The 191,452-nt window shown below is 31.3% G+C and carries 164 protein-coding genes, 2 tRNA genes and 1 riboswitch; of the genes, 94 read left to right on the top strand and 72 right to left on the bottom strand.

Annotated elements, in window-relative coordinates; translation table 11 throughout:
- The coding region (locus ABWP60_RS05690) for a T9SS type B sorting domain-containing protein (RefSeq protein ID WP_353149770.1) at positions 1 to 293 on the top strand (293 nt) is incomplete at its 5' end.
- Between the two features lie 61 nt (positions 294 to 354).
- On the opposite strand, the gene ABWP60_RS05685 is transcribed toward ABWP60_RS05690, so the two are convergent.
- Genes ABWP60_RS05685 through ABWP60_RS05665 form a run of 5 tightly spaced genes read right to left on the bottom strand, consistent with a single transcriptional unit; the run spans position 355 to position 5,854 of the window.
- Entirely contained in the window at positions 355 to 990 is a 636-nt protein-coding gene (locus ABWP60_RS05685) for an alpha/beta hydrolase (protein ID WP_353149767.1), read from the bottom strand.
- 3 nt (positions 991 to 993) lie between these two features.
- A complete protein-coding gene (locus ABWP60_RS05680; protein WP_353149764.1) occupies positions 994 to 1,305 on the bottom strand; it encodes a hypothetical protein in 312 nt (103 codons plus the stop codon).
- Positions 1,298 to 2,554 (bottom strand): dihydroorotase, encoded by a 1,257-nt coding sequence (locus ABWP60_RS05675; RefSeq protein ID WP_353149761.1) that lies wholly within the window; start codon positions 2,552 to 2,554, stop codon positions 1,298 to 1,300. The genes ABWP60_RS05680 and ABWP60_RS05675 overlap by 8 nt, the downstream gene beginning before the upstream one ends.
- Positions 2,551 to 4,479, bottom strand: a complete 1,929-nt coding sequence (locus tag ABWP60_RS05670) for a BatA domain-containing protein (RefSeq protein WP_353149758.1) — start codon at positions 4,477 to 4,479, stop codon at positions 2,551 to 2,553. Before ABWP60_RS05670 ends, ABWP60_RS05675 begins: the two co-directional genes overlap by 4 nt.
- Before the next feature lie 31 nt (positions 4,480 to 4,510).
- The gene (locus tag ABWP60_RS05665; protein ID WP_353149755.1) at positions 4,511 to 5,854 is read right to left on the bottom strand and encodes a DEAD/DEAH box helicase; all 1,344 of its coding nucleotides are present in this window, start codon (positions 5,852 to 5,854) and stop codon (positions 4,511 to 4,513) included.
- Between the two features lie 331 nt (positions 5,855 to 6,185).
- Between ABWP60_RS05665 and mnmC2 the strand changes: the two genes are divergently transcribed.
- The gene (gene mnmC2, locus ABWP60_RS05660) at positions 6,186 to 6,854 is read left to right on the top strand and encodes a tRNA (5-methylaminomethyl-2-thiouridine)(34)-methyltransferase MnmC2 (RefSeq protein ID WP_353149752.1); all 669 of its coding nucleotides are present in this window, start codon (positions 6,186 to 6,188) and stop codon (positions 6,852 to 6,854) included.
- A 10-nt stretch (positions 6,855 to 6,864) separates the two neighbouring features.
- Here the strand turns inward: mnmC2 and uvrB are convergent, their stop codons facing one another.
- From uvrB to uvrA, 4 genes are read right to left on the bottom strand one after another with little or no spacing between them, the layout of a single operon-like run.
- Complete coding sequence (gene uvrB, locus ABWP60_RS05655; protein ID WP_353149749.1) at positions 6,865 to 8,853, bottom strand: excinuclease ABC subunit UvrB; 1,989 nt, start codon at positions 8,851 to 8,853, stop codon at positions 6,865 to 6,867.
- Between the two features lie 46 nt (positions 8,854 to 8,899).
- Positions 8,900 to 9,157 carry a type II toxin-antitoxin system RelE/ParE family toxin gene (locus ABWP60_RS05650; protein ID WP_353149746.1) on the bottom strand — a complete coding sequence of 86 codons (258 nt, stop codon included), beginning with the start codon at positions 9,155 to 9,157 and terminating at the stop codon, positions 8,900 to 8,902.
- Positions 9,142 to 9,369, bottom strand: coding sequence for a hypothetical protein (locus ABWP60_RS05645; RefSeq protein WP_353149744.1), 228 nt, complete (start codon positions 9,367 to 9,369; stop codon positions 9,142 to 9,144). Before ABWP60_RS05645 ends, ABWP60_RS05650 begins: the two co-directional genes overlap by 16 nt.
- A 21-nt stretch (positions 9,370 to 9,390) precedes the next feature.
- A complete protein-coding gene (gene uvrA, locus ABWP60_RS05640) occupies positions 9,391 to 12,198 on the bottom strand; it encodes an excinuclease ABC subunit UvrA (protein ID WP_353149741.1) in 2,808 nt (935 codons plus the stop codon).
- 345 nt (positions 12,199 to 12,543) lie between these two features.
- On the opposite strand from uvrA, the gene ABWP60_RS05635 reads away from it, so the two are divergent.
- The 11 genes from ABWP60_RS05635 (at position 12,544) to ABWP60_RS05585 (ending at position 33,223) form a co-directional block, all read left to right on the top strand.
- Positions 12,544 to 14,310, top strand: a complete 1,767-nt coding sequence (locus ABWP60_RS05635) for a T9SS type A sorting domain-containing protein (protein ID WP_353149738.1) — start codon at positions 12,544 to 12,546, stop codon at positions 14,308 to 14,310.
- 110 nt (positions 14,311 to 14,420) lie between these two features.
- Positions 14,421 to 17,231 (top strand): helix-turn-helix and ligand-binding sensor domain-containing protein, encoded by a 2,811-nt coding sequence (locus ABWP60_RS05630; RefSeq protein WP_353149736.1) that lies wholly within the window; start codon positions 14,421 to 14,423, stop codon positions 17,229 to 17,231.
- A gap of 257 nt (positions 17,232 to 17,488) precedes the next feature.
- A complete protein-coding gene (locus tag ABWP60_RS05625) occupies positions 17,489 to 20,611 on the top strand; it encodes a glycoside hydrolase 5 family protein (protein ID WP_353149733.1) in 3,123 nt (1,040 codons plus the stop codon).
- A gap of 16 nt (positions 20,612 to 20,627) precedes the next feature.
- Positions 20,628 to 22,064 carry an Ig-like domain-containing protein gene (locus tag ABWP60_RS05620; protein ID WP_353149730.1) on the top strand — a complete coding sequence of 479 codons (1,437 nt, stop codon included), beginning with the start codon at positions 20,628 to 20,630 and terminating at the stop codon, positions 22,062 to 22,064.
- A 13-nt stretch (positions 22,065 to 22,077) separates the two neighbouring features.
- The gene (locus ABWP60_RS05615; protein ID WP_353149727.1) at positions 22,078 to 22,890 is read left to right on the top strand and encodes a glycoside hydrolase family 16 protein; all 813 of its coding nucleotides are present in this window, start codon (positions 22,078 to 22,080) and stop codon (positions 22,888 to 22,890) included.
- A gap of 81 nt (positions 22,891 to 22,971) precedes the next feature.
- Positions 22,972 to 26,433: a 1,3-beta-D-glucan phosphorylase, GH149 family gene (locus ABWP60_RS05610; RefSeq protein WP_353149724.1), complete on the top strand. Its 3,462-nt coding sequence runs from the start codon at positions 22,972 to 22,974 to the stop codon at positions 26,431 to 26,433.
- A gap of 50 nt (positions 26,434 to 26,483) precedes the next feature.
- Positions 26,484 to 27,683, top strand: coding sequence for a glycoside hydrolase family 17 protein (locus ABWP60_RS05605; protein WP_353149721.1), 1,200 nt, complete (start codon positions 26,484 to 26,486; stop codon positions 27,681 to 27,683).
- Positions 27,684 to 27,775: 92 nt separating this feature from the next.
- The gene (locus tag ABWP60_RS05600; RefSeq protein WP_353149718.1) at positions 27,776 to 29,194 is read left to right on the top strand and encodes a glycoside hydrolase family 30 protein; all 1,419 of its coding nucleotides are present in this window, start codon (positions 27,776 to 27,778) and stop codon (positions 29,192 to 29,194) included.
- Positions 29,195 to 29,216: 22 nt separating this feature from the next.
- Positions 29,217 to 30,665 (top strand): MFS transporter, encoded by a 1,449-nt coding sequence (locus ABWP60_RS05595; protein WP_353149715.1) that lies wholly within the window; start codon positions 29,217 to 29,219, stop codon positions 30,663 to 30,665.
- A gap of 36 nt (positions 30,666 to 30,701) precedes the next feature.
- Positions 30,702 to 32,399, top strand: coding sequence for a family 16 glycosylhydrolase (locus ABWP60_RS05590; RefSeq protein WP_353149712.1), 1,698 nt, complete (start codon positions 30,702 to 30,704; stop codon positions 32,397 to 32,399).
- 236 nt (positions 32,400 to 32,635) lie between these two features.
- Positions 32,636 to 33,223 carry an RNA polymerase sigma factor gene (locus ABWP60_RS05585; protein WP_353149709.1) on the top strand — a complete coding sequence of 196 codons (588 nt, stop codon included), beginning with the start codon at positions 32,636 to 32,638 and terminating at the stop codon, positions 33,221 to 33,223.
- A 226-nt stretch (positions 33,224 to 33,449) separates the two neighbouring features.
- Here the strand turns inward: ABWP60_RS05585 and ABWP60_RS05580 are convergent, their stop codons facing one another.
- Complete coding sequence (locus ABWP60_RS05580; protein ID WP_353149706.1) at positions 33,450 to 34,112, bottom strand: endonuclease III domain-containing protein; 663 nt, start codon at positions 34,110 to 34,112, stop codon at positions 33,450 to 33,452.
- Between the two features lie 119 nt (positions 34,113 to 34,231).
- Here ABWP60_RS05580 and bcp point away from each other — a divergent pair, with 119 nt between their 5' ends.
- The gene (gene bcp / locus ABWP60_RS05575; protein WP_353149703.1) at positions 34,232 to 34,684 is read left to right on the top strand and encodes a thioredoxin-dependent thiol peroxidase; all 453 of its coding nucleotides are present in this window, start codon (positions 34,232 to 34,234) and stop codon (positions 34,682 to 34,684) included.
- A gap of 46 nt (positions 34,685 to 34,730) precedes the next feature.
- On the opposite strand, the gene ABWP60_RS05570 is transcribed toward bcp, so the two are convergent.
- The 4 genes from ABWP60_RS05570 to ABWP60_RS05555 form a co-directional block, all read right to left on the bottom strand.
- Complete coding sequence (locus ABWP60_RS05570; protein ID WP_353149700.1) at positions 34,731 to 34,937, bottom strand: VOC family protein; 207 nt, start codon at positions 34,935 to 34,937, stop codon at positions 34,731 to 34,733.
- 21 nt (positions 34,938 to 34,958) lie between these two features.
- A complete protein-coding gene (locus ABWP60_RS05565; RefSeq protein WP_353149697.1) occupies positions 34,959 to 35,498 on the bottom strand; it encodes a CAP domain-containing protein in 540 nt (179 codons plus the stop codon).
- Positions 35,499 to 35,726: 228 nt separating this feature from the next.
- On the bottom strand, positions 35,727 to 36,263 hold the full coding sequence (locus tag ABWP60_RS05560) for a hypothetical protein (RefSeq protein ID WP_353149694.1): 537 nt from the start codon (positions 36,261 to 36,263) through the stop codon (positions 35,727 to 35,729).
- 37 nt (positions 36,264 to 36,300) lie between these two features.
- Complete coding sequence (locus tag ABWP60_RS05555) at positions 36,301 to 37,110, bottom strand: T9SS type A sorting domain-containing protein (RefSeq protein ID WP_353149692.1); 810 nt, start codon at positions 37,108 to 37,110, stop codon at positions 36,301 to 36,303.
- 582 nt (positions 37,111 to 37,692) lie between these two features.
- On the opposite strand from ABWP60_RS05555, the gene ABWP60_RS05550 reads away from it, so the two are divergent.
- Both ABWP60_RS05550 and ABWP60_RS05545 read left to right on the top strand, forming a co-directional pair.
- Complete coding sequence (locus ABWP60_RS05550; protein WP_353149690.1) at positions 37,693 to 38,337, top strand: glycosyltransferase family 2 protein; 645 nt, start codon at positions 37,693 to 37,695, stop codon at positions 38,335 to 38,337.
- Positions 38,337 to 39,098 (top strand): hypothetical protein, encoded by a 762-nt coding sequence (locus ABWP60_RS05545; RefSeq protein ID WP_353149687.1) that lies wholly within the window; start codon positions 38,337 to 38,339, stop codon positions 39,096 to 39,098. Before ABWP60_RS05550 ends, ABWP60_RS05545 begins: the two co-directional genes overlap by 1 nt.
- Positions 39,099 to 39,300: 202 nt before the next feature.
- Here the strand turns inward: ABWP60_RS05545 and ABWP60_RS05540 are convergent, their stop codons facing one another.
- The 6 genes from ABWP60_RS05540 to ABWP60_RS05515 all read right to left on the bottom strand — a co-directional run bounded on the left by ABWP60_RS05540 (position 39,301) and on the right by ABWP60_RS05515 (position 45,447).
- Complete coding sequence (locus ABWP60_RS05540; RefSeq protein WP_353149684.1) at positions 39,301 to 39,684, bottom strand: hypothetical protein; 384 nt, start codon at positions 39,682 to 39,684, stop codon at positions 39,301 to 39,303.
- A gap of 13 nt (positions 39,685 to 39,697) precedes the next feature.
- Positions 39,698 to 41,095 (bottom strand): hypothetical protein, encoded by a 1,398-nt coding sequence (locus ABWP60_RS05535; protein WP_353149681.1) that lies wholly within the window; start codon positions 41,093 to 41,095, stop codon positions 39,698 to 39,700.
- Positions 41,096 to 41,289: 194 nt separating this feature from the next.
- Positions 41,290 to 41,781 (bottom strand): hypothetical protein, encoded by a 492-nt coding sequence (locus tag ABWP60_RS05530; RefSeq protein WP_353149678.1) that lies wholly within the window; start codon positions 41,779 to 41,781, stop codon positions 41,290 to 41,292.
- Between the two features lie 1,204 nt (positions 41,782 to 42,985).
- Positions 42,986 to 43,840: an OmpA/MotB family protein gene (locus ABWP60_RS05525; RefSeq protein WP_353149676.1), complete on the bottom strand. Its 855-nt coding sequence runs from the start codon at positions 43,838 to 43,840 to the stop codon at positions 42,986 to 42,988.
- Positions 43,841 to 43,987: 147 nt separating this feature from the next.
- The gene (locus ABWP60_RS05520) at positions 43,988 to 44,977 is read right to left on the bottom strand and encodes a glycosyltransferase family 2 protein (protein WP_353149673.1); all 990 of its coding nucleotides are present in this window, start codon (positions 44,975 to 44,977) and stop codon (positions 43,988 to 43,990) included.
- A gap of 14 nt (positions 44,978 to 44,991) precedes the next feature.
- The gene (locus ABWP60_RS05515; RefSeq protein ID WP_353149670.1) at positions 44,992 to 45,447 is read right to left on the bottom strand and encodes a type I restriction enzyme HsdR N-terminal domain-containing protein; all 456 of its coding nucleotides are present in this window, start codon (positions 45,445 to 45,447) and stop codon (positions 44,992 to 44,994) included.
- A gap of 54 nt (positions 45,448 to 45,501) precedes the next feature.
- Here ABWP60_RS05515 and holA point away from each other — a divergent pair, with 54 nt between their 5' ends.
- Positions 45,502 to 46,503, top strand: coding sequence for a DNA polymerase III subunit delta (gene holA / locus ABWP60_RS05510; protein WP_353149667.1), 1,002 nt, complete (start codon positions 45,502 to 45,504; stop codon positions 46,501 to 46,503).
- Between the two features lie 79 nt (positions 46,504 to 46,582).
- Entirely contained in the window at positions 46,583 to 46,759 is a 177-nt protein-coding gene (locus ABWP60_RS05505) for a CAL67264 family membrane protein (RefSeq protein ID WP_353149664.1), read from the top strand.
- A gap of 95 nt (positions 46,760 to 46,854) precedes the next feature.
- Here the strand turns inward: ABWP60_RS05505 and ABWP60_RS05500 are convergent, their stop codons facing one another.
- Genes ABWP60_RS05500 through ABWP60_RS05490 form a run of 3 tightly spaced genes read right to left on the bottom strand, consistent with a single transcriptional unit; the run spans position 46,855 to position 49,463 of the window.
- Positions 46,855 to 48,369 (bottom strand): ArnT family glycosyltransferase, encoded by a 1,515-nt coding sequence (locus ABWP60_RS05500; protein ID WP_353149661.1) that lies wholly within the window; start codon positions 48,367 to 48,369, stop codon positions 46,855 to 46,857.
- 2 nt (positions 48,370 to 48,371) lie between these two features.
- Positions 48,372 to 48,749, bottom strand: coding sequence for a GtrA family protein (locus tag ABWP60_RS05495; protein ID WP_353149659.1), 378 nt, complete (start codon positions 48,747 to 48,749; stop codon positions 48,372 to 48,374).
- 3 nt (positions 48,750 to 48,752) lie between these two features.
- A complete protein-coding gene (locus ABWP60_RS05490) occupies positions 48,753 to 49,463 on the bottom strand; it encodes a phosphatase PAP2 family protein (protein ID WP_353149656.1) in 711 nt (236 codons plus the stop codon).
- Positions 49,464 to 50,105: 642 nt separating this feature from the next.
- On the opposite strand from ABWP60_RS05490, the gene ettA reads away from it, so the two are divergent.
- Positions 50,106 to 51,797 carry an energy-dependent translational throttle protein EttA gene (gene ettA / locus ABWP60_RS05485; RefSeq protein ID WP_353149653.1) on the top strand — a complete coding sequence of 564 codons (1,692 nt, stop codon included), beginning with the start codon at positions 50,106 to 50,108 and terminating at the stop codon, positions 51,795 to 51,797.
- Between the two features lie 46 nt (positions 51,798 to 51,843).
- Here ettA and purL read toward each other — a convergent pair whose 3' ends face one another.
- Both purL and ABWP60_RS05475 read right to left on the bottom strand, forming a co-directional pair.
- Entirely contained in the window at positions 51,844 to 55,506 is a 3,663-nt protein-coding gene (purL, locus tag ABWP60_RS05480; RefSeq protein ID WP_353149650.1) for a phosphoribosylformylglycinamidine synthase, read from the bottom strand.
- A 121-nt stretch (positions 55,507 to 55,627) separates the two neighbouring features.
- Positions 55,628 to 57,175 (bottom strand): hypothetical protein, encoded by a 1,548-nt coding sequence (locus tag ABWP60_RS05475; protein WP_353149647.1) that lies wholly within the window; start codon positions 57,173 to 57,175, stop codon positions 55,628 to 55,630.
- A 151-nt stretch (positions 57,176 to 57,326) separates the two neighbouring features.
- Between ABWP60_RS05475 and ABWP60_RS05470 the strand changes: the two genes are divergently transcribed.
- The 6 genes from ABWP60_RS05470 (at position 57,327) to lpxD (ending at position 61,779) form a co-directional block, all read left to right on the top strand.
- Positions 57,327 to 57,752, top strand: a complete 426-nt coding sequence (locus ABWP60_RS05470; RefSeq protein WP_353149645.1) for a PaaI family thioesterase — start codon at positions 57,327 to 57,329, stop codon at positions 57,750 to 57,752.
- On the top strand, positions 57,752 to 58,795 hold the full coding sequence (locus ABWP60_RS05465; protein WP_353149642.1) for an isochorismate synthase: 1,044 nt from the start codon (positions 57,752 to 57,754) through the stop codon (positions 58,793 to 58,795). Before ABWP60_RS05470 ends, ABWP60_RS05465 begins: the two co-directional genes overlap by 1 nt.
- Entirely contained in the window at positions 58,792 to 59,508 is a 717-nt protein-coding gene (gene bshB1 / locus ABWP60_RS05460) for a bacillithiol biosynthesis deacetylase BshB1 (protein ID WP_353149639.1), read from the top strand. Before ABWP60_RS05465 ends, bshB1 begins: the two co-directional genes overlap by 4 nt.
- A 64-nt stretch (positions 59,509 to 59,572) precedes the next feature.
- Positions 59,573 to 59,648: transfer RNA gene (locus ABWP60_RS05455), tRNA-His, on the top strand.
- A 99-nt stretch (positions 59,649 to 59,747) separates the two neighbouring features.
- A complete protein-coding gene (locus ABWP60_RS05450) occupies positions 59,748 to 60,650 on the top strand; it encodes a site-specific tyrosine recombinase (protein WP_353149636.1) in 903 nt (300 codons plus the stop codon).
- 130 nt (positions 60,651 to 60,780) lie between these two features.
- On the top strand, positions 60,781 to 61,779 hold the full coding sequence (lpxD, locus tag ABWP60_RS05445; RefSeq protein WP_353149633.1) for a UDP-3-O-(3-hydroxymyristoyl)glucosamine N-acyltransferase: 999 nt from the start codon (positions 60,781 to 60,783) through the stop codon (positions 61,777 to 61,779).
- 46 nt (positions 61,780 to 61,825) lie between these two features.
- Here lpxD and scpA read toward each other — a convergent pair whose 3' ends face one another.
- The 7 genes from scpA to ABWP60_RS05410 form a co-directional block, all read right to left on the bottom strand.
- A complete protein-coding gene (gene scpA, locus ABWP60_RS05440; RefSeq protein ID WP_353149631.1) occupies positions 61,826 to 63,949 on the bottom strand; it encodes a methylmalonyl-CoA mutase in 2,124 nt (707 codons plus the stop codon).
- An 8-nt stretch (positions 63,950 to 63,957) separates the two neighbouring features.
- Complete coding sequence (locus ABWP60_RS05435; RefSeq protein ID WP_353149628.1) at positions 63,958 to 66,957, bottom strand: ELWxxDGT repeat protein; 3,000 nt, start codon at positions 66,955 to 66,957, stop codon at positions 63,958 to 63,960.
- A gap of 24 nt (positions 66,958 to 66,981) precedes the next feature.
- Entirely contained in the window at positions 66,982 to 68,343 is a 1,362-nt protein-coding gene (locus ABWP60_RS05430; protein WP_353149625.1) for a methylmalonyl-CoA mutase subunit beta, read from the bottom strand.
- A gap of 38 nt (positions 68,344 to 68,381) precedes the next feature.
- Complete coding sequence (locus ABWP60_RS05425; RefSeq protein ID WP_353149623.1) at positions 68,382 to 68,735, bottom strand: FtsB family cell division protein; 354 nt, start codon at positions 68,733 to 68,735, stop codon at positions 68,382 to 68,384.
- On the bottom strand, positions 68,735 to 69,346 hold the full coding sequence (gene udk, locus ABWP60_RS05420) for a uridine kinase (protein WP_353149620.1): 612 nt from the start codon (positions 69,344 to 69,346) through the stop codon (positions 68,735 to 68,737). The genes ABWP60_RS05425 and udk overlap by 1 nt, the downstream gene beginning before the upstream one ends.
- A 101-nt stretch (positions 69,347 to 69,447) precedes the next feature.
- Positions 69,448 to 70,134, bottom strand: a complete 687-nt coding sequence (gene folE / locus ABWP60_RS05415; protein WP_353149617.1) for a GTP cyclohydrolase I FolE — start codon at positions 70,132 to 70,134, stop codon at positions 69,448 to 69,450.
- Positions 70,135 to 70,301: 167 nt separating this feature from the next.
- Positions 70,302 to 70,376: transfer RNA gene (locus tag ABWP60_RS05410), tRNA-Pro, on the bottom strand.
- Positions 70,377 to 70,482: 106 nt separating this feature from the next.
- On the opposite strand from ABWP60_RS05410, the gene ABWP60_RS05405 reads away from it, so the two are divergent.
- Positions 70,483 to 70,905 (top strand): hypothetical protein, encoded by a 423-nt coding sequence (locus tag ABWP60_RS05405; protein WP_353149614.1) that lies wholly within the window; start codon positions 70,483 to 70,485, stop codon positions 70,903 to 70,905.
- Between the two features lie 2 nt (positions 70,906 to 70,907).
- Positions 70,908 to 71,201, top strand: a complete 294-nt coding sequence (locus ABWP60_RS05400; protein WP_353149611.1) for a DciA family protein — start codon at positions 70,908 to 70,910, stop codon at positions 71,199 to 71,201.
- A 90-nt stretch (positions 71,202 to 71,291) separates the two neighbouring features.
- Here the strand turns inward: ABWP60_RS05400 and ABWP60_RS05395 are convergent, their stop codons facing one another.
- The gene (locus tag ABWP60_RS05395; protein ID WP_353149609.1) at positions 71,292 to 71,711 is read right to left on the bottom strand and encodes a nucleoside-diphosphate kinase; all 420 of its coding nucleotides are present in this window, start codon (positions 71,709 to 71,711) and stop codon (positions 71,292 to 71,294) included.
- 74 nt (positions 71,712 to 71,785) lie between these two features.
- Complete coding sequence (gene bshC / locus ABWP60_RS05390; protein WP_353149775.1) at positions 71,786 to 73,366, bottom strand: bacillithiol biosynthesis cysteine-adding enzyme BshC; 1,581 nt, start codon at positions 73,364 to 73,366, stop codon at positions 71,786 to 71,788.
- A 71-nt stretch (positions 73,367 to 73,437) separates the two neighbouring features.
- Between bshC and ABWP60_RS05385 the strand changes: the two genes are divergently transcribed.
- A complete protein-coding gene (locus tag ABWP60_RS05385) occupies positions 73,438 to 75,609 on the top strand; it encodes a B12-binding domain-containing radical SAM protein (protein ID WP_353149606.1) in 2,172 nt (723 codons plus the stop codon).
- Here the strand turns inward: ABWP60_RS05385 and mtaB are convergent.
- Positions 75,606 to 76,934, bottom strand: a complete 1,329-nt coding sequence (gene mtaB / locus ABWP60_RS05380; protein WP_353149603.1) for a tRNA (N(6)-L-threonylcarbamoyladenosine(37)-C(2))-methylthiotransferase MtaB — start codon at positions 76,932 to 76,934, stop codon at positions 75,606 to 75,608. The genes ABWP60_RS05385 and mtaB overlap by 4 nt on opposite strands.
- A gap of 393 nt (positions 76,935 to 77,327) precedes the next feature.
- Between mtaB and ABWP60_RS05375 the strand changes: the two genes are divergently transcribed.
- Both ABWP60_RS05375 and ABWP60_RS05370 read left to right on the top strand, forming a co-directional pair.
- On the top strand, positions 77,328 to 77,582 hold the full coding sequence (locus tag ABWP60_RS05375) for a type B 50S ribosomal protein L31 (RefSeq protein WP_291241295.1): 255 nt from the start codon (positions 77,328 to 77,330) through the stop codon (positions 77,580 to 77,582).
- A gap of 120 nt (positions 77,583 to 77,702) precedes the next feature.
- Positions 77,703 to 78,875, top strand: coding sequence for a GlmU family protein (locus ABWP60_RS05370; RefSeq protein ID WP_353149600.1), 1,173 nt, complete (start codon positions 77,703 to 77,705; stop codon positions 78,873 to 78,875).
- A gap of 57 nt (positions 78,876 to 78,932) precedes the next feature.
- Here ABWP60_RS05370 and sufD read toward each other — a convergent pair whose 3' ends face one another.
- From sufD to ABWP60_RS05350, 4 genes are all read right to left on the bottom strand, one after another.
- Positions 78,933 to 80,252: a Fe-S cluster assembly protein SufD gene (gene sufD, locus ABWP60_RS05365; RefSeq protein ID WP_353149597.1), complete on the bottom strand. Its 1,320-nt coding sequence runs from the start codon at positions 80,250 to 80,252 to the stop codon at positions 78,933 to 78,935.
- A 10-nt stretch (positions 80,253 to 80,262) separates the two neighbouring features.
- Positions 80,263 to 81,027, bottom strand: coding sequence for a Fe-S cluster assembly ATPase SufC (gene sufC, locus ABWP60_RS05360; RefSeq protein ID WP_353149594.1), 765 nt, complete (start codon positions 81,025 to 81,027; stop codon positions 80,263 to 80,265).
- Positions 81,028 to 81,063: 36 nt separating this feature from the next.
- A complete protein-coding gene (gene sufB / locus ABWP60_RS05355) occupies positions 81,064 to 82,512 on the bottom strand; it encodes a Fe-S cluster assembly protein SufB (protein ID WP_353149591.1) in 1,449 nt (482 codons plus the stop codon).
- 68 nt (positions 82,513 to 82,580) lie between these two features.
- Entirely contained in the window at positions 82,581 to 82,910 is a 330-nt protein-coding gene (locus ABWP60_RS05350) for a HesB/IscA family protein (RefSeq protein WP_291242476.1), read from the bottom strand.
- 174 nt (positions 82,911 to 83,084) lie between these two features.
- Here ABWP60_RS05350 and ABWP60_RS05345 point away from each other — a divergent pair, with 174 nt between their 5' ends.
- From ABWP60_RS05345 to ABWP60_RS05315, 7 genes are all read left to right on the top strand, one after another.
- Entirely contained in the window at positions 83,085 to 83,942 is an 858-nt protein-coding gene (locus ABWP60_RS05345; RefSeq protein ID WP_353149589.1) for an MBL fold metallo-hydrolase, read from the top strand.
- A complete protein-coding gene (locus ABWP60_RS05340) occupies positions 83,942 to 85,270 on the top strand; it encodes a YncE family protein (RefSeq protein WP_353149586.1) in 1,329 nt (442 codons plus the stop codon). Before ABWP60_RS05345 ends, ABWP60_RS05340 begins: the two co-directional genes overlap by 1 nt.
- A gap of 51 nt (positions 85,271 to 85,321) precedes the next feature.
- Positions 85,322 to 86,920, top strand: a complete 1,599-nt coding sequence (locus tag ABWP60_RS05335; protein WP_353149583.1) for a S8 family serine peptidase — start codon at positions 85,322 to 85,324, stop codon at positions 86,918 to 86,920.
- Positions 86,921 to 86,997: 77 nt separating this feature from the next.
- Positions 86,998 to 88,872 (top strand): M1 family metallopeptidase, encoded by a 1,875-nt coding sequence (locus tag ABWP60_RS05330; RefSeq protein ID WP_353149580.1) that lies wholly within the window; start codon positions 86,998 to 87,000, stop codon positions 88,870 to 88,872.
- 53 nt (positions 88,873 to 88,925) lie between these two features.
- Complete coding sequence (gene rimK, locus ABWP60_RS05325) at positions 88,926 to 90,284, top strand: 30S ribosomal protein S6--L-glutamate ligase (RefSeq protein WP_353149577.1); 1,359 nt, start codon at positions 88,926 to 88,928, stop codon at positions 90,282 to 90,284.
- Positions 90,285 to 90,287: 3 nt separating this feature from the next.
- Positions 90,288 to 90,473, top strand: coding sequence for a GldL-related protein (locus tag ABWP60_RS05320; RefSeq protein ID WP_353149574.1), 186 nt, complete (start codon positions 90,288 to 90,290; stop codon positions 90,471 to 90,473).
- Positions 90,473 to 90,652 carry a DUF1272 domain-containing protein gene (locus ABWP60_RS05315; protein WP_353149571.1) on the top strand — a complete coding sequence of 60 codons (180 nt, stop codon included), beginning with the start codon at positions 90,473 to 90,475 and terminating at the stop codon, positions 90,650 to 90,652. Before ABWP60_RS05320 ends, ABWP60_RS05315 begins: the two co-directional genes overlap by 1 nt.
- Here ABWP60_RS05315 and hutH read toward each other — a convergent pair.
- Positions 90,649 to 92,139, bottom strand: a complete 1,491-nt coding sequence (gene hutH, locus ABWP60_RS05310; protein WP_353149568.1) for a histidine ammonia-lyase — start codon at positions 92,137 to 92,139, stop codon at positions 90,649 to 90,651. The genes ABWP60_RS05315 and hutH overlap by 4 nt on opposite strands.
- Before the next feature lie 404 nt (positions 92,140 to 92,543).
- Between hutH and thrA the strand changes: the two genes are divergently transcribed.
- The 5 genes from thrA (at position 92,544) to ABWP60_RS05285 (ending at position 99,310) form a co-directional block, all read left to right on the top strand.
- Positions 92,544 to 94,991: a bifunctional aspartate kinase/homoserine dehydrogenase I gene (gene thrA / locus ABWP60_RS05305; protein WP_353149566.1), complete on the top strand. Its 2,448-nt coding sequence runs from the start codon at positions 92,544 to 92,546 to the stop codon at positions 94,989 to 94,991.
- 85 nt (positions 94,992 to 95,076) lie between these two features.
- On the top strand, positions 95,077 to 96,024 hold the full coding sequence (locus tag ABWP60_RS05300) for a homoserine kinase (RefSeq protein WP_353149563.1): 948 nt from the start codon (positions 95,077 to 95,079) through the stop codon (positions 96,022 to 96,024).
- A gap of 24 nt (positions 96,025 to 96,048) precedes the next feature.
- Complete coding sequence (gene thrC, locus ABWP60_RS05295) at positions 96,049 to 97,344, top strand: threonine synthase (protein ID WP_353149560.1); 1,296 nt, start codon at positions 96,049 to 96,051, stop codon at positions 97,342 to 97,344.
- A gap of 174 nt (positions 97,345 to 97,518) precedes the next feature.
- Positions 97,519 to 98,601, top strand: a complete 1,083-nt coding sequence (gcvT, locus tag ABWP60_RS05290) for a glycine cleavage system aminomethyltransferase GcvT (RefSeq protein WP_353149557.1) — start codon at positions 97,519 to 97,521, stop codon at positions 98,599 to 98,601.
- 61 nt (positions 98,602 to 98,662) lie between these two features.
- A complete protein-coding gene (locus ABWP60_RS05285; RefSeq protein WP_353149555.1) occupies positions 98,663 to 99,310 on the top strand; it encodes an outer membrane beta-barrel protein in 648 nt (215 codons plus the stop codon).
- A gap of 111 nt (positions 99,311 to 99,421) precedes the next feature.
- Here ABWP60_RS05285 and ABWP60_RS05280 read toward each other — a convergent pair whose 3' ends face one another.
- Positions 99,422 to 101,968, bottom strand: a complete 2,547-nt coding sequence (locus tag ABWP60_RS05280) for an ATP-dependent Clp protease ATP-binding subunit (protein ID WP_353149552.1) — start codon at positions 101,966 to 101,968, stop codon at positions 99,422 to 99,424.
- A 242-nt stretch (positions 101,969 to 102,210) separates the two neighbouring features.
- On the opposite strand from ABWP60_RS05280, the gene gyrA reads away from it, so the two are divergent.
- Both gyrA and ABWP60_RS05270 read left to right on the top strand, forming a co-directional pair.
- Positions 102,211 to 104,799, top strand: coding sequence for a DNA gyrase subunit A (gene gyrA, locus ABWP60_RS05275; protein ID WP_353149549.1), 2,589 nt, complete (start codon positions 102,211 to 102,213; stop codon positions 104,797 to 104,799).
- A gap of 56 nt (positions 104,800 to 104,855) precedes the next feature.
- A complete protein-coding gene (locus ABWP60_RS05270) occupies positions 104,856 to 105,935 on the top strand; it encodes a tetratricopeptide repeat protein (RefSeq protein ID WP_353149547.1) in 1,080 nt (359 codons plus the stop codon).
- Positions 105,936 to 105,977: 42 nt separating this feature from the next.
- Here ABWP60_RS05270 and ABWP60_RS05265 read toward each other — a convergent pair whose 3' ends face one another.
- The 7 genes from ABWP60_RS05265 to rplS all read right to left on the bottom strand — a co-directional run bounded on the left by ABWP60_RS05265 (position 105,978) and on the right by rplS (position 114,216).
- Positions 105,978 to 106,562, bottom strand: a complete 585-nt coding sequence (locus ABWP60_RS05265; RefSeq protein WP_353149543.1) for an LURP-one-related/scramblase family protein — start codon at positions 106,560 to 106,562, stop codon at positions 105,978 to 105,980.
- A gap of 2 nt (positions 106,563 to 106,564) precedes the next feature.
- A complete protein-coding gene (locus ABWP60_RS05260) occupies positions 106,565 to 107,386 on the bottom strand; it encodes a DUF6929 family protein (protein ID WP_353149540.1) in 822 nt (273 codons plus the stop codon).
- 1 nt (position 107,387) lies between these two features.
- Complete coding sequence (locus ABWP60_RS05255) at positions 107,388 to 108,050, bottom strand: thiamine diphosphokinase (RefSeq protein ID WP_353149537.1); 663 nt, start codon at positions 108,048 to 108,050, stop codon at positions 107,388 to 107,390.
- A 69-nt stretch (positions 108,051 to 108,119) separates the two neighbouring features.
- Positions 108,120 to 108,938 carry a DUF4249 domain-containing protein gene (locus ABWP60_RS05250; RefSeq protein WP_353149534.1) on the bottom strand — a complete coding sequence of 273 codons (819 nt, stop codon included), beginning with the start codon at positions 108,936 to 108,938 and terminating at the stop codon, positions 108,120 to 108,122.
- A gap of 4 nt (positions 108,939 to 108,942) precedes the next feature.
- Entirely contained in the window at positions 108,943 to 111,321 is a 2,379-nt protein-coding gene (locus tag ABWP60_RS05245; protein WP_353149532.1) for a TonB-dependent receptor, read from the bottom strand.
- A gap of 123 nt (positions 111,322 to 111,444) precedes the next feature.
- The gene (locus ABWP60_RS05240; RefSeq protein ID WP_353149529.1) at positions 111,445 to 113,655 is read right to left on the bottom strand and encodes an NADP-dependent isocitrate dehydrogenase; all 2,211 of its coding nucleotides are present in this window, start codon (positions 113,653 to 113,655) and stop codon (positions 111,445 to 111,447) included.
- 210 nt (positions 113,656 to 113,865) lie between these two features.
- Positions 113,866 to 114,216 (bottom strand): 50S ribosomal protein L19, encoded by a 351-nt coding sequence (rplS, locus tag ABWP60_RS05235; protein ID WP_353149526.1) that lies wholly within the window; start codon positions 114,214 to 114,216, stop codon positions 113,866 to 113,868.
- Between the two features lie 220 nt (positions 114,217 to 114,436).
- Between rplS and tgt the strand changes: the two genes are divergently transcribed.
- The 6 genes from tgt to ABWP60_RS05205 all read left to right on the top strand — a co-directional run bounded on the left by tgt (position 114,437) and on the right by ABWP60_RS05205 (position 121,686).
- Positions 114,437 to 115,567 carry a tRNA guanosine(34) transglycosylase Tgt gene (tgt, locus tag ABWP60_RS05230; RefSeq protein WP_353149523.1) on the top strand — a complete coding sequence of 377 codons (1,131 nt, stop codon included), beginning with the start codon at positions 114,437 to 114,439 and terminating at the stop codon, positions 115,565 to 115,567.
- Positions 115,568 to 115,615: 48 nt separating this feature from the next.
- The gene (locus ABWP60_RS05225) at positions 115,616 to 116,692 is read left to right on the top strand and encodes an LptF/LptG family permease (RefSeq protein WP_353149520.1); all 1,077 of its coding nucleotides are present in this window, start codon (positions 115,616 to 115,618) and stop codon (positions 116,690 to 116,692) included.
- Complete coding sequence (locus ABWP60_RS05220; RefSeq protein ID WP_353149517.1) at positions 116,679 to 117,599, top strand: DMT family transporter; 921 nt, start codon at positions 116,679 to 116,681, stop codon at positions 117,597 to 117,599. Before ABWP60_RS05225 ends, ABWP60_RS05220 begins: the two co-directional genes overlap by 14 nt.
- 79 nt (positions 117,600 to 117,678) lie before the next feature.
- Positions 117,679 to 118,635, top strand: a complete 957-nt coding sequence (locus ABWP60_RS05215; protein WP_353149514.1) for an acetyl-CoA carboxylase carboxyltransferase subunit alpha — start codon at positions 117,679 to 117,681, stop codon at positions 118,633 to 118,635.
- Positions 118,636 to 118,781: 146 nt separating this feature from the next.
- The gene (gene dnaB / locus ABWP60_RS05210) at positions 118,782 to 120,341 is read left to right on the top strand and encodes a replicative DNA helicase (RefSeq protein ID WP_353149512.1); all 1,560 of its coding nucleotides are present in this window, start codon (positions 118,782 to 118,784) and stop codon (positions 120,339 to 120,341) included.
- Between the two features lie 70 nt (positions 120,342 to 120,411).
- Positions 120,412 to 121,686 carry an asparagine synthetase B gene (locus ABWP60_RS05205; protein WP_353149509.1) on the top strand — a complete coding sequence of 425 codons (1,275 nt, stop codon included), beginning with the start codon at positions 120,412 to 120,414 and terminating at the stop codon, positions 121,684 to 121,686.
- A 58-nt stretch (positions 121,687 to 121,744) separates the two neighbouring features.
- On the opposite strand, the gene ABWP60_RS05200 is transcribed toward ABWP60_RS05205, so the two are convergent.
- From ABWP60_RS05200 to ABWP60_RS05190, 3 genes are read right to left on the bottom strand one after another with little or no spacing between them, the layout of a single operon-like run.
- On the bottom strand, positions 121,745 to 122,401 hold the full coding sequence (locus ABWP60_RS05200) for a hypothetical protein (RefSeq protein WP_353149507.1): 657 nt from the start codon (positions 122,399 to 122,401) through the stop codon (positions 121,745 to 121,747).
- A gap of 32 nt (positions 122,402 to 122,433) precedes the next feature.
- Complete coding sequence (locus tag ABWP60_RS05195) at positions 122,434 to 122,973, bottom strand: YceI family protein (protein ID WP_353149504.1); 540 nt, start codon at positions 122,971 to 122,973, stop codon at positions 122,434 to 122,436.
- Positions 122,974 to 123,009: 36 nt separating this feature from the next.
- Positions 123,010 to 123,369 carry a hypothetical protein gene (locus ABWP60_RS05190; protein ID WP_353149501.1) on the bottom strand — a complete coding sequence of 120 codons (360 nt, stop codon included), beginning with the start codon at positions 123,367 to 123,369 and terminating at the stop codon, positions 123,010 to 123,012.
- Positions 123,370 to 123,439: 70 nt separating this feature from the next.
- Here ABWP60_RS05190 and ABWP60_RS05185 point away from each other — a divergent pair, with 70 nt between their 5' ends.
- From ABWP60_RS05185 to ABWP60_RS05165, 5 genes are read left to right on the top strand one after another with little or no spacing between them, the layout of a single operon-like run.
- Positions 123,440 to 123,817: an OB-fold protein gene (locus ABWP60_RS05185; protein WP_353149498.1), complete on the top strand. Its 378-nt coding sequence runs from the start codon at positions 123,440 to 123,442 to the stop codon at positions 123,815 to 123,817.
- 2 nt (positions 123,818 to 123,819) lie between these two features.
- Positions 123,820 to 124,671 carry a DUF5777 family beta-barrel protein gene (locus ABWP60_RS05180; protein ID WP_353149495.1) on the top strand — a complete coding sequence of 284 codons (852 nt, stop codon included), beginning with the start codon at positions 123,820 to 123,822 and terminating at the stop codon, positions 124,669 to 124,671.
- Position 124,672: 1 nt separating this feature from the next.
- Positions 124,673 to 125,182 carry an ankyrin repeat domain-containing protein gene (locus ABWP60_RS05175; protein WP_353149492.1) on the top strand — a complete coding sequence of 170 codons (510 nt, stop codon included), beginning with the start codon at positions 124,673 to 124,675 and terminating at the stop codon, positions 125,180 to 125,182.
- Positions 125,183 to 125,194: 12 nt separating this feature from the next.
- The gene (locus ABWP60_RS05170; protein WP_353149489.1) at positions 125,195 to 125,977 is read left to right on the top strand and encodes a T9SS type A sorting domain-containing protein; all 783 of its coding nucleotides are present in this window, start codon (positions 125,195 to 125,197) and stop codon (positions 125,975 to 125,977) included.
- Positions 125,978 to 126,032: 55 nt separating this feature from the next.
- Positions 126,033 to 126,989, top strand: a complete 957-nt coding sequence (locus ABWP60_RS05165) for an ion channel (protein WP_353149486.1) — start codon at positions 126,033 to 126,035, stop codon at positions 126,987 to 126,989.
- 37 nt (positions 126,990 to 127,026) lie between these two features.
- Here the strand turns inward: ABWP60_RS05165 and ABWP60_RS05160 are convergent, their stop codons facing one another.
- From ABWP60_RS05160 to ABWP60_RS05140, 5 genes are all read right to left on the bottom strand, one after another.
- Positions 127,027 to 129,078 (bottom strand): T9SS type A sorting domain-containing protein, encoded by a 2,052-nt coding sequence (locus ABWP60_RS05160; RefSeq protein ID WP_353149484.1) that lies wholly within the window; start codon positions 129,076 to 129,078, stop codon positions 127,027 to 127,029.
- A 31-nt stretch (positions 129,079 to 129,109) separates the two neighbouring features.
- Positions 129,110 to 130,213 (bottom strand): hypothetical protein, encoded by a 1,104-nt coding sequence (locus ABWP60_RS05155; protein ID WP_353149481.1) that lies wholly within the window; start codon positions 130,211 to 130,213, stop codon positions 129,110 to 129,112.
- Positions 130,214 to 130,306: 93 nt separating this feature from the next.
- Positions 130,307 to 130,852, bottom strand: a complete 546-nt coding sequence (locus ABWP60_RS05150; RefSeq protein WP_353149478.1) for an acyl-CoA thioesterase — start codon at positions 130,850 to 130,852, stop codon at positions 130,307 to 130,309.
- A complete protein-coding gene (locus ABWP60_RS05145; RefSeq protein ID WP_353149475.1) occupies positions 130,853 to 131,230 on the bottom strand; it encodes a DUF8785 domain-containing protein in 378 nt (125 codons plus the stop codon). It abuts the gene before it with no gap.
- Between the two features lie 10 nt (positions 131,231 to 131,240).
- Entirely contained in the window at positions 131,241 to 132,587 is a 1,347-nt protein-coding gene (locus tag ABWP60_RS05140; RefSeq protein WP_353149472.1) for a DNA recombination protein RmuC, read from the bottom strand.
- Positions 132,588 to 132,672: 85 nt separating this feature from the next.
- Between ABWP60_RS05140 and ABWP60_RS05135 the strand changes: the two genes are divergently transcribed.
- Positions 132,673 to 133,257, top strand: a complete 585-nt coding sequence (locus tag ABWP60_RS05135) for a pseudouridine synthase (RefSeq protein ID WP_353149469.1) — start codon at positions 132,673 to 132,675, stop codon at positions 133,255 to 133,257.
- An 11-nt stretch (positions 133,258 to 133,268) separates the two neighbouring features.
- Here the strand turns inward: ABWP60_RS05135 and ABWP60_RS05130 are convergent, their stop codons facing one another.
- The 3 genes from ABWP60_RS05130 to ABWP60_RS05120 all read right to left on the bottom strand — a co-directional run bounded on the left by ABWP60_RS05130 (position 133,269) and on the right by ABWP60_RS05120 (position 136,315).
- Entirely contained in the window at positions 133,269 to 134,048 is a 780-nt protein-coding gene (locus ABWP60_RS05130) for an ABC transporter ATP-binding protein (RefSeq protein ID WP_353149466.1), read from the bottom strand.
- 105 nt (positions 134,049 to 134,153) lie between these two features.
- Complete coding sequence (locus tag ABWP60_RS05125; protein ID WP_353149463.1) at positions 134,154 to 135,182, bottom strand: iron chelate uptake ABC transporter family permease subunit; 1,029 nt, start codon at positions 135,180 to 135,182, stop codon at positions 134,154 to 134,156.
- Between the two features lie 2 nt (positions 135,183 to 135,184).
- Positions 135,185 to 136,315, bottom strand: a complete 1,131-nt coding sequence (locus ABWP60_RS05120) for an ABC transporter substrate-binding protein (RefSeq protein ID WP_353149460.1) — start codon at positions 136,313 to 136,315, stop codon at positions 135,185 to 135,187.
- 64 nt (positions 136,316 to 136,379) lie between these two features.
- Positions 136,380 to 136,582, top strand: a riboswitch (cobalamin riboswitch).
- Positions 136,583 to 136,658: 76 nt separating this feature from the next.
- On the opposite strand from ABWP60_RS05120, the gene ABWP60_RS05115 reads away from it, so the two are divergent.
- The 3 genes from ABWP60_RS05115 to ABWP60_RS05105 all read left to right on the top strand — a co-directional run bounded on the left by ABWP60_RS05115 (position 136,659) and on the right by ABWP60_RS05105 (position 139,754).
- The gene (locus ABWP60_RS05115; protein ID WP_353149458.1) at positions 136,659 to 138,581 is read left to right on the top strand and encodes a TonB-dependent receptor plug domain-containing protein; all 1,923 of its coding nucleotides are present in this window, start codon (positions 136,659 to 136,661) and stop codon (positions 138,579 to 138,581) included.
- Positions 138,582 to 138,694: 113 nt separating this feature from the next.
- On the top strand, positions 138,695 to 139,216 hold the full coding sequence (locus ABWP60_RS05110; RefSeq protein WP_353149455.1) for a GFO_1090 family protein: 522 nt from the start codon (positions 138,695 to 138,697) through the stop codon (positions 139,214 to 139,216).
- A 4-nt stretch (positions 139,217 to 139,220) separates the two neighbouring features.
- Entirely contained in the window at positions 139,221 to 139,754 is a 534-nt protein-coding gene (locus ABWP60_RS05105; RefSeq protein WP_353149452.1) for a GFO_1091 family lipoprotein, read from the top strand.
- Positions 139,755 to 139,759: 5 nt separating this feature from the next.
- Here ABWP60_RS05105 and ABWP60_RS05100 read toward each other — a convergent pair whose 3' ends face one another.
- From ABWP60_RS05100 to ABWP60_RS05080, 5 genes are all read right to left on the bottom strand, one after another.
- Positions 139,760 to 142,555 (bottom strand): GH92 family glycosyl hydrolase, encoded by a 2,796-nt coding sequence (locus ABWP60_RS05100; protein WP_353149449.1) that lies wholly within the window; start codon positions 142,553 to 142,555, stop codon positions 139,760 to 139,762.
- 84 nt (positions 142,556 to 142,639) lie between these two features.
- Positions 142,640 to 143,047: a hypothetical protein gene (locus ABWP60_RS05095; RefSeq protein ID WP_353149446.1), complete on the bottom strand. Its 408-nt coding sequence runs from the start codon at positions 143,045 to 143,047 to the stop codon at positions 142,640 to 142,642.
- Positions 143,048 to 143,061: 14 nt separating this feature from the next.
- Entirely contained in the window at positions 143,062 to 143,901 is an 840-nt protein-coding gene (locus tag ABWP60_RS05090; protein ID WP_353149444.1) for a GIN domain-containing protein, read from the bottom strand.
- Positions 143,902 to 144,147: 246 nt separating this feature from the next.
- The gene (locus tag ABWP60_RS05085) at positions 144,148 to 145,878 is read right to left on the bottom strand and encodes a PspC domain-containing protein (RefSeq protein ID WP_353149441.1); all 1,731 of its coding nucleotides are present in this window, start codon (positions 145,876 to 145,878) and stop codon (positions 144,148 to 144,150) included.
- 6 nt (positions 145,879 to 145,884) lie between these two features.
- Entirely contained in the window at positions 145,885 to 146,214 is a 330-nt protein-coding gene (locus tag ABWP60_RS05080; RefSeq protein ID WP_353149438.1) for a PadR family transcriptional regulator, read from the bottom strand.
- Between the two features lie 199 nt (positions 146,215 to 146,413).
- Here ABWP60_RS05080 and ABWP60_RS05075 point away from each other — a divergent pair, with 199 nt between their 5' ends.
- The 8 genes from ABWP60_RS05075 to ABWP60_RS05040 all read left to right on the top strand — a co-directional run bounded on the left by ABWP60_RS05075 (position 146,414) and on the right by ABWP60_RS05040 (position 154,162).
- The gene (locus ABWP60_RS05075) at positions 146,414 to 146,869 is read left to right on the top strand and encodes a DUF4442 domain-containing protein (RefSeq protein WP_353149436.1); all 456 of its coding nucleotides are present in this window, start codon (positions 146,414 to 146,416) and stop codon (positions 146,867 to 146,869) included.
- A gap of 81 nt (positions 146,870 to 146,950) precedes the next feature.
- Entirely contained in the window at positions 146,951 to 147,856 is a 906-nt protein-coding gene (locus ABWP60_RS05070) for a TIGR01777 family oxidoreductase (protein ID WP_353149434.1), read from the top strand.
- A gap of 146 nt (positions 147,857 to 148,002) precedes the next feature.
- Positions 148,003 to 148,539 carry a nucleotide exchange factor GrpE gene (locus ABWP60_RS05065; protein ID WP_353149431.1) on the top strand — a complete coding sequence of 179 codons (537 nt, stop codon included), beginning with the start codon at positions 148,003 to 148,005 and terminating at the stop codon, positions 148,537 to 148,539.
- Positions 148,540 to 148,664: 125 nt separating this feature from the next.
- Entirely contained in the window at positions 148,665 to 149,777 is a 1,113-nt protein-coding gene (gene dnaJ, locus ABWP60_RS05060; protein WP_353149428.1) for a molecular chaperone DnaJ, read from the top strand.
- Positions 149,778 to 149,940: 163 nt separating this feature from the next.
- Entirely contained in the window at positions 149,941 to 150,861 is a 921-nt protein-coding gene (locus ABWP60_RS05055) for an ABC transporter ATP-binding protein (protein ID WP_353149425.1), read from the top strand.
- Between the two features lie 113 nt (positions 150,862 to 150,974).
- Positions 150,975 to 152,279, top strand: a complete 1,305-nt coding sequence (locus ABWP60_RS05050; RefSeq protein WP_353149422.1) for an ABC transporter permease — start codon at positions 150,975 to 150,977, stop codon at positions 152,277 to 152,279.
- 81 nt (positions 152,280 to 152,360) lie between these two features.
- Positions 152,361 to 153,524 carry a sigma-54-dependent transcriptional regulator gene (locus ABWP60_RS05045; protein WP_353149419.1) on the top strand — a complete coding sequence of 388 codons (1,164 nt, stop codon included), beginning with the start codon at positions 152,361 to 152,363 and terminating at the stop codon, positions 153,522 to 153,524.
- 29 nt (positions 153,525 to 153,553) lie between these two features.
- Complete coding sequence (locus ABWP60_RS05040) at positions 153,554 to 154,162, top strand: DEAD/DEAH box helicase (protein ID WP_353149417.1); 609 nt, start codon at positions 153,554 to 153,556, stop codon at positions 154,160 to 154,162.
- A 41-nt stretch (positions 154,163 to 154,203) separates the two neighbouring features.
- Here ABWP60_RS05040 and ABWP60_RS05035 read toward each other — a convergent pair whose 3' ends face one another.
- Positions 154,204 to 155,262, bottom strand: a complete 1,059-nt coding sequence (locus ABWP60_RS05035) for a nucleoid-associated protein (protein ID WP_353149414.1) — start codon at positions 155,260 to 155,262, stop codon at positions 154,204 to 154,206.
- A gap of 94 nt (positions 155,263 to 155,356) precedes the next feature.
- Entirely contained in the window at positions 155,357 to 155,908 is a 552-nt protein-coding gene (locus ABWP60_RS05030) for an IS1096 element passenger TnpR family protein (RefSeq protein ID WP_353149411.1), read from the bottom strand.
- Positions 155,909 to 156,061: 153 nt separating this feature from the next.
- Between ABWP60_RS05030 and trxB the strand changes: the two genes are divergently transcribed.
- The 9 genes from trxB (at position 156,062) to priA (ending at position 165,722) form a co-directional block, all read left to right on the top strand.
- Positions 156,062 to 157,009: a thioredoxin-disulfide reductase gene (trxB, locus tag ABWP60_RS05025; RefSeq protein WP_353149409.1), complete on the top strand. Its 948-nt coding sequence runs from the start codon at positions 156,062 to 156,064 to the stop codon at positions 157,007 to 157,009.
- A 140-nt stretch (positions 157,010 to 157,149) separates the two neighbouring features.
- Complete coding sequence (locus ABWP60_RS05020; RefSeq protein ID WP_353149406.1) at positions 157,150 to 157,506, top strand: arsenate reductase family protein; 357 nt, start codon at positions 157,150 to 157,152, stop codon at positions 157,504 to 157,506.
- Entirely contained in the window at positions 157,499 to 158,395 is an 897-nt protein-coding gene (locus ABWP60_RS05015; RefSeq protein ID WP_353149404.1) for a DMT family transporter, read from the top strand. The genes ABWP60_RS05020 and ABWP60_RS05015 overlap by 8 nt, the downstream gene beginning before the upstream one ends.
- 61 nt (positions 158,396 to 158,456) lie before the next feature.
- Positions 158,457 to 159,317, top strand: coding sequence for a YicC/YloC family endoribonuclease (locus tag ABWP60_RS05010; RefSeq protein WP_353149401.1), 861 nt, complete (start codon positions 158,457 to 158,459; stop codon positions 159,315 to 159,317).
- Between the two features lie 91 nt (positions 159,318 to 159,408).
- Positions 159,409 to 159,981: a guanylate kinase gene (gmk, locus tag ABWP60_RS05005; RefSeq protein WP_353149398.1), complete on the top strand. Its 573-nt coding sequence runs from the start codon at positions 159,409 to 159,411 to the stop codon at positions 159,979 to 159,981.
- Positions 159,982 to 160,070: 89 nt separating this feature from the next.
- Positions 160,071 to 160,652: a nicotinate (nicotinamide) nucleotide adenylyltransferase gene (gene nadD, locus ABWP60_RS05000; protein WP_353149395.1), complete on the top strand. Its 582-nt coding sequence runs from the start codon at positions 160,071 to 160,073 to the stop codon at positions 160,650 to 160,652.
- Positions 160,653 to 160,739: 87 nt separating this feature from the next.
- On the top strand, positions 160,740 to 161,906 hold the full coding sequence (locus ABWP60_RS04995; RefSeq protein ID WP_353149393.1) for an iron-containing alcohol dehydrogenase: 1,167 nt from the start codon (positions 160,740 to 160,742) through the stop codon (positions 161,904 to 161,906).
- A gap of 269 nt (positions 161,907 to 162,175) precedes the next feature.
- Entirely contained in the window at positions 162,176 to 163,171 is a 996-nt protein-coding gene (locus tag ABWP60_RS04990; RefSeq protein ID WP_353149390.1) for an NAD(P)H-dependent glycerol-3-phosphate dehydrogenase, read from the top strand.
- A 106-nt stretch (positions 163,172 to 163,277) separates the two neighbouring features.
- Entirely contained in the window at positions 163,278 to 165,722 is a 2,445-nt protein-coding gene (gene priA, locus ABWP60_RS04985) for a replication restart helicase PriA (RefSeq protein ID WP_353149387.1), read from the top strand.
- A gap of 7 nt (positions 165,723 to 165,729) precedes the next feature.
- On the opposite strand, the gene ABWP60_RS04980 is transcribed toward priA, so the two are convergent.
- A complete protein-coding gene (locus tag ABWP60_RS04980) occupies positions 165,730 to 166,428 on the bottom strand; it encodes a LytR/AlgR family response regulator transcription factor (RefSeq protein WP_353149384.1) in 699 nt (232 codons plus the stop codon).
- 202 nt (positions 166,429 to 166,630) lie between these two features.
- Between ABWP60_RS04980 and rpsF the strand changes: the two genes are divergently transcribed.
- The 18 genes from rpsF (at position 166,631) to ABWP60_RS04890 (ending at position 186,813) form a co-directional block, all read left to right on the top strand.
- Positions 166,631 to 166,972 carry a 30S ribosomal protein S6 gene (gene rpsF / locus ABWP60_RS04975; RefSeq protein WP_353149381.1) on the top strand — a complete coding sequence of 114 codons (342 nt, stop codon included), beginning with the start codon at positions 166,631 to 166,633 and terminating at the stop codon, positions 166,970 to 166,972.
- A 2-nt stretch (positions 166,973 to 166,974) separates the two neighbouring features.
- Positions 166,975 to 167,262: a 30S ribosomal protein S18 gene (rpsR, locus tag ABWP60_RS04970; RefSeq protein WP_091312528.1), complete on the top strand. Its 288-nt coding sequence runs from the start codon at positions 166,975 to 166,977 to the stop codon at positions 167,260 to 167,262.
- 60 nt (positions 167,263 to 167,322) lie between these two features.
- Positions 167,323 to 167,766, top strand: a complete 444-nt coding sequence (rplI, locus tag ABWP60_RS04965) for a 50S ribosomal protein L9 (protein WP_353149378.1) — start codon at positions 167,323 to 167,325, stop codon at positions 167,764 to 167,766.
- Positions 167,767 to 167,860: 94 nt separating this feature from the next.
- A complete protein-coding gene (locus ABWP60_RS04960) occupies positions 167,861 to 168,337 on the top strand; it encodes a DUF6495 family protein (RefSeq protein WP_353149375.1) in 477 nt (158 codons plus the stop codon).
- 1 nt (position 168,338) lies between these two features.
- Positions 168,339 to 170,330, top strand: a complete 1,992-nt coding sequence (gene ligA, locus ABWP60_RS04955) for an NAD-dependent DNA ligase LigA (RefSeq protein WP_353149372.1) — start codon at positions 168,339 to 168,341, stop codon at positions 170,328 to 170,330.
- Between the two features lie 151 nt (positions 170,331 to 170,481).
- The gene (locus tag ABWP60_RS04950; protein WP_502904810.1) at positions 170,482 to 171,000 is read left to right on the top strand and encodes a DUF6913 domain-containing protein; all 519 of its coding nucleotides are present in this window, start codon (positions 170,482 to 170,484) and stop codon (positions 170,998 to 171,000) included.
- Between the two features lies 1 nt (position 171,001).
- Positions 171,002 to 171,880, top strand: a complete 879-nt coding sequence (gene dapA, locus ABWP60_RS04945) for a 4-hydroxy-tetrahydrodipicolinate synthase (RefSeq protein WP_353149367.1) — start codon at positions 171,002 to 171,004, stop codon at positions 171,878 to 171,880.
- An 83-nt stretch (positions 171,881 to 171,963) separates the two neighbouring features.
- The gene (locus ABWP60_RS04940; RefSeq protein ID WP_353149364.1) at positions 171,964 to 172,770 is read left to right on the top strand and encodes an outer membrane protein assembly factor BamD; all 807 of its coding nucleotides are present in this window, start codon (positions 171,964 to 171,966) and stop codon (positions 172,768 to 172,770) included.
- A gap of 8 nt (positions 172,771 to 172,778) precedes the next feature.
- Positions 172,779 to 173,093 carry a DNA-directed RNA polymerase subunit omega gene (locus ABWP60_RS04935; protein ID WP_353078717.1) on the top strand — a complete coding sequence of 105 codons (315 nt, stop codon included), beginning with the start codon at positions 172,779 to 172,781 and terminating at the stop codon, positions 173,091 to 173,093.
- 15 nt (positions 173,094 to 173,108) lie between these two features.
- On the top strand, positions 173,109 to 174,320 hold the full coding sequence (coaBC, locus tag ABWP60_RS04930) for a bifunctional phosphopantothenoylcysteine decarboxylase/phosphopantothenate--cysteine ligase CoaBC (RefSeq protein ID WP_353149361.1): 1,212 nt from the start codon (positions 173,109 to 173,111) through the stop codon (positions 174,318 to 174,320).
- A complete protein-coding gene (porD, locus tag ABWP60_RS04925) occupies positions 174,310 to 175,194 on the top strand; it encodes a type IX secretion system protein PorD (RefSeq protein ID WP_353149358.1) in 885 nt (294 codons plus the stop codon). Before coaBC ends, porD begins: the two co-directional genes overlap by 11 nt.
- Before the next feature lies 1 nt (position 175,195).
- Entirely contained in the window at positions 175,196 to 176,848 is a 1,653-nt protein-coding gene (locus ABWP60_RS04920; RefSeq protein WP_353149355.1) for a DNA repair protein RecN, read from the top strand.
- A gap of 56 nt (positions 176,849 to 176,904) precedes the next feature.
- Positions 176,905 to 178,098: an enoyl-ACP reductase FabV gene (gene fabV / locus ABWP60_RS04915; protein ID WP_353149352.1), complete on the top strand. Its 1,194-nt coding sequence runs from the start codon at positions 176,905 to 176,907 to the stop codon at positions 178,096 to 178,098.
- A 148-nt stretch (positions 178,099 to 178,246) separates the two neighbouring features.
- Complete coding sequence (locus tag ABWP60_RS04910) at positions 178,247 to 182,785, top strand: fibronectin type III domain-containing protein (RefSeq protein ID WP_353149349.1); 4,539 nt, start codon at positions 178,247 to 178,249, stop codon at positions 182,783 to 182,785.
- 86 nt (positions 182,786 to 182,871) lie between these two features.
- Complete coding sequence (locus ABWP60_RS04905) at positions 182,872 to 183,867, top strand: glycosyltransferase family 2 protein (RefSeq protein WP_353149346.1); 996 nt, start codon at positions 182,872 to 182,874, stop codon at positions 183,865 to 183,867.
- A gap of 2 nt (positions 183,868 to 183,869) precedes the next feature.
- Positions 183,870 to 184,457, top strand: a complete 588-nt coding sequence (coaE, locus tag ABWP60_RS04900; protein WP_353149344.1) for a dephospho-CoA kinase — start codon at positions 183,870 to 183,872, stop codon at positions 184,455 to 184,457.
- A gap of 70 nt (positions 184,458 to 184,527) precedes the next feature.
- Complete coding sequence (locus ABWP60_RS04895) at positions 184,528 to 186,111, top strand: sensor histidine kinase (RefSeq protein WP_353149341.1); 1,584 nt, start codon at positions 184,528 to 184,530, stop codon at positions 186,109 to 186,111.
- Between the two features lie 3 nt (positions 186,112 to 186,114).
- Positions 186,115 to 186,813, top strand: coding sequence for a response regulator transcription factor (locus ABWP60_RS04890; protein ID WP_353149338.1), 699 nt, complete (start codon positions 186,115 to 186,117; stop codon positions 186,811 to 186,813).
- Between the two features lie 31 nt (positions 186,814 to 186,844).
- On the opposite strand, the gene rlmF is transcribed toward ABWP60_RS04890, so the two are convergent.
- From rlmF to thrS, 5 genes are all read right to left on the bottom strand, one after another.
- A complete protein-coding gene (gene rlmF / locus ABWP60_RS04885) occupies positions 186,845 to 187,759 on the bottom strand; it encodes a 23S rRNA (adenine(1618)-N(6))-methyltransferase RlmF (protein WP_353149336.1) in 915 nt (304 codons plus the stop codon).
- Positions 187,760 to 187,883: 124 nt separating this feature from the next.
- Positions 187,884 to 188,228, bottom strand: a complete 345-nt coding sequence (gene rplT / locus ABWP60_RS04880; protein ID WP_091312626.1) for a 50S ribosomal protein L20 — start codon at positions 188,226 to 188,228, stop codon at positions 187,884 to 187,886.
- A gap of 121 nt (positions 188,229 to 188,349) precedes the next feature.
- Positions 188,350 to 188,547: a 50S ribosomal protein L35 gene (gene rpmI, locus ABWP60_RS04875; RefSeq protein WP_140964640.1), complete on the bottom strand. Its 198-nt coding sequence runs from the start codon at positions 188,545 to 188,547 to the stop codon at positions 188,350 to 188,352.
- A gap of 105 nt (positions 188,548 to 188,652) precedes the next feature.
- Complete coding sequence (infC, locus tag ABWP60_RS04870) at positions 188,653 to 189,153, bottom strand: translation initiation factor IF-3 (RefSeq protein WP_353149772.1); 501 nt, start codon at positions 189,151 to 189,153, stop codon at positions 188,653 to 188,655.
- A gap of 86 nt (positions 189,154 to 189,239) precedes the next feature.
- The gene (thrS, locus tag ABWP60_RS04865; RefSeq protein WP_353149332.1) at positions 189,240 to 191,180 is read right to left on the bottom strand and encodes a threonine--tRNA ligase; all 1,941 of its coding nucleotides are present in this window, start codon (positions 191,178 to 191,180) and stop codon (positions 189,240 to 189,242) included.
- Positions 191,181 to 191,452: the final 272 nt, after the last annotated feature.

Raw genomic sequence — 191,452 nt, 5'->3', positions numbered from 1 at the left:
ACTTAACTACAGAAGTATTGGTAATTGATTATCCTAAATATTTTACACCAAATGGGGATGGAATTCATGATACGTGGAATATTGAAGGATTGGATCAACCAGATGCTAAGATTTATATTTATGATAGATACGGTAAGTTATTAAAACAAATTACTCCAATTGCAACTAGTCAGGGTTGGGATGGAACTTATATTGGTTCTGTAATGCCATCAACAGACTATTGGTTTACCATTGATTATAAAGAAAATGACCAACAAAAACAATTTAAAGCACACTTCGCTTTAAAAAGATAAGCATAGAAAATAAAAATGGCTCCGAATTCGGAGCCATTTTTATTTTCTTTTAAAAGTAATTTTAATCTAACCAATTTTTAAAATCCCAAAAATTTTGTGGTGCTACGCCATGTCCTACAGGATATTCTTTATACATAATGCGCAAACCTAATTTCTCTAAATAAGGTGCTGTTTTTCTTGCCCATTCCACAGGAATTACTTGGTCTTGTGTGCCATGAGAAGCAAAAAAATCAATGTGATTAATTTGATTTACATCATAATTTTCTGGTAAAATTTGTTCGTTTAAATAACCACTTAAAGCCACAACTTTATTAATTTTATTTGGATACGTAAACGCCATTCCATAACTTAAAATCGCACCTTGACTAAATCCTATCAATGAAATATTCGATTTGTCTAAAGGTAATTTTTCTGAAATTTCATCAATAAAATTTGCGATTAGTTGTAAAGATTCTTTAGCTTGTTCGTTATTTGAAAACTTATTTTCATCGGCATCAAAAGTAATTTCATACCATGCATAGCCATAAGGTTGTAAATTGTAGGGCGCACGAATTGAAATTACATATACATCTTCAGGCAATTGAGGTGCAAAAGAAAATAAATCTTCTTCATTACTGCCATAACCATGAATTAAAAGTAATGCGCCATTTTTTTCTTTTATTTCTTTTGGCGGTTTTACCAAATATTCTAAACTCATAAATTATAAATTTTTAAACCACTTTTGAGCATATTCGCCAAGTATTGGAATGTTTTTTTGTTGATTATTAAAAGCATAATAAATTCCAATACATTTTAAAAAGATAGATATCGACCAAATTATTGTTCTAAATATTGAATTGTCTAAACCATAATTAAAAAAGTTAAAACTTAAAATAATTATAGATATTAAAAAAGCTTGACGAAAGTGAAAATCGATAAATTCATTTTTTTCTTCACTGTTTATTGCTTTACTAAAGATTATGCCAATAATTCCAAAATAAGAAACTATAGCAGCAAATTTAATTTTATTCATTCAACAAAATATTACTGTCATTAATAATTCCATACACTTTTCCTTTCATTTTCTTGCCTAACATAATCGAGTTCTTAGAAAAAGATAGAATATTTTCTTTGTTGAAAATCCATTCTTCATCTGGATTAAACAAAGTAAGTTCTGCTTTATTTCCTTCTGTAATAGTATTATTTTCTATGTTGAAATAAGATATTGCAGCGGTAAATTTGGCTACAATAACTTCCGTTGGTAAAACCGTTTGTAAGGCACCAAATGCACTTTCTAAACCAATTGAACCATAATCTGCTAAATCGTATTCTAATTGCTTTTGTTCGATGTTTACCGGGCAATGATCTGAAGTAATGACTGAAATCACATTATTTAAAACGCCATCAATTAAAGCTTTTCTGTCAGTTTCTGTGCGAAGAGGTGGGTAAATTTTCGTATTTGAATTGAAATCTACCAATTCTTCATCCGTTAAAACCAAATTGTTTACGGAAACACCACAAGTAATTTGTAACCCTTTCGCTTGCGCTTTCGCAATTAAATCTACCGAATTTTTCGTTGTAATGGTCGGAATATGTAATTTTCCATTGGTGTATTCTAACAAGGCGATGTTTCTTTCAATTTCAATTTCTTCCGCCATAGCTGGAATTCCTTTCAATCCTAATTTCGTTGCAACTTCTCCTTCATTTACAAATCCTTTTCCTTTTAGGTCTTTATTCATTGGTTGTACGAACAAAATTCCGTTAAAATTATCCACATATTGAAAGGCAATTTTTAATAAATTCGCATTCGTCATTGATTTTTTATAATCTCCAAAAGCTACTACACCAGCATTTTTCATATCAAAAAGTTCGGCTAAGTCGGTTCCTTCGCTATTTTTGGTCAAACAACCTACAATGTGCAAATTAGAAATACTATGTTGCGCTTTGCTTGTAATAAATTGAATTACAGCTTGATTGTCAATCGCTGGATGTGTATTAGAATGTAAAAAAACAGAAGTGAAACCACTTTTAGCAGCTACTTTTAGTCCGTTTTCTATGGTTTCCGTGGTTTCAAAACCAGGTTCTCCAAAAACTACCGAAGTATCTAACCAGCCTTGAGAAATATGTAAGTTCTCTTTTTCAATGACTTCAAAACCGTCTTTTATGGCTATATTTTTTCCAATTTTAGAAATAATACCATTTGTAATTTCAATATCAACTTGTTGCTTATGAAATGGGTTTTGACTTTCAAGTAGTGTCGCGTTTTTTAGTAAAAGATTCATTTTACAAATTTTTGGATTAGTAATTCAACTAGTAAAAATAATAATGTAGCAAAGATAAAATATTTCCAAACTTCATTGCTAGTTCTGGAAGAATGAATATCGGTATAAAACGTGGATACGGAATTTACTTCCGTACACGAATCAAAATAATCTGTATTTATTTGCGATAAATCACTTTCGTTTCTTGGATAATTGAAACTGATATTTTTAAGCGATTCTTTATCTTTTAACACTTCGTAATTCCCTGATTTTTCTGGATAATTTCCGAAAGTAAGTTTTATTTTATTGTTCAATATTTGTTGCATTGGAATAAAACTATTTTCAGCATTTGTAACACTCAAAACATTATCTTTTGCAATGGTTTCGTTAATAATTGTGTAATTGTTGTTACCAATTATAAAGGCATTTAACCCTGATTTATTATTGTTTTGTCCCATATTATAAAACGTGGGAACAATTAAAGGCGAATTTTGAAAGTTCGAATTTTCTTTATTTATTGAGGTTGCAAAGAAGTATAAATTCCCTAGTTTATTGGTGATATTTCCTAAGAAAACACTTTTGTCCTCGTATTGTAAAACGGGCAAATTACTTCCGTTTACGTTAAAATTCGCATTTGTTTTTGGATATTGAAAATTGCTTACTTTTTTATCAAAAACGTTGGTATATATGGGATGATTGAAACTTATTTGGGTAATTTGTTTTTCTTTTATTGTTTTTTCTGATAGCGAATTGGTACTGAAATTACTTAAAAACAAATTGTAATTTTCTACGGAACCCATTACATCTGGTATAAAAATAATTGTTCCGCCTTTGCTGTAGTAATTTTTTAACGTTACCGATAATGCGTTTGGAATAGTTGGTAATTCATTTAAAATTATGGCATCTGCATCATCAATTGTATTATAATTTAAGGTATTTAATTCAGTTGAAGTAAAATTAAATTCTTCAGCAGTATAAATTCTGGATAAGAAATTGTTTTTAGTGCTATTTCCAACTGCAATTACATTCGATTTTTGGGGTTTCGAAATACTAAAATAAAACGAATTGTCATATTCTAAACTGTTATCTTGAATGGAAACATAGCCGTGAAAATCTGTTTTTGGAATAGTAAATAAAATTTCTTTTTGCGGCTTTTCTTTTGAAATTAATGCTTTTCCAACTAATTTTTTACCATTATACATTGAAATGGGCACATCATTTTCAAAATCTCCGTACGATTTAATACTGATTTTTAACTCATAAAATTGATCTAAAACCTGACTGATTTGTACATTTTCAATAGCAATATTATTGGATTCTTTCGCTTCTACCGTTTGATAATATAAGGATGACGATTCGCTTAAATTGGTTTTCAATTCATTTTTTAAACCTACTGCATCGGAAATAAATAAAATATCTTTCGGAACGCCCGGTTTTTTTGCTTCAATTCTCGTGATAATTGCGGCAGGATTAAATGGAGTAGAAGAGTAGTTTAAATTTTGTAATTCTTTTTGAATGTTTCTAATATTCGTATCGTAAAAGTTTTCATCGTTGGTGAGTACCGATAATTGTTGGTCTTCTGGTGTGTTTTCTAATATATCCTGAATGGTTCTTTTCAACAATTCGCCACTTTTACCTTTGGCTTGCATCGAAAAGGAATTGTCGATTACCAAAATCAGTTCGTTGTTTTTTTTATCGAAATCTTTCGCTTTAAAAAAAGGTTGTGCGAAAGCAAAAATTAAAGCGGTTAAAAGTAATAATCGAGTGACTAATAACAGCCATTTCTTAATTGTAGCACTTTTACGGGTTTGAACTTCGAGTTCTTTTAGCAATTTAACATTCGTAAATTCTTGTTTTTTAAATCGTCTCAATTGAAAAAGATGTACCAAAATTGGTAGAATCAATAGAAATAAAAAATATAGAATTTCTGGGTTTTTAAATTGCATTTTTATTAAAGTTTTTCAAAAATACTAAAAATTACTTTTTCTTTTTCTTTTCGTCTCGTTTTCTTTCAATTCCTCGGTTTCTGGAAGCGGTTTTTCTTGGTGTTCTTTTTCCAGGACCTCCTAAATTGACTTTGCTATTTTTCTCCGATTTTTTCTCAAAAGCATCGCCGCCCGTTTTCTTTACACGTTTCAAAAGCGTTTTTACTTTCTTTTGATCTTTCTCGAATTCTAAGCGTTGTTGTTCAATTTTAACATCTGAAGGAATTTCATGAATCTTAATTTCGGTTTGCATTAGCATTTCCACTTCCAACTGAAATTCGTCTTCTTTCGGACCAATAAAACTGATGGCAACACCCGCTTTATCGGCACGACCCGTACGACCAATTCTGTGCATATATTGCTCTGGGATTTCAGGAAATTGCATATTAATTACATGTGTAATATCTGTAATATCCAATCCACGAGCCATAATATCAGTCGTTACTAAACCTCTAATTTCTCCAGATTGAAAATTTTCCATCATATTTAAACGGTAATTTTGCGTTTTATTGGAGTGTACCGTTCCAAACTGACCTGGAAAATCTTCTTCTAAATGTTCTAATAAAAAATCGGCCATTCTTTTACTGTTTACAAACAATAAAATTCGGCTGTATGAGTCGTCTTGTAATAAATGTTTAAGTAAATTAATCTTCGTTAAAAAGTTCGGCACCACATAAGCACGTTGTTCAATTTGCTCTAATGGAGTACCACTTGGTGCTAACGAGACTTCTTCTGGAAATTCGAAAAATTCATCTAACAAATCATCTACTTCTTCTGTCATAGTGGCCGAAAATAAAATGTTTTGTCTTTTCGAACGCATCATCGATAAAATAGAAGTTAGTTGTACTCGAAATCCTAAATTTAAAATTTCATCAAATTCATCAATCACTAATTTTTGTAAATCGTCAAAACGCAACACATTATCTAACGCCAAATCCATTATTCTACCAGGTGTTCCCACCACAATATCAATTCCAGAATAAATGTCTTTCTTTTGCGTATTGATGTTCACCCCACCATAAACGGCAAGTGAACGCACACTCATGTATTTGGTTAATTTTTCAATTTCTTCGTGCACTTGCACTACCAATTCTCGAGTAGGCACTAAAATAAGCACTCTCGGAATATCGGTATTTACAAAACGCCATTGTTTTAGAATAGGTAACAAATAGGCAAACGTTTTTCCCGTTCCGGTTTGTGCAATTCCCATCACATCTCTACCAGACATAATAATTGGAAAGGCCTTTGTTTGAATTGGCGTAGGAGTGGTGAAACCTAAATCGTCTATAGCTTTTTGTAGCGAAATTGGAAGATTAAGTTGTTCGAATGTAACCATTTGTATGAAAATTTAGACAAAGATAGTGATTGAGAGTTTGTGAAGCAATCTTTTAGATGGTTAGTTGGTTTTTGATAGGAACACGGATTTGACAAATGTAACGGATTTAATGGATTTTTTTATTTTAAAAAGTTTGCTATTGATTTTTGATTTTGTCATTGCTATTTCATTGTTATTGCTATTTCTATTGATTTTTGCCATTGATATTGAAAATGATAGGAACACGGATTTGACAGATTTAAAGGATTTCCACTGATTTTTTATATTGCTATTTCTATTGGTTTTTGCCATTGCCATTGATTTCTTTTACCTTTGTCCTTTCACCTTCATTATGAAACACGAAATTATCATTACGAAAGACGGTTCTACGTCTATTTATATTCCAGAATGGGAGGAAACCTATCATTCTAAATTTGGTGCGATACAAGAAGCAAAACACGTATTTATAAAAAACGGATTGGCGCTTTTTGAGGACGTTTTGGAAATTTCGATTTTAGAAATTGGTTTTGGTACCGGATTAAATGCATTAATTACGATGTTAGAAGCCGAAAAACAGCAGATTAAAGTCAATTATATTGGAGTAGAAGCGTATCCAGTAACTTTAGATGAAATTGTGCAATTAAATTACGCCACACAATTGGAAGTACCCAACCGTCAAGTGGATTTTGAACAACTTCATACGTTGCCTTGGGAAGTAACTACTGAAGTAACGCCATATTTTACCTTAACCAAACGCAAGCAGTTTTTTTCTGACATTACGGATGAAAACGCGTTTGATATAGTTTATTTTGATGCTTTTGGCTACAACGTGCAACCCGAATTATGGAATGAAGCTATTTTTGAGAAAATGTATATTGCCTTAAAAAACAACGGCATATTAACCACATATGCGTGCCGAACCACCATTAAAAATGCTATGCAAGCAGTTGGTTTCCAAACGATGAAACTACCAGGCGCACCTGGGAAAAGAGAGATGTTACGTGCGTTGAAAATTGGGTAAAAATCTTATCCTACAACTTTTCTTGTAGTGCTTTTATTTCATCTCTAAACTTGGCGGCTTGCATAAAGTCTAATTCTTTAGCGGCTTTTTCCATTAGTTTACGTTTGTCTCTAATTTTCTTTTCAATTTCGGGTTTGCTTAGGTACTCGCTTTCGGGTTCTGCGGCTTTATACGCTTGGTTTTCGAAGTATTGTGTAGAAACAGAGTTGGCACCAAACGCGTTTCCTAAACTTTTGTTTAAAGATTGTGGCGTTTTGCCATGTAAGGTATTGTAAGCCGTTTGTTTTTCACGTCGGTAAATGGTTTCGTCTATGGTGTGTTGCATGCTTGCCGTAATTTTGTCGGCATACATAATGGCTTTTCCGTTAAGGTTTCTGGCGGCTCTTCCAACGGTTTGCGTTAACGAACGTTTGCTACGTAAAAAACCTTCTTTGTCTGCATCTAAAATCGCTACAAGCGATACTTCGGGTAAATCTAATCCTTCACGTAATAAGTTCACGCCAATTAGCACATCAAAAACGCCTTTTCGTAAGTCTTGCATAATTTCTACACGTTCCAAAGTATCTACATCGGAATGAATGTAACGGCATCGTATCGAAACTTTGGTTAGGTATTTGGCTAATTCTTCTGCCATTCGTTTGGTTAACGTAGTGACTAAAACACGCTCGTCGGCTTCGCAACGCAATTGAATTTCTTCAATTAAATCGTCTATTTGATTCGCACTTGGACGAATTTCAATAATCGGATCTAACAAACCTGTTGGACGAATAATTTGCTCTACATAGACACCTTCTGATTTTTGCATTTCATAGTCGGCAGGCGTGGCAGAAACATAAACTACTTGATTTTGTAGCGCTTCAAATTCTTCAAATTTTAAAGGGCGGTTGTCCATTGCGGCTGGCAAACGAAATCCGTATTCTACCAAGTTTTCTTTTCGGCTTCTGTCGCCACCATACATAGCGTGTACTTGCGATATGGTTACGTGACTTTCATCAATAACCATTAAATAATCGTCTGGAAAATAGTCTAATAAACAGAAAGGACGCGTTCCCGGTTCTCGACCATCCAGGTAACGCGAATAGTTTTCAATTCCAGAACAATAGCCCAATTCGCGAATCATTTCTAAATCGAAATTGGTGCGTTCTTCTAATCGTTTGGCTTCTAAATGTTTGCCAATTTCTCGGAAATATTCGACTTGTTTTACCATATCTTGTTGGATTTCCCAAATGGCTTTTTGTAAAACATCTGGAGAAGTCACAAACATATTGGCAGGATAAATGCTTAACGAATCGTATTTTTCCAATACCTGAGACGTTCGGGCATCAAACGCTTCAATTTCTTCAATTTCATCGCCAAAAAAGTGAATTCGAAAAGGTTCGTCGCCATAACTTGGAAAAACTTCAACCGTATCGCCTTTGATACGAAAGGTTCCTGGTGTAAATTCCATTTCGGTACGCGCATATAAACTTTGCACCAATTGATGCAATAATTTGGTTCGAGAAATGGCTTGTCCGCTTTTTAAAGAAATCACATTTTTCTGAAATTCAACCGGATTTCCAATTCCATACAAGCAAGAAACTGATGAAATTACAATAATATCTCTACGACCAGAAAGTAGGGCAGAGGTAGTGCTTAAACGAAGTTTTTCGAGTTCTTCGTTAATAGATAAGTCTTTTTCAATATAAGTTCCCGTTACCGGAATAAAGGCTTCGGGTTGGTAATAATCGTAATACGAAACAAAATACTGCACCGAATTATTAGGAAAAAATTGCTTAAATTCCGAATACAATTGTGCCGCTAAGGTTTTGTTGTGTGCTAAAACTAAAGTAGGTTTCTGCACTTCTTGCACCACATTAGCTACGGTAAATGTTTTTCCTGAACCCGTAACACCTAATAAGGTTTGGTATTTTTCGCCATTGATGATGCCTTTAGCTAATTTTTCAATGGCTTGCGGCTGGTCTCCAGTGGGAATGTAATCGGATACTACTTGGAATTTCATTTTAGATTTTTATAGGATTTCGTTTCGTATGTCTGATCCTAATTATTTATATTTCGTTTGGTGTAACTTTGTATGAAATTCTATAATTATAAATTTCAAAGGCTCTAAAATTTCCAGAATTAGATTTTTTCATTTCATCCAACTCATAAATTTCCCAATTTGATTTTAGAATTGTTACAGATTCATATATGGTGGCAATAACTTTATTTGAAGTAGTTTTGCTTTTTGTTTTTTTTATTAAATAGAAATAAATATTTTCTAATTGTTCTAAAGCGGTTTTAGTCCAAATTATTTCTTTTTCCATTCGTCAATTTTAGCTTTTACCTCATTATGAGAAACGGTATAACCTTTTTCAATATCTTCTTCCGCCATTAAAATCTCCGAATTATAATCGTCATAAAGATTCTCTTTTTTAATTTTTGATTCAACTATAGTTCTCAAAGCATTTAAAAAAGATTTGTCTTCAATTTGATTTATTTCTTCAATTAATATGTTTTTCAATTCTAACGTGTTCATACTTTTGAAATTTTATCGAAATTACAATTTTTCAGCCAAATATTTTCCTGTCAACGATTTTTTATTTTTTGCGATTTCTTCTGGTGTGCCAAAAGCGACCAATTGCCCACCATTTTCTCCACCTTCAGGACCGATGTCGATAATGTAATCGGCGCATTTTATAAGTTCTAAATTGTGTTCAATTACGATTATGGAATGTCCTTTATCAAGTAAGGCATCAAATGATTTTAATAATTTTTTTATGTCGTGAAAATGCAAACCAGTTGTGGGTTCATCAAAAACAAATAGCATTTTTTCTTTGGTGGCGCCTTTTACTAAAAACGAGGCCAACTTAATACGTTGTGCTTCACCACCAGAAAGCGTAGAAGACGATTGTCCTAATTGGACATATCCTAAACCTACATCTTTTAATGGTTGTAACTTTTGCGTAATTTTATTTTGACCATGTGTTTCGAAGAACATTACGGCTTCATCAATGGTCATTTTTAGAATGTTGTCGATGTTTTTGCTTTCGAAATTCACTTCCAAAACTTCTTTTTTGAATCGTTTTCCATTACAAGTTTCACATTCTAAATGCACATCGGCCATAAATTGCATTTCAATGGTTACTTCGCCATCGCCTTTGCACGTTTCACATCTTCCACCATCTACATTAAATGAAAAGTGTTTGGCTTGGTAATTTCTCAACTTGGAAGTGGTTTGTTTGGCATATAATTCTCTTATATCATCGTACGCTTTTATATACGTTACTGGATTGGAACGCGAACTTCTTCCAATAGGATTTTGGTCTACATATTCAATGTTTTTAAGGTGCGAATAACTGCCTTCTAAACTGGTAAATTGACCTGCCTTGTCGCCAATTCCTGTCAGTTTTTTCTGTAAGGCAGGAAACAATATCTTTTTTACTAAAGTACTTTTTCCACTACCAGAAACACCAGTAATTACGGTTAAGCAATCCAATGGAAAAGTGACATCAATATTTTTTAAGTTGTTTTCTCTTGCGCCAATAATATCTATATGATTTTTGAATTTTCTTCGAACTTTTGGCACTTCAATTTTTTCTTTTCCGTTTAAGTATCTTGAGGTTAACGAATCTGACTTCAGAATTTCTTTATAGGTACCTTGTGCGACTAAATTACCACCCAAAGTTCCCGCTTCTGGACCAATATCTATAATCATATCGGCGGCTTTCATAATATCTTCGTCGTGTTCTACTATAATTACCGTATTGCCCAATTTTTTTAAGTTCAGTAAAACTTCAATCAATTTTTCAGTATCTTTTGGGTGCAAACCAATACTTGGCTCATCTAAAATATACATAGAACCCACCAACGAGCTTCCTAAAGAAGTAGCCAAATTAATTCGTTGCGATTCGCCACCAGAAAGAGATGCCGATTGTCTGTTTAAACTTAAATAATTTAATCCTACGTTATATAAAAATGCTAAACGGTTTTTTATTTCTAAAAGTAATCGTTTTGCTACTTTTTCATCATATTCTGATAATTCAATGGTATTAAAAAATGGAATTAATTTAATAATTGGCAAATCTACTAAGTCAGAAATGGTTTTTCCTGCTACTTTAATATTATTGGTTTCTGCACGTAATCTTTTTCCTTTACAGGCGTGGCATTTTGTCTTCCCTCTGTAACGCGAAAGCATCACACGATTTTGAATTTTATAGTTATTCGCTTCTAAATCAGCAAAAAAAGCATTTAATCCTGTGAAATACTTATTTCCATTCCAAACAAGTGCTTTGTGCGCTTCTGATAATTCAAAATAAGGCTTATGGATAGGAAAATGAAAATGATGTGAATTATTAACCAATTGGTCTCGGTACCAACCCATACTTTCACCTCGCCAAGGATAAATAGCGTTTTCATATACAGAAAGCGCGGTGTTTGGCACCACAAGTTCTTCGTCTATACCAATCACACTTCCGTAGCCTTCACAAGTTGGGCAAGCGCCATACGGATTGTTAAAACTGAATAAATGAATGTTTGGTTCTAAGAAATCCAATCCGTCTAATTGAAAATTAGAGTTAAAAACCTTGCGATTTATTTTTTCAGGTTCTTGTAAGTACAATTCCCCTTTTCCTTCATAAAAAGCAATTTGTATGGCATCGGCAATACGATTTAAAAATTCTTCATCTGATTGCACTACGATTCTATCAATAACTAATACTATTTCTTTCTTAGCCATTGTAGATTCGTCAATCATTTCCAAAGTCGAAACAAAATCGTCTAATCGAACCGTTTTATTGTCTATAAGTACTCTTGCAAAACCTTGTTGTAATAAAACGTTAAGTTTGTCGTGTAATTTTCTGCCTTCTTCCAAATGAATGGGAGCTAGAAGGAGCCATTTCGAATCAATATCTAATGATTGTATGAATTTTACTACATCAGAAACGGTATGTTTTTTTACTTCTTCACCTGAAATTGGCGAATAGGTTCTTCCAATTCTAGCAAATAATAATTTTAAGTAATCGTATATTTCTGTTGATGTTCCAACTGTTGAGCGCGCGTTTGTAGTATTTACTTTTTGTTCAATGGCAATGGCAGGCGCAATTCCTTTAATGTATTCTACTTTCGGCTTGTCTAATTTTCCTAGGAATTGACGTGCGTAAGAAGATAAACTTTCAACATAACGTCTTTGTCCTTCTGCATATAGTGTATCAAAGGCTAAACTTGATTTTCCAGATCCAGAAAGCCCAGTAATCACTACCATTTGATTTCTTGGAATGGCAACATCAATATTTTTTAAATTGTGCAATTGTGCCCCTTTTATCAAAATAAATTTTTTGGGTTCTAAAGAAGAAAAATCTGATGGCATCGTTGTGTTTTTTATAAGAATGGCAAAGATAATTAATTATAAGGCTAAATGTATCAATTCTTCTTTCAGATGAATAAAAATTTATAAACGCAACCTATGAAATCGTTGTAGTTGAATTATTAATTCTTATTTTAAACCATACATTAGCTATACATCAATTATTATATTTTAATAAAATTAAAAACAAATAACTGAAAATCAATATTTTGTGTAATTATAAAAAAAATTCTTATTTTTGCAAAATAAAATTAAATGTATAGTTTCTATATATGTATTAAAAATTGTGCATTTATATTTTTTATTAATTTTACTTTTATAAATTTTTAACCAATTAAATTTAATATTATGAAAAAAATTACGTGTTTAATTACATTTTTAATTTCTTTTTTAGGTTTTTCACAAAATCTAGTTACAAATGGAAATTTTCAAACAGGTACTGCCGCACCTTGGACAGGTAATGCTGCCAATGTTGTTGATTTGGGTGCTTCAAATTTTGTTAACCAAGCTGAAGTACTAGCTGCAGGAAATCCATGGGATGTAAATTTAAGCCAGCAAGTTAATTTAATAGATGGTAAAACTTATTTGTTAAAATTTGATGCTTTTACTGCTACGACAACTGGTACAAGAACTTTAATTGCTGGTTTAGGACAAACGGGTGCACCTTATGAAGCGTTAACAGCAACAGCAGTATTAACTTCTACTCCTCAAACTTTCAGTTATGAATTTACCATCAATTATGGTAATACTGTTAATGATAGAGTTATTTTTGATATGGGTAATGCTACAGGATTTGTATTTATTGATAACGTATCTGTTATAGAAGTTCTTCCATTAATACAAAATTTCGAGATTGCTGCTAATTATACTGCAATTTCTGGTTTTGAAGGTGCTATTGCTTCAATAGCTGCAAATCCCTTAATAGGCGGTACAAACGGACAAGTTTTTAAAGGTGTTCAAGGATCAGCAGGTGGTCAAACTTATCAAGGTATTGAATTTCAGCAAACTACCAAAAAAGCTAAATTAACAACTAACAAAACAATGACTGTAGATGTATTTTGTACTCAAGCATTTAATGTGTTAGCAAAAGTTGCACAAGGAGGAGCAGGTGCTCCAGAATCAGCAAATGGACAAGCATATACTACGCCTGGACAATGGCAAACATTAACTTTCAATTTTGCGGCACCTATGGATGGTACTCTTGCAGCGAATGGAGAATATGAGAAAATTATTTTCTTTGGAAATTGGAATTCCACTAATACCGGTTTTAACAATCCAATTGTACCCTTAACTTTTTATGTTGATAATATTAGAGCTCAGGAGGCTGCATTTCCACTTCCACCAACTGGGCCAACTGTAGCCGCACCAACTCCGCCAGCAAGAGCCACAACTGATGTTATTTCTCTATTTAGTAATGCTTATACTAATATTGCTGTTACTGAATGGTCAACAACATGGGATACTGCTAGTATTTCAGATCTTGTTTCTGTTCCAGGTGATGATATTAAAAGAATTACTTTTGGAAATTTTTTAGGTGTTCAATTAACAAATTTTGAAAATGCTACAAACATGACACATTTTCATATGGATTATTTTATTCCTTCTGGAACTGATTTGACGGGTAAAGTATTAAATCCTAAATGGTCTAATCATGCTGCCATGGTAGCAGAGACTAACGCCCTTTTATTAACTCATTTACCAACAACAACAGGTTCATGGGTTTCTATTGATGTGCCGCTTTCAACATTTTCACCTCAAGGTCCTGGTGTTGCATTTGCTAGAGAAAAATTATATCAATTTTTAATTACTTCAAATCTAGGAATTGTTTATGTAGATAATATTTATTTACACAAAAATACCATTTTATCATCAGATAGCTTTGCCGTTTCTAAAGTAAAGTTTTATCCAAATCCTACATCTAATGTATTAAATATTGAGTCAGTTGGAACTATCCAGAATATTTCAATTTTTAACGTTTTAGGACAAGAAGTAATGAACAAATTAACTGATGAAGCGTTAGTAAGTTTAGACGTTTCTGGATTAAACGCAGGCATTTATGTAATTAAAACTGTAGTTGATGGAGTTACTTCATCAACTAAATTTATAAAAGAATAGTTTTTCTATTTCAAATTTTTTTAAGACTGTCAGTAATGGCAGTCTTTTTTTTATCAATCATTTTTTTATTATACATTTAATATATATCTTTATTTTTTAATTAAAATAAAATGCAATTCCTAAAAACTCAAATTCAACTTTTATTATTTCTGTTTTCTTTAGTGTGTACTGGGCAACAATTACCACCAATTGTTAAGTATTCTAAAGAAATTTATAATGCTGGAATACAAAACTGGATGATTTCTCAAGACAATCAACGATTTATTTATTTTGCAAATAATGAAGGTTTATTAGAATTTAACGGTTCAAAGTGGATATTAAATCCCTCACCTAACGAAACAATCATTCGATCTGTAAATTGTATTCAGGATAAAATTTATACAGGTGCTTTTATGGAATTTGGCTATTGGCAACGGGCTGTCAATGGAGAATTATTTTATACATCTTTAAGCAAATCTATCAAGTCTAAAATTAAAGATGATGAACAATTTTGGGGTATTTTTCCATTTGATAACTGGATACTTTTCCAATCTTTAGAAAAAATTTACGCATATAATACCAAAACTAAGTTGTTTACAATTATAGAACCGAAAAGCACTATTAACAAAGCTTTTAAAACTACTAATGGAATTTATTTTCAAACACCTAATGGTCTGTTTGAAATAAATCAAGGGAAAAGCAAGTTATTTTTAAGCAATGATATTATAAATCAAAATAAACTCATTAATATTTTTGAAACATCTGATGGGTTACTTTTAGTTACACAAAAACAAGGTATTTTTAAATATAAAAATGGTGTTTTATCTAAATTTCAAACCAATATTGATTCTGAAATACAGCTAAGTAATATTTACAGTAGTCAATTATTAAATGATGAAAGTGTAGCGCTTGGTTCAATTTCTAATGGAATTTTTATTTTATCCAAAGAGGGAAAATTAATTTATCATATCACTCAAAACTCTGGATTAAGTAATAATACAGCTCTTTCATTATTTGAAGATGTAGATAAAAATTTATGGATAGGATTAGATAATGGAATTAACTGTATTAATTTAAAATCTCCTATAAATAGTTATTTAGATAACACAGGTATTTTAGGAGCAATTTATACTTCAGCTACACACAACAATAAACTATATATTGGAACAAATCAAGGGCTTTTTTATAAAGATTTGAATTCTTCTACTAAATTTGAATTTGTTCAAAACACCAAAGGACAAGTTTGGTCTTTATTTTCATTTAAGAATACCCTTTTTTGCGGCCATGATTCGGGAACTTTTATAATAAATGGATCCATTGCCAATCAAATTTTTTCTGGTTCTGGAACTTGGAAGTTTGAACCCCATTTAAATGGAGAGAATTTTATTTTACAAGGAAATTATAATGGAATTTCAGTTATAGAGAAAAGTCCAAAAGGTTGGGTTTTTAAAAACAAAATTAAAGGTTTTGATTATTCCTCAAAACATTTTGAGATTCTAAATAACAAAGATATTTTTGTAAGTCATGAATATAAAGGAGTTTATAAATTCTCTATTGATAATTTATTAACAAAAGCCACTAAAGTTATCAAGTTTAAGAAACCAATTAAGGGTAAAAATGCTTGTTTAGTGAAATATAATAATCAGATTTACTATGCATATAAAGACGGGGTTTTCAAATTAAATAATAAAACAAAACAGTTTGTTAAAGACATGTCGTTAAGTTCTATATTTGAAAATGACGAATATGTCACAGGTAAAATGATTGTAGATAAGTCAAATAAACTTTGGTTTTTCACCAAAAACTACATTCATTACTTTTCAGCAGGAAAGCTATCTGCAGATTTAAAAAAGAATAGTTTACCTATTCCGTCTTCCATGACCAATTCTATACCAGGATATGAAAATATTTTACAATTAAATGATTTAAACTATTTAATTGGATCTACAGATGGTTATTATATTTTAAAAAACATTGATTTCAAATTTAGCAATTATAAAGTTTCGTTAATTAGAATTTCAAATTCGGGAGTTAATTCTAAACCATTAAATATTTCAATAAAAGATAAAGTTTATTTAAATCATGATCAAAATAATTTAGAATTTAGTTACACTGTTCCAGAATATGATAATTATATTAATGCAGAATATCAATATAAATTAGAAGGTTTTAATGATAAGTGGAGTGACTGGACCTTTAATTCAAAAGTTGTATTTGAGAATTTACCTGCAGGTGATTTTACATTTTATGTTAGAGCCAAAGTAGCAAATTCTATTACAGATAATATTGAATCGTATTCTTTTGTAATTTCCAAACCTTTCTACGCGAATGCATGGGCAAAATTATTTTATTTTATTTTGTTATTAATAATATGTTTTTATATTCATAAATTTTATACTGTTTTTCACGAAAAAAGACATCAAAGAATTATCGCCGAAAACAATATTTTATTGGAGCTTAATGAATTAGAGAATGAACAAAAAATTATGAAAATTAAGAATGAACAGTTAATTCAAGATGTTGATAAGAAGAGCAAAGAATTGGCCGTTTCAACGATGAACCTTATTAAGAAAACAGAACTACTAAATATTATTAAAGCAGATCTTAAAAACTCAACTGATAGTTCAACTAATAGAAGCATAAAGGCTGTGATTTCCACAATAAATAGTAATGTTAAGGATGAGAGTACTTGGGATATTTTTAAAGAAGCTTTTGATAGTGCAGATAATAATTTTCTGAAGAAGGTTAAAGAAAGCCATCCTTCTTTGACGCCAAACGATTTAAGACTATGTGCTTATTTAAGATTGAACTTATCTTCAAAAGAAATTGCACCACTTTTAAATATATCTGTACGAAGTGTTGAAATTAAAAGATATCGTTTGCGTAAAAAAATTGATTTGCCTCACGAAAAAGGATTAGTAGAGTATATTTTGTCTATTTAGACACTGAATTTTTACACTAAAATGCCTATACATTTCCTCAACAAAAGTAAGAATATCAATTTTTATATAATTTTAATTATGTTATTTTTATATATTTAAGCCTTGTTTTATTAATAAATTCACAATTATACATGTGTTTTTTTATCATGTATGTTTTTTGTTGTGTTTTTTTTTCTTATTTTAATGAAAATTCATCATTATTTTTGAATTGCATACAAATATTTACAAACTTTAATTAATTTAATCTAATACCTTAAATGAAAAAAATTTTTTATTTACTAATTTTTTGCAGTGCATTTTCTAGTTTTTCTCAAACAGAAAAAATTGCAATCCAGAAAAATGATACCGAACATAGCATAACTATAGATGGTAAAAATTTCATTATAAATGGAATGAACTGGGATTATTTTCCAATTGGAACAAATTATTCGTATAGTCTGTGGAATCAAACAGATACTTTTATTCAACAAGCCCTTGACGACGAAATGGGTTTACTTCAAAATATGGGTGTAAACACCATACGTGTTTATTCTGGAATTCCTAAAAAATGGATAGAGTATATTCATTCTAAATTTGGTATTTACACGATGTTAAATCATTCTTTTGGGAGATACGGTTTAACTATTGATGGTGTATGGAAACCTAATACGGAATATTCTGATCTTAAAACAAAAAAGCTTCTTCTAAATGAAGTGACTCAAATGGCCAAAGAGTATAAAGATACCAAAGGATTATTAATGTTCCTTTTAGGGAATGAAAATAATTATGGCTTATTTTGGGATGGAGCTGAGACAGAAAACATTCCTGTGAAAGACAGAAAGTCTACAGTTAGAGCACGTTCGTTATATAAATTATTTAACGAAGCAGTAGTATCTATGAAAGCAATAGATGCTAATCATCCAATGGCAATATGTAATGGAGATTTACTTTTTCTTGATATTATAGCAGAAGAATGTAAAGATGTTGATGTACTTGGAACAAACGTCTACAGAGGTGTCTCTTTTGGTGATTTATTTGAAAGAGTAAAAAAAGAATACGGTAAGCCACTACTTTTTACCGAGTTTGGTTCAGACGCTTTTAATACTCTAACTAATCAAGAAGATCAAAATGCACAAGCCTTTTATTTAAAAGGCAATTGGAATGAAATTTATAATAATGCATTAGGTATGGGTAAAGCTGGAAATGCTATTGGTGGATTTACATTTCAATTTAGTGATGGTTGGTGGAAATATGGCCAAACTTCTAACTTAGATTTACATGATAACAATGCTTCATGGTCAAATGGTGGTTATCAAAAAGATTTTATTGAAGGTGAAAACAATATGAATGAAGAATGGTTTGGTATATGTGCTAAAGGACCAACAAATGAAAAAGGTTTTTACCAATTATATCCTAGAGCTTCCTATTATGTATTGAAAGAAATCCATAAGTTTAATCCATTTTCACAAAACGCAAATAAAGAGAAACTTAAAACCATATTTGATGAGGCTAATTTGATGGATGCAACGCTTAGAGCCCGTGCTGACAAAGCGGCATTAGCTAGTAATGATGGTGGAATTTTAAAAATAAGCAATCTTAGAGCTGAATTTACAACTTTTAATACGGGTGGTAGCTTAATTTCAACTCCAAAAACAGATGATCCTGATACTGCAAATTATCCAAGCAAACTTGGATTTGATCATATGCAATCTTATTTTATTGGTGTTGAAGGAAATCCGTCTGCCAATATGAAAGCAAACGTAAATTTCAATGTTTTAGGAAGAGTTGCTGAAAATCCAATTAATGAGATTTTTTATGAAAATAGAGGAAGAGCTCAGTCTTTTGATACGCCTAATGGACCAACTGTAGTGAGCGACTTTAATAGAGTTCAGGTGTATAATGCATCATACAAATGGAATGCTAAGGATTTTGATTTGAAAGGTTTTTACAGAACGGGTCATTATCATTGGGGTTATGAAGGTGATTTTTTCGCATTATATTCTGAAGCTAATTACGGTCCTAATCTTGATATTTACAATGGAGAAACTCTTGGTTTTGAAATTGATGGTAAAAGAAGTTTAAAAGGTTTTAAAGCTGCATTTGGTCCACAATTATGGTGGGGAGCAAATCCAGCTTATTTACTAAAATATGGAAAAAAATTAGGAAATGTTGATGCCACTGTAGTGTATCACGAAGATATTAATCAAGTAGAAATTTCTGAAACGGTTTCTTCAATTGCATTCCCAGTGCCAAAAACAAGAAGAGCTACGGTTCATTTCAAAACGAAGTTAGGCGCTTTTGGTTTTGATGCAGGAGGTATTTGGGGAGGACAACCACTAAATGGACGAGAGTTTCAAATGATGGATGGGAATGTTGTTAAAGTGGATAAAATTAATAACAAAGATAACTGGGGAGGAAAAGCAAAAATTACGTTTTCTAAAGGAAAATTTAATGCTTATACCCAAGGAGCCATTCAGGGTCTAGTTGCTTCAGGTGGAGCAGATAATGTTCAAACATTTACAGGTTGGAGATTAAAAGATTCAGGAAGTGGAAATCAAATGAATTTTTTAGCAGGTTTTACCTATAACATAAATTCTAAATTACAAGTTGCACCAAATATGTTGTGGCAAAAACCGCTTGTAGAAGCAATGCCAAACGGTGTAAATGCTCCTGGAAGATTAAGAAATGTATTGGATGATCCGTTTTTTGTAAGAGCAAATAGAGAAACATTAGGAGGAGAATTATTAATCACTTATGACCCAACTCCTGCAACTTGGATGTATGAATGGAATAATGATATGGTAGAAGATGCAAAATTTGCATTCAATACTGGATTTGTTTTCAGAAAATTACCTACAACAATGGATGCGGCCATAGGATTTTTATCAAACAGAACGCCTTTTGCCTTTGCAAAATCGGCTCCTGCGCAGAACTTATGGGAATCAAATACAAGAATTGTTTCAAAAATTAGTCCAGATTTAGGAATGATTGCAAATATCTATTTTGGAAATGGTCAAGCCAATGGAGACTCTGAAAGAACCATTAACAGAATGGGTGGTGATATTAGATTGATTTACAAACAAGTGAAATTAGCTTCTTCACTTAAATTAAATGATTGGGGACCTTATGATTATCACCGTGATTTTAATTTAACATACCCACTACAAACTCAAGTAGATATTTCAACTTCATTAGGAAAACCTAGCTGGTATATTTTACCAGATACAAGAATTGGTTTAATGGGTATATGGCGAACTTTGAATCAATATTCTCCAAGATATTCTCCAACTTTTGTGCCAGCTAACACGTATCCTGCAATTCCAACTTTAAGTCCAGTAGGTTTTGGAAATGGATCTGAATGGGAAATTAGAACATATATTCATATAAATATTGGTAAATAATTTAAAAAATAATAAAATGAAAAATTCAAAAATTAATTATTTAAGAAGTACGTTCTTATTGACAATTATAACACTTGTCAATTTGAACTGTGAAAGAGATTTATCAGATGAAGCTAAAGAGGCTACATTTGCTAAAACCGCGGAAATATTTACAGATGCACCGGTAGGCATGGGTACTAATTTCTACTTTCCTTATGGACCTGATGCTAATAACCCAGTTGGTTCAAAATTTACGGCTTGGTCAGTTGATAGCAATGTGAGTTATAAAGGAAATGCTTCTATGCGTTTTGATGTGCCAAATGCAACAGATCCTCAAGGAAATTATGCCGGAGGTATTTTAAGAGTTGATGGAGCAGGTAGAGATTTAACAGGTTATGACGCGCTAACATTTTGGGCTAAAGCCTCTCAAGGGGTAACAATTGGAGAGATTGGTTTTGGTGAAGACTTTTATCCTAATAAATACATAACTACTATGAGAAATATTAGTTTAGGAACGGCTTGGACAAAATACATTATTCCAATTCCTAATGCTTCAAAATTATTGCAAGAAAAAGGAATGTTTAGATATTCTGCGGGTACTCAAGGTACAAATGGCGCAGGATATACGTTTTGGATTGACGAATTAAAATTTGAAAAGCTAGGTACTATTTTGCCGTTACAAGCTTCTATAATGAACGGTAACAACATTACTAGATCTACATTTGTTGGCGTAACCTCAACAATAACTGGCGTATTAGCAACATTTAATATGCCTAACGGTAGCAATCAATCTGTTTCTATTAGTCCGGCTTTTTTAAATTTTACATCCTCAAATACTTCTGTTGCTACTGTAAATGATGCAGGTGTGGTTACTCCAATCGCAGCGGGTACAGCAACAATTACAGCAACATTTAATGGTCAACCTGCTACTGGAAGTTTAACAATTAATTGTACAGGTGTCTATATAAACGCGCCAAATCCAACATTGAGTCCATCTAATGTAATTTCTATATTCTCAGATGTTTATACTAATGTTCCAGTTAATTATTATAACGGTTATTGGGCACCTTGGCAAACCACACAATCTAACGATTTTGCAGTATTGGGCGATAATGTATTGAATTACACAAACTTTAATTTTGTAGGAATCGAGTTTAGCAGTCCAACCGTGAATGCTACTTCTATGACACATCTTCATTTAGATGTCTTTATCCCAGGACCTATATCACCTGGTAGAGTGTTTCAAATAAGATTAACTGATTTTGGAGCAAATGGCGCTTATGGAGGAGGAGATGATACACAAAGTCTACCTTATTTAGTGTCAAATAATTTAGTTTCCCAGAATTGGATGTCTTTTGAAATTCCATTATCTCAACAAGTAGGTCTTAATAATAGATCTCATTTAGCTCAAATAATACTTTTAGGTGGAGATAATTCAACATTGTACGTAGATAATATATATTTTCATAATTAATAAATAAGTAAAGATGATATCGAATAAAATAATAAACAAAATTATCATAACTACTGCTATTATTTTTTCATTAAATAGTTGCACTAAAGATGATAAACAAACTGTTATTACTAAAAACACCTTAGTAATGAGCGATGAATTTAATGTAGATGGAGCTCCTGATCCTAATTTATGGTCTTACAACATTGGAACTGGTAGTAACGGTTGGGGAAATAATGAGTTGCAATATTACACTAATAGACCTGAAAATATAAAGGTTGAAAATGGGGTTTTAAAAATTACTGCACGTAGAGAACAATATATGGGAGAAGCATATACCTCTGCTCGTATAGTAACTAAAGGTAAATATGAAACCAAATACGGAAGAATTGAAGCAAGAATAAAATTGCCAAGAGGCAAAGGATTATGGCCAGCTTTTTGGATGTTAGGTTCTAATTCAGATACAGCCATTTGGCCGCAATGTGGAGAAATTGATATTATGGAATATTTAGGAAGTAGTCCTACTAAAGTGTTTGGAACGGTTCATGGTCCCGGGTATTCAGGAGGTAATGCTATAACAAAAACGTTCACGTTACCAAATAGCAGATTTGATACTAATTTCCATGTTTTTGGTGTAGAATGGGATGAAAATTATATCAACTTTTATGTTGATGATGTACTTTACAATCAAATTACACCATCAGAAGTAACTGGTGATTGGGTGTTTAATAATCCTTTTTACATAATATTAAACATGGCTGTAGGAGGTAATTATCCTGGTGCTCCAAATAGTGAAACGCCTTTTCCACAAGAAATGTTAGTAGATTACGTAAGAGTTTACCAATAACCATTTTTTAACAAACCATTTATTAGAAAAGACATCTAATGTCTAAACACGCCTAAGAAATACAATTGAATTATAGCAATTATGAGCCCAAATACACCTATATCTGATACTAATAATAAGAAAGAAATAAATTTAGATTCGGTTTTTATCAATAATGAAATGTTTTTCAAAATCACTAATCATAATTTGATGCGACCTTTTTTTATGAGTATCGTTAGTGATTCCAATCACTGGATGTTTATTTCAAGTAACGGCGGTTTAACTGCCGGGAGAAAAAATGCTGAGTTTGCTCTTTTTCCTTATTACACAGATGATAAAATAACAGAATTTGCTGATATTACAGGTAGTAAAACTATTTTTCAAATTGATAAAAACAACGAAAAATATATTTGGGAACCTTTTTCAGAGCGTTTTAATGAAACCTATAATTTAACTAGAAATTTATATAAAAACGAATTTGGTAATAAAATTATTTTTGAAGAAATCCATCATGATTTTAATTTGACTTATAGATACCAATGGAGTTCAAGTAATTTGTTTGGTTTTGTAAAAAAATCAGAATTAATTAACGATTCTCAAATTGATTACAGTATAAATGTTTTAGACGGAATTCAAAATATATTACCACAAGGGGTTAACAGCGATTTGCAAAATTCAACTAGTAATTTAGTTGATGCCTACAAGCGAAATGAACTTCATTTGGAAAGTGGATTAGGGATTTTTGCTTTAAGTGCCATTATTGTAGATAAAGCAGAACCTAGTGAAGCATTAAAAGCTAACATCGTTTGGTCTTTAGGATTGGATAAACCAACGTATTTACTTTCCTCACTTCAACTTTCAGCTTTTAGGAAATTTCATGACATACATCAAGAAACGGATATAAAAGGAGAAAAAGGGGCTTATTTTATTTCAACAAAATTAGTTTTAGAAAAAAATACAACTAAAACTTGGAAGATTATTGCCAATGTAAATCAAAATCAATCAGAAGTTATTCAAATTGCCGATGCAATTTCTAATGACCCAACTCTTGAAAAGCAAATTATTCAGGATATCGATTTAGGTACTCAAAATCTTATTGCGCTTAATGCAACTGCTGATGGATTACAATTTACATCAGATAAACGAAAAGATTCGCGTCATTTTTCAAATGTTTTATTTAATATCATGCGAGGTGGTATTTTCGATAACAATTATACAATTGAGAAAAATGATTTCGTAAACTACATCGCTAAAGCCAATAAAAGTTTATTTAAAGAAGAAGAAACATTTATAAAAAAATTACCAGAAATTTTTGATTATTCATTTCTTCAACAACTAATTTATAATTATAATAATGTCGATTTAATTAGACTTTGTACGGAATATCTTCCATTAAAGTTTAGTCGAAGACATGGTGATCCAAGTCGTCCATGGAATAAATTTTCTATTAATACAAGAAGTGAAATAGACGGTTCAAAAATATTAGATTATGAAGGAAATTGGAGAGATATTTTTCAAAATTGGGAATCTTTAGCTAACGCCTATCCTGAGTTTATAGACGGAATGATTCACAAGTTTTTAAATGCGTCAACTTTTGACGGATATAATCCATACCGTGTTACGAAAGATGGTTTTGATTGGGAAACGATAGAGCCAGATAATCCTTGGTCATACATTGGATATTGGGGTGATCATCAGATTATCTATTTATTAAAGTTTTTAGAATTTATAGAAAATTATCAACCAGGAAAGTTACAGTCTTACTTTGATAAGGAATATTTTGTTTATGCAGCAGTTCCTTATACCATAAAATCGCATCAAGATATTTTAAAAAATTCAAAAAATACCATTGATTTTGATCATGAATGGGATACAAAAATCAATCAACGTCGCAAAGAAAATGGGGCTGATGGCGCCTTATTAAGAGATAATAATGGAGATATTTATCATGTAAATTTAATTGAAAAGTTATTAGCTACCATATTGGCTAAAATGTCTAATTTTATTCCTGAAGCTGGAATTTGGATGAATACTCAAAGACCAGAATGGAATGATGCAAATAATGCATTAGTAGGCAATGGTGTTTCTATGGTTACGCTTAATTATTTAAGAAGATTTTTAAAGTTTTTTCAACAATTATTAGATAATGCGGATCAAGAAACTATTAAAATTTCTAATGAAATGGTGGAGTTCTACCATGCTATTAGAGAATGTTTACTTTCCCAACAGCACTTATTAACAGGATCAATTTCTAATGATGATAGAAAAAGAATACTTGATTCGCTAGGTCAAGCGGCATCTGAATATCGATACCATGTTTATAATAGCGGATTTTGGGGTAAAAAACGAACACATTCTATGCAAGGTTTGAGGAATTTTACTCAAGTTAGTATTGATTTCATTGAACATTCAATAAAAGCTAACCAGAGAGAGGATCATCTTTATCATGCTTACAATCTAATGTCTGTTGAAAATAATGGCATTTCAATTTCTTATTTACCAGAAATGCTTGAAGGTCAAGTGGCTATTTTAAGTTCAGGGTTTCTTTCTGCAAAACAATCAATAAAGGTATTGGACGCTTTAAGAAATAGTGACTTGTATAGAAAAGATCAAAATAGCTATATTTTATATCCAAATAAAGAATTGCCTAAATTTTTAGAAAAAAACACGATTCCGAAGGAAAGTATAGAAAAGTCAGCTTTATTAAAACAGCTTTTAAGTCATTCTAGTTTTCAACTAATTAATAAAGATAGTAAAGGAAATTATCATTTTAATGGAAATTTTCACAATGCCAATGATTTAAAAATTGCTTTAGAACAATTGGCTCGCAATAACGAATTAAAAGATTTAGTCAAAAAAGATACAGAACTTATTCTGCAAATTTTTGAAGAAGTATTTAATCACAAGGCATTTACCGGTCGTTCCGGAACTTTTTATGGTTATGAAGGTTTAGGGTCTATTTATTGGCACATGGTATCTAAATTGCATTTAGCTGTTTTAGAGGTTATTAATAAAGCAATCGATGCTAATGAAGACCAATCAACAATTGATGCATTAGTGCACCATTTTGATGAAATCGGAGCCGGAATAGGTATTCATAAATCGCCAAAAGTGTATGGTGCTTTTCCAACCGATCCGTATTCGCATACTCCTTTTGGTAAAGGGGCTCAACAACCGGGTATGACTGGACAAGTAAAAGAAGATGTCCTTGTTAGAATAGGTGAATTTGGTGTGAAAGTGAAAAATGGAAAATTACATTTTCAACCAGCCTTTCTTAAAAAAGGGGCGTTTTTATCCCATGATACAGAAGCTTCATTTATTATGGTTGACGGTTCAATAAAACAAATTCATCTTAAGAAAAATAGCTTAGCATTTACAACCTGTCAAGTACCAGTTATTTATACAATTAACACCACTAGTAAAATTGTTTTGAACTATAAAAATGGAGAATCAAAAACTTTTGATTCCTTAGAATTAAACCAAGAAGAAAGCATTAAAATATTCCACCGAACTAATGAAATTTCATTGGTTGAAGTGTATATAAACGAAAGTATTTTAAGATAATGAAACAGCTGATTTACATCATATTACTAGTTTTTATATCATGTAAACCAATGATTACTAATAATCTGGTTTCAAAAGAAATGACGGCGGAAAAATTATTAGGCAATCCTAATTATCAAGGCATTTGCTATGGAGGCTATCGAACCAATTCAAGAGATATAGAACCAAGTGTTTCCGAAGTTAAGGAGGATTTGAAAATTTTAGCGGCTATAGATATTAAAATAATCAGAACCTATAATCTGCATCGTGAGGAAATAGTAAATGTACTAAAAGCCATTACCGAATTAAAAAAAGAGAATCCCAAGTTTGAAATGTATGTGATGTTAGGCGTTTGGATTGATTGTAAAAATGCTTGGACAGAAATTGCTCCAATTCATGAAGAAGAAAGTCAACGTAATACAATTGAAATTCAAAAAGCTGTAGAATTATCTAATCAATATCCAGAGATTATAAAAATTATTTCTGTTGGAAATGAAGCAATGGTGAAATGGGCGACCAGCTATTATGTTACACCAGCTATAATTTTAAAATGGGTTAATCATTTACAAGAGTTAAAAAAATCAAATCAATTACCAAAAAATCTGTGGATAACAAGCTCAGACAATTATCTTTCTTGGGGAGGAGGTGAGGAGCAATATCACACCGAAGATTTGAATAGATTAATAAAAGCAGTAGATTATATTTCCTTGCATTCGTATCCTATTCACGATGAACGTTATTTTCCAGAAATATGGGGAATTAAAGAAAATGAAACAAATCTATCCGATAAAATGAAAATAGATTCGGCTATGTTGAGAGCCAGAGATTATGCTATTTCACAATATAATGGAGTTGTAAAATACATGAAATCGATAGGCGTAGATAAACCCGTTCATATTGGTGAAACAGGTTGGACTACCATTGATAACATATATTACGGTGATAAAGGTTCCAAAGCAGCCGACGAATACAAAGCAGCTCAATATTATAAATTAATGCGAGAATGGTCAAACAAAGAAAAAATTACTTGTTTTTATTTTGAAGCTTTTGATGAAAATTGGAAAGATGGTTCAAATCCGGAAGGATACGAGAATCATTTCGGATTGTTCAATTTGCAGAACCAAGCCAAATTTGCGATTTGGGATAAAGTTGATAAAGGAATTTTTAATGGTTTAACGCGAAATGGGAAACCAATAATAAAAACCTATAATGGAGATGAAAATGCTTTATGGCAGGATGTAAAAGTTCCAAGACTTATTAAGCAAAATTAATTATGGCTAAAAATTATTTTAAAATAACCCTTTTAAAGCTATTGATAACTGGTATTGTATTGTCAATATATAGTTGCTCAAGCACAAAAGAAATGAAAGTGCAAGTCTATGAAACATCTGCGAATGGAATTTCATTGACAAGAATCACCCAATTTTCAAACGAAGGTACTCCAATTGTTTTAACTATCAATCCTGGTGAAAAATTTCAAACGATTACTGGTTTTGGTGGTTCATTTACAGAATCTTCAGCTTATTTATTAAATCGATTAAGTAAAAATAATCGAAACAAAATCTTAAATGCCTATTTTAGCGAAGCTGGTTCTAATTATTCTCTAACACGAACACATATTGCTTCTTGCGATTTTTCATTAAGTAATTATACTTATGCAAAAGTTGAAAACGACATTACTTTGGAACATTTTACCATTGAAGATGATAAATCTGATTTAATTCCGATGATTTTAGACGCAAAAGCGATTTCTAAAGAAGGATTTAAAATTATTTCTTCTCCTTGGTCCTGTCCACCATGGATGAAAGACAATAAAAGCTATATAGGAGGTAAATTAGTACCAGAATTTAACGATACTTTTTCTCTATATTTTTCAAAATATTTGAAAGCTTATAAAAATGAAGGTATTGATATTTGGGGAATTACTCCAATAAATGAACCTCATGGAAACGGTAATAATTGGGAAAGCACGCTTTTTTCTCCAGAAGAAATGACCCTTTTTGTTCAAAATCATCTTGGTCCAAAATTAGAAAAAGACGGTTGGAAAGACGTAAAGATTTTGGGTTATGATCAAAATAGAGCAGGTATACCAGAATGGGTGGATGCTATGTATAAAAATGAAACCACTTCAAAATATTTTGCGGGTACTGCCATTCATTGGTATGAAAGTACGTTCGATTATTTTGCAAAAGAACTGCAATATGCTCACAATAAAGCACCAAATAAATTCCTAATTGAAACCGAAGGCTGTATCGATTCTGAAATTCCGCATTGGCAAGATGACGCTTGGTATTGGAAAAAAGAAGCTACAGATTGGGGTTGGGATTGGGCTAGTGAAAAAGATAAACCTTTACATCCAAAATATGCTCCTGTGAATCGTTATGCAACTGATATTATTGGCTGTTTAAACAATTGGGTAGATGGCTGGGTAGATTGGAACATGGTCTTAGATAGACAAGGCGGTCCAAATTGGTTTAAAAACTGGTGTGTGGCTCCAATACTTGTTGATGATAAAAATGATGAAGTTTATTTTACACCTTTGTATTATGTGATGGCTCATTTCAGTAAGTTCATGCGACCAGGTGGCATAAAAATTGGATGTGAAATAGATAATAAAGATCTAGTAGCAACAGCAGTTAAGAATCTGGATGGTTCAATAGCAGTGGCTGTTTTTAATCCAACTGATCGTATTCAAACAATTGATATTCAATTAAATAAAAAGAATAAAATAATAACTATAGATGCAAATGCGCTTCAAACAATACTAATAAAACCTAACTAATTGCAAAATTAAAATTATAGATATGTCAAATAATATTACAGATACCAAAGTATTGGTGCCAATGAGTCAAAAAATTGCCTTTGGATTAGGAATGCTAGCCAACCAAATGTTTCCAGCAGCCTTAGGAATTTTTATGGTAGTACTAGTCGAAAACTTAGGAATGCCATCATGGATGTGGGGTGTTTTATTTTTTGTACCCAGAATAGTTGATGCTTTTTTTGATCCTATAATGGGATTTATATCAGATAATACAAAATCAGATTGGGGTAGAAGAAGACAATATGTCTTTGTTGGTTCTATTATTATGGGAGTATCTTTTATAATTATGTGGCAATTATACCGAGAAAATAGTGTTACCTATAATTTTATATTTTTTCTAATAATGTCGTTAATTTTTCACATTGGTCTTTCCATTTTTAGTGTACCGTATGTTGCTATGGGTTATGAAATGAGTGACGATTTTCATGAACGCACCAGTATAATGGCTGTATCTCAATGGATTGGTCAGTGGGCTTGGGTAATTGCGCCATGGTTTTGGGTAATTATGTACGACCCTGCTTGGTTTCCAAATGCAGATACTGCCACAAGAACATTAGCTATTTGGGTGGGATTAATATTTATGCTTTTAGCGATGGTACCCGCTATTTTTATTAAAAGTAAATCAACCAAATTTGATGATACCTTAAAACCTTTAACAGTTAGAACAATTGGAGGTAGTTTAAAAGAAATTTTAAGTAGTTTTAAAGAAGCGTTTTCTAATAAACCATTTAGAAAACTTTGTATTGCTACATTTTTTATTTTTAATGCTTTCAATACGGTAGCAGGTTTCACATTTTTTATTGTGGTATATTATCTGTTTAATGGAGATACTGCTGCTGCAGGAATCTGGCCAACTCTTTTTGGATGTATAGGCGCATTAGCAACAACATTTATAGTTATACCAATTGTGGCGTGGATGTCAAAAAAAATGGAGAAAAAAACAGCCTTTTTAATTTCTCAAGGTATTTCCGTGTTTGGGTATATATTATTATGGTTACTGTTTATTCCTGGAAAGCCATATATGTTTTTATTTGCATTGCCATTTTTTGCTTTTGGAATAGGGAGTTTGTTTACCCTAATGATGTCAATGACAGCTGATGTTTGCGATATGGATGAATTAGAATCAGGTAAAAGAAGAGAAGGAATCTTTGGCGCTATTTACTGGTGGATGGTAAAATTCGGTTTTGCTATTGCAGGATTGTTAACAGGTGTTATTATGTCGGCGGTAGCATTTAAAGCGGGCGCACCTACCCAACCAGAAGGAGCCGTTACAGGCTTGAGATTGTTTTTTTCTGGTGTGCCAATATGCGGTACATTAATTGCCATGTGGATCATGTGGGATTATAATCTTACCGAGAAAAAGGCAAATGAGATAAAAAAAGAATTATTAGAAAGAAAATCAAAACTTCAGAAACAAGTTGACTCAATTTAAACAAAACTATTAATGATTCAATTTTATAAAATAGATATGAGAAAAAATACCCTTTTTCAAATGCTTCTAATACTATTATTTACAACTCAATTTGGTTTTGCTCAGGTTGATGTGGTGTATAATAATTTAGTTTGGTCAGACGAATTTGATGGAACTGGTGCAATAAACGCAACCAAATGGCACCATCAAACGCAGATACCTGCAGGCGGAAGTTGGTATAATGGCGAAGTACAGCATTACACAAATCAACAAACAAATTCATCTGTTGCTGGTGGCTTTTTAAATATTACAGCTAAAAAAGAACCTTACACCAGTCAAGGTGTTACAAAACAATATACTTCAGCACGATTGAATTCAAAATTTGCTTTTCTTTATGGACGCGTTGATATTCGTGCGAAGATTCCAACCAATCAAGGTACTTGGCCTGCCTTATGGTTGTTAGGGAAAAATATTAACGAAGATGGTGGTTTTTTTGATGCTCAATTTGGAACAACAGGTTGGCCAGCATGCGGTGAAATTGACATTATGGAGCATGGTATCACACAATCGCAACCTGCTGGTTATGTGCAAAGTGCGATTCATACCCCTTCTTCTTTTGGAAATACAGTTAATCATGGCGGTACAATTGCAGCTAATTTAGGAACCGATTATCACGTATATTCCATGAATTGGTCTCCTTTTCAAATTACTTTTTTATTGGACGGAGTAGCATTTTATACCTATAATCCTTCAGTAAAAACACCTAGTAATTGGCCGTTTAACGCAGAACAATATTTGTTATTAAATATAGCTATGGGTGGCGTAGCGGGAACTATCCCTTCAAACTTTATGCAAGCAACTATGGTTATCGATTATGTTAGGGTTTATCAAAATACAACTGTAGACACACAAGCACCAACTAATTTCACTGCTACTATTGGTGCAGTAACTAGTTCGACTATTGAATTATTACTAAACGGTAACGACAATTCTGGAAATGTTTCTTATAGCATTAATTATAGCGGTGGTACAATAAATACAGCTAGCCCATCTGGAGTTCAAAAATCTGTTGTTGTACCAAACTTAAACCAAAATACAAATTATATTTTTTCAATAGCAGCAAGTGATTTGGCTGGAAATAATTTTGTATCAAATCCAATTGTTATAAACGCAACTACAACTAGTGTTACAGGTTGTTCAGGGGTTAGTAATTTAGCGCAAATAGGTGCTTTCTCTACTGGATATAATTATGCTTTTGAAACGTTAGGAACCAGTGTTAAAATCACTTACGGCTTATTAGATACGGACAAAGTTGGAGTAGTGGCTTATCTGTGGAGACAAAATCCATTTGGTGAAACTCAAATGACAAATGTATCAGGTAATATTTTTACTCACACTATTACGGGTCAAACTATCGGTTCCACTATAAATTATGGTGTGAAGTTTGCTTATTCTGGAGGTATGTCAGTAACAAATTATTATACGTATGTGGTAGGTAGCAATTGTGCTTTAGAAGTGGCGTCAATTCAAGAACCCTTAGATTTTTCATTCCTAAATCCTGTTGAAGATTACATTAAAATACATGCTGAGGATATAATTGACAAAGTAGAAGTATATAATATGACAGGAGTTTTAGTTTTAGAAACCAAAACGGATACTAACAACATTGACATTAAAAATCTTTCACAAGGAATTTATTTACTAGCTGTCCACTCAGGAGATAAAAGAAGCGTTAAAAAAATGATAGTGAAATAGTTACCACTAAACTATAAAAAATCTAAAAATACCTTACAGAAATCTATTTTTGTGAGGTATTTTTATTATGTTTAGACACTTATTTATAATAAAAATAGTTAATTTTTTAAATAATATTTGGTATTTTGAAATATTTAACATTATATTTGCTACTAACAAACCCCTAAAACTTATTTGCTTATAATATAAAAATACTTTTTTTAAAAATTTTAGTTCCAAATCTAAAAAGTATATTTATGGCAAATAACGCACAAACTCCTGACGCAATTTTATTGCAAAACTACATTAGCGGAGAAGAAACAGCTTTACAAATTTTAATAGAAAGACACCAGTCTAAAATTTTTGGTTTTATTTATTCTAAAATTCCAGACCGTTCAGTATGCGATGATATCTTTCAAGATACGTTTATTAAAGTAATTAAAACCTTACGCACGAAAGGGTATAATGAAGAAGGAAAATTTTTGCCTTGGGTGATGCGTATCGCTTCTAATTTAGTTATTGACTACTTCAGACATAATAAAAAAATGCCATATCAACGTGAAACCGACGAATATAGTATTTTTGATTTTATGACCGATTCTAGTTTGTCTATAGAAAACCAACTTATTGAAGACCAAGTTTACTTAGATATAAGAAAAATCTTAGATCAATTACCAGAAGATCAAAAAGAAGTTATAAAAATGCGTTTTTACGAAGATTTAAGTTTCAAAGAAATTTCTGAGATTACAGGTGTGAGTATCAATACTGCCTTGGGTAGAATGCGGTATGCTGTAATTAATTTGAGAAAAATTGTAGAAAAAAATAATATTATATTAACTAATTAATCCGTTCATACAATAATATATTGTGTTTTTGCGTTATCCTATAAATAAACATTTAAGTTCGTATATGGGAAAACTTTACGCTAAAAAAAGACAATCAATTAAAGAAATGAAACCCAGTAAAAGTGCAGTTAGTTTTATATTGAGTTATTCGCAGGCAATGAAAATAGTAAAAGTAGGCACACATACTTTTGAAAACATTGTAAATTGATTAAAAATGCTTCGGAAACTATTTCGAGGCATTTTTTTTAAAGTACTCCTTTAAAACCGTTTTTCGTCCAATTGTTTTAGTAATGATATCTTTTTCTAAATCCCATCCTCTTGCTGGTGAATATTCTCGTCCGTACCAAATAATTTGCAAATGCAACTCGTTCCATGTTTCTTTTGGGAAAATAGCTTTGGCATCTTTTTCTGTTTGTACTACATTTTTACCAGAGGTCAAATTCCAACGGTAAAGTAAACGGTGAATGTGCGTGTCTACAGGAAATGCGGGCACTCCAAATGCCTGACTCATTACTACGCTAGCCGTTTTATGTCCCACGGCAGGCAAGGCTTCTAATGCTTCAAAACTTTGTGGTACTTCGCCATTGTATTTTTCTAGCAAGATATGTGATAAACCGTGAATCCCTTTCGATTTCATAGGTGATAATCCACAAGGGCGTATGATTTCCTTAATTTCTTCTACACTCAATTTAATCATATCCTGTGGATTATCTGCTTTGGCAAATAACAACGGCGTTATTTGATTGACACGAACATCTGTACATTGTGCCGATAGTAAAACAGCAATCAGTAACGTGTATGGATCTTTATGGTCTAAAGGAATTGGAATTTCAGGATACAAATCGTTTAACGTATTTATAACAAATGTTGCACGCTCTTTTTTAGTCATTTTCTTATATTTGATGTGGTAAAGTTAATCAAAGGCAAGAACAATATCAAAAATCAATAACAATAACAATAACAATAACAATAACAAATTCTAACACCCAACACCTTAAACCAAAAAAAATGACACATTTAAAAGTGGGCGATATAGCGCCAAGTTTTTCAGGAACTGACCAAAACGGTAAACAACATACTTTAGCCGATTATAAAGGAAAAAAACTAGTAGTATTTTTTTATCCGAAAGCCAATACGCCGGGATGCACCGCAGAAGCTTGTGATTTACGAGACAATTACGAACGCTTTCAAGCCAATAATTTTGCTTTGTTAGGCGTGAGCGCCGATAGTGCCAAAGCACAAAAGAAATTTGAAGAAAAATATAGTTTCCCATTTCCTTTATTGGCAGATGAAGACAAATCTGTGATTGAAGCATTTGGCGTTTGGGGGCCTAAAAAATTTATGGGAAAAGAATACGACGGGATTCATAGAACCACCTTTATAATAGACGAAAATGGTTCTATATCTGATATCATTACTGATGTGAAAACCAAAGCACACGCCAGTCAGATTTTAGGATAAAGAAAAAGGGTTTTCATGGTATTTGAAAACCCTTTTTTTTATTTTATTATTTATAATGTTTAGCATCATAATCTACCGTCCATTCAATGCCATATTTGTCTCTAAACATGCCAAAATAGCAACCCCATGGACTATCCGATATAGGAAATTCTATAGTACCACCAGCTGAAAGTCCGTTGAATATCTTGTCTGCTTCTTCTTTGCTTTCTGTACTAATGGCAATTTTACTTCGGTTTTCATTTTCACTAGCCAACCTTCTTATTTTGGATTGATATTAATTACTATCATATTCTTTTCCAAACCAAACTACTGCGTAACCCTTGCTTATTCCAATACCAATAGCGTTACAATTACTATCGGACCAAATACCTTGATTAATAATTACTGCATTGTGCCCAGAACTTTTTTTCCAACCTTCTAAAGCACCATCTGCGGTAACAGAAGCTCCATGTATGCCATAGGAAATTTCATATCCATTCCCTTTATAGCTAGTAAGCTCACGGGGTTTATCCCACATACATGAAGCTTTTGGACTATCTTCTGTGTAGCAACACGGTGTCCACGTGCCATTATTAGACCAACTATGCATGTTGCATGTGCTGTTAAACAATCTATTCGTTTGTAAATCTTTCACGTGGGTTTGTGCAACAAAAGTTAAAGAATTAGAAAGTTTAATATTAGGTAAACCTTTTTCTTTTCGGAATTCCATTATCAATTCATATAACTTCTTTTCTTCAGGGCTCAAGGTTTGAGAAAAAGACTTAGAAAAGATGATAAAAAATAAAACAGTTAATAGAAATTTTTTTGCTCTCATTTTATTAATTTTGTTATTTAAATTATAAGATAATATTTATCTATCCCCCAGTATTGTGGATTTATAAACTAAAAATTTTGGTTTTACATACTCAAAGGTAGTATAAAACTATAAATCAAGCACTAAAGTAACAATTTCTTGAAACGGTTATTAGTATTTTGTGACTCATTTTCACTTTTTAATGTAAATTAGTGATCACTTGTAATAACTAACAAAGCAATATAGTAACTAACAGCCCCCTTTTTTACGAACACGTTTATACAATATTTTATTGTCTCGTTCAACATAATCACCCGATATTATTGGATAGGAATACTTTGGAGCGTGAGATATACTATGACTTTTTATAATTATTTTATCAGTAACTTTTAAACTATGTAATTGTTTAAATTCATTATTCAATTCAGGTCCAAAGGAAAGAATATAATCATCCCCCTTAATTTTTACCAATATTCCGAAACCTAATCTTGAGCCAGGCGGGAGAGTAAGAGCGGTTATTTCTCCTTCAATATTTGTAAACTCATTAACAGACGTTCTTATTTTAGTTGCACTTGCAATTACTTTTTTACCTGCAGGTGATGCTTTCCATTCCATGTACATAATGCCATCTGGACTAGCTTCCCATTTTTTACGTGCCGTTTTCATTTCTTCTGCAGTAAGTGGCTTTTGAATTGGCTTTTTTGAATTATTATTTTCTTGATTTGTATAATAAAATCCGAATGCTAAAACAATCGAAAAGATTATAACGTAATTAATTTTTTTCATCTTTTTTGTATGTTTAATTAATAATAAAATTTTAGTTTCAATCTGAAATTAGTATTTTTTCAATCCCAATTATTTTGTTTTCTTCTGAAAGACTAATAAAATAAGCACCATTTGGAAGATTTTCTCTAAATAAAGAAAAAGTTTTACCAGAATAGTTCGTTTTTTGTTTTACAATCTGTCCGTTATAATTGTAAATCGTAAGGCTTACATTTTTATAATTGCTACTAGTTTGTATAGTTGCCGAAGAATTAAAAGGGTTTGGGTAAACTGAAAAAACCGACTGACCCATGTTTTCATTACTACTTAAGTTGCTTTGCCCCGCTTGAATGCAAGCATTTGGGGTGCTTTGGTAGGCATAATCTTTTATGGTAAATGATCCTGACATTTCTAAAAAATCTAAACGTGCCCAGCCATAATAAGTATGGGCACCTACAATAAGTCTAAGTGCTAAATATTTATTCGTTTCCCCTGGCCAGTAACCTATACTCGCTCCTAAACCCATTGTGCCAGGGGTATTATAATCATACCATGTAGTTAATGAAGCACAAATAGTATTTGATGCTGGCAATGCCCATGGGAAATAGGTTCCATTAACAAAATTCCCGGCATAAGCATTATTATTTAAGGGGTTACAAAATACTCCAATTGAACTTCCGCTTCCACCAAATCCAAATATAAAATCAATTATTGTATCATTATTTAAATCTAAAGAATAAGATGCATTAGGAGTAGCGTCAGGAATATCGGTATAAATTATTTGTGAATGTAATTTATGGTTAAAACAAAATAATATAAAAAGACAGCAAAAAAAGGACACTTTTTTAGTATTTATAATTTTTGTTTTCATTTTTTTATTAGAATTTGAATTTTTTTAGTTGATTCCTATTGTAACGTTATTTTTGTTTATTTGCAAATTCAAAAATAGCGCCAACTGCTACACCAATAGCTAAACTTAAAGCTAATATTGAATGTGCATTTTCGAAAGAATGGCCATATAAAGTTCCAAATGCAACCCCAAGGGCTGCTCCTATACCAATACCATTTCCTGAAACTATGTTTTTGTTTTTAGCGATAAATAAAAATGAAATTCATTAATTAGTTAATTTGTTTTTATTTTTCCTGCAATTACAATTTGTGTTTCGACCTTTTAAAGGAGTTAGGAATTGGTAATCCAATACTTTCCATGAAGCAATGTAATCAAAAGTACAAAAAAACTTTAAATAAAGATCTAAATTTCAATTTAGTATCCTTGAGTGATTATATGATACCAACTTTTGTGCTATCCATAAATATACCAAATTAAACACAATAAGTTATTTGTATAAATTTGGTTAAATGTCAATTATTTTTTTTTCGATTATTAAGATTTAAAAATTATTTAATAAATAACAAATTTATTAATGCTATTTTTGTACTTATAAATTTAATTATGAAAACCAAAAATAAAGTGGCTGTAATAATGGCTGTGTATAACACGCCATTTGACATTATAAAAAGAGCAATAGATTCGGTTTTAAACCAAACTTTTCAAGATTTTGAATTATTAATTATTGATGACGGAAGTACGAATGATTCTCAAAATTTAATTTTAGATTATGTTATTAAACATGAAAGTAAAATGACTTACTTGCGACATAAAAATTGCAGTCAATCAGAATCTATAAATAGAGGCATTTTACTAACAAATAGTGAATACATAACTGTAATTGATGCAGATGATGAGTACAAACCAAATCATTTAGAATTATGCTTGTCGGAGATAAATTCATTAGATTTGATTGCTTCTACAACAGAAACTATTGTAAATAATGAATCAGATTATTACGTTCCGGATCGTTTCAATAAAAATGAAGTAATTCATGTGGATGATTGTATTTTGTTTGCAACACTTTTTGGAAAAAAAGAAGTTTTTACAAGCTTAAATTTTTTAGATATGTATGGTGCAGATGCTCATTTTTATGAATGTGCTGAAAAGTTATATTTTGTGGATAAATTAGATTTAAGAACCTATGTTTATTACAGAAATAATCCAAATAGTATTAGTGCAAAAGTTAAAATGAATAATTTCAGTTAATGGAAATACCTTCAAACTTTTCATTAGCAAAAAATCTAATATTAGGCTGTCATATTTCAGGGGTTTATGACGTAAATAGAAGCCAAATCCTTTTAGATGACGATTTTTCAATTATTGAAAAATGGGCTAATTCCATTTCAAAATTAAATCTTCAAGCAATCATTTTTCATAATAATTTTTCCGAAGAAACTATTTTAAAACATCAATCAGAACATTTATTATTTGTTACAATAACACACGATATTCAATTTAATCCAAATGTATTTAGATATAGCGTGTACAGCCAATTCATCCATAAATATTCGGATGCAATTGAATCGCTTTTTGTAACGGATGTTTCGGATGTTTTAGTGTTAAAAAATCCATTTATACAACCTTTATTTATAGCTAATTCAGATTTTGTATTTTGTGGTGATGAACCCACAAAATGGGATAATGAATGGATGTCCGAGCATGGATCTCATTTAAGAAGTCGAATTAAAGATTTTGTTGCTGTTGAAGCGGCAAACAAGTCAAATAGTTTATTAAATTGTGGGATTATTGGTGGCCATATTCAAACCATTAAACCATTATTAGAATCAATTTGGCAAATTCATAAAAATTATAATTTTGATAATACCACTTCCTTTACAGGCGATATGGGCGCTTTTAACTATATGATGCGGAAAAATTATAATAATCGAATTTTACATGGTGATCCGGTAAACTCAGAATTCAAAGCTTATTTTGATGACGGAACCAATTGGTTTATGCATAAATAGTGTTTTTTTAAATATAAAGATGGCGAGTAGCCATAAACAGTTTTTTTAACGTTTTGCAGCTTGGCGATGTGGCGGATTAAGGAAGCCTAAATTTTCGAATTAAAACTGACTTTGCAAGTAAAAAGCGACTTTCAGTTTTGCCCGAAAGCCGCTATTGCTACAAACTGCGGTTGTAGGTTGTATTATTAAAGAAAGAAATGTTTTACTTTTCAATAGTTTCTATTTTATATAGACTTTTATTTTTAAAGAATGCTTCAAAATATACACCTTCTATTGGATAAAAAAGTATTATTTTGTATTTTTCTTTTTCTGTTATTTCAATATTTTCTATAAAAATAACATTCTTTTTATTGGATATTTCTTTTTTTGACAAAGTCTTTATTGATAAATTTTTTAAAATAACTTTATTTAAGTTACAATATTTATTTTCTTCTAAATATAAGACACTTCTATTATTTTCTTCAATATGTAGAAAATCTAATAAAATTTTATTTTTTAAAACTTTTTCCAAAGATTCGCAATAGCTACAATCTTTGTTGTAAAAACTAAAACATAAAAGAATTGATAATAATAATATTTTTTTCATAATTCTATTTTTTTTATTGCCATTTAATTAAAACATCCCCAGCATTATTAAGCCAAATTGTTTCACCATATGTAGCTTGTTCAAAAAGCAGGCCTTCTTCACCAGGTTGATCTATACCATCAACAAAATCCCCTAAATGAACATATTCATGTAATATTGTAACACCTAGTAAAAAGGCTAAACTATCTCCTTCTGGACCTGGAGTAGAGTTTTCTAAAAGGTTTACAAAATCAATGTCAATAGTTAATACATTTGGAGTAGCCGAACTAAAAATACCATAACAATTAACTCCTCTACTATCTAATTGAGCAATCTGTATAGTTGGACCTTGACCCCATTTTAAATCGTTGATAACTTGTTGACTACTCAATTCTGAATATTGAACTAATTTATTAATAATAAATTGATTGTTTTTAAGTTCAGGTATTTTATTTTTTAAATATTCGGTTAATTTTGGATATTGTGTCGCGTAATTACTACCCGCAGGGTACTTAAACGTTGGAAAAAAACTTAATAAATTTCCATTGATTTCTGAATCAATCAACTCTTTCACAAACTGTTCAGCATCCTGGTCAATTACAGCAATTGTTGGATCACCGCCTAACAGAGGATTGTAATTTGGATTAGAAACGACAATTTTATTGTTAGAAAGATATTCTCTTATACTTGGGTTTAAGTCGTAAATAAGTTTTTGCTCAGGTGTTAATTGAGTATTTGCAAAATTATCTGCAAGAGCCATTCCTACATTTACACTTGTAGCTCCATTATTGTTGTTTCCTGTACCTTCAATAATTTCAAATTTACTAGTAGGGTCATCAAGTGTAGCTAAATCATAAGTTGTTGTTGTAGAAACACATAGTGGGCATAAATCACAAGCTCCTTTACATCCAACACAATTGAATGTTGTTATTGTACCCCAAACACCTTGCAATCTCATGTTTACGAGACCATTATGATTAAAGTCATTAACAATTTCTGTTACATTAAATTCATTATTACCTTCTTTTTGATATTCTAAAACTGACCACTGCCAAGCATTATTTGCTTTGTAAAAAACAATATTATAGAAAAGACTTTCGGTGTTTTGATAAGGAACAGGAATAACTGGTAATGTAAAAGTATAATTACCACTTATTTGAATACGTTGTTTTACTAAAGTAGTATCTACAACAAAACTAATAAAATCGCTAGATTGTCTATTGACTAATGATTGGTTTGTTGAGGAATTTGTGCTTATTTCAAATTTAAATTTTTTGATTTGAGTTTTGTTTAAAAATTCTTTGAATGAAATTTTGTTTTTATCTACATGCGAATGTTCGTCAATATTAACTTCATTTTTTTCACAAGAAAAAAAGATAATAGATGCTACTAAAGCAAAAGAACTGAAAATTTTAAATAATTTTTTTTTCATAATTACATTGTTCTTGGTTACTAATTTTTATGGTTCATTGGTTAAATATAGCCTACAACGTTTTGCAGCTTGGCGTTCGGGCGGGTTTCGGAGCACAAAACTGTCTGCCAGCACTGAACTTGATACGAAGCACAAAGCTCCAAGTTTGCACGTCACCCCGCCTGACGCAAAACCCGTGTTAGTGCCTAGTTCTTCTATGGGTTTGATTTGTCAGTCCCAGTTAATTTCTTAAGCATTCGAATTTTAAACAATTCGAAAACACTTGGTGGTTCGTCATTATGTGTCTTACTTTCCAATGTCTCACTTGGATTGAATTTAGCTGCGTCAATCATAGTTTCAAGAAGTTTAGCGGAAAGTTGATGTCTTTCAGGTGACTCTGGTAGTTTTTCAATTTCTCGCTTGTCTGCTTCGTAGGATTTTGTTAAAGCTTCTTTATAGGCGTACTCTTGCTGAAGTCTTTTATTTTGACTTTGTTGTTTACTTGCAAATATTGCAAGCCAAAATGCTGGAATAAAAAAAGGAAGTCTTGAAATTACTTTCATAAACGCATCTTCAACAGATGTAGCATCTTTTAAATTTGTAATTGCAAACCAAATTGCACCGCACATTGTAAGTATGAAAACATAAGCCCACAACCAATACGGTTTATTATATGATTCTCTTTGGTCTTGGTAGGCTTTTGCCAAACCTGTTGCAGTTGCACCTGGAATTAGTCCTTCGATTTTTTTAAATAATGTATCTGCGTTGTCCTCCCATGTCTTTTTATTGTTTTTGATTTCGGACTCAATAGTGTCAAACCTTTGTTTTTGCCCAATAATATTTTTCTCATTATCACCCAGTAGTTCGACCTTGAAGGTTTCAATTGCTTTTAATTCTGTTTCTGATTTTTCCTTGTCAGCCGTAATCTTTGAAAATGCCTCATTAGCTAGTTCTAATTGCGATTTGGTTTGTCACTCTTTTGGATGAAGCAATTCATTATGAAAAGTATTTATTCTGTCAACATTGTCTGACATTACTTTAATTGTCGACTCCATTATTGATAGACGCGAGGTCATTAGTTCTCTCAATGATGGCTTCCCCTCAGTTATCTGATTGATGTCGTTTTTATAATGCTCAATTTCTTTACTTAAATTGTCTCGTTGAGTCGTAAGGGTTATTATTTCCTGTTTAATTGCATTTTTATCTTCCATAGTTGTAATTATTTATTGTATGTCGTCTAAGCATTGGCATTAACTCATTTATATACTCCGTTTTTTGAGTTTAGTTGAGCAAAGCTATGCCCACTTTGGTGTATATGCTCAAAATTAGCCGTTTGAATTTTAAAATCACTGAGCATTACTTTGCATTATTTTTTAAAATTATATGCTTTCTTTTACAATTAATTAACGAAAATGAACATGACCTATCGAAAATGAACATTATTTTAAAATTTTCTAAAAAATCTTATTTTTTTAACACTTCTAACATTGAATAATGCACTTAATTATAGATGATATTGATAATTTCTAATTTAAAACTAATTAAATAAAGAGGTGAAATTATTTATGTAGAATGATTTCTGCAAAACAATTGAAGAAGTATCTAATTGAAATAACAAATTACGTTCTTTATATGGTGAAAAATTACTGCCAACTAGTATATATGCGTTAAAGAGTTTCGTATATACACCCATATTTGGGTAGTTATACGAAGTTTTGTTTCGCTTATTATTAAAACCAATTGTAATAAATAATTTCCAAACTTGTTGGTTATACTTTTATAATAAAAGAGGAGTAGGGTAAAAGGTTTTGGGTAAAGAGTAAAAGGCAAAGTGTATTGGGTTTATTCAAATATTTTGAAATAAAAAAAGCGACTACTAGCCGCTTTTTAAAGTGTATGTTTTGGAAAAAATTACTTTCCTAAGTTTTTCATTTCTTTTTCTAACATGTCGTAAAACTGGTCAATTTTCGGCATAATAATAATGCGAGTTCTACGGTTTTTAGCTTTGTTTTCAGCAGAGTCGTTGGCAACTAAAGGTACATAAGCACTTCTTCCTGCAGGTATTAATTGTTTTGGGTTTACACCTAAATCGTTTTGTAACACACGCACAATTGCTGTAGCACGTTTTACAGATAAATCCCAATTGTCAACCAATACGGCGTTTTTAAAAGGTACATTATCGGTGTGGCCTTCTACCATACATTCAAAATCTGGTTTGCTAGTAATTACTTTGGCTACTTTGGCTAAAACAGATTTTGCTTTCAAATTGACATCGTAACTTCCAGATTTAAATAATAAATTGTCGGCTATAGAAATCATTACCACTCCTTTTTCAACATTAATATTAATATCTGGATCGTCAATACCTACTTCACGTTTTAAACTAGTGACTAATGCTAAGGTAACACTATCTTTTTTAGTTAAAGCATCTTGTAAACGGGTAATTTTTAAATCTTTTTCTTTTAAACTTTCTAAAGATTTTTCCAAGTTTTCCGAACCTTTAGCCGTTAAAACGGTCATTTCTTTTGAAAACGAAAGCAAATCAGAATTGGTTTTCTTTAAATAATCCAACTGAGATGTTAAATTATTGTTTTCTGCGTTTAGCTTTTCTTTTTCAGACAAACAGCTATTTAATTGTACTGTTGCTGAGTTAAGCAAATCTTGAGTGGCTTTTTCTTTTGCCTCAAGCAAAGAAAATTTCTTTTTAGATACACAGGAAGTCAGTGTAAACGGGAGAATAATAAGTAAAACTAGTAATTTTTTCATGAAAATATTTTTTACAAATTTATATAGAAAAAATCATACCAAACTAAGTTGTTAAGTAAAATTTATGTTTTTTTTTGCAGTATTGATAAGACAAACGTCTAAAGTCGAAAGTCAAATGTCGAAAGTCTATATTCTATTTTCTAAGTTCTATATTCTTTTAAAAGTTTTCTTTTTCTGAACAAAATAGTTCCAGACGATTGATTTAGCGAAATAATAGTCTTTTTTCTGATTGTTGCTTCTTTTCTTCAGATTTCTTCCAATTAAATGATAAAAATAAAAATGGGCTTTTAATATGGCAAGAGTATGTATGGCTTTTCCTTGAAATAAAAAATGTATTCCTGCTAAACCATCCAAACACAAACGGGAAAAAATAATTGGAAATAGTTTTTCTTTAGGAAGATTTTTAGTTAAAATAGCCAACGAATTTCTAAAATTCAGGAACGTTTTCTTTGGATCGGCTACGTTTAACGTAGCGCCACCAACATGAAACACTACGGAACTGGGACAGTATTTTACAACATAGCCTAAGTTGTTAGCACGCCAACATAAATCAATTTCTTCTTGATGGGCAAAAAAATCAGCATCAAAACCTTGTAAGGTTCTAAAAACGTCTTTTCTAATAAAAAAACAAGCGCCTGTTGCCCAAAAAATTTGGGTTTCGGTGTCATATTGTCCTAAATCTTCTTCCAGAGTATTAAAAATTCGACCTTTACAAAACGGAAAACCAAATTTATCTATAAATCCGCCTGCAGCACCAGCGTATTCAAAATGTGTTTTCTTTTTATAATCTAATAATTTAGGTTGAATAATAGCTGTATTTGGTTCGTTATCAAAAATAGTTTCAATAGGTTGTAGCCAATTTTCAGTTACTTCAATATCCGAATTTACTAAGGCATAATAAGGTTCTTCCACACATTTTAATGCTTCATTATACCCTTTTGCAAAACCATAATTTCCTGCGTTTTCAATAATTTTTACAGTAGGAAATTCGGCTTTTAACACAGCAATAGAAGTATCTGTAGATGCATTATCGGCTACATAAATAGTAGCATTTCCAGAAAACTGAATTACGGATGGTAAGAATTGCTGCAATAATTTGGTACCATTCCAATTTAAGATAACTACGGCTGTTTTCATTCAGACTGCTAAGATTATTGGATTTTTAGATTATAGTTGGGTAACTCTTTTAAAAATGTATATTTCTCGTTTTCAAAATCCATTTGACAAAAATAATGATTTATTCCGTTAGTAACCATCAAATATGTGGCTTTCAGAGTAAAATTATATCTTGCCATTTGATCAAAGGTGTTTTGAGATAGGGCAACATTAGATTGTTTACATTCTACGACCAAAAAAATACTACCATCCGAATTGAAAATAACAATATCATATCGTTTACTCATTCCGTTAATTTTTACTTGTTTTTCAACGTTTATAAGTGATTTTGGATACTTACATTCTTGTATTAAATACTGAATCGTGTGCTGCCTAACCCATTCTTCTGGAGTTAGCACCACAAATTTTTTTCTAATTTCATCAAAAATAGCAACTTTATTTTCACTATTTTTGAAGCGAAAGGAATAGGATGGGAATTGTAACTTTTGCATCTTGCGAATGTATAATCAAATCCACGAATAAACAAATTATCAAATCAACATATTTTGACAGAAATAATTAAGATAGTAAACGATATTAAATCTAAAAATTTCAAACCCATTTATTTTTTATGTGGGGAAGAAACCTATTATATAGATAGAATTTCAGATTTAATAGAAAATTCCGTACTTACTGAAGACGAAAAATCCTTTAATCAAGTGGTGTTATACGGAAGAGATACCACAGTAGAAGAAATTGTGTCAACGGCAAAACGCTTTCCTATGATGTCAGATTATCAGGTGGTGATAGTGAAAGAAGCACAAAATTTAGCCAAAACTTTCGAAAAATTTGAGTCGTATGCCGTGAATCCGCAACTGACTACAATTTTAGTTTTTGCCTACAGAGACAAACCTGATGGAAGAAAAAAAATATTTAAAACCATTAAAGATAAAGGTGTTTGGTTTGAAAGTAAAAAATTATACGACAACCAAGTTCCAGATTGGATTGTGAAAGTATTAAAAGGTCAGAATTACGGAATTGAACCTAAAGCTGCCGCTATGTTAGCGGAATTTTTAGGTACTGATTTAGCTAAAATTAATAACGAATTGGAAAAGCTGAAAATAGTTTTTCCTGAAGGTCATATTTTTACACCAAAAAACATTGAAGAAAACATTGGGTTTAGTAAAGATTATAATGTGTTTGAACTAAAATCGGCATTGGCAACAAGAAATCAGCAGAAAGCATATGCCATAATTCATCATTTTGCAGCAAATCCAAAAGATAATCCAATAGTTGTCATAAGCGGGCAAATGTTTGCTTTTTTTGCTCAATTATTACAATATCACGGATTAAAAGATAAATCAAAATTTAATGCGGCAAAAGCGTTGGGAGTCAATCCGTTTTTTATGGATGAATATTCCACTGCCAGTAAAAATTATCCCATGCGAAAAGTGAGTCAAATTATTGAAATCATACGCGATATGGATGTTAAGAGCAAAGGAGTTGGGTCTGGTTCCATGAAAGAAGCCGATATGTTGAAGGAGTTAGTATATAAAATTTTCAACTAATTAAATTAAATAATTTACTATATATAAAATTATAAAAAAACACGATATTTGCATTCCAAAACGTATAAAACTAAAAAAAATGAATAAAAATACAGTTTTAGCATGGGCTACAGGTATTATGATTATTATGGGTATATTAATAATCGGTTTAGCCATATACAAATATGATGATGTTGCAGGTTGGGGCTTTGCAGCGGTAGGAATTGGATTTTTTGCTAACGCGTGGGTATTTAATGCTTTAAAAGGAAGAATGTAATTCTAAATTACGAAGTTTGATTTAAGATTTACGAAGATTATAAAAATAAACAAATAACAATTACGCTACGATTTGTGCACGAATTAGTTTGAAAATCATTTTCCTATATAATCTTCCATTAAATAAACCAACATGTTTCGTGTTGGTTTATTATTTCTATATTGTTTGATAATTGTAGGGGTGTTTACTTTCTTAAATTTCGTTCTATAAATTTCATTAGGATTGCTAAAATTATTAGAAACAGTGATGAAGTAAGCGTTGTCTCCTTTTTTTAGTGACGGTCTATATTTATTTAGCCAATCATAAGTGTGAATATCGCCAAGTGTTCCCAGGGCTACAAAATTTAGCTCTAGTGGTTGGGCAATATAATTGTCAATATGGGAGCCAGGAAACCATTTATTGTTAATGATAAAGTTGGTCGAAATTCTTTTCTCGGCCCTATTTTTCTCGTGAATTTTATTAAATTCTGTTTTAAAATAATCCCAATCATACATATCCAAGGTCACATCTCCTTGACCTAAAGTATCTTCGTTTTTTGATCCAAAAGTGCCGGGATAAAAATTAATAGCCAAAATCCCTATGAAACTAATGGCAACTATTAAATAAATGGCATAAAAAACAACTTTACCTAATTTTGTTTTAATGTCAGACAAGTAACAAGCTGTAAGAATTATTAAGGCTATAAATCCAGGTCCAGACCAATGTGGTAGCGTATCTCTAAAAAGCGAAACGAATAGTAATATTAGTATTAGTGGTAAACTTTGTAAAAGAAATAATCTTGTATAAATGACTTTTAAATAGATTTTGTTTTTCCAAACAGCAATTAAAGCTGTTCCAATTAAAAAATAATTTAAAGGATTGTTATACATTGCTCCACCGAGAAATTCTCTCAGAAAACTATCAATGTTAATACCACGATTTATAGCAACCCGATTGCTATGAAAAGAGTAGGTAATAAAATCATTATTAATATTCCAGAATAATATGGGAGATACTATCAAAATACTCAGTAAAATAGCAAGATATAGGTAAGGATTCAAGAGTTTTTTTCGATCGTAAAATAAAATATATAGTCCAAATCCAAACCAAAGAAAAACACCGTGAACCTTACTCATAATGCACAAACCAGTACAAATGCCAAAAAACAGTAAATTTTGGTTCACAGTTTTTGAATCTTCACTTGAAGTGATAATATTAATTTGAAAATAGAGACAGCATATCCAAAAAAAGAGTTGAGGTGCATCGGGCATTATAAAAATTCCTGCAATAATACTCGAATAAATAGAAGATGTAAATAGTAATGCAGCAATTAAACCGCTTTTTTCATTCTTAATTTTTTTGGTAATCAAATAAATTAAATAGGTGTTAAAAGCCGCCAAAATTATGGAACCTAAACGGATAAAAAAATCGCTTGTAATTTCTAAATTAAGTGTTGTGAGTTTTATTAATAGGGCAACCATTGGCGGATGGTCAAAATAATTCCACTGTAAATGATGCGCATAATTAATATAATACACTTCATCGTTCCCTAAATCGATTGTGAGTGCAATAATACAGCGAATGATGGTTGCAACTAAAATTAGACTTGCAATTTTATTTTTTAAAAACATTGTTAGACTTTGAAAGTGTAAAAACTATTAGCCCCAAAATTCCAGAAAAACACAATTAATGTAACAAGGAATTTGCAAACATAAAAATTTATTTTAGTCTTTTTTTGAAGCAAATATAGAAATCCAGTATTTATAGCAAATCCAATAATGGCAATTACAAGAAAACTAATAAATTGATTACCTATATTTGGATTATGATTTTGAAAAGTAAAATACCGATTTAGAAAGTAATTGTTGGTTACCCCAAATAAAAAGCCAACACTGTTTGCAAGATATTTGTTGATTTTTAATTTTTCTTTGAAAATCCAAGTGATGCCAAAATCAACAATTAGCCCAGAAAAACCAACAAATCCAAACTTTACAAAGCGAACAAAATCCATCCGTTAGTTATTAAAAGAAGGATTTGGAAAAAAGGTTGTTCGTCGTTTCCATTTTTTTATTTTTTTTCTTATTAAAGTATTCTTTATAATTTTTTTTGTCCAAACTGCCGAAAAAGAGCCAAACAAAACGCCTATTATGGCTCCAAATATAACATCTATCAAGAAATGATGCCCTAAATAAATTCTGGAGTATCCTACTGCAATACTTAAAATAATCATTGTAAAGCAGATGTGTTTTTGTCTGAAATAGTTTGCAATAACGGTTGCTAAAGCAAAAAAGGAAGCGGTGTGTCCAGATGGAAAGCTATTGTAGCCATCCCTACTTTTAGCAAAAGTCTCTAAATAATACTTGTAATGATGAATTTCAAAATAAGTTAATGGTCTGGGAGATGAAATACAATTTTTGAGTAGTTGCGAAAAAATTCCAGAACTAATATAAGATAACAAAATTATAAAGGCTAATTTATTGTGTTTTTTAGAAAATAATAACAAAAAGATAGAAAGTAAGATTATGAACCAACCATCGCCTAAAAAAGTAATTCCTTCAAATAAATAAGTAAGTTCTTTTGTGTGAGTTTGATTGAGCCATATAAAACCTTGGCTATGAGAAAAAACGGAAGATAATACAATAAGAGCTATAAATAGTAGACCATTTATGGTATAAAAAAACAGGTTTTGATGTATGAATTTAAAAGCAGAATTAATGTATTTCATAAAATATTAATTTTTCACTAAATTTAGTTTGTACGAGTTTTTTTAATGTAAATTGAATTTTATAAAAACAAAATTAAATAGTTAACTAACTGTTACAAGACACTTTTTTATGTTAATTTTTATGTTTTTTTACCAAAAAAAATCACCTTTTGTAAAATTGGTGCTTTTTGATTTATGAAATACTAAATAAATGGCAATCTATTTTCAACTTTATCAATTATTGAGTAATATCGCTCTTAGATCCTTTTGTAATGTCTATACTATTTTCAACCTTTTAAATACACTCACTTAATTTGGAATTGATATCTTTAAATATTGTTTCTTTTGAATTGAAAGAAAAAATCAGAATTAAAATCATCAATTGTTACTCTGATACTCATACTCTTTTTAATTTTTTTACCATTAACAAAAGATTGAATACTAAGAATTCCAAATTCATCATTTGCATTCTTTTTATTTAAAACTATCTTTGTAGAAGTTTTTAAAGTTTTATAAATAATGAAAACAAAATTATATATTTAAATTATTATCAAAAGTGGGAACGATAAGTGGCAATATTTTATGTAAAAATAGCATGTTTATTAAATTCATAATTTTATAACTAATTTAAAATCAATTACTTAATAATAAATAAAAATAATAATGTCAGACGATAAGAAAGTAATTTTCTCAATGCAAAAATTGAGTAAAAGTTATCCAGGTGCAGATAAGCAAGTATTAAAAAACATCTATTTGAGTTTCTTTTACGGAGCTAAAATTGGTATTCTAGGACTTAATGGTTCTGGAAAATCATCTTTATTGAAAATTATTGCTGGAATTGACAAAAATTATCAAGGTGATGTGGTTTTTCAACCCGGTTACACCGTTGGTTATTTGGAGCAAGAGCCACAATTAGACGAAACCAAAACAGTTATTGATATCGTACGCGAAGGTGCTGCTGAAACGTTTGAATTATTAGCTGAATTTAATAAAATTAATGACGATTTTGGTTTGCCTGAAGTTTATGAGAATCCAGAAAAAATGGAAAAACTTATGGATCGTCAAGCGGAATTACAAGACAAAATTGATGCTTGTGGCGCTTGGGAAATTGATACTAAGTTAGAAATCGCAATGGATGCACTCCGTACTCCAGACCCTGAAACACCTATTCATGTGTTGTCTGGTGGAGAAAAACGTCGTGTGGCTTTATGTCGTTTACTATTACAACAACCGGATGTATTATTATTAGATGAGCCAACCAACCACTTAGATGCCGAATCAGTACTTTGGTTAGAACAGCATTTAGCACAATATTCAGGAACGGTAATTGCCGTTACGCACGATAGATATTTCTTAGATAATGTTGCGGGTTGGATTTTAGAATTGGATAGAGGTGAAGGTATTCCGTGGAAAGGAAATTACTCGTCTTGGTTAGAGCAAAAATCTAACAGAATGGCTCAAGAAGAAAAAGTAGCTTCTAAAAGAAGAAAAAATTTAGAGCGCGAATTAGATTGGGTACGTCAAGGAGCAAAAGGTCGTCAGACCAAGCAGAAAGCACGTTTACAGAATTACGATAAATTATTAAACGAAGATCAAAAAGAATTAGACGAGAAATTAGAAATCTACATTCCTAATGGACCTCGTTTAGGAACCAATGTTATTGAAGCGAAAAATGTGGCGAAAGCATTTGGGGATAAATTATTATACGACGATTTGAATTTTGTTTTGCCACAAGCTGGAATTGTTGGAATTATCGGTCCGAATGGCGCTGGTAAATCAACCATTTTCAAAATGATAATGGGCGAACAAAAAGCGGATGCTGGAACTTTTGATATCGGAGAAACAGTAAAAATTTCTTATGTAGATCAATCGCACTCAAATATTGATGTCAACAAAACGCTTTGGGAAAACTTTTGTGATGGACAAGAATTAATTATGATGGGTGGTCGTCAAGTAAACTCTCGTGCGTATTTATCACGTTTTAATTTTGGTGGAAGCGATCAAAATAAAAAAGTGTCTACATTATCTGGTGGAGAACGAAACCGTCTTCATTTAGCTATGACATTAAAAGAAGAAGGAAATGTCTTGCTTTTAGATGAGCCAACAAATGATTTAGATGTAAACACACTTCGTGCTTTGGAAGAAGGGTTGGAAAACTTTGCAGGTTGTGCCGTTATCATTTCTCACGACAGATGGTTTTTAGACCGCGTTTGTACGCACATTTTAGCTTTTGAAGGCGAGTCACAAGTATATAGTTTTGAAGGAAGTTTTACAGAATACGAAGAAAACAAACGCAAACGATTAGGTAAAGATGTTACACCAACTCGAATTAAATACAAGAAATTAATTAGATAATTTGGATATAAAATAAAAGGGCTGTTTCATTGAAACAGCCCTTTTTTTATTTTCTCTCATCTATCCATTTTCTAGCATTAACAAACGCTTCTAACCAAGGAGAAACGGCATCTTTTTGTTCTCTATTTGGATAATTTGCCCAATTCCAAGGGAACGTAGAACGCTCAATATGTGGCATCATTACTAAATGTCGACCAGAAGTGTCACACATCATCGCAGTATTATAATCCGAACCATTTGGATTGGCAGGATACCCTTCATAGCCATATTTTGCAACAATATTATATTGGTTTTCAGGCATTGGTAAATTGAATTTTCCTTCACCGTGCGAAATCCAAACCCCTAAAGTAGTACCTTCTAAAGTAGAAAGCATCACCGAGTTGTTTTTTTGAATTTTCACAGAAGTAAAACCACTTTCATGTTTGTTTGAATCGTTATGTTTCATTTTTCCGTGTACGTCATGTTCTGGATTAATTAACTCTAATTCCATCATCAATTGGCACCCGTTACAAATTCCTACAGAAAGTGTATCTTCTCTTTTAAAGAAATTTTTTAAAGCGGTATTGGCTTTTTCGTTATATAAAAAGGCACCTGCCCAACCTTTTGCCGAACCCAATACATCAGAATTAGAGAAACCACCCACAGCACCAATAAATTGAATGCCTTCTAAGGTTTCACGTCCCGAAATTAAATCGGTCATGTGCACGTCTTTTACATCAAATCCGGCTAAGAACATCGCATTTGCCATTTCTCGTTCAGAATTACTCCCTTTTTCACGAATAATAGCAGCTTTTGGTCTTGCACCAGCAGGAATTACGGGTAATTTACCATCAAATTGCGATGGAAATGTAAATTGTAAAGGTTGTTTGTCAAAATTCTCAAAACGTTCTTTTGCTTTGCCGTTCTTCGTTTGTTTTTGGTCTAATAAATAAGATGTTTCAAACCAAGTTTTTCTAGTTTCTGTTACCGAGAAGTTAAACGAATCACTAAAATTAGAAATTGAAACGACATCGCCTTCAGTAACATTTCCGATTTTATGTATCGTAATGCCGTTAGCTTTACATGTAGCTTCAACTTCAGCATTTGCTTGGAAAACCACTCCGATATTTTCATTAAATAAGGTTTTAACGGTATCGGTTTCACCTAAAACGCTTAAATCGTATGTAGCACCTAAACCTACTTCTGCGAATGACATTTCTAATAAAGTAGTAATCAAACCACCACTTCCAATATCGTGTCCGGCTTTTATTTTTCTTTCTTTTATTAAATCTTGTAACGTATTGAACGCTTTCTTAAAAAATGCAGCGTCTTTAATAGTTGACGTTTCATTTCCAACTTTATTTTGCGTTTGATAAAAAGAAGAACCTCCTAATTTAAAAGTATCTTGTGATAAATTGATGTAGTAAATGTTTCCGCCATTACGTTGTAAAACAGGTTCCACTACTTTAGTAATATTCGAACAATTTCCTGCTGCCGAAATAATCACCGTTCCTGGTGCAATTACTTCGTCATTTGGATATTTTTGTTTCATTGATAAGGAATCTTTTCCTGTTGGAATGTTGATTCCCAATTCGATAGCAAAATCTGAACATCCTTTTACAGCTTCGTATAAACGGGCATCTTCGCCTTCGTTTTTACAAGCCCACATCCAGTTTGCCGATAATGAAACCGATGCTAAACCTTCTTTTAATGGCGCCCAAACTAAATTTGATAATGATTCTGCAATAGCATTTCTACTTCCAGCCACAGGATCAATTAAAGCTGAAATAGGAGCGTGCCCAATAGAAGTGGCAATTCCTTCTTTTCCTTTATAATCTAAAGCCATTACACCTACATTATTCAAAGGTAATTGTAACGGACCTGCACATTGTTGTTTGGCTACTTTTCCACCCACACAACGGTCTACTTTATTGGTTAACCAATCTTTACAAGCCACAGCTTCTAATCGTAAAACATGATTTAAATAGGTTGGAATTTCACTGGCTTTATATTCCGAATTACTATACTTTCTAGCAATTGTTTTGTCATTCATGATGGTTTTTGGTGAACTTCCAAAGAAATCCTCTAAAGCATAATCCATAGGTTTCAACCCCGTAGATTTCGACTTAAAAGTAAATCGATGGTCGTTGGTTACATCACCCACTTCATACATTGGAGAACGCTCTCTATCAGCAATACGTTGAAGAGTTTCCATGTCTTTTTGACCAATAACCAATCCCATTCTTTCTTGCGATTCGTTTCCGATGATTTCTTTCGCAGAAAGGGTAGGGTCACCAACGGGTAACTTGTCCAAATCTATTAATCCCCCTGTTTCTTCAACCAGTTCAGATAAACAATTTAAATGTCCACCCGCACCGTGATCGTGAATAGAAACAATCGGATTGTTATCACTTTCTACCAAGCCACGAATGGCATTGGCGGCACGTTTTTGCATTTCTGGATTGGAACGTTGTATCGCATTTAGTTCAATTCCTGAACCAAAAGCACCTGTATCTGCTGAAGAAACCGCGGCGCCTCCCATTCCAATTCTATAATTTTCACCACCCAGAATCACAATTTTATCGCCCGCTGTAGGTTTCTTTTTAATGGCTTGATCTAATTTTCCATAGCCAATTCCACCCGCTTGCATGATTACTTTATCGTAACCTAATTTACGAGCCGCTTCTTCGTGTTCAAAAGTTAAAATAGAACCCGTAATTAAAGGTTGTCCAAATTTATTTCCAAAATCGGATGCACCGTTTGAGGCTTTAATTAAAATATCCATTGGCGTTTGGTACAACCAAGGGCGAGCTGCCATATCGGTTTCCCAAGGAAGCTCCTCATTTAATCGTGAATACGATGTCATGTAAACGGCTGTTCCTGCCAAAGGCAAAGAACCTTGACCTCCGGCTAAACGGTCGCGAATTTCTCCTCCAGAACCGGTTGCAGCGCCATTAAATGGTTCAACAGTAGTTGGAAAATTGTGTGTTTCTGCTTTTAAGGATAATACGGAATCAAATTCTTTTTCTTCGTAAAAGTCTGGTTTTTCGGCACTTTTTGGTGCAAACTGGGTTACTTTTGGACCTTTAACAAAAGCCACATTATCTTTATATGCTGAAACGATATCATTAGGATTGGTTTCCGATGTTTTTCTAATTAATTTGAATAACGATGTTGCTTTTTCTTCGCCATCTACAACAAAAGTTCCGTTGAAAATTTTATGACGGCAGTGTTCTGAATTGGCTTGTGAAAAGGCAAATATTTCAGAATCGGTAAGTTTTCTATTTAATTTAGTAGCTAAATTATTTAAATACTCGACTTCTTCCGGACTTAAAGCCAAACCTTCAGTTTTGTTATATCCCGCAATATCGTCAATTTCTAGAATAGGTTCAGGTTGAATATTTATGGTGAAAATATCTTGTTGTAATGCTGCATATTTTTGAAACAACATTGGATCAAAATCACCGAAATCTGCACTTACTTTTTGAAATTCTTCAATTCTGATAATTCCTGAAATACCCATATTTTGTGTAATTTCAACGGCATTGGTACTCCAAGGAGTCACCATAGCCGCACGAGGTCCTACAAAATTTTCAGAAATTGTTTTGTTGTTTATTTGTTGTGTTTCACCAAATAACCAGTTAAGTTTTTGGATGTTTTCGGTAGAAATTTCAGATTGAGTCTGAACTGCAAAAACGGTATTGCTTTGGTTTCCAAAGAAAAAAATCATAAAGTTGAGTTGCTTGAACTGAATGTTATTTCAGTTGTGTTAGTTGTTTCTGATGCAAAGTTAAACTTTCTTCTTAAAGTATAAAAAAAAAGAGCGGTAAAAACCGCTCTAAATTTTAAATTTATGGTAAATATTCATAAGCACCAATATCGGAAGGATTTGTCCTAGTTGTCCCAACAATATCTAGTGGAAACGAATACGCAAAATTGGCATTGTTTCTACATATGGAATTTTCATTAATGCGGAAATTATTTAAATTCGTATTTTTAAATTCAGGTTTGTTTGTTGTTGAATTGGTTGCGAAAATGCACCCTACATATTTTGATGTATTTGTAGAAAATTGATATAAAGGATTGTTACTTATTTGGTTGTTATAATCAACAAATTTAATCAAGCAATTATCAAATTTATAATTAAAAACGGCTCCTGTTTTTTCTAATGCAATTCCAAAATTACTAGAACCATAGAAAATACAGTTTTTAAAATCCGCTTGTGTTAATGAAGTTTGAACCGTGCTGCTTATATTTTCATTGGTTAACACCAAACTTGTTTGACTTGGCGAACTCCAATAATTAGCAAATGTACAATGTGTGAAGTCGTAACTTCCACCATACGTACAAGCTAAACTGGTTTGTCCGCAATTATTAATTACCACGTTTTTACCTGTAATATTTCCTGTTCTTGCTAAAATTCCTACATTGGCACAATTGTAAATTTGGACATTCATCATATCAATAGTTGGAGTTGTTGTTCCGTCATTATTTGAAACTAACATACCTACAGTTGCATTTTTAATGGTTAAATTTTTTATAACATTTTGATTGCTGCCTCCCATAAATAATACTGCTAACCATTGTCCAGGGACATCACTATAATTTGGCTCTAAACGATCGCCTTCAAATATTACTTCGTTTTCTAAATCGTCGGTTGTAGATACATTTCCATTCACTTGTAAATGCGCATTTGCAGCTACAATTAAACCTGAGTTAGCATGAAAGTGCACCCTTGTTCCAGGATCAACAACTAGTGTTTTCGTTTCAGGAATTTTAGCGAAACCATATACTACATAGGGTTTTGTATTGGTCCAATGTAGCTCGTTTCCGTTTGTGGCATCTGTTTCGCTTAAATTAGTACCGGTAATGTTTACAGGTTCTGTGTTTGTTCCTAAATTAATTTGTTCGTAGGTATAATTATTTGGACTACCCGTTCTTTCTGGATAAATAAAAACAGCATCTTGAATCAACGTAACCAATTCTACTTTTTGATAAGTATTGGTGTCGCCAAACTCAATTCTATCAGTATATAAAAAATCGGTTGGATTGGCATTGGCAATATTTGACGTGATTTCAATAAAAACAAACAAGCTGTCTTTGGCTAAAAGTTCTACATTTTCAAACTCTTTTCCAGGTACGCCATCTACCATTAATCGGTAATTTGAACTTTGCCCTTTTCCCAATCTAACTTTTGGAATAGATATGTTTTTGTTGCTATTGTTGTATACTTTTAAAGTATAGGTACTGGAACCAATATTCGTAAAAACGGTATCTAAATACACGGTTTCTTTAGAAAAAGTTAAGGTACCAATACTCGGTTCAAAATCAAGTTCGTTTCTGCACGACGAGAAACAAAAAGTAGCAATTATTCCAAGAAAAAGTAGTAACTGACGCATATATTTTATTATTTTATGAAATGAATTAGCTTCAAATTTTAATATTGATTTGAGGTAATTCGTGGTAACTTGATTTTAAACGAAAAAAACTTCGTTTTGGTATATTTTTATTCGAAAATATAAATTTGTAACTTTGTAAAAATAACTATTTATGTTTAATAAAGAAAAATTTTTAGCACTTTGTAACGAATGGTCTAAAAATACGTTAATGGAAACCCTAGAAATCGAGTATATTGATGCCGGTGAAGATTTTTTAAAAGCAAGAATGCCAGTAAATTCAAGAGTACATCAACCCATGGGATTGTTGCACGGTGGTGCTACAGTGGCTTTAGCAGAAAGCGTGGGAAGTGCCGCTTCATTGATGTTCATCAATCCAGAAAAACAAGAAGTTCGTGGTATCGAAATTAGTGCCAACCATTTACGTAGTAAAAGAGAAGGCACCGTTTTTTGTACAGCAAAAATTATTCATAAAGGAGCCAGTATTCATTTGTGGGAAATTAAAATTGTAGATGAAAACGACAAATTAATTTCTTTATGTAAATTGTCTAATATGGTTTTATCAAGAAGAGACAGATAATGAACTTGTTAGAAAAAGTCGATTTTTATTTTCAAAACCAATTGCCCTTTGTGTTATTTGCCAAGCCAAATGAAGACATTTTGCAGGGTGTTTTTCAAAATGATGCGACTTTACATACATTTGAAAATCAAATAGGGTTTGTTTTTGCTAGCTTTTATAAGGAAACAAATGTTGTTTTTCCTTTGTCTGATTCAGAATTTTTACAAGAGAAAATAGATTTTGACGTAGTAGATGATTTGGTTCAAATTGAATATAAATCTAATGAACGACTTCAAAATCATTTTGAAGATTTAGTTAAAAAAGGAATTTCTGAAATTGAAAAAGAGACCTTTACAAAAATCGTTTTGTCACGTAAAATTGAACTTTCGCAATCGATAAACAGTATAAAATCGTATCAAAATATATTAAAAAAATACCCAACAGCTTTCCGATATTTATGGTTTCACCCAAAAGTAGGTTTGTGGATGGGCGCTACCCCAGAGCAATTAATAAAAATTAAAAACAACATTTTTGAAACCGTTGCTTTAGCTGGAACTCAGGTTTTTTCGGAGACAATTACTTGGCAAGAAAAGGAAATAGTTGAACAGCAGTTGGTAACAGATTACATCAGAAAAAGTACTGAAAACTTGGTAGAAAGTTTACAAATTTCAGAACCATATACACAAAAAGCGGGTAATTTAGCCCATTTAAAAACAGATATTTCTGGAAAATTAAAAACAGATATTTCTGAAAACGATTTAATTAATGCCTTACATCCAACCTCTGCCGTTTGTGGCATGCCATTAGAAGCCGCCAGAAATTTTATTTTAGAAAACGAAAAGTACAATAGGAAATATTATGCTGGATTTTTAGGTGAATATAAAATGCAAGAACAAACGAATTTATTTGTAAATTTGAGGTGTTGTGAAATTGAAAGTCAAAATACAATTCTTTATGTAGGTTGCGGCATTACAAAAGATAGTCAAGCTGACAAAGAATTTTTAGAAACAGAAAATAAAGCCTTGACGATTTGGGATATTTTAGTAAAAAGTAAAAAGTTGTGAAATTAGATATATTAGCTTTCGGGGCACATCCAGATGATGTGGAATTAGGTTGTTCAGGAACACTTGCCAAAGAAATTTCACTTGGTAAAAAAGTGGGAATTATCGATTTAACTCGTGGTGAATTAGGTACTCGAGGCACGGCGCAAACCCGAGAGGAAGAAGCTGCTGAAGCTGCGAAAATTTTAGGGGTTACTATTCGTGAAAATCTAAATTTCAGAGATGGTTTTTTTGTGAATGATGAAGCCCATCAATTGGAAATCATTAAAATGATACGTAAATACCAACCTGAAATTGTGTTGTGTAACGCTATTGCAGACCGACATATCGACCACGAAAAAGGAAGTAAATTAGTTAGTGACGCTTGTTTTTTATCCGGTTTAACTAAAATTGAAACCGAATTAAATGGCGAAAAACAAACGCATTACCGACCAAAATTGGTCTATCATTACATACAATGGCAAACTATTGAACCCGATTTTGTAGTGGATGTTTCCGAGTTTATGGATGTAAAAATGAAAGCAGTAAAAGCTTATGCAACCCAATTTTATAATCCAAATTCCAACGAACCCAACACACCAATTACTTCAAAAAACTTTTTAGATAGTATCGAGTATCGTGCTATGGATTTAGGACGTTTAGTAGGAGTGGAGTATGCTGAAGGTTTTACTGTTGAAAGATATTTGACCGTTAATAGTTTATGGGATTTGAAGTAAAATATTTATTTTTTTCTTTGCAAGTATGAAGTTTAGTGTTATATTTGCACCCGTATTTATACATGGTGGTTGTAGCTCAGCTGGTTAGAGCATCGGTTTGTGGTACCGAGGGTCGCCGGTTCGAACCCGGTCTTCCACCCAAAGCCTTACAGAAATGTAGGGCTTTTTTTATGCCTTACTTTTAATAAGTATTGCATCAGAAAATGGAAAGCTATATCTTAGCCTAAATTCAAACTGGAATGCCAAATTGGAATACTTACATAAAAGAATATCAAAATTATTTACGATTGGAACGTGGATTGTCTCTTAATACCATTCAGAATTATAGTTTTGATATTGAAAAATTAGTAGGTTTTCTAACAGAAAATAACATAGAGGTTTCTCCAATAAAAATTACTGACGAACAGGTGCAACAATTTATTTACACCATTTCTACTCAAGTGAATGCGCGAAGTCAATCCAGGATAATTTCAGGTTTAAAGAGTTTTTTTAATTATTTAATTTTTGAAGAGTATCGCAAAGACACGCCGCTTGAATTAATTGAAGTCCCAAAAACAGGAAGAAAATTACCCGATACCCTTTCTACAGAAGAAATAGATTTATTAATTCAAGCCATAAACTTAACTTCAACCGAAGGAGAACGAAATAAAGCGATGTTGGAAACCCTTTATAGTTGTGGTTTACGTGTTTCTGAATTGGTCACCTTAAAAATATCCGATTTATTTTTTGAAGAAGGTTTTCTGAAAATTACAGGAAAAGGAAACAAACAACGCTTTGTTCCAATTGGTTTGTCCACGCAAAAAATAATTTTGAACTATAAAAACTTCATTCGTACCCATATACCTATTCAAAAAGGACACGAAGATACGTTGTTTCTCAATCGTAGGGGAAAACAACTTACTCGCGCTATGGTTTTTACAATTATTAAGGATTTAGCCTTAAAAATCGATTTAAAAAAAACCATCTCACCACATACATTTCGGCATTCTTTTGCGACACATTTATTAGAAAATGGTGCCGATTTACGTTCGATTCAATTGATGTTGGGTCACGAATCTATTACGACTACAGAAGTCTATATGCACTTGGATAGAAAATTTTTAGCAGATGTAATGAACACCTTTCATCCAAGAGGAAAATAATTTTTTGCTGTTTTAAATTCGAAATTATTCGGCATTATTTTCTGTAAAATTTTAAAAATTTTCATATTAATTAGTTTTAATGTACTTTGGTGCAAAATATTTAGGTTTAAATAATTAACTATTCCATCGGATGAAAACATATACTATTCAAGAAATAAATGAAGTAATAAAAGGTGAAATTGTTGGTAATACCACCACAATTATTACAGCACCAGAACAATTAGAAGCAGCAAAAGACACAGAAATATCTTTTATAGGAAATAAAAAATACGAAAAATTTTGGTCGGATTCGAAAGCTTGTGTAGCAGTTGTAAATCATGATATTTCTATTGAACCAGGTGAAAATCGGGCTTTTATAAAAGTGTCAAACGCCGATTTGGCGATGTCGCAAGTATTGGAAATGTTCGCTCCTCCTATGCCTGTTTTTTCTGTAGCGATGCATCCCACAGCTGTTGTTGATGCTTCAGCAAAAATTGGTGCAGGTTCAAAAATTGGCGCAGGAGCCTATATTGGTCCAAATGTAATTATTGGAGAAAACGTACTTATTTATCCAAATGTAACAATTTTAGACGAATGTACGATTGGAAATCAAACCACCATTTGGTCTGGAGCTGTAATTCGTGAGCGTTGCCATATTGGTAGTCATTGTATTATACATCCAAATGCAACTATTGGTGCGGATGGTTTTGGTTTCCGTCCAGATCCAGAAAGAGGATTGGTGAAAATTCCGCAAATTGGTAATGTGATTATTGGTAATGGTGTAGAAATTGGAGCGAATTCTTGTGTAGATAGAGGAAAATTTAGTTCTACAATTGTTGGAGATGGCTGTAAAATTGATAATTTAGTACAAATTGGTCACAATAGTAAATTGGGTAAATTTTGTATTATGGCTGGGAACTCTGGATTGGCAGGTTCTGTAACGTTAGGAAATGGCGTAATTATTGGTGGTAGTGCTTCTATTAAAGACCATACAGTAATAGGGGATGGTGCTATAGTTGGTGCAGGTTCTGGTGTAACAGGTGATATTCCGGCAGGAAAAACAATGTTAGGTTATCCAGCAGTAGAAGCCAGAGACGCCTTAAAACAATGGGCAATTTTGAAAAGATTGGTAAGAGATGCTAATAAATAATAATTAAACCTGACAGGTTTTTGAAACCTGTCAGGTTTGAATATATTTAATCCTCAATCAAAACCTCTAAAATACTAATTGCGGCTTCACTAATTTTAGTTCCAGGACCAAAAACCGCAACAGCTCCAGCATCGAATAAAAATTGATAATCTTGCGCTGGAATTACACCTCCAACAATTACCATAATGTCTTCTCTGCCATATTTTTTTAATTCTTCAATTACTTGAGGCACTAAAGTTTTATGTCCGGCAGCTAATGAAGATACACCTAAAATGTGTACATCATTTTCCACGGCTTGTTTGGCTGCTTCGGCAGGTGTTTGAAACAAAGGCCCAATATCTACATCAAAACCTACATCGGCATAACCTGTAGCGACTACTTTTGCACCTCTGTCGTGACCGTCTTGCCCCATTTTAGCAATCATAATTCTGGGTCTTCTACCTTCTTTTTTAGCGAATTCGTTGGCTAATTGTTTTGCTTTTTCAAAACTTTCATCATTTTTTATTGCTTTGCTATACACACCACTAATCGATTTAATTTGCGCTTTATGTCGTCCAAAGACCACTTCTAAAGCATCACTAATTTCTCCTAAAGTTACTCTATTTCTTGCGGCTTCAACCGCAATAGCTAATAAATTACCATTTCCTGTTTTGGCACATTCTGTTAAATCTTGCATGCTTTTTGCCGCTTTAGCAGTATCTCTTTTTGCTTTTATTTCTGCTAATCTAGAGACTTGTTGCTTGCGTACCATATCGTTATCTACATCTAAAATATGTAATGGATCTTCTTTTTCTAAACGGTATTTATTTACGCCGACAATAATATCTTGTGTGCTATCAATTCGAGCTTGTTTTCTCGCTGCAGCTTCTTCAATTCGTAATTTTGGTATTCCTGCTTCAATGGCTTTGGTCATTCCTCCTAAAGCTTCTACTTCTTCAATTAAAGTCCACGCTTTTTCTATAATTTCTGCCGTTAAACTTTCTACATAATAACTTCCTGCCCAAGGATCTACTGTTTTACAAATTTTAGTTTCTTCCTGTAAGAAAATTTGCGTGTTTCGAGCAATTCTTGCCGAAAAATCTGTAGGTAAAGCGATAGCTTCGTCTAAGGCATTAGTGTGTAACGATTGTGTACCGCCAAAAGCAGCAGCAGCCGCTTCAATTGTTGTTCGAGCCACATTATTAAATGGATCTTGTTCGGTTAAACTCCAACCCGATGTTTGACAATGGGTACGTAATGCTAATGATTTTTCATCTTTAGGGTTAAATTGTTTTAGTAATTTTGCCCAAAGCATTCTTCCCGCACGCATTTTTGCAATTTCCATAAAATGATTCATTCCGATTGCCCAAAAGAAAGATAGGCGAGGCGCGAAGTCGTCAATTTTCATTCCTGTTGATAATCCAGTTCGAATATATTCTAAACCATCTGCAAGTGTGTACGCCAATTCAATATCGGCAGTTGCACCTGCTTCTTGCATATGATAACCAGAAATAGAAATAGAATTAAATTTAGGCATATTATTACTCGTATATTCAAAAATATCGGCAATAATTTTCATAGAAGGCGTTGGCGGATAGATGTACGTATTTCGTACCATAAATTCCTTTAAAATATCATTTTGTATGGTTCCAGCTAATTGATTTGGCGATACGTCTTGTTCTTCTGCAGCTACGATATAGAAAGCCATTATAGGTAATACCGCACCATTCATTGTCATAGAAACCGACATTTCATCTAACGGAATTTGGTCGAAAAGAATTTTCATATCTTCCACCGAATCAATAGCTACGCCTGCTTTTCCAACATCACCTTGTACACGAATATGATCGGAATCGTACCCACGATGTGTGGCTAAATCAAAGGCAACAGATAACCCTTTTTGTCCGGCAGCTAAATTACGACGATAAAACGCATTACTTTCTTCAGCAGTTGAAAATCCGGCATATTGACGAATGGTCCAAGGTCGGCGTACGTACATGGTAGCGTATGGACCTCGTAAGTTGGGTGCAAAACCCGCTCCAAAACCAATGTGCTCTAATCCTTCAATATCTTCTTTGGAGTAGATTTTTTTTAAATCAATGTTTTCGGCTGTGTGGAAGTTGGTTTGATTACTTTCAACTTTCGACTTTTGACTTTTGACTAATTGTATATGTTGTATGTTTTTTCTCATGGCTATAATTATTTTTGTATAATTAATTTAGCACTGTATTGGGATTTATTAGTAAAGATGTTTACGATATATATACCATTATTGATGTTTAATAATAATTTATTGTTGAAAATATTTGATGAATAAATATTTTCCCCTAGCAAATTAAAAACAGTAACTTTCGTAACCATTTCATTTTCATTGGTTTTAAAGCTAATGAAATCTTTTGCTGGATTAGGATAAATTGTTATTGTATTATTTAAATTCTTATGAAAATCAGAAATATCAAGAGTCATATTAAATTCTGAAGAATAAAGTTCATGTCCATTATATTTTTTTGCCCCAGTAAATAGTAATTTGTTATTTAAATTATAAAAATCAGCAAAACTATAATATCCATACTCTCCAAAATTTTCAGAATTTACAATATTTGTAGTAAGATAATTATCTGTATTTGTTGATGTAGTATTCACAAAATATATTTTATTTTCATCTAAAAAATTTTTTTTGAATAATAAATTATTTTGATAACATGTGTTACAATAAATAAAACTTTCATTTGATGATGTTAAATCCCCAAGTTTTATTGTTCCGATATTAGTTCCATTTGTTCTCCATAATTCCTTTGAGCCTACAATTCCTTGCACTCCTACTGCAAAGTAAACCTCATTTCCACAGGATGTTAACGCATTGAATGTTTCTTGTGTCGTAAAATTTTCTTTTACTACTATTGTGCCGATAGCAGTACCATCAGATTTCATAAGTGTATTTCCATTTGTACCAAAAATAGTATAATATAAATTGTTGTTATGAACAATGTTTTTCTTGAATTGTGTTGTGCCAGTTATATTTGTAGAAAATAATTGAATTGTACCTAATTGTGTTCCATCTGAAGACCACAAAGTGTTATTACCATATGATGAATTATTTGAATTTGTTTTAAAAAAGAATTTATTATTGGTTGCATTAATAATAATTCTATTATTATCATAATTACCACTAGTAGGAATAATAATAACTTTATTAGTTCCATTTGGTGTGCCGTCTGTTCTCCAAATAGAATTATCTATTCCATCATTAGCTGTAAAATAAAGAAATCCATTCAATATTGCATAGCATTTTTGATTTAAAATATTAGGATTGTTATAATATACATTTGATAATCCATTTAATGAAGATGCGCTACCGACATTTATATCTTTAACCATATAAGTTCCTGCACTTGAACCGTCACTTCTCCATAATTCTTCACCATGAATTCCATCATTAGCCTTGAAATAGAATATATTATTGAATTCTAAAAAAAACGGGAACTCAGAAATACTACTGCTACTTCCAGCATTAATATCTTTAACTATTGATGTACTTTCTACTGTACCATTTGTTTTCCATATTTCAAAACCTAAACCAGCACTTGAAGCTCTAAAGTAAACATAATTTCCAGCTTTTGTATAAGAAGCCGGTCTAAAACCATCACTACTATAAAATGGACCGCCACTTCCAGGAATAATATCCTTTATTATTTGGCTCCCATTAATGGTACCGTCTGTTATAAATGGTTCATTTCCGTTTCCATTATTACCAGTAAAAATTAATTTTCCTGCAATCTCTGCTGAATCAAAAAAATCAGTAATTCCCGCTAATTGATGAGATATTTCATAGAATTGTTTTGTGTTTACTGTGGTTCCATCAGTTGTCCATAGCTCAACTCCTTTTGAAGAGTTATAACCTGCAGAAAAAAAAACTTTATTATTAAATTCAACAAAGCTCAAATTTATATTTAGATATTGCGTTAAGTCAATGTTTTTCAACTCAAATGTTCCGATATTAGTACCGTTACTTATCCATACAGAATTGTAAGTATGTGTATTATCGTGTGCTGAAAATATTAGATAATTACTAACTCCGGTTAAAGAAACTATTTCACTATTGGTTGTACCTATATAAATATCTTTAACAAGTTGCGTACCAGAAGTAGTTCCGTCTGTTCCCCATAATTCATTTCCATTAATAGAAGTAGTTGCATTAAAATAAATTTTATCATTTAGAACTGCAAATTGTGTATCATTATTAACGCTATTATTTGATCCAACATTTATGTCCTTTAATAAAATTGTCCCTGCGATAGTTCCATCAGACTTCCATAATTCTGTTCCAATTGTAGAAGAGTTTACTTCAAAAATAAAATAACTATTTGTATTTGCTCCTATTAAGGTGTAGTTAGAACTGCCATTTCCTACATTGATGTCTTTAAATAATTGTGTTCCTGTCGAAGTGCCGTCACTTTTCCAAAGTTCAAAACCATTAATATTATTATTTGCATAAAAATAAAATGCATTATTAAGAATAATGAATTTACCATCAATTATACTGTTACTAGATGTTAAGTCAATATTTTTAAAAAGTAATGTTCCAGATGTCGTTCCATCACTTTTCCAAATCTCGTATCCGTTAATTCCATCATTCGCAGTAAAATATAAAGAACCGTTAAAAGTAAAAAAGTTACTCGGATTACTGCTATTCGAACCAGTGTTAATATTTTTTAATAGTGTTGTTCCGTTAGTTGTTCCATCACTAATCCAAAGTTCCTTACCATTAATATCGTCATCGGCCCCAAAGACAACTTTATTGTTATAATTGTATAATTTAGTTATAGTATTATTTGACCAACTATTGCTATTTATATGTTTAACTAGATAGGTTCCAAGTTCAGTTCCATCACTCCTCCATAATTCAGTTCCGATATTAATAGTAAAATATAAAATATCACCAATAGTTAAAAAGTTGGAATTATCTATCCCATTAATAACTTTAACCATATAAGTTTTATTAGTTGAAGTGTTATTAACCCATAATTGTTTACCTTCAATTCCGTTATCAGCTATGAAGTAAATTTTACTTATTCCTTTTGTTAAGTTATGAGGATTACTATCGCCAACAGTATTAAATTCTATTTCTGTTACATCAATACTTTGTGAGTAAATGTTTAAAGTGATTATGCTTGTCAGTGCAAAAATTATTTTTTTCATAATAAATTTAATTAATTTGAAATATTATTCTTCTAGAGCCAAACGTTCTTGTTCGACTTTTTCGGCTAATCGTTTTTCGATAATAGGTACAATTAACGTTTTTCTATCTTTAGTTTTAACGAAAGGAAACAATTCTAAATCGTGTTTCATTTTGTCGTTTGGATTTGGATATTTGTTTGTTCCAAGTAATATTTCTTTACCAGAATTAAATAATTCTTGTTCCTTTTGTGCGCTTTCCGAAATTTTTCTTTGGATGGTTCCTTCAATTAATTGTGTAATAAAACCACCATTGGCTTCAATTTCTTTAAATAATTCTAAAGCTTTTTCTGCTAATTGATCTGTTAAAGATTCAATATAATATGCACCATCTGATGCATTATTAACTTTGTCGAAATAACTTTCCTCTTTTAATATTAGTAACTGATTTCTTGAAATTCTATCGCCAAATTCATTGTCTTTATGGTAAATGGCATCATAAGCTAAATTAGAAACCGCATTGGCACCACCTAAAATACCCGACATACATTCGGTTGTAGTGCGTAACATATTTACATTATAATCGTATAATGTTTTGTTGCGTTTTGTAGGTGTGGCTATGATATGGCAATCAAAATTATGCTTATATTCTGCAGCTAATGTATTGAAAAGTAAGCGCAAAGCATGAAGTTTGGCAATTTCAAAAAAGTAATTGGTTCCAATTGCGACTTCAATAGTAATCGGTTTATTAATTGCTGAAATTCTATTGAAATATTCATTACAATGCGCTAACGTGTATGCCAATTGTTGCACCATATTGGCACCAGAGTTTTGATACATTCCAGCTTGAATATTTAAAAATGGAATACTCGTATTTTTCGAAATTCCATTAAGTTTTTGAATATCTGAATTTAAATTTTCGAACCAATTTCCATCTTTGCAAAGTTGACCAATAGGATCTACTTGAATAATGAAATTATAAGAATTAGTTGTAGCAAAATCATTTAGTGTTTTTACATATTCTGTTGAAATAAAAGGTAAATGGAAGTAATAAACTACATTTTCTAAAGGCAAATTAGCCATTAGTTTTGTGATGTCAATTTTATCGGATTCTATTGTAAATAAAATACTTTCTGCTCCACGGTTTAAGCTTTCTTTTGCTTTTTTGTTAGACATCTGAATGTCGTGAACAAAAATTTGTTGTAAAATAGTAAACGCTGTGGTTTTTGTATTTGAAGTATAGGTGGAAATACTATCATCTGAATGGTAAAAAGGTTTAACTTTTATTCCTTCTAAACTTTCCCAAATTAAGGTGTCATTATAATCTGCACCATTTAATTCAAATTGAATTTGTTGTTTCCATTGTTTAGATGAAACCGCATCAAAATCTTGAAATAATTGTGTTTTCATTGATTTATTTTTGATTTGAAAACTTACTTTTTTGAAGGTTACTTTTTTGCTTCAAGTAAACTATCTTTTATTTTATCTTCTTCAAATTCTATGATGTAAATATCTTCGCTGTCCTTTTTCATAAAGTATTTTTCGCGAGCATATTTTTCCGTCATATTATCGTTTTTAAGATTTTTAATTTTAATACTATCTTTTGCAATTTCAGATTTGTAATATTTTTTATTATCATTTAATTCATCAATTTGGTCGTTTAAAAAGCGATGTTCAAAATAGGAATAATTATCAAAAAAAAGCATCCAAATAATGAAACCAATAAGGGTTAAATAATATTTGTTTCCTAAAAAGCTTAGCAAAGGAAATTTTTGAAGAAGGTTTTGAAATTTCTTAATCATTATTTTTCAATTCGTTGATTAATAACTGCTCGCACCACATCAATGGCAACTGTATTGTATTTGTCATTTGGAATTATTATATCTGCAAACGCTTTTGTAGGCTCAATAAATTGTTCGTGCATGGGTTTCAAAGTGGTTTGATATCTAGTTAATACTTCTTCCATATCTCTTCCTCTTTCTGCTATATCTCGTTTTAGTCTACGAATTAATCGCTCATCAGAATCCGCATGAACAAATATTTTTATATCAAATAATTCCCTAATTTCTGGATTGGTAAATATTAAAATGCCTTCCACAATCATTACTTTTCTGGGATGCGTGCTAATGGTATCATCCGTTCTGTTATGCGTTACAAAAGAATAAATAGGTTGGTTTATAATGTTACCAGCTTTTAATTCTTTTAAATGTAAAATCAACAATTCAAAATCAATTGCTCGTGGATGATCAAAATTAATTTTAGTGCGTTCTTCGTAAGTTAAGTTGCTGGTTTCTTTGTAATAGGAATCCTGAGAAATCACACCAACTTCTGTAGAAGGCAATTCGTTCATAATTTGATGCACAACTGTAGTTTTTCCACTACCTGTTCCGCCAGCAATACCAATTATAAGCATAAATAGTAACTTTAATTTACACAAAGATAGAAATATATACTATAAAAAAAATTCTATCTTTAGTGAAAAGATAGAATTTAATAAAATGTTTTTAAAATAAATTAATTATGAATTAATTGTAATAATTCATTAATTTTTTGAGGTGTATTAAATGCTCCATTAAAAGAGGTGGTAACTGTTGCCGAACTCTCGTCTTTTACACCACGTGAAGACACACAAAGATGTTTGGCATCAATAATAACGGCTACATCTTCGGTTTCTAATGCTATTTTTAAATCTTCGGCAATTTGCATAGTTAATCGCTCTTGAACTTGAGGTCGTTTTGCATAATACTGCACAATTCTATTTAATTTAGATAAACCAATTACTTTTCCGGAAGAAATATAAGCTACATGTGCTTTTCCATAAATTGGTACAAAATGATGTTCGCAATTTGAGTAAAAGGTGATGTTTTTTTCTACCAACATTTGATTGTATTGGTATTTATTCTCGAAAAGCGCCATTTTAGGTTTATTTTTAGGATTTAATCCTGAAAAAATTTCTTCAATGTACATTTTTGCCACTCGTTCCGGAGTTCCTTTTAAAGAGTCGTCGGTCAAATCTAAATCCAATGCTTTCATAATTTCTGTAAAATGAAACGCAATAATTTCTTTTTTTTCTGTGTCCGATTTTGAAAACGCATCTGCAACCATTGGTGTCTCCAATGAAGTGTATAAATGATCGTTTCCTATATCTTCTACAGATATATTTGTAAGTATGTTGTCTTCAATCATAAAGTTTGATTTCATAAAGTTTGTTTTGTTTAACAAAAGTAGTAAATAATTAAACAAAAAAGAATTATTTAGATAATTATTTTATTATTGTTTTTATAAGATAAAAAAATACTTTGTTATTTAGGGTCTGTTAGTGAAGTGAATGCTAAAAAAAACGACCTCAAAATAATTGAAGTCGTTTGTCGGGGTGGCAGGATTCGAACCTGCGGCCTCCTGCTCCCAAAGCAGGCGCGATAACCGGGCTACGCTACACCCCGTGAATGCGAGTGCAAATATAGTCTTTATTTTTAATCCTCAAAATGATTTTCATTTTTTTATTGGATAAAAATATTTGTACATTTACATCAATAAACACTTCTATAAATGAAAAATTATTTTTACTCTGCACTGCTTTCTGTAGTTTTAATTTCCTGTAATTCAAAACCAACTAAAGAAGAAATAACACAATTAAACGGCTATTGGGAAATTGAGAAAGTAGTCTTTCCAGATGGAAATAAAAAAGCCTATCAAGTAAATGAATTTATTGATTATATTTCTTTAAATAACTTAAAGGGAATTCGTCAGAAAGTAGCGCCGCAACTTGATGGTACTTTTTTAAGTGGTGTATTAAAGGATAAAATTAGGGTTATAGATAGTGCAGGTTGTTTTTTTTTGAAAACGAAATCTAAATTTACCAAATGGGAAGAAAAAGTTGTTTCGGTATCTGAAGACGAACTAGTTTTAGAAAATGAAACTAAAATTACGTATTATTACAAGAAATTTATACCTTACGATAAAAGAAAATAAAAATGAAACGATTTAATGACGATTTTTCTATTGGTGATGTAATGAAAGAGTTTATGAAATCCACGAAGCTTGAAGCAGGTTTGGATGTTATAAATGTTAAAGAAACATGGTATAAAATGATGGGTCCGGCTTTTAAAAATTATACGGAACAAATTGAATTAAAAAGACAGACTTTGTACGTAAAGTTAAATTCTTCTGTTGTAAAACAAGAGTTAGAATACGGAAAATCCAAAATTATAAAAATGCTAAACGAAGAACTAGGCAAAGATTTAATTAAAGATATAGTCTTTAGGTGAAATGGTTAAGGGCATAAGGTCTTAGGTTTAAGGTATAAAAAAAGGTGTTTTGAAATTTCAAATCACCTTTTTTTATACCTTTTTCTATTTTTAGAATTGCTCTCTACCAGCAAAATGGAAAGCACCTTCGATAGCAGCATTTTCATCTGAATCAGAGCCGTGTACGGCATTTTCTCCAATTGAAGTAGCATATTTTTTACGGATTGTTCCTTCAGCTGCATCTACTGGATTTGTAGCACCAATTAAGGCTCTAAAATCTTCAACTGCATTATCTTTTTCTAAAATTGCAGCAACAATTGGTCCACGAGTCATAAATTCAACTAATTCACCAAAGAAAGGTCTTTCTGAGTGCACCGCATAAAATTTCTGAGCATCCGCTACAGTTAATTGCGTTAATTTCATAGAAACGATTTTGAAACCGCCTTCTGTAATCATGTTTAAAATTCCACCAATATGTCCGTTTTCCACGCCATCTGGTTTAATCATTGTAAATGTTCTATTTGTAGCCATTTTTCTTAATTTTTTTTGCAAATGTACTATTTAATTCTAAACCATAAAAGTGTTTTTGGTAAATCAAAAGAGTTTTATATAGAAATTAACTTGAATTGTGTTTCTAATGGATTAGATTGAGAAATAATTTCATTTACAAATTGGTCAGAATAAAACGCACTAAAATTACTTTTCCGTTCTTGTAATTTTCCATTTTGAAATAATTGGTTTTGTATTTCGGATATGCGTTCCAGTTTTTCAGAATGCACTCGTTTTTCAGCTTTTAACAAACGCTTTTCTAAGTTTTCTAATCCTTTTAATTGCTTCTTTTCTTGTGCTTTAACGGCACCAATAAACGATTTATCAGTTTGTTCAGCGATTTTTAATATTTCAGAAAACTGTTTTCTTATCGTTTCTTTTTGTTCCGAAAAATCAATTTTAATATTCGAAAATTCTTTGGTTTTTTGATTTACTAATTCGTGTTGCTTGAGAAATAATTCTGGAAAGGAAATTTCTAATTTTTTCATTTTTAATACCTGCTTTTTCGTTGCAATTACAAATGAATTTCGTAGTATTAAAATAGGAAATATAACCTTTTGAGTTTCAAAATTATTTTTCAATTCTAACCAATACGCTATTTCGCCACCACCTCCAATATATGCTAAATTCGGTAAAATAACTTCTTGATATAAAGGTCTTAATATGACGTTTGGACTAAATTTTTCCGGTGAATCATTAATTAATTTAATAATTTCTGATTCAGTAAATTGAATTTCCGTATGGTTAACTTTATAAATATTGTTTTCAAAAATAATTCGTTCCCGTAACGTGTCTTCTATGTAAAAAAGGTTTATTTCTCTTGGATTTACTTGAACTTCATATCCTTTTAATTGTGTAATTGTTTTCGAAACTGTTGCGAATGAATTCTGAAGAAGTAACTCGTCTTTAATATATGGTACGAAAAGTGATTTCAGATTTTTATCATCTCCATCAATAATTACTAAACCTTCGGATTTAAAAAGTTCATTGGCTAAAAAACGAGTAGCATCCGCTAAATTAGGATGCTCTAAATAGGTTTTTTCGAATAGGTTTTTTAGATATTCAGCAGTTGAACCCAACCCAATTAGTTCTCCAAATTCTTTACAAACAGCATCTAAACCTTCAGTTGATAATCTACCAACAGGTCCAAAACTATCTTTTTCCCATTTAATTTTTTGGTTATTCAAATCAAAATGATTTATTTCTTCAAAATCATGATCTTCAGAAGCCATCCAATATATTGGAACAAAATTGTACTCCGAATAGTTTTGTTTTAATTGTTTACATAAATTAATAGTGGAAGCAATTTTATAGATAAAATAAACCGGACCTAAAAATAAATTTAATTGATGACCAGTAGTAATAGTAAAGGTTTTTTCCGATTTTAGTAATTCAATATTAGCATGGGTTACTTGTGAAATTGGGAAGTTTTTATTTTGATTGTTTAATGCTTCTACTAATATTAATCGATTTTCTATGCTAAAATTCTTAGCTTTTTCATCTATTTGAGCACCAAAATTCTCTAATGTGGGAAAACGATGATACAGCGCTTGTATTTCTGGTTTTTCATCAATATAATCTTCAATTAATTTAGGAAAATAACCCGATTTTTGATATGAAATACAATCTGTTGGCATAATTTTTTTTACAAAAATAATCATTTTTCGTCATCTACAATTAATTTTTATCTTTGTAAAAACATTTCACTTTGTCAGACCTTCTTTTAATCACGCCTCCTTTTACACAATTGAATACGCCATATCCCGCAACGGCTTATATCAAAGGGTTTCTAAACACGAAAAATATTTCCGCTTTTCAAATGGATTTAGGTATCGAAGTGATCGTAGAATTGTTTTCAAAAAAGGGTTTAAGTGACTTAATTCCTGACGGTGAAATTGCCCATTTCTCTGAAAACTCGCAAAGAATTTTTTCGCTTTGGGATGTTTATATTGCAACAATTGACGCGGTAATTGCTTTTCTACAAGGAAAGAATCCAACGTTAGCACGTCAAATATGTAGTGGTAATTTTTTACCAGAAGCGTCTCGTTTCAATCAGTTAGACGACATGGAATGGGCTTTTGGGAATATGGGTATGCAAGACAAAGCAAAACATTTAGCTACTTTGTATTTAGAAGATATTTCTGATTTTATTGTGGAATGCGTAGATGAAAATTTCGGATTTAGTCGCTATGCTGAACGATTGGGAAGAAGTGCCAATTCTTTTGATGAAATGTATGCTGAACTTTCAAAGGAAATCACTCATATTGACAAAATTACACTTAAAATTTTAGAGGAAAGAGTTAGAGAAATTCAACCGAATTTAGTATTACTATCGGTGCCTTTCCCAGGAAATTTATATAGCGCTTTCCGATGTGCACAATATATTAAAATACATTTTCCATTAGTCAAAATTGCTATGGGTGGTGGTTTTCCAAATACAGAATTAAGAAGTCTAAAGGACAAAAGAGTGTTTGAGTTTTTCGATTTTATTACGCTTGATGATGGCGAATTGCCAGTGGAGCTTTTAATTTCCAACATTCAAAACCCAAATTCCAATGAATTTAAACGTACTTTTTTATTAGAAAATAAGGAAGTTGTTTATAAAAATAACACTACAAAATCAGACTACAAGCAATCAGATGTTGGTACACCAGATTATTCAGATTTATTTTTGGATAAATATATTTCTGTAATTGAAATGGCCAATCCAATGCATAGTTTATGGAGCGATGGTCGTTGGAACAAACTTACAATGGCGCACGGCTGTTATTGGGGAAAATGTACGTTTTGTGATGTTTCGTTAGATTATATAAAAATTTATGAACCTATTGCAGCAAAAATACTTGTCGATAGGATGGAAGAATTGATTCTTCAAACTGGCGAAACAGGTTTTCATTTTGTAGACGAAGCGGCACCACCAGCTTTAATGCGTGAAGTGGCTTTGGAAATTCTTAAACGTAAATTGGTGGTTTCTTGGTGGACAAATATTCGCTTCGAAAAAAGTTTTACGAAAGATTTATGTGTATTGCTAAAAGCTTCGGGCTGTATTGCGGTTTCTGGTGGATTAGAAGTAGCTTCGGATAGATTGTTAGAATTAATAAAAAAAGGCGTAACGGTGGAACAAGTAGCTAAAGTCACGAATTATTTTACCGAAGCTGGAATTATGGTTCATGCATATTTGATGTACGGGTATCCTACTCAGACTATTCAAGAAACCGTAGATAGTTTAGAAATGGTGCGACAATTATTTCAAATAGGTGTTATTCAATCTGGTTTTTGGCATCAATTTGCTATGACGGCACATTCTCCAGTAGGATTGAATCCAGACGAATTTGGCGTAATTCCACAACAAAATGAAATTACTTTTGCAAATAACGACATCCAGTTTAAGGATAAAACAGGAATCAATCACGATAAGTTTAGTTTTGGATTAAAAAAATCGTTATTCAATTATATGCACGGCATGTGTTTCGATTATGATTTGCAAGAGTGGTTTGATTTTAAGATTCCAAACACTAAGATATCACCAGATTTCATAGAAAATGCCATTTTTGAAACTACAGATTTTTCGTTAAAACCAACTTCTAAAATCATTTGGATAGGTAATTTACCTATTGTGGATTATTTTACTAAATCTAAAAAAGGTGCTACTTGGGAAATGGCTAAGCTGTCGTTTCATTTTAAAACGGAAACACTTGAAATCTCACTTGAAAAAGACCATGCAAATTGGTTAGTAAAAACCATAAAATTACTTTCAGATCATCCCATATTATTAAAAGATGTCAAATTAGACTTTGAATCTCAGTTTGAAGATTTTGAATTGTTTTGGTTTTCAAAACAAATAATTTTATTGCGAAATTCAGGTTTGTTAGTACTTTAAACTGGCACATTCACAAATTCCAATCTTACTAAACCATCATCGTCAATTTTTGTAAGTGTAATTTCGTGTAAAGTATTCGCTAATTCTGGGTTCCAAGGCGTTTTTACTTTTACGTAGTTTTCGGTAAAACCTGTAATATACCCTTCTTTATTTTCGTTTTCAAATAAAACCGAACGCGTTGTTCCAATTTGACTTTCATAAAACGCTCTTCGTTTTTTTACGGATAGTCCGCGAAGCATTTTACTTCGTTTGCTTCTTACATTGGCTGGCACAACGCCTGGCATATTTGCGGCTTCCGTATTGTCGCGCTCACTGTAAGTAAACACGTGCAAATACGAAATGTTCATTTCATTTAAATAATTGTAAGTCTCTAAAAAGTGTTCGTCGGTTTCACCAGGAAATCCAACAATTACATCCACACCAATACACGCGTGTGGCATTACTTCTTTAATTTTATTTACGCGTTCCGTATAAATTTCACGTTGGTAACGACGCTTCATTTTTCCTAAAATTTCATTGCTACCACTTTGTAAGGGAATATGAAAATGTGGCACAAATGTTCTACTTTTACTTACAAATTCTATGGTTTCGTTTTTTAGTAAATTAGGCTCAATACTTGAAATTCTTAATCTTTCAATGCCTTCCACTTGGTCTAATTCTTGTACTAATTCTAAAAACGTATGTTCGTGTTTTTTGTTACCAAATTCGCCTTTACCGTAATCGCCAATGTTTACACCTGTTAATACAATTTCTTTTATGTTTTGCTCTGAAATTTCTTTGGCATTTTTCAATACATTTTCCAATGCATCACTTCTCGAAATTCCACGTGCTAAAGGAATTGTACAATAGGTACATTTATAATCGCAACCATCTTGCACTTTTAGAAAAGCACGTGTTCTGTCGCCAATTGAATAACTGCCTACATAAAAATCGGCTTCTTCAATTTCGCAACTGTGTACTTCGCCCATATCATTTTTGGATAGGTCGTTAATGTAATCTGTGATTTTAAATTTTTCTGTCGCACCTAAAACCAAATCTACACCATCCACAGCGGCTAATTCTTCTGGTTTCAGTTGCGCATAACAACCTACGGCGGCAACAAAAGCTTTGTCATTAAGTTTCATCGCTTTTTTTACCACTTGTTTAAACTGCTTATCGGCATTTTCTGTTACCGAACACGTGTTGATTACGTAAATATCTGCTATTTCTTCAAAATCTACTCTGTCATAACCTTCGTCATTGAAGTTTCTGGCAATTGTTGAGGTTTCCGAAAAATTCAGTTTACAACCTAGTGTATAAAACGCTACTTTTTTTCTATCAGACATACTTGTTTTCTATGGGCGTGCCCTTTCAGGACGTGCTATCCGTTACTATCTTTTTTTATGTCTTGAAAAAAGCCACAAAAAAAGGATTTCAACTCCAAACGAAATTCACTGAACTCCGATGAAAATAAAATCAATGTAAAGTAATCACTCACGCAAATCGGATACAAAATTACATAGATTTTTCTTAAGTAATAAATCTTTTAGTATCAGATTTTTAGTCAAAGCGATTTCAAAATAAAAAATAATGGTATTTTGTTTGCAGTATTGGGTAATAGTATTATATTTGCACCCTAAAATAAAAACATAATTAACAAAAGGTTATAAGGCGTTTACACCTTTTTATTGTAAAAAGCCGCGAAACAAATTATAATCATACATTTAAAGATTTACAAAATGAGAAAAGGAATTCACCCAGAAAACTACAGATTAGTCGCTTTTAAAGACATGTCTAACGATGATGTATTCATCACAAAATCAACTGTTGAAACTAAAGAAACAATCACGCACGAAGGTGTGGAGTATCCAGTTTTCAAAATGGAGATTTCTAGAACGTCTCACCCTTTTTACACAGGTAAATCTAAACTTATTGATACTGCAGGTCGTATCGATAAATTCAAAACTAAATATGCTAAATTTGAAAAAAAATAATTTCAAATTTTTAAATAATAACAAACCTCGAATGTATTCGGGGTTTTTTTATTTTTATTAGTCAAATTTCTTTGTAAATTTGAATCGTTAAGTTTTCATTAAACCTATTAAACTTTTTCAATGAACTATATTCTTTTTGATGGACCCCATCGTAATGCTTTGTTGCCATTTACCTTCACAAGACCTGTTGCAGATATTCGTGTTGGAATTTTAACCATTCGTGAAAAATGGGAAAAACAGTTGGGTTCTACCATAACATCTATTACAGAAGACTATTTGTCAGAAAAATGGCCAATGGTAGAAATGGAAAACAACGTGATGATTAACGCTTCATTTTTACCAAATGATATTTTGATAGCAATGATTAAGAATTTGGAACACCATCAAGCGATTTTTCAAGAAGATGAAGTTGTGGCTTTTTATGCTAAAGAAGGAGAAGAAGTCGATTTTGATAGTTTTGAAGTACTTGAATTTTCAAACGAATACATTAAAATAGAAAACACTTGGGATATTTTTCAAAAAAATGAAGCAGCTATTTATGATGATTTCAAATTGTTGACTCAAGACCGATTTTCACAACCGATTCCTAAATCGGTAAACGTAATAGCACCAGAAAATATTTTTATAGAAGAAGGGGCAAAATTAGAATTTGTAACCTTAAATGCATCTACAGGTCCTATTTATATTGGTAAAAATGCTGAAATAATGGAAGGCTCTGTTATTCGAGGTCCTTTCGCTTTGTGCGAATCGGGTAGAGTAAAATTAGCTACTAAAGTTTATGGTGCCACTACTGTTGGACCACATTCTGTTATTGGTGGAGAAGTGAATAATTCGGTTTTGTTTGGTTATTCTAATAAAGGACATGATGGTTTTTTAGGAAATGCTGTTTTAGGTGAATGGTGTAATATTGGTGCAGACAGTAACAATAGTAACTTAAAAAACAACTATGAAGAAGTAAAATTATGGAGCTATGAAACAGAAAATTTTGCTAAAACAGGTTTACAATTTTGCGGATTAATGATGGGAGACCATAGTAAATGTGGGATAAATACTATGTTTAATACAGGAACTGTTGTTGGGGTATGTACTAATATTTTTGGAGCAGGATTTCCAAGAAATTTTGTGCCCAGTTTCAGTTGGGGCGGAGCAAGTGGTTTCACAACATATTTAACCAAAAAAGCGTTTGAAACTGCTAAAATTGTAATGGCAAGAAGAAATGTTGAATTTTCAGAGGAAGACGCTAAAATTTTAGAACACGTTTTTGAAGAAACTAAAAAATACAGAAAAGAGTAAAAAAAAAGCGGTTTCAATATTGAAACCGCTTTTTTTATTTGTTCTAATTTATAATTTTTATAAATCAAATCCCATATTTACTCCTAATTTATCGGCAATAATTCGAGCGATTTTACTTCTTAATTCTGGAATTTTTACACTATTAGTCACTTCGCTTGTAAACGCGTACATTAATAATGCTTTGGCTTCTTTCTTGCCAATTCCACGTTGTTGCATGTAAAGCATCGCACTTTCATCTAGCTGTCCAATAGTGCAACCATGGGAGCATTTTACATCATCTGCAAAAATTTCTAATTGAGGTTTCGCATTAATAGTCGCTTTATCACTTAACAATATATTATTATTTTGCTGAAACGCATCTGTTTTTTGTGCTTCTTTTTCTACGAAAATTTTACCATTAAAAACACCAGTTGCGCTTCCGTCTAAAATAGTTTTATAGTTTTGATGACTTTCGCAATTTGGTGTAGCGTGTTGCACTAAAGTATAATGATCAACATGTTGTTTGTCTCCAATTATTGTAATGCCTTTTAAAGTCGAATCGATATGTTCGCCTTGATGATAGAAGTTTAAATTATTTCTGGTAATATTTCCTCCAAAAGAGAACGTATGAACCGAAACATGACTGTCTTGTTTTTGAGCTATGTATGTATTGTCAATTAAATTCGCAGTTTGTAAATCATTTTGAATTTTGTAATAATCTACATTAGCGTATTTTTGAGAAAATATTTCAGTAACTGAATTGGTTAACACCGGATTGCTGTTTAAACTCTGATGACGTTCGACAATTTGTACATGTGCATTTTCGCCTACGATAATTAAATTTCTTGGTTGCGTCATTAAAGCTGCTTCAGAGCCAGTTGAAAAAAATAAAATTTCAATAGGTTTGTCAACCACTTTACTTTTTGGAATATTTATATATGCCCCTTCTTGAGAAAAAGCGGTGTTTAATGAAGTTAAACTATCTTCTAAATTCGCAATTTTGTTGAAATATTCGTCAATATACATTTTGTATTTTGGCTTATTTAAAGCCGAAGACATTAAGCAAACATCTAAACCATCGTGCGTAGTGGATGACAAATGAGAACTAAATATACCATCAACAAATACCAGTTTATACGTATCCACTTCATTTAAGAAGTATTTTTTTACATCCGCAAAATCTACTGCATTGTCTTTTTTTGCAAATACACTAAAATCATTTTTTAAAATGGCATTTAATGAAGTATATTTCCATGCTTCTTCCTTTCTAGTTGGGAATCCTTTATTTTCAAAGTTCTTTATTGCTAAAGTCCTAATGTCATGTAAAGGGTTGTTTACATCAGTAATTTTTTCTTTAAACGCCATAAAAGACGATAGTATTTTTTCTTTTAATTCCATTTTTTTTGACTTACGACTTTTGACTTTCCACTAATTCGTTTTTTATCCAATCGTACCCTTTTTCTTCTAATTCTAAAGCTAAAGAGGCGTCACCTGATTTGACAATTTTTCCGTCCATTAGCACATGAACAAAATCTGGAACTATGTAATCTAATAATCGTTGGTAGTGCGTTATCACTAAAACGGCATTAGTTTCATTTTTTAGTTTATTTACTCCATTAGCTACAATTCGTAAGGCATCGATATCTAATCCAGAATCTGTTTCGTCAAGAATGGCTAATTTTGGTTCTAACATGGCCATTTGAAAAATTTCATTTCGTTTTTTTTCTCCACCAGAAAAACCTTCGTTAAGAGAACGAGATAAGAATTTTCTATCGATTTCTAATAATTCTGATTTTTCACGTATTAATTTTAGCATTTCATTAGCAGGCATATCTTCTTGTCCACGTGCTTTACGCGATTCATTAATAGCCGTTTTCATGAAATTCGTTACCGAAACACCAGGTATTTCAACAGGATATTGAAAAGATAAGAAAACGCCTTTATGAGCTCTTTCTTCGGGTGCTAATTCTGAGATGTCTTCCCCTTCTAAAATAATTTCGCCGGCAGTTACTTTATAATTTTCGTTTCCAGCAATTATTGACGAAAGGGTACTTTTTCCAGCACCATTTGGTCCCATAATCGCGTGAACTTCTCCTGCTTTTACTTCTAAATTAATTCCTTTTAATATTTCTTTGTCTTCTACTGAAGCGTGTAAGTTTTTAATTTGTAACATGGTATGAATGTGTTTTTATTCTGATTTATATTTTGATTATCCTACGGAGCCTTCTAAACTAATTTCCAATAATTTTTGAGCTTCCACTGCAAATTCCATTGGTAATTTATTTAGTACTTCTTTACTAAAACCATTTACAATTAAAGCAATTGCTTTTTCTGTTGGAATTCCTCTTTGGTTGCAATAAAACACTTGATCTTCTCCAATTTTTGAGGTGGTCGCTTCGTGTTCTATTTTGGCACTTGTATTTTTACTTTCTATATATGGAAATGTATGTGCGCCACAATTATTACCCATAAGTAAACTATCACATTGCGAAAAATTTCGTGCATGGTCAGCGTTTTTACTTATTTGAACCAATCCACGGTAACTGTTTTGTGATTTTCCAGCTGAAATTCCTTTTGAAATAATGGTTGACTTGGTGTTTTTACCTAAATGGATCATTTTTGTTCCTGTATCTGCTTGCTGGAAATTATTTGTAACGGCAATGGAGTAAAACTCACCAATAGAATTATCCCCTTTTAAAACACAAGATGGATATTTCCATGTTACGGCAGAACCTGTTTCTACTTGTGTCCACGATATTTTTGCGTTTTTCTCACACAAACCTCTTTTGGTTACAAAATTGAATACTCCACCTTTTCCTTCTTTATTTCCTGGATACCAGTTTTGAACGGTTGAATATTTTATTTCTGCATCATCTAATGCAATTAATTCTACAACTGCAGCATGTAATTGATTTTCATCACGACTTGGAGCCGTACATCCTTCAAGATAAGAGACATAACTTCCTTCATCAGCAATTACTAAAGTTCTTTCAAATTGCCCTGTTCCTCCTTGGTTGATTCTAAAATAGGTTGATAATTCCATAGGACATTTCACGCCTTTTGGAATGTAACAAAAACTTCCATCAGAGAAAACGGCTGAATTTAAAGCGGCGTAAAAATTATCTTTTTGCGGTACAATAGTTCCTAAATACTTTTTAACTAACTCAGGATGTTCATGAATAGCTTCTGATATTGGGCAAAAAATAATACCTTTTTCGCCTAATGTTTTTTTGAATGTAGTGGCTACTGAAACAGAATCAACAACAATATCCATTGCTACATTATTCATTTTTTTCTGCTCGTCGATAGAAATTCCTAGTTTTTTGTACATTTCTAATAACTCTGCATCCACATCATCTAAGGTTTTATTTGGATCCGATTTTTTTGGTGCCGAATAATAGGCTATTGCTTGAAAATCGGGTTTTGTGTACTTAACATTTGCCCATTCAGGTTCTTCCATTTCTTTCCAAGCGGCGAATGCTTCTAAACGCCAATCGGTCATCCATTGTGGTTCGTTTTTCTTTTTAGAAATCGCACGCACAATATCTTCATTTAAACCAATAGGAAACGTTTCCGATTCTAGTTCAGTATAAAATCCGTATTCGTATTCTTTATTTTCTAATTCGACTTTTAAATCGTCTTCTGTATATTTACTCATTTTATTGTTGAAATTTTTTAAGTCAAAAGTTTAATAATTTGGTTGTTATTTTAACTTAAAACTTTATTTTAAAGCGAAAAACTTTCTCCACAACCACATGTTCTTTGCGCATTTGGGTTATTAAAAACAAATCCTTTTCCGTTTAATCCTCCTGAGAATTCTAAAATAGTTCCTGCTAAATACAAAAATGATTTTTTTTCAACAGCAATTTTGACATTACTGTCTTCAAAAACTTTATCATTTTCACCTAACTCTTTATCAAATTTTAATTCATAAGAAAGTCCAGAACAACCACCACTTTTTACGCCAACACGAACGTAATCAGTAGCAGCATCAAAACCTTCTTCCTTCATCATATCAATAATTTTTTTACTTGCAGATTCAGATACTTTTATCATAACTTAGTTATTAATTATATTGGTTTCGTATTCCTTATTTTGATTTTGTCTAAATTAACACTGCAAAGATAAACCATAAAATACTTTTTACAAGGTTTGATAACATTTTTATAACTTATATTTTCATAGTTTTCTTTTATTGAAATTTTTGTAATTTGGCAAAAAATATAAATCATGAAATTATATCCAATCGAGGCAGGAAATTTTAAGTTAGACGGTGGTGCTATGTTTGGTGTTGTTCCCAAAACCATATGGAATAAAACCAATCCGGCTGATGCGAATAATTTAATAGATATTGCTGCCAGATGTTTGCTAATTGAAGATGGAAATAAACTGACATTAATAGACACTGGAATGGGAAACAAACAATCCGATAAATTTTTTGGCTATTACTCTCTTTGGGGAGATGAAAGTTTGGATACGTCTTTGGCAAAATTTGGATTTCATAAAGATGATATTACAGACGTTTTCATGACGCATTTGCATTTTGATCATTGTGGAGGTTCTGTAAATTGGAATAACGATAAAACAGGTTATGAAGTAGCATTTAAAAACGCTAATTATTGGACAAATAAAAACCATTGGGAATGGGCAACAAAACCTAATTCTCGGGAAAAAGCCTCTTTTTTGATTGAAAATATTTTGCCAATGCAAGAAAGTGGTCAGTTGAAATTTATTAATCGCACTGATGGTGATTATCTTGCAACTTCAGAATTAGATTTTGGCATCTTTTTTGCAGACGGTCATACCGAAAAACAAATGCTTCCACACATTAATTATAAAGGAAAAACAATTGTTTTTTGTGCCGATTTATTAGCAACTGCTGGGCACGTTCCTATCCCTTATGTTATGGGATATGATACAAGACCACTTTTAACAATGGACGAAAAAACCAAATTTATGAATGCAGCTGCTGAAAATAATTACTATTTGTTTTTAGAGCATGACGCACATAATCAAATTATTACTGTAGAAAAAACAGAAAAAGGGGTAAGATTAAAAGAGGTTTTTACATGCAACGACATTTTATAATGAATTATTTTTTAGGAATTTTAGCCTTTGCATGTGTAGCAGCATGCCAAAACAAACCTTTGGAAAACAAACCAAAAGTTTCAATTTTAGAAAAAGAAAATAAAGAGATTTGTAAAACCAGCGGAACATTTTCCGAATTGGTATTAGAACGAAGAATTCATTCAATTGATTCTTTAATAAAGGAGGAAAAAGATGTATACGATGTAGATATTTATTCGCCTAAATCGGCAATTTATTCAAAAGATGGCACTAAATTTTATATAAATTCATTAGAAGGCTATGCAACAGTTGTGTACGATGCCAACTCTTTTAAAAAAATAAAAACTATTAAACACCATTTTTCAGATAAAAACAAACATTTATTTAAAAACAACGAAAATACAGCGTTTAATTATCAATTTAAACAGAAAAAAGATAATTTTAATCATTTTTTTGGCAAACCAGTAGAAAGTTGTTTGTCGCATGAAGGAAAGTTTTTGTGGGTTACTTTTTATAGACGAGATTTTGATGAAAATGCCGAATCTCCATCAGCAGTTGCTATAATTAACACAGAAACCGACGAAATTAGTAGAGTAATTCCATCTGGGCCATTGCCTAAAATGATTGCCTGCTCACCAGATAATAAATTTATTTCGGTTACTCATTGGGGTGACAACACAGTTGGTATAATTGATATTTCGTCTAATAATGTTATGGATTTTAAGTATGTTTCACACATTGAAGTTGATGGACGTTTAACAATGAATTATGCAAACGGACAAAAAGTAAATAGAGATAATGACTGTGGAAATTGTCTTCGTGGGACTGTTTTTTCACCAGATGGAAAGTATATTTTTATAGCAAAAATGGGAGGAAATGGAATTGCAGTTATTGAAACAAAAACCTTTAAGTATATAGGAACAATTACTGGTTCCAAAGGAAATTTAAGACATATAATTATAAATAATGATGACTTAATTTTAAGTTCAAACAAACACGGTGTGGTACAAAAAGCAAAACTTTCCGAACTATTAAAACTTCCATTTGAAAATGAAAAAACCCTAGTAAATTATTCAAATTGGCAAACCGTAAATGTTGGCTTTGGTGCAAGAACAATTGAAACAACTACAGACGGAAAATATATTTTTGCGTGTGTAAACAACGAATGTAAAGTAGTAGTAATAGACGCCCAAGAAATGAAAGTAATTGCAAGTAAGGATGTATCTAAATTTCCAGTAGGAATGGCAATTTCGCATGATGGAACACAATTAATTGTAACTTCGCAAGGAAAAGATAGCGTGCTTAAAAGTGGAAATGCTGTTTCTATATTTAAAATAAAATATGAATAATTGTAATAATATATACAAATAATAAATTAATTAAAATAAAATTTATAAAAAATGAAAATTCAATTTAAACCTTTATTTCTATCACTTGCTTTAGCACTTGTTTTATCTGGATGCGGTTCAGCCAAAATGGTTTCAACTCCGATTGAGAATATTGATAGAATGCCATTAAAAACTACTCCGTTAAAAGAAAAAGACTTGCAACGTTGGAGTCATTTGGACTTAGTAAAAGACACAGTGCCAGGTATGAGTGTGGATAAAGCTTATGCAGAAGTATTAAAAGGTAAAAAAGGAACAAAAGTTATCGTTGGAATTGTAGATTCTGGTGTAGATATTAATCACGAAGATTTAAAATCTGTTATTTGGACCAATCCAAAAGAAATTTCTGGAAATAACGTTGATGACGATAATAATGGATACATAGATGATATTCATGGTTGGAATTTTTTAGGCGATGCTATTCATGAACAATTAGAAATGACTCGTATTGTAAAAAGAGGACCAAGTACTCCAGAATATAGCAAAGCAAAAGCTAGATTAGATGAAGAGCTTAAAGTTTTGCAACAAGATAAGCAGCAATTAGATATGATTTTAAACGCTGAAAAGGCTATTAAATCGTATCTAAAAAAAGATGATTTTACCTTAGAAGAAGTAAAAAAAATTGAAACCAAAGAGCAAAGTTTATTACAAGCTAAAGCTATGTTTTCTCAGTTTTTAACTGGAATGACTAAAGCAGAGTTTGATAAAGAAATTATTGATTATAAAGACCATGTTTATGGACAATTAAATTATAATTTGAATGTAGAATACGATGGCAGAAAAATAGTTGACGACAATCCAGATGATATTAATGATAGAAAGTACGGCAATAATAATGTGATAGGTCCTGAGCCAAAAGAAGCAAAACATGGTACGCATGTGGCTGGTATTGTGGCGCAAGTTAGAGGAAACAAAAAAGGAGGTGATGGTGTGGCTAGTTCAGTTGTAGAAATCATGGCTATTCGAGCAGTTCCTGATGGTGATGAATATGATAAAGATATTGCTTTAGGAATTCGTTATGCTGTAGACAATGGAGCAAAAGTTATTAATGGTTCTTTTGGAAAATATTTCTCTCAAAATAAAGAATTAGTAATTGATGCCATAAAATATGCAGAATCTAAAGATGTACTTTTAGTAATTGCTGCAGGAAACGAATCGTATGATTTAGATGTGACGAATAAATATCCAAATGATACGTACGATAATTCACCTGAATTTGCTAAAAACGTTTTAATTATTGGTGCTCTTACTCCAGATTACGGATCTAAAATGGTGGCATCTTTTTCTAATTATGGAAAAAATAATGTTGATATTTTTGCTCCAGGTGAAAAAATTTATGCAACGACTCCTTTAAATACCTATGAATATTTACAAGGTACTTCAATGGCTTCGCCAAATGTGGCAGGTGTGGCGGCATTAATTCGATCTTACTATCCAAGTTTAACAGCTATAGAGGTGAAACAAATTATTATGGAAAGTGGTATATTGTTAAAAAATATGATTTCTGTTGGTGAAGATAAACACAAAGCAATTTTTTCTGAAATTTCTAAATCAGGAAAAATAGTAAACGCCTACAACGCCTTACTTTTAGCTGAAAAAATGACAAAAAAATAATCAAAAAAATAATAACCACAAAGTGATACGTATTCGTTTATCTTTGTGGTTATCTTATTTAAGTCAAATTATTACAAATGAAAAATACATTAAAATACTTTTTACTTCTTTTAACAGGGATTTCTTTTGCACAAAACAATCCAAATTCAGGATATTGGCAACAACATGTTGACTATAAAATGAATGTAAATATGGATGTAAAAAAATACCAATATAAAGGAACGCAAGAACTAATATATACCAATAATTCTCCCGATACGTTAAAGAAAGTTTTTTTTCATTTGTATCCAAATGCGTTTCAGCCAGGAAGTGCTATGGATATGCGTTTGCAATCCATTACAGATCCAGACAAACGCATGGTTCGTAAATTTACAAAAGATAAAAAAGAAATAAAAGAAAGTAGAATTAGTACCTTAAAGCCAAACGAAATCGGGTATTTGTTGGTTTCAAATTGTAAACAAAACGGCGTGTCAGCTCAAAGTAGAGTTGTAGGCACTATATTAGAAGTTACTTTACCACAGGCAATTTTACCAAAATCAAGTTCCACTTTTACATTAGATTTTGATGGGCAAGTGCCGCTTCAAATTCGTCGTTCTGGTAGAAATTCAGAAGAAAATGTAGCGCTATCTATGACGCAATGGTATCCTAAAATGGCGGAATATGATTTTGAAGGATGGCATGCAGATACGTATATCGCAAGAGAATTTCATGGTGTTTGGGGAAATTTTGATGTTAAAATTACTTTAGACAAAGATTATACCATTGGAAGTACTGGGTATCTTCAAAATAAAAATGAAATTGGAAAAGGATACGAAGATGCAGGTGTTGTGGTTACTTATCCGAAAAAAACATCATCCTTAACTTGGCATTTCATAGCTCCAAATGTTCATGATTTTGCTTGGGGAGCCGATCCAGAATACATTCATGATAAAATTATGGGTGAAAATGAAACCGAATTGCATTTCTTTTATAAAAATAAGAAAGAAAATCTAGAAAATTGGAAAAAAATGCAGCCTAAAACTGCTGAATTATTAGCGTATTTCAATAAAAATGTGGGACAATATCCGTACAAACAATATTCTGTTATTCAAGGTGGCGATGGGGGTATGGAATATGCTATGTGTACTTTGATTACAGGAAATAGAAGTTATGGCAGTTTGGTTGGTGTAACCGCTCATGAATTTGCGCATAGTTGGTTTCAACATATTTTAGCTACTAATGAATCAAAACATTGTTGGATGGATGAAGGTTTTACTTCTTATATTTCTAATTTGGCTATGAACCAAATTTTACCACCAAAAGAGCCAGAAAGCCCGTTTGCAGATTCCTACAATAACTATGTTTTTTTAGCCAATTCAGGAAAAGAACAACCGTTAACGACGCATGCGGATAGATACGATTTTAACCAATCCTATGGTATTGGTGCATATAGTAAAGGTGAAATATTTTTAGCACAATTGGGGTATATCATTGGACAAGAAAATTTAGACAAAACCATAAAAAAATATTATTCAGATTATAAATTTACACATCCAACGCCTAATGATATTAAGCGAACCGCCGAAAAAATTTCGGGAGCCAACTTAGATTGGTATCTAAATGAATGGACGCAAACCACAAATACAATTGATTACGCCATTAAATCGGTGGAAAATAATAAAATTACTTTTGAAAGAAAAGGTAGAATGCCAATGCCTTTAGATGTAATTGTAGAATTTGAAAACGGTACTAAAGAGTATTTTTATATTCCAAATACCTTAATGCGTTGGGAAAAATCAAATCCGTTTACTTTAAAAAGAAACGTTTTATTAGGATGGGATTGGGCTATACCAACGTATACAATAGAAATTGACTTACAAAAAGGGAATATAAAATCTGTAGTTATTGATCCAAGTGATTTAATGGCAGACGTAAAAAAGGAGGACAATATATTTCCAAAAAAACAACAATAATATATCGTATTAAAATAAAAATAATAGTACATTAGATTTTAAATTATTTTCAAATGCAAGATAAAACATTAATTGGAAGTGAAGAATGGTGTTCGTTCCCACAATTAGGAATTCCCGCGATAAAAGCACGAGTAGATTCAGGAGCTAAAACATCCGCATTACATGCTATTGATATCAAAGTATTTGATAAGAATGGTGAAGATTGGCTAAAATTTGATATTAATCCAATCCAAAATAATTCAAAATCTATTATTCATTGTGAAGCACAATTAGTCGATCAACGAATCATAAAAAGCTCTAATGGAACCAGAGAAAAGCGATATGTAATTCGAACAGAAGTAGGTTTGGGAAATCATAACTGGCAAGTTGAGGTTACACTTACTAATAGAGATTCAATGGGTTTCAGAATGTTACTAGGAAGAGAAGCAATGGTGGGAAGATTGATAGTTGACCCTGAAAAAAAGTTTGAATTAGGTCAACCCACATCAGAAAGCTTAAAAGAATATTATTATAATGAACCTGAGAAAAAAGGGTTAAAAATAGGTCTATTAGCGAGTAATCCAGAGTTGTATAGTAACCGAAGAATTATTGAAGCCGGAGAAATGCGTGGACACGAAATGCATTTTTTGAACATCAAATATTGTTATATGAAATTAAGTGCATCTAATCCTGAAATTCACTATCGTGGTGGTTTGGTTTTAAAAGATTTTGATGCCATAATTCCTCGTATTCGACCAAGTATGACCTATTACGGTTGTGCACTTACCAGGCAATTTGAAGCGCTAAAAGTATATGTTTTAAACAATGCAGCTGCCATAACACAATCAAGAGACAAACTTTTTTCATTACAATTGTTATTAAACAACGAAGTAGATATCCCAACAACGGGTTTTGCAAATTCTCCATTAGATACAGATGATTTAATAAAAATGGTAGGAGGTTCACCATTAATTGTGAAATTATTAGAAGGAACACAAGGAAAAGGTGTCGTTTTGGCAGAAACTAAAAAAGCAGCCGAATCCGTTATTAATGCATTTAAAAGTTTGAATGCCAATATTTTAGTACAAGAATTCATTAAGGAGGCTAATGGAAAAGATTTACGTTTGTTTGTAGTAGACGGAAAAGTGGTAGCAGCCATGCAAAGAGAGGCGGCTCCAGGAGAATTTCGTGCAAATATTCATTTGGGCGGATCGGCCTCAATTGTAAAAGTTACTCCTGATGAAAAAAGAATTGCAATCAAAGCTGCTAAAGCAATGAATTTAAAAGTGGCTGGAGTAGATATTATTCGTTCAACAAAAGGACCTCTATTATTAGAGGTGAATTCATCTCCAGGACTTGAAGGAATTGAAGGTGCCACTCAAAAAGATATTGCAGGAGAAATGATAAAAGCTATTGAAAAAAACTTTAAGTAAAATATGCAAAATAATTTCAAAAAACTGTTATTAATTATTATAGCTTGCAGTTTTGTTGTTGCCTTTGGTGCTTTTTTTAAAATAATGGAATGGCCAGGTGCGACTTTAATTTTTAATATTGGTGTAGTGTTAGAAGTTATTTTTGGAGCTACAGTACTAATTTATCTTCTAAAAAATAAAAATAAATAATGGCGTTGGAATACAAATCCTCTTGCGAGAAATGCAATATTTCGTTGTATATGCAATCAGAAGCTTGCATATGCAGTTATGAATGTACATTTTGTGAATCTTGCGCTGTAGAAATGGCTGATATCTGTCCAAATTGCCAAGGAGAATTAGTCAAAAGACCGAAACGAAATATGAATTAGTTTATTTCCACTTGAAAACTCTTCAAGAAATGAATTGATTTTTCAATGTCATAATGTAAAATTCTATCTTCTGTAACTAAAGGCACTTCTTCACGATAGGTTTTTATAAACATTTCAATGAAATCACTTGATTTTAAAGGCCTTCTAAATTCGATAGCTTGTGAAGCATTAAATAATTCAATGGCTAAAATGCGTTCTAAATTTTCAACAATTTTCAGCGTTTTTGTAGCTGCATTTGCCCCCATACTTACATGATCTTCTTGTCCATTGCTGGATACAATACTGTCGATACTTGCAGGCGTTGCTAATTGTTTGTTCTGACTAACAATGCTTGCCGCGGTATATTGCGGAATCATAAATCCAGAATTTAATCCCGGATTACTTACTAAAAACGCAGGTAATTCTCTTAATCCAGAAATTAATTGGTAGGTTCTTCTTTCCGAAATACTTCCCAATTCTGCTAAAGCAATACCTAAATAATCTAAAGCCATTGCTAAGGGTTGTCCATGAAAATTTCCACCAGAAATAATTTCATCTTCACTTACAAAAATATTTGGATTGTCTGTGACCGAATTAATTTCGGTAGTAAATACTTTTTTTACATGGTCAATTACATCTTTTGACGCACCATGAACTTGCGGAATACATCTAAAAGAATACGGATCTTGCACATGTTTTTTGGGTTGTGCAATAATTTCACTATCTTCTAATAATTCTAACATATGCGCTGCGGTTGCTATCTGCCCATTATGTGGTCGTACTAAATGAATTAATTCGTTAAAAGGCTCTTTCCTTCCATCAAATCCTTCTAAAGAAACTGCGGATACAATATTTGCTAAATGCGCTAATTTATCGGCTTGAATTAAATTATACACGCCATAAGCGCTCATAAATTGTGTTCCGTTTAATAATGCCAAGCCTTCTTTTGATTTTAATGTAATGGGAGATAAGTTCAATTTTTCTAACACTTTATGTGCGGGTTGACGAAATCCATCGTAATATACTTCTCCTTCGTTAATTAAGGGTAAACATAAATGAGCTAATGGTGATAAATCGCCACTTGCTCCTAATGAGCCTTGTGTAAAAACAATTGGTAAAATATCATGATTATAAAAATCAATTAATCTATTAACGGTTTCTAATTGCACACCGGAATGTCCGTAACTCAAAGATTGAATTTTTAACAACAACATGATCTTTACAATCTCGTGCGGTACTTCGTCACCGGTACCACAAGCGTGCGATTTCATTAAATTTTCTTGAAGTTTGGTTAAATTTTCTGTCGAAATTTTTATATTATATAACGAGCCAAAACCAGTGTTAATTCCGTAAATAGCTGTATCGTTAGAAACCATTTTTTCATCTAAATACGTTCTGCATCGTTCTATTTTTGAGATAGCTTCTTCTGAAAGGGCTATTTTTTTTCCTTCAAAAATAATTTCTCTAACTTTTTCTATAGTAAGTACGGATGAATCTATGTAATGCATTTTATTTTGTTTTAGCTGTCAAAATTCTACAAACAAATTCTAAAATGCAACATTTTTAAATACTATTTTTTATTAAATCAATAGTTATTCACTTTGATTTCTTGTAAATTGATATTATTTAAAATAAAAATAATTAAAAATTATCATTTTCATAAAAATACTTTAAACCTTTTTTTCATACTTATAAAGAATTATATTTGGAAAATATGATAAAGAAAAATAAACTAAAATCTTCGCTTTTTAAAAGGCATTTCATTGATTGATATTTTAGATAGTTGTACAAATGTCATATCGTTTGGGCATAACTTTACATATTATTATGATTTATAAATATTTAGTTGAAAGATTGAATTTTGTGTATATATGAAAATTCTAAAAAAAATGATTATAAAAAATCCTAACCTATGATAACATTAAAATTTGGAGGAACATCTGTTGCCAATGCCCAAAATATTGAGCTTGTATTAGAAATTATCACTAAAAAAGCCTCAGATAATAATTTAGTCGTAATAATTTCTGCCTTCAGTGGTGTTACAGATATGTTAATTACTGCTTCAAATACTGCTTCAAATAAAGACGAATCATATAAAAATTTGTTAGCAGAAATTAAGCAAAAACATATTGATGTAATTTATAATTTAATTGAAAATCAAAAACAAAATCAATTATATAATTTTTTAGACATTCAAATTAATCAATTACAAACCTTACTTGATGGATGTTTTCTTTTAGGTGAATTATCTGCAAGAACTGCTGATACAATTGCTAGTTTTGGCGAATTGTTATCTTCTCAAATTGTTGCCGCCGCCGTTCAACAAATTATTCCAAATACTAATTTTAAAGATAGTAGGGAAATAATAAAAACCAATTCAAATTTTGGAAAAGCCTCTGTAAATTTTAATATAACAAATAGTAATATTCAATTTTTTTTAGAAAAAAACACTTTTAATGTTGTTGTTGTTCCTGGTTTCATAGCTTCAGATGAAGAGGGAAATACGACAACCTTGGGAAGGGGAGGATCAGATTATACGGCGGCAATAATTGCCAATGGTACAGCATCTAAATCGTTAGAAATTTGGACCGATGTAAATGGAATGTTTACAGCAAATCCGAAAATTGTAAAAGAAGCACAATCCATACAATCAATTTCTTATCAAGAAGCTATGGAATTATCACATTTTGGGGCTAAAGTGTTATATCCGCCAACTATTCAACCTGTTTTGCAAGCTCAAATTCCTATTTGGATTAAAAATACGTTTAATCCCGATGCTTTAGGAACTTATATTTCAAATAAAAATTTGGTGTCAAGCAATCCTATAAGAGGAATTTCTCATATAGATAAAATTACGCTCTTAACCATTGAAGGATCTGGAATGATTGGTGTTTCAGGTTCTTCTAAACGAATTTTTGAAGTACTTTCACAGCAAAATATTAATGTAATTTTTATAACACAAGCTTCTTCCGAACATTCAATTTGTATCGGAATTCAAAACCAAGTTGCTGCTATAGCTAAAAAAGCAATTGAATTTGAATTTGAAATAGAAATTTTTCAAAATAAAATTAATCCGTGCATCGTTGAAAACGATTTATGCATAGTGGCTTTAGTAGGTGAAAACATGAAAAATCATCAAGGTTTAAGCGGTAAAATGTTTAGCACTTTAGGTAAAAATAATGTAAACATAAGAGCTATAGCTCAGGGTGCTTCCGAAAGAAATATTTCGGTTGTAATAAATGAAAAAGATGTTAAAAAAGCACTAAATACATTACACGAAAGATTTTTTGAAGAAAACACCAAACAATTAAATTTATTTGTAATGGGTGTAGGAAATGTCGGCGAAAAATTTATTGAACAAATTTATCAACAAAAGAAATTTTTAAAAGAAAATTTAAAAATAAATCTAAGAGTAATTGCCTTATCAAATTCAAGAAAAATGGTTTTTGATGAAGATGGAATTAATTTAAAAGATTCGAAAATTAGACTTGACAACGGCGAAAACGCATCAATCTCTAAATTTATTTCTAAAGTACAGGAACTTAATTTACGTAATAGTATTTTTGTAGATATAACGGCAAATTATGATGTTGCGTCCATTTATGACCAATTTTTAAAACTAAGTATTGCTGTGGTTACTTGTAATAAAATTGCATGTTCCTCAAAATTTGAAAATTATAAATACCTTAAATCAATATCTAGAAAATTTAATGCTCCGTTCTTGTTTGAAACTAATGTAGGTGCTGGATTACCAATTATTGACACACTTAAACATTTAATACATTCGGGTGATAAAGTACATAAAATAAATGCTGTATTATCGGGTAGTTTAAACTTCATTTTTAATAATTTTAGTGAAACCTATAATTTTCATGATGTTGTAAAAGAAGCAGGAGTGCAAGGCTTTACCGAACCCGATCCAAAAATTGATTTAAGTGGTGTTGATGTTGCTAGAAAAATACTAATTTTAATACGTGAAAGTGGTTACGAAATGGAAATAGAACAAATTGAAAATCATTGTTTTTTACCAAAAGAATGTATGGAAACCAATAATAACGAAGATTTTTTTAAGTCCTTAATTAAAAACGCCACTCATTTTGAACAACTCTTATCCGAAGCAAAAAGTAAAGACGCTCGTTTAAAATTTGTAGCTTCTTTTGATAAAGGAAAAGCATCTGTAGGTTTGAGGTTTATCCCAAAAGAAAGTCCATTTTATAATTTAGAAGGAAAAGATAATATAGTAGAGTTTTTTACCGACAGATATACGGATCAGCCTTTAATAATAAAAGGAGCAGGAGCAGGAGCAGCCGTAACCGCATCAGGAATTTTTGCTGATGTTATCCGTGTCGGAAATGTATAATTTAGTTTAAAGTTAACATTATTAAGATCCAAAGTAAAAACTATCCTATAAATTAAAATATTTGACTTTAAGGTTTTTAAACGGTATGACTAGTATTAAAATATTTTGCCCAGCAACTATTGCCAATCTTAATTGTGGTTTTGATGTATTGGGGCTATGCCTTGAAAGTATTGGCGATGAAATAATTATCAGGAAATCTGTAAATAAGTGTGTTAAAATAACAAATATTGTAGGCGCAAATTTACCTTTTGAAATTGAGAATAATGTTGCTGGAGTTGCGGCTTTAGCTATTTTTGAAGAAGCAAATAAACGAGTTGCTTTTGAACACGGGTTTGAAATTGAAATATTCAAAAAAATAAAAGCAGGTAGTGGTATAGGAAGCTCATCCGCAAGCGCTGCAGGAGCTGTTTTTGGAATAAATGAATTATTAGGCAAACCTTTTTCAAAAATCGAATTAGTCAAATTTGCTATGAAAGGCGAAGTGGTAGCTAGTGGCAGTGAACATGCCGATAATGTAGCACCTTGCCTACTTGGCGGTTTTACGTTAGTAAGAGGTTACAATCCGTTAGATGTGATAAAAATTGAAAGCCCTTCTGAACTATACGCAGTTGTTTTGCATCCACATATTGAAGTTAAAACGGCTGATGCCCGTTCGGTTTTACAACCCATGATTTCACTTCAGAATGCCATAATTCAAACAGGAAATATAGGTGGGTTAGTAGCAGGTTTGTTTATGTCTGATTATGAGTTAATAAGCAGGTCTCTACACGACGTAATAATAGAGCCTTTAAGAAAACATTTAATACCTAATTTTGACGAAGTGAAAGATGTTGCATTAAAAAATGGAGCATTAGGTGCTGGAATTTCAGGTGCAGGACCATCAATATTTGCTCTTTGCAAAGGAAAAGAAAGTGCTCAAAAAATTGCTTTAAGCATGGAAAATATGTATCAAAACACAGAAATTAATTTTGATATACACATTTCGAAAATAAACCCAAAAGGTGTAGAAGTAATTTCAATTAACGAATTATAAGTTTTTATAATTTAATTTTGTCAAATGAAGTATTATAGTTTAAACAATAAGAATAGTAAAGTTTCTTTTCAAGAAGCCGTTATAAAAGGTATTTCGCCAGACAAAGGCTTATATTTTCCTGAAAAAATTACAACATTACCACCATCTTTTTTTGATGAAATTGAAAATATAACCAACCAACAAATTGCTTTTTTGGTAATAAAGCAATTTGTTGGCGATGATATTCCTGAAAATGAATTAAAAAAAATTATTAACGAAACCTTAACTTTCGATTTTCCTTTAGTGGAAATAGAAAAAAACTGTTATTCATTAGAGTTATTTCATGGTCCAACTATGGCTTTTAAAGACGTTGGTGCACGATTTATGTCTAGATGTTTAGCTTATTTTAATAGAAATAGTTTAAATACAAACACAGTTTTAGTAGCCACTTCTGGCGATACAGGCGGTGCTGTGGCTAGCGGATTTTTGGGAGTTAATGGCGTTGAGGTTGTTATTTTATATCCTTCAGGAAAAGTGAGTAATTTTCAGGAAAAACAACTAACTACTTTAGGACAAAATATTACGGCTTTGGAAGTTGATGGTGTTTTTGACGATTGCCAAGAAATGGTTAAACAAGCGTTTTTAGATAAAGAGTTAAAGCATAACAATTTAACCTCCGCAAATTCTATAAATATTGCGCGTTGGTTGCCACAAATGTTTTATTTTTTCTTTGCTTATAAAACTTTAAAAAAACAGAACAAACCATTTGTTATTTCCTGTCCGAGTGGAAATTTCGGAAACATTTGTGCCGGAATTTTAGCTAAAAAATTAGGTTTGCCTATTTTACATTTTGTAGCTTCAACCAATGCAAACGATACCGTTCCTAGGTTTTTGAAAAACGGAATTTATGCTGCAAAAAATTCAATTGCAACCATTTCTAACGCTATGGATGTTGGAAACCCTAGTAATTTTATACGTATACAAGAAATGTATAACAATGATTTAAATGCGTTAAAAAAAGATTTTTCTTCCTATTCATTTACAGATGAAGAAACAAAAAAAGCCATAAAAAACATTTATTTACAAACAGGTTATATAGCAGAACCACATGGCGCAGTGGGTTTTTTGGGTTTGAAAAAAGAACTTGAAATCCTGCCAAACGCAGTGGGCGTATTTCTAGAAACGGCACATCCAATTAAGTTCTTAGATGAGGTTGAACCTATTTTAAATATAAAATTAGAAGTTTCGCCTCAAATTGAAAGTGTTTTAGGTAAAGAAAAAGTAAGTATAAAAATTAAAAATTATACTGATTTGAAATCTTTTTTGGTGCAAAAAATATAATATTTTATACCATTTTATAATCCTGTTAGAAGTTAAAATTTATTATCGTAATACTTGAATTTATAATTTTTATGCTACATATGGTATAAATAATTTAAACAGATAGAAGCAAAAGGCTTCAAATTAATAAATTTTTCAATACATTAGCAACTTAAAATTTTATAAAATCGCACAATGAAAAATACAGCATTAACAGCTATTCACGAAAGTTTAGGGGCAAAAATGGTTCCGTTTGCAGGTTACAATATGCCTGTTCAATATGAAGGAGTAAACGTAGAACACGAAACGGTAAGAACTGGAGTTGGGGTTTTTGATGTATCGCACATGGGAGAATTTTTCTTGAAAGGTGAACATGCATTGGCTTTAATTCAGAAAGTTACTTCTAATGATGCCTCTAAATTAGCGGATGGAAAAGCCCAATATTCTTGTTTACCAAATAATGAAGGTGGAATTGTTGATGATTTAATCATATACAAAATTGTAGATGAACATTATATGTTAGTTGTAAATGCGTCTAATATCGAGAAAGATTGGAATTGGATTTCTAAACATAATGATTTAGGAGTAGAGATGCAAAATCTTTCAGATGACTATTCGCTATTGGCTATTCAAGGACCAAAAGCTGCTGAAGCGATGCAAAGTTTAACTTCAATTGATCTAGTAAATATGGGATATTACACGTTTCAAATTGGTGAATTTGCTGGAAAACAAAATGTAATTGTTTCTGCTACAGGTTATACGGGTTCAGGAGGATTTGAAATTTATTTTAAAAATGAAGATGCCACCACTATTTGGGCAAAAGTTTTTGAAGCAGGAGCGGCATTCGGAATTAAACCAATTGGTTTAGCCGCTCGCGATACCTTACGCTTGGAAATGGGATTCTGTTTATACGGAAACGATATTAATGACACCACTTCTCCGTTAGAAGCTGGTTTGGGTTGGATTACTAAATTTGAAAAAGAATTTACGAATTCAGAAAACTTAAAAAAACAAAAAGAAGCCGGTGTTACTAAGAAATTAGTTGGTTTTGAAATGATTGATAGAGGCATTCCACGTCACGATTATGAAATTGCAGACGCTAATGGAAATGTTGTAGGAATTGTAACTTCTGGAACACAATCGCCAAGTCTTGGTATTGCTATAGGAATGGGATATGTTCCAACAGCATTAGCCACACCAGATTCTGAAATTTATATTAGAATTAGAAATAAAGACATTAAAGCTAAAGTTACTAAATTGCCATTTTTAAAGAAATAATTTTTTTGAATAAATAATTTTTATATATTTGAAAAAATTTTAAAAAACTAAATTAAAAATTATGAAAAAAGTATTATTAGTAGCTGCTTTTGCAGTTTCATTACTAGGTTATTCTCAATCGAATAGCGAAGGAACAATTCACATTAATTTATTAGGAGGTTTTGCTTTTGGTGGAAACGTAACTGATAAAGCTACTGTTGAAAATATTTCTGTTGAACAAAAATCCAATTTTGCTTCTGGGACTTATGGTTTAAATGTTCATTATGGTTTAAATGATAAAATAAGTGTAGGACTTGGTTTAACAACTGGTGCTTACCTTTTAACTCCAGAAAATTTACTATCTGAAGAAAGTATTGGCGCAACGACAACAATGTCTTTATTTAATATTGGTGCTCAATCAAGATATTATATTCTAAATGATGACGATTTAAATATTTATGGAGGAGTAAATGTTGGTTTTGCTTCTGCAACTGATAAATTTGTAGGTTTTGATGTAACAACTGATTCGTTCAAAGCATCAGGTTTATCATACGGACTTAATATTGGTTTAAACTATTATTATTGGGATAAAGTTGGAGCAAATATTCAATTAGGATATGATGGAGCTGGTTTATCTGGAGATTATAAAACTGAAGGTGAATCTTTTAAAGTTAAAAGAAGTATTGGTGGAATTAATTTTATGGCAGGTTTAGCTATCAAAATTAACTAGTATTTACACTGCATTAAAATATTAAAGACATCCTTCAGGGGTGTCTTTTTTTATGTAATACATAAAGTATAGAAATATTTATCGAAAATTTATTTGTACAAAAAAAACCTGCTAAGTAGCAGGTTTTTTTGTCTTCATAACTGTTACAATTAGTTCTTGTGAAGCTTCCTCTAAATCCATAAAAATATTATCACCTTCGTGAATTTTAGAAGTTATTATTTCTTCGGCAAGTGCATCTTCCACATATTTTTGGATGGCTCTTTTTAATGGTCGTGCTCCAAATTGTTTATCAAAACCTTTCTCTGCAATAAAATTTTTAGCTTTTTCAGAGATAGTGAAAGTATATCCTAAGTCTTTAATTCTAAAAATTAGTTTTTCCATTTCAATATCGATAATTTTATCAATATCGTGTTTTTCTAAACTATTGAATACAATTACATCATCGATACGGTTTAAAAATTCAGGAGCAAAAGCTTTTTTCAAGGCATTTTCTATTACTGATTTGCTGTATTCATCTGCTTGAGCTGTTTTTGCAGCCGTTCCAAAACCAACACCTTGACCGAAATCTTTTAATTGACGCGCACCAATATTGGATGTCATGATGATTATAGTATTTCTAAAATCGATTTTTCTACCCAAACTATCTGTTAAAAAACCATCGTCTAATACTTGTAACATCATATTAAAAACATCTGGATGGGCTTTTTCTATTTCGTCTAACAAGACAACCGCATAAGGTTTTCTTCTAATTTTTTCGGTTAACTGACCGCCTTCTTCATATCCTACATATCCTGGAGGTGCTCCAACTAAACGTGAAATAGCAAATTTTTCCATGTATTCACTCATGTCGATACGAATTAATGCCTCTTCTGAGTCAAATAATTCTTTGGCTAACACTTTTGCTAATTGCGTTTTTCCTACGCCTGTAGAGCCTAAAAATATAAATGAACCAATTGGTTTATTAGGATCTTTTAAACCCGCTCTATTTCTTTGAATGGATTTGGCTATTTTTTGTACCGCTTCATCTTGTCCAATTACTTTTCCTTTTATTAGTTCCGGTAGTTTAGCTAATTTATTGGTTTCAGTTTGCGCAATTCTATTTACAGGTATTCCAGTCATCATAGACACCACATCAGCAACTTTGTCTTCCGTTACTTCTACACGATTTAATTTAGCGTCGTCTTCCCATTTTTCTTGCGCAATAGCTAACTCTTTTTCAATTTTCTTTTCATCATCACGTAATTTGGCAGCTTCTTCAAATTTTTGTTTTTTAACTACGGAATTTTTCAATTCGCGAACTTCTTCTAATTGTTTTTCCAGCTCTAAAATTTGTTTTGGTACTTCAATATTAGTAATGTGCACACGAGAACCTGCCTCGTCTAAAGCATCGATTGCTTTATCGGGTAAAAAACGGTCTGTCATATAGCGGCTAGTAAGCTTTACACAAGCTTCAATTGCTTCAGGTGTATATCTTACGTTATGATGGTCTTCGTATTTTCCTTTAATATTATTCAAAATTAGTATGGTTTCATCAACGGTTGTTGGCTCTACAATTACTTTTTGAAAACGTCGTTCTAATGCGCCATCTTTTTCAATGTATTGTCGGTATTCGTCTAAAGTTGTAGCACCCACACATTGGATTTCTCCTCTTGCTAAAGCGGGTTTAAACATGTTACTTGCATCAAGCGAACCTGTAGCGCCGCCAGCTCCAACAATAGTATGAATTTCATCTATAAATAGAATAATATCATCATTTTTTTCTAGCTCATTCATTACCGCTTTCATGCGTTCTTCAAATTGACCGCGATATTTCGTACCAGCAACCAATGATGCTAAATCCAGGGTTACAACGCGTTTATTAAATAATATACGTGAAACTTTTTTCTTAACAATCATAATAGCCAAACCTTCCGCAATTGCAGATTTACCAACTCCAGGTTCTCCAATTAATAGTGGGTTGTTTTTCTTTCTACGACTCAAAATTTGAGAAACGCGTTCAATTTCTTTTTCTCGACCTACAACGGGGTCTAATTTACCCTCTTCCGCCATTTCTGTTAAATCTCTACCGAAATTATCTAAAACAGGTGTTTTCGACTTTTTCGTAGTTTTATTTCCGCTATTACTTATTGGATTTGGCATGTCTTCTTTATAATTTTCTTCTCCAGAATCAAAATTTTCAGCTCTTGGTGTTTCTTTAAAAATATCTTCATTTTCGTTAGAATTCAGGCTCATATATATATCTTTTACATTATCATAATTAATTTTTAACTTGTTCAGTAACTTAGTTGTAGGGTCGTTTTCATTTTTTAGCATACATAACAGTAATAATGCCGTGCTAATTGATGTGGTATTGAAAACTTTTGCTTCTAAAAAAGTATATTTTAATGCTCTTTCTGCTTGACGGGTTAAGTGTAAGTTTTTTTTATCGTTTGTTGACAGTCCATTCGGGTTAGCTGGACTTAAAATCTCTACTTTTTTTCTAAGTAAATCAAAGTTAATATTTAAAAAATTTAAAATATCAATTGCACTTCCATTTCCATCTCTAAGCATACCTAAAATTAGGTGCTCAGTACCAATAAAATCATGCCCTAAACGTAAGGCTTCTTCTTTACTGAATTGTATAACATCTTTAACTCTTGGCGAAAAATTATCTTCCATAAAATCTTTAAACTATTTAAAACGTGAGCACAATATTATGAATTTTTTATAGGTACTATGCATACTGCTAATTGACAAAAAAAAAACGAGAAATAAAAGCAAATTACCTATTTATTTATTAAATTTTTTTTCAATTATTGTTGATAAGTATTTTGATTTTTTTAAAAACTATACTTTTAAAAAAGTTAAAAAATCGTATATTGGCACGTCTAAAAAAACGAGTAAAAATTAAATAAATACCTATGACTGACGGAGAAAAGTTAATACCTATTAATATTGAAGATGAAATGAAGTCAGCCTACATCGATTATTCGATGTCGGTTATTGTATCAAGAGCATTACCAGATGTAAGAGACGGTTTAAAACCGGTTCACAGAAGAGTATTATTTGGTATGTATGAATTAGGAGTTTTTTCTAATAGAGCTCATAAAAAATCCGCAAGAATTGTAGGAGAAGTTTTGGGTAAATATCACCCACACGGCGATACTTCAGTATATGATGCTATGGTTCGTATGGCGCAAGAATGGAGTTTACGTTATTTGATGGTTGATGGGCAAGGTAACTTTGGTTCGGTAGATGGTGATAGTCCTGCAGCAATGCGTTACACGGAAGCTAGAATGCGAAAAATATCTGAAGAAATGTTAGCAGATATTGACAAAGAAACGGTTGATTTTCAGTTAAATTTTGATGATACTTTAGAAGAGCCTAAAGTGTTGCCTACAAAAGTCCCTACATTGTTAATAAATGGCGCTTCAGGTATTGCAGTAGGTATGGCTACCAATATGGCGCCACATAATTTATCAGAAGTAATTGATGGAACGTTAGCTTACATTGATAACAACGAAATAGAAATTGATGAGTTAATCAAATATATAAAAGCACCCGATTTTCCAACCGGAGGAACTATTTATGGTTATGAAGGGGTAAAAGAAGCTTTTAAAACAGGTAGAGGTCGTATTGTTATGCGAGCGAAAACGATGTTTGAAGAAGTAAATGGTAAGGAATCTATTATTGTAACAGAAATTCCATACCAAGTTAATAAAGCCGATATGATTAAGAAAACGGCTGATTTGGTTAACGAGAAAAAAATAGAAGGGATCTCTACTATTCGTGATGAATCGGATAGAACAGGTATGCGTATTGTTTATGAATTAAAACGTGATGCTGTTCCAAATGTTGTTTTAAATACTTTATATAAATTCACACAATTACAATCTTCTTTCAGTGTAAATAATATAGCATTGGTTAACGGAAGACCACAAATGTTAAATCTAAAAGATTTAATTCATTATTTTGTAGAACACCGTCATGAAGTTGTAGTTAGACGCGCGCAATATGATTTAAGAAAAGCAGAAGAAAGAGCGCATATTTTAGAAGGTTTAATTATTGCATCAGATAATATTGATGAGGTAATTAAAATTATTAGAGGTTCAAAAGACGGAGAAGAAGCAAGAGCAAGATTAATTGAACGATTTAAATTATCGGAATTACAAGCTCGAGCAATTGTTGAAATGAGACTACGTCAATTAACTGGTTTAGAGCAAGATAAGTTAAGAGCAGAATATGATGAAATCATGAAATTAATTACTAGCTTGAAAGAATTATTGGCTAGTAAAGAATTAAGAATGCAAGTGATTAAAGATGAATTAGCAGAAATCAAAGAGAAATATGGAGATGCACGTCGTTCATTAATTGAGTATTCGGGTGGTGATGTTAGTATTGAAGATTTAATTGCCGATGAAAATGTAGTAGTAACTATTTCACATGCAGGTTACATTAAACGTACTTCATTAACAGAATACAAAACTCAAAATAGAGGAGGCGTAGGTCAAAAATCTGCAGGAACTAGAGATCAAGATTTCTTAGAACATTTATTTGTGGCTACAAATCACCAATATTTATTATTCTTTACTCAAAAAGGAAAATGTTTCTGGATGCGTGTGTACGAGATTCCTGAAGGAACAAAAGCAAGTAAAGGAAGAGCAATTCAGAACATAATAAATATTGAACCAGACGATAAAGTAGCTGCGTATATTTGTACACAAGACTTAAAAGACCAGGATTATATTAAGAGTCATAACTTAATTATGGTAACCAAGCAAGGACAGGTGAAGAAAACATCTTTAGAGAAGTATTCAAAACCACGTGTAAACGGTGTTGCTGCCATTACTATTAAAGAAGGGGATGAATTATTAGGTGCGAAATTAACTAATGGTGAAAGTCAAGTCTTAATTGCAGGAAAATCTGGTAAAATGGTTCGTTTTGAAGAAGCTAAAACCCGTCCAATGGGAAGAACGGCTTCAGGCGTTAGAGGAATTACTTTGAAAGATGATGCGGATGAAGTTATTGGAATTGTAACTGTTAATAAAGACGATATTAATGATACACAAATTTTAGTTGTAACTGAAAATGGATACGGAAAACGTACCAAATTAGTTGATGACGACGGTGAAGATGTATATAGAATTACAAATCGTGGTGGTAAAGGTGTGAAAACCTTAAATATTACTGAAAAAACGGGTTCATTAATTGCAATCAATAACGTAACGGATGATGATGATTTAATGATTATCAACAAATCAGGTTTAACGATTCGTATGATGGTTTCTGACCTACGCGTTATGGGTAGAGCTACTCAAGGTGTAAGATTAATCAATATTAAAGGAACGGATTCTATTGCAGCGGTAACAAAAGTGTTACGTGAGGATGAAGAAGTAGTGGAATTAGATGAAGATGGAAATCCGATAGAAGCATTGGAAACTGAATCATCTGAAGAAGATACATCAGAAAATAATAACTCAGAGGTTGAACCAGACCAAAACGAAGAATAGGAATACTTTTAAAGCCCAATTCGTTGGGCTTTTTTTTAAAACTAAAAATGTATAAAATGAAAAAAATTGTATTAGGAGTTTTATTAGTAGTAACAACAGTTACTAATGCTCAAAAAGACGAATTAAAAACATTAAAAAAAATGTATGATAAAGAACAATTGTCTGCTGATGATTTTTCTAAATACAAAGAAACCGTTTTAAAATTAGAGGCCGTTGCCAAAACCGAAGAAGATAAAGTAGCAGCAGGTTTTTATAAAGCCATGCAGCCTATAGTCGAAATGTCACCTAGGAGTACACATCCTACACTGATGATGATTCAGAAATTATTTGCACCTGAAATATTTACATCTATTGTAGAAGGAATGCGCAAAACTCTCGAATTTGAATCAAAACAAGAGAAAAAGGTATTTACGGATGATATCAAAAACACAATTGATATTTTTAAACCAATTTTTAAACAAGTGGCATTTGATTTAAATGATTTAAAAAAGTATAAAGAAGCATCAAAAGCGTTTTATTATACATTCCAATTTGATCCTGCTGATGTAGCTAATTTAGAAAATGCTGCTATCACAGCTATGCAAGGTCAAGATTATATATCTGCTGAAAAATATTTCAGAGAAATTAATTCTATTGGTTTCAATGGTGTTGGTTTGCAAAAATTTGCTGCAAAACCTGAAAATGTTGCTAAAAATATTTTTGCTTTGTCTTTTTTTAATAAAAATGATGAACAAGCAAAAATTGATTTTATAGAAGCAATAAAATTAAATCCTGAAGATCTACAGATACAAATGGATCATGCCGCAATTTATTATAGAAATAATGATATTGTAACGTATCAAAAATTAATTGAAGGTATTTTAGAAAAAGATCCTAATAATGCACAATTACAATATAACGTAGGTTATCTGCTATTAAACGATGATACTAAAATTGTAGAAGAAATTAATGCTAATTTAAAAAATACAAAAAAATATGATGAATTAAACGCAAAAAGAAAAGCCATGTTTTTAAAAGCATTACCATATTTTGAGCGTGCCCATCAATTAGATGTAGCAAATGAAGATACTAAAACAACTTTAAGATTGTGTTATGAAACTTTAGGAAGGAAAGATAAAGCTGCTTCTGTTAAATAATAAAAATCCCCAATGAAAATTGGGGATTTTTTTGTTTTGTTTTTATTCTTTAAAAACCATATCAATACACATTACTGCAGCAAGTAGTAAAGGACGAATTGAGCTATCTGCGGCCACATCTGTAATATTTATTACATAATTATCAGCGCTAGTAAAAAATTCTTTTCCTAAGCCTGCCCATTTTTTAGAAACAGTAGCCAATTCTTTATTTTCTTTATTAAACTTAAAATCCCATCCTGTCCATTTTCCTTGTAGTGTACATAAATGTTTGTCTTGATGGTCGTGTACTTCAAATCGGCCACCAAATGAAAAGAATTTCTGTTTAAAAACACCAATTTTTCTTCCTTTACCATCAAAAACATCAATATCTGAACGAAAAATGGTTACGCCTCTTTTTATTTGAACGGTTAATTCGCCAGACGCGGTTCTAATTTCTATATCAAATGGGGTCATTCTTTTGTAATCTGTAAAACGAAATAGTTTTGTAAAAAAGCCCAAATTTGGTTCTCTGCATGTTAATACTAATTCATTGTTTTCAGGATTAAAAATATCAAAGTTATTTGATGCTTTAAACATTCCAATTTGTTCTTTTACAAGAAAAACATTTTGGTTAAAAATTGGATTCATAATTATTTTTTTAGTGTTAATTTATAAATTTTTGATTCTAAAATTTCTGTATCATTATCTTCGCATAGTAAAAAATGAATTTCTGTATCGTTGTTTTCATATACCGTAATTCCTTCAAATTTTTGAGTATTTGATATAAGTTGCGTTTCTATAATTTCAAATGTATCACTTTTCATTTTACCAACAAGCGAACCTAATACTTCTCCGTCTTCATAAGTAGAAACCGTATCTTCTGCAGTGGCTAAAAAGTAAATAAAATTATCTACTAAAATGGCATCCGTAAAAGTGACTTCAACGTTTTTAATTTTTGGTAATTGTATTGCTACAAAATGTTTTGAAAGGGAAGCATTATCTGGAATAATGAAAATTCCATTTTTGTTGCTTTTTCCATTCCCTCTTTGAAAAAGTAACATGGTTTTATTTACGCAAATTGCGCCTTCTATATTTAGTTCGTCATCTTTTAATTTTGCAAGTTTTCTCAAAAATTCATATAATACTGACAAATCATTTTCTTGTAAAGTATCATTTTCTAAATTCAAAGAAAACATTATATTTCGTTGTTTAGTAGAACCAGAACCAAAAATAAAAATTTGATTTCCAAAATGAGTTAAAGCTTCTAAGTCTAATTTATTTTTTTTGGGAATATTTTCTTGTGGATTTTCTACCAAAGGAAATTTTAGCACTAATTTTTTATCTAAAACATATTGATATAAAAATGTACTATTGTCTGAAATAATAAATAGTACATTTTGATAATATAGTAATCCAGAAGCAGAACCAATACCTTTAATATGATCGAATTCAGTTAAAATAAAATCTTTCATATTATTCAAAACTTTCTATTAGTAATAAATTACCTTTTTCATGAGTGATTGTTATTATTCCGTCTTCGCTAACGTAGTTGCTGCTTCCTGTTCGATGTCCTAATTCTAAAGTTTCATTTTGTAGTTTGTAAAATAAATTATCGGTACATATATTTTCTACTTTCCCTAAAGGAATTAAAGAAATGATGCTGTTTTTTGGATACCATTTTTTATAGGAATTTGGCAACAGAAATACTTTTGAATGGTCATCAAATAAAACAATTTTTAATTGATTTCTATACGATACAAGTGAGGAAAAATTATTTAAAGTATGATCTGCTCTTTTTCCAGTGGCCCAAATTACATTTGCAGCTTTATGACCTTTTAGAATTAAAAAATCGAAAGCTTTTTCCAAATCGGTTTTGTTTTGATCTGGTGCATGAATGATTTCAATTGGATAATGATTTTCTTTATAAAATTGCGCATCGAAATTTCTATCAAAATCTCCTAATAAAACATCTACTTTAATGCCTAATTCCAAAACACGTTCAATAGCTGCGTCTAAAACAATTACTAATGGCGACCATTCTAAAAGTTGTCCTAAAAGTTCATTGTTACAGGCTAAACCATTTGCAATAATTAAAGCGGGTTCTTGGTCGTCGCGAACAATATGATGTGAAGACATATTTTTAGTTTAATAGTTCTGAATTTAAAAATTTAAATGTAAACATTTCGAATTAAAAACTAATATAAATTATTGTACTATATAATTTTTTACTTCAACTTCAGATAATCTAAAATAACCAAGTGGATAATTAGTGTTATTGGTTTGATTGATAATATTACCTCTTACAGTTGCTGGAGGTGTGCTAAATGGCCCATTGCTTAATCCGCCAGAAATACTAATTAGAATGTTCATGAAATTATGGTAGCGTTCAGAAATGCCATGTAGTGTAAATTTAATATTTTGGGCAGGAGCTAAATCTTTATCAATTAGTAATGAGAACATTTGATTTCCATTAGTAAATTCATCGTTAAAAACGCCTAAAAGTGGAAAGGGTCTATATGGTACTTTATATTCTTCTAAATAGAAATTAGATTCTGCACCGTTATCTTGAAAATTAAATTTTAATTCTATTTCATCTCCTGTAATCCCGTTTAAATCTTGTTCTATTGAAGTGATTGCAGGAACTGGATATAATTTGTCTGTGGCAGCATATGTCTGCCCGTTATGAGTCACCGATAGGGTGTAGGTGCCATTTAACACCGGAGTAAAATTAGTACATTTGTAAATTCCAGTTGTGCCATCCTCTGTGAAATTAAATACAGTGTTATTTGAATCAGTTATTCTTACAATTGCTCCATTTACAACTGGTACCGTATTGTTGAAATAATCAGCAGTTGTTGTTATTTTGATAAATTGTTCGTTACCTGGCGTACCTTTTTCCCATTTAATTGAAGCGTCAATAACTAATTTTGGTTCGCTATTATTTAAATCTACGTCAACTACTTCTTCGCAACTGAATAGAAACAAACCAATTGCTAAAATGAAATATTTTATATTATTTTTCATGGTTTTAAAATTTAAAATTATAAGTAACACTTGGTACGATTCCAAAAATAGAAAGCTTTACCGCTTCATTCAGTCCGCTATCTTGATTTTGTCTAAAATTTATAGAGGCGGCATTTTTTCTACCATATAAATTATATATTGAAAAAACCCATTCGCCTTGCCAATTTCGACCTTTATTTTTAGTGGGATTTAAGGTGGCAGAAATATCTATACGATGATAAGCAGGTAAATTATCTTGATTTCTATTTCCATATACGGGAACATTGATGCCTTGGTATTGGTACTGCGCCGTTGGAAAAGTTACCGGTTGCCCTGTTTGATAAGTAAAAATACTGCCAAAACTCCATTTTTGGTTTAATTTATAACTCCCAGTTACATAAATGTTATGGGTTTTATCCCAACCTGTTTTATACCAGTTGCCATTATTTATTCCTGATTCTACTGGTGTTCTTCCAACAGTCTGCTGTTCCGAACGAGAAAGCGTATAAGAAATCCAACCTGAAAGTTTTCCTACGTTTTTCTTGGCCATGATTTCTAATCCATAAGCTCGTGTTTTTCCAGCAAGTAGTACTTGTTCAATTGCTTCGTTAGCTATTAGGTCGGCACCATCTATATAATCTAATCTGTTTTTAACCATTTTGTAAAACGATTCCACTTCTAAAGTATAGTCGCCATTTTTTAAATTTTTAAAATAACCTACAGCAAATTGATCTAAAATTTGAGGTTTTAAAAAATTATCACTTGGTGTCCAAATGTCTAAAGGTGTTGGCGATTGCGTATTCGAAATTAAATGCAAATACTGACTCATTCTATTATAACTTACTTTCACAGATTGGTTGTCGTTAATAGTATAAGCCAAAGCAAGTCGAGGTTCTAAATTGTCAAAGCTGGCAATGGTTTCGTTTTTTCCATAATATTTGGTGTCAATAGGAGTTGCTATTTCGTAAATACCTAAATCCGCATCATAAGTTACGGGTTGGTTATTTGCATATACATTTATAGTTTGTTCGCCTAATCGATAAAACATACTATATCTTAATCCGTAATTTACAGACAATTTATCTGTTAATTTTTGTTCAGCATCGATATAAAAAGCAGGTTCAAAGGCGTGTTTTTTGGCAAGCTGTTTTTCATTTATACTTGAATTTGCATCTATTGGTTCAATTCTTCCTGGATTGAAATCATAATAAATGGCATTTGCTCCATAAAATAATTTAAAACTATCTGATATATAATGTTTAAAATCATATTTGAAGTTGTAGTTTTTAATGCCGCTTTCCCAATTGAAACCTATAAAATCCAACGTTAAACCGTAGTAATAATCGCTGTAAATGAAAGACGCATTTGAAAATAATTTATCATTAAATAAATGATTCCATCTAACATTTAAAACCGAATTTCCATAGGTGTTAATAAATTGGTTGTTTAGACTAAAAACGTCTCTTCCAAAATAACCGGATAAAAACAAGTTGTTATTTTCGTTGAGTTTATAATTTATTTTGGTGTTTAAGTCATAAAAATAAGCTGAATTATTATTATCAGCTAATTTTAAAAACAAATGCGCATAACTGCTTCTTCCTGCTACCAAGAACGATCCTTTATCTTTTACAATTGGCCCTTCGGCTAAAATTCTGCTAGAAATTAAACCAATTCCACCATTCATACCGAATTTTTTACTATTCCCTTCTTTCTGATAAATATCTAAAACAGAAGCCACTCTACCGCCAAATCTTGCAGGAATTCCACCTTTATATAGTTTTAAATCTTTTATGGCATCAGCGTTAAAAACAGAGAAAAATCCAAATAAATGAGAAGAATTATATATAGTAGCTTCATCTAATAATATCAAGTTTTGATCGGCAGCACCACCACGAACGTTAAATCCTGATTGTCCTTCACCCGCATTTGTAACCCCTGGTAAAGTTAAAATCGATTTTATTACGTCTACTTCTCCTAAAATGGCTGGCATTGATTTTATTTGAGAAATAGTTAGTTTGTTGACACTCATTTCGGGCTTTTCAATTTGTAGTTTCTTTGAGTTTCCAGTCACTACAACTTGTTCAATTTCATTTGATTTTTCGTTTAAAAACAAATCTTTTTTGGTATTTGAATCCAATGTAATTTGTTCTGAAAATTCTGAATAACTTAAAGAATTAATACTGATTTTATATTCGCCTTTAGGTAAAGTAATAGAATAAAACCCGTATTCGTTTGTTAATGAAGTGCGAGAGATAGTGCTATTTTGAAAAGAAATTGTAACTCCAATTAAAGTTTCATTAGATTTTTGATCTTTTACTATACCGCTTAACGTCACTTTTTCTTGTGAAAAGGCAATAGCAAAGTGTAAGAAAAATAAGAGTGTTAAAAAGTTATTTTTTTTCATTTTAATTTTTTCAAGGTTTGATGCAAATTTCGCAAAAATATTACAAAGCATCTGTTAAGTTGACGTTAATAAAAAAGGCGACATAAAGAAATTATATCGCCTTTAATTAGTTTGAAAATAAATTTACATTTTATTTATTATTGCATTTAATGTAACACTTGGTCGCATAGCTAGGCTTAACAAATCTTCATTTGGTTGATAATACCCTCCAATTTCTTGTTTTTTACCTTGTGCTTCAATTAATTCGCTGTCAATTTTTGCTTCGTTAGCCGTTAATTCTGTAGCGATAGGAGTAAAGTAGGTTTTCAATTCCGTGTTTTTATCTTGTGCCGCTAATGCTTGTGCCCAATATAAAGCAATGTAAAAGTGAGAACCTCTGTTGTCTAATTGACCGATTTTACGAGCTGGAGATTTATCATTTGCTAAGAATTTTTCTGTTGCTTGATCTAAAGTTTCAGATAAAACCAACGCTTTTTCGTTATTTAGGGTTTGTCCTAAATGCTCTAAAGAAACCCCTAAAGCTAAAATTTCACCTAATGAATCCCAACGTAAGTAGCCTTCGTCAATAAATTGTTCTACGTGTTTTGGTGCAGAACCACCCGCTCCAGTTTCAAATAATCCACCACCGTTCATTAATGGAACAATAGAAAGCATTTTAGCTGAAGTGCCTAGTTCTAAAATAGGAAATAAATCGGTTAAATAGTCTCGTAATACATTTCCTGTAACCGAAATTGTATCTAAACCAGCTTTAATTCTTTCTAAAGTAAATTGTGTCGCATCAACAATGTTTAATATTCTAATGTCTAAACCTGTTGTATCAAATTGTTTTAAGTAGGAAGTAACTTTTTTAATGATTTCTCTATCATGTGCACGTTTATCATCTAACCAAAAAACAGCTGGAGTATTTGATAATCTAGCTCTGTTAACCGCTAATTTTACCCAATCTAAAATTGGCGCATCTTTAGTTTGGCACATTCTAAAAATATCACCAGCTTCTACAGTTTGTTCCATGAAAATTTTTCCATTTCCATCAGTAACTTGAACCGTTCCTGCTTCGCTTAATTGAAATGTTTTATCATGCGAACCATATTCTTCAGCTTTTTGAGCCATTAATCCAACATTAGGAACACTTCCCATTGTTTTTGGATCAAATGCCCCATTTTTCTTACAGAAATCAATTGTTGCTACGTATAATCCAGCATAACATCTGTCTGGGATTAATGCTTTTGTGTCTTGTAATTTTCCTTCTTTATTCCACATTTTTCCTGAAGTTCTAATGAATGCAGGAACAGATGCGTCCACAATTACATCAGATGGAATTTGGAAATTTGTAATACCTTTTTCAGAATTTACCATGGCTACGGCAGGTCCGTTTGCAAAAGCGGCATTTAAATCGGCTTCTACTTCTGCTTGTTTCGGATGTCCAGCAATTTTTGCGTACACATCGCCTAAACCATTTTTAGTGTCAATATTTAATTCTGAAAATAAATCAGCATATTTTGTAAACACAGTGGCAAAGAAAACTTCTACAATTGCGCTAAAAATAATTGGATCAGACACTTTCATCATAGTTGCTTTCAAATGCACAGATAATAAAAGGCCTTTGGCTTTAGCGTCTGCAATTTCTTTCGCAGCAAAAGCTTTTAATGCATTTAAATTAAGTACTGAAGAATCAATAATTTCTCCAGCTTTTAAATTTGCTGGTGCTTTTAAAGTTGTTTTAGTTCCGTTAGCTGCAATAAATTCAATAGCGTATTGCGTGGCTTCTGCTACGGTTACTGATTTTTCGCTTCCGTAGAAATCACCTTGCTCCATGTGAGCAATTTCTGTTTTAGAATCGGCACTCCAAACACCCATGGAATGTGGGTTTGTTTTTGCGAAATTCTTAACAGCTTTTGGTGCACGTCTGTCTGAATTCCCTTCTCGTAAAACAGGATTTACTGCAGAACCAAGTACTTTTGAATATTTTGCTTTTATTTCTTTTTCCGTATCGTTTTGAGGTTCTTCCACAAAATTAGGAATGGCATAACCATGTGATTGTAATTCTGTTATGGCTTCTTTTAATTGAGGAATAGAAGCAGATACGTTAGGTAATTTTATGATATTTGCTTCAGGAGTGGTTGCTAACTGACCTAATTCAGCTAAATTGTCGGCTACTTTTTGGTTGTCTTTTAAATATTCAGGGAAGTTAGATAAAATTCTTCCTGCTAATGAAATATCTCTAGTTTCTACTTCAATATTTGCTGTCTTTGTAAATGCTTTAATTATTGGTAAAAACGAATGAGTGGCCAACATTGGCGCTTCATCTGTTATGGTATAAAAAATTTTTGACATGATTTATATGGTTTTTTTATTTCTAAATTAAGGTTAGCAAATATAAGAAATTTAGAGGTATTTTAAATCGTAACCAACAAAAAATAATACAATTTCGAATTTGATAAAATAACACCAAAAAATTACAGATTTAATAATTTAGGGCTCAAAAAATAAGGATAAAAAAAATCCCGATACAATCGGGATTTTTTATAAGTACAAATAAAAAGATTAACCTCTTCTTTCTTTGATTTTTGCTTTTTTACCAGTAAGTTCTCTAAAGTAGTAAATTCTTGCTCTACGTACTTTACCTTTTTGGTTCATTTCAATTTTTTGTAAAGCTGGCATGTTAATTGGGAAGATACGTTCTACACCAATTGATCCAGACATTTTACGGATTGTAAATGTTTCAGTAGAAGCAGATCCTCTTTTTTGAATTACAACTCCTTTGAAAAACTGAGTTCTTGTTTTTTCACCCTCTTTAATTTCGTAGTACACCGTAATTGTGTCTCCTGCGCTAAAGTTAGGAAAGTCTTTTTTCGATACTAATTCGTTTTGAACGAAATCAAGTAAATTTGACATAATTGTTTTATATAAATCATTAAATCTAAGCAACATACACGTCTTTCGCCAGAGGTTGATTAAAGTGGATGCAAAAGTAATACTATTTTTTAATTCTGCAAATTAATTATTTGATTAAATATAAGTTAGCGTTAATTTTATTATAAAGTTATAAAAACTTCCAGTAGCTAACTTCTAACTTCTAATCTTTTAAATTATATTTGCCCTTTAAAATAGTATAATGAAATTCGATTTATTAAAAACAGATGCTCAGAGCCAAGCAAGAGCTGGACTAATAACAACAGATCACGGTATAATTGAAACCCCAATTTTTATGCCTGTTGGAACAGTAGCTTCTGTTAAAGGGGTACACCAACGTGAATTGAAAAACGATATTAACCCAGATATAATTTTAGGAAATACCTATCATTTGTATTTAAGACCTAAATTAGACGTACTAGAAAAAGCAGGAGGTTTGCATAAATTTATGAATTGGGATAGAAATATATTAACCGATTCTGGAGGCTATCAAGTGTATTCCTTATCAGGAAGAAGAAAAATTAAGGAAGAAGGAGTGAAATTTAAATCGCATTTAGATGGTTCGTATCACTTTTTTTCACCAGAAAACGTAATGGAAACCCAACGTACTATTGGAGCCGATATTATTATGGCTTTTGATGAATGTACGCCGTATCCGTGTGATTACAAATATGCGCAACGCTCTATGCACATGACGCATCGTTGGTTAGATAGATGCATCAATCATCTAAAGATACTACCTTTTAAATATGATTATTCTCAAGCATTTTTTCCAATTGTTCAAGGAAGTACTTATAAAGACTTACGTAAACAATCGGCAGAATTTATTGCCAGTAGAAACCAAGTAGGTAATGCGATTGGAGGGCTTTCAGTAGGGGAACCAGCTGAAGAAATGTATGCCATGACTGAAGTGGTGACCGCCATTTTACCAAAAGACAAACCACGTTATTTAATGGGAGTAGGTACACCAGCCAATATTTTAGAAAATATTGCTTTAGGTATTGATATGTTCGATTGTGTTATGCCAACTCGAAATGCTCGAAATGGCATGTTATTTACATCTGAAGGATTTATTAATATCAAAAATAAAAAGTGGGAAGAAGATTTTACTTCCATTGATGCTATGGCACACACTTACGTAGATACGGATTATTCAAAAGCCTACTTAAGACATTTATTTATTGCTAACGAATTTTTAGGAAAACAAATTGCCACCATTCATAATCTTGGATTTTATATGTGGTTAGTTCGTGAAGCAAGAAAACAAATTTTAGCAGGAACTTTCAGAGAATGGAAAGAAATTATGGTTAAAAAAGTAACAACAAGATTGTAAATAAAATTGAATTTTAGAATTCTAATTGTCAATAATGTCTAAAATAAAATGAAAAAAATAGATTGGTACATATTTAAAAGATACTTAATTACATTTACAGCGATGTTGTTTATGTTTATTCCTATTGGAATTATTATTGATGTATCTGAAAAAGTCAATCGGATGATTGAAAATAAAGTAGCTTTTAAAGAAATATTAATTTATTACTATGGATTTACAATCTATTTTGCCAATTTATTATTTCCAATTTTTTTGTTTTTATCCATTATTTGGTTTACCTCAAAACTAGCTAATAATAGTGAAATTATTGCCATTTTAAGCTCTGGAATTTCATTTACACGTTTTTTAAGACCCTATATTGTAGGCGCTACTTTAGTTTCATTTATAACTTTACTAATGGGGTTTTTTATATTGCCAGATGCTAGCGAAAAATTTTGGGCTTTTAAGTTTGATTATCTTACAAAAAATGGGGAAGAAAGACAAACTTCAGACATTTTTCGTCAGGTTAAACCAAATGAATATATATATGTTAGTAGTTATAACGCGATGTCTAAAACAGGGTTCGATTTTTTCTACGAAAAATTTAATGGAAATAAATTAGAATATAAATTATACGCTAACCGTATAAAGTATAATGAAAAAACTAAAGATTATACCTTGTTTAATTACATAAAAAGGGACATAGGTAAAGATAATGATATCATTGTAAAACAAGAAAAACTAAATAAAAAATTTGATTTTGAACCCGATGATTTAGCACCTACAATATATGCTGCTGAAACCATGAATATATTTAAATTAGTAAAATTTATTGATAAAGAGCGAGCAAAAGGAAGTTCGAATTTAGATATTTATTTAGTGGTACTTTATAAAAAATTTAGCATTCCTGTATCGGCATTTATATTAACCATAATTGCAGTTTCTGTTTCCGCAATGAAGCGCAGAGGAGGTATGGGAATAAATTTAGCTATTGGTATTTTAGTAGCTTTTTCTTTCGTGTTTTTCGATAAAATCTTTGGAACCTTAGCCGAAAGATCAAGTCTTCCACCGTTTTTAGCAGTATGGTTTCCTAACTTTATTTTCGGAATATTAGCGATTTATTTATTAAGAAATGCCAGACGTTAATATAAAACATAATTTACATCTTCATTTAATTGTCTTTATTTGGGGCTTTACAGCCATTTTAGGAAAGTTAATTTCTTTAGATGCATTGCCATTAGTATGGTGGAGAATGTCTTTAGCTGTTGTTTTAATTTTCGGATATATTTATTACCGAAAAACAAGCTTTCAATTAGCTAGAAAAGACATTATATTACTACTAATTTCTGGATTAGTAATTGCCTTGCATTGGATCACCTTTTTTAAAGCCATAAAGGTTTCTAATATATCTATTACATTAGCTTGTTTATCTACGGGGGCTTTTTTTACTTCAATTTTAGAACCTATTTTTTACAAACGAAAAATGGTTTGGTATGAAATTGTATTTGGACTTATCGTATTAATTGGTTTGTATTTTGTAATTGAATCTTCGGAACCAAATTTTATTCAAAAAAGTATAACTAGTAATATGTCAGGTACCATGCATGGTGTATTATTAGCCTTAACTTCTGCTTTTTTATCGGCAAGTTTTTCTATAATTAATGGAAAATTTGCACAAAGAATTGATGCTACAATTGTTTCCTTTTACGAGTTGTTAGGTGGTGTACTTTTTTTAAGTGTTTTTTTACTGTTTACCAATCAATTTACAGCAGAATTTTTCAATATTACGCTTTCTGATTTTATGTGGTTAGGTATTTTAGCTTCCATTTGTACAGCTTATGCTTTTATTGCATCGGTGAATGTTATGAAGTATATTTCGCCTTATACAGTAATGCTAACTATAAATTTAGAACCAGTATATGGGATTGCATTAGCCGTTTTAATTTTCGAAAAAAAGGAACAAATGAGTTTTTCGTTTTACATTGGTGCTACAATCATACTAATAACTGTGATTTTGAATGGATTAATTAGAAATAGAAAAAAAAGTAGTTAGATATCGCGTTAAAAATTATTCAAATAATTTTTAAATAGTATCTTTGTATTTACAAACAAATTAAAATAAAATAACTTTTATGGAATATTTAGATTTTGAATTGCCAATAAAAGAGCTTGAAGATCAATTAGAAAAGTGTGTTGTTTTAGGTCAAGAATCTGACGTTGATGTTTCAGCAACATGCAAACAACTCGAAGACAAATTAGAAAAAGCAAAAAAAGACTTATACAAAAATCTTACAGCTTGGCAGCGAGTTCAAATGTCTCGTCACCCAAACAGACCCTATACTTTAGAATATATCACAAACTTAACGGATGGTACTTTTTTAGAATTATTTGGAGACAGAAATTTTAAAGATGACAAAGCCATGGTTGGCGGTTTAGGAAGAATAAACGGACAATCGTATATGATTATTGGACAACAAAAAGGTATTAATACTAAAATGCGTCAATTACGTAATTTTGGTATGGCCAATCCTGAAGGATACCGTAAAGCGTTACGATTAATGAAAATGGCAGAAAAATTTAAAATTCCTGTTTTAACATTAATTGACACTCCTGGTGCATATCCTGGCTTAGAAGCAGAAGAACGTGGGCAAGGTGAAGCAATAGCTCGTAATATTTTTGAAATGGCTCGATTAAAAACACCAATTATTGCTGTTATTATTGGAGAAGGAGCTTCAGGTGGTGCTTTAGGAATTGGTGTAGGTGATAGAGTTTTTATGTTAGAAAACACTTGGTATTCTGTAATTTCTCCAGAATCTTGTTCTTCTATTTTATGGAGAAGTTGGGAATTTAAAGAACAAGCAGCTGAAGCTTTAAAACTGACAGCTATAGACATGAAAAAGCAAAAATTAATTGACGATATTATTCCAGAACCATTAGGTGGCGTGCATCGCGATAAAGAAACAATGTTCAAAACTGTTGAAAAGTATATTACCAAATCGTATAATGAATTAAAAGACTTATCAACAAAAGATTTAGTGGCCCAAAGAATGGAAAAATACAGTAAAATGGGAGAATTTTCAGATAAATAGAAATTATTTCATAATTTATCCGTCTTATCTTTTTTTATTGATAAGACGGATTTTTTTTGACATATTAACAATATTAAATAGTTATTAACAGTTTCTGTTTAACAAGTTAAATTCAATAGTACTTCATTTTTTTTTACTTTCGCTATATGGAAAAAGCATTTACAATAAACCCCGTTAAAGTAGATAAATCAACTACTATTACTTTAGAAAAAGGAAAACTTCCACCACAAGCTGTAGATATCGAAGAAGCAGTTTTGGGCGCTATGTTAATTGACGTAAAAGCGCCTGGCGAAGTTATTGATTTATTAAGTCCAGATGTGTTTTATAAAGAAGCACACAAATATATTTATGAAGCTATTAATCAATTGTTCCATAGTACACCACCGCAACCAATTGATTTATTAACGGTTTCCGCACAATTAAAAAGAAATGGAAATTTAGACTTAGCAGGTAGTGATTTTTATCTAATACAACTTACTCAAAAAATTGCCTCTTCAGCGCATATCGTTTTTCATGCCCGAATTATTCTTCAGAAATTTATTCAAAGAAGTTTAATTACCATTTCAAGTAAATTAATTGAGGATTGTTATGATGAAGGTATGGACGTGTTTGATTTATTAGACACCGCCGAAACCAATTTGTATGAAATTACGCAAGGCAATCTTAAAAAAGGATACGAAACCGCTCAAAGTCTTGTAAATCAAGCCAAACAACGTATTGAAGATATTTCTAATAAAGAAGGTTTGTCTGGAATTCCATCTGGATTTAAAAAATTAGATGATTTAACTTCCGGCTGGCAACCTTCAGATTTAATTATTATTGCAGCTCGTCCGGGTATGGGAAAAACGGCTTTCGTACTTTCAATGGCCAGAAATATTGCCGTTTCAGGTAATGAACCCGTAGCATTATTCTCACTGGAAATGTCTTCTGTACAATTAATTACTCGTTTGATTTCAAGTGAAACCGGGCTGACTTCAGAAAAACTTAGAAAAGGAGATTTAGAACCTCATGAATGGGAACAGTTAAATGTAAAAGTTAAAGATTTAGAAAAAGCTCCTCTATATATTGATGATACGCCATCTTTATCAATTTTTGATTTACGTGCTAAAGCGCGTCGTTTAGTTTCTCAACATGGTATTAAATTAATTGTAATTGACTATTTACAACTAATGTCAGCTGGAACTTCAGGAAAAGGTGGCGGTAATAGAGAACAAGAAATATCTATGATTTCAAGAAGTTTAAAAGCTTTGGCAAAAGAATTAAGTGTGCCAGTAATTGCTCTTTCACAATTATCTCGTGCAGTAGAAACGCGAGGTTCAAGTAAAAGACCCTTGCTTTCCGATTTACGTGAATCTGGAGCGATTGAACAAGATGCTGATATTGTTTCGTTTATTTATCGTCCAGAATATTATAAAATTGACAATTGGGATGATGATGAAGCCGCTCCAACTACAAATCAAGCCGAATTCATTGTTGCAAAACATAGAAATGGTAGTTTGGATAATATCAGACTAAAATTCTTAGGACAATTTGGTAAATTTGATAATTTGGATGAATTTGGAATGACCTATAACGATTCATTACCTTCGAAAATGAATTTAGATGCTCAAAATCCATTTGCTACTCCAAATTTACCTACACCAAATGATGCCTTTGGAAGCAGTATGAATTCTGGTTTTAATGAAGATAGCGACGTGCCATTTTAATTCATTGAAATTGTATTTGAATAGGTTTGTTATCTATTCAAATAGTTTATATTTACATAAATATCTTTAGATGAACTATTTAAAAGAACTTGTTTTTTTCTTGATTGTAATTTGCTCTATAAATTCAAATGCATCTTCAATTTTGTTGCCTATGGATAGCGATGGGCAACAAAATCATTTAAAAGCATATGGAATTACATATTGGGCTTTGGCTAAAAATTATAAAGTAAATTGGTTATTAAATTATCGAGGCGGCTCTTTTTTATTACCTGATGGTGATGATATTAGAAAAGAATGCCAGATTAGAGGTGTAACTTTTGAAGTATTAACAGATGGTGCAACAGCTTCTATGCTAGAAGAAATAAGTAGCCCTTCTCAAAATATGGAAACAGTTGTTTTAGAAAAGGCACCAAAAATTGCTGTATATACTCCAAAAGGAAAGCAACCTTGGGATGATGCTGTAACTATGGTTCTCACCTATGCTGAAATTCCTTACACAGAAATTTATGATACAGAAGTATTGTCAGATCAACTTGTTTTGTATGAATGGTTGCATTTGCACCATGAAGATTTTACGGGTCAATACGGTAAATTTTTTGGAAATTATAGAAATGCCTCTTGGTATATTCAACAAAAAGCAGAAGCAGAAGCTTTAGCAAAACAATTAGGATTTAATAAAGTATCTGAAGAAAAATTAGCCGTTGCTACTAAAATTAGAGATTATGTAATTGGTGGCGGATTTATGTTTGCCATGTGTTCTGCTACAGACAGTTTTGATATTGCTTTGGCAGCACAAAACACAGATATTTGCGAACCCATGTTTGATGGCGACGCAAGCGAACCCAATTATCAAGCCAAAATTGATTATAATAATACCTTTGCATTTAAAGATTTTATTTTAGAAAAACAACCAATGAAATATGAGTTTTCTGATATTGATACTACAGAAGAGCACGGAAAAGGTAGTTTTTCAATGGAGGTAGATTATTTTACTTTAATGGATTTTTCTGCAAAATGGGATCCAATTCCAACGATGTTATGTCAAAATCATACGCAAATAGTAAAAGGGTTTATGGGACAAACTACTGCTTTTATGTCTGATAAAATCAAATCGAATGTGTTACTAATGGGTGAATGTAAAATTAATGGAGAGGCAAGATATATTCATGGAACAAAAGGTAAAGGAATGTTCACCTATTACGGTGGACACGATCCAGAAGATTATCAGCATAGAGTAGGTGATGCTCCCACTGTTTTAGATTTGCATCCAAATTCACCAGGATATCGCCTTATTTTAAATAACGTACTTTTTCCAGCAGCTCGAAAAAAGAAACTTAAAACATAAAAAAAATATCCCAAACTCAAGTTGAATTTGGGATATTTTAGTTAAACTAAAAGGTAAATTACATTCCTCCTAATTCTTGTTGTAATTCTTCTTGAGTTACTTTTTTGTATCCTTCTGGCACAGTAAAACAAGTTGCAGAAGGTGCTTTATCTACTGCAGTAGCTAATAAAACCACTTTGCCATTCTCATTATTAACGGTTACTTCTAATGGAAATCCAGTTAATTTCAATTTATCTGTTGCTAACGATTGTACAGCAATTGCTTCTGTAATATAAAAAGTATTTACAGTTCCTGTAGTCATCTTAACTGACGCTTTATAACATTTAAAGCCTAGAATTTCTTTGGTATCTTTTTTATCATAAGAAACAGATTCTGCATCTTTTAGTGAAGCTACATCTGTATTTCCAAATCCTTCAGATTCTCCAGTTACTTCATATTTTTTACCCATCATATCCATTAACATTCTGGTTTCTTTTGGGTTGTTCTTGTCAATAGAAATTGTTTTTACTGAAATCATACCGCCCATCATATCCATTTGTGTTGCAGAAGATTTTTCGTCAAATGAAATTTTAATAGTGTTAGTTCCCATTGCTGCCATCTCTTCGTTGTCTGGCATAGTCATTTCATACGTTACCGCACCTGTTTTTATTTGTGCATAAAATTGCGTTGAAACAATGGCAAAGGCAACAAATGCAAATTTTTTTAAGTTTTTCATGTGTTTTTGGTTTAAATTTAAAGATTAGTATATTATTTTAATAAGAAGTTACAATTTAAGGATACTTTTTTAGAAATTTTTTTGGAAACTACACTTGGTATTTCAATATCAAAGTCAGACACATTAAGGTTAAAATCTGTTTTAATTTCTATATCGGAACCTGTTTTTTTAATTTTTGCGATTGAAGTAATGTCTTTGTTTTTTCCATGAACTTCCAACTTACCTTTGATAGTGAAGTCTTTTGATGTTGAAGTTAATTTTGTAACGTCAAAATTTTCAATTTTTCCTTTAAAAGTTGCTTTTGGGTATTTTGAACTTTCAATATAATTTTCATTAAAATGCTCTTCCATTAAAGCAATTTTAAATCTAAAACCTTTCATTAAAGCCAAAACAGCAATTTCACCATTGTTAGTATTCATAATACAAGTTACAGCGTTATTCTTTGCTTTAATTTCTTCAAAAGATGGGACAGATGCTTCAAAACTAATACTGCCAGTTTTGGTAATTTTTTTTTCTTGAATTGGAGCTAAACTTACTAATAATAACCATCCAAGTAGCGCAATTTTTTTCATATAAGATTAATTTAGATGGGAACTATATTTTTTAATTTATTCTAAAAGCCCATCAGTATTCCAATCTGATAGTAAATCAATAGTAGTTTGTGGTAGTCGAGTACCTTGGTAGGGCATCATTCCTGATGCACCTTGCATTCTTGAAACACGATCTAAAAGCCCATCGTTTAGCACTGAAGCTTTAACTTGATTGTATGTTACTAGTGAAGTTTGTGCACCACCGGATGGAGAATTGCCATGACAAACCACACAATTATTATCAATAATTGGTTTTATGTTTTGCGTGTATGTTGTGATATTTGATGTTAATGGAATTGTTAAATCGTCTTCTGAATTATTACTACAACCAAAAATAAATAAAAAAGAGGGTAAAATTAAATAATTTGTTTTTTTCATGTTAAAATTACTTTATACTCACAATATTACAAAATAATTAATAAGTTTGTATATGTAAAATTAAAAATAAATGAAAAAAGCAGTATTTATTTTATTGGTCATTATTAGTATCTTGTTTCTGTCATATAACTATTTATACCATGAACACAGGAATATTTCCAATGAGAAAGCTGTTTTTTCCATAGCTGGAAAAAAGATTTTGCAAGATTTTTCAGTAGATGAGTCAAAAGCAAATTTTAAATATTTAGACAAAACAGTAGCTGTTAAAGGAAAAATTACCAGTATTGATGCTTTAAATAAAACCATTATTATTGATGAAAAAGTATTTATTTTGCTAAAAAAAATTTCAGATGTAAAACAAAATGAAGTAATTACTATACAAGGAAGAGTTATAGGATACGATTCTTTATTGGAAGAAATAAAAATAGATCAAGCTGAAATTAAATAATTATGATAAAGAAAATAACTTTTTTGTTTTGCCTATTGCCATTTTTAATGGTTGCTCAAGACGATTTGCTAAAAGAAATCGATACGTTAACTGATACAAATGAATCTGAAGTTGCGGCATTTAAATCTTTAAAAATTGTGAATTTAGAATCTACAAAATTGGCTTCAAAAGGCGATTTATATCTCGTAATTGCTCACCGATTTGGCTATTTAGACAAAGGTTTTGAAGACTTTTTTGGTTTAGATGAAGCCAATACACGAATACAATTTGTTTACGGATTAACCAATGGTGTTACGATTCACGCATCTCGTTCTGGATTTCAAAAAACGTATGAGTTTGCTACAAAATACAGATTATTTGGACAGAAAAAACAAGGGTTTCCTTTTGAAATTGTTGGTTTCAATAGTGTAGCAATTAATACAGAATTAGAAAAAACAGTTTTGCCTAAATTAGAGTTTTCGGATCGTTTGGCTTATGTGAATCAAATTTTAATATCAAGGAAATTCAATGATAATTTATCTTTAGAAATTGCACCTACACATTTTCATCAAAATTATGTAGCCAATAATTCTCAAGACAATAGTCAATTTGCTTTGGGTTTTGGGGGTAGATACAAGTTTACCAAACGTTGGTCGTTTAATATGGATTATGCAGCACATTTGAATCGAGCATCTAATTCGGTTTTTAAAAATCCACTCTCTATAGGTTTTGATTTAGAAACAGGTGGTCATGTGTTTCAAATGCATTTTACTAATTCCCAAGCCATGCATGAATCGGGATATTTAGGAAATACTTCTGGAAGTTGGACGGATGGAAAAATTGCTTTTGGATTTAATTTAATTCGAGTTTTTTAATATGCGTATTTTATTATTTTGTTTAGTTGTTTTTAATTTTTCTTTCGCTCAAAGTGATGTTTTTAATATTGCGAGAAAAGGAACAGTGGATGAAATGATGAAAATTGTTCAAGAAAATAAAAACTTAGTGAACGCACCAAATACTAACGGATTTTCACCATTAATAATTGCTACCTATTCCAATAATTTGCAAGTAGCAAAATATTTGCTTAATATTGTAGAAGATATAAATTATCAATCGTCTGAAGGAACTGTATTAATGGCAGCTATTATGCGAAACAATATTGAAATGGTACAGTTATTATTTGATAAAAAAGTCAATATAGAGATAACAAACGATAACGGTGTTACTCCTTTAATGTTAGCCTTACAATTTAAAAATACAGAAATTGTTAAATTATTATTAAATAATAATGCTAACAAAACAGCAATCGATAAAGAAGGTAAATCTACTTTTGAATATGCTATTGCTACCAAAGATGATGTCATTATTCAACTATTTAAAAATTAAAAAAATATAATTATGAAAAAGAAAATTACTTTACTATTTATTTTAATTGCTGGTTTAACCAATGCGCAACAAAAGTCAACAGGCATTATTGCTTTGGGTACAAATATGACAGCAAATATGACACTAAACAACGCGAATTCTTTGGTTACATTAACTCTTGTTGGTCCAAATGATAGATGGTTTGCTGTTCAATTTGGCTCTTTTGCTGGTGGAATGCAAGCGGCTTCAGATGTAGTGTATTGGAATGGAACAACTTTAGTAGATGCCGTTCATGTTGGTATTGGTGTTGCTCCTACAACAGACTCCACAAATAATTGGACACTTGTTACAAATACTAATAATGTTCCTGCAACTGGGCAAAGAACTTTAGTGTATACTAGGCCTTTTTCTACTGGAGATTCCAATGATTATACATTTAATTTTGCAAACAATACGCTTGATATAGCCTTAGCAAAACACCAATCAGCATCTTTTACTATGGCAAATCATGGAAGTAGTTCAAGTAATAGAGGTGTTTCACTTGATGTTTCATTGGTCTTAGGGATTGATGATTTTTCTTTAAATGCAGCTTCTATATATCCTAATCCTAGTAAGGGAAATTTTACAATTACTACTAAAACGTTTTTAAAATCAGTTGATGTTTATTCTATTAACGGAGCATTAATTAAATCATATAAAGTAGAAGATTCTTCTGAAAATGTTGAATTTAATATTTCAGATTTACCTTCAGGAGTTTATTTATTGGAGTTAAAAAACGATTCAGAAAAAACTTGGAAAAAAGTTATTATTGAATAATTATAAAAAAATAGTATTTTTACAAAGTCCCATATTATTGGGACTTTTTTAATTTATGGCATTACTTCAAAAAATAAATAAAAATGCAAAAGCGGAAAACAATACCGGCTTTGGTGCCAATTCTCAAAATTATGGTGGTCGGTTCATAAATAAAAATGGGAATGCAAATATTCAAAAAGTGGGTATTAGTTTTTTGGAAGGTATAAGTTGGTATCATACTATGTTAAAAATTCCCAGATGGAAGTTTTTCTTTATTATCATCCTTTTCTACTTTATTGTTAATTTGTTTTTTGCTTCCATTTATATGTTTATTGGAGTTGAGAATTTGCGGGGTGTTACCTCCGTATCAAGAATTGATAAGTTTGGAGAAGCTTTCTTTTTTAGTATTCAAACTTTTACTACAGTTGGGTATGGACACATTAGTCCTTCAGGTTTTTTAGCCAGTTTTGTTGCGGCAGTTGAGGCCTTGTCTGGATTGCTTAGTTTTGCTATAGCAACGGGTTTGTTTTACGGAAGATTTAGTAAGCCTAATGCTTTCATTAAGTTTTCAGAAAATGCAATAATTGCACCATATAAAGATGGTAGCGCATTAATGATGCGTTTGGCATCTCATAAGAATACCAATTTAACAGATGCTGAAGCTTTCGTTACTGTTGGTATATTGATTGATGAAAATGGCGTTATTTCAAATAAATTTTACAATTTACCTTTAGAAATGAGTAAAATAAACTCTTTAACTCTTAGCTGGACGTTAGTACATCCAATAGATGAAGAAAGTCCACTATTTAATTTAAATCAATCGGATTATAGAGATACTAGTGGAGAAATTTTAGTTTTTGTAAAAACATTTGATGATATGTATTCTTCAACAGTTACTAAAAGAACTTCCTATACCTTTGATGAGGTTGTTTATGGAGCTAAATTTTCCTCCATGTATTCTAAAAATCAGTCCAATACAAAAACAGTTTTGCATTTGGAAAAACTTAATTCTTTTATCAAAGTAAAATTATAAAAAAAAAGCTATTCACAAGGAATAGCTTTTTTAACTTTTATTTTTTGATGAAATTTTCAGCAAATTTCTTTCCTTCTTTGGTTTCAATGCTTAAAATATAAATTCCGTTGCTTAAATTTGAAACATCAATGGAATTAAAATTAGAAGTGATCCTACTAATTGTTTTACCATTTGTATCAATTATTTGTATAGCATTAACATCTAACTGTTCAATGTTGGAAATTGTTAAATAATCTGATGTAGGATTTGGAAAAATCACAACCTCTTTACCATTGAAAGAAGAAGCATTTAAAGGGAAGTTACCTTCAATAACATTTACTGTTTGATTAATGTTCGGATTTGTAATAATATCTACAGTTCCTGAAGGCCAAATTACTTTAATTTTAGTAATTGCAGTGGCAGCTCCAATACCAAAATGTGCATTTAATGAACTCATATATTTGAAACCATCACCACTATGGATATCTCTAATTTGTTTTCCAAATGCGCCATAGATTTCAACTCTAGCACCGATACCATAGCTATTACTAGCAATACCTTGAAGCGTAACTTTTAACCAATTATTAGAATTTGGTATCGCGTAACGCACATTACTACCATTTAAGAAATCAAGAAACCCATCATTATTTAAGTCTCCAATTCCACCAACTGCTATTGCGCTATAGTTTGAAGGAGCAAAAGTTCCGTTACCTAAATTGAACATGATTTTATTACCACCACCTAAAACGTCTACAAAACCATCATTATCAAAGTCGTGTGCTACATGCTCAATACTTGTACTTGCATTAGTATCCCAACCAGAACCAGACGTTATATCAGTAAATGTTCCATTACCATTGTTTCTCATATATTTATGATTTCCATCTGCTGTTGAACTTGCACCTACAACAATATCTAAATCGCCATCATTATCATAGTCAGCCCATGCGGAAGACCATGTTTGAATAGGATCATAAAGATTTGCTTCTATCGATACATCAGTAAATGTACCATTTCCATTATTTCTATGCATTTCATTAAACTTTGCAGTTCCAGCACCACCACGACATTTTGCAATAAATAAATCTTGATCACCATCATTGTCATAATCAACAAAAATAGATCCATAGTTTCCGCCTTCTGTATGAATTCCCATAGTAGTTGCTCCAGGTGTTACACCAGATTGGTAAAATGTTAGTACACCAGAACCATTATTAATAAAATATACATTTGGATCAACATCGTGACAAGAAAAAGCGTCTAGATTTCCATCATTATTTAAATCAACAAAGTTGGTTCTTTGACAAAAAACATATTGTGAAAATGTTTCGTTTGAGTATGCAGTACCAGTACTATTTGATTTCCAGAAAGTAACAGCACTTCCACCACCTAAAATTAAATCGTTATATCCGTCTTTGTTGTAGTCACCTGCGGCTAAACTCCATGAGGGCATATTACTTGTTCCTGTAATTGGGAAATCAGAATTTGTAAATGTTCCACCTGTTCCTTGATAATGAATTCTAAGGTTGCTAGCGCTTACTCCGGCAATGTCATCTTTTCTGTCACCATTCATGTCAACTACACACAAATTGTAAGTACTATTAACAGTTGCTATATTTTGAGTAGTGTATGTAATTCTTTGAGGAGTAGGAACAACTAATGGGTTTTCAATTAGTTGAAAAGTAAATCCATTAGAAGACCATCTATTATCAAACGCAATTATATAAGTTGTTCCTGCAGTTACATTAAAAACATCAAAAGAAGAGTAATTTGTTCCTGAATCATCATCCCCAGCAAAGCAAGTTAAATTTCCACAAGTTCCAGTGTATACATGAAATCGTGTATCTACCAACGGATTGTTTTGTGAAATATTTGTTGAAATTGTAACTGTGTAATTTTGTGTTGGAGTGTAGGAATACCATTCTCCTTTACCATTTGTTCCAGCTATTACACCATTGCTTGCGCAAATAGGAGAAGGAATATCTGTTCCGTTAACAGCTGTTACTACATTTAACCCAGCTGTGATTGGTATTGCAGATGCACAAGTATCTTGAGCAAATGACCAAATTGAAAAAAGGCATTGTACAAAAATAAAAATAATTTTTTTCATTTATTTAGAGTTTTAGTTATGTTTAAATTAATTATTGACAAGGCGAAAGAGAGTTAATCCATTGTTCTATTAATGCAACTCCTTCAGTATGTATTTCTGTTCTACCAAGAAGTGGCATTCTAAAGCTTTCGTTATCAGTATTTAATCTGTAATGTAACATTGATCTGTTAATGTTTGCTGGATTTACAATCTTGCTTAAAGCAGGAGGAAAATCAGCCATATCTTGTGTATCTACACATACTCCCATATTAGCCAGATTTGTTGTTTCATTAAATGCAAAACGCATTGGTCTGTAATCACAATGACTATTAGTTTGATGGCAGTGGGCACAATTTATATCTAAATAAGATCTTACTCTCAAGTCTAAAGATTTTGATGTGTCATTATAATCTACAGTTGATGTAATTGTTGAAGGTAAGTTATTTTCTAAATAGCCAACCTCAATCCATTTAGTTAACTGATTTTTGGAGCCAGAGGTATAGGTATAGTTGTGATTTAAATTTTGAGGTTTGATTCCAATCGGAATTGGAAGTTCGTTAAATTTATGACAAGTAATACATTGCTGTTCAGATGGAATTCTGTAATTATCTACAACGCGTACAATATTATTTTCATCTTTCCATTCAACTGTTGTATTACTTCCAGCCATGTCTAGATATGCTTCGGTTTGAGCTGTATTCCAAACATATTCTGCGAATATCCATCCAGTAGCTTTACGTATCATTATTCTTGTTTCAATTATTCTTGTTGATCCAACAGGTGTTACATTTTGAACATTATCATAATAGAAATTTTTAATTATTGCCGACCCTACAGGTAGTATAAGTGTCTTACCATCTCCATCATAAGTTGCTTTTGTTCCTTTTGGCATCCAAACAAATCTTTTTTTGTGGGCGTAATCTGTAAAAAGTGAAGAAGCAGGTTCGTAAATCAAGACATCTAAAGCAGGTTTTTGGTCTTTCATAGGACCATCAAAAAAATGATAATCGGAAAGTTTAGGATAGGGTACTTGTGTTAAATCTACTGTAACAGGTGATGTTGGAATGGCATTATATTCTTCTTCAGCTTCATTATTACAAGACGTTAGTAATAATGAAATATTCAAAAGTAAAATGGTTAGTATTTTTTTATTCATTTGCTAAATTTTTACTAAAATAATAAAAAAAAAACAATATTAGGAAAAATAAATTAAAATTAGACAAATAATTTATTTTAAATCTTTAAATGCTTATTTTAATTTAAGTAAAATATTATATTTTTTTAAATTATTTAGTGCTTCTTCCGAAGTATAATCTAATGTTATTTCCTCTTTTAAATATTCTTTTTTTGCAGAAATTCTATTTATACTTTCGTAAAAACGACGAACTTCTTCTAAATTAGATAAAACCAATTTAGGAACTGCTACATTTTCGCCATCTTGGTTTTTAGCGACCATAGTAAAATAGCTTGAATTGGTATGTTTTACTTTTCCTGTTTGAATATTTTGAGAAGTTACTCGAATTCCAACCACCATAGAGCTGTTACCTACATAATTTACACAAGCTTTTAAGGTGACTAATTCACCGATTTCCACAGGATTCAAAAAATTAACCGTATCAACGGATGCCGTTACGCAATAACTTCCACAATATTTAGAAGCACATGCAAAGGCAATTTGATCCATTAAACTTAGCAAATAGCCACCATGAATTTTTCCACTAAAATTACTATGTGATGGTAACATTAATTCAGAAAGTGTAATTTTAGAAGCTGCAACAGTATTAGATGTATTCATTTATTTAGTTTTAGAAGAAGTTGAATTTTCTGGACTCACTTTAGTAATATAATAATTAGAATTACCCCACCAAGAAAAAGTACCGTAACGTTCAATATATTCTATTCTCACGAATTTTCCTTGGTTGTTTTTTAATTGTTCAATAACTTCCGGTTGATTATCTAATACAGAAAATTCAAATTTTTGGGATCCAGAAAACCCTTGACTTAATTCGCCTTCCCAAGTTTTAAAAAAGTATCCATTATGGCTAAACTTGATTAATTCTCCCGTTCGTATGCCATCACTAAATGAAGCATAATATAAAAAAGTAATATAACTTGTTGCCGTTAATGCAATAGTTAATATGCTGTATATTAAAATTTTCTGAAAAAATGTCATATTATTTATATTAATTATCAATTTCGGTTACTGATTCTTCGTCGTTTTCTGCTCGTTTCAAAATAGCTTCTGGTAACGCTTTTTTTGCTTTAGCCCCCATTTTCTTTAATTTTTCAGCGCTTGTTACTAAATTTCCTTTTCCTTCGGTAAGTTTATTCATTGCTGCTGAATATTCTACTTTGGCTTCATCCATTTTCTTTCCAATTTTAATTAAATCAGAAACAAAACCTTCAAATTTATCATACAACGCACCAGCTTGACGCGCAATTTCTATAGCATTTTCTTGTTGCTTTTGATTGGTCCACATGCTATCTATAGTTCGTAAAGTCGCTAATAGCGTAGAAGGTGTTACTATCACAATGTTTTTTTCAAATGCTTTGTTATATAGCGTTAAATCTTCTTGTAAAGCCAATGCGAAAGCAGGTTCAATAGGAATGAACAGCAAAACAAAATCAGGACTTTCCATTTGATAAATGTCTTGATACCGCTTATCGCTCAATTGTTCTACGTGTCGTTTTACCGAATTCACGTGGTCTTTTAAGTGAATATTTTGCTGTGTATCGTCTTCTTCGTTTACATATTTTTCATAAGCTGTTAATGATACTTTACTATCTACTACCATTTTTTTCCCATCAGGTAAATGAATAATTACATCGGGTAAAATTCTTGTGCCTTCTGTAGTTGTAAAGGCTTGTTGTACTTCGTATTCTCGACCTTTTTCTAATCCAGATTTTTCTAATACGCGTTCTAAAACAAGTTCGCCCCAATTTCCTTGCATTTTACTATCACCTTTTAACGCTTTAGTTAAATTGATTGTTTCTTTGCTCATTTGCGCATTCATTTCGCTCAAGCTAACAATTTGTTGACGTAAAGCAGCGTGATAATCAATACTTTCTTTGTGTGTATCTTCAACTTTTTTCTCAAAATGTAAAATTTTATCCTGTAATGGTGATAAAATATTTTTTAAGTTTTCTTTGTTTTGTTCGGTAAATTTCTGCGTTTTTTCTTCTAAAATTTTATTGGCTAAATTTTCAAATTCTTTACTAAATTTCTCTTGTAAATGATTGATTTCTTCTTTTTGTTCTTTGGTACGTTCTAATAAATTATCAAAATCATTTTCTTTTTTCGCCAATAAAATGGCCAATTCTTCTTTTTCAGTTTGTGTTTTTTGTTTCTCGATTTGCAAATTCTGAATCGATGACTTTAATTCTGCAAGTTGATGCGATTGTGATGTTAATTGCCCTTCTAAATTACTTTTTTCAGCATTAGATTGGGTTTTTGAAAGTAGCTTTCCAATATAAAAACCAATGGTTAAAGCAATTAAAATGGCAAATACTAAAATAATGGATGTATTCATTTTTGGATTAAAATTTGTTAGATAGTAAAATTACTATTTTTTTTCAATTATTCTATTTGATTAGAAATAAAACTATTTTTGCAAGATGAAGTTACACCAACATTTTATTTTACACAAACCGCACGGATTTATTAGTCAGTTTATTTACGAATTAAAACGGAATAAAAGAAAACTGGGTGAATTGTATAATTTTCCGGAAGGAACAATGGCCATTGGCAGATTAGATGAAGATTCTGAAGGTTTATTATTACTAACAACCGACGGCATGATGAGTGAATTGGTTCGAAGCAAAAAAGTGGAGAAAGAATATTATGCGCAAGTGGATGGAATTATTACATTAGATGCTGTGGAACAACTAAAAAATGGAGTCGAAATTGGTTTACACGGTAAAAAATATATTACTAAAAAATGTCAAGCAAATTTGATTCCTATTCCAATACACATTGGTGAGGGGAGAAGAATTAGAGAGGAACGTCACGGACCTACAAGCTGGCTTTCTATAACGTTGACAGAAGGAAAATTTAGACAAGTACGTAAAATGACGTCAGCAGTTGGTTTTCCTACTTTACGATTAATTAGAATTCGAGTGGGTAACATTGAATTAGGTAATTTAAAAGCTGGCGAAGTGCGAGAAATTTATAAGGACGATTTTGATAGAATTTTGGAGTAATTTTTAAAATGTTATCTGACAATAAATTTTCCGTGTATTTTATCAAAAACAATATGTTCGTCTTTAAATAACGTATCAAAAACACCTTTTTCAATTAAATTGCAAGGCTGATCTTGAATACAGAAACCTTTTGTCATTACAATCATTTCGTCACTTAATTGAATGGCCAAATCGATGTCGTGAGTTGAAAATAAAATGCATTTTTCCGTTTCGTGTGCCAGTTTTTGTAATAATTTAAACACTGAAACTTTATGAAACAAATCCAAATGGGTAGTAGGTTCGTCTAAGATAATTAAATCAGTATCTTGTGCCAAAGCTCTAGCAATTAATACTTTTTGTAATTGTCCGTCTGAAATTTCGTAATGTTTTTTCTCCACCAAATGCTCAATATTGGTAAGTTGAACTGCTGTTTTTATTTTCGAATAATCTTCATCAGTTAAATTGCCAATCCAATTGGTATAAGGTTGTCTTCCTAAAGCAATTAATTCCCAAACGGTTAAATTACTACTTGGAAGTTTATCGGTTAAAACCAAACTTTGTTGTTGTGCTAAATCAGAATTTTCAATAGAAAAAAGATTTTTGTTATTTAACATTACTTCACCAGAAATAGGTGTTTGAATAGCTGTAATTGTTCGTAATAATGTAGATTTTCCTATGCCATTTCCACCAATTAACGTGATTAACTTACCTTTTAATAATGAAATATTGATATCGCTCGCAATGGGTACTACTTCTTTTTTGGAAGTATAACCAATGGTAAGATTTTTGGTATGAAGTAGGGTGTTATTCATTGATTTAATAGGTACGCCGATTTTTATGATTGAACTGATTTTAATTGATTTTTAAAAATATTTTGCGAATCTCTCTGTTTCTCTGTGAGACTTTGTGTAATTATTTTAATTAATTCCTCTTTTTCTTACCAACAACCAAATTACAATTGGCGCTCCTAATATAGATGTAATTGCATTAATTGGTAGAGTGAAATCTAAACCGGGTAATTGCGAAATGGTATCACAAAGTAACATAATTTGGGCTCCAAATAAAATGGTGGATAAAAATAATATTTTATGATTACTTGTTTGAAATACTAATTTTGAAATATGCGGCACGGCTAAACCAACAAAGGCAATTGGTCCTACTAACGCAGTAATGCTTCCTGCTAAAATTCCGGTTGCTATAAAAATTAAATTACGTTGTTTTTTAATATCGATTCCTAAACTTTTTGCATAATTTTCGCCAAGTAAAAAAGCATCTAAACTTTTAATGGAAAACAAGCTTAAAAACAAACCAATTACTATTGAGATACTTAAAATAGAAAGTTGCATCCAACTTAAATTTCCTAAATTTCCCATGGACCAAAATGTGAATTTTTGTAATTGTTCTGCGGTACTAAAATAGGTTAAAACACTAACAATTGCTCCACTGAAACTACTAAACATTAAGCCAACAATTAAAATTGAAAGGGTATCTTTTAGTTTTTTGGAGACTAAAAAAACTAAAGATAATACAAATAAACTTCCTAAAATGGAGGCGAATAACATACCTAAACTGGAAACAAAAAGTTCCGATAAAAAACCTGGCAAAATCGTTGCGCCCATAATTACAAAAGCCACACCCAGACTAGAGCCAGAACTTAATCCCAAAACATAAGGTCCAGCTAAAGGATTTCGGAATAGCGTCTGCATCAACAAACCCGAAATTGATAAGCCAATGCCAACTAAAGCAGCTGTAATTGCCTTTGGTAAACGGAAATGGATAATGATATATTCCCACGTGTCTTTTACTTCTCCGAATCCAAAAATTGATTTCACAACTTCTTTTATAGGAATAGCCACTTGACCAAAACTAATATTTAGTATAAAAACAACTGCTAAGCCGATTAGTAAAGCAAAAAATAGGATTTTATGTTGTGGGTTTTTTTTCAATTTTATTTTAATTTTTCAAAGAAATAAAGTTCATAATTAGGTAATAATTCTGGATGAAATATTTTTACTAAATCTTTCAACACTAAATCTGGTCGATTAGGCGCCAATTCGTAATAAATTACACCACCCGTTTTACCTTTCTTTTTGCTAAACGAATAAATATTTTTTGTTTTAAATGCTTTAAATTGCGAATAATGGGGATTTGCATTTTTAATTTCTTCTAAGGAAGTATATTGATCCATAAACCAAATATCAGCATTTTTGGCCAAACTATATACTTTTTCAAAAGATAAAGAAAGGCTTCCCGTACCTTTAGTTTTTGCCCATAAATAGTTTCCGTTAGCATTAGTAATAAATTTTGCACCCCAACTTTCGCCTTGCGGCAAATACCATTTATCTTCGTATAAAGAACCACTTAAAACAGTTGGTTTTACTTTCGTTTTTACTACCAATTTTAAGGTTTCATTATACGATTTTTCAATAGAATTGAAAATTTCATTGGCTTGTTTTTCTTTTCCAAATAGCACGCCAAACAGCTTAATCCATTCCGCTTTTCCTAATGGTGTTTGTTCGTTCCAATCTCCATTTAATATTACTTTTAATCCGTTTTTCTCTAAATTATCTAAAGTAGGATTTTTGTTATCTAAACCATACCCCATAATTGCATCGGGCTGTAAATCAAGTATAACTTCTGTATTTAACGATTGATTACTTCCTAATTCTTTTATTTTTCCAGCGTCAATTAAGTTCCTTACTTTTTCAGATGAAATGTAATTTAAATTTGGAAAACCAATTAGTTTATTTTCTTCTACAAGCATTTCTAAAGAAGGAATATGCGTGGTAGATGTCAAAACAATAGTTTTAATTGGCACTTGAATTTGAGTGAAATTCTTATACTCTTTAGGAATTACAGCGTTTTTTTTCTTTAAAATATAGTAATATTTCTTTTTTGAATTTGGCCAAGGCGAACTTACTTCAACAATTGAATAATTTTCTTTTGTGAGGATAGTTAAACCTTTAGCGTGTTTTATTTCCTTATTTCTTGTGTTTCCTGAAGTCTTACTTTCCTTGTTATTACAAGATATAAAAGTAAATAAAAGCAAAAGAAAACTAATTTTTTTAGCAAGATACATTTGTGAAATTTTTTACAAAAGTAAAAGATATTTATATAGTTTGATTTTAATTTTTAATAAATTACTTTTACACCTGAATTTTGGTTGATGTTCTATAACATAGAATAATCATTAAAAGGGAATCAGGTGTAAGACCTGAGCTGTTCCCGCAACTGTATGCTATAAAACGTTAGTGTTATCTGCAAATCCACTGTTTCGCTATAAACGAGATGGGAAGGAAGACACTAATAGGCGAGCCAGGAGACCTGCCACATTCATTGAGTATCAAACTTTCGGGAAAAAAGGTTTGGGTATGGGTAATTCTATGCTTTTCTCCCATTTTGGAAAAATTTAAATTAGAAAAATGAAACTAAATTTCATTAAACTAGCAGCGTATTTTACGTTGGTAACCTCTTTTGCTATGGCTCAAGAGCAAGAACCGTCAAAAACAATTGAAGAAATTGTAATTTCTGACACCAAATTTGCACAAAGCAAAGAAAAATCAGGTAAAATTATTGAAAAAATTACTGCAAAAGATTTAGAAAACAAAAAAGGGCAATCCTTAGCTGCTGTCCTTAGCCAAGTTGCAGGAGTTGAAGTTGCTGGAAGTCAATCTGGAACTGGAAAAAATTTAGAGTATTACATTAGAGGAGGAAGAAGTCGTCAGGTTTTAATTGTAATTGATGGAGTTCCTGTAACTGACGCTTCAGGTATTGGTTTTCAATATGATTTGCGTCTATTGCCAGTAGAACAAATTGAAAGTATTGAAATTATGAAAGGAGCCGCAAGTACTTTATATGGTTCGGGCGCCGCAACTGGTTTGATAAATATTACTTTGAAAAAAGCTTCAAAAAAAGAAATTGAAGGCACGGCTTATATGAATTTAGGCACACAAAATGTTCCCAACCAAAGTAAAACAAGTGCTCAGGATTTTAATCAAGGATTTTCTGTAAATGGCACAAAAGGGGTAATTTCTTATTTTACTTCCTTAAATAGTACAGAAACTAAAGGAATTAGTGAAGCTGCAGGTACAAATTTTGAACCTGATTATTTTTCAAGGGTAAATGCCTTGCAGAAAATTGGAATTCAATTTAATTCTAAATTTAGTATGCAGACTTTCGCTAATTATGATAGATTAAAATCTTCATTTGATGGGGGTAATTTTACTGATGAAACGGCAAATATTTCACTTTCGGAGCAATTTAGAGTTGGGTTTACACCAAAATATAAATATGCCAATGGGGAATTAAATTTAGTAACGGGTTTTACTAACTTGGAAAGACAGTATGACACCTATAGTACTTGGTCTTCAAGTGTTGAAAAATCATACTACAAATCGAGAAGTGTTTCTGTTGATTTGTTTAATAAGTATAATTTTTCAAATGTATTTTTCTTGATTTTAGGAACGCAATTTCAATTTATGGATATGCAAGAATTAACTTCATATGAAAACATTTTAAATACAAATGCTAATTTTAATGTGATTGATCCGTATGCTACTGCTGTTTATAATTCTAATTTTGGTTTAAATATTAATGCTGGCGCCAGATTAAACAAACATAATGTATATGGAAATCATACTACATTTAATTTTAATCCATCTTATGGTTTCAAAAAAATACCTTTACGATTAATTTCATCTTACAGCACGGCGTACATCACACCATCTTTGTACCAACTGTTTTCTCCATACGGAAATTTAAAATTAAAACCAGAGGAAAACACAACTATTGAAGTTGGTTTTGAAACAATTCTATCAAACAAAAAAATCACCATAAATACCGTTGGTTTTTATAGAGAACAAGAAAATACTTATGATTTTTTCACAGATTTGACTACTTATGAATCTAAATACATCAATAATTCAAATGTTGTAATTGCAAAAGGAATGGAAACCACTTTAGTTATAAAACCAAATTCCTACTTTTCGATAAACGGAAATTACACCTTTACGCAAGTTGCTGAAGCGCAAAGCAAATTAATTCCTAAGCATAAAGTAAATGTTTCGTTAGATGTTGATTTTTCAAAAAAAATCCATTGGAACACCCAATATCAATATGTGGAATCTAGAAACGATGCCTATTTTGATAGTGTAACATTCGCTACGATAAATACAGTTTTGGCTTCCTATCAAGTAGTAAATACTAATTTATCAATGGATGTAGTACCAAATAGATTGGCAATTTTTACTGCTGTTACGAATATTTTAGATAAAGATTTTTACGAAAACATAGGCTATTCTGTAAGAGGAAGGAATTTTAAATTAGGAATTAATTTTAAGTTCTAAAATTATTTACATGTAAGATTGAATTGCATTTTTATATTTTGTAACAATTTTGATATAATGTTGTCTTATCTTTGGAATAGATTTTGACAAAGAGAATTATAAAATAGAGAATTATGAGAAAAATTATTGTTTATGTTGCTTTGATGATTTCATCTTTGATGTTTTCACAAAATGCTTTTGAAAAATTAGAAGATAAAGAGGGTGTAGAAAGCATTGTGGTATCTAAAAAAATGTTCGATTTAATGAGTAAAGTTAAAGTGGATGCAAAAGATAAAGAAATGCAACAATATATGAACTTGCTTAAAAAATTAGATAATTTGCAAGCAGTTTATACCTCGCAATCCAAATTGAGCGGCGATCTAAATGCTGCTGTGGTTTCGTATTTAAAATCAAATCCATTAGAAACAATTACTACATCTACACAAGATGGAAATGTAATTAAAGTATATGGTAAAACAGATGCTAATGAAACCAATGTGAAAGAAGTTTTAGTTGTGGTAAATGGTAATTTTAATGGAGTAAAAACATCTGTATTATCAATAAAAGGCGACTTCCCTTTGAACGAAATTGCTGTACTTGTTAAAAAATTAAATATACCTGGTGCTGATATTTTAAGTAATTTAGAAAAAAAATAATACAATGAATAAGTATATTTTAGTTGCGATACTTACTTTATGTTTTGCTTGTAAGCAAGAACCTTCTTTGCAAAAATATTTTGTAGCAAGTGGCGATAAAAAAGAATTTATGTCTTTAGATGTTTCGTCTTCCATATTAAATATTAGTGAAACTAAATTATCAGACTCCGAAAAAAAAGCGTTACAATCATTTGATAAAGTAAATATTTTAGCTTTTAAAAAAGACGGAAAAAATAATGCACAATACACAAAAGAAATAAAAGAAGTAAAAGAAATTTTAAAAGACAGCGTATATCAACCGTTGATAAAGTTAAATGGAGTAGGGCAAAACGCTTCCATAATGATTGTGGGCGACAATAAAGAAATTGACGAATTAATTTTGTTTGGAAATAAAAAAGAATTAGGTTTTACCGTAATTCGAGTTTTAGGAAATGATATGAAACCTGAAAACGCGATGGAATTTTTAAGTATTCTGCAAAAATCAAATATTGATATGGAGCAACTTAAACCCATATTAAACTTCGTAAATAAGAAATAACTTTTTTATTTAACGATTATCTCATCCACAAAAATAAACGCATCGCCACCAAAACCTTGATGCCATTCAGGTAATTTTCCGAAGTTCTTGGCAATAACTTTTACGTAACGAGCCTTTTTACTTTCATTAGCAGTGAAATTTAAAATAATGTTTTCCTCAATTTTTGGATCTAAAGTATTGTTTACCGAACCGAAATAGGTAAAATTTAAATTATCATCTGAAACATAATATTCGACTTTCGTAGGCATTACAATCCACGAACGTTGGTCTTGTAAAAAACGTGCTGAAATTTCAGTAATATTTTTAATTTCTTGCAAATCGACAACCGCTTCAAAATCTTGACTTTGGTAGCCTTGCCAATCGCCTTTTCTCCAATTTTCAGTTCCTAAAATACCATCTAACAACCCTTCTGGACCCCCCGCATGATATTGCGGATTGTATTTGGATTTGATGTTAATGGTGTAATTGTTTGGTTTTTTGAAAAAGGTTGCCGAAATGGTTTTGCTTTGTCCATCTTTTGTTTTTACATAAGCTTGAATTTCGCACGTTTTTTCAATTTTAAAAGGCTTCAAATAGGGAGCAAAAGCTCTTTTCATTGTGCTATAATCTTCCCCATCAATAGTTTCCAAATAATAAATCACATCATTTGGATTTTGAGACTGCAATTCAATCTCCAATTTATCCTTAAATGCTTTACTATCCGCTTGAATTACTGGAACTGGAATGATTAATTGATAAGGAGGATTATCAACGTTTTCCTTCCCAAATTGTGGTAAAATTCCTCTATCATTTGGTAAGTGAAGATAATTTGGTTTGTTACCCTCAATACTAACTTTTGCATCTAAAAAAGGTTTATTAATTTCCCATTTTTCTATACCTGGTGTCACTTGATAAATCCCCATGGCGCTCAACACATACCAAGCACTCATTTGTCCGCAATCTTCATTACCAATTAAGCCATCGGGAGTGTTTTTGTAGAAATTATTTAAAATATAATGTACTTTTTCGTTTGTTTTTTCTGGTTTTCCTACATAATTGTACAAATACGCCATGTGGTGACTAGGTTCGTTGCCGTGTGCATATTGCCCAATTAATCCTGTAACATCCACTTGTTCTCTGCCCGTGGTTTTGCTTTCAGCGTTGAAAAGCGCGTCTAACTTGGCTTCAAATTTTTCAGGTCCGCCGTGTGCTTGAATTAAACCCTCAATATCTTGTGGTACGAAAAAGGAGTATTGCCACGAATTCCCTTCCGTAAAATTATTATTGACTTCTCTTGGGTCAAACGGTTTGTCCCAACCGCCATTTTTCTTTGGACGCATAAAACCCGTTTCCCAATCGAATATATTTTTCCAATTTTGAGAACGTTTCATGAAATATTGATAATCTTCTTGCTTTTTTAAATGCTTAGCCATTTGGGCAATACACCAATCGTCATATGCATATTCCAGGGTTTTAGAAACGCTTTCGTGTTCGTCATCCATCGAAATGAAACCGTTTTTCTTGTAAGCATCTAATCCTAAAACTTCGCGCATCGCAGAAGCTTTACTGGCTTCAAAGGCTTTTTCGTAATCAAAACCGGTAATGCCTTTTGCCATGGCATCAGCAATAACAGAAACCGAATGATAGCCAATCATACAATCGGTTTCATTAGAAGCCAATTCCCAAACGGGTAATCTGCCACCTTGTTCGAATTGTTTGATAAACGTATTGATGTAATCGGAAGTTCGTTTTTTATCGATTAAAGTATACAACGGATGTGCACCTCTAAAAGTATCCCAAAGTGAAAAAACCGTGTAATAATCAAATCCTTCGGCTACATGAATTTGGTTGTCGCGACCTCGATATTTTCCATCCAAATCTTGTGCAATATTGGGTTGCATCATCGTGTGATACAATGCCGTGTAGAAAATCGCTAACTTGTCTTTATCATCAGAAGTTACTTCAATTTTTGATAATTCTTTGTTCCAAAGGGTTTCTGCCTCTTTTTTAACTTTTTCAAAATTCCAATGGTTAATTTCGGAACTGTTTAATTTGGCCCCTTCATAATTGGTTGGCGAAAGCGCTACTCTTACAAGAATTTTTTCTCCTTTTTTGACTTGTTTGGAGAAACTTAAAGCCAATTCAGTTCCTTTGTATATTCCGTCTAATTTAGTGTTTTCCTTGTTTTCTTCTTTAATCAAATTCACTTTCAAAGGTGCGTTAAACTCTATTCGTGCATACACATATTGGTCTCTTGCCCAAGCTTCGCTTCTTCGAAGAATTTCTATGGTTGTTGAATTTACAATTCGAATTTCACCATATAATAATTTATCGCGGTGATTCAAATCTAAAATAATATTGGCTAAACCAGCTTTATTAAAGGTATATTCATGAAAACCAACACGGGTTGAAGTGGTTAATCGCACGTCGATATTATGTTTGTCTAATTTCACGGAATAAAACCCAGCCGAAGCTTTTTCATTGGCATGCGAAAATGTAGAAGCATAGATTTTATTATCAAACGAAGGTTCGCCCATAGTTGGCATCAACATGATATCACCATAATCCGAGACACCGGTTCCATTCAAATGCGTATGCGAAAATCCGTAAATAGAACTGTCATCATAATGATAACCACCACAACCATCCCAACTGCCATCAATTTGAGTATCTGGAGAAAGTTGTACCATTCCGTAAGGCACGGTTGCCCCAGGAAATGTGTGTCCGTGTCCGCCAGTTCCAATAAATGGATTCACATATTTGGCAAAATCTTGTGCGAATAATAATGTGGGAAGTAGTATAAATAAAATTGCTTTCTTCATGATAATAGAATATTGTTGATGTAAATTTCAACAAACTATTTGAAAAAAGCAATTTTATAAGAAATTAAATCGGTTGGATGAGGTTTATTTACCTAGTATACCAATACGATTGATTGATTGTAATGCTGTGGCGTTTTCGTCTTTTATTGTATTGGCTTCAAAGGTGAAGTTTTTATCGTATAATTTTCCGTTAAGAAAATAGGTAAGCATAAAATGATTATCTAATTGCAATACATTATTTTCTAATAATTCCACTTTTATAGCCGTTTCAGGTAATACTTCGTTAAAAGCATGTCTAAAACTTCCTGTTTTTCTTTCTTCACCATTAATAATTCCAGACGCATTTGAAACCACCATTGCCATTTCTAATTTTTCTGAAGTACCGTTTAATAAGTAGGCGTACCAGCTGTTTTCTCCAAAATCTTCATTCCATTCTTTAATAGCCAACACATATACGTTTTCTACTTCTGGAATAATAATGTCTTTTTTCATGAGAAGTTACTGCTTTATTTTATTTTTTTAGATAAAGTAGCCGTGTTTGTAAAAATCTTTAACTCTACTTTTGGTTCACCTAATAAGTCAATTTGAGTGTTTCCTGAAGCTGATATTTCAATGGTTTTTTGTGCGTTTACCGAACACGAGGTGTAGCCTTCTGCAATTAATTCCATATCAACTACGGTGAATTTTTTCGCAACTAAACTAGAATTGTTATCTAATCTTATTTTTGCAATTTGCGCATCACCTTCAATGACTGCTTCCGATTTTTGGTATAAATCTACTTTTGATTCTGGTGAAGCAATTAATGCTTTTAAATTTGCGTCTTTACTTAATTCTACTACAGATTTCTCTGCTTGCACATTGATTTCTGCTTTGGATTTATCAGTCAGAATTAAAGTAAAATTAGTGGACTTTACATTTAAAAAAGATTGCGATTTATCGAAGTTTTTAACAGTAATATTTGCTAAAGAGATATCTGCAATAGCATTAACTTTACTTTCATGTCGTGCCACAATTGTTTTTAAACTATCATTATAATTAACTCTAATAGCCATTTTTTTTTCTCCAACAGGTTGTTTTAACGCCGTTAATTTTAGAGTTTTTCCTAAAACATTATAGCTAATAATATCATGTAAATTATCATCAGCTTCAATTTCAATTGATGTTTTTTCTCCTTTTACGAAATACACATCCAAAAACTCTTCAATTTCAACGTTTTCAAATTGTTCAACTTCTTTTAAAGTAATGGTTACAATTTTTGAGCCTTTTATTTTTTCTAACTTAGCTTGCGCCGAGGCAACTGAAAAGCTAAACAATGTAATAACGAAAAGTGTAATTGATTTTATCATTTTTGTGTTTATTTAAATTTTAAGTACAAATATATAAAAAAAAATCCCGAAAAAAATCGGGATTTATATGTTATGATATTACGTTTTTAAATAAAAAAGATATTAAAAAATGCTTTCTATAAATTGAATTACTATCTGAACAGCAATGTCAATTATTTTAATTACAAATTGTATCATGATTTGTTAGGGTTATAACTTATAATTTTGTGTAAAATTAAGTATTAATTGTGAAATGAATGTTAAAAATTAATTAAATGTTTTGGTTTTTGTTTCAGTTCGTATTATTTCTTTTCCGTTTACTTTAATTGAAACCTTTTCAATACTGTCATTTTCAATAGTAGTAGTTTCTACTTTGTTATTTCCAATTATTCCACTTGAGGTGTTTTCAAAGTTGGTTTCATCATCATCTTCATTAATCGGGCAATTGGTGCATAACACTTTGTTTTCTGCTACTATATAAACATAAGCATCTGAACTATGATGTAGGTTAAAATAATCATTTTCGGATTTGTCAAAGTGTTTGAAGTTTTTATCTACTTTAAAAAGGGTACCTTTAGGTAAATATAAAAACAATTCTACTTCTTGATCGTGTTTTTTATTGGCTAAATCCGTAATCCAATAATTGTCTAAAATTATGTTGTTGTTTTCAATTTTAACGTTGTATTTTATTTTTTCAGCCGTTTCTTTGGCTTTTTTAATGCTACTTCCTTCTGCAGTTTTTTCAATTTGAAGAAAAGCATTTGGTTCGTTTGTTTCAACTATTTTTATAGAAACAGTATTCGAAAAAATAATTGCTTTATCGGCCTCATTATGTATGACTTCAAAATTTTCATACTCGTTACTATCTTTACTATACAAATTATTTGAAATGAATTTGATATTTAAGGTATCTGATGGATTAATATTGATGGCTACTTTTTCGATATCTTTTCCAGTGTACGCATTTTGACTAATTTCTTTTATAGCTAAAAACAACACAGATGCTAATCCAATTATCCAAATAGCTAATAACGAATAGTTCATAGTGTTTCCAATTGATTTTATTCTTGTTGTTAGTAATTTTAATCCTAAGATTAATAAGAAAAATAAAGGAATTCCTACTACTATAATTAATAACAAACCTTGAAGCCAAATAGGTGTTTCGAAACTAAAAGGAGTATGAATGTGATTGTATAGGAAATTATCTGGCATAGCTGTGAAAAACATCATAGCGATCCCTCCAATAATCACACTAATTAATGCCATAGAGGTAAAAAGCACTATAAAACCACCTATTATCTTAGAAATTACATTAAAAAAAGATATAACAATTTCGCTTATTGTATTTCCGATTTTTTCTGCCCCTGTTTTAGCATTTGAAGCAATTTTGTCATGGTCTAAATTTGAAAACTTATCTGAAATTTCGTTAAAACCTTCTTTTACTTTTTTCTCAATATTTGAAATGTTTATGGGTTCCCCTTTCATTTCTAATTTTTGTGAAGTAGTAACGGCTTCTGGAATTAAAATCCATAATATAATGTATACTATTAATCCTGTACCAAAGCCGAAGAATAAGATTACCATAATGATTCTTAGCCATAAAGGATCAACGCCTAAATAATGCCCTAAACCTGATAGAACACCTCCTAAAAATGAGTTTTCCTTATCCCTGTATAATTTTTTTGCGCTACTGGTTTTGGTGTAATTGGTTTGAAAATCATTTTTTGTTGTTTCATCTTCAATTTTATAATCTTCAGGTTGCCCCATTATCGAAATAATATCATCCACTTCTTTTAAGCCAATAACTTGTTTGGTTGTGCCTAATTTTTCAGTAAAAAGTTCAGAAATTCTACTTTCAATATCATTAATAATTTCTTCTCTACCATCTGGCGATAATGAACGTTTAACCGCATCAAAGTAGTTGCTTAATTTTCTAAAGGCATCTTCATCAATGTGAAAGAAATAACCTCCTAAATTTATACTTGTTGTTTTGTTCATGACCTATTATTTTTGATTAGTTATTGTATTTACAGCACCTGATAATTCACTCCAAGTGTTGTTTAATTCTTTTAAAAATTCTTTTCCTTCATCCGTTAAGCCATAATATTTTCTTGGTGGCCCCGATGTGGATTCTTCCCAGCGATAGTTTAATAAATTATCATTTTTTAATCTTGTTAATAAAGGATATACGGTGCCCTCAACTACAAGTAATTTTGCCGTTTTTAAGGTGTCCAAAATTTCAGAAGTGTAGGCGTCTTTCTCTTTTAATACAGATAAGATGCAAAACTCTAAAACACCTTTTCGCATTTGAGCTTTTGTGTTTTCAATATTCATTTGAATTTGTTTTTTTAATCCTGTTAAAACGATTTAAAATTCAGTACATTACTTAGTACATTATTTTCTTATGCAAATATATATCTAAAAGCAGATACCTTGTTTCACATAGTACTAATATTTAACATAATTTTAACGTTTTAGTTTGATCGGGTACACAACTATTTTTTTCTTATTTTTACATAAAATATAAATAGATATGGAGTTTACACCCTTTAAATTAAATGCATATACCTTTTTTAAATTGCCCTCCGCATTTTGGAGTGGGGTTCGAGTAAAACAAATCACTCCTGATATTTGTAAGGTAACAGTAAAATACAGTTGGTTCAATCAAAATCCATTTAAATCTATGTATTTTGCAGTACAAGCAATGGCAGCCGAATTTACAACTGGTGCATTAGTTATGTTTCATATCAAATCTAGCGGAAAAAACATTTCAATGCTTGTGGCTCAAAATAAAGCGGTTTTTATAAAAAAAGCTACGGGTAAAATTACTTTTACCTGTAATCAAGGTAGGGAAATTGCACATTGCATTGAAAAAGCAATACATACTAATGAAGGACAAACTATTTGGTTAACCTCAATAGGAATAAATGAAATTGGCGAACAAGTTTCAGAAATGCAATTTCAATGGACCATAAAATCAAGAATATAATTTTTAGACATTTGTTAATCTTAGTTAATGTTTTATATAAGCATACAACTAGTTGTAAATTTGTGTTGTAAAAAAATGTAAATGACGATATTAATAACAGGAGCTACAGGTTTAATTGGAAAGAAAATGGTGTCTTTATTTAAAAAAGAAAACCATGTAATTCATTATTTAACTACTTCAAAATCAAAAATTAACCAATCTTCTAATGAAAAAGGATTTTTTTGGAACCCAAGTAAAGGCGAAATTGATCTTGCGGCCTTTGAAGACGTTTCAGTTATTATTCATTTAGCTGGTGCTTCTGTATCAAAAAAATGGACAATAGCTTATAAAAAAGAGATATTACAAAGCAGGGTTCAAACGGCTAATTTGCTTTTTAAAACGTTGCAATCGCATCCAAATAAAGTGAAACATTTTATAGGTACATCTGCTGTAGGTATTTATCCAGATGATTTAACTGCCATTTATAACGAAGATGATTCAAAAATAGATGATTCTTTTTTAGGCGAAGTAACGCAGCTTTGGGAAGAGAGCACCAATTTATTTAAATCTTTACCGCTTTTGGTTACCACAATTAGAATTGGAGTGGTTTTAGCCAAAGAATCAGGTGCATTAGTTGAAATGACTAAGCCTATAAAATACGGATTTGGAGCAGCTTTGGCTTCCGGAAAACAATATGTGTCTTGGATTCATATTCATGATTTAGTGGCTATTTTTAAATATGTCATAGATAACAATTTAGAAGGTATATACAATGCGGTTTCGCCTTATCCCACAACAAATGAAGAACTTACAAAAGCAATTGCAAAAACCATTCATAAACCCTTGTTTTTACCTAATGTGCCAAAGTTTATGTTGCGATTACTTTTAGGAGAAATGCATAAAATTGTAACCTCTAGTCAACACGTAAGCTCAAGAAAAATTCTTGATTCTGGTTTTCAATTTCAATTTGCTTCGCTTAGTAAATCCTTGCAAAATCTATTGAAATAATACTTTATTTTTTTCTTTTTTATGGTAGTTTCCAAATTTCTTTTTTTTGGATAGATCATTTTGTGCTATTTTGTACTGACAATGTGTCATAAAATAAAGTATGGCAACACTTTTGCAATCTCAATTTGAAAATAAAAGATACAATCATGAGTCAAGAAAATACTGAAAACATCGAAAAAGAGATCCTTCAGGATGAAAATGCTATAGAAAATCAAGATGTTCAAGAAAATAATGAGCCAGAAGTGTCAGTTGAAGATCAATTGCAAGAACAAAAAGATAAATTCATAAGATTATATGCCGAATTTGAAAATTACAAAAAAAGAACTTCAAAAGAACGTATAGATTTATTTAAAACTGCAGGCCAAGAAATTTTACAATCGATGTTACCCGTTTTAGATGATTTCGATAGAGCTTGGGCGCAAATTTCACAATCTGAAGATGAAGCATTAGTAAAAGGTGTAGAATTAATTCATGAAAAATTAAAATCAACATTAGTTTCTAAAGGACTGGAAGTTGTTGAAATTAAAGCAGGTGATGCATTCGACGCTGATTTTGCAGAAGCCATTACTCAAATTCCTGCTCCTACTCCTAAATTAAAAGGAAAAATTGTTGATGTAATCGAAAAAGGGTACAAATTGGGTGATAAAATTATCCGTTTTCCAAAAGTAATTTTAGGTAACTAACTTAAGTAAAAATCAAATCCCAAATCTCAAATTTCAAAAGTTGGAATTTGAGAAAAACGTTTCGATTTTACGAAATAGTTATAAGATTGGAATTTGGAATTTTTAATAATTGGAATTTAATTTTTATGAAAAAAGATTTTTACGAACTTTTAGGTATTAGCAAAAATGCTTCTCCTGAAGAAATAAAAAAAGCATACCGAAAAAAAGCCATTCAATATCATCCAGATAAAAACCCTGGAGATGCTGCTGCAGAAGAAAATTTTAAAACTTGTGCCGAAGCATATGAAGTGTTAAGTGATCCAAACAAAAAAGCAAAGTACGACCAATATGGGCATCAAGCCTTTGATGGAAACGGTGGCTTTGGTGGCGGACACGGTGGTATGAACATGGATGACATCTTTAGTCAATTTGGAGATATTTTTGGTGGCGGTTTTGGTGGTTTTGGTGGCGGAGGCGGAGGCCAACGTAGAATGAAAGGAAGTAATTTACGTATTAAAGTCAAACTTACTTTGGAAGAAATTGCCAATGGTGTTGAGAAAAAAGTAAAAGTAAAGAGAAAAGTTCAAGCAGCTGGTGTAACCTACAAAACGTGTGCTACTTGTAATGGACAAGGGCAAGTAATGCGAGTTACAAATACCATTTTAGGTCGTATGCAAACTGCTGCAACCTGTCCTAATTGTGCTGGAGCGGGACAAATGATAGATAGTAAACCTGCCAACGCAGATAGTCAAGGTTTTATTACTGATGACGATACGGTTTCCATTAAAATTCCTGCAGGTGTTGTAGACGGTATGCAATTAAAAGTTGCTGGAAAAGGAAATGATGCCCCTGGAAAAAATAGTATTCCTGGAGATTTAATTGTAGCTATCGAAGAAATTGAGCACGAATTTTTAAAGCGTGAAGGCGAAAATTTACATTACGATTTATATATCAGTTTTCCAGAAGCCGCTTTAGGAATTTCAAAAGAAATTGAAACCGTTTCAGGAAAAGTTCGTATTAAGTTAGAAGAAGGTATTCAGTCAGGTAAAATTCTTCGTTTAAAAGGAAAAGGAATCCCAAGTTTAAATAGCTACGGAAATGGCGACTTGCTTGTGCATGTAAATGTTTGGACGCCAAAAACACTAAACAAAGAACAAAAACAATTTTTTGAAAATATGATTACAGATGTAAATTTCATCCCAAATCCAGAAAAATCAGACAAATCGTTTTTTGAAAAAGTAAAAGATATGTTTTCTTAATCGGAAATTATTATAGATATTTAAAAACTCTTTCTAATTAGATTGAGTTTTTTTTTGTCTTAAATTTTAGTGTAAACTTTTTACAAAAAAATGTAATTAAATTCATATTAAGATGTAACAAAATCTTTATATTACACACTAATTCAGAAATGAAATACGGCAAATGAATACTATTTTAGAAGTTAAAAACGTAGTGAAACAATATGGCGATTATACTGCTTTAAATTCCGTTTCATTAAGCTTTCCTGAAGGAAGCATATATGGTTTATTAGGTCCAAATGGCGCTGGAAAAACCTCATTAATTCGTATCATTAATCAAATTACTTTGCCTGATGCTGGTGAAATAATTTTAAATGGTGAAAAACTAAATCCCAATCACATTTCCATGATTGGTTATATGCCAGAAGAACGTGGTTTGTATAAATCTATGAAAGTGGGCGAGCAATGTTTGTATTTGGCACAATTAAAAGGTATGAGCAAACAAGAAGCCAAAAAACAACTTAAATATTGGTTTGAAAAGTTTGAAATAGAAACGTGGTGGGATAAAAAACTTCAAGAACTTTCTAAAGGAATGGCTCAAAAAGTACAATTTATTGTAACGGTACTTCACAACCCAAAATTATTAATTTTAGACGAACCCTTTTCAGGATTTGATCCTGTAAACGCCAATTTAATTAAGGATGAAATTATCGAATTAAATAAAAAAGGAACATCCATTATTTTTTCAACGCATCGAATGGAGAGTGTAGAAGAAATGTGCGATTATATCGCATTAATTCATAAATCAAACAAGCTAATTGAAGGAAAACTGGAAGATGTAAAACGTAAATTTAGATCCAATACCTTTCAAGTTGGCGTTATGACTCAAAATGTGGAAGCATTAATGTATCAATTAACTCAAAAGTTTACTATTGGTCAAACCGATTTCAAATCGTTAAATGATGATTTAAAACTGGAGGTGCAGTTAGGCAATCATACCACAAATGATTTATTAAGTATTTTATCACAAAACGGTCAAGTTACCCATTTTGCTGAAAAAATTCCAAGTGTAAATGATATTTTTATTCAAACCGTAACGGAATAGACTTTTAGATTATTAGAATTTTAGAAGGTTAGATTTTCTGAAATTTTAATGAACAAAAAGTCAAATAAATCTAAGAATCTAAGGAGTCTAATCTTCTAATAATCTAAAACAAAATGAACAAATTATTATTAATCGTACAAAGAGAATTTATTGCCAAAGTGCGCAACAAATCTTTTATAGTGATGACTTTTTTAAGTCCGCTAATTTTCTTAGGTATGTCTTTTTTAATTGGCTATTTATCTAGTATCAACAAAGATGAAGCTACTAAAATAGCCATTTACGACCAAGGAAATATATTAAAAGGCAGCTTAAAATCCGATAAAGAAACCGCTTTTACTGATTTGTCAGCCATGCCATTTAAAGCAGCAAAAGACACAGCAAGCAAAAGCTATGTAGGACTTTTGTTTATTCCAAAAACGGCAACTATTCAAGATTTAAAGTCTAAAGTTCAATATATTTCTGATGAAAGTGCCAGTGCGGAATTTATTTCAAATATTGAAAACGTAGTTGATTCTATCTTAACTCAGGATAATTTCAAAACTAATAATTTAGATATTTCTAAAATTGAAAAAGCTAAAGTGGAATCGACTTTGCAATTAAGTAAATATTCTGGTGATGCCAGTTTAAAAGGAATCAATGAAATTAAAATTGGATTAGGTTTTCTTTTTGGCTATTTAATTATGATGTTTATTATCATCTATGGAAACTTTGTCATGCGAAGTGTGATTGAAGAAAAAACCAATCGAATTATAGAAATTGTCATTTCATCTGTAAAACCGTTTCAGTTAATGATGGGAAAAATTATTGGAAATTCATTAGCAGGAATTTTGCAATTTACCATTTGGGCTATAGTTGGAACATCTATTTTCTTTATTGTTTCTACATTTTTTGGTGCAGAAACAGCCGCAACTGCCAACCCAGGAGCGGTAAAATTAGCCGCTGAAAATAGTGGATTAATGTCGAAATTGCCTTTGTATTTAGATGAATTAGGAAATTTACCCATTGCTTCAATTATTATTTCGTTTATTTTTTATTTTATTGGAGGGTATTTTTTGTATAGTTCATTATACGCAGCCATTGGTGCCGCAGTTGATAATGAAACTGATTCGCAACAATTTTTATTGCCTATTATTATGCCTTTAATGTTAGGCGTATATATAGGATTTTTTACGGTTGCCAACGATCCTCACGGAAATATTGCTACGATTTTCTCCATGATTCCGTTTACATCACCAATTGTAATGCTAATGCGAATTCCGTTTGGCGTACCTACTTGGCAAATTATTGTATCTTTAGTATTATTATTTGCTACATTTGTTGGAGTAGTCTGGTTTGCGAGTAAAATTTACCGTGTAGGTATTTTAATGTACGGAAAAAAACCAACTTGGAAAGAATTATATAAATGGTTGAAATATTAGTAATAAAGCAACTAAGTTACTAAGTAGCTAAGTTTTTAATACTTTGTAGCTTAGCCACTAAGAAACTTTGAAACTTAAAAAATGAGTAAAATCCTAATCATAGAAGACGAAGCGCCAATACGTCGCGTTTTAAATAAAATTTTATCGGAAGAAAATGATGCGTATTTGGTGCAAGAAGCTGAAGACGGTTTACAAGGAATTGAATTGGTAAAAAACGAAGATTTCGATTTGATTTTGTGCGATATTAAAATGCCAAAAATGGATGGCGTTGAGGTATTGGAAGCCATAAAAAAAATTAAACCTGAAATTCCAATGGTTATGATTTCTGGTCACGGCGATTTAGAAACTGCAATTCAAACTATGCGTTTAGGTGCTTTTGATTATATTTCGAAGCCACCTGATTTAAATAGGTTGTTAAATACGGTACGAAATGCTTTAGATAAAAAGCAATTGGTTGTAGAAAATAAAATACTTAAGATAAAAGTGTCTAAAAACTACGAAATGATTGGTGAAAGTGAAGCCATTTCGCAAATTAAAACCATGATTGATAAAGTAGCTCAAACCGACGCAAGAGTTTTAATTACGGGTCCAAATGGAACAGGAAAAGAATTAGTAGCACATCAATTACACGAAAAAAGTAATCGTGCGCAACAAGCCATTATTGAAGTAAATTGTGCAGCTATACCATCTGAATTAATTGAAAGTGAATTATTCGGACATGTAAAAGGAGCATTTACATCAGCAGTAAAAGAAAGAGCAGGTAAATTTGAGGCAGCAAACGGCGGAACTATTTTTTTAGATGAAATTGGAGATATGAGTTTGTCGGCACAAGCTAAGGTTTTACGTGCTTTACAAGAAAATTTGATTCAAAGAGTTGGCGCGGATAAAGATATAAAAGTTGATGTTCGTGTGATTGCAGCAACCAATAAAGATTTAAAAACAGAAATAGCAGAAGGCCGTTTTAGAGAAGATTTATATCATAGATTGGCGGTAATTTTAATTAAAGTTCCAGCACTGAATGATAGACGTGAGGATATTCCTACGTTAATTGAACACTTCACAACTAAAATTTCTGAAGAACAAGGAACCACAAAAAAAATATTTTCTAAACAAGCCATACAATTATTACAAGAATACGATTGGACTGGAAATATTCGTGAATTAAGAAATGTAGTAGAGCGTTTAATTATCCTTGGAGGAAACGAAATCTCTGAAAATGATGTAACTTTGTTCGCTTCTAAATAAATCAGCTTAAAGCAAAATGCTAAATAAAAATGCAATTAAAAAAAATAAACCCACTTTTACAGGATGCATTAATTGAAAACGGCTTAACCGAAGCAAATGAAATGCAAGAAGAAACTTTTTCGACTATAAAAAGTGGTGCAGATGCTGTAATTCAATCCGAGAAAAAATCAGGAAAATCAACAACAATTGTATTAAATGTGATCCAACGATTGGAAAAACCATTTATGGAATCGCCAAGAGCTTTAATTGTGGTGGAAACAAAAGAGAAAGTTTTGGAAATGGTTGACATGTTTAAAAAATACAATCGATACACGCAATTACGAGTTTATGGCGCCCACGATAAAGGCGATATGGATTGGGATAAAAATCAAATTTCGTTAGGTATTGATGTGTTAATAGGCACACCAAATCGCTTAGATTTAATGTTTGCTACTGCAGGTTTTGATGTCAACAGATTACTTATGTATGTGGTTGATGATGCCGATATTTTGTTTAAGCTACGCTTAGATGCCAAAACAAATCGAATGTCAGAAAGTATTTCTAAATCGCAGCGATTGATTTTTTGTAATAAAATTTCAGATCGTGTGGAAGCAGTTGCTGATAGAACAATGATAGAACCCTTGTTTTTTGAAATGTAAAAAAAATCCTCAATTAAATTTAATTGAGGATTTTTTTTTAATTATGATTTGCTTTCTTTGTTAAAGTAAACCAAGTAATAATACATTTGTTTTTCTTCGTCCCAACCTTTTTCTACAAATTTTTCTGCACTTTCGGGGTTTATAAAATCTAATTTAATTTGAATGTTGGTGTCTAATTCGATTACGTTTTTAAGTTTTCTTCTTACATCAGTTACAGCAGCATTAGCAATTGGGAAATTAGAAACGTCTTCAATGCTATATTTTGCGCCTTTGTCCACTTTATAATTTCTGAATTCAGGAATCAAATCCGGGTTGTTTATTACATCATTTAAGAATGCGGTTTCTTCAAATTCGTCATTTTTAGCAAAATGGTTCACCGCACGATTCATAAATAATACTTCTTCCTTTTTATCTTCTGCAGGTAAAACAACTTCTTTAGCAAAATCTTTACAGAATTGTAGGTATTTTTTAGTCATAAATGTTTCATCTTGAAAAACATCTACACTTAAAAAATGTTCTAACCAATAACGTGCATCATATCTATTGCTATCAACAGTTAATATTTTGTATCCTTCTTCTTTTTTGTAATTAAAAATAAGGCAACCTTTGTCTAATTTATTTAAGTTAATCCCATCTTGTAAAATCATTTCTAAGTTACTTCCGTTTTCTTGAAATTGTAAGAAGTCGGTCTTAATTTCACTTTTAAAAACGCCAATGGCGTCTACTACATGATTGTCAATAGAAACATTGGTTAGATAAGCAATATATACTTCACCACTTTTAATATGGGGATGGTTGGATTGTTCAAATAAATGTTGCGTGATTTTTTTTGAAACATTATGAATTTCACTAGGGTTATTGAATACTTCGGTAGCTAAATTGAACATTTCATTGTATACTAAATCTACTTCATGTGCAAATTGATAGTAATTTTCTTCTTTTTCGCGAAAAGCTTTAAAAAAATATTCTTTCAAAATGGGCATAATTTCATCGTTTAGCGTATACGAATTTTCGGAAAGAAAAATTTGTTCTTCTTTATGTTTATTGCCAACTCGATGTATGGAAAGATTTTCTACTTGTGTATTAAATAGGTTTATCATTATTAATGTTTCAATAAGTCAATTTGGCAATGCGCCAATTTACTTTAATTATTATTTTTTATTTGGTATTTCAATTGTCAAATTGATAATTGAATTAATTCCAATTTTCTTCAAATCCCATATCTTCAAAACTATCATCTCCATCAAAACTATCTAAATCATCTTCGTCTAAATCATCTTCAAAATCATTAAATAAATCTTCGTTTTCTAAATCGCCACCTCTGAAACCACTTGTTGTAGCTTCGTCGGGTAAAATTCCATGAGAAAATAATAATGCTGGATAATTTACATCCTCTTTATTTGTTTCAATTGCAGCTAATTCTACAAAAAAGGTCCACATAGAGAATAAATCATAAACATAAACTAATTTAGTATTTTGTTCGTGTACTAAATCATCCAATTTATATTCGGCCATGGTTTTTATTTCACCCGGAATATCACCTGTGTCAAACATTGGAATGCCATCTTCTTCATGCCATGCCCAATCTTCTCCACAAGTATAAAACGCGCCAACTTCGGTTCCGTCAAAACCAAATGCATTTACCAAAGCATTGTGTAAATCTTCTAAGCTATCTTTTGAATCAATAGCAATATCTCTAAAAATATCTTCTTCATTGTCTAAAATGGCTCTAAACTTATAAATCATAATGTGTATTTTTTAAAAAACAAAAGTAATCAATATTTAAAACTTTTATTATTGAAAATCACGATTGTTGATAAATAGTTTATTGAATTAATTGATTAAGGAAAATATGTTTTTTGATTTTACTATTTTTGCTTAGAATTAAATTACATTATCATGTCAAACGAAATAGAAAAAGTAAAATGCCTAATTATAGGTTCTGGTCCTGCAGGGTATACTGCGGCAATATATGCAGCTAGGGCTAATATGAATCCTGTTTTATATCAAGGAACACAACCAGGTGGACAATTAACAACTACGAATGAAGTTGAAAACTGGCCGGGAAATCCGGAAGGGATTACAGGTCCTGAAATGATGATTGGTTTGCAAAAGCAAGCACAACGTTTTGGAACAGATGTTCGTGATGGTTGGGCAACAAAAGTAGATTTTAGTTCAGAACCTCATAAAGTTTGGATAAATGATGCAAAAGAAATTCATGCTGATACGGTGATTATTTCTACAGGAGCCACAGCAAAATATTTAGGTTTACCTTCAGAACAACATTATTTACAAACGGGTGGTGGTGTTTCTGCTTGTGCAGTTTGTGATGGTTTTTTCTATAGAAATCAAGAAGTGGTAATTGTTGGAGCAGGGGATAGTGCTTGTGAAGAAGCACATTATTTATCTAAATTATGTAAAAAAGTTACCATGTTAGTTAGAAGTGAAAAATTTAGAGCTTCTAAAATTATGGAACAACGTGTAAAAAACACCGAAAATATTACCATTTTAATGAATCATGATACGGTGGAAGTTTTAGGTGACGGACAAGTCGTTACAGGTGTTAAAGCTAAAAATAAAACTACAAATCAAGATTTTGAAATTCCAGCAACTGGATTTTTTGTAGCAATTGGTCATAAACCCAACACTGATATTTTTGCAGAGTATATAACTTTAGACGAAACTGGTTATATCGTTAATGTACCTGGTTCATCAAAAACAAACATCCCTGGGGTTTTTGTTGGTGGCGATGCTGCAGATCATGTATACAGACAAGCCATTACAGCAGCAGGAACGGGTTGTATGGCTGCCTTAGATGCAGAAAGATATTTAGCTAGTAAGCATTAATTTTTTAGGTCACTTTATTCAAAAATCGGATTTTTATATCCGATTTTTGTGTTTTAAAAATTAAATATGAAACACCGCAGCAAAAATAACTTTCTTACCTTTGTGTATTAATTTATTATACTAAGACCAAATCAACACACATGCGAAAAATATATTATTTAGCTTCTTGCGATACGTGCAAAAAAATAATTAAATCATTGCCTTCAACAGCATATTTAGCGTTTCATGATATTCGTCAAAATCCTATAACTGTAGCAGAGCTTGAATTTATGTACCAACTTTCAGGAAGTTACGAAGCCCTTTTTAGTAAAAAAGCACAGTTATATAAAGAAAAAGGACTAAAAAACATTACGCTAACAGAAGACGATTATAAAAAATATATTTTAGAACATTATACTTTTTTGAGTCGCCCTGTAGTGATTTTAGATAACGAAATTTTTATAGGCAATAGTCAACCTAATGTTTTAAAATTGCAAAAAGCGCTAAGTAATGAATAGTCGTTTTTGGGCATTGGTTTGCGCTTGGATTGTAGCTATCATTTATGGAGTTACCTTTACAGTTGCGAAAGATGTAATGCCTAAGTATGTTGATGCTTATGGTTTTATTGTGTTGCGAGTGGCTGGTGCAACAGTATTGTTCTGGTTGGTTTCTTTTCTTGGTCCTAAAGAGAAAATAACAAAAAACGATTTTCTTCGTATTGCGGCCTGTGCCTTTTTTGGAGTAGCATTTAATATGTTGACTTTTTTTAAAGGATTAAGTTATACGTCTCCAATTATGGGAGCCGTTTTAATGGTAACTACTCCTATGATTGTTTTAATTCTTTCATCTGTACTGATGAAAGAAAAAATGCAGTCTAAAAAAATTATAGGAATTCTTTTAGGCCTTGCAGGAACAATTACTTTAATTTTATATGGAAAAGCCTTAAATAACGCACCTAATGCTGTTTTAGGGAATTTATTAGTATTTGTAAATGCCGTTTCATATGCTTTTTATTTAATTTTTGTAAAGAAGTTAATGGATAAATACAATGCATTTACGTTTGTAAAATATATATATTTATTTGGGTTTTTTATGGTATTACCGTTTGGATATCAAGATTTACAAGTGGTAAACTGGAACGAAATCCCTTTAGATATTAGTCTTAAAATTGGATTTGTAGTTGTTTTTTCAACCTTTTTTACGTATTTACTGAACTTGATTTCTATGCGAAATTTAAAACCAACTACAGTAGCTGTTTTTATTTATTTGCAACCTTTTTTCGCTACGATTTTTGCCATTGGTTTAGGTAAAGACAATTTGAATCTGGTAAAAATAGTTTCAGCAATATTAATTTTTGTTGGGGTTTATTTGGTTATTCAGAAAAAGAAAGAGACTCGTTACGACTAATCACTAATCACTTTTTACTAATCACTAAAAAAACTTATCTTTACACTCTTTATAAAAATATATGATACTATCAATGACCGGTTTTGGTAAAGCAAGTTTGCAATTAGCTACCAAAAAAATTACAGTCGAAGTTAAATCTTTAAATAGCAAAGGGCTCGATTTAAATACGCGTATGCCTTCTGTTTTTAGAGAAAACGAATTAGCATTAAGAAATCTTTTGGCTCAAAAGTTAGAGCGAGGAAAAGTAGATTTTTCATTATATGTTGAGGTAACTGGAGAAGAAACATCTTCAAAAATCAATGCACCAATTGTTAAAGCATATATGGCTCAAATGAAAGCAATTTTACCAGATGCTAACGAAACAGAATTAATGAAAATGGCTGTAAGAATGCCTGATACCATGAAAACGGAACGTGAAGAAATGGATCCAAATGAATGGAAACAAATTCAAACAGTAATTGATGAAGCAATAGAAAATATGTTGTCTTTTAGAACTTCTGAAGGCGCTTCTTTAGAAAAAGAATTTACTTTACGTATCGAAAATATTAGAAATTATATGCATCAGGCATTGGCTTTAGATCCAGAAAGAGTAACGGCTATAAAAGAACGTTTACAAACCGCAATTGAAGAGTTAAAAGTGAATGTAGATACGAATCGTTTTGAACAAGAATTGATTTATTATTTAGAAAAATTAGATATAACGGAGGAAAAAGTTCGTTTGACCAATCATTTGGATTATTTCTTGCAAACGTTAAATGGAAATGAAGCCAACGGAAGAAAATTAGGATTCATCACACAAGAAATGGGTAGAGAAATCAACACTATGGGATCCAAATCAAACCACGCTGAAATGCAAAAATTGGTTGTTATGATGAAAGACGAATTAGAAAAAATTAAAGAGCAAGTATTGAACGTTCTTTAAAGCTATATGCCTTAAGCATTGGGCTTTAGGCAAATTTAAATACTATATTACAAGCTTATAGCATATTGCTTAAAGCCAAAAGCTTAAAAAAATGAATCAAGGTAAATTATTAGTTTTCTCAGCACCATCAGGATCAGGAAAAACAACTATAGTAAGACATTTATTAGAACAAGAAGATTTAAATTTAGAATTTTCTATTTCTTGCACCACTCGTGAACCAAGAGGTGAAGAAGTACACGGCAAAGATTATTATTTTATTTCTTTAGAAGAATTTAAAAAACATATTAAAGCGGAAGATTTCGTGGAATGGGAAGAAGTGTATCGTGATAATTTTTATGGAACATTAAAAAGCGAAGTGGAACGTATTTGGGCAAAAGGAAAAAACGTAATTTTTGATATTGATGTAGCGGGCGGACTTCGAATAAAATCGAAATTCAAACAAGAAACATTAGCGGTATTTGTAAAACCACCAAGTATCGACGAGTTGAAAATTAGACTAAAAAAACGTTCTACAGAAAGTGATGATAAAATTAATATGCGTATCGCAAAAGCATCGGTAGAATTAGCTACAGCACCTCAATTCGATACCATAATCAAAAATTACGATTTAGATGTTGCTAAAGTGGATGCGTATTATTTAGTTAAGGAATTTGTGAATAAATAGGTATTTGGTAAAAGGTAAAGGGAAAAAGGTAAAAGTAATTAATCCAATAAACCCAACACCCAATACCCAATACCCAACACCAAAAAAAAATGAAAATAGGTTTATATTTCGGAACGTTTAATCCCATTCATATTGGGCATTTAATTATTGCCAATCATATGGCGGAGCATTCAGATTTAGATCAAATTTGGTTGGTAGTAACACCACATAATCCTCACAAACAAAAAAATACGTTATTAGACGATTACCATCGCTTGCATATGGTGCATTTGGCAACGGAAGATTTTCCAAAACTTAAACCATCGGATATTGAGTTTAAATTGCCTCAGCCCAATTACACGATTAATACTTTGGTGCATTTGCAAGAGAAACATCCTAAATACGAATTTTCATTAATAATGGGTGAAGACAATTTAAAATCCCTTCATAAATGGAAAAACTACGAAGCCATTTTAAAACACCATCACATATATGTGTATCCTCGATTAAATTCTGTAGAAATATACGAACAATTTGTCAATCATTCCAAAATTCATAGAATTGATGCGCCAGTTGTCGAATTATCATCAACATTCATCCGTGAAAATATTAAAAATGATAAAAACGTAGTTCCTATGCTACCTCATAAAGTTTGGGAATATGTTGAACATAATTTGTTTTATAAGAAGTAATGGAATTAATTAGCCATATTTCTTAACATTCCTTTACCATTTGTACTTTGCTTTATGTAGTATCTTTGTTAACTAAATTAATAGATCATGTTAAACTTCGAGTTATACAATCCTACCAATTACATTTTTGGTAAAAATCAAATAGAAAAATTAGCGAATTTAATTCCAGCCCATGCAAAAGTTCTTTTAGCGTATGGTGGTGGAAGTATTTTTAAAAATGGCATTCATAAACAAGTAACGGAACACTTAAAAGGTTTTGAAGTTATTGAATTTGGCGGAATTGAACCCAATCCACGTTTTGAAACCTTAATGAAAGCTGTAGAAATTATTCGTACTGAAAAAATTACTTTTATTTTAGCAGTTGGTGGCGGAAGTGTTATTGATGGCGTAAAATTTATTTCGGGCGCTGTAAATTATGAAGGAAATGCAGTTGATATATTAAAAAACAGAATTTTATTTAAAGATATTTCAAAAGTAATTCCTTTCGGAACGGTATTGACATTACCTGCTACGGGTTCTGAAATGAATTCAGGAGCAGTAATTACTATTGATGCCACACAAGAAAAACTAACATTAGGTGGAAGTGCTTTGTTTCCTCAATTTTCTATTTGTGATCCAACGGTAATTCAATCGTTACCTAAAAGACAACTTCAAAATGGCGTGGTTGATGCTTTTACACATGTTTTAGAGCAATATTTAACCTTTCCGCAAGACGCAATGTTGCAAGACCGAATTTCAGAGGGAATTTTACAAACTTTAGTTGAAATTGGACCAAATGTTGTAGAAAATCCAACCGATTATAAATTAGCGTCTAACTTTATGTGGTGTGCTACAATGGCTTTGAATGGATTGATACAAAAAGGTGTTGCATCAGATTGGGCCACACACATGATTGGTCACGAATTAACCGCTTTATACGAAATTGATCACGCAAGAACATTGGCGATTATTGGTCCGAACTTATATCGAGTGATGTTTGATTCAAAGAAAGAAAAATTAGCACAATTTGGAGTAAGAGTGTTTAATATAAAAGGAAATTCAACGGAAGAAATTGCTGAAAAAGCTATAGAAAAATTAGTATCTTTCTTACAAGAAATGGGAATGGAAACCAAACTTTCTCAAGCTACTTCAAACTATTCTGATACAGCCAACTTCATTGTAAAGCGCTTTGAAGAAAGAGGTTGGAAAGCCTTAGGTGAGAAACAAAATATTACCTTAGAAAAAGTAAAAGAAATTGTGGAAAGGAGCTACTAAAGTATGTAAAAAGTAAAATTAAAAAAAGCGTCCAAGAAATGTATCTTGAGACGCTTTTTACTTACAAAAAACTACTAACTAAACTACTATTAATATTATTTAATCGATATAATAGTATTTTCAATAGTCGTGCCAGAAAATACATCTTCACAATAAATTAACATTATTTAAGGTTTTTTAATATTGATTTCGTTATACTTATTGAAATTGATATTATTATTGCATATTGACATCCAAAAGTGTATTTTTGGAATTCATAAATTTAGAACATGGAAAGCAACAAAAAATTTGCAGTTATTGGAGGCGGAAGTTGGGCAACAGCTATTGCCAAGATGTTATGTGAAAATCAAGAAAAAATTGCTTGGTACATGCGTAGTACATATGCTTTAGAGCATTTGAAACAGCAAAAACATAATCCAAATTATTTAAGTTCAGTAGCTTTTGATACTAATAAATTACTACTTACAAACGATATTGATGAAGCCATAAAATTTGCTGATGTAGTTATTTTTGCCATTCCATCTGCTTTTTTAAGTGCAGAATTAGAAAAAATGACAGTAACTTTAGAAGGAAAAATTATTTTTTCTGCAATTAAAGGAATTGTACCTGAAACAAGTTTAATTGTTGGCGAACATTTTCATGAAACATTTTCTATTCCTTACGATAATATTGGAGTCATTACCGGACCTTGTCATGCAGAGGAAGTAGCATTAGAGCGTTTATCGTATTTAACTATTGCTTGTTCTGATGAGAAAAAGGCAAAATATGTAGCTAAAAATTTGGCATCTTATTATATAAAAACTAAAACATCTGACGATATTGTTGGAACAGAATACGCAGCAGTTTTAAAAAATATTTATTCTATTGCAGCCGGTATCGCTCATGGTTTGGGTTATGGAGATAACTTTCAAGCGGTTTTAATTAGTAACGCCATTCGTGAAATGAAAAAATTCATTCGCAAAGTACATAGAATGAAACGTAATATTAACGATTCAGCCTATTTAGGAGATTTGTTAGTAACTGGATATTCTGTTTTTTCAAGAAACCGTATGTTTGGAAATATGATAGGCAAGGGTTATACTGTAAAATCCGCTCAAATGGAAATGAGTATGGTGGCGGAAGGCTATTATGCTTGTAAAAGTGCATATAATTTAAATTTAGGATATAAAGCTAAAACACCTATTATTGATGCGGTCTACCAAATTTTATACGAAGGTAAAAATGCCAAAAGTGTATTTAGTAAATTAACCGAGAAGTTGGATTAGTTAAAAAGGTTTAAGTTATAAGGCAAAAGTTTCGTTTAACATATTTTAACCTTAAATACAATACCCAATCCCTTAACCCTTCACCCATAACCCTATACCAAAAAACATGTATTTCATCAATGTTATTCTTCCATTAAATCTAGATAAAACGTTCACTTATTCTGTGAATGTGGAAGAATACAAGTTTTTGCAACCAGGAATGCGCGTTACGGTTCCGTTTGGAAAAACTAAAGTGTATACGGCTTTAGTTGTAGAAAAACATACCAATCCTCCTGTTTTGTATGAAGCTAAAGAAATCAGCCAAATTATTGATGATGTTCCTATTGTAAATGAAATTCAACTAAAACATTGGCACTGGCTTGCCTCATATTATATGTGTTCGATAGGCGAAGTTTTTAAATCGGCGTTACCTACAGGATTAATTTTGGAAAGTGAAACGATGATTTCTTCTTCGCATACAGAATCGGATAAAACACTTGCCACAGATGAAGAATTTTTAGTTTTAGATGCTTTAGAAAATAAATCATCCATTACGATTTCGGAAATTTCTCAGATTTTAAATAAGAAAAATGTAATTCCAATTGTTCAAAGCTTGTTAGCTAAAGGATTATTGTCAATGCATGATGAAGTTCAAGATACTTACAAACCCAAATTAGTAAAATATATTAAACTTCAAGAAGAATTTTTGCAAGCCGATAATCTTCAAGAATTACTTGAAATATTAGGAAAAGCAAAAAAGCAAAAAGAAATTGTTTTAACCTATTTTCAATTGCAAGCGACGGAGAAAAAGCCAATCGCTGCAAAATTGTTAATTGAAACATCTGGAGTTAGTGCTGCTGTAATTAAATCGTTAGTGGACAAAAATATTTTCGAAGAATATTACATAAATACGGACCGCGTTTCATTTGAAAAAGAAGCCGATTACGAAATTCATTTAAGCGAATCTCAAGCCACAGTTTTAGAAACCATAAACGAAAAATTCACGCAATTTGATGTTAATTTATTACACGGCGTTACCGCTTCTGGTAAAACGGAAGTCTATATAAAACTAATCGAAGCATTTTTACAACAAGACAAGCAAGTATTATTTTTATTACCAGAAATTGCATTAACTACTCAGTTAGTGCAACGATTATCCGCGTATTTTGGAAACCAAATTGCGGTTTTTCATTCGAAATACAATTCAAATGATCGTGTTGAGGTGTATAATCATGTGTTGCAAAATTCCGAAAAAGCAAAAGTCGTTTTAGGTGTGCGAAGTGCCTTGTTTTTACCGTTTTCTAATTTAGGTTTAATTGTGGTTGATGAAGAACACGAAGCTACCTATAAACAACAAGATCCAGCGCCACGTTATCACGCCCGAGATGCCGCAATAGTTTTGGCAAAGTATCATCGGGCAAAAGTGTTATTAGGAAGTGCTACGCCGAGTTTAGAATCGTATCATAATGCTAAAACCAATAAATATGGTTTAATAGAAATGTTTACCCGATTTAATAATGTGGTGTTACCAGAAATTCATTTAATCGATTTGAAAGACAAATATTTCCGCAAACGAATGGATGGTCATTTTTCCGATGATTTATTGGAAAGAATGAACGAAACATTAGAAAATAAGGAACAAATTATGCTTTTTCAAAATCGCAGAGGGTATTCGCCATATATTGAATGTAAAACTTGTGGACATGTACCTCAATGTCCAAGTTGTGATGTGAGTTTGACTTATTACAAATACAAAAATCATTTAAAATGTCATTATTGCGGACACAGCATGGCAAAACCAACGCATTGTCACGCTTGTAATTCGTTAGATATTTCTGCGAAAGGTTTTGGTACCGAACAAGTGGAATTAGAATTGATAAAATTATTTCCTAATAAACGAATTGCCCGAATGGATCAAGACACCACACGAGGAAAATTTGCTTTTGAAAAAATGATTGATGCTTTCAAAAATCAGGAAATTGATATTTTAGTAGGTACACAAATGTTAGCCAAAGGTCTAGATTTTGAAAACGTAACTTTAGTAGGAATTTTAAATGCAGATAATTTATTAAATCAGCCGTATTATCGCGCTTATGAACGGGCCTATCAAATGATGGTTCAAGTAGCAGGGCGTTCGGGTAGAAAAGCAAAAAAGGGGAGTGTAGTGATTCAGACTTATAATCCTATGCATAATACGATTCAGCAAGTAGTAAATAATAATTATACAGCGATGTTTACTGAGCAATTGTACGAAAGACGTAATTTTCAATATCCACCATACTTTCGTTTGTTACAAATAAAATTAAAGCATAGAGATTACGAAAAACTTCGTGAAGGCGCAACTTGGCTTTATAACGTATTAAAACAACATGTAGCTGTTCCCATACTAGGACCAGAAGAACCAGCAATTAATAGAATTAGAAATGAATATATTCGAATCATTCTAATTAAAATTCCAAATAATGCTAATAATCTTATTGGGACAAAAAAAATAATTAAAAAAGCATTGGTAAGTTTTGAAGCTACATCGCAATATAGAGCAATCAAAACAACCATTAATGTGGATTATTAATACTTGTTTAATAATTTTCTAATACAGAAATAATTTCCTCTTTTTTATTTCTACTTAATGGAATTTTTTCTCCATCTATTTCAACCTGTTTGCTATTAAAACGATCGACTTTATCTAAATTAATAATGTACGATTTATGAATTCTAAGAAAATTATCTTTTGGAAGTTCTATTTCAAAAGATTTCATAGTAGACAATACAAGATGCGTGTCTTCGTAGGTTACAACTTTGATATAATCGCCAAAAGCTTCCACCCATTTTATGTGAGTGGTGTAGACTTTTATTTTTTTTAGATTACTTTTTATTATTAAATGCGGTCCGTTTTCGTCATGAGTTTGGACATGTATTAAATGGTGCATTTCTAACGCCTTTTTTGCAGCTACTAAAAAACGCGTTTTTTTGATAGGTTTTTGTAAAAAATCTAATGCAGAATAATCAAATGCTTTTAAGGCATAATCAGCTTTTGAAGTAATAAATACAATTAATGGCTTAATTTTTAAACCATCAATTAAATCAAAACCAGTAATATGTGGCATTTCTATGTCTAAGAAAATTAAATCAACAGTATTATTTGCAATATAATTCTTAGCCTCTAATGCGTTTGAAAAATCACCACCTAATAGTAAATTAGGATGTTCCGAGATTAACTTAGCAATAGAAATACGTTGAATAGAACTGTCATCTACAACAATAGTGTTTAATTTCATATTTTGGTATTTATTACATATATTTTCATTGTAATTATTTTAAACTAATTTTTGTAAAACTAAAAATTTATTTGATTCATACCATAAAAATATATAAAAAAACAAAAGAAAACTAATATTGTATAAAAAATAAATAGTTTTAATGAATTTGTAAATTAAATATTAATGTTTATATTTGCACCCAATTTAAAAATACGTACACATGAAAAATTACGAAACTGTTTTCATTTTGAATCCCGTTTTATCTGATGTTCAGGTAAAGGAAACAGTAAGCAAATTTGAAGATTTTCTTACTTCTAAGGGTGCCAAAATGGTATCAAAAGAGGATTGGGGCTTAAAGAAATTAGCCTATGAAATCCAACACAAAAAAAGTGGATTTTACCATTTATTTGAATACCAAGCTCCAGCGGAATTAATCATTTCTTTGGAAACGGAATTAAGAAGAGATGAAAGAATCATGAGATTCTTAACTGTTTCTTTAGATAAACATGCTGTTTCTTGGGCAGAAAGAAGAAGAGAAAAATTAAAAACTAAAGCAAACTAATCATGTCAATAGCTAACAACGGTAAAAAAGAAGGAGATATCAGATATCTTACTCCTTTAAATATTGATACTAACAAACAAAAAAAATATTGTCGTTTTAAAAAATCTGGTATCAAGTATATCGATTATAAAGATGGCGACTTTTTATTAAAGTTTGTAAATGAGCAAGGTAAAATTTTACCAAGACGTTTAACGGGTACTTCTTTAAAATTTCAAAGAAAAGTTTCTGTGGCGGTTAAAAGAGCACGTCATTTGGCTTTAATGCCTTACGTTGCGGATTTATTAAAATAATATTAATCATTTGTTGTTCCGCTACAGCGGGACTAACTTATAAAAATAAAGGACAACAAAATGGAACTAATTTTAAAACAAGACGTTCAGAATTTAGGTTTTAAAGACGATGTAGTAACTGTAAAAAATGGTTACGGTCGTAATTTTTTAATTCCTCAAGGAGCAGCTATTTTAGCAACTTCTTCAGCTAAAAAAGTGTTAGCTGAAAATTTAAAACAAAAAGCACATAAAGAAGCTAAGATTGTTGCAGATGCTAAAGCTACTGCAGAAGCAATCAAAGCGTTAGAGATAAAAATCACATCAAAAGCTGGTGGTGAAAAATTATTTGGATCAATTACTAATGCAGATATCGCTCAAGCTTTAGAAGCAAACGGACAATCAATTGATAGAAAGTTTATCACTTCTGGTATTGTTAAAAGAACTGGAAAATACAATGCTACTATTCGTTTACATAGAGAAGTAATCATTGAATTAGCTTATGAAATTGTTGCTGAAAAAGCATAATTTTATTTAAAATATTTCTTTAAAAAAAGCGTTGCAATTGCAACGCTTTTTTTATTTTTACGGAACATTAGTTTTTTTTCACAAATATTCGTAAATGAAATATACCCGATTAACAAAAGAACAATTAGAAGAACTTCATCCTGAGTTTATTACTTTTTTAGCGACTCAAACTATTGATAAAAAAGAATGGGATAAACTTAAAGACAAATCTCCAGAAATTGCTTTGCAAGAAATAGATGTGTTTTCTGATTTAATTTGGGATAAAGCTATTACCAATGTTCGATTTATAGATCATTTTTCAAAAAATCACATATTTCTTTTTAAATGTCACGATACTTTTTTAGAATCAATAATTGTTCATACTTCTGAAGATTCCGTTGATTTCTTCACAACTGAAGGATTAGAATGGTTAGGGAATAATCTTTTTTCTGATGCAGTCACTATTCAAACAGGTAAAAAAGAAGTTTCCGAAAATCGAAATGAAGAAGTTTTTAAAATAATTGAAAACGGAGGAATAATTAGTAAAGGCGACTTATATAGTAAACTAACTACACTTATTAATGTATCATAATATGACTGTTTTAGAAACTATTCAATCTTTAAGAGCAGAATTAAATTTGCATAATTACAACTACTATGTGTTAGATAATCCTACGATTTCTGATTTTGATTTTGATGTTAAATTAAAACAATTACAAGATTTAGAAGCAGCCAATCCTTCTTTTCATGATGAAAATTCACCAACGCAACGTGTTGGCGGAGCTGTTACAAAAAATTTCAATACGGTTGAACACGAATATAGAATGTATTCACTTGATAATTCCTACTCTAAAGAGGATTTGTTAGATTGGCAAACAAGATGTCAGAAAATTTTAGGCGATGTTGATTTAGAATTTACTTGTGAATTAAAATATGATGGCGCCTCGATAAGTATCACGTATGAAAACGGAAAATTGGTACGTGCGGTAACACGTGGCGATGGTTTTAAAGGCGATGATGTAACTCAAAACATTAAAACAATAAAATCTGTTCCGTTACAATTACAACCTGGTTTTCCAGAAAAATTTGATATTCGAGGAGAAATCATTTTGCCTTTCGCAGGGTTTGAAAAAATGAATCAAGACTTAATTGAAATTGGAGAAACACCTTATTCAAATCCAAGAAATACGGCTTCAGGAAGTTTAAAACTACAAGACAGTGCTGAAGTGGCCAAGCGCCCATTAGAGTGTTTGTTGTACGGAATGATTGGCAATAGCTTAGCAATAAAAACGCAATATGAAAGTTTAGAATTGTCTAGAAAATTAGGGTTTAAAGTTCCAAATCAAAGTAAATTAGCTAGTAATATCGAAGAGGTTTTTGAATTTATTACATATTGGGATAAAAACAGACATAATTTACCTTATGAAACAGATGGAGTAGTTGTTAAGATAAACAATATTCATTTTCAGGAAGAATTAGGTTATACGGCAAAATCACCACGATGGGCTATGGCTTATAAATTTAAGGCAGAACAAGTCAGTACAGTTTTGCAATCTATTTCTTATCAAGTAGGAAGAACAGGTGCCATAACACCAGTGGCAAATTTAGAACCTGTTCAACTAGCAGGGACAATTGTAAAGCGTGCCTCTCTTCATAATGCAGATCAAATTGCAAAATTAGATATTCGTGTAAATGATGAAGTTTTTGTAGAAAAAGGTGGCGAAATTATTCCAAAAATTATTGGCGTGGCTAAAAGAGGAAATCAAGCACAACCAACAGTTTATATTACAAATTGTCCTGAATGTGATACGAAATTAACTAGAAGTGAAGGCGAAGCAAATCATTATTGTCCAAATTTTTATGGCTGTCCACCACAGATTATAGGTAGAATTCAGCATTTTATTACACGAAAAGCAATGGATATTGATGGTTTAGGTGGTGAAACTGTGGCTTTATTATATCATGCGGGGTTGGTTAAAAATTATGCTGATTTATATGATTTAAAAAAAGAACAAGTAGTGGTTTTAGAAAGGATGGCGGATAAATCTGCTGATAATCTAATTTCAGGAATTGAAAATTCAAAAGCAATTACATTTGATCGTGTTTTGTATGCATTAGGTATTCGTTATGTAGGCGAAACGGTGGCTAAAAAATTAGCAAAACAGTATAAAAATATCGATAACTTGGCTAAAGCTGATTTACTAGATTTAGTTACAGTAGATGAAATTGGAGAACGAATTGCGCAAAGTGTGATGGATTTTTTCCAGAATTCAGAAAATATAGCTATAATTAATAAACTAAAAGCAGTCGGGATTCAGTTTGAATTAAATGAGATTTCTACTGCTGTTTCTACTATTTTAGAGGGAAAAATATTTGTTGTTTCTGGTGTTTTTGAAGTTTTCTCTCGAGACGATTTGAAGAAAGCTATCGAAGATTATGGTGGAAAAGTAGGAAGTTCTATTTCTGCGAAAACCAATTATGTTATCGCAGGAGCCAATATGGGACCTGCTAAATTAGAAAAAGCCAACCAACTAAAAATAGAAATTATTGACGAATACCAATTTCAAAAAATGATAAACGCTTAAGAATTAAATTATTACAATATTTTTTTCATGAAGCTTTTGAAATAATGTTAAAGTTGTAACAAAAATTATGTAAAGATGTTTCGTATTTTTACTTTTGATTATCAAATATTTGAATGGATTACATTAATTTTGTATAAGGTGTAAAGTTGCAATGATTAATAAAATAGTAAAGGATTTTTTTCTTAAAAGAAAAATAAAAAATAAATTAGAAAATTATAAGCTACAAGTGTCTTTAAATAAGATAGTTAAAGTAGGAGTTTTGATAGATGCAAATTATTTTACAAACCAAGAAGAGTTAATTGAAGATATTATAAAATATGGAATTCTAAAAGAAAACATTGAAATATTATCCTTTGTAAATAAAAACAAAAAAACAATTCTTGAAAAATTTGATTATTTTTTCAGAAAAGACATTTCTTTAGGAGGTTTATTTAAAAGTGACAGAGTCACTAATTTTACCGAACAATCTTTTGATTTGTTAATTAGTTATTACGACATTCAAAAGCCAACACTACTATTAGTTACAAGAAGTTCTAAAGCAAAATTTAAAGTAGGTTTTCAAACCATTGATAAAAGAGTAAACCATTTAGTAATCAATTCTATTGCGGAAAATTATTCGGAATTTATTTCAGAATTATTCAAATATTTAAAAATACTTAAAAAAATATAATATGCAATCATTAATAGGAACAGGTGTAGCCTTGGTAACGCCTTTTAAGAAAGATTTTTCTGTTGATACAGCAGCATTAACGAGAATTATAAACCACGTAATTGAAGGTGGAGTAGAATATTTAGTAATATTAGGTACAACTGCAGAAAGCGCTACGTTAAGTGCAGCAGAAAAAGAAATAGTAATACAAACTATTGTTGCTGCAAATAAGGGCAGAGTACCTATGGTTTTAGGAGTAGGAGGTAATAATACAGCTAAAGTGGTTGAAGAACTAAAAACAAGAGATTTATCCCCATTTGCAGCCATTTTATCGGTATCACCATACTATAACAAACCAACTCAAGAAGGAATTTACCAACATTTTAAAGCCGTTTCGGAAGCATCACCAATACCAATTATTTTATATAATGTACCAGGAAGAACGTCGAGTAATATGTTGCCTGCTACGGTAATACGTTTGGCTAACGATTTTAAAAACATTATCGGAATTAAAGAGGCAGCTGGCGATATTGTGCAAGCAATGAAGTTAATTCAAACCAAACCAGAAGGGTTTTTAGTAATTTCTGGTGACGATATGATTACCTTGCCAATGGTTTTAGCAGGAGGATCTGGAGTAATATCTGTTATTGGCGAAGGTTTTCCAAAAGCATTCTCTGAAATGGTTCGATTGGGATTAAACAAAAAAGTTGATGAAGCCTATGAATTACATTATAAATTAGCTGATTCTATTGATATGATTTTTGAACAAGGAAATCCTGCTGGTATTAAAGAAGTCTTTAAACATTTAGGTTTATCTGAAAATATTGTACGCTTACCGTTGGTAAATGTAGACGAAAATTTATCTGTAAGATTGAATAATTTTATTAAAAACTTAGCATAAAAATCTTTTTGTAAAACGTAAAAATATATCTACCTTTGCAGTTGGTTTTTAAAACTGCGCTAATGCGTAATCTAACATAAAATATGAACAAATTTTTATACATACTTTTAGTAATTCTTTCTATTTCATCCTGTAGTCCATATCAAAAGGCTATGAAATCAGAAGATATAGAATTAAAAACAAAAGTATTTACAGAACAAATTGAGAAAAAAAAATATTCTAAAGCAATAAGATTATTTGAACAATTTGCTTCAGCACTAAGAGCAAAGCCTCAAGGGGAAACGGCTTTTTATAATTACGCAAAGGCATTATATAATACGAAACAATATATTTCTGCTGCTTATGAGTTTGAAAGATTTGCAAGTAGTTATCCAAAAAGTCCATTGGCTGAAGAGTCCGCATTTTATGGTGCAGAGTGTTATAGTAGGTTATCGCCTAAATATAGTTTAGATCAAGTAGATACAGATAAAGCATTAAGTAAAATTCAAGTTTTTGTAAATAAATATCCAAATTCTACTTTTTTACCAAGAGCAAATGAAATTGTAAAAGAACTATCTGAAAAATTAGAGCTTAAAGCATTTGAAATTGCAAAACAATACAATACAATTGGTGAATTCACTAGAGATTATAACGCGGCTATCATTGCATTAGATAATTTCGTTTTTAATTTTCCAGGTTCAAAATATAAAGAAGATGCTTTGTTTTACAAATATGATGCTATGTTCAAATTAGCAACAAACAGTGTTCCTTCTAAAAAACAAGAAAGATTAATTTCTGCAAAAACATATTACCAAAATTTAATAAAATTTAAAACAGATACCAAGTATTTACAACAATCAAATAAAATGCTTGAAACCCTAGAAGAAGAATTGAAACAATATACAAATTAATCAATATTATGGATTTAAAGAAAACAAATGCTCCAGTAAACACCGTAACTTATAATAAAAGTGTAATTGAAGAGCCAACTGGAAATGTATATGAAGCAATTACTATAATAGCAAGAAGAGCCAATCAAATTAATTCTGAGATTAAAAAAGAATTATTAGATAAGCTGGATGAATTTGCTACTTATAATGATAGTTTAGAAGAAGTTTTCGAAAATAAAGAACAAATTGAAGTTTCTAAATATTACGAAAAATTACCTAAACCACATGCTTTAGCTGTTCAAGAATGGCTAGAAGATAAAATTTATCATAGAGATACTAAATAATTTAAACTTTAATTAATGTCTGTTTTAAAAGGTAAAAATGTTTTGCTGGGTATTTCTGGCGGAATTGCAGCTTATAAAACAGCCTCATTGGTTAGATTACTTATAAAAGCAGGTGCCCATGTACAAGTTGTCATGACACCTGCTTCTGTTGATTTTGTTACACCCTTAACTTTATCCACACTATCAAAAAATCCTGTATTTTCCACTTTTTATAATCAAGAAGATGAAAATGCAACTTGGAACAATCATGTAGAATTAGCACTTTGGGCTGATTTTATGCTTATAGCGCCAGCTACAGCCAATACACTTTCCAAAATGGCTTCAGGAACTTGCGATAACTTGCTTTTAGCTACTTACTTATCTGCGAAATGTCCTGTTTATTTTGCTCCAGCAATGGATTTAGACATGTATATTCATCCTTCTACTATAATAAATTTCGAAACCTTAAAAGGTTTTGGAAATACCATAATTCCAGCAGAAAGTGGTGAATTAGCCAGTGGATTAAGCGGTGAAGGTAGAATGGCTGAACCCGAAAACATTCTTCAATTTATTGAAAAAGATATTGAAAGTAAATTACCACTAAAAGGTAAAAGAGTTCTAGTAACTGCAGGCCCTACATATGAAGCTATAGATCCAGTTCGCTTTATAGGCAATCATTCAACTGGTAAAATGGGTTATGAAATTGCTCATGCAGCTGCCAATTTAGGCGCAGAAGTTATTTTAGTTTCTGGACCTACACATTTGCAATTACAGCATAGTTTAGTAACAATAATAAGAGTCACTTCAGCTGACGAAATGTATGAAGCTTGTCATCACTATTTTGAAAATATAGACGTAGTAATTGCAGCAGCAGCTGTTGCCGATTATAAACCAAAAAATGTTAACTCGCAGAAAATAAAAAAGTCGGAAGCTACGTTTACTATTGAATTAGAAAAAAACAAAGATATTTTATTATCTTTAGGTCAAAATAAAAAGAATCAATTTTTAATAGGCTTTGCTTTAGAAACAGAAAATGAGATTGAAAATGCCAAAAGTAAAATCTTAAAAAAGAATTTAGATGTTATTGTCTTGAATTCTTTAAACGATGAAGGTGCTGGATTTGGAAAACCAACCAATAAAGTTACGTTTATTGATAAAGATTTTAATATATTTGATATTCCATTAAAATCAAAAGAATTAGTTGCCGAAGATATTGTTAACCTAATTGTAAAAAAATATGCGAATTAAATTTTTAGTATTCCTTTTTTTAAGTTTTTTTTATGCTAATTCGCAAGAATTAAAAGCTATTGTATCTATAAATACAGATCAAGTTACCAATGTAAATCCACAAATTTTTAAGAATTTAGAAAAACAGGTTTTCGATTTTTTAAATAATACCAAATTTTCTGAAAAAGAAGTGCAGCAAAATGAAAAAATAAATTGTTCGTTTTTCTTCATCGTAACTAAATTTGAAAGCAATAATTTTGAAGTGACTTTGCAAGTTAATTCTTCGCGTCCCGTTTTCAATAGTACATTTACCACTCCAATTCTAAATATTAATGATAAAGATGTAAGTTTTAAATACATTGAATTTGAAAACTTAATTTATGATCAAAATGCATTTACATCAAACTTAGTTTCTGTATTGTCTTTTTATGCGAATATTATTATCGCTACTGATGCCGATACTTTTTCAGATAAAGGCGGAACAGATTCTTATGAAACGGCATTAAATATTACCAATGTAGCACAATCAAGTGGTTTTTCAGGTTGGGTGCAAACGGGTAAAAAAACAACAAGATTTAATTTGATTTCAGATTTAATGTCTAATACATTTGATGCGTACAGAGAAGCTATGTATGAATACCATATCAAGGGATTAGATAAAATGGCAGACGATTTAAAACAAGGAAAATTAGGCATTGTGAATGCAATTGATACATTACTTAAATTGCATAAAGTGAGACCAAATTCACTTTTAGCAAGAACTTTTTTTGATACTAAAACAGACGAAATTGTAGATGTTTTTAATGGTGGACCTGGTATTGATACCGTTCAGGTTAGAGAAAATTTAGCTACTATTTCACCGTTAAATGCCTCCAAATGGAATAAAATAAGGTAATATGCTTTTATCTTTATCTGTACAAAATTATGCTTTAATTGAGCAACTTAATATTACTTTTTCCAATCAGTTTGCTACCATAACAGGAGAAACAGGTGCTGGAAAATCCATTTTATTAGGTGCATTGGGATTAATCATGGGAAATCGCGCCGATTTATCTTCCCTAAAAGATAAAGAAAAAAAATGCGTTGTGGAAGCCAGTTTCGAAATCTCAAAATACAATTTGAATTCACTTTTTGAAGCCAATGAATTGGATTATGAAGACATCACTATTATTAGACGTGAAATTTTACCTTCAGGAAAATCTCGTGCGTTTATTAATGACACGCCGGTTAACTTATCGGAGCTTCAACTTGTAGCAGAAAATTTAATTGATATTCATTCGCAGCATCAAACTCGTGAATTAGAACAGCAAAATTATCAAATCTCTATTTTAGATGCTATCAGTTCAAATTCAGATAATCTTCGAGAATACTCGATTTTATTATCTGATTTCAAATTAAAAACTAAAGAATTAGAGCAAGCAATTATTGATAAAAGTACACTATTTGCAGCTCAAGAATACAATACCTATTTGTTAAATGAATTGCTTCAAGCAGGACTTCAGACAAACGAACAAGAAGAATTAGAAACAGAATTATTAAGTTTAAATAACTCAGAATTAATTAGTGACACCTTAGGTAAATTAGTTTCAAGTGCAAATGAAGAGCAATTTGGCTTTATTAAAGCCATAAAAGACAGTAAAAATGCCTTTCAAAAAATCGCGGGTTTTTCTGAATTATACGCGGATGTTTTTGAAAGATTAAACTCCTCTTTACTTGAATTAGAAGATCTGGTAGATACTTCATTTAACCTAGCTGAGAAAAATGTTTATAATCCAGAGCGTATAGAATTTATTTCTAATAGATTGCAATCTGTTTACGATTTGCAAAAAAAACATCAAGTTACTTCAATTGAAGACTTGTTAGAAATACAAAATCAGCTATCTGAAAAGGTTGTGTTAGTGGATAATTTAGAGGAAAGAATAGCTGAATTAAATAGTTTTTTAGCTAATATAACTATTGAATTAAATTCAATTTCAAATCGAATATCACAAAATAGAGGGAAAGCAATTCCTGTTTTTATCTCTAAAATTTCTTCTATTTTGCAAGAATTAGGTATGCCGGATTCCCAATTTAAAATGGAATTAATCACCTCAAATTCATTTCTTTCTAATGGAAAAGATGAATTAGAACTTTTGTTTTCGGCAAACAAGGGGTCTAATTTGGGTTCGTTTAAGAAAGTAGCATCCGGTGGAGAAATGTCAAGAATTATGTTAGCCATTAAAGCAATTTTAGCTGATTTTTCAAAATTACCTACTATTTTATTTGATGAGATTGATACAGGTGTTTCAGGAGAAATTGCCCTGAAAATGGGCGAAATCATGAAAAAAATGAGTAAAAATCGTCAAGTTTTTGCGATTACACATTTGCCTCAAATTGCTTCAAAAGGGGATGCACAATATAAGGTCTCAAAAGAAACTATTGGTGAAAATACTATTTCAAAAATTGTAAAATTAAATACAGAAGACCGTATCATAGAAATTGCTGAAATGTTGTCAGGGAAACAAATCTCAGAATCGGCTATATCTCATGCCAAAACATTATTAAATTAAAAAGTATACTTTTGTACTAAGTTAAAATAAATAGAACAACAATAAAATATAAAATTATGATTATCGAACCAAGAATGCGTGGATTTATATGTTTAACAGCTCATCCGGTTGGTTGTGCACAAAATGTAAAAAATCAAATTGAATATGTAAAATCAAAAGGTAAAATTGATGGTGCAAAAAAAGTTTTAGTAATTGGTGCTTCAACAGGTTTTGGTTTAGCTTCAAGAATTACAAGTGCATTCGGTTGTGATGCAGCAACTATTGGTGTTTTTTTTGAAAAAGAACCTAGTGAAGGAAAAACAGCCACTCCAGGGTATTACAATTCTGCTGCTTTTGAAATGGAAGCAGAAAAAGCAGGATTATATGCAAAAAGTATTAACGGAGATGCCTTTTCAAATGAAGTAAAACAACAAACTATTGATATCATTAAACAAGATTTAGGTCAAGTTGATTTAGTAATTTATAGTTTGGCATCTCCAGTTCGTATGCACCCTGTAACGGGTGTTTTACATCGTTCAACATTAAAACCAATTGGTGGAAAATTTTCAAACAAAACAGTTGATTTTCACACAGGAAACGTTTCAGAAGTTTCTATTGAACCTGCAAATCAAGAAGATATTGATAATACAGTAGTAGTTATGGGTGGTGAAGATTGGTCAATGTGGATGAATGCCTTAAAAGATGCAGGTGTTTTAGCAAATGATGCTATGACATTAGCGTATTCATATATCGGACCAGAAGTTACTGAAGCGGTATATAGAAAAGGAACAATTGGTCGTGCTAAAGATCATTTAGAAGCTACTGCTTTTGAAATCACAAAACAATTAGAAAGTATAAATTGTAAAGCATACGTTTCTGTAAATAAAGCATTGGTAACGCAAGCTAGTTCAGCTATTCCAGTTATTCCTTTATACATTTCTTTATTGTATAAAACGATGAAAGCAGCAGGTATTCATGAGGGATGTATTGAACAAATGCAACGTTTATACGCAGATAGATTATACAGCGGAAACGCAATACCTACTGATGAAAAAGGAAGAATTAGAATTGACGATTGGGAAATGCGTGATGATGTTCAAGATCAAGTGGCAACATTATGGAAAGTAGCAACAACTGAAAATTTATCAGAAATTGGTGATTTGGCAGGTTATAAAAAAGATTTTGATAGTTTATTCGGGTTTGGTTTCAAAGGTGTAGATTATCAAGCAGACACCACAGAAATGGTTTTTGTACCAAGTATTTCAAAATAATATTTTATTTTAAAAAAAAGTCCTGACTTTTCGGGACTTTTTTGTTTTTCAACGATTTTTTTAAACACTTCATCGATTAATTAACATTTGTTAATCGATACCCCTTTTTTTTTTGTTTATTTACTATACAATTATAAATTCTATTCTAATGAAAAAAATTACACTATGGTTATTCGCCTTATTTACATGTTGGCAAATGACTGCTCAAGTTAATGTTGTTGAGAATTTTAATCCTTCAACAAATCTCCCTACTGGATGGACAAGTAATGGTTTTGGATTCGTTTCTGGAACTGAATCGTGTGCTGGAAATTCGTACATAGATAACTTGTATTCTTTTAGTACAACTGGATCTTTGGAAACTCCAAATCAAGTTGCAGGTTCCAATGGAACTGACTTAACAGTGGCTTTTGATTACAAAATTGAAGATTGGAATTCAACTACTCCTACTACTTCAGGTTGGGGAAATATTCAAGTGCAATATTCAACAAACAATGGTGGGGCATGGACTACTTTTTTTACAATTAATGATGCAAATCATGTTGTAGCCAATACATGTGCTACTTTTTCAAATGTAATCCCTGCAGCAAGTTTACCAAGTGGGTCTGATGTAAAATTAAGATTTTTGTTCACATGGGTTTCAGGCGATTATGATATTTATATAGATAACTTTTCTGCAACACAGGTAACAGCATTTCCGCCTTCTTGTACTGTTTTGTCAACACCAGTTAATGGTGCTACAAATATTTCAAGTTCAACAGTTGCTTGGAATGTAGCTCCTGGTATTCCATCAGGTTATAAATTAAGCGTAGGCACAACTCCTGGAGGTACTAATGTTTTAAACATGTTTGATGTTGGTAACGTTACTAGTTATAACTTAGGTGCACTTTTAGCTGGAACTACTTATTATGTAAAGGTTTTTCCTTACAATACAAACGGACAAGCTACTGGATGTACTGAAAGTTCGTTTACTACTTGTGGTGCAAATACAACTTATCCTAGTATTGAACTATTTAATACTTTTTTACCAAATCAATGTTGGATGAATGGTGTTAATGGAGACTTAACTGCTGGTCCTAGTGCTTTTACCGCATCGGGTTGGGCAGCTGATGGATTCGCTAATGCAGGGACAACAGGTGCGTTTAGTAACAATATTTATATGACTGGGGCAAATGATTGGGTAATTTCTCCTCAATTTTCTATCCCTGCAACTGGATATGAATTAAAATTTGATGCAGCAGCGGTTCAGTATGCAGCTACTACTGCACCAACAACTCCATGGGAATCTGATGATTTTATAGAAGTATTAGTTTCTTCAACAGGAACTTCAAATTGGACCGTTTTGCATACTTATAATGATACAAATCAACCAGGTATAACTGCTACACCAATTTCTCTTGATTTAGATGCTTTTGCTTCACAAACAGTTAGATTTGCATTTAGAGCAGTGGAAGGCACAACAAATGGAAATGCTGATATTGAATTTTCAATTGATAATTTTCAAGTTCGTTTAACACCTAGTTGTATAGAGCCTTTAGGACTTCTTTCAGCAGGCATTACTTCAACAGGTGCTTCAGTTTCTTGGGATGCTACAGATCCAATCCCATCTTCTGGTTATGAGTACATTGTGTCAACAACTAACACATTGCCTACAATTGCAGGTACTCCTGTAGCTACAACTTTTGCAGTTTTATCAGGTTTATTACCAAATACTACTTATTATTTGTTTGTAAGAGCAAATTGTGGTTCCGGTGATTTCAGTCCTTGGAGTGCTTCAATTAGTTTTACTACTTCTTGTGCGCCTGTAACAAGTTTTAATGAAAATTTTGATGGTGTTACTACACCAGCTTTACCATCTTGTTGGGGTAAAATACTTTCTGGTGCTACACTATCTACTTTTGCTTCTGTTGGTACTACAACAGTAAATTCATCTGCACCAAATGGAGTTGATTTATATAATTCTAGTTCTGCAGCAACTGATAATATTATGTTAGTATCTCCAACGTTAAGTAATTTAAGTGCGGGTACACATCGTTTAAAATTCAAAGCTAGAAATAGTACAGCGACTCAAGATTTAGAAATTGGAGTTTTAACAGATCCAACAGATGCTACTACTTTTACATTGGTTGAAGCTGTTGATATTACTACTACATTTCAAAATTATGTTGTTAATTTTGATGCATTTACAGGTCCTGGAGCAGCTATTGCTTTAAGAAGATTATCTACATCAACATTTACTAATGTTTATTTAGATGATATTGTTTGGGAAGCTATTCCAACTTGCCCAGATCAAACAGGTTTAATTGTAGCTGGTATTTCTGCAACAGGAGCAAACACTTCTTGGGATAGTTTATCTAATAATGGAGTAACGGGTTATGAATATGCAGTAACAACCTCTCTTACTCCTCCGGCTTCTGGTACAGCTACTACAGCTACATTTTATATTGCAGCAGGATTAACACCTCAAACGGTTTATTATTTACATGTAAGAGCAGCTTGTACAGGTGGTGAATTTGGTACCTGGTCAACAATTCCTTTTACTACAGGATGTCTTCCAGTAACAAATATTCCATGGTCAGAAGGTTTTGAAGGTTTAGCAGTTGGTACTAACATTTTTCCTTCATGTTGGGGATATACTAATATTACAAGCAATTGGAATATTGAAACAACACCAGTTGCAAATACGGGTTCGAATTCTTTAGGTAGAACTTGGAGTACAAATGGTTGGGCATTTACACCAACATTTACTTTAACTGCAGGTACTTCGTATAGATTAAGTTATTATATGAGAACTGAAGATACAGTTGTTGGATACGATGTTACAACTGCTGTTGGTATAGGACAATCTGCTGGTGATATGACAACCGTTTTAGGCACACCATTAACAGGATATCAAGGTCCATCATGGAATAAATTTAATTTTGAATTTACCCCAACTACAACTGACAACTATTCTTTTGGAGTTCGTGTGGTTGCACCAAGTGCACCAAATGGAATTAATTTTGATGATTTTAGAGTAGAGTTATCTCCTACTTGTCCGGATCAAACCGGCTTAGTTGTTGGTGGAGTTAGTTTCACAGGTGCAAATACTTCATGGGATAATTTATCTACTAACGGTGCAACGGGTTATGAATATGCAGTAACAACATCTGCAACACCTCCTACTTCAGGTACAGCTACTACATCTACGTTTTATGTAGCTTCAGGCTTAACCCCTCAAACTGTGTATTATTTACATGTAAGAGCAGCTTGTACAGCTGGCGCTTTTGGTAACTGGAGTACTTTATCATTTTTTACAGGATATTGCTTACCTTCAAGTACGGGTAATGCTACTTATGTAAATAATTTTTCAACTACGGGAGGATCTCAAAATATTTCTAATTTAGCTACAGGTTTTACAACTGGTGGTTATTTAAATGCAAGTACACAATTTGTAGAAGGTTTTGCAACTAGTTCATTTAATTTTAATGCTGCTATTGTTGGAGGAACTGCTGGTTTTTCAATTTGGATTGATTGGAATAATGATATGATATTAGATAATGCTACAGAGAAAGTATATAACACTACCTCTTATGGTAATGGACCATTCTCTGGTACAATTTCAATTCCTGTTGGAACAGCTATTGGAAACTACAGAATGAGAATTATGACGGATTGGAATGCTTCAAATCCAAGCAATCCATGTGCTGCAGTTACTAGAGGGGAGTTTGAAGATTATACAATTTCAGTAATAGCGCCACCTGCATGTGCGCCACCTGCTCCAGTAGCTTCTGGTGTTGCAGATATGGTTGCAAATATTAACTGGCCTGCTGTTACTAGTGCCGCTTTAGGATATGAATATGTTTTAAATACTGTGGGAACAGTTCCAACAGGCTCGGGTACAGCAATCAGTGGTATTACTTATGCGGCTTCAGCTTTAACTCCGTTAACCACTTATTATTTTCATGTTCGTTCTGTTTGTGCTATAGGAACATTTAGTACATGGAATACAGTTTCATTTACTACATTAGCAACTCCACCAGCGAATGACAATTGTGCTAACGCTACGGTTTTAACTCCAGGTGCTGCATTTGCAACAAATCCTTTAGTTGGAACTAATATAGGATCAACAGCATCTACTGGTGCTCCTGATCCAGGATGTGCATCTTATTCAGGTGGTGATGTATGGTATTCTGTAGTTGTACCAGCATCTGGAAGTATTACATTTGATTCTGCATCAGTTTCAGGTTCACTAATTTCTGATACAGGTATGGCTATTTATTCTGGTCCATGTAGTACTTTGGTATTAGTAGAATGTGATGATGATGATTCAGCTAATGGTTCATTTTCAAAAATTTCATTAACAAATAGAACACCAGGTGAGGTGTTGTATGTAAGATTTTGGGAATATGGAAATAATGATTTTGGAACATTTCAAGTTTCAGCTTATGATGCATCATTAAGTAACTCAAGTTTTGATACTTCAAACTTTGTAGCATATCCTAATCCTGTAAAAGATGTCTTGAATTTATCATACAAAACAGCTATCAGTAATGTAAAAATAACTAACTTATTAGGTCAAGAAGTTTTAAATACTAAAACGAATTCAAATGACGTTCAAGTTAATATGGCTGCATTAACTACAGGAGCTTATATAGTTAATATTACTGTTGAAGATTCAGTTCACACAATTAAAGTAATTAAGGAATAATTTTTTAAATATTTTTTACTTAAAAGTCTCGAGAAATCGGGACTTTTTTGTTTTTATATATATCTTTGTTTTTATAAAAAAACACCATGCAATTTTCTTTAATCATACCTGTTTTTAATCGACCTGATGAAATTGACGAACTAATAGTAAGTTTATCTAAACAATCCTATATTTCTAAATACGAAATTGTAATTATTGAAGATGGCTCTACAATTACTTGTGAGCATATACTTCAAAAATATGTGAATTTAAATATTAGCTATTACTTTAAACCCAATTCAGGTCCAGGAGATTCTAGAAATTTTGGTATGAATGTAGCTAAAGGTGATTATTTCATTATTTTAGACTCCGATTGCATAATTCCATTTAATTATTTGCAAACCGTTGATGAAGAATTAAAAAAAGATTTTGTGGATTGTTTTGGTGGTCCAGATGCAGCTTTGGATTCTTTTTCAAAAATACAAAAGGCTATAAATTTCACTATGACTTCTTTTTTAACTACCGGTGGAATTAGAGGCGGAAGTGAAAAACTTGATAAGTTTCAACCCAGAAGTTTTAACATGGGTTTGTCTAAAACAGCATTTGAAGCATCAAATGGTTTCGGAAATATTCACCCAGGCGAAGATCCTGATTTATCAATTCGGTTATGGAAATTAGGCTATAAAACAAAATTAATATCGAAGGCTTTTGTATATCATAAACGTAGAATCGATTGGAATAAATTTTATACGCAAGTCAATAAATTTGGTTTAGCTAGACCAATCTTAAATTCTTGGTATCCAGAATATGCAAAAATTACATTTTGGTTTCCAACTATGTTTTTATTAGGTTTTTTGTTTTCTTCATTAATAGCAATTTTCAATTTTCCTTATTTTTTGTATCTATATGTTTTTTATTTTTTAATGTTGTTTCTAGCTTCGATTCAAAAAAATAAATCTATAGAAATTGCCATATACAGTTTGGTAGCAACTGTAATTCAGTTTTATGGATATGGAAAAGGGTTTTTACTTTCATTTATTAAAATTCAAATTTTAAAACAACAACCTGAGATGGCCTTTCCAAAACTATTTTTTAAAAAATAATAATGACTAAAATAATTGGACTTACAGGTGGAATTGGAACAGGAAAAACAACTGTTGCAAAGTATTTTGCTTCAAAAGGAGTACCTGTATATATTGCCGATGAAGCGGCAAAAGAAATTATGAATACCAAAGAAGTTGTGCAACATGTTCAAACTCTTTTTTCAGAAAATGTAATTTTAGAAAACGGTCAATTAAATAGAAATTATATTCGTGAATTGGTGTTTACGGATAAAGATAAATTATCACAACTTAACTCGATTATTCATCCCAAAGTAACACTAGATTTTGAAAATTGGTTGAAACAACATAAAGAAGCTCCTTTTATTATAAAAGAAGTGGCAATATTATTTGAAACAAAGGGTCAAAATTATTGTGATGCAACTATTTTAGTAACGGCACCATTAGAAACTCGAATTCAACGTGTTTTAGAAAGAGATAAAACATCCAAAGAAATCATTTTAAAGATTATTGAAAACCAACTTCCTGAAGAAGAGAAAATTAGATTAGCCACTTACGTCATAGTAAATGAAAATTTAGAAAAAACGTATCAATTAATCGATATTTTAATAAAAAAATTAAATAATATTTGAATTTTAACATAATTGTTAAATATTGGTTAATTGTTTCGCTTGCTTTTAATTCCGCCTTAACTTTGCTATGATGAATAAAACAAGGTTTAGAATATTAGTTTTTTTAATGAGTATTTCCTTGATAGGAATTATTTTAGTTCAATTGTATTGGATTAATAGTTCTTTTCAAAAAAATGATGATCAATTTAAACATCACGCTTTAGTAGTTTTAAGTAATGTTTCTGAGAAGCTAAACAATAAAGAAATGGTTGATTTCTATACGTCTTATAAAAAATTTAAAGACAGTACAGGAAGAGAACCTAAGCAAGAACAATTAAAACAACTTTTTTATTATGAAAAAGATTCCAATACAAAAGAAGTTTTAATATATTCTAACACAATTATTCCAGAAGATTTTGGTATAGATGGTTCGTTCTTTGATAAAAATGCTAGTGCAATAAAAATTAGGGAATATCAAGCAAAAAGAAAAACGCAAATTTATAAAGATAATTCTTTAGAAGGTAGCGAATCTAATATAGGAACAAAACCAAATATAACCATACAAAAAAATGGTAGATTAGGTATTTTGGACCGTGTTCAATTTGAACTTTTGTTTAGAGACATTGTTTCTCAAAGACAAATTCATAAAAGAATTTCTTCAAAATTAGTAAATGATGTTTTGAATTTTGAATTATATAAATCAGAATTAAAAACTCCTTATGAATTTGCTGTATATAAAAATGGTCTAGCAACTAAAATAAAATCAGAAGAATTTAGATACGATAAATGCACCACTTATAGCGTGCCTATTTTATTAGATGCTGATGGAAAAACAGAATATAAATTATTAATTAGATTTCCCAATAAAACAAATTTTGTATTCTCGTCAATGTTACCAATGACAATTTTAACATTATTATTTGTGGTTATTATTTTAGTAACATATACTAGTGCTTTAAAACAATTAATCATGCAAAAACAGATATCTGAAATAAAAACAGATTTCATTAACAACATGACACATGAATTTAAAACACCAATTGCGACGATAAATTTAGCTTTAGATGCTATAAAAAATCCGAAAATTATTGATGATAAAGAAAAAGTGCAAAAATATCTTCAAATGATTAAGGATGAAAACAAACGAATGCATGCCCAAGTTGAAAATGTACTAAGAATTTCGAAATTAGAAAAAAACGAATTAAATATAGATAAAGAACCACAAGAAATTACAGAATTTATTGAAGATGCAATTGATCATATAAGTTTAATTTTAGAAGATAGAGAAGGAGAAGTGCATACTCATTTTAATGCCACTAGAACTACAGTACTTTTAAATGATATACATTTTACAAACGTATTGGTTAATATTTTAGATAACGCCATGAAATATTCGGTAGAAAAACCAATGATTAACGTGTACACGGAAAATATTAAAGATTATGTACTTATTAAAATAGAAGATAACGGAATAGGAATGACAAAAGCTGTTCAAAAGAAGGTTTTTGATAAATTTTTTAGAGAACATACGGGTGACTTACACAATGTAAAAGGTCACGGATTAGGTTTGGCTTATGTAAAACAAATAATCGATGACCATAATGGCGAGGTTTTTGTTGAAAGTGAAAAAGGAAAAGGAAGCATGTTTATAATTAAATTACCATTAATAAATTAATATATGGAAGCAAAAAAAATATTATTAGTAGAAGACGATCCAAATTTTGGTTCGGTTTTAAGAGATTATTTATCATTAAATGATTTCGAAGTGACATTAGCTAAAAACGGAATGGAAGGTTTCGAGAAGTTTAAAAAAGATACCTATGATTTATGTATTTTAGACGTAATGATGCCATACAAAGATGGATACACATTAGCTAGGGAGATTAGAGAGAGAAATACAGAAGTGCCAATTATTTTTTTAACAGCTAAAACATTAAAAGAAGATGTTTTAAAAGGATATAAAGTTGGAGCTGACGATTATTTAAACAAACCATTCGATTCAGAAGTGTTGTTAATGAAAATCAAAGCGATTATTCAAAGAAAAGTATCTGAAACAAAACCAGATTCGACCATTTTTGAATTTACTATTGGTAAATTTCATTTAAATTCAAAATTGCGATTCTTAACTTTTGATAATCAAGAACCTATTAAATTATCTCCAAAAGAATCTGAATTATTAAAAATGTTAGCCCTTCATGAAAATGATTTAATGCCAAGAGAATTAGCATTAACAAAAATTTGGAGAGATGATAATTATTTCACCTCAAGAAGTATGGACGTTTATATTGCTAAACTTAGAAAATATCTAAAATTAGATGAACGTGTAGAAATTTTGAATATTCACGGAGAAGGTTTTCGTTTAGTAATAAATTCATAAAAAAAGGCTACCATTTGGTAGCCTTTTTTTATTAAAATTGCCAGCAAATAATCTGTGTAGTTTTGTTTCCATTAGTTAAATGAAGTGTAGTACTTTTTTTAACTTCTACTTTCTTCATTTGTTTGTACAAAGGCTTTAGGTTTGATTTTTTAGAAACAATGGCACTAAACCATTTACATTGATTTTTAAAATGCACACTTTCATAAATCATATTGGTTACAAAAGCCAATTCACCGCCTTCGCACCATAATTCGTTATTCTGCCCACTGAAATTTAAAACGGGTTTGTCAGCTACTTTCTGACCCAAGTTTTTACTTTTTCGTAACGAACCTTTTGCAGCTTCTTCCGCAGAGGAATGAAATGGCGGATTGCAAATAACAAAATCAAATACCTCTTCCGATTCTAATATATATTTTAATACATTTCGCTTATTATCATTAAATCGAACAGTTACGTTTTCGTTTAATTTAGGATTTTTACTTAAAATGGTTTCTGCAGTTAATAAAGATTGCTTATCCACTTCGGTACCTACAAATGTCCAACCGTACTCATGATTCCCAATAATTGGATAAATACAATTTGCGCCTACCCCAATATCTAAAATTCTAACGGTATTTCCTGTAGGAACCACTCCGCCATTTGAAGCGGCTAATACATCTGCAATATGATGCATGTATTCGGCTCTTCCAGGAATAGGAGGGCATAAGTTGGTTTTAGGAATATTCCAGTATTCTAAATTGTAAAAATGCATTAATAACGCTTTGTTTAAGGCTTTTACAGCAATAGGATTAGAAAAATCTATAGACTTTTCTCCAGCTTTATTTAAGAATAAATGTAAGTTTAAATCGGGATGTGTTTTAATTAATTGTGCAAAATCATATCTGCCAACATGTTTGTTTCTTGGGTGTAAACCTTCAAAGTAAAGGTTTGTTTCATTATTTTCCATATATTCTTATAAGTCGCAAATTTACAATTAATAATACGGATTTACATTATGATAAGAAACAAAAAATCCCAACCTTTCGATTGGGATTTTGTATAAGTAAGATATAAATATGATTAAACGTTGATTATTTCACTTTATTTACGATAGCTGCAAATGCTTCTGAGTGGTTCATGGCTAAATCGGCAAGAACTTTACGGTTCAATTCGATGTTGTTAGCTTTTACTTTCCCCATAAACTGAGAATAGCTCATTCCGTATTGTCTTGCACCTGCGTTTATACGCATAATCCATAAGGCACGGAAATTTCTTTTCTTTTGTTTTCTATCACGGTAGGCATAGCACATTGCTTTTTCTACCGCATTTTTAGCGACTGTCCAAACGTTTTTACGTCTTCCGAAGAATCCTTTTGCTTGTTTTAATACTCTTTTTCTTTTAGCTCTTGTAGCTACTGAATTTACTGCTCTTGGCATAATTTTAAATGTTTTTTGTAGTAAGGCGACTTTATTAGTACTTCCGACTTCTATTTTCAGGCTTGGCCTGTCGAAGTCTGCCCACTCCAGGGTTATTAATTAGTTTTAACCAAACAACGTATTAAATAATATTTAATTGTTGTTTAATGCTTTTCTCATCTGTTTTATGAACTAAACCAGAGTGAGTTAAAGCTAATTTACGTTTTTTAGATTTTTTCGTCAAAATATGACTCTTAAAAGCGTGTTTTCTTTTGATCTTTCCAGAACCAGTAACTTTAAATCGTTTCTTAGCACTAGATTTTGTTTTCATTTTAGGCATTTTTTCCTAGGTATTTAATTTATTCTTACTTACTATCTTGATAGCTATAAGCATTAGGCTTTTTATTGCTTACTGCTTATTGCTTACTGCTTAATGCTTATTGCTTTATTTAACTTTTTTCTTTGAAGCAATGTATATAATCATACGTTTTCCTTCTAAAACTGGCATGCTTTCTACTTTACCGTATTCTTCTAAATCTTGAGCCAAACGTAATAATAAAATTTGTCCTTGCTCTTTATAGATAATAGAACGCCCTTTAAAAAATACAAATGCTTTTAATTTAGAGCCTTCTTGCAAGAATTTTAAAGCGTTTTTTTTCTTAAATTCATAATCATGCTCATCAGTTTGAGGTCCAAAGCGAATTTCCTTAATTACAACCTGACTAGATTTTGCTTTTAATTCTTTTTCCCTTTTCTTTTGTTGGTATAAGAATTTTCCATAATCCATCAATTTACAAACAGGTGGGTCTGCGTTTGGTGAAATTTCAACTAAGTCTACTTCCTGTTCCTCTGCAAATCGAAGTGCATCGGCCATTTTGTATACGCCTGGTTCAATATTTTCACCTACTAAACGTACTTCAGCTACACCTCTAATTAAATTATTAATACGATGTGCGGCTACTTTTTCTACTCTAGGAGTGTAACTCCCTCTTCCTCTTCTAATTGCTATGACTCTGTAATTTTAGTTAAACTTTAAAATTGTTTCAATGTTTTGCTTATTTCTTCATTTACAATTTTTACAAATTCTTCAATTGTAACTGTAATATTTCCTTTTCCTTCTTGCCCGTTTCGACGTACAGAAATGGTACCATTTTTTTCTTCCTCTTCACCAACTATCAGCATAAATGGCATTTTTTGCATTTCAGCTTCTCTAATTTTCTTACCAATTGTTTCATTTCGGTTGTCAATTAGGGCGCGAATTTCGTGAATTTCCAGCAAATCTAAAACTTTTTTCGCATATTTTTCATATTTCTCACTTAAACTTAATATAATTGCCTGTTCTGGCATTAACCAAAGTGGGAAATTCCCTGCGGTATGTTCTAGTAAAATAGCAATAAATCGCTCCATGGAACCAAATGGCGCTCTATGAATCATTACTGGACGATGTAATTTGTCATCAGCGCCTTTATATGATAGTTCAAAACGTTCAGGTAAGTTGTAATCTACCTGGATAGTTCCTAATTGCCAACTTCTGCCTAATGCATCTTTTACCATAAAGTCTAACTTCGGACCATAAAATGCAGCTTCGCCTGCTTCTATAACGTAATTTAAACCTTTGTCTTTTGCAGCGCTAATAATAGCATTTTCTGCTTTTTCCCAGTTTTCAACACTACCTATGTATTTGTCAGGATTGTTTAAATCTCTAACAGAAACTTGCGCTGTAAAATTTTCAAATCCTAATGAACCAAATACATAAAGTACTAAATCAATTACATTTTTAAATTCCGCATCCAATTGATCTGGCATACAAAAAATATGTGCATCATCTTGAGTAAATCCTCTTACACGAGTTAAACCGTGCAATTCTCCAGATTGTTCGTATCTATAAACGGTACCAAATTCAGCATAACGTTTTGGTAAATCTTTGTATGACCAAGGTCTAGAATTGTATATTTCACAGTGATGCGGACAATTCATTGGTTTTAACAAAAATTCTTCACCTTCAGCTGGAGTCGTTATCGGTTGAAAACTATCTGCACCATATTTTGCATAATGCCCAGAAGTAACATATAATTCTTTCTGCCCAATATGAGGCGTAACAACTTGTTCGTATCCTCCTTTCTTTTGGGCTTTCTTTAAAAACTGCTCTAATCTATCGCGTAAAGCGGCACCTTTTGGTAGCCATAATGGTAAACCTTGTCCAACACGTTGTGAAAAATGAAACAAATCTAATTCTTTACCTAACTTTCTATGGTCGCGTCTTTTCGCTTCTTCTAATAACTCTAAATAGTCTGTTAAATCTTTCTGTTTTGGAAATGAAGTTCCGTAAACACGTGTCAACTGTTTGTTTTTCTCATCACCACGCCAATATGCACCAGCAATACTCATGATTTTCACAGCTTTAATTATCCCTGTATTCGGAATGTGTCCACCACGACATAAATCTGTAAACGTAGCATGATCACAAAAAGTAATAGTTCCGTCTTCTAAATTAGAAATTAATTCTGTTTTGTACTCGTTGTTTTTATAAACTTCTAACGCTTCGGCTTTCGTTACTGCACGCATTTTAAATTCATGCTTCTCTCTAGAAATTTCTAAAACGCGATCTTCAATTTTCTTGAAATCCGCATCCGTAATTTTATGATCCCCAAAATCTACATCATAATAAAAGCCGTTATCAATTGCAGGCCCTAGTGTTAATTTAATTCCTGGGTATATTTCTTCAAGCGTTTGTGCCATTACGTGTGAAGTTGAATGCCAAAATGCTTTCTTTCCTTCTTTGTCATTCCATGTATATAAAGTAAGTGTACCATCAGTGGTTAACGGGGTAGATGTTTCTATCGTTGTGTCATTATAATTAGCCGAAATCACATTTCTAGCAAATCCTTCGCTAATATTTTTAGCAACATCCATTGGAGTTACGCCTTGCGAAAACTCTCTTACCGATCCATCGGGTAAAGTAACTTTAATCATGGTTTAATTTTTATTGAGGAGCAAAGATAATACAATCCAATATTTCCTACAATATATATAGGTATAGTTTTTTTTTAACACCCACTTCCTAATCTACTTGATTTTTTTGTTAGTCCCCTTTCAAACACACAAAAAGGTTGCTGCTCTTTTCTGTCTTATTTAGCTAATTTTTTTAGATACATTGCGCTACTTATTATTCTTATCAAAAAACATTTACATGTAACTTCTTGTTTTTCAATAGTTAAGAAAATACTTTAAAAAAAGATTATTAT

The organism is Flavobacterium sp. (assembly GCF_040402895.1).
Classification (GTDB): Bacteria; Bacteroidota; Bacteroidia; order Flavobacteriales; family Flavobacteriaceae; genus Flavobacterium.
The sequence above is the reverse complement of the archived record's forward strand: the minus strand, read 5'-3'. Positions and strand labels throughout refer to the sequence as shown.

Excerpts from the sequence above, each read along its gene's own strand:
- ABWP60_RS05685 (WP_353149767.1), bottom strand. The coding sequence starts at position 990 with ATGAGTTTAGAATATTTGGTAAAACCGCCAAAAGAAATAAAAGAAAAA.
- ABWP60_RS05680 (WP_353149764.1), bottom strand. The coding sequence starts at position 1,305 with ATGAATAAAATTAAATTTGCTGCTATAGTTTCTTATTTTGGAATTATT.
- ABWP60_RS05675 (WP_353149761.1), bottom strand. The coding sequence starts at position 2,554 with ATGAATCTTTTACTAAAAAACGCGACACTACTTGAAAGTCAAAACCCA.
- ABWP60_RS05670 (WP_353149758.1), bottom strand. The coding sequence starts at position 4,479 with ATGCAATTTAAAAACCCAGAAATTCTATATTTTTTATTTCTATTGATT.
- ABWP60_RS05665 (WP_353149755.1), bottom strand. The coding sequence starts at position 5,854 with ATGGTTACATTCGAACAACTTAATCTTCCAATTTCGCTACAAAAAGCT.
- mnmC2 (WP_353149752.1), top strand. The coding sequence starts at position 6,186 with ATGAAACACGAAATTATCATTACGAAAGACGGTTCTACGTCTATTTAT.
- uvrB (WP_353149749.1), bottom strand. The coding sequence starts at position 8,853 with ATGAAATTCCAAGTAGTATCCGATTACATTCCCACTGGAGACCAGCCG.
- ABWP60_RS05650 (WP_353149746.1), bottom strand. The coding sequence starts at position 9,157 with ATGGAAAAAGAAATAATTTGGACTAAAACCGCTTTAGAACAATTAGAA.
- ABWP60_RS05645 (WP_353149744.1), bottom strand. The coding sequence starts at position 9,369 with ATGAACACGTTAGAATTGAAAAACATATTAATTGAAGAAATAAATCAA.
- uvrA (WP_353149741.1), bottom strand. The coding sequence starts at position 12,198 with ATGCCATCAGATTTTTCTTCTTTAGAACCCAAAAAATTTATTTTGATA.
- ABWP60_RS05635 (WP_353149738.1), top strand. The coding sequence starts at position 12,544 with ATGAAAAAAATTACGTGTTTAATTACATTTTTAATTTCTTTTTTAGGT.
- ABWP60_RS05630 (WP_353149736.1), top strand. The coding sequence starts at position 14,421 with ATGCAATTCCTAAAAACTCAAATTCAACTTTTATTATTTCTGTTTTCT.
- ABWP60_RS05625 (WP_353149733.1), top strand. The coding sequence starts at position 17,489 with ATGAAAAAAATTTTTTATTTACTAATTTTTTGCAGTGCATTTTCTAGT.
- ABWP60_RS05620 (WP_353149730.1), top strand. The coding sequence starts at position 20,628 with ATGAAAAATTCAAAAATTAATTATTTAAGAAGTACGTTCTTATTGACA.
- ABWP60_RS05615 (WP_353149727.1), top strand. The coding sequence starts at position 22,078 with ATGATATCGAATAAAATAATAAACAAAATTATCATAACTACTGCTATT.
- ABWP60_RS05610 (WP_353149724.1), top strand. The coding sequence starts at position 22,972 with ATGAGCCCAAATACACCTATATCTGATACTAATAATAAGAAAGAAATA.
- ABWP60_RS05605 (WP_353149721.1), top strand. The coding sequence starts at position 26,484 with ATGATTACTAATAATCTGGTTTCAAAAGAAATGACGGCGGAAAAATTA.
- ABWP60_RS05600 (WP_353149718.1), top strand. The coding sequence starts at position 27,776 with ATGAAAGTGCAAGTCTATGAAACATCTGCGAATGGAATTTCATTGACA.
- ABWP60_RS05595 (WP_353149715.1), top strand. The coding sequence starts at position 29,217 with ATGTCAAATAATATTACAGATACCAAAGTATTGGTGCCAATGAGTCAA.
- ABWP60_RS05590 (WP_353149712.1), top strand. The coding sequence starts at position 30,702 with ATGAGAAAAAATACCCTTTTTCAAATGCTTCTAATACTATTATTTACA.
- ABWP60_RS05585 (WP_353149709.1), top strand. The coding sequence starts at position 32,636 with ATGGCAAATAACGCACAAACTCCTGACGCAATTTTATTGCAAAACTAC.
- ABWP60_RS05580 (WP_353149706.1), bottom strand. The coding sequence starts at position 34,112 with ATGACTAAAAAAGAGCGTGCAACATTTGTTATAAATACGTTAAACGAT.
- bcp (WP_353149703.1), top strand. The coding sequence starts at position 34,232 with ATGACACATTTAAAAGTGGGCGATATAGCGCCAAGTTTTTCAGGAACT.
- ABWP60_RS05565 (WP_353149697.1), bottom strand. The coding sequence starts at position 35,498 with ATGAGAGCAAAAAAATTTCTATTAACTGTTTTATTTTTTATCATCTTT.
- ABWP60_RS05560 (WP_353149694.1), bottom strand. The coding sequence starts at position 36,263 with ATGAAAAAAATTAATTACGTTATAATCTTTTCGATTGTTTTAGCATTC.
- ABWP60_RS05555 (WP_353149692.1), bottom strand. The coding sequence starts at position 37,110 with ATGAAAACAAAAATTATAAATACTAAAAAAGTGTCCTTTTTTTGCTGT.
- ABWP60_RS05550 (WP_353149690.1), top strand. The coding sequence starts at position 37,693 with ATGAAAACCAAAAATAAAGTGGCTGTAATAATGGCTGTGTATAACACG.
- ABWP60_RS05545 (WP_353149687.1), top strand. The coding sequence starts at position 38,337 with ATGGAAATACCTTCAAACTTTTCATTAGCAAAAAATCTAATATTAGGC.
- ABWP60_RS05540 (WP_353149684.1), bottom strand. The coding sequence starts at position 39,684 with ATGAAAAAAATATTATTATTATCAATTCTTTTATGTTTTAGTTTTTAC.
- ABWP60_RS05535 (WP_353149681.1), bottom strand. The coding sequence starts at position 41,095 with ATGAAAAAAAAATTATTTAAAATTTTCAGTTCTTTTGCTTTAGTAGCA.
- ABWP60_RS05525 (WP_353149676.1), bottom strand. The coding sequence starts at position 43,840 with ATGAAAAAATTACTAGTTTTACTTATTATTCTCCCGTTTACACTGACT.
- ABWP60_RS05520 (WP_353149673.1), bottom strand. The coding sequence starts at position 44,977 with ATGAAAACAGCCGTAGTTATCTTAAATTGGAATGGTACCAAATTATTG.
- ABWP60_RS05515 (WP_353149670.1), bottom strand. The coding sequence starts at position 45,447 with ATGCAAAAGTTACAATTCCCATCCTATTCCTTTCGCTTCAAAAATAGT.
- ABWP60_RS05505 (WP_353149664.1), top strand. The coding sequence starts at position 46,583 with ATGAATAAAAATACAGTTTTAGCATGGGCTACAGGTATTATGATTATT.
- ABWP60_RS05500 (WP_353149661.1), bottom strand. The coding sequence starts at position 48,369 with ATGTTTTTAAAAAATAAAATTGCAAGTCTAATTTTAGTTGCAACCATC.
- ABWP60_RS05495 (WP_353149659.1), bottom strand. The coding sequence starts at position 48,749 with ATGGATTTTGTTCGCTTTGTAAAGTTTGGATTTGTTGGTTTTTCTGGG.
- ABWP60_RS05490 (WP_353149656.1), bottom strand. The coding sequence starts at position 49,463 with ATGAAATACATTAATTCTGCTTTTAAATTCATACATCAAAACCTGTTT.
- ettA (WP_353149653.1), top strand. The coding sequence starts at position 50,106 with ATGTCAGACGATAAGAAAGTAATTTTCTCAATGCAAAAATTGAGTAAA.
- purL (WP_353149650.1), bottom strand. The coding sequence starts at position 55,506 with ATGATTTTTTTCTTTGGAAACCAAAGCAATACCGTTTTTGCAGTTCAG.
- ABWP60_RS05475 (WP_353149647.1), bottom strand. The coding sequence starts at position 57,175 with ATGCGTCAGTTACTACTTTTTCTTGGAATAATTGCTACTTTTTGTTTC.
- ABWP60_RS05470 (WP_353149645.1), top strand. The coding sequence starts at position 57,327 with ATGTTTAATAAAGAAAAATTTTTAGCACTTTGTAACGAATGGTCTAAA.
- ABWP60_RS05465 (WP_353149642.1), top strand. The coding sequence starts at position 57,752 with ATGAACTTGTTAGAAAAAGTCGATTTTTATTTTCAAAACCAATTGCCC.
- ABWP60_RS05450 (WP_353149636.1), top strand. The coding sequence starts at position 59,748 with ATGCCAAATTGGAATACTTACATAAAAGAATATCAAAATTATTTACGA.
- lpxD (WP_353149633.1), top strand. The coding sequence starts at position 60,781 with ATGAAAACATATACTATTCAAGAAATAAATGAAGTAATAAAAGGTGAA.
- scpA (WP_353149631.1), bottom strand. The coding sequence starts at position 63,949 with ATGAGAAAAAACATACAACATATACAATTAGTCAAAAGTCAAAAGTCG.
- ABWP60_RS05435 (WP_353149628.1), bottom strand. The coding sequence starts at position 66,957 with ATGAAAAAAATAATTTTTGCACTGACAAGCATAATCACTTTAAACATT.
- ABWP60_RS05430 (WP_353149625.1), bottom strand. The coding sequence starts at position 68,343 with ATGAAAACACAATTATTTCAAGATTTTGATGCGGTTTCATCTAAACAA.
- ABWP60_RS05425 (WP_353149623.1), bottom strand. The coding sequence starts at position 68,735 with ATGATTAAGAAATTTCAAAACCTTCTTCAAAAATTTCCTTTGCTAAGC.
- udk (WP_353149620.1), bottom strand. The coding sequence starts at position 69,346 with ATGCTTATAATTGGTATTGCTGGCGGAACAGGTAGTGGAAAAACTACA.
- folE (WP_353149617.1), bottom strand. The coding sequence starts at position 70,134 with ATGAAATCAAACTTTATGATTGAAGACAACATACTTACAAATATATCT.
- ABWP60_RS05405 (WP_353149614.1), top strand. The coding sequence starts at position 70,483 with ATGAAAAATTATTTTTACTCTGCACTGCTTTCTGTAGTTTTAATTTCC.
- ABWP60_RS05400 (WP_353149611.1), top strand. The coding sequence starts at position 70,908 with ATGAAACGATTTAATGACGATTTTTCTATTGGTGATGTAATGAAAGAG.
- ABWP60_RS05395 (WP_353149609.1), bottom strand. The coding sequence starts at position 71,711 with ATGGCTACAAATAGAACATTTACAATGATTAAACCAGATGGCGTGGAA.
- bshC (WP_353149775.1), bottom strand. The coding sequence starts at position 73,366 with ATGCCAACAGATTGTATTTCATATCAAAAATCGGGTTATTTTCCTAAA.
- mtaB (WP_353149603.1), bottom strand. The coding sequence starts at position 76,934 with ATGTCTGATAGAAAAAAAGTAGCGTTTTATACACTAGGTTGTAAACTG.
- ABWP60_RS05375 (WP_291241295.1), top strand. The coding sequence starts at position 77,328 with ATGAGAAAAGGAATTCACCCAGAAAACTACAGATTAGTCGCTTTTAAA.
- ABWP60_RS05370 (WP_353149600.1), top strand. The coding sequence starts at position 77,703 with ATGAACTATATTCTTTTTGATGGACCCCATCGTAATGCTTTGTTGCCA.
- sufD (WP_353149597.1), bottom strand. The coding sequence starts at position 80,252 with ATGGAATTAAAAGAAAAAATACTATCGTCTTTTATGGCGTTTAAAGAA.
- sufC (WP_353149594.1), bottom strand. The coding sequence starts at position 81,027 with ATGTTACAAATTAAAAACTTACACGCTTCAGTAGAAGACAAAGAAATA.
- sufB (WP_353149591.1), bottom strand. The coding sequence starts at position 82,512 with ATGAGTAAATATACAGAAGACGATTTAAAAGTCGAATTAGAAAATAAA.
- ABWP60_RS05350 (WP_291242476.1), bottom strand. The coding sequence starts at position 82,910 with ATGATAAAAGTATCTGAATCTGCAAGTAAAAAAATTATTGATATGATG.
- ABWP60_RS05345 (WP_353149589.1), top strand. The coding sequence starts at position 83,085 with ATGAAATTATATCCAATCGAGGCAGGAAATTTTAAGTTAGACGGTGGT.
- ABWP60_RS05340 (WP_353149586.1), top strand. The coding sequence starts at position 83,942 with ATGAATTATTTTTTAGGAATTTTAGCCTTTGCATGTGTAGCAGCATGC.
- ABWP60_RS05335 (WP_353149583.1), top strand. The coding sequence starts at position 85,322 with ATGAAAATTCAATTTAAACCTTTATTTCTATCACTTGCTTTAGCACTT.
- ABWP60_RS05330 (WP_353149580.1), top strand. The coding sequence starts at position 86,998 with ATGAAAAATACATTAAAATACTTTTTACTTCTTTTAACAGGGATTTCT.
- rimK (WP_353149577.1), top strand. The coding sequence starts at position 88,926 with ATGCAAGATAAAACATTAATTGGAAGTGAAGAATGGTGTTCGTTCCCA.
- ABWP60_RS05320 (WP_353149574.1), top strand. The coding sequence starts at position 90,288 with ATGCAAAATAATTTCAAAAAACTGTTATTAATTATTATAGCTTGCAGT.
- ABWP60_RS05315 (WP_353149571.1), top strand. The coding sequence starts at position 90,473 with ATGGCGTTGGAATACAAATCCTCTTGCGAGAAATGCAATATTTCGTTG.
- hutH (WP_353149568.1), bottom strand. The coding sequence starts at position 92,139 with ATGCATTACATAGATTCATCCGTACTTACTATAGAAAAAGTTAGAGAA.
- thrA (WP_353149566.1), top strand. The coding sequence starts at position 92,544 with ATGATAACATTAAAATTTGGAGGAACATCTGTTGCCAATGCCCAAAAT.
- ABWP60_RS05300 (WP_353149563.1), top strand. The coding sequence starts at position 95,077 with ATGACTAGTATTAAAATATTTTGCCCAGCAACTATTGCCAATCTTAAT.
- thrC (WP_353149560.1), top strand. The coding sequence starts at position 96,049 with ATGAAGTATTATAGTTTAAACAATAAGAATAGTAAAGTTTCTTTTCAA.
- gcvT (WP_353149557.1), top strand. The coding sequence starts at position 97,519 with ATGAAAAATACAGCATTAACAGCTATTCACGAAAGTTTAGGGGCAAAA.
- ABWP60_RS05285 (WP_353149555.1), top strand. The coding sequence starts at position 98,663 with ATGAAAAAAGTATTATTAGTAGCTGCTTTTGCAGTTTCATTACTAGGT.
- ABWP60_RS05280 (WP_353149552.1), bottom strand. The coding sequence starts at position 101,968 with ATGGAAGATAATTTTTCGCCAAGAGTTAAAGATGTTATACAATTCAGT.
- gyrA (WP_353149549.1), top strand. The coding sequence starts at position 102,211 with ATGACTGACGGAGAAAAGTTAATACCTATTAATATTGAAGATGAAATG.
- ABWP60_RS05270 (WP_353149547.1), top strand. The coding sequence starts at position 104,856 with ATGAAAAAAATTGTATTAGGAGTTTTATTAGTAGTAACAACAGTTACT.
- ABWP60_RS05265 (WP_353149543.1), bottom strand. The coding sequence starts at position 106,562 with ATGAATCCAATTTTTAACCAAAATGTTTTTCTTGTAAAAGAACAAATT.
- ABWP60_RS05260 (WP_353149540.1), bottom strand. The coding sequence starts at position 107,386 with ATGAAAGATTTTATTTTAACTGAATTCGATCATATTAAAGGTATTGGT.
- ABWP60_RS05255 (WP_353149537.1), bottom strand. The coding sequence starts at position 108,050 with ATGTCTTCACATCATATTGTTCGCGACGACCAAGAACCCGCTTTAATT.
- ABWP60_RS05250 (WP_353149534.1), bottom strand. The coding sequence starts at position 108,938 with ATGAAAAATAATATAAAATATTTCATTTTAGCAATTGGTTTGTTTCTA.
- ABWP60_RS05245 (WP_353149532.1), bottom strand. The coding sequence starts at position 111,321 with ATGAAAAAAAATAACTTTTTAACACTCTTATTTTTCTTACACTTTGCT.
- ABWP60_RS05240 (WP_353149529.1), bottom strand. The coding sequence starts at position 113,655 with ATGTCAAAAATTTTTTATACCATAACAGATGAAGCGCCAATGTTGGCC.
- rplS (WP_353149526.1), bottom strand. The coding sequence starts at position 114,216 with ATGTCAAATTTACTTGATTTCGTTCAAAACGAATTAGTATCGAAAAAA.
- tgt (WP_353149523.1), top strand. The coding sequence starts at position 114,437 with ATGAAATTCGATTTATTAAAAACAGATGCTCAGAGCCAAGCAAGAGCT.
- ABWP60_RS05225 (WP_353149520.1), top strand. The coding sequence starts at position 115,616 with ATGAAAAAAATAGATTGGTACATATTTAAAAGATACTTAATTACATTT.
- ABWP60_RS05220 (WP_353149517.1), top strand. The coding sequence starts at position 116,679 with ATGCCAGACGTTAATATAAAACATAATTTACATCTTCATTTAATTGTC.
- ABWP60_RS05215 (WP_353149514.1), top strand. The coding sequence starts at position 117,679 with ATGGAATATTTAGATTTTGAATTGCCAATAAAAGAGCTTGAAGATCAA.
- dnaB (WP_353149512.1), top strand. The coding sequence starts at position 118,782 with ATGGAAAAAGCATTTACAATAAACCCCGTTAAAGTAGATAAATCAACT.
- ABWP60_RS05205 (WP_353149509.1), top strand. The coding sequence starts at position 120,412 with ATGAACTATTTAAAAGAACTTGTTTTTTTCTTGATTGTAATTTGCTCT.
- ABWP60_RS05200 (WP_353149507.1), bottom strand. The coding sequence starts at position 122,401 with ATGAAAAACTTAAAAAAATTTGCATTTGTTGCCTTTGCCATTGTTTCA.
- ABWP60_RS05195 (WP_353149504.1), bottom strand. The coding sequence starts at position 122,973 with ATGAAAAAAATTGCGCTACTTGGATGGTTATTATTAGTAAGTTTAGCT.
- ABWP60_RS05190 (WP_353149501.1), bottom strand. The coding sequence starts at position 123,369 with ATGAAAAAAACAAATTATTTAATTTTACCCTCTTTTTTATTTATTTTT.
- ABWP60_RS05185 (WP_353149498.1), top strand. The coding sequence starts at position 123,440 with ATGAAAAAAGCAGTATTTATTTTATTGGTCATTATTAGTATCTTGTTT.
- ABWP60_RS05180 (WP_353149495.1), top strand. The coding sequence starts at position 123,820 with ATGATAAAGAAAATAACTTTTTTGTTTTGCCTATTGCCATTTTTAATG.
- ABWP60_RS05175 (WP_353149492.1), top strand. The coding sequence starts at position 124,673 with ATGCGTATTTTATTATTTTGTTTAGTTGTTTTTAATTTTTCTTTCGCT.
- ABWP60_RS05170 (WP_353149489.1), top strand. The coding sequence starts at position 125,195 with ATGAAAAAGAAAATTACTTTACTATTTATTTTAATTGCTGGTTTAACC.
- ABWP60_RS05165 (WP_353149486.1), top strand. The coding sequence starts at position 126,033 with ATGGCATTACTTCAAAAAATAAATAAAAATGCAAAAGCGGAAAACAAT.
- ABWP60_RS05160 (WP_353149484.1), bottom strand. The coding sequence starts at position 129,078 with ATGAAAAAAATTATTTTTATTTTTGTACAATGCCTTTTTTCAATTTGG.
- ABWP60_RS05155 (WP_353149481.1), bottom strand. The coding sequence starts at position 130,213 with ATGAATAAAAAAATACTAACCATTTTACTTTTGAATATTTCATTATTA.
- ABWP60_RS05150 (WP_353149478.1), bottom strand. The coding sequence starts at position 130,852 with ATGAATACATCTAATACTGTTGCAGCTTCTAAAATTACACTTTCTGAA.
- ABWP60_RS05145 (WP_353149475.1), bottom strand. The coding sequence starts at position 131,230 with ATGACATTTTTTCAGAAAATTTTAATATACAGCATATTAACTATTGCA.
- ABWP60_RS05140 (WP_353149472.1), bottom strand. The coding sequence starts at position 132,587 with ATGAATACATCCATTATTTTAGTATTTGCCATTTTAATTGCTTTAACC.
- ABWP60_RS05135 (WP_353149469.1), top strand. The coding sequence starts at position 132,673 with ATGAAGTTACACCAACATTTTATTTTACACAAACCGCACGGATTTATT.
- ABWP60_RS05130 (WP_353149466.1), bottom strand. The coding sequence starts at position 134,048 with ATGAATAACACCCTACTTCATACCAAAAATCTTACCATTGGTTATACT.
- ABWP60_RS05120 (WP_353149460.1), bottom strand. The coding sequence starts at position 136,315 with ATGTATCTTGCTAAAAAAATTAGTTTTCTTTTGCTTTTATTTACTTTT.
- ABWP60_RS05115 (WP_353149458.1), top strand. The coding sequence starts at position 136,659 with ATGAAACTAAATTTCATTAAACTAGCAGCGTATTTTACGTTGGTAACC.
- ABWP60_RS05110 (WP_353149455.1), top strand. The coding sequence starts at position 138,695 with ATGAGAAAAATTATTGTTTATGTTGCTTTGATGATTTCATCTTTGATG.
- ABWP60_RS05105 (WP_353149452.1), top strand. The coding sequence starts at position 139,221 with ATGAATAAGTATATTTTAGTTGCGATACTTACTTTATGTTTTGCTTGT.
- ABWP60_RS05100 (WP_353149449.1), bottom strand. The coding sequence starts at position 142,555 with ATGAAGAAAGCAATTTTATTTATACTACTTCCCACATTATTATTCGCA.
- ABWP60_RS05095 (WP_353149446.1), bottom strand. The coding sequence starts at position 143,047 with ATGAAAAAAGACATTATTATTCCAGAAGTAGAAAACGTATATGTGTTG.
- ABWP60_RS05090 (WP_353149444.1), bottom strand. The coding sequence starts at position 143,901 with ATGATAAAATCAATTACACTTTTCGTTATTACATTGTTTAGCTTTTCA.
- ABWP60_RS05085 (WP_353149441.1), bottom strand. The coding sequence starts at position 145,878 with ATGAACAAAACAACAAGTATAAATTTAGGAGGTTATTTCTTTCACATT.
- ABWP60_RS05080 (WP_353149438.1), bottom strand. The coding sequence starts at position 146,214 with ATGAATATTGAAAACACAAAAGCTCAAATGCGAAAAGGTGTTTTAGAG.
- ABWP60_RS05075 (WP_353149436.1), top strand. The coding sequence starts at position 146,414 with ATGGAGTTTACACCCTTTAAATTAAATGCATATACCTTTTTTAAATTG.
- ABWP60_RS05070 (WP_353149434.1), top strand. The coding sequence starts at position 146,951 with ATGACGATATTAATAACAGGAGCTACAGGTTTAATTGGAAAGAAAATG.
- ABWP60_RS05065 (WP_353149431.1), top strand. The coding sequence starts at position 148,003 with ATGAGTCAAGAAAATACTGAAAACATCGAAAAAGAGATCCTTCAGGAT.
- dnaJ (WP_353149428.1), top strand. The coding sequence starts at position 148,665 with ATGAAAAAAGATTTTTACGAACTTTTAGGTATTAGCAAAAATGCTTCT.
- ABWP60_RS05055 (WP_353149425.1), top strand. The coding sequence starts at position 149,941 with ATGAATACTATTTTAGAAGTTAAAAACGTAGTGAAACAATATGGCGAT.
- ABWP60_RS05050 (WP_353149422.1), top strand. The coding sequence starts at position 150,975 with ATGAACAAATTATTATTAATCGTACAAAGAGAATTTATTGCCAAAGTG.
- ABWP60_RS05045 (WP_353149419.1), top strand. The coding sequence starts at position 152,361 with ATGAGTAAAATCCTAATCATAGAAGACGAAGCGCCAATACGTCGCGTT.
- ABWP60_RS05040 (WP_353149417.1), top strand. The coding sequence starts at position 153,554 with ATGCAATTAAAAAAAATAAACCCACTTTTACAGGATGCATTAATTGAA.
- ABWP60_RS05035 (WP_353149414.1), bottom strand. The coding sequence starts at position 155,262 with ATGATAAACCTATTTAATACACAAGTAGAAAATCTTTCCATACATCGA.
- ABWP60_RS05030 (WP_353149411.1), bottom strand. The coding sequence starts at position 155,908 with ATGATTTATAAGTTTAGAGCCATTTTAGACAATGAAGAAGATATTTTT.
- trxB (WP_353149409.1), top strand. The coding sequence starts at position 156,062 with ATGTCAAACGAAATAGAAAAAGTAAAATGCCTAATTATAGGTTCTGGT.
- ABWP60_RS05020 (WP_353149406.1), top strand. The coding sequence starts at position 157,150 with ATGCGAAAAATATATTATTTAGCTTCTTGCGATACGTGCAAAAAAATA.
- ABWP60_RS05015 (WP_353149404.1), top strand. The coding sequence starts at position 157,499 with ATGAATAGTCGTTTTTGGGCATTGGTTTGCGCTTGGATTGTAGCTATC.
- ABWP60_RS05010 (WP_353149401.1), top strand. The coding sequence starts at position 158,457 with ATGATACTATCAATGACCGGTTTTGGTAAAGCAAGTTTGCAATTAGCT.
- gmk (WP_353149398.1), top strand. The coding sequence starts at position 159,409 with ATGAATCAAGGTAAATTATTAGTTTTCTCAGCACCATCAGGATCAGGA.
- nadD (WP_353149395.1), top strand. The coding sequence starts at position 160,071 with ATGAAAATAGGTTTATATTTCGGAACGTTTAATCCCATTCATATTGGG.
- ABWP60_RS04995 (WP_353149393.1), top strand. The coding sequence starts at position 160,740 with ATGTTAAACTTCGAGTTATACAATCCTACCAATTACATTTTTGGTAAA.
- ABWP60_RS04990 (WP_353149390.1), top strand. The coding sequence starts at position 162,176 with ATGGAAAGCAACAAAAAATTTGCAGTTATTGGAGGCGGAAGTTGGGCA.
- priA (WP_353149387.1), top strand. The coding sequence starts at position 163,278 with ATGTATTTCATCAATGTTATTCTTCCATTAAATCTAGATAAAACGTTC.
- ABWP60_RS04980 (WP_353149384.1), bottom strand. The coding sequence starts at position 166,428 with ATGAAATTAAACACTATTGTTGTAGATGACAGTTCTATTCAACGTATT.
- rpsF (WP_353149381.1), top strand. The coding sequence starts at position 166,631 with ATGAAAAATTACGAAACTGTTTTCATTTTGAATCCCGTTTTATCTGAT.
- rpsR (WP_091312528.1), top strand. The coding sequence starts at position 166,975 with ATGTCAATAGCTAACAACGGTAAAAAAGAAGGAGATATCAGATATCTT.
- rplI (WP_353149378.1), top strand. The coding sequence starts at position 167,323 with ATGGAACTAATTTTAAAACAAGACGTTCAGAATTTAGGTTTTAAAGAC.
- ABWP60_RS04960 (WP_353149375.1), top strand. The coding sequence starts at position 167,861 with ATGAAATATACCCGATTAACAAAAGAACAATTAGAAGAACTTCATCCT.
- ligA (WP_353149372.1), top strand. The coding sequence starts at position 168,339 with ATGACTGTTTTAGAAACTATTCAATCTTTAAGAGCAGAATTAAATTTG.
- ABWP60_RS04950 (WP_502904810.1), top strand. The coding sequence starts at position 170,482 with ATGATTAATAAAATAGTAAAGGATTTTTTTCTTAAAAGAAAAATAAAA.
- dapA (WP_353149367.1), top strand. The coding sequence starts at position 171,002 with ATGCAATCATTAATAGGAACAGGTGTAGCCTTGGTAACGCCTTTTAAG.
- ABWP60_RS04940 (WP_353149364.1), top strand. The coding sequence starts at position 171,964 with ATGAACAAATTTTTATACATACTTTTAGTAATTCTTTCTATTTCATCC.
- ABWP60_RS04935 (WP_353078717.1), top strand. The coding sequence starts at position 172,779 with ATGGATTTAAAGAAAACAAATGCTCCAGTAAACACCGTAACTTATAAT.
- coaBC (WP_353149361.1), top strand. The coding sequence starts at position 173,109 with ATGTCTGTTTTAAAAGGTAAAAATGTTTTGCTGGGTATTTCTGGCGGA.
- porD (WP_353149358.1), top strand. The coding sequence starts at position 174,310 with ATGCGAATTAAATTTTTAGTATTCCTTTTTTTAAGTTTTTTTTATGCT.
- ABWP60_RS04920 (WP_353149355.1), top strand. The coding sequence starts at position 175,196 with ATGCTTTTATCTTTATCTGTACAAAATTATGCTTTAATTGAGCAACTT.
- fabV (WP_353149352.1), top strand. The coding sequence starts at position 176,905 with ATGATTATCGAACCAAGAATGCGTGGATTTATATGTTTAACAGCTCAT.
- ABWP60_RS04910 (WP_353149349.1), top strand. The coding sequence starts at position 178,247 with ATGAAAAAAATTACACTATGGTTATTCGCCTTATTTACATGTTGGCAA.
- ABWP60_RS04905 (WP_353149346.1), top strand. The coding sequence starts at position 182,872 with ATGCAATTTTCTTTAATCATACCTGTTTTTAATCGACCTGATGAAATT.
- coaE (WP_353149344.1), top strand. The coding sequence starts at position 183,870 with ATGACTAAAATAATTGGACTTACAGGTGGAATTGGAACAGGAAAAACA.
- ABWP60_RS04895 (WP_353149341.1), top strand. The coding sequence starts at position 184,528 with ATGAATAAAACAAGGTTTAGAATATTAGTTTTTTTAATGAGTATTTCC.
- ABWP60_RS04890 (WP_353149338.1), top strand. The coding sequence starts at position 186,115 with ATGGAAGCAAAAAAAATATTATTAGTAGAAGACGATCCAAATTTTGGT.
- rlmF (WP_353149336.1), bottom strand. The coding sequence starts at position 187,759 with ATGGAAAATAATGAAACAAACCTTTACTTTGAAGGTTTACACCCAAGA.
- rplT (WP_091312626.1), bottom strand. The coding sequence starts at position 188,228 with ATGCCAAGAGCAGTAAATTCAGTAGCTACAAGAGCTAAAAGAAAAAGA.
- rpmI (WP_140964640.1), bottom strand. The coding sequence starts at position 188,547 with ATGCCTAAAATGAAAACAAAATCTAGTGCTAAGAAACGATTTAAAGTT.
- thrS (WP_353149332.1), bottom strand. The coding sequence starts at position 191,180 with ATGATTAAAGTTACTTTACCCGATGGATCGGTAAGAGAGTTTTCGCAA.